Raw genomic sequence first — 229296 nt, forward strand, 5'->3', positions numbered from 1 at the left:
CGCAGCGTGCAGGCGGAGCATCCGGGCCGGATCGTGCTGCTCGACCGGGACGGCGAGATCGATGCCGGAGTGGTGGCTGCGGCGCTGGCCGCGGACGAACCACAGGTCGCGGTGCGCGACGGCCGGTTGTCGGCGCCACGGGTGCGCCGGATCGCGGCCGCACCGGACCCGGGGGCGATGTCGTTCGGGACGGGTACGGTGCTGGTGACCGGCGGCACCAGCGGGCTGGGCGCGCTGATCGCGCGACATCTGGTGACCGAGCACGGCGTTCGGCGGCTCTTGCTGGTCTCGCGACGCGGTCGCGACGCCGCCGGGGTCCCGGAACTCCTCGCGGAGCTGTCGGCGCTGGGCGCGCGAGTGGATGTCGAGTCGTGTGACATCGCCGATCGCGACGCGCTCATCGCGGTACTGGCGTCGGTGCCGGAGCGGTTCCCGTTGTCCGGCATCGTGCATGCCGCCGGCGTGGTGGACGACGGCATCGTCGAGACCCTGACCACGGAGCAAGTGGATCGGGTGCTGCGCCCGAAGGTGGACGGCACCTGGCTGCTGCACGAGGCGACGCGGGACGCGAATCTTTCGGCGTTCGTGGTGTTCTCGTCGCTCGCGGGGCTGGCGGGCTCGCCGGGCCAGGGCAACTACGCGGCGGCCAACTCGTTCGCCGACGCGGTGGTCCGGCTGCGCGGTGCCGCGGGCCTGCCCGCGGTGTCGGTGGCCTGGGGGCCGTGGAACGCGGGCACGGGAATGACCGGCGACCTCGGTACGGCGGGGTTGGAACGACTGCGGCGCTTGGGTTTCCGCCCGCTCGGCGATACGACGGGACTATCCCTCTTCGACGCCGCACTCACCGCGGGCTCGGCGCTGGTGGTCGGCGCGGAATTCGATCGATCGGGACTGGCGGAGCAGGCCGAGGCGGGAGCGCTCCCGAAACTGCTGAGTGCGCTGGCGCCCTCGTCCACGCGGACCGCTCGCGCCGGTGGGGATCCGGTCGGTCGGCTGGCGTCGGCCGCGCCCGCCGACCGTGCCGAGGTGGCCCTCGCCGTGACCAGGGAGCAGGCGGCGGCCGTGCTCGGGCACGCCACCGCGGAGGCGATCGACCCCGATACCGCGTTCACGGAGTTGGGTTTCGACTCGCTGGCCGGTGTGGAATTCCGCAACCGGCTGGCCGAGGCCACCGGGCTGTCGCTGCCCTCGACCCTGGTATTCGACCATCCGAGTTCCCGCGCGGTGGCGGGTTTCCTCGTCTCCAGGCTCGGTGACGCTCCGGCCGCGCGACCACGTCCGGTGCGGGTGACGTCGCGGACTCGCACGGACGAGCCGATCGCCATCGTCGGCATGAGTTGCCGTTATCCCGGCGGCGTGAGTTCCGCCGAGCAGCTGTGGCAGCTACTGGTCTCGGGTACCGACGCGATCACGCCGTTCCCCACGGACCGGGGCTGGGACCTCGATCGGCTGTACCACCCGGACCCGGACGAACCAGGCACCACCTACGTGCGCGAGGGTGGCTTCCTCACCGACGCGGGCGCGTTCGACGCCGCTTTCTTCGGGATCGGCCCCCGGGAAGCGACGGCCATGGATCCGCAGCAGCGGCTGATGCTGGAGGCCGCCTGGGAGGCGTTGGAAGACGCCGGTATCGATCCGACCGCGCTGCGCGGCAGCGACACCGGAGTGTTCGTCGGGGCGACCCCGTCCGGCTATTCCGAGCGGGTGGTCGGCGCGTACGAGGGATTCCGGATGACCGGGAACTCCGACAGCGTCACCTCGGGACGGGTGGCCTACGTCCTGGGCCTGCAGGGTCCGGCCATGACGGTGGACACGGCATGCTCCTCCTCATTGGTGGCGCTGCACTTGGCCTGCCAGGCGCTGCGAAACGGGGAAACGTCGCTGGCGCTGGCCGGCGGTGTGACGGTGTCGGGCAGCCCGGAGCTGTACGTGGACTTCGCGCGGCAGCGGGGGCTCGCGCCCGACGGGCGGTGCAAGTCGTTCGCCGCGGGCGCGGACGGCGTCGGCTGGTCGGAAGGGGTCGGCGTGCTCGCCCTGCAACGGCTTTCGGACGCTCGGCGATCGGGCCACGAGGTGCTGGCGGTGATCCGGGGGTCGGCGGTGAATTCGGACGGTGCGTCCAACGGCCTGACCGCGCCGAACGGTCCCTCGCAGGAGCGGGTGATCGCGTCGGCACTGGCGGCGGCGGGCTTGGAGCCGGCCGACGTCGACGCGGTGGAGGCACACGGCACGGGAACTCCGCTGGGCGATCCGATCGAAGCGCAGGCGCTGATCGCGACCTACGGGCAAGGGCGGACCGAACCCGTGCGGATCGGTTCGTTGAAGTCGAATATCGGCCATTCGGTGGCGGCCTCGGGCGTGGGCGGCGTGATCAAGATGGTGCAGGCCCTGCGGCACGAGATGCTGCCGAGGACGCTGCACGTGGACGCTCCCTCGCCGCACGTGGATTGGTCGGCGGGGTCGGTGCGGTTGCTGACCGAAGCGGAGCCCTGGCCCGCGGGGCAGCGGGTACGGCGGGCGGGGGTGTCGTCGTTCGGGATCAGTGGGACGAACGCGCACGTCATCGTGGAAGAAGCGCCCGCACGCGACGAACGGCCCGCCGTGCGGGACCACCGCTGCGATCCGGACGGTGTGATCGCGTGGGTGGTGTCGGCGAAATCGGAGGCCGGTCTGCGGGCGCAAGCGGAGCGGCTGCGCGCCTGGGCGGCCGAGCATCCCGACGCCGACGCCCGTGCTGTCGGACGCTCCCTGGTGGAGACCCGCGCGCAGCTGGAGTGGCGTGGCGCCGCGCTCGGCCGTGATCGGCGGCAATTGCTGGCGGGACTGGCGGAATTGGCCGCGGGTACCGGTTCCGGCGTGGTCGAAGGGACGGCCGGATCGGGTAGGACCGCGTTCCTGTTCACCGGACAGGGCGCGCAGCGCGTGGGCATGGGCGCCGAGCTGTACTCGGCCTACCCCGTGTTCGCCCACGCGTTGGACGAGGTGTGCGCCGAATTCGATCGGCTGCGCGAGAACTCGGCCGACGCGGCGCGTTCGCTTTCGGTGGGCGATCCCGCGCCGTCGTTGCGGGAGGTGATGTTCGCCGATCCGTCGGGTGTGCTGGACCGGACCGAGTGGACGCAGCCCGCCTTGTTCGCGTTCGAGGTGGCGTTGTTCCGGTTGGTGGAGTCGTTCGGGATCACCCCGGACGTGCTGATCGGGCATTCGATCGGTGAGTTGGTGGCCGCGTATGTGGCGGGAGTGTGGTCGTTGCCCGACGCCTGCGTGTTGGTGGCGGCGCGGGGACGGTTGATGGGGGCGCTGCCGGAAGGCGGGGCCATGCTCGCGGTATCCGTCTCCGAAACCGATGCGGCGCGACTACTCACCGGCTTCGGCGACCGCGCGTCGATCGCCGCGGTGAACGCGCCGGAGGCGGTGGTGATCTCCGGCGACGCGGACGCGATCGACGAGCTGGAACGAACTTTCGCGGCCCAGGGCCGCAAGACGACGGGGCTGCAGGTCAGCCACGCGTTCCACTCCGCGCGCATGGAACCCGCGCTGGCCGGCTTCCGCGCGGTCGCCGAGAAACTGACCTACCGGGAACCCATGCTGCCGATCGTGTCGAATGTGACCGGAGCGGTGGGGGAGACCTTCACCGACCCGGAGTACTGGGTCGGTCAGATCCGCGCGGCCGTCCGGTTCGCGCCCGGCATCCGGGCGCTGGCCGACACCGGCGTGCGCCGGTTCCTCGAAATCGGTCCCGACGCCGTACTCACGACCATGACCCGCGGCGTCATCGGAGACGAGCCAGGGAGCGGATGGTTGACGGCCCCGGCGGCCCGTCGCGTGGGAGCGGAAGCGCGCCAGTTCGTGACGTTCCTGGCGCGTGCGCACGTCGCCGGAACGACGGTGGACTGGCGGCCGTTGTGGGAGGGCGGCTCGTCGCGGCGAATCCCCCTGCCCACCTACGCGTTCCGTCACGAGCGGTATTGGCTGACCGCCATCGAACACACCCCCGACATGCGGTCCTCCGGCCTGGACGATGTCGACCATCCGCTGCTCGGCGCCGCGGTCTGGCTGCCCGACTCGCACGGTGTGGTGGCGACCGGCCGGTTGTCGCTGTCGAGCCATCCGTGGCTGGCCGACCACATGATCGGCGGGACGGTGCTGTTGCCCGGCACGGCCTTCGCCGAGCTGGCGCTGTACATCGGCGCGATGACCGGCAACCCGCGCCTGGCCGAGCTCGTGGTGACGGCGCCGCTGGCGGTGCCCGCCGACGGCTCGGTCGAATTGCGCGTGCTGGCCGACGGCCCCGACCACACCGGCGCGCGTGCGGTGTCGGTGTATTCGCGCCCGCGTCGTTCCGGCGCGCCGGAACAGGCGGACTGGATCCGGCACGCTACCGGAACCCTTGTCGCGCAGACGCCGTCGGCCGAGGCCGACCCGATGACGGAAACCTGGCCGCCTGCCGGGGCGCGGCCGGTCGATATCAGCGATATGTACACCGAGTTCGCCGACCGTGGCTACGGGCACGGGCCGCTGTTCCAGGGACTGACCGCACTGTGGCGGCGCGGTGACGAGGTCTTCGCCGAGGTGCGCCTGCCGGAACAAGAGCATTCGGCGGCCGATCGGTTCGGGCTGCATCCGGCGTTGCTGGACGCGGCACTGCACGCGATCCGGTTCACCGGGCTCACCGGAGAACCCGCTCCGGACGAGATCTACGTGCCCTACTCGTGGGAGAACGTGGACCTGCACGCCGTGGGCGCGGGCGCGGCGCGGGTACGGCTGACCGCGGCCGAGTCCGGATCCGGTGACCGGGACAACCAGCCGATCGCGGTGACGCTCACCGATCCGCACGGGGAGCGGATCTTCCGGATCTCGGCGTTGACCATGCGCCCGATTCCGATCGACACGCTGCGTTCCGCAGGCGCCGCCCCGACCGGGCACGACCCGTATCGGCTCGGGTGGGTCCCGGTGCCGGTGGCGGAACACACCGGACTCGTCGCGGACGAGCACTGGACACGCGGCGGCGCCGACGAGTTCGTGCGCGTCGACGGAGGTTCCGTCGCCGTGATCCAGGTCGAAGAGACACCGGTGGACAGCGATGTGCCCGGCGTGGTGCGCACCCGGCTCGCCGAGACGGCGGAACGGGTCACCGGACTGCTGACCCGCCACGATCGCGTCGTCGTGGTCACCCGCGGTGCGGTCGCCGTGACGCCCGCAGCACCGGTGGACCTCGCCGGCGCGGCCGTGTGGGGCCTCCTGCGCAGCGGGCAGCACGAGAACCCGGGACGGATCGTCCTGGTCGACGTGGCGGACCGGTCGGGATACCGCCGTGCCGTCGCGGCCGCGCTGGCCATGGCCGAGGAATCCCAGGTGGCCGTGCGCGATGGTGCGGTGTACGTGCCGCGGTTGAGCCGGGGCGGGGCGGACCGGACACGGCCGCCGCGGCCGAATCCCGACGGCACGGTGCTGATCACCGGCGGCACCGGAAGCCTTGGTGCGCTCACGGCCCGGCACCTGGTCGTCGAGCACGGTGTGCGCCGGGTGCTGGTGGCGAGCAGGCGCGGCCCGGACGCGCCGGGTGCCGCGGAACTGGCGGCGGAACTGACCGATCTGGGCGCACATGTGGAGGTGCGGTCCTGTGATGTGAGCGATCGGGCGGCCGTCGACCGGCTGCTGTCCACCGTGGCGCCGGAACATCCGCTCACCGCGGTCGTGCACACCGCGGGCGCTCTCGCCGACGGTCTCCTGACCGACCTCACCTCGGCGCGGCTCGCGACGGTGCTGGGGCCGAAGGCCGACGCGGCCTGGTATCTGCACGAAGCCACCGCCGATCTCGAACTGTCGATGTTCGTGCTCTTCTCCTCGTTCGCGGGGGCGATCGGCAGCCCGGGCCAGGCCGACTACGCGGCGGCGAACGCCTTCCTCGACGCGCTCGCCCAGCACCGGCACCACCGGGGATTGCCCGCCACGTCCATCGCGTGGGGACCGTGGCGCGCGGAGAGCGGCATGACGAGCACCCTCACCGAGACCGGCATCGCGCGGATGCGCCGTGAGGGCCTGATACCGCTGGACGACGACTACGGAATGGCGTTGCTGGACAGCGCGGTTGCCGCGGGCGAGCCGACCGGTGTCGGCGTGCGTCTCGATTCCGCGGTGCTGAACGCCCTGGCCGCATCGGGCGCGTTGCCCAGGATGCTCGGTTCCCTGGTCACCGCGGCGCCGCGACGGGCAGGCGGGGTGCGTTCGCTGGCACAACAGCTCGCCGCGACCGCCGAAGCGGAGCGAGCGGGCGTCGTACTCGCCGCCGTTCGGGAGCACATCGCCGCGAGTCTCGGCCACACTTCCGGCGACGTGATCGATCCGCGGGCTCCGTTCACGGAGTTGGGATTCGACTCGCTGGTCGGCATCGAGTTCCGCAATCGCCTCGCCAAGGCCACCGGGCTGGCGCTGCCGTCGACACTCGTCTTCGACCATCCCACCGGCGAGGCCCTGGCGGCGTACCTGGGTTCCCGGATCGCGGAGATGGTGCCCGTGGACGAGCCCGCCGCCGCGCCCGCGATACCCGTGGAAACCGGGGCGAGGGGTGCGCTCACCGAGCTGGTCCTGGCAGCGCACCGGCGTGGCCGGGTCGGCGCCGCGATACCGATGCTGCTGGAGAGCGCCGAACTCGTCGACACTTTCACCGCTGCGGCAGGGTCCGGCGATCCGGCGCCGATCCCACTGAGCAGGGGCGCCGGACCGGCGACACTGCTGTGCGTTCCGTCGTTCGTGGTCGGCACCGGGCCGCACCAGTTCGCCCGGCTCGCCAGGGAACTCGGCGGCGACCGGTCGATCGCGGCGCTGCGCCTGCCCGGTACGCAGCCGGGCGAGGCGCTGCCCGAGTCGTGGGACGTGCTGCTGGATCACTTGGCGGCGGCGGTGCGCAACCGCGGAGACGACCGGCCGGTCGTACTCCTCGGCTACTCGGCGGGCGGCGCGATCGCGCATGCGCTGGCGCATCGGCTCGAGCGGGACGGGCGCGGACCGTCCGCGGTGATCCTGCTCGACACGTATTCACCCGACGACCCGGAACAGAACCGCCGGGTGCTGCTGAGCGCGATCGGCTCCGTACTCGACCTCGGCCACGAGGTCACCGAGATCGGTGATCACGGCTTGGTCGCCATGGCGAGATACGCGCGCCTGTTCGAGCAGCGCAGGCCGCTGTCGATCACCGCGCCGACGTTCGACCTGCGGGCCGCGACACCGCTGCCGGGGCTCGACCTCGCCGAGCCGGTGCCCGCCTGGCTGCACACCGGCGAGACGGTCGAACTCGACGCCGACCACTTCTCGATCATCGGGGCGGCGACCTCGGCCGTCGCGGCCGAGATACGGCGCTGGCTGGGCGAACTCGAGGACAAGGAGCCGATCCTCGCGCGGTCGGCGGCAGGCAGTGACGGAGATCCGCGATGACCGCCGGGCGGGCGCGGCACGCGGCATCGAAGCGGCGAGACAGAGGAAATCCCATGGTCGAAGCGGCGAATGACATCGCTATCGTCGGAATGTCGTGCCGGATGCCGGGCGCTTCCGACCTGGAGAAGTTCTGGCGGTTGCTGCGCGAGGGCCGCGATGCCGTCGGGCGGGCGCCCGCCGACCGGCCCGGTCTCGAGGAGACCGCGGGATTCCTCGACTCGGCCACCGAATTCGACGCCGGATTCTTCGGCGTCCCACCGAACGAGGCGAACGCCATCGACCCCCAGCAGTTGCTCGGGCTCGAGCTCAGCTGGGAGGCGTGGGAGGACGCCGGTCTCGGCGACGCGACGGGCGCGCGGGCGGGTGTGTTCCTCGGCTGCACCGGCACCGATTTCGCCGAAATCGTTGCCGCGCAGGGCAGCACCGGCGTCGGTCGGCATTCGCTGTGGGCCGTCGGACGAGGGGTCGCCGCCAACCGGATCTCGAACTACTACGGGTTCACCGGGCCGAGCATGGTCGTCGACAGCGGGCAGTCCTCGTCCTTGGTCGCGGTGCACCTGGCCTGCGAATCGATCCGCGGCGGCGAATGCGAGGTGGCCGTGGCGGGCGGGCTGAATCTCATCCTGTCTCCGTTGAGCGGCGAGCGGTACGAGCAGTTCGGCGCGCATTCGGCGTCGGGGAAATGCCACACCTTCGACGACCGGGCCGACGGCACCGTCCGCGGCGAAGGCGGCGGCATGATCGTGCTCGAGCCGGTGGAGCGTGCGATCGCCGCGGGACACCGGATCTACGCCGTGATCCGTGGCAGTGCCGTCAACAACGGCAACGAGCGGCAGGTGTTGAGCGCCCCGAGCGCCGCTGCCCAGGCCGCCGTCATCCGGGCCGCGCTGACGGCGGCCCGGGTCGACGGCGCGTCGGTGCAGTACGTGGAATTGCACGGCACCGGCACGCCCGCGGGCGACCCGGTGGAGGCAGCGGCGCTGGGCGAAATCTACGGCGCGGGCCGCCCGGCGGGCCGGCAGCTGGCCGTGGGTTCGGTCAAGACCAATATCGGGCATCTGGAAGGCGCCGCGGGAATCGCGGGATTGATCAAGACCGCACTGTGCCTGCGGCACGGGCAGCTCGCGCCCAGCTTGAACTTCCGAAACCCCAACCCCCGTATCCCGCTGGAAGAGTTGGGCCTGCGGGTGCAGACCAGTACGCAGCCGTGGACGGGCGACGCGCGTCGCCGGGCCGGTGTGTCGTCGTTCGGGATGGGGGGAACGAACGCGCACGTGATCCTCGAGGAGGCGCCCGCGACGGCTGCCGTCGAGGTGACCGGCGAGACCCGGCCCGCGGTGTGGCTGCTGTCGGCCCGGAGCCGGGAAGCCTTGCGGGAGCAGGCTGTTCGTTTGCGGGAGTGGCTGGCGGAGCACCCGCGAGCCGGTACCGCCGAGGTGGCGTACTCGCTCGCCCACACCCGGACGCCGATGGAGTGGCGGGCAGCGGTGGTGGGGTCCGGCGCCGATCGGATGCGTGCCGGGCTCGCCGCCTTGGCCGACCCGGCACCCGACCTGGTCGCCGCTGATCCCACGGTGGTGTCCGGCCGGGCCGCGGCGCGCCGGGTGGTGTTCGTGTTCCCTGGCCAGGGCAGCCAGTGGGTGGGAATGGGCGCCGGACTGCTGGCGTCGGACGAGGTCTTCGCGGCGTCGATCGCGGAATGCGAGGCGGCGCTGGCGCCGTTCGTGGACTGGTCGCTGACCGACGTGCTGCGCGGGACGCCGGGAGCCGCCTCGCTGGATCGCGTGGACGTGGTGCAGCCGGTCCTGTTCGCGATGCTGGTATCGCTGGCGCGGCGGTGGCAGGCGGCCGGTGTGCGGCCGTCCGCGGTGGTGGGGCATTCGCAGGGCGAGATCGCGGCCGCGGTGGTGGCCGGTGCACTGTCGCTCGCGGACGGAGCGCGCGTGGTGGCCCTGCGGTCGCGCGCGGTCGCGGAACTGCTCGCGGGCTCGGGCGGTATGGCGTCGGTCGGCTTGCCGGGTGACGCGGTCGCCGGCCGGCTGGCGGCCTTCGGCGGCCGATTGTCGGTCGCGGCGGTGAACGCGCCCGGCCAGACCGTGGTGTCCGGGGCGGCCGACGCGATCGAGCGGTTCCTGGCCGAGTGCGCGGCGGAAGGGATCTGGGCGAAACGTATTCCGGTGGACTACGCGTCGCATTCGGCGGCGGTGGAACGTATTCGCGACCGCGTGCTGGCCGACTTGGCGCCGATACAGCCGAAAGCCGGTGCGATTCCGTTCTTCTCGACGGTGACGGCCGAGTTCGTGGACACCTCCGGCCTGGACGCGGCGTACTGGTATCGCGGGTTGCGCGAGCAGGTGCGATTCGCCGAGGCGATCGAGGCGTTGCTGCGCGCGGAGATGACGGCATTCGTGGAGACGAGTCCGCATCCGGTGGTCGCCTCGGCGATCGAACTGGTGGCCGAGGCGTTGGGCGCGACCGACCGAGTGGCGGTGTGCGGCACGCTCCGGCGTGGTCACGGGGGCCCGGAGGAGTTCGCCGCGGCGTCGGCCCGGGTCTACTGCGCGGGTGTCGACGCGGTGGCGGCGGAATTGGCTCCGCCGGCCGCGCGAGTCGACCTGCCGGTCTACGCGTTCCAGCGCCGCCGGTGCTGGACGCCGGAGGTCGGCGCGGGCGCGGCGGATCTGCGCCGTGCCGGGCTGGTCGCGCCGGATCATCCGATACTGGGCGCCGCGGTGCCGGTGGCGGAGCGCGACGAATGGCTGTTCACCGGGCTTCTGTCCCCCGACACCCAGCACTGGCTGGCGGATCACCTCGTCTTCGGGGCTCCTGCGGTGCCCGCGGCGGTCTGGCTCGATGTCGCGTGGAGCGTGGGCGCTCGGGTGGAGGCCGCGCAGGTCGAGGAACTGCGGATCGAGGCGTCGCTGCCCGCGAACACGCCGTGGACGATCCAGGCGCGCGTCGCGGCAGCCGACGGGAGTGGTCGGCGGACGTTCACCGTCCACGCCCGGCCCGCCACGGGTGTCGCTGCGGAATGGTCTCGGTGCGCGCAGGGAGTGCTGGCCGGAGACCGCGACGAGATCCCCGCTCGGCCGGACGTCGAGTGGCCGCCCGCCGGAGCCGAACCGGTGGCCGCCGAGGAACTCTACGACCGACTGGCAGGCCGCGGGCTCGGCTACGGTGTGGCATTCCAGGGCGTCACGGCGTCCTGGCTGCGCGGTCGCGACGCGTTCGCCGAGGTTTCGCTCGACGAGTCGGTCGGCGATCGAGGCCGGTTCGGCATCCATCCCGCGCTGCTGGATGCCATGGCCCACGCCGCGACGGATCTGCTCGCCCACGACGCACCCGCCCGGACGCCGATGCCTCTGTCGTTCACCGGCGCTCAGCTGTATCGCTCCGGCATCGCCGCCGCCCAGGTGCGGATCGAGCGGGTCGATGCGGACACCGTGCGGGTGACGGCCGTCTCCGAGGACGGTGAACCGGTTCTGATGATCGACTCGCTGCGGCTGCGCATGGTCGATCGGGTGATGGACGAGTCCCCGGCGGCGGTGCCCGTGTCCGCGCCGACGCGCCGCAGGCGCGCCGCGGTAGAGGGTCCGCTCGCGCCGCGGCTGTTCGCCGTCCCCGAGCCGGAGCGCGACGCGCTCGTGCTGAACGTCGTCGCCGAACAGGCCGCCGCGGTACTCGGCTATGAGTCTCCCGAGGCCGTGCCCGCCGATCTGCCGTTCACCGCCTTCGGATTCGACTCGCTGAGCGGCGTCCAGTTGCGCGACCGGCTGGCCGCGGCCACCGGGCTGACGCTGCCCGCGACGCTGATGTTCGACCACCCCACGCCCACCGCGGTGGCGCGGCTGGTGCGCGCTCGGCTCGAAGGGACCGATCCCGCCGCGCCGCGTACCGTGCGCCGCGTCCGATCCGACGAGCCGATCGCCATCGTCGGGATCGGCTGCCGCTTCCCGGGCGGTGTCGGATCGGCCGAGGACCTGTGGCGGCTGGTCGCCTCCGAAACCGACGCGATCACGCCGTTTCCCGAAGACCGGGGATGGGACCTGGAGCGGCTGTTCCATCCCGATCCGGACGAGCCGGGCACGGTCTACATCCGCGAAGGCGGATTCCTCTCCGGCGCGGCGGAATTCGACGCCGGGTTCTTCGGCATCGGGCCGCGGGAGGCGGCGGCGATGGATCCGCAGCAGCGGCTGATGCTGGAAGTCGCCTGGGAGGCGTTGGAAGACGCGGGCCTGGACCCCGCCGCGCTCCGCGGTACGGATGCCGGTGTGTACGTCGGCGCCTGCGCCTCCGGCTACGCCGACGGCGTGACCGGGGAGTACGAGGGTTTCCGGCTGACCGGGACGTCGCACAGCGTCATCTCCGGCCGCGTGGCCTACGCCTTCGGCCTGGAAGGTCCCGCGGTCACGATCGACACCGCGTGTTCCTCGTCGCTGGTCTCACTGCACCTGGCTTGTCAGGCGCTGCGCCAGGGCGAGACCTCCCTGGCGCTGGCCGGTGGGGTGAGCATCTCGGCGAGTCCGGCGCTGTTCGTCGACTTCGCGCGTCAGCGGGGGTTGGCGGCGGACGCGCGGTGCAAGCCCTTCTCCGCCGCGGCCGACGGCGTGACCTGGTCCGAGGGCGTCGGCGTGCTGGTCGTCGAACGCCTCGCCGACGCCCGTCGCCTCCGGCACCGGGTCCTGGCGGTCGTGCGCGGCAGCGCGATCAACCAGGACGGTGCGAGCAATGGCCTGACCGCGCCGAACGGTCCGTCGCAGGAGCGGGTGATCGCGGCGGCGCTGGCCGACGCGGGGTTGCGGCCCGCCGATGTGGACGCGGTGGAGGCGCACGGAACCGGTACCGCGCTGGGCGATCCGATCGAAGCGCAGGCGCTCATCGCCGCCTACGGCGCCGAGCGAGCGGAACCGCTGCGCATCGGGTCGGTGAAATCGAATATCGGTCACGCCGTCGCGGCCGCCGGTGTCGGTGGCGTGATCAAGATGGTGCAGGCGTTGCGGCACGAGATCCTGCCGAAGACAGTGCATCTCGATGCGCCGAGTCCGCACGTGGACTGGTCGGCGGGTTCGGTGCGGCTGCTGAGCGAGCCGGAGCCATGGCCTGCGGGCGACCGGCTGCGTCGTGCCGGGGTGTCGTCGTTCGGTATGAGCGGGACGAACGCGCACCTGATTTTGGAAGAAGCTCCGCCGCAAGCGATTTCGATCGAAATACCTACCGCCGCAGATGATCCGGGTGATGGTGATCGTGGTGTCCGGACGTGGACGGTGTCCGCGCGCACCCCGGAAGCATTGCGTGCGCAAGCGGTTCGGCTCACCGAATGGCTCACCGCGCAAGACGACGTAGACGTGGCGGATGTGGCGCACACACTGCTGCGGCACCGCGCGCAGCTGGAGTTTCGCGCCGCGGTGGTCGGGCGCGAGCTCGGGGATCTGCGGTCCGGGCTCGCGAGTCTGGCCGAAGCCTCCGACAGCGATTCCGTGGTCACGGGCCGTGCCACGGCGCGGCGGGTGGCGTTCGTGTTCCCGGGTCAGGGCAGCCAATGGCCCGCGATGGGCGCCGAACTGCTCGCCACGCATCGAGTTTTCGCGGAGTCGATCGCGGACTGCGAGGCGGCGCTGGCGCCGTTCGTGGACTGGTCGCTGACCTCCGTCCTGCGTGGGGAGCCGGGCGCGGCATCGTTGGACCGCGTGGATGTGGTGCAGCCCGCGCTTTTCGCGGTGCTGGTGTCGCTGGCGCGAGTGTGGCGGGCGAGCGGGGTGGAGCCCGCCGCGGTGGTGGGGCATTCGCAGGGTGAGATCGCGGCGGCCGTGGTGGCGGGCGGGCTTTCGCTCGCCGACGGCGCGCGTGTGGTCGCCGTCCGGTCCCGGATCGTCGCGGAGGAACTGGCGGGGGCCGGTGGCATGGTGTCGGTCGGGCTGGCGGCAGAGGCGGTCGCGGACCGCTTGGCTGGGTTCGGGGACCGGTTGTCGGTGGCGGCGGTGAACGGGCCGGGGCAGACCGTGGTGTCGGGGGAGACCTCCGCCGTGGACGAATTCCTCGCGGCCTGCGCGGCCGACGGTGTGTGGGCGAAACGGATTCCTGTGGACTACGCGTCGCATTCGGTCGCGGTCGAAGCCATCCGCGAACGGGTCCTGACGGAGCTGGCTCCGGTCGCGCCGGTATCCGGTTCGGTGCCGTTCTTCTCGACCGTGTCCGCGGACTACGTCGACACCGCGACGCTGGACGCCGCCTACTGGTATCGCGGCCTGCGCGAGCCCGTCCGGTTCGCCGAGTCGGTCACAACGCTGCAGCGAGCGGGTGTGAACGCCTTCATCGAGGTCAGCCCGCACCCGGTTTTGACCGTAGGGATCGAGCTGGCGGCGGATGCCATCGGCATGTCCGGCCGCGTGGCCGTGCTGGGCACCCTGAGACGCGAACTCGGCGGGCCGGAACAACTCTCGCTCGCGCTGGCGCGCGCCCACTGTGCCGGTATCGACCTGGCCGCAGGGGCATTGGCGCCCGTCGCCACCCGGGTGGACTTGCCGCGGTACGCGTTCGAGCACAAGCGGCACTGGCTGGCGCCCGGCGGTGTGCCGGATATTCGGCAGTCGGGTCTGGACGAGGCGGCGCATCCGTTGCTGGCGGCGATGGTCCGGCTGCCGGAAAGCGACGAGGCGGTGTTCACCGGCCGGCTGTCGCGTTCGGCGTATCCGTGGCTGTCCGATCACGCTGTCGCGGGTGTGGCGTTGCTCCCCGGAACCGCCTTCGTGGAGCTCGTCCTGCACGTCGGCGCGGTGGTCGAGTGCACGCGGGTGTCGGAACTGGTGCTCGAGGCGCCCTTGGTGGTGCCGTCGTCGGGGACCGTCGAGCTACGGGCGGTGGCCGCCGCACCGGACGAGTCGGGCAGGCGCAGGGTGTCGGTGTACTCCCGGTCGGACGAGGCCGCATCCCGTGTCGGGCACGATGCGGCCGACCGGAACTCGGGCACGCCGTGGGTCCGGCACGCCGTCGCCACGATCACCGCCGAAGCGGATGCGGCCGAGGCGTCGGTCGTGGCCGTCCGCCCACCGGCCGCTGTGGCCGCGATCGATATTTCCGCTGCCTACGCGGAGTTGGCCGAGCGTGGCTACGAATACGGTCCGGTGTTCCAGGGACTGACCGCCCTGTGGCGCGGTGACGGCGAAGTCTTCGCCGAAGTGACACTGCCGGAGCCCGGCCGCGCCGGCGCCGCCGAATTCGGCGTACATCCGGCAGTGCTGGACGCGGCGCTGCACGCGGTCCTGCTCGGCGGGCTCGTCTCCGACGTGCCGGATGGGACGGTCGCGGTGCCGTTCTCCTGGGAGAACGTCAGGCTGTACGCGACGGGAGCGACCACACTGCGGGTCCACGCGTCCCTGTCCGGCTCCCCGTCCGCCGGACCGCGGATCGCGGTGACCCTCACCGATACCTCGGACCTGCCGGTGGCCGAGGTGGGCGCGTTGACCATGCGCCCGATCCCGGTCGAGGCGCTCGGACGGTCCCGGCCGCGCAGCGAGGGACTCGGCTACCGGGTGGAGTGGGTCGCGTCGTCCGCGCCGGAAGTCGCGGCCGCCGGGGTCTGGAGCGAAGCCGAAGACGGCGACACCGTGCGCGTCGAGGGACGGGTGGCGATGGTGATCCGGCTCGACGAGGCCGCGGGCGGCGCTGTGCCGGAATCGGTACGGAATGTAGTGACCGCGGTGACCACGCGGGTGCAGCGGCTGCTGGAGCGGGAGACGCCTATCGTCGTGGTGACCCGCCAAGCCGTGGCGGTGCATCCGGGTGAATCGGTGGATCCGATCGCGGCCGCGGCGTGGGGGTTGCTGCGCACCGCACAGACCGAGCACCCGGATCGGCTTCTTCTCGTCGACGTCGACGACTGGGCCGAATATCGGGAGAGCGCCGCGCTCGCGATGACCACGAGCACCGAACCCCAGTTCGCCGTCCGTCGTGGTGTCGCGCACGTCGCGCGCTTGCACCGGGCAGCGGGCGACGTCGGGAACGCGAGCGTGGCGACGCGTGCTCCGGCGTGGGCGCTGACCCACCATGGCAAAGGTGCCCTGACCGGCGACAACCTGACGCTGACGGAGACGCCGGACGCGTCGCGGCCGCTCGGCCCCGGCGAGGTCCGGGTGGCGCTGCGGGCGGTCGGTCTCAATTTCCGCGACGCCTTGATCGCCTTGGGCATGTACCCCGATCCGGACGCTGTGCTGGGTGTGGAGGGCGCCGGTGTGGTGGTCGAGGTGGGTTCCGAAGTGACGAACCTCGTGCCGGGAGATCGAGTCTTCGGGTTCCTGTCGGGTGTGAGGTCGGTGGTGGCGGTTGATCGCCAATTGGTGGTGCGGATGCCTGCGGGGTGGTCGTTCGCGGAGGCGGCGGCGGTACCCGCGGTGTTCGTGACGGCGTTCTACGGATTGGTGGATGTCGCGGGGACGCGCGGTGGAGAGACGGTGTTGGTGCATGCGGCGACGGGTGGGGTGGGGTTGGCTGCGGTGCAGTTGGGGCGGTGGTTGGGTGCGCGGTTGGTGGTTACTGCGAGTCGTCCGAAGTGGGATGTTCTGCGGGGGTTGGGTTTCGGTGACGAGGAGATCGGTGATTCGCGGTCGCTCGATTTCGAGGGGAAGTTCCGTGCGGGGCTGGGTGGTGTGGATGTGGTGTTGGATTCGTTGGCGGGTGAGTTCGTGGATGCGGGTTTGCGTTTGCTCGGGCCGGGTGGCCGGTTCGTGGAGATGGGGTTGCTGGATCGGCGTGATCCCGAGCAGGTAGCCGCCGAACACCCCGGGGTGCGGTACGACAGTTTCGTCCTGCTGGAGGTGGCGCCGGAACGGCTGCGGGAGATCCTGACAACGGTTGTGGCGCTGTTCGAGGCCGGGATCTTGACGCCGTCCCCGCTCACCGCATGGGATCTGCGGCAGGCGCCGGAGGCGTTGCGGTTGATGAGTCAGGCTCGGCATATCGGCAAGAACGTGCTGACGGTGCCCGCGCCGTTGCGGCCTGAGGGGACGGTGTTGATCACCGGTGGCACCGGTGGGCTGGGGGCGTTGGCGGCTCGGCATCTGGTCACCGAGTACGGGGTGCGCAGGCTGGTGCTGGCGAGCAGACGCGGCCCGGAAACGCCCGGTGCGGCCGAACTCCGCGACGAACTCGAGGCTCTGGGTGCGCACGTGGAGGTCGTCGCCTGTGACGCGGCGGACCGGGACGCACTCGAGACGACGCTCGCGGCGATCCCGTCCGAGCATCCCCTGACCGGCGTCGTCCACGCCGCGGGTGTGCTCGCCGACGGCCTGTTCACCGGCTTGACGGCGGAGCGGATCGCGGAGGTGTTGCGGCCGAAGGTGGATGCGGCGTGGAATCTGCACGAGGCGACGCGGCATCTGGATCTGTCGATGTTCGTGTTGTATTCGTCGATCGCGGGTGTGATCGGTAATGCGGGGCAGGCGAATTACGCGGCGGCGAATGTGTTCCTGGACGCGCTGGCGCAACACCGGCGGGTGAACGGCCTGGCGGCGACCTCGATCGCGTGGGGACTGTGGAGTCGCAGCACCGGTATGACGGGCGCGTTGGGTGATGCCGATATCGCCCGTTTGCGGCGGGAGGGTTTCCCGCCGTTGGGCGAGCGCGAGGGGATGGCCCTGTTCGACGCGGCACTCGCGGGCGGCGCGTCGTCGTTCGTGGCTGTCCGCGTCGACCGTGACGCACTGGCGGAAACCAAAGCTCGCGCCCTGACAAGCGATTTGGTGCGACCGTCCCGCCGCAGGGTCGCCGATGCGGTGGCGCAGCGACCGGAACTGGCTACGCGGCTGGCGGGTCGCTCGGCTGCCGAACAGGACCGCGTCGTCCTCGATCTCATCCGCGCCCAGGCGGCGGCGGTGCTGGGACATACGAGCGCCGAGTCGATCCCGGCGGACAAACCGTTCCGAGACATCGGCTTCGACTCACTCGGTGTCATGGAATTCCGCAACAGGCTGTCCGAAGCCACCGGTCTGCAACTGCCGTCGACGCTGGTCTTCGACCACCCGACCGCCACAGCTATGGCGAAGCTGGTGCGCTCTCTGGCGGCGCCGACCGCCGCCGAGCAACCCGCCGAACAGGCGCCACGCCGGGACCGCGCGGTCGACGAACCGATCGCCATCGTGGGCATGAGCTGCCGCTTCCCCGGCGGGGTCACCTCACCGGAGAGTCTCTGGGACCTGCTGGCCGCCGGCGTGGACGCCAGCGGAGACTTTCCCACCGACCGCGGCTGGGATCTCGAGCGACTGTTCGACGCCGACCCGGACAAACCGGGTACCTCCTACACCCGCCGCGGCGGATTCCTCGCGGACGCAGGCGATTTCGACGCCGGCTTCTTCGGCATCGGTCCCAGGGAGGCGTCCGCCATGGACCCCCAGCAGCGCTTGCTGCTGGAAGCGACCTGGGAGGCCCTCGAGAATGCCGGTGTCGACCCGGTCGCGTTGCGTGGCAGCGATACCGGCGTCTTCGCCGGAGCGTGCTCATCCGGCTACGGCGACCGGGTCACCGGAGAACTGGAGGGCTACCGCCTCACCGGCACCACGCACAGCGTGATCTCCGGCCGGGTGGCCTACGTCTTCGGTTTCGAAGGCCCGGCCGTCACCGTGGACACCGCGTGCTCCTCGTCGCTGGTCGCCCTGCATCAGGCCACCCGCGCCCTGCGCGACGGAGAGACCTCGCTGGCACTGGCCAGCGGTGTGACGGTCGCGGCCGATCCGTATCTCTACGTCGACTTCGCCCGCCAGCGCGGCCTGGCGCCCGATGGACGCTGCAAATCGTTCTCCGCCGACGCCGACGGCGTCGGATTCGCCGAGGGCGTGGGGGTGCTCGTGCTCGAACGGCTGTCCGATGCCCAGCGCCTCGGGCACACCGTGCTCGCTCTCGTACGCGGTAGCGCGATCAACCAGGACGGTGCGAGCAATGGCCTGACCGCGCCGAACGGTCCGTCGCAGGAGCGGGTGATCGCGGCGGCGCTGGCCGACGCGGGGTTGACGCCCGCGGATGTCGACGCGGTGGAGGCGCACGGAACCGGGACGACGTTGGGCGATCCGATCGAGGCCCGGGCCCTGATCAATGCCTACGGGCGCGACCGCGCCGGTCGCCCGCTGCTCATCGGGTCGGTGAAATCCAATCTCGGCCACACCATCGCCGCCGCGGGTGTCGGCGGCGTGATCAAGATGGTGCAGGCGCTGCGGCACGAAACCCTGCCGAAGACACTGCACGCGGACGAGCCGAGCCCGCATGTGGACTGGTCGGCGGGCGCCGTGCGACTGCTGACCGAGGCAGAGGCGTGGCCCGCCGGGGACCGCGTCCGCCGGGCGGGAGTGTCGTCCTTCGGCGTCAGCGGCACCAACGCGCACGTCATTCTGGAAGAGGCGCCCGCGGCGGGGCTGTCACCGATCGTGCCCGCTCCCGGGCCACGCATCGAGACGGTCGTGCCCTGGCTGGTGTCGGCCGAATCCGAGTCGGGCCTGCGGTCGCAGGCCGAGCGGCTACGGCAATGGTCGATCCGCCACCCCGACGCCACACCATGGGACACCGCCCACGCGCTGCTCACCACCCGTGCGCAACTGCCGTGGCGCGGCGCCGTCGTCGGACGCGACCGGGACGAACTGCTGGCCGGGCTGGCCGAATTGGCCGCAGGCAGCCCGGGCGCGATCGCGGCGAAGACGAATGGGGCGGGCCGGACGGCGTTCCTGTTCACCGGGCAGGGCGCTCAACGCGCCGGGATGGGCGCCGGTCTGTACGCGGCGTTCGGCGTGTTCGCCACGGCCTTCGACGAGATCTGCGCCCATATCGATCCGCTGCTCGGCCGGTCGCTGCGGGAGCTGGTCTTCGACCCGGACGGCGCCGGGCTGCTGGAGCGGACCGAATTCACCCAGCCCGCCCTGTTCGCGTTCGAGGTGGCGCTGTTCCGGCTGCTGGAATCGTTCGGCGTCGTTCCGGACGTGCTGATCGGACATTCGATCGGCGAACTGACCGCCGCGTATCTCGCCGGGGTGTGGTCACTGCCGGACGCGTGCGCGCTGGTGGTGGCGCGTGGGCGGTTGATGGGCGCATTGCCCGGCGGCGGCGCGATGCTGGCCGCGGCGATCCCCGAAGGACAGGCGGTGGATCTGCTCGAGGAGTTCGCCGGTGAGGTTTCGCTGGCCGCGGTGAACGGTCCGGGAGCGGTGGTGTTCTCCGGCGCGTCCGCCGCGATCGACGCGATCGCCGACCGGCTGGCCACGGCGAACGCGCGGACTTCACGGCTGCGGGTGAGCCATGCGTTCCATTCGGCGGCGATGGAACCGATGCTGGACGAATTCCGCCGGGTGGCCCGAGGCTTGACCTACCATCGGCCGTCCCTGCCGATCGTGTCGAATGTGTCGGGCGTCCTGATCGATGCCGAACCGACCGACCCGGACTACTGGGTCGCCCAGGTGCGCGGGTGCGTCCGGTTCGCACCGGGCATCGCCACCCTGATCGACGACGGCGTCCGGCGGTTCGTCGAGGTCGGCCCGGATGCCGTGCTGGCCGCCATGGTTCGACAGTGTCTGGCCGAAAAGCCCGACGCGGAAGCGGAATCGATCGTGGTCGCGGCCGCACGGCGCGCGACCGACGAGCCGGACCAGCTCGTGACCGCGCTGGCGCAGGCCACCGCCGGAGGAGTGGCAGTGGACTGGACGCCGCTGTTCGCAGGCCGAGCGGTCGAGCGGGTAGCACTGCCGACCTACGCGTTCGAGCATCGGCGGTACTGGTTGCCACCGGTCCGGGTGGCGGATGTCTCGCGCTCGGGACTGGACGACGCGGGTCATCCACTGCTGGGCGCTCTGGTGCGGTTGCCGGATTCGCCGGATGTCGTGTTCACCGGGCGATTGTCCGGAGCGGATCATCCGTGGCTGGCCGATCACGCGGTCGGTGGGGCTGTCGTGTTCCCCGGCGCCGCCTTCGTCGAACTCGTCTTGCACGTGGGCGCGGCAGTGGACTGTCCCGCGGTGTCGGAGCTGGTGATCGAGGCGCCCTTGCCGGTGCCCGCGGCGGGTGCCGTCGAATTGCGGGTGGTCGCCGGTGGGCCGGATGAATCCGGTGCACGGGCGGTCACGGTGTATTCGCGGTCGCGGGACGGCGAGGAGCCCGGTGCCGACTCTGCCGAGTGGGTACGTCACGCGACCGCGACGGTGGCCGCGCGAGCGGATGGCCCGTCAGCCGCGTCGGTGGCGACGAGCTGGCCACCGGCAGGCTCGACCGCGCGTGAACTCACCGGCGCGTATGCGGATCTGGCCGAGCTCGGCTACGAGTACGGCCCCGCGTTCCGGGGGCTTTCCGCGCTGTGGCGCGGCGACGGTGAGGTCTTCGCCGAGGTCGTGCTGCCCGAGTCCGCTCGATCGCAGATCGGCGGGTACGGAGTGCATCCGGCGCTGCTGGACGCGGCGCTGCACTCCGTCCTGCTCGGTGGGCTGGCCGAATCGGAGGACGGTGCGGTGGCCGTGCCGCACTCGTGGGAGAACGTCAGGTTGTACGCGGCCGGAGCGACCACGGTGCGAGTCCATGCCGCCGTATCCGCCGTAGCGCCGGGAGAAACCCGAATCGCGGTGACGCTCAGCGATGTCTCGGGGCGGCCCGTGGCCGAGATCGGTGCGTTGAGCCTGCGCAGGCTCTCGGCCGATGTGTTCGCGTCGGTGCGCCGCGCCTCCGGCTACGGCATCGACTGGATCGCACTGCCCGCCATCGAGCCGAGCGTGACCGCGGCCTGGGAAGTCGCAGGTGATCTCGAGACCGTGCAGGTCGCGGGCGCGGATACGACGGTGGTCCGGCTCGAAACCGAGGCCGAGAAGGGGGAGCTGCCCGCGATTGTGCGAGCGGTGGTGACCGCGACGACGAGCCGCGTACGAGAGCTGCTGGAACGAGACGGTCGGATCGTGGTGGTGACCCGGCGGGCGGTGCCGGTCCATGCCGGTGAGGCCGTCGACCCGGCCGCGGGAGCGGCGTGGGGAATGCTGCGCACCGCCCAGAGCGAGCACCCGGAGCGGATCCTGCTCGTCGACGTCGGCGACTGGGCCGATTACCGGGAGAGCGTCGTCCTGGCGCTGACTCTGAACGCCGAACCGCAACTCGCCGTCCGCGGCGGCATTCCGCACGCGCCGCGTCTCCACCGTGCCGGGCGCGCGGAGGACGCCCGCCTGCGTGGCGCGGAGCTATTGGCCGCCGGGACTTCCGACCACCGGGAATGGTCGTTCGCGCCGACCGGGAAAGGCACCCTGACCGCGGACAATTTCGGCCTGCGCGTACTTCGGGACGCCTGGGAGCCACTGGCTCCGGGGCAGGTGCGGGTGCGCACTATGGCGGTGGGCCTGAACTTCCGGGACGTACTCGTCTCGCTCGGCACCTACCCCGATCCGGACGCTGCGCTGGGTGTGGAGGGCGCCGGTGTGGTGGTCGAGGTGGGTTCCGAAGTGCCGAACCTCGTGCCGGGAGATCGAGTCTTCGGGTTCCTGTCGGGTGTGAGGTCGGTGGTGGCGGTTGATCGCCGATTGGTGGTGCGGATGCCTGCGGGGTGGTCGTTCGCGGAGGCGGCGGCGGTACCCGCGGTGTTCGCGACGGCGTTCTACGGATTGGTGGATGTGGCAGGGGTGCGCGCTGGGGAGCGGGTGTTGGTGCATGCGGCTACGGGTGGGGTGGGGTTGGCTGCGGTGCAGTTGGGGCGGTGGTTGGGTGCGCGGTTGGTGGTTACTGCGAGTCGTCCGAAGTGGGATGTTCTGCGGGGGTTGGGTTTCGGTGACGAGGAGATCGGTGATTCGCGGTCGCTCGATTTCGAGGGGAAGTTCCGTGCGGGGCTGGGTGGTGTGGATGTGGTGTTGGATTCGTTGGCGGGTGAGTTCGTGGATGCGGGTTTGCGTTTGCTCGGGCCGGGTGGCCGGTTCGTGGAGATGGGGATGCTGGATCGGCGCGATCCGGCACAGGTAGCCGCCGAACACCCCGGAGTCGCCTACACCGGTTTCATGCTCATGGACCTGGGGCCCGACCGGCTCCACGAGATCTTGACCCGCATCGTCGATCTGTTCGAGGCGGGTGTGCTCACTGCGTCTCCACTCACCGCATGGGACATCCGGGATGTGCCCGAGGCATTGCGACTCATGAGTCAGGCTCGGCATATCGGCAAGAACGTGCTGACGGTGCCCGCGCCGTTGCGGCCTGAGGGGACGGTGTTGATCACCGGTGGTACCGGTGGGTTGGGTGCGTTGGCGGCTCGGCATCTGGTCACCGAGTACGGGGTGCGCAGGCTGGTGCTGGCGAGCAGACGCGGCCCGGAAACGCCCGGTGCGGGGAAGTTGCGTGACGAGCTCGTCGCTCTCGGCGCGCACGTGGACGTGGTCGCTTGCGATGCGGCGGACCGGGATTCGTTGGATGCGGTACTGGCGGCGATCCCGCCGGAGCATCGGTTGACCGGTGTCGTGCACGCGGCTGGGGTACTGGCCGACGCGCTGCTGGAGAACATGACGGCGGAGCGGATCGCGGAGGTGTTGCGGCCGAAGGTGGATGCGGCGTGGAATCTGCACGAGGCGACGCGGCATCTGGATCTGTCGATGTTCGTGTTGTATTCGTCGATCGCGGGTGTGATCGGTAATGCGGGGCAGGCGAATTACGCGGCGGCGAATGTGTTCCTGGACGCACTGGCGCAACACCGGCGGGTGAACGGCTTGCCCGCGACGTCGATCGCGTGGGGGCCGTGGCAGCAGAGCACCGGCATGACGCGGACACTCGCTGACGCCGACTTCGCCCGTTTGCGGCGGGAGGGTTTCCCGCCGTTGGGCGAGCGCGAGGGGATGGCGCTGTTCGACGCCGCGCTGTCAGGTAGCAGGGCCGCGTTCGTGGCGGCCCGCATCGACCGGTCCGCGCTCACGGAGATCGCCGATCACGACCCGCGGCCGATCGTGCGCGACCTGGTCGGACCCGCGCGGCGCCGAGCCGAGGCCGTGGTGGGTGGATCGCCGCAACCGGTGAACCGCCTTGCGGGCCTGTCGACCGCCGAGCAGGACCGCGTCGTCCTCGATCTGATCCGCGCCGAAGCCGCGGCGGTTCTCGGGAGCGACGCCGAGACGATCGCCGCCGACAAACCCTTCAGCGACATCGGATTCGACTCACTCGGTGTCATGGAATTCCGCAACCGGTTGAAATCGGCCGCAGGCGTCCAGGTGCCCGCGACGGCGATGTTCGACTACCCGACTCCGAGGGACCTGGCGGGCTATCTCCGCCAGGAGATCGCTCCGGTGGAGGACCCGGCGAAACGGCTCGCCGCCGAAGTCGAAGCGCTGGCCCACAGTCTCGCCTCCGCCGAACTCTCCGCCGCCGACCGGTCGTCCCTGGCGACCACATTGTCCGCCCTGCTGCGTGAACTCGAAGGCAGGGACGCCGGCGCCGCCGATCCGGGCAGCGATGCCGACCACCTGGACACCGCGGACGATCACGAACTCTTCGAGTTCATCGACAATCTCAGCTGACCTCGCACGATCAGGAGCCCCACCGATGGCCGACACCGACGAGCTACGCCGCTATCTCAAGAAGACGGCGAAGGAGCTCTACGAGACCAAACAACACCTGCGCGAACTCACCGATCGGACGCGGGAGCCCATCGCCATCGTCGGTATGGCCTGCCGGTACCCCGGCGGCGTCCGTTCACCCGAGGACCTGTGGCGCGTCGCCGCCGGGGGCGTGGACGCCGTCGGGGTGTATCCGTCCGACCGTGGCTGGGACCTGGAGCGATTGTTCGATCCCGACCCGGACGTGCCGGGCACGGTCTACACGCGGGAGGGCGGTTTCCTCGATTCCGTCGCCGATTTCGACGCGGGTTTCTTCGGCATCAGCCCGCGCGAGGCCGCCGCGATGGACCCGCAGCAGCGCCTGATGCTAGAGGCGGCGTGGGAAGCGCTGGAAGACGCCGGGATCGACCCGGCCTCGCTGCGCGGTAGCGACACCGGCGTGTTCGCCGGGGTTGCCCACCAGAACTACGGGCCCCGCGTCGGCTCCCCGAATATCACGGCCGAAACGGAAGGCCACGCCTATCTGGGTGTTTCCAACAGCGTGCTGTCGGGCCGGGTCGCCTACACCCTCGGGCTGGAAGGTCCTGCCGTCTCGATCGATACGGCATGCTCGTCATCGCTGGTCGCCCTGCATCTCGCGTGCCGGGCGCTGCGCAACGGTGACGCCACCCTGGCCCTGGCGGGCGGCGTCACCGTGATGTCGGACCCGTCGCTGCTCATCGCGTTCGCGCGGCAGCGCGCCCTGTCACCCGACGGACGGTGCCGGGCCTTCGCGGCGGCGGCCGACGGGACGGGTTTCTCCGAGGGACTCGGCGTGCTGGTGCTCGAACGGCTCTCCGACGCACGGCGGTTCGGGCACACCGTCCTCGCGGTCGTGCGCGGCAGCGCGATCAACCAGGACGGCGCAAGCAACGGACTGACCGCGCCGAACGGCCGGTCGCAGGAAGCCGTGATCGGGCAGGCGTTGCGCGACGCGGGCCTGGAGCCCGCGGACGTCGACGCGGTGGAGGCGCACGGCACGGGCACGATGCTGGGCGATCCGATCGAAGCCAGGGCACTGATCGCGGCCTACGGCGCCCGGCAGGCCGACGCGCCGCTGCGTCTGGGATCGCTGAAATCCAATATCGGCCACACCTCGGCCGCGGCCGGTGTCGGCGGAGTGATCAAGATGGTGCAGGCCATGCGGCACGAGATGCTGCCGAAGACCCTGCACATCGACGCGCCCACCCCCCATGTGGACTGGTCCGCGGGCACCGTGCGGCTGCTGCGGGACAGCGAGCCGTGGCCCGCAGGTGCCAGGGTCCGGCGCGCGGGCGTGTCGTCGTTCGGCGCCAGCGGCACCAACGCCCACGTCGTCCTCGAGGAAGCGCCCGCCGAGCCCGCGGCGGAAGGGGAGCCCGAGCCCGCTACCACGGCGGGGGCCGGGTCGAATCACGCTGCTCCGCAGCACATCCCGTTGCTACTGTCGGCCGGTTCCGGTGCGGCGCTGCGGGCGCAGGCGGATCGCTTGCGGCAGTGGATGGCGGACGACCCGGAAACGGACGCCCAGGATATCGCGCACTCGCTGCTCACCTCCCGTGCCCGGCTGGAGTGGCGCGGAGCGGTCGTCGGTCGCGACCGTGACGAACTCCTAACCGGTCTGGCGGCACTCGCCGAGGGCCGTTCCGCGCCCGGTGTGGTCGAGGACCGCGCCGGCTCGGGACGCACGGCGTTCCTGTTCACCGGCCAGGGTGCGCAGCGCGCCGGGATGGGACGGGAACTGTACGCGGCGTTCCCGGTGTTCGCGGCGGAGCTGGACCGAGTCTGCGCGGAATTCGATCCGCTGCTCGGACGGTTGCTGCGGGACCTGCTCCGCGCCGAGGCGGCGGACGGCGACAGCGCGCCGGGACCGCTGGATCGGACCGAGTACACCCAGCCCGCGCTGTTCGCCTACGAGGTGGCGCTGTACCGGCTCGCCGAATCGTTCGGCCTGACACCGGATGTGCTGCTCGGCCATTCCATCGGTGAGCTCGCGGCGGCGTATGTCGCCGGAGTGTGGTCGCTGCCCGACGCGTGTGCGCTGGTGGCGGCGCGCGGACGGTTGATGGGCGCACTGCCCGCCGGCGGCGCGATGCTGGCCGTGGCGGTGCCGGAAGCGGAGGCGTCGGCCGCGCTCGACGGGTACGCGGGCCGGGTGTCCGTGGCCGCCGTGAACGGGCCCTCTTCCGTGGTGTTGTCCGGTGACGCCGACGCCGTCGCCGAGGTCGAGCGGCTCTTCGCCGCTCAGGGCCGTCGGACGAACCGGCTGCGCGTGAGCCACGCCTTCCATTCGGCGCGGATGGAACCGATGCTGGCCGAGTTCCGTGCCGTGGCCCGCGGTGTGACCTACCGGCAGCCGACGATCCCGATCGTCTCGAACGTTTCGGGCGCACCGGCCGCTGACGAGCTGACCGATCCGGAGTACTGGGTCCGTCAGGTCCGTGCGGCCGTGCGGTTCGCCCCGGGAGTCCAGGCGCTGGCCGCCGGCGGGGTGCGACGATTCCTGGAGATCGGTCCCGACGCGGTGCTGACCGCGATGACCCGCGAATGCCTGACCGAACAACCCGATATCGAGGCCCGCTGCGCGGTGGTCGCCGCCGCACGACGCGGCGCGGACGAGGTCGGGCAGTTCACCGCGTTCCTGGCCGCCGCCCACGCCGCGGGCGCCGACGTGGACTGGAGCCCGGTGTTCACCGGTCGGCCGGCGCGCCGGGTCCCGTTGCCCACCTACGCGTTCCAGCGTCAGCGGTACTGGTTGCCGCCGACCGACGGCATCGGCGATGTGGGCCGCGCCGGACTGACGGCGATGGACCATCCGATGCTCGGCGCGGCGCTGGCCCTGGCAGGTACGGACGAGTGGCTGTTCACCGGTCGCCTGTCCACGACGTCGCAGCCGTGGCTGGCCGATCACACGGTGTTCGGCACGGTGCTGTTGCCCGGGACCGCGTTCGTGGAATTCGCGTTGGCAGCCGGCGCGCGAGTGGATGCCGGGACGATCGACGAGCTGGTCCTGGAGGCGCCGCTGCGGCTGGACGAGGGAACCGAAGTAGATATCCAGATCAGTGTCGAAGCGCCCGACGACGCCGGGCGCAGGCGCTTCGTCATCGCCTCGCGGGCCGTCGGCGACCCGACCGCCGGATCCACGCACGCCCGCGGTGTACTCGCTCCCGACACGGCAAACGCGGCGGCGCCCGCCGATACGGACGAGCCGTTCCAGGACGACGACGCGGCCACCGGCGCGGCGCTCTACGACCAACTGGCCGCCCGCGGTCTCGACTACGGACCCGCCTTCCAGGGCGTGCGCCGGTTCGTGCGCCGCGGCGACTCCGTCGTAGCCGAGGTGCGGCTCGGCGAGACCGATTCGGACGCTTCGCGCTTCGGCGTGCACCCCGCACTGCTGGATGCCGCGTTGCACGCCGCCGTCGACCTATTGTCCGCTGATTTCGCCGACAACCAGGCGCCGCTGCCGTTCTCGTTCACCGGCGTGCGGTTGTATCGCGGTGGCGCGAGCGCGGCACGCGTGCTGATCCGGCGGACGGGCTCCGAAGGGGCGCGGGTAGAGCTCCGCGACGATACCGACGCGTTGCTGCTGACGATCGATGCGCTGCGGGCGCGGCCGGTCGACGGCGACGCGGTGCGCAGCGCGCGCTCCGCCGGACCCCACCGTCTCTACGACGTGCGGTGGGCCACAGTGGCTTCCGGCGCCGGGTCCGGCGCGGTGCGGCTGGCGGCGGTCGGCGGACCGTCGGAATCCGCTTTCGAGGAACACTATTCGGATATGGCCGCGCTGGTAGCGGCCGCAGGTACCCCCGCCCCGGGAGCGAACATCCGCGTGCAGCCCGACGCCGTGGTGTGGTTCGCCGAGTCCGGTCCCGGGCACGCCGTCAGCACCGAGGCCGACCGGGTGCGCCGGAGCGTGAACACCGCGCTGGCGGCGGTGCAGTCCTGGTTACGCCTCCCCGAGTCCGGCGACACCCGGCTGGTCGCGGTGACCCGTAACGGCGCCGGACTGCCCGCCGAGGATCCGGATCTGGCGGCCGCGGCGCTCTGGGGCCTGCTGCGCAGCGCGCAGTCGGAGCATCCCGGCCGGATCGTGCTGGTGGACGCCGAGAGCGACGCGGTCATCGGGCCCGAGCTGATCTCGGCGGCCCTCGCGACCGACGAGCCGCAGCTCGCGGCGCGTGGCGGCGAACTGGTCGCGCCCCGGCTCGCCCGGCGTGACGACGCGCCCGGCGCGGCCGTCACCCTGGACCGAGGCACGGTGCTGATCACCGGCGGGACCGGTGGGTTGGGTGCGCTGGTGGCCCGGCACCTGGTCGCGACCCACGGTGTGCGGGATCTCGTTCTGGTGTCACGCCGCGGCGAACGGGCCGACGGTGTGCGCGAACTGGTGGCCGAACTAGCCGGACTCGGTGCTCGGCCGCGGGTACTGGCCTGCGACGTCGGCGACCGCGCCGCGGTGCGCGCCCTGCTCGACCAGCTGGCCGACGGTCCGGAGCTGACCGCCGTCGTCCATGCCGCCGGCGTCCTGGACGACGCGACGCTCGACGCACTCACGCCCGACCGGATCGAGCGGGTGTTCGCGCCGAAGGTCGACGCCGCACTACACCTGGACGAACTCACCCGTGACCGGAATCTGTCGGCGTTCGTGCTGTTCTCCTCGATCGCGGCGGTCCTGGGCTCGGCGGGCCAGGGCAACTATGCCGCCGCGAACTCGGTGCTGGACGCGCTGGCCCGGCGGCGCGTCGCGGCGGGCCTGCCCGCGGTCTCGGTGGCCTGGGGCCCGTGGAACCAGAGCGGCGGGATGACCGCCGAACTGGGACGCGCCGGCCTGGACCGTCTGTCCCGCATGGGCTTCCGCCCCTTGGCCGAGTCCGACGGGCTCGCGCTGTTCGACCGGGCGGCGGGCGCGGGGACGCCGCTGGTCGCCGCCGTGGACTTCGATACCGCGGCATTGTCCGCGCAGGCCCGCGCGGATCTGCTGCCGCCGCTGCTGCGTTCGCTGGTAGCGGTACCGCGCCGTGCCGAGGGCGGCGGTGACCTGGCCGAGCTGCTCGCGTCGGCTGCACCGGACCGGCACGACGCGATCGTGCTGGATTTCGTGCGCCATCAGGTCGCCGAGGTGCTGGGACACGCCACGGGCGAACAGATCGAGGCCGACAAGCCGTTCAGCGAACTGGGCTTCGATTCGCTGGGCGCGGTGGACCTGCGCAACCGCCTCACCAAGGCCACCGGTCTGCGTCTGCCGTCGACGCTGGCCTTCGATCACCCGACGTCCGCGGCGGTCGCCCGGCTGCTGCGTTCCCGGATCGACGGCGCGGGGCAGGGCGTCCGCCCGACGCGGAAGCGCGCGCGAGCCGACGAACCGATCGCGATCGTCGGCATGGCCTGCCGGTACCCCGGCGGAGTCGCGTCTCCGGACGATCTGTGGAACCTGGTTGCCTCGGGGACCGACGCCATTTCCGAGTTTCCCGCCGATCGCGGCTGGGATCTCGACCGCCTGATCGATCCCGATCCCGAACACACCGGAACCTCCTACGTGAAAGAGGGCGGGTTCTTGACGGACGCGGCCGATTTCGACGCCGGGTTCTTCGGCATCGGCCCGCGGGAGGCGAACGCGATGGACCCGCAGCAGCGTTTGCTGCTGGAGGTGTCGTGGGAAGCGCTCGAGCACGCGGGCATCGATCCGACGTCGCTGCGTGGCACCGACACCGGCGTCTACACCGGGGTGATGTACCAGGACTACGAGGTCTTGACCCGCAAGGCGGGACCCGAGGCCGAAGGCTACGTGGGCACCGGCTCGGCGGCCAGCGTGGTCTCGGGACGCATCGCCTATTCGCTCGGTCTGGAAGGCCCCGCGATGACGGTGGATACGGCGTGCTCGTCCTCGCTGGTGGCACTGCACGTGGCGTGCCGGGCGCTGCGACAGGGGGAGAGTTCGCTCGCCCTGGTGGGCGGTGCCACGGTGATGGCCACGCCCACGGTGTTCGTGGAATTCTCCCGCCAACGCGGACTGGCGCCGGACGGGCGGTGCAAATCGTTCTCGGCCGCCGCCGACGGTGTGGCGTGGGCGGAGGGCGCGGCCGTCCTGGTGGTCGAACGGCTCTCGGACGCACGGCGACTCGGCCACAACGTGCTCGCGGTGGTGCGCGGCAGCGCGGTGAACCAGGACGGCGCCAGCAACGGTCTCACCGCGCCGAACGGTCCGTCGCAGGAGCGGGTGATCGCGGCGGCGCTGGCCGATGCCGGGCTCGGGCCGTCGGACGTGGATGCCGTGGAAGCGCACGGCACCGGAACGACACTGGGCGACCCGATCGAGGCACAGGCGTTGCTCGCCACCTACGGCCGGGGCCGCCCGGAAGGTCCGCTGCGTGTCGGCTCGCTCAAATCCAACATCGGCCACACCCAGGCGGCGGCCGGTGTGGGCGGCGTGATCAAAATGGTGCAGGCGCTGCGCCACGAGATGCTGCCGAGAACCCTGCACGCGGAGGAGCTCTCACCGCATGTGGACTGGACGGCCGGATCGGTGCGCGTGCTGACCGACGCCGAATCGTGGACCTCGGGCAGCCGGATACGACGCGCGGGGGTGTCGTCGTTCGGTATCAGCGGCACGAACGCGCACGTGATCCTCGAGGAGGCGCCACCGTCCACGCGTGCCGAGCGACCGGCGGCGGACTCCGGCCCGGTAGCGGGCGGCGTGGTACCGCTGGTGGTCTCCGCGAAATCCGCGGAAGCCCTGCGCGGTCAGGCCGAACGCTTGCGCTCCTGGCTGGCCGATGCGCCGGAGATCGACCCGAGGCGGGTGGCGCGTGCCCTGCTCGACTCGCGCGCGCTGCTGGATCGCCGCGGCGTGGTCGTCGGCCGCGATCGGGAGGAACTGCTCGCCGGGCTGGCCGCGCTGGCGGCGGGAACGACGTCGCCGCACGCGGTCGAGGCACCGGCCGTGCCGGGTACGACGGCCTTCCTCTTCACCGGTGGCGGCGCGCAGCGAGTCGGCATGGGTGCCGGTCTGTATAAGGCGTTTCCGGTGTTCGCGACCGCGCTGGATGAGGTGTGCGCCGAGTTCGACCGGCATCTCGGGGGTTCCCTGCGGGAGGTGATGTTCACCGACGAGGCCGGGGTGCTGGACCGGATGGACTGGATGCAGCCCGCGTTGTTCGCTTTCGAGGTGGCGATGTTCCGGCTGCTCGAGTCGTACGGTCTCCTACCGGACGTGCTCGCGGGTCACTCGCTGGGCGAACTCGTCGCGGCCTACGTGTCCGGGGTCTGGTCGCTGACCGACGCCTGCGTGCTGGTGGCGGCGCGGGGACGGTTGATGGGCGCGGCGCCCGCCGGCGGGGCGATGCTGGCGGCCGCGGTGTCGGAGACGGAAGCGGAGGAAATGCTCAGCGGTCTCGCCGACCGGCTCGCGATCGGGGCTGTGAACGGTCCGGAGTCGGTGGTGTTCTCGGGATACGCCGATGCCGTCGACGAGATGCGGCGGCGGCTGACCGAGGCGGGACGGAAGCACACCCTGCTGCGGATCTCCCACGCGTCCCATTCGATGCTGATGGAACCCGTCCTCGAGGAATTCCGCGCGGTGGCGGAGGGACTGACCTATCGCGAGCCCACCGTGCCGATCGTGTCGAATGTATCCGGCACGCGGGCCGGCGACGAAATACGCGATCCGGGCTACTGGGTGGCGCAGGTGCGCGGCTGTGTGCGCTTCGCGCCCGGGGTGCGCAGCCTCCTCGACTCCGGGGTGCGGCGTTTCATCGAAGTCGGACCGGACGCCGCGCTCACCGCGATGACCGGAGAATGCTTGGCCGAGCGTCCGGAAGTGGCGGCGAAGTCACTGGTGGCGGCCTCGTCCAGGCGTTCGGTCGACGAGGTGACCCAGTTCGTCACGCTCCTCGCCCAGTCCTTCGCGGCAGGCGCACCGGTGCGGCTGCGGTCGCTGCTGCCCGGAGCGGACGCACGGGTGGAATTGCCGACGTACGCGTTCCAGCGCCGCCGGTACTGGGTGCGACCGGCTCCCGAAGTGGTGACCGGCTCGTTCGGCCATCCACTGCTGACCAGCGCGGTGCCGGTCGCGGGCAAGGACGAATGGTTGTTCACCGGCCGGTTCTCCGCGCGCACCCAGCCGTGGATCGGCGACCACGCGGTGTTCGGCTCGGTATTGCTGCCCGGGACGGCCTTCGCGGAGATGGCGCTCGCCGCGGGCACGCAGGTGGACGCCGGGGTGGTCGGCGAATTGCTGCTTCAAGCTCCGTTGCCGCTCACCGCGAGCGCCGAGATCGAGCTCCAATTGAGCGTCGGGGCGCGCGACGAGCAAGGGCGGCGCGTATTCGCCGTGCACTCCCGCGCGGCCGATCGGGAGTCCGACGGCACGGACCCGTGGGTGCGGCATGCGAGCGGCGTCCTGACCACCGCCGACGACGACCACGCGCCGGTGTGGAGCGAACCGGTGTGGCCGCCGTCCGGCGCGGAGCCGTCGGACGGGTCGCTCTACGACCGGCTGGCGGAGCGCGGCTTCGACTACGGTCCCGGTTTCCAGGGCGTCACCGCGTTGTGGACGCGCGGCGAGCAGACCTTCGCCGAGGTGTCCCTCGACGAATCCGTGAGCGTCGCGGCGGCTCCGTTCGGCATCCATCCGGCGCTGCTGGACGCATGCCTGCACGCGGCGCTCGGCGAGCTGATCGGCGACCTGCCCGCCGGGCAGGTGCCGTTGCCCTTCTCCTTCACCGGTGTGCGCTTGTGGCGCTCCGGTGTCACCGCGGCGCGCGTTCGCGTCGTCCGGGATGCCGAGGGACAGGTCACGATCGACATCGCGGACGACACCGGCTCGCTCGTCGCGCGCATCGATGCGGTCTCCGCACGTCCGATCGCGGCCGACGCGCTGGGCGCGGTGCATGCGGGACGCCGTACGGCACCCCTGACGCTGAGCTGGACGCGCGCGGAGCTACCCGCGCTGCGCGCGGTGCCCGACCGTGTGGCGACGATGGGGCAGGCGCGGGTATCCGGGGTCGGCCGTCACTACCTCGATGCGTCGGAAGTCGCTGCGGCCGAACAGGTTCCGGATATCGTCGTCTGGTCGCTCCCGGAGGGACCTGCGGCCACCGCTGACCCGGTCGAGCCCGGGACGGTGCGGGAGGCGACCCGCACCGCCTGGGAGCTGCTGCGATCCTGGTTGTCGCTCGAGGGGCTGGCGGACACTCGCCTCGTGGTGGCGACCCGCCGCGCGACGGGCCTGAACGGTGAACCGGTCGATCTGGCCGCCGCCGCCGTCACCGGTTTGGTCCGCAGCGCACAATCGGAACAACCGGGTCGTATCGTGCTGCTGGACCACGACGGAGACCTGGACGCCGCGACGGTGCTCGGCGTGCTCGAATCGGGGCACGCCCAAGTGGCGGTCCGCACGGGCGAGATATACCTCCCACGCTTGGCCTATGGCGACGTACCTACCGAAGAACACGAAAACGTCCGCAGCACAGGCGCGTTCGGAGATGGCACGGTGCTGATCACGGGCGGAACCAGCGGATTGGGCGCGGTGATCGCGCGGCACCTGGTCACCGCACACGGCGTCCGGCATCTGCTGCTGGTGTCGCGGCGCGGCACGGCGGCCGACGGTGTCGCGGAACTGATCGCCGAGCTGGAACGGCTCGGTGCGCACACCCGGGTCGCCGCGTGCGACGTGGCCGATCGCGCGGCCTTGGCCACCGTGGTCGAGTCGATCGGGACCGAGCACCCGCTGTCGGCGGTGATCCACTCCGCGGGCCTGATCGACGACGCCACCATCGAGACGCTGACCGCTCAGCGGATCGATCGCGTACTCGCGCCCAAGGTCGACGGCGCGCTGCACCTGGACGAGCTCACCCGGGGCCACGACCTGGCCGCGTTCGTCGTGTTCTCCTCGGCCGCGGCGATTCTCGGATCGCCCGGACAGGGCAACTACGCGGCCGCGAACGCGTTCCTCGACGGGCTCGCGCAGGCCCGGCGAGCGCAGGGGCTGCCCGCCTTGTCGGTCGCCTGGGGTTTGTGGAACCAGGACACGGGCATGACCGCCGAAATGGACCGGGCCGCGCTGGCGCGGCTGGAGCGTATGGGTCTGCGGATCCTCGGTGACTCCGACGGTACGGCGCTGTTCGACGCCGCGCTCGCCACGGATGCGGCCATGGTCGCCTGCGTCGAGTTCGACAAGTCCGCTCTGGCCGCGCAGGCGCGTGCGGGGCTGCTGCCCGAAGTGCTGGGCGGCTTGGTCGTCGGCCGCGCCCGCCGGGTATCCAGCGCAACCGCCACCGGCGGACTGCTGGCCGACCTGCTCGCCACCGCGCCGGAGGACGAACGCGACGCGCTGGTGCTCGGATTCGTCCGCGAACACGCCGCGGCGGTGCTGGGATACCAGTCCGCTACGGCGATCGATCCCGAAACTCCGTTCAACGAGATGGGTTTCGATTCACTCGGCGGCGTCGAGCTGCGCAACCGGTTGTCGGAGGGCACGGGCACGCGACTGCCCTCGACGCTGGTGTTCAACTACCCGACGGTGAGCGCGGTGGCGAAACTGCTGCGGTCGCAATGGGAAGCGACCGCGACCACCTCGGCGATCGATGACCAGATCGCCGCGCTCGCCGCGCTGCTGGCGACCCTGCCGTCGGAGGAGGACAAGGCGCGGCTGGCCGAGCGGATCCGCGCGACGCTGACCGACGCCATCGACGAACCCGCGCCCGAGCCAGCGCCGGTCGCCGATCAGGGCCGCGACGCCGTCGAGGCGGCCGCCACGGCGGACGAACTGTTCGCTCTCATCGACCAGCAGATCAGCGGAAAGTAGAGGAAGGCCATGACACCCGACGACGTGTCGACGATCGAAGTGACCGATGGCGTGCGCTCGCTGCACCTGGAGTGGGACGACCCCGGCATCGCCGTGCTGGGCATGATCCAGCTCACCAGGGACGAACTCGTCGAGCGCATCCGTACCGGCGAACTGCCGCTGCCGCCACTGGCCAAACTACTCAACATCGAGGTCGTCGACGCCGCGCCGGGGCGGATGACGCTGCGCCTCACGCCGGACGAGCGGCATGTGAACTTCCTCGGTGTGGTCGGTGGCGGCGTGGTCGGCACGGTGCTCGACGTCGCGATGTGGGGTGCGGTGCAACTGTCGGTGCAGGACAAGTCCATGCTCACGACGGTGAGCATGACGTCCAATCTGGTGCGCGGGGTCTCGCATAACCAGGGGGCGTTGGAGGCGGTCGCGGAGGCGGTGCACGTCGGCCGGACGACGGCCACCGCCGAGAGCCGTCTCGTCGATGCCGCGGGGAAGGTCTACGCGACCGCGACCGCCACGTTCGTCCGGATGGGCGGCGGCAACGGGTGAATTCCGACGGCCCGGGGACCAGGTCCCCGGGCCGTGCGGATTCAGAGTTCGGCCGCGAGCTGAGTGCCCTGCTGGATGGCGCGCTTGGCGTCGAGCTCCTTCGCCTCGTCGGCGCCGCCGATGAGATGCACCCGCACACCTCGGGATTCGAGCTGGTCGTACAGGTCGCGCACCGATTCCTGGCCCGCGCACACCACCACGTTGTCCACTTCGATCACTCGCGGCGCCTGCCGCTGCGGACCGAAGCTGACGTGCAGTCCGCGATCGTCGATCCGTTCGTAGTTGACCCCGCCGATCTGCTCGACTCCGCGCGCGTCCAGCGCGGCGCGGTGGATCCAGCCGGTCGTCTTACCCAAGGTCAGTCCGAACGGCCCCGACTTGCGTTGCAGCAAGGTCACTTCCCGGATCGCCCTGGCAGGCCGAGGGGTTCGCAACTGGCCGCGAGCGTGGATGTCGTCGGTGACACCCCACTCGTCGCGCCATTCGTCGAGCGCGAGGGGGCCTTGGTGGACCGCGGTCAAGAATTCGCCGACGTCGAACCCGATTCCGCCCGCACCGACGACGGCCACCCGGTTGCCCACGGGCTTCTCCTGCCGGATCAGTTCCGGATAGGACAGCACCATGGGGTGATCGATGCCGAGGATCGCGGGAATTCGAGGGCGCACGCCCGTGGCCAGCACCACCTCGTCCCAGCCAACCGCGGCGAGTTGTTCGGCGGTGGCCCGGGCATTCAGATGCACGGTGACGCCGGTGAGTTCGAGTTTGCGCCGGTAATACCGGATCGTCTCGTCGAACTCCTCCTTGCCGGGGATGCGGCGGGCGAGGTCGAATTGTCCGCCGATCCGGTCCTCGGCTTCGAACAGTTCCACCTGGTGCCCGCGCTCGGCCAGGCCGATCGCGGCCGACAACCCGGCGGGACCGGCGCCGACGACGGCGACGCGCTTGGCGCGCCTGGTGGGCAGCAGTTGCAGCAGCGTCTCGTGGCACGCGCGGGGATTCACCAGGCAGGACACGGTCTGCCGGGTGAAGGTGTGGTCCAGGCAGGCCTGGTTGCACGCGATGCAGGTGTTGATCTCGTCCACCCGCGATCCGGCGGCCTTGTTCACCCATTCCGGATCGGCCAGCAGCGGGCGGGCCAGCGAGATGAGGTCCGCCTCGCCGCGCTCCAGGATCTGCTCGGCGACCTCGGGCATGTTGATCCGGTTCGACGCGCACACCGGAATCGAGACATGTTCCTTGAGCGCCGCGGTGTATCCGACGAACGCGGCCCGTGGCACCGAGGTGACGATCGTCGGCACCCGCGACTCGTGCCAGCCGATATCGGTGTTGATGACGTCGACTCCGGCGATTTCGAGTTCCTTCGCCAGGTCGATGATCTCGGCGTAGGTCTGCCCGTCCTCGACGAATTCGGCCAGCGACATCCGGAACATGATGAGCAGGTCGTCGCCGACGGCGGCCCTGGTCCGTGCGGCGACCTCGACCGGGAACCGCCGTCGGTTCGCCGCCGACCCGCCCCAGCGATCGGTCCGGGTGTTGGTGCGCGGCGCGAGGAACTGGTTGATCAGAAAGCCTTCGCCGCCCATGATCTCGACGCCGTCGTATCCGGCCAGCCGCGCCAACCGCGCGCAGCGCACGTGATCGGCGATCGTGGTCTCGATCTCCTGCTCGGTGAACGCCCGCGGTTCGAACGCGGTGAGCGGCGACGCCACCGCCGAGGGCGCCAGATTGGTGGGGATGTTCGAATCGCGCCCACCGTGCAGGATCTGCAGCGCGATCTTGCCCCCCGCTTCGTGAACGGCGTCGGTGATCACGCGGTGCCGCTCGGCGTCGGTCTCGTCCAGCATCGCGCACGCGAACGGCCACAGCCATCCGTCGCGGCTGGGGGAGTAGCCGCCGGTGACGATCAGCCCCACGCCGCCGCGTGCGCGTTCGGCGAAGAACGCGGCCAGCCGGTCGATGTGCCAGGCCCGATCTTCCAGCCCGGTGTGCATGGAGCCCATGACAACTCGGTTGCGGAGTTTCACCCTCCCCAGCTCGATCGGCGACAGCAAATGCGGAAAGGCGGAACTCATGGGATGAACCTAACGGTAGCTACCCACCTCCGCAATGGCTGGCGCGGCATGCCATCTGCGATGTACGGCCCGATACGGACAACCGGGTGTTCTGAGGGCGACAACCCGGCAACCTCCGACTCGACCGCCTTCGCCGCCACCGCGAACCAAGCGCCGGGCACGGCTTCGCTACCCGCCGTGCCGAGCGCATACGCCGGGAAGGCCCGCAGCGGATCACACCTCCTGTCGCGCGGCGACCATCGCGTCCACGGTCGCCGGGGACAACATCTCGTCCGCGACCAGACCCGCCAGCCCCACGAACGCCCCGTTCTCACCCAGCCGCGAGGGGCCGAGGTCGAGATCGCGCAACGCGCTCGGGTGCGCGTTCGACTCGACGCCGCGCCGCACCCCCTCGAGAAACGGCGGCAGCACCCCGATCGCCCCGCCGACGCGGACATGAGCCGGATTCACGATCGACACCATCGTCGCGAGCACGGTACCGACCAGGCGCCCGGCCCGCTCGGTCGAGCGAATCGCCTCGGGGCTGCCGTGGCCGACCAGCCGGACCACGTCGGCCGTCGTGCGTACGCCCAGTTCCCGGGCCAGCGCCTGCCCGCCCGCGCCCGCCGCCACACACCCACGGCGGCCGCAGCTGCAGAGCTGCCGACTGCCCTCGATCCGCAGGTGCCCGATCTCGCCCGCCGAGCCGCTCACGCCACGGTGCACGCGTCCGGAGATCACCACGCCCGCGCCGATTCCGGTCCCCACCTTCACACCGACAAGGGTCGCGGCAGGACGGTCCAGCGCGCGGAAGTCGCCGAATGCCAGAGCATTCGCGTCGTTCTCCAGCAGCACCGGGACACCGAGCGCGTCGGCGAACGGTTCGCGCAGCGCAGCGCCGTTCCAGTCCGGCATGGTCGGCGGCGCGACGGTCACTCCGCTGTCGTGGTCGATCTGGCCCGGCACCGACAGGCCGATCGCGCACAAGCTCTCCGCTCGCCCGGTCCGCCGCAGCAGCTTCCGTCCCGTGTCGAGCAGCATCGGCACGACCTGTGCCGGGCTGTGCCGCAGGGGGAGCCGCCGGTCCTCTCTCGCGAACACCGTCCCGCGCAGGTCGACCACGGCCAGCGTGGCATGGCTCTGTCCGAGATCGGCGACGAGCGCGGTGCTTCCGGTGTCGTCGACCTCGAGCATTTCGGCGCGTCGTCCTCCGCTCGATTCCTTGTGCCCCGCGTGGCGGACGAGCCCGAGACCGCGCAGCGCCTCCAGCCGCTCGGTCAGCGTCACCCGCGACAACCCCGCGAGTTCCTGCAGCTCGAGCCGGGTCAGCGGCCCGGTGGCGCGCAGCAGGGCGAGCACATGTCCTGGCGAAGTGGGGCTGGAGGGTGTCGCGGGCATATTGACAATATCTCTCAGCGCACTTATGTTAACCAACCTGACAAAAGCTTGAAACCCGTTGTGCCCTAACAGGAGCCATGCATGCTGGTATCCGGTTCGACGCGCAGATCCTTCCTGCGCGCGGTGGGCTCCGGCGCGGCGGCCCTGTCCGCCGCGGCCTGTACCGGATTCGCGACCAGCGGCAACGGCGGCATGATCTTCCTGTCCACCCAGTTCCGTCCCGCCGACGAGGCCGAGCGGTTCCGTACCCTGCTTGCCGCCGCCGCGCCCGGCGTCGGCTACGTGACCATCGAGGAGAGCCCGTTCGCGAGCCAGGTGCGCAGCCAGGTCGACGCCGGCGCGACCAAGATCGGTCTGCTCGGCGGTCTGCACGGCGACCTCGCCCCGCTCGCCGACGGCTACCTGGAAGACCTCACCGGTCTGCTCGCCGACTTCGGCGCCCGCGGCTGGTCGGCGGAATACCTGAAACTCGCGAAGGTCGGCACCGACCGTACGTGGTACATCCCATGGGCCACGGCGAGTTACCTCCTCGCCGCGCACGCGGACGCGCTCGAACACCTGCCGCCCGGAGTCGATGCCGCGTCGCTGACCTACGACCAGTTCCTCGACTGGGCCGTCGCCGCGCGCCGCGCCAATGGCAATCGCCCCGTGCTCGGCCTGCCCGCGGGCCCCAAGGGCCTGCTGCACCGGTTCGTCCAGGGCTTCCTGCTGCCCTCGTTCACCGGCGGCCAGATCACCACGTTCCGCTCGAACGAGGCCGTGACGGCCTGGCAGTACCTGCGTGAGCTGTGGGCCAACTGCGTCCAGTCGAGCACGAATTTCGACTTCATGCAGGAGCCGCTCGACAGCGGCGAGGCGCGGATGGCGTGGGACCACGTCGTGCGCTTGGTCCACGCGCCCGAGCGCGACCCGCGCGACTGGCGGATGCTTCCTGCGCCGCGGGGCGCACACGGCCTCGGCTATATGGCCGTGATCGCCGGGCTCGCGATCCCCAGGGGCAGTACGGACCCCGAACTCGCGCAGCGGACGATCGGCACGCTCACCCGCCCGGAAACCCAACTGCGGCTGCTTCGTTCCAACGGCTTCTTCCCGGCGGTCGACGCGGCGATCCCCGCCGACCTGCCACCGGCCGTCCAGCTCGAGGCCGACGCGGTGCGCAAGCAGCAGGAGGCGCCCGGCGCCATTCTCTCGTTGCCGCCGGTGGGTCTGGGTCAGCGTGAAGGTGAGGTGAGCAAGGTCTTCAAAGACAGCTTCCGTTCGATCGTGCTGGACGGGGCGGATATCCGCGCCACGCTGGATCAGCAGGCCCGGGTGCTGCAAGGCATCCTCGACGAGCTGAAAGTGCCGTGCTGGGCGCCCGACCCGGCCGCACAGCTCTGCCGGGTGGGATGAGCCATGATGTCGCGTCTACGCTCCCCGTGGATCCTGCTGCTGCCGTCGATCGTCCTGATGTCGGCCCTGTTCGGCTGGCCGCTCGTGCAGGCCGTGCTCGAGGCGTTCCGTGGCGGCGACGGATTCACCCTCGCCAACTGGGACCGGCTGTTCGACGATCCCTACGTCCTCCCCGCGCTGCGCAACACACTCCTGCTGATCGCGATCGTCGTGCCGGTCCAACTGGTGCTCGCCGTCGCCATGGCGCTGCTCATGCAGGCCCGGCCGCGGTTCGCCGGCGGCCACTTCTACCTGTGGTGCCTGCCGCTGGCGATCTCCGAACTGGCCGCGGGCCTGGTGTGGCTGTCCATCTTCGACAACCGCGGCTACCTGAACTCGCTGCTGGTCGGCATCGGGCTCTCCGACGACGGCGTGCAGTGGCTCGGCTACCGGAACGCGGGCACCATGCTGCTCGCCGTGGTGGTTGCCGAGATCTGGCGCGCGACGTCACTGGTGTTCGTCATCGTGGTGGCGGGCGTGCAGATGATCCCGCGCGACTACGACGAGGCCGCGCAGGTGTTCGGAGCGAACCTGTGGCAGCGGCTGCGGCATGTGACGCTGCCGCTGCTGGGTCCGAGCTTGCAAGTGGCGCTGATCTTGCGGACCATCCTCGCGCTGCAGGCTTTCGCCGTGGCGCAGGCATTGACCGGCCGGGACTTTCCGCTGCTGGTCGGCGAGACCTACGAGTGGTACGCGAATCTGCAGAATCCCGCGGTCGCCAGCGCCGTCTCGCTGATCGTGCTGGCGATCTCGCTCGCTACCGCGGTGTTCTACCTGCGTGCCGTCCGGCAGCCGGAGCAGGCCCGATGAGTCGTGATCATGCGGCAGAGGGCCGCAGGAGGCGAGGAGCGCGATGAACTCGGCCGAGGCGCCGTCGCGGCGCGTGCTGCCACCCATCGACCGCGCACCCCTGCGCAGGCGCCGCCTGCGCGCGGTGGGGGTGCAGACGGCCTGCACTGCTGTAAGCCTGTTCATGGCGCTGCCGATCGTGCTCATCGGACTCGCCGCGTTGTCCTCCCGCGAGGCGCTCAACGAGTTCCCGAAGTCGCTGGTCCCGAAGGAGTTCTCCACCGAGACCCTGGTCTCGTTCTTCCGCGCGACCGGGACCCTTGCCGCATTGGGCAACTCGGTGCTGGTCGGCCTCTACACGGTGTTCTGGTCGCTGGTGGTCGGGGCGCCCGCGGGATACGCGCTGGCCCGCCATGCTTTTCGCGGCAAAGACACCTACCAGGTCTTCATTCTCTTCGTGCGCGCGCTGCCGATCGTGGTGCTCTCGGTGCCGCTGGCCACGGTGTTCCTGCGGATCGATGTGTACGACACGGTGTTCGCCGTGACATTGGTGCACACCACGCTCGCATTGCCGACCACCGTGCTCATCACGGCGAGCATCTTCGTCGCGGTGCCGCCGGATCTGGAGGAGGCGGCCCGGGTCTTCGGGTGCAGTCGATGGCAGGCCGCGCGCCGGGTCGTGGTGCCGCTCGCGCTGCCGGGTCTGGCGGCGTCATCGATCTTCACATTCGTCCTGTCGTGGAACGAGATCCTCGGCGCGACGATCGTGACGCTCGGGCACCGCACGCTGCCCGCGCAGGTGCTCACGGCGCTGGGTGAGGCGTCGACCGCGTACCGCTTCGCCGGTGGCTTCGCGCTGATCATCCCGGCGCTGGTGTTCATCTTCGTGATGCGGCGCTACCTGGTGAACATGTGGGGGACGACGCTCAGATGACAGGGGTTCGCTGATGGCCGAGGTGATTGTCCGGGATCTGGTGAAGACCTATCCCGGCGGCACGGCGCGTGCTACCGACGAGGTCTCATTGGAGATCGCCGACGGCGAGTTCATGGTGCTGTTGGGGCCTTCCGGCTGCGGCAAGACGACCTTGCTGCGCATGATCGCCGGGCTGGAGCTGCCGGACTCGGGGCAGATCGTGATCGGCGGCAAGGACGTCACCTACCTCGAACCGCGGCGGCGCAACCTGTCGATGGTCTTCCAGTCCTACGCGGTCTTCCCCAACAAGAAGGTCGCCGACAATATCGGCTTCGGCCTGCGCGTGCACGGTGTGCCCGCCGAGGAGATCCGGCGCAAAGTCGCCTGGGCCGCCGAACTGCTGCAACTCACCCCGTACCTGGACCGCTACCCGGCGCGGCTGTCCGGCGGGCAGCGCCAGCGTGTCGCGGTGGCGCGGGCCATCGTGATGGACGCCGACGTGCTGCTCATGGACGAGCCGCTGTCCAACCTGGACGCGCTGCTGCGGCTGTCGTTCCGGGCCGAGCTGAAACGACTCGTCGCGGAACTCGGCACCACGACCGTCTACGTCACCCATGACCAGGTCGAGGCGCTGTCGCTGGGCAACCGGGTCGCCGTGATGCGGGACGGATCGATCGTCCAGTGCGGCCCGCCGACCGAGGTCTACGACGACCCGGCGACGGAATTCGTCGGCGGTTTCCTCGGCAGCCCGCCGATGAACTTCCTCACCGGCGTGGTCTCCGCGGCGGAGGACGGGCCGCGGATCGACCTGGGCGGGCAATCGCTCGCCGTGCCCGCGGCGCTGTCGTCGTTCGAGGGCGGTGCCCTCCGGCTAGGTATCCGCCCCGAGGCCATCGTGGTGCGCGAAGGCCCCGCGGACGCGACGGTGCGTGGTGAACTCGAAGTGCTGGAGCCACTCGGCTCCTCGACCCTGCTCACCACCCGCGTCGGCGGTCAGACCGTGAAAGTCCAAGCGCCGCCGAGCTTTCGTGCGGCCGAGGGCGACCCCTCCGATCTCTACCTGCCACCCGAAGCGTGCCGTTGGTACGACCCGGAAACCGGAATGCTGCTGAACCTCGACTGATCCGCCACGGGGCGACTGCGGTACGGAGCCGTCGCGCCCGGTCGCGGCTGGTACCTTCGATCGGCGGTAATCCCGCGCGGATGAATCACCGGAAGGCGTCCGCGTGGGCCGTGGCCCACTGACCGAACGTCCGTGGCGCGCGGCCGATGACCTCTTCTACCGTCGGTCGGACGATGGATTCGTCGATGGCTCCGTTCACGTAGAAGTCGAAGAAGGCGTCCACGTACTCGACGGGGGTGGTGCGGAGCATGTCGGCGCGGGCCTCCTCGTCGCCGAGGCCCTGACAGATGAGGTCGCGGCCGATGGCCTCGGCCAGGATCGCGACCTGCTCGGCGGGCGTGAGCGGCTCCGGCCCCGTAGGCCAGAGGATTTCGCCGTGATGACTGTTGTTCCGCAGTATGGTGGCGGCTACCGCGCCGATGTCCTGCGGATCCAGAGCGGCCGTGCGCACCTCGGGGAACGGAGCGCGAATCACGTCTCCTTCGCGCAGCTGGGGGAGCCAGCGCAGCGCGTTGGAGGCGAAGGCGCAGGGGCGCAGAATGGTCCATGCCGCAGCGTATTCGGTGACTTCCTGCTCGGAGGCCATCATATAGCGGGTGACGGCATTGGAGGTGTCGCCGGTGCCCGCGGAAACACCCGACAGTTGCACGATGTGTTCGACGCCGGCCTTCGCGGCCGCCTGCGCGACCGCTGGATAACCGGGCAGCAGGAACAACGCACGTACCCCGTCGAAACTCAGGGTCTCCGGAGACGTGAGGTCGCCCGCCACGGCTTCCGCTTCCGGGGGCACGACTGCACGCTGCGGATCGCGCACCAGCGCGCGCACCTGCTCGCCCGCCGCGGCCAGGGCTTGCACAACTTCAGCGCCGACATTGCCGGTCGCTCCTGTCACGAGAATCATTGCGCTGATCCTTCCAGTTCCCAACGTTTTTCGTGAGACCGTTGCAGGTACCTGCAACGCCCTGTGCAACCTTCGCCCTCCATCCGGCGGAGGATCACGCTGTGAGATGTACGCCTATGCCGTCGAGGAGTCTGCCGAGCCCGAATTCGAACAGGCCCTCGGCGACAGCCGCCGCCTCTCCGATGGCGGAAGTCTTCGACGGCATCTGGAACCGCGCACGCGACCTGGACGAACTTCCGGTCTCACCCGTCGAGCAGCGGGTCTTGCGCGCGCTTACCCGCTACGACACCGACGACTCGGCGGCACGTGCGCTGAATGTCTCGGTGCGCAAGTTCCGCGGTCATGTCGCCGACCTGATGGACCGGCTGGGCGCACGCACCCGATTCCAGGCCGCCCTGCTCGCGAAAGGGCAGAAGTTGCACATTGCGCTGCAAGAACCTGCGGATCCATGGGATCCGGCGGCGGAGCCGACTGATGCAGCGGAGCACGAGCAACGCTCGCGTGCGGTAGGTCGCAGTTCGCGGCCGACTGCGCTGTGGAACGATGAGGCAAAGCGCCGGAACTGATGGTCTGCTATAGGTTTCGGACGAACACCAAGGCGCCGTGAGGAGGACCGATGGATGCCGAACGCACCGGCAGCAAGGTCGTTGACCCCGGCCGCTTCGATCCGGACACACCGAAGCGAGGGACCTCCCAGCACCCCGATCGTCGGGTGCCGGCGCGTGTCCACCGCACCATCTTGCGCGAACGCGTAGTGCCGCTGCTGGCAACAATAGTGGGATTGGCAGCCGTGCTGGCTGTGGCGATAGCTGGTACCGCAGTCCTGCTGATCGGATATGGCTATTTCGAACAGGGACGCGACCAGGCCGAGCGTGACAGCTGGTCACGCAAGATCGAGACTGCCATCCGGGCCCTTCCGGGGGTGACCGACGTGTCACACCGGTTCGAGCACTACAAGGGCAAACACTTCAACGCCGAACTCGACGTGCGGCTCAGGGACGACGCCACACCGGCCGAGGCCGCGTCTGTGGTGAGTGCCATGGGCGCTCAACAGCTTCCGCGGCGTTTCCAAGGCGACCCGACAGAGGTCACCATCGACCGGATGGCGGACACCTATTCCGCATACTGGCTTTTCGGCCGTGACGTGAGCACTGAAGCGAACGCCGCAGACAGCTGGGCGCGACTATGGGCCGCCGGCACCGAAGTGCACTGGTCCTCGCGCGGCGGTGACGCGAGCCGCATAACCAACGCCATCGACGTCCGAGCGGGCTCCGAGAGCGAACCTCACCGCGCCACCGCGGCGATGCGCCGAATCATCCGGGACTTCCCCGAACTGGCATCCAACCAGTGGACCGTATCCACCGTTCATGAGCGGGAGCGCGGGTTCACCAATCACTCGGAACGGCGCCCCGGGTCGTATCCCTGGCCCCATGATCGCCTCACCCCCCACCAAGAGCCCACCCCTCGCTTCCCGTCCGATGACGAACTCGACCTGTGGCAGTGGTTCCTGACCGATCAACCTTTCCCGTTCTTCGTTCGGGTATCGGTCTACGACCCGCCCTTCGAAGGCCGCGCACTGGGCGTCACCGTAGTCCCCCCTGTGGGTACGGAATTCAGCGCCGCGCAGACCACACAACTCGCCGATCTGCATCTTCCCTACCTGGCAGGCTCCGGCGCGGCGGTCGACTACACGATCTACACACCCAACGGCCCCGTCCACTCCTACGGCCCCTTTTTCGAGGTCGTGGTCGGCGGCTGCCAGACACCCGGGTACAACGTCTTACCGGAGTCGCAGCCCTACGTGCGTCAGTACGAACGCTGCTAGGCGTCGCCGCATGGCGGCGAGGTGAGTTGGATTCCGCCCAACCGCTATTGCGGCAAGCACTACGCGGGCCGCTGATACCGCGCTCACATCGGTGCGGTCGGCGAAGCTGACCAAACGTGAACGGCAGGTCGCCGGTTTGGTTGCGCAGGGACTCGGCAACAAGCAGATCGCAGCCGAATCGGTGATTTCGCCACGCACCGCGCAAGGACACGTCGAACACGTGTTGACCGAACTGGGGTTCAATTCCCGCGCTCAGATTGCTGTGTGGGTCATAGACGAATCCCGGCAAGAAAAGTCGTGAGCAAGGCTCGGTTTCGCCGCCACTCGATACCGGGGATGTCAGCGGTGCCCGTAGGGCAGAGGAACTCATGAATTCGCGACGAATGTATCGCGTCCCTAAGGAGATCTTGATCTCTTCGTGAGGTGTCCAGACCCATCGGACGGGGGAAGTGCACCCGCCCTGTCGAGTTCTAGCGTTGACAAAGTTTCCGCGCCTGTCGAGCAGCTGCGACGGCGCCGGTCGACGAACGCCACGGTCCGGTCTCGAAGAAAGACGAACGATGAAACGAAGTTCCGACGTCGACACCGGTCTCCCGGCCACACCTGCCGCCGATTCGGGCAGCGTGCGGAGGAGAATCGAAATAGTCCGGCGCTGTTCGGGGCACGCGCTCATCGTGCTCATGGCGGTGTTCGCCGTGACCGCGGGAGTGGTCGCGGCATCGCCGCCCGCGAGCGCCGATGCCGCGTCGATCACCGGTTCCTGGCCGGAGGACGATCGGACCGTGCAGGTGCGGGTGCATTCCGCGGCGATGGGGCAGGACATCATGGTGAAGGTGCTGCGCCCGGCGGACCGTTCGGTGCCGCGGCCGACGTTGTATCTGTTGAACGGTGGCGGCGGTGGTCAGGACAGCGCGACCTGGCAGAAGAACACCGACGTGCTGCGCTTTCTCGCCGAGAAAGACGTGAACGTCGTCCAGCCGGTGGGCGGGCGTTGGAGCTATTACACCGATTGGCGCGCGCCCGATCCGAAACTCGGTGTGTACAAGTGGAAGACCTTCCTCACCGAAGAGTTGCCACCGCTGATCGATGCCGAGTTCGGCACTACCGGGGTGAATGCCGTCGCGGGCTTGTCCACCTCCGGTACCTCGGTGCTCCAGCTGCCGATCGCGAAACCCGGTCTGTATCAGGCGGTTGCGGCCTACAGCGGTTGCGCGCAGATCAGCGACCCGATCGGCCGCGAGTTCGTGAAACTCGCCGTGGAGAGCTGGGGCGGCGGCGACACCGAGAACATGTACGGCCCGCCCGACGACCCGATGTGGGCGGCCAACGACCCGTACCTACACGCCGACCGATTGCGCGGTATACGGCTGTTCCTGTCCACGGGAACCGGAGTGCCTGGCATGTACGACGTCTACAACGGCGCCTACGCTCAGCCAGGGCCGCGCGGTTACCTCAACCAACTGGTGCTGGGCGGTGTGATCGAGGCCGCGGTGAACTGGTGCACGCACAACATGCGCGACCGCCTCGACTCCCTCGGCATCCCCGCCATCTACGACTTCCAGCCCACCGGGACCCATTCGTGGGGGTATTGGCAGGAAGCGCTGAAGAATTCGTGGCCCGTGTTGGCCGACGGACTGGGGCTGCCCCGCTGAGCCGAAGGCCGCGTGGGCTCCGGCGATCCGAGCCCCGAGGCGGCCTTGGCGGATACTGGCCCGCATGACCGACATCCTGGCGGATTCCCACCTCCTCCCGGCTGAGTTGCGGCCTTACCTCGATGCGCTGGTGCGACGAGCCCGCACCGTCTGCGGGCGTCATCTGACGAGTGTCTTCGCCGTGGGATCGGTCGCGCTCGCGGACTATCGGCACGGGCGAAGCGACGTGGACGTGGTCATCGTCGTCGCGCCGTCGCTTCCCGCGCGGGCATTGCGCGAACTGGCCGAATCGCTCGCGCACTCGTCGCTGCCATGCCCCGCGGCCGGTCTGGAACTCGTGGTCTACAACTCGGATTTCATCGCCGCATCGTCCAGCGCGGCCGGTTATCTCATGGACCTCAACACCGGCCCCCTGTTGCCGAACCGCGTCAGCTTCGATCCGGCGGACTCATCGGCCTTCTGGTACGTCATCGATCGCTCCATCGCCCACGAGACCGGACGCCTCCTGTACGGGACTCCCGTGCGGCAGGTCGTCGCGGCACCGTCACGGCGCGACGTTCATGCCGCGCTGCTGGCTTCGGTACGCGAACACGCTGGGGGAGAGGGTCATCTGGGTGACAACCGAGTGCTGAACGGCTGTCGAGCAGTAGCGTTCTGTCGCACCGGTCGCTGGCTGGCCAAACGCGAAGCGGCACAGATGATCGCGAAGTCCGAAGAAGACTTCGCCCCCCTCATCGATACAGCGCTGCGCAGCTTCGAGCACCCCCGCACGGCCGCATTCGCACTGCCCACCACCGACGTGCGAGCCTTTCTGGCGTGGGTGGGGGACCGCGTCGACGAAGCCGCGACTCAAACGCATGCTGATACGTAGACATGCGCATCTGAGCATTTGATCGCTGAACGCGACTTGGAGCGTCTGCGGGGGTTCCCGGAGATCAGCCGCGAGGAGTTGTTCCGGTATTTCACGCTGGCCCCGGCTGATCTGGCGTTCGTGGATCCGGGTCGTGGCCGGGGTCCGGCGGATCGGTGGGGGCTGGCGATTGCGTTGTGCACGCTGCCGTGGCTGGGGTTCGTGCCGGACCGGTTGACCACGGCACCGCCGGTGGCGGTGGCCCGGCTCGCCGAGCAGCTGCGGGTGGATCCGGTGGAGATCGGCTCGTACGGCAAGCGCGCCAAGACCCGCACCGAGCATGTGCGGCTGGCCGCTCAGTATCTGGGCTGGCGGGTGGCCGGGCCGCTGGAGTCGAAGGAACTGGACGAGTTCCTGCTGGCTCGGGCGATGGAGCACGATTCCCCAACGCTGCTGTTCCGACTCGCTTGCGAGTATCTGATCTCAGCACGGGTGATCCAGCCGGGCCCGGTCACGGTGGTGGAACGAGTCGCGCACGCCCGCCACCAGGCGCAGACCGAAACCTATGACCGGCTCGCGCACGAGTTCACACCCGCGCGCGGTGCACGGCGCTGGACGAGCTGCTGGTCACCGATCCCTTGCTCGGGGTATCGCGGTTGCGGTGGCTGTCGACCGGCCCGGTGGAGGCGTCCGCGCAGCCGGTGAGGGCCGAGGTCGACAAACTGGGATTCCTGCGCGGGATGGGCGCGGACCGCCTCGATATGTCGGTGCTGCCCGCCGAGCTACGCCGGTTCCTGGCCACAATGGGCCGCCGCCTGACCCCGCAGGCCCTCGAACGTCGTGACCCGCAGCGCCGCTACCCGATCCTGCTGACGGTGCTGGCGCAATCGGCCACCGACGTGCTCGACGAGGTGGTGGCGCTGTTCGACCAGGCGATTTCGGCGAAGTTCGGCCAGGCCGAGCGGCGCATGCGCCACGAGCTGGCCGAACGCGGCAAATCCGGTGAGGACCGCCAAGTCCTGCTGGACGAGCTACTGGCTATCGTCACCGATCCGCAGATCGGCGATGAGGAGATCGGCGGCTTGATCCGGGGCGATGCGATCGGGTGGGAGCGGTTGCGGGCTGCGATTGCGCAGGCCAAGCCCCGTCTTCCGCGCGACCACGGGCATCTGGCCGCGCTGGATTCGTCGTACAACTATCTGAGGCAGTTCACCCCGGCGGTGCTGTCCGCAGTGCGGTTCGCCGGCGGCACCGCGGCCACGGAGCTACTGAATGGACATGCTGCGCGAGCTGAACGCGACCGGCCGCCGCAAGGTATTCGACGAGGCACCGGCCGGGTTCGTGCCGACCAGGTGGCGCGGCTACCTCGAGGAGGCCCGAAAATCGGGCAGCGCCACCGCGTACCGGCACTACTGGGAGCTGTGTGTGCTGCTGGGGCTTCGGGACGGCCTGCGCAGCGGGGACGTCTACGTCCCGGGCTCGCGCCGCTACGCCGATCCGGCCGCGTACTTGCTCACCGCCGAGCAATGGACGCCGCAGCGGGCCGAGTTCTGCCGACTGGTCGGCAAATCCGCTGATCCCGGCGAAGCCCTGGCCGCGGTGATTGATGAGCTGCACGAGGCAGTCGGCGAGCTGGAGGAGGTGATATCCGATGGTGACGGGCCGGTGCGTGTGGACGAGACCGGGGATCTGGTGATTTCGCCGTTGACCGCTGAAGACGTTCCTGCCGAGACGGTTTCGCTCAAGGCTGAGCTGACCGAGATGCTGCCGTTCGCGCCGATCGTGTCGCTGCTGATCGAGTTGGACAAACGCACCGGCTACTTGGACTGCTTCACCCACGCCTCGGGCAAACAGACCCGCACCCCGGAACTCAAACGCAACCTCATCGCGGTGCTGCTGGCCCACTCGACGAACCTGGGGTTGACCCGGATGGCGGAGGCCTGCGGCATCTCCTACGACATCCTCGCGTGGACGGCGGATGGTATGTACGGGAGAAGACCCTGCGCGCGGCCAACCTGGCGATCATCGACTACCACCAGCGGCTTTCGCTGACCACAGTGTTCGGTGCGGGCACATTGTCCTCGAGCGACGGGCAGCGGTTCCCGGTGCGGGGCAAGTCGACCTCGGCGCGGGAGATGGTCATCCACGGCGGCCGGGTGCTGTCGACCTACACCCACGTCACCGATCAACACGCCACCTACGGCACGAAGATCATCGTCGCCACGAAACGCGAAGCACACTACGTGCTGGACGAAATCCTCGGCAGCGCCACGGATCTGCCGATCACCGAACACGCGACCGACACCCACGGCGTGACCCTGGTCAACTTCGGGCTGTTCGACCCGCTCGGCATGCAGCTCTCGCGCCGGATCCGGGACTTGGGGAAGATCACCCTGTTTCGAGGAACAGACCGAGCAAGCCTGGTGTCTGACCTTGGCCACGAACGCGGTCATCGCGTGGACCACGGAGTATTACGGGCTCGCCGTCGAGCAGATGCGCCGATCCGGGCGCCGCATCGACGACGAGGTCCTGGCGCACATCTCCCCAGCGCACAGCGAGAACATCAACTTCTTCGGCGCGATCGAGGTCGACATCGATGCAGAACTTGCCCAGCTCGATCCCACTGGGTACAGGCCGCTACGCGTGCGCGACACCCTTTTCTGACCGGGGCGCCGGGGCGCGCTCCGTCGATGACGGACCAGCCATGGTCGATGACGTGATCGGTCCGCGCGAATGGGTCCGGCCAGTGGCAGGTTCGCCGTGATACCCAGCACGAATGACAAGACCGTGGGTCTGCCCTGGCGAGTTACCAGAGCCCTGAGGATCTGCCGGACTATTGAACACGCGCGTACTTCGACTGCCCGGACGCCTTGGCGTTGAAAATCGGGCACGTCCGGATCATAGCCGCGGTGGGCGTTGCAGAGAACTCGCAAGACCTCTATCGGTTCCCATTGCTGGGAGGTCATGGATTTGGCAATGCCTTTTAGGCTGCGGCGAAGGCATGCGATGTGCGACGTACACGATTCAGCGAGCGGCGTCTGTCATTGCCCGTGACCGCGTGTCCGAGCCAATTATGGTCGTGCCCGGTAGACGAAATCGGAGGATGTGTGGCCGAACCTCATGATCGGCTGGATGAGGATTCGTGGGCGGTTCCGGCGAAATGGTGGCCCAGGGCAGCGCCTTTTCGGGGGCTGGGCCCGGCGCGACAGTTGACGTTTCGGCCGCGAACGCCTGTGACACCCACCGAGCTCGCCCCGTATCGCCAGGTGATCGAGGGTGCTCTGGCGTGCCCGCCCCGCGGTGGTGCGTATTGGCTTTCCGAGGCGGGGGCGGGGTTTCTCGATTCACGCGTATCCGCGAAAGGCGCAGCAGTTGTATGCGCTCTCGTGCACTCGGAGCCGCGCAGTCTAGCTGACACGTGGGTGGCCGAGTACGGGCTCGAATTCGCGGCGGAAGCAGCTGTGTGGATGTCCGGGGTGGGAATGTCGAGTTCGGTCGTATCGGGGTCCCGAGGCGGTATGTGGAATCCTATCCATCTGACCGCGCCCGAGCCGAACGAACCAGGTCCATTACGTGCCTACAACGTGCTGCGGCGGGTTCGGGCGCACCTGGCGACTGCATCCGCAGAGCATTACCGGACCACCGTCCAAAGCCTCGGTACGCTGCGCGGCGATGCCGGCGGTCGAGGGACTTCCGGTCATATCGGTGATCTGTGGGTCCGGGTCGCCACGTCGTATCTGCTTCCGACCGAACAGGTCTGGATCGATGCAGATCTCGAGGCAATGACGATCGACAAGTTGCGCAGATCATCTCCGGGGCGGCACTCGCGCTGGTACAGCAACGATTTCGGGGCTTGGTCGGTTCCGTCTGATTCCTCGGATTCACTTGCCCTTCTAGCCGCTTCCGCCACCACCGCTGAGCAACTCACTCGCATCACCGAAGTGGCCGAGCCAGCACGCCTTTTTCGTCATGTGTACAACATCGCGACCCAGGTAGGTCCCGCCGCCGCCGACGTCATCGCGGCGATGCTGGATGCCAGGCTTCATGCACCCTACGGTTGGGGCGCTGACCGAGACTCCACGGGCGAGCTCGCCGACATGCTGTCCCGGTTTCCGACCGACGTCGCGATGGAGCTGCTCCAGGCTCGCACCGACAACGGGTTGGTGTTCGGTGCGCTGTCCAGATCCGCGGGCCGGTTCCCGCGCCGGGCGAGGAGGCTGCTGTCAGCCGATCCCACCCGGAGGGCGTCGGCTCATATTGTTCGGGCGCTCGAACGTCGAGAACAGCAGTTCATCAGCGATGCGTCGGCTCACCAGTGTGGTCAATCCGTACATCGACGCAACGCCGAACCGCACGAACTGCCGGATGTCCTGGCGTCGCCGCCCTGGCGTCGCGCACCTTCGCGGGCACAGCACCTTTCCCTCGAAAAACGCCCCGACCGCCCGCTGCGGCTCGACTGGCGGCCAGGCGAACGGGAGCGGTGGGCCGCGACGCCGGTAACAACGGGGTGGTGGTATGAACACGAAATGCTCGAGGTGGCCGGCAGCGCCCGGAGCATCGAGGATTACCGTCGCTCAGTGCAGGACGTCGACCAGGAGCCCTTCGTCCTCGCACTGATATCCGACGACATCGCGCATCCGATCCTGCGAGAATTCCAAGTCCCGCGGGCAGTCCACTCACAGGTAATTTTTCAACGCATTTTGGGAAGGTTCGGTGCCGATGCCCTCGATGCGGTCGTTGCGACGATGGCGCAACATCCGTTGCGGATGGCTCCGGTCATGGAGCCCGTCGACGGCAGTCGTGTAACCGTGCTGATGATGCGCTGCCTCGGGTTCCGCCGGACCACTCGTGCCGCGGCCGCTTGGTGGCAGCGGCATGCCGACACGGCAGTCGAAGACCTGATTCCGATTGTGCTGAGTCGGTACGGCAGCGATCGCATACTTGCACAGCACGCGCTCCACACTATTGCCCAAATGGGTCACCGCAGCGCAATCGACAGCGCCGCAGCAGATTACGGCGAGCAGAGCCGCACAGCCATCTCCGCGATGATAGGCGACGATGCGATATTGTCTGCGCTGCCCCATCGCATTCCTCGACTACCGACGTGGCTCGTCCCTACCCTGCTTCCTGCCATCTTGCTACCAGACGGCAGCGCAGCGCTGCCGGAATCCGCGGTGGAAGACTTCTGCACGATGCTGGCGATATGCCGCCCCGAATGGCAATACACCGGAGTTCGGGTTGTCGCGGAAACGGTGGACCCGACGGCGCTCGCGGAGTTCGCATGGGGCCTATACGAGGCTTGGATGTTGGCCGGTTGCCCCCACCGAGACAACTGGGTGTTGCATGCGCAAGGCCTTATCGGGAATGCAGACACGGCGCGCCGACTATGTCAGCAGATCCTCAAGGGCGGGTGGCGGATCGGAGAATCTTCCCGCGCTGCACTCGACGCGATCACCGCTATCGGCGGTGATGAGGCAGTCACCTGTCTGCGTGCCATCGCCTCGAGCTCATCCAGTGGTTTGGCTCGCAAGGCAGGACACCGGATCCGTGAGCTGACCGGCCCAGGCAGCCTGCTTTGAAAGCAGTGCGCATCGACGAGTCTAACCAACAGGCGCGTCACCTGGTACATGAAGCGTCGCTACCCCCGTTGCTCCCGCGTTTTGAAGTGCCGGACGGTGAGGAAGTCAACCGCAGCCGGAGTGGGCGGAAACGAAACGTTTCCGACCCACACCAACCCTCACCCGCAGCGACCCACAAATCCGCAGGTCGACGAACCTCGCCAGTGGGTCATACCTCGTGTGCGGAATCTACGGGACGAAAACCCGGCATGTCAGCCCTTTGTGGGACAGTTGCGGGCATGGCACGGTTCGGATACGCGCGAGTCTCCACCCGCGGGCAGAAAAACGACTCCCAGATCGACGCCCTCACCGCCGCGGAGTGAGAACGGATCTGGGTGGACAAGGCCTCCGGCAAACTCGCCCGCCGCCCGGAATGGGACAAATGCTTCGAACACCTACGCCGCGGCGACGAACTGGTCATCACCCGCCTGTCACGGCCATTCCGGTCGGTACGGCACATGACCGAACTCGCCGCCGCACTCGACGAACGCGGCATCGACCTCATCGTGCTCAAACAAGGCATCGACACCACCACCCCGCCGGGCGGTTCCTGTTCCACGTCATCGCCGCCATGGACGAGATGACCGCCGACCTCATCAGCGAAGGAACCCTCGAAGGCCTGCAATCCGCACGAGCCCGCGGCCGGGTCGGTGGCCGGCCACCCGCCCTGACCGGACTGCAGGCGCTCAAGGCCTGCGAGATGTACGACGAGACCGACGAACACGGCAAACGCCGCTACACCGTCGCCCAAATCGCCGAAACCTTCGGCGTCTCCCGCAAAACCATCTACCGCCACCTCGACCGAAACCACCCATAACCAGCAGTTAGGCCATATCCGTCCGATTTTCGGCGAATACTTTTCGGCGAATACTACGGCGACCCGGGAAAGACGGACGCGCTAACTCTCCGCGCTCGCGGTGTAGTGCACCCGCACCGGGACGTCGTCGGCCCAGGGCTGGCGGGTCACCATGTCGGCGACGCGCACTTCGCCGCGTTCGAACTCGCCCGTGGCCGCGTCGACGAGGCGGTATTGCTGGGTCTGCCGGTGGATCGGCTGGGCGTCGAGGAGGACGACGCGGACTTCGCCGGGTTCGAAGTGGCAGCGGCGGTGCATCGCGGCGATGAGTTGTTCGTTGTGCAGGTGGCCGTCGCCGAAGTTCCAGCCGACGGCGGTGCTGCAGATGCGTTCGCCGTCGGTGATGGTGTACTCGTCTTCGTGGCCGGGTGGCATAGCGCGGTGGACGAGCGTGAACAACGCGCGGCCGTGGGTGTTCATGGCCCGGAAGGCGTACCCGAGGTACATCGGGATCTGCGCGCGATCCTTGCCGTAGAACCGCTCCAGCTGGGCCTGCGGCATGCCGGCTATCGCGACGATGCCGGTGCCGATCTTCGCGGCGGCCGAGGGTTTGACGCACCACATGGTGGTGTCCCAGTTCCCGGCGTAGTAACGCATGCCGGGTAAGAAGGAGATCTTGCGCGGGAACAGATTCCCGGCGATCACGATGCCTGCGATCACGACGAAGAGCACCGCCACGGGCACGGGGTTGCGCACACTGCTCGGACCGAGATCGGCGTGCGCGACGAACAACGTGACGACGCCGAAGATCATGAAGACGTTCCACTCCAGCGGGACGCCCATGGGAATGGCGGTGAGGATCGTCAGGTGGAAACACACCATCGCGATGGCCGCGATCGCCGTGGGCCAACCGCCGTGGGAGAAGAACAGCACCAGCGGAACGCACATCTCGACGACCGTGCCGCCGTGGGCGAAGACGCGGGACAACCGTCCCGGCCGCAGATCGTCGGGGAAGCGTTCGAAGAACGCGCGCTTGAGCGGCTTCGGCCGGAACACCGGACTGTTGGACATCATCGTGGACACCACGAAAGGGAAGTGCTTGTTGAGTTTCGAGGTGGCCGCGCCCATCCAGATCACGACGAAGACCACCTTCGCGGCGACGATCGAATCGGCACCGGGGAGAAGGAAGACGACTGTGAGGGTGGCGTACACCTCGCCCCGGGCGGCCAGGAAGATCACTTTGTCCCGCAGCCCGAGTACCGCCAGCAGCCCGAGGACCACCGCCACCTGCCAGTGCGGCAGCAAACCGACGGTGGTGTCCAGCTCCGGTATCGGTCCGGTTCCGTCGGACAGCAACGCGACCGCTGCCGTCGCCAGCAGCGCCGCGTACAGCGCGACGTCCACCGGCGTGCGGTTGTCGCCCTTGGTGAGCGGTATCCGCCCCGGCCACGGTGGCAGCCGGATCGTGTTGGGGCGCAACCAATACAGGATCGAGCCGAAGGGCGGGAAGTACCGGTTGTTCAGCGGGCCGAACCCGCACCCGAGGCCGACCACTTCGAACAGCAGCGTGTACAGCACGACCTTCTGGAAGACGATCGGCTCCGACCACCAGGCGCCGACGTCGGTGAACCCGTCGATACCGTTGGTGGTCAGCGCGATCGACCAGCCACCGAGCACGTAGAGGCAGATCTTGCCGACGTAGAACAGGTGCAGCACCGCCGGAGTCCCGAAGCCGACCTCGGCCCAGTGCCGGGCCATGGGACGGATGCGCTCGGCGCGCGTGCCCTTGCTCCATTCCGCCATATCGACCACCGGCAGGTCGGGCTCGAGAAATCCCATCAAGCACGCTCCGATCGCGAACGCCCGGGGTACGGTCCGGACCCCGAGGTTCCCGATACGGTGACAGGTGAGGCAGTTGCTGTCAACGACTTCCTTTGTCGCGCTCGTCGATGGGGAAGGGCAAGATCGAAGCCATGGATCCGACCCCGACAGCGCCGCTACCGAGGAGCATCGACGAATTCCGTGTGCTCGCGCATTCCCGCTTGGCCGCATTCCCGCGCATCGAGGTCGCCGACCTGCCCGGTGTGCGCCGCGCGGCGGTGGTGCTGTGCGTGGTCGAGGAGCCCGGCGGCCCGCTGTCGGTGATCGTCATCAAGCGGGCCTATCGTGGCCGCAACGCCGGACAATGGGGCCTGCCCGGCGGCCGGCTGGACGAAGGCGAGACCACCGAACAAGCCGCCTTGCGCGAACTGCGCGAGGAACTCGGCCTGGACGCGCGGCCGAGTGATCTGCTCGGCGCACTCGACGACTTCCCGGCGGCCTCCGGTTTCACGATCACGCCCCTCGTTCTGGCGCTGAACGACGCGACCCGGTTACGCCCGAATCCGGATGAGGTCTACTCGGTGCATCTGGTGGATCTGGCCCGGGTGGCCGCCGAGGACACCCCGCGCTGGGTTCGGGCCGAGGACGCGGTACGGCAAGCGGAACTGCGCGACGACACCGCGCCTGCGGGCGAAGCGGGCCTGTTGCAGATGCGGCTCGGCCCTAAGATGACCATTCACGCACCCACCGGCGCGCTGCTGTGGCAATTCCGCGAAGTGGTCCTGCTCGGCACGGACCCTGACGCGGCCAGAGTCGCCCACTTCACCCAGCCGGATTGGACCCATCGCTAGTTCTCGACGGCGTGACCGTCCAGCCGCGTCGAGGACTCACCGCCTCCGGGGCGATCTCCTCGACCAGGTCGAGGCCCGCCGTGCCGAGTAACGCGTGCATGTGAGCCTGCGACCACCCGCGGATCCGTAGCGGCGGTTCGTCGCGTTCGGTGAAGATCGCCGTCCCGTCGGCACAGACCTGGGCGGGCAGCCCACGCTGCGCGAGCCGATGCGCGTCCACCCAGGTGAAGACGCAGGTACCCGAGTCGCCCAACCGGGTGCGAATCCGGGTCAGCAGGGCCGCGTGGTCGCGTACATAGCCGAGGAGTTCGCCGACCGCGGAGATGAACGGGTAGTCGGCGTCGGCGTCGTCGAGGAACTCCATCGCGGACTGCCGTCGATAGTCGACCAGAGGACTGTCGCGGTATCTGGCCTTCGCCAACGACAGCATGCGCGCGGAGATGTCGACGAGGACCACCTGTCGGCCTGCCCGGACGAACGCCGCGGCCTCACGCCCGGAGCCGGAGCCGAGGAAGAGCGCGGGGGCGCCAGCACAGCCCGCGAAACGGGACAGCGCCGCGAGAACCGCGGCGTCGAACCGCGCGGGCGGCAGATCCCAGCGCGCGTGGTCGTGCGCATCCGCGACGGCGTCGAAGGATTCGGCACTGCCGGTCATCGGCGCAGCCGTCGGATGTCGTCGAGGATCGCGGCGATCTGGCGCGCTCGGTAGGCGTCGAGGTCGCGAAGTTCGGGGGGTTCCGGACCCAGCCCGAGACGTTCCTCGAAGGCGAAACGGCAGCGCATCAGCCGCTCCAGCGCGCCGTCGCTCCACTGCTCGTGATCGGCTTCCCGCGCGACGGCCGCTCGGTAGATCCGATCGACGTCCGGTTCGGTGAACCGGTAACCCAGCGGTGCGAACGACGTCGACGGCTCGGCGATCACCTGGGTGCGAAGTTCCCTGTGGGCGAGGGTGTTGCGGAACGGGATCAGCGTGGTGAGGCTGAAGGACCGGTACAGCCGGTGTTCGTCGAGCCAGCGCAGGCTTTCGTCCAGCTCGTCGAGTGTGCTGCGCGGCTCGAAGACGATCAGCGAAGCGACCAGACCCACGTCCCGTTGCCGCAGGCGGCGCACCATCCTGGACAACTCCTCCGGTGTCGTGCCCTTTCGCAGTCGGCGCCTCGGCTGATCGTGGACTTGATCATCAGATCCGGGGCGGCTCGCGGAGCTCTGCCCAGAGCGGAGTTCGGCGGCCGTCTGCGGTGCCAGGCGGCTGATGACCCCCTCGAACGGCGCGTAGAGCAGGTGGCCGTCGTCGACATCGACGACGAACACCTCCTCGGCGATCTTGAACCGGCCGTCGGACATCAGAACACCTTGCATTCCCCGACGCACTGCGCGCACATGCGATTGTCCTGAACGGTGGGTGCGCCGATCCGCACCGTGTGCGCGGGTTCTTCGCCGGGTGCGCAGCAGAATTCCGCCGAGTCGAACAGGAGATTCAATGTGACGCGGTCGGATTTGATGTCACCGAGCAGAGTTTCGGACATGGTCGCGCTCCCGTTCAGATTTCGATTCAGGAAATACCGGAAAAACAGTACCGAGCCGGACACGGTCGCGCCGTCGATCGCTTGGACGGCCTGCCGCGGAAATGGCGTGTCGCCCGCGTGCCCGGAGAATTCATTCGGCCGAATGTCGTTCGTTCGCCCGACTGCCGATCGGCGCCGGATATGTTATTGCGGGTACTGGGTGATGGCCCACTCCGAGCCGGTCCTGCGTGCGGAAAGTCTGCGCGTGGGTTCCACGAATTCGACGACCGGTTCGTCGGTGTCCGACAGTGTCACGCCCAGCCGGCCGTTGCCGAAAGTCGCGCCGGTGAGGCCTTGCACACAGTCCACGAGATGGCCGTCGGCCCGGATATGGACCCGGAGCGCGGGATTTCCCAGCCACAAGTCGTGGTTCTGCACCAAAGTGGCCGCCAGCGCTCCGGTTTGGCCGACGCGAGCGCAGCGCTCGCCGTGGAAATTGTAGGCGGGGCGGGCCAGCACGGCGGCCAGTGTCCGGTGGTCGAGCTGCCGTTCGACGAACCGGCGATCCAGCCGCCGCGTGGACGGCACGCACTCCCAGCGCCAGTTGTACCTCTTGATGTCGAGCACCGGTGAGTTGTCCACGAAATCCAGCCACTCGAAAGAGATTTCGGTGCCTCGGATGTCGAGCACCCGGCTCAGGGTCATGCCCAACAGGTTGGGCCTGCACGACGACCGGATCGAGAAGGCGCCCTGCGCGTGGCGCGTGCCCGGGCTGCCCGTCAGCACCTCGGGATCGGCCAGATGGAACACCGCGATCACGTAAAGGTGATCACCCGGCTCGATTCCGTCCAGCGCCGCCAGATACCGTTCATCCAGCACCACCCGGGACGGAAGCCCTTCGGAGGGAACGTCATCGATCGTCGGCGCGGCGCAGCGCACCACGCCGATCGGGGCGAAAGCGGGCAGGGTCGGGGCAACCGGGGTCATGCTGTACTCCTGGGATCAGTGGAATTCGGACGCACCAGCGGGCAGCCGCGCGTATTCGCGGCGGATCAGATCGGCGATCACCGCGTCGGGCGCGGGTTCCCTTCGCTATCGCTGCCACCCGCTCCAGCAACGCGGCGGCTCCGTCGAGGTCACCGCGGGCGGTTGTGCACCGCGCGATGTTCACCGCGAAGTGCAGCTGCTTACCGGTGAGATATCGGTGGCCGTATTCCGAGGCCAGTCTGTGACAGGTGTCCAGCGCGGCGCGTAACCGGCGCTCGGCGGTGTCGTGGTCGCCGTCGTGGAATCGCAGCAGAGCGAGCACGGGCAACGCCTCGACGCGAACGACGGCGGTCAGTTCCCGATCCGGCCGCGGCAGGTGCGCGCCGATCTCGTCCATCGTGTCGATGCCTTTGGAACGAGTTGCTGTCCTCGCCGGGAAGCGGCTGCGGGCCCGGCTTCCCGGTATCGGATGAGTCTGGCCGCGCGGGCACGAAAAATCTGTCCGACGATCGGAGGACAGATCACACCGAACTCGGTGCGCGCCGCCGTACTCGGTTTGCTACCTTGAACGTCGTTCAAGTTCTAGGCGGAGGGTTGTCGTGGAGGGTGTCGAGAACTCTCGGGAGCCGAGGGCCGGTGTTTCCGCGCGGGATATGGCGCAGATCGCCGTCTTCGCGGCGCTGATCGCGGCGCTGGGCCTGCCGGGCGCCATCACCGTCGGGTTCAGCGGTGTGCCGATCACGGTGCAGACCCTCGGCGTGATCCTGGCCGGTGCGGTGCTCGGGGCGCGCAAGGGAACGGCGGCGGTTCTGGTTTTCCTGGCGCTCACGATGATCGGCGTGCCGCTGCTGTCCGGCGGCCGTACCGGTCTGACGGCGCTGGCCGGTCCCAGCGCCGGGTACCTGATCGGCTGGATTCCCGCGGCGCTGTTCATCGGGCTCGGCACCGCCCGCATCCTGCCGAAATACCCGATCGTGCTCGGTCTGCTGATCAACGCCGTCGGCGGTCTGCTGATCATCTATTTGTTCGGCACCGTTGGCCTGCTGCTGCGCACCGATCTCGGCGTGCGGGCCGCCGTCACCACAAACTTCGCGTTCATTCCCGGCGACCTGCTCAAAGTCGTCGTCGCGACCGTGGTGGCCAAGGGAGTGCACCGCGCCTATCCCGGTGTGATCCGTGCCTAGTCCCGAACTCGGCGGCGCGGCCGACGCGCCTGCCGTCGACTTCGGTGGCCGCCGCTTCACCTACCGCGAACTCGACCGTGCGATCGAGCGGTGGATCGCCGACAACCCGGACGAGCACGTCTACGACGCCTCGGCCCTGCCGGTTCCGGACGCGCTGATCCGCGTCTGCGCCGCGGCCCGGCGCGGCATCCCGGTCTTCGTCGAGAATCCCGCCGCGCGCCCGCACCGTACCGGCATCCCGGCTGGGGCGTTCCTGCTGGTGGCGACCTCGGGCTCGACCGGCCGTCCCCGGCCGCTGGCGCGCACGGCAGCCTCCTGGTACGACAGCTTCCCCGCGTTCACCGCGATCACCGGTGTGGGGGCGTCCGACCGCGTACTGATCACCGGTCCGTTGCACGCGACCATGCATCTGTTCGGTGCGTTGCACGCGTTGTGGCGCGGCGCGTGCGTCACCGACGACCGGTCGCGAGCCACCGTGGTGCACGCGGTGCCCGCCGTACTGCGTGAGGTGGTGGCTGCCTGCCCGCGCCTGCGCACCGCGATCGTCGCGGGCATCGCGCTCGACGACGGTGCGCTGGCGGCGGCCGGCCGCGTGGATGTCGTCGAGTACTACGGGTCCTCGGAGGTCTCGCTGGTGGCGGCGCGCCGTGTTCCGGAGCCGATGCGGCTGCTGGACGGGGTCGAGGCCGAGGTGCGCGACGGACTGCTCTACGTCCGGTCGCCCTACCGCGTGCTCGGCGCGCCCGACTGGTTCGGCGTCGGTGACCTCGCCGAACTGGGCCACGACCGTGAACTGACCGTGCTGGGCCGGGGCGACTGCGCGATCAACGTCGGCGGCACCGTGGTGGTCGCCGAAGAGGTGGAGCGCGTTCTCGAAGCGCTCGACGGCGTCGCCGCGGTGGCGGTGATCGGCTCGCCGCACGCGGTGTTCGGGGAAACCGTCACGGCCGCGGTGCAGTTGGACGGACGCGCCGGGCTCGACGAGGTGCGGTCGCGAGCACGCCGCGTGCTGGCGAAGGAGGCGATGCCGCGCCGGTGGGTGCCGCTGCCCGCATTGCCGCGCACCGCCGCAGGGAAGGTGGCCAGGGGCGAACTGAAAGACTTGCTGGCATGAGCCCGGTTCCCGTCCTGGTAGCGCCGCGCCGCACGCCGATCGGCAACGCGGGCCACGGATTGTCCGATCTGACCATCACCGACCTGGCCGCTCCCGTGCTGCGCGAGGTGCTGACATCGCTGCGCGGCGCGGGCATCGACGCCGACGTGGACGACGTGGTTCTCGGCAACTGCCTCGGGCCCGGCGGTGATCCCGCCCGGGTCGCCGCCTTGCGTGCTGGGCTGGGCGTGCACGTTCCGGGCGTCACCGTCGATCGGCAGTGCGGTTCGGGCCTCGACGCGGTGATGCAGGCGGCGTTGCGGGTGCGCAGCGGCGCGGACGAACTTCTCCTGGCCGGCGGGGTCGAATCGGCCAGCACCGCCCCGTGGCGCTTCTGGCCGCCCGCGGCGGACGCCGAGCCGGTGCGATACACCCGCGCCCCCTTCGCGCCACCGGGCTTTCCCGATCCGGACATGGGTGCGGCCGCCGACGATCTCGCGCGAGCGCGCGGCATCAGCCGGGAGCGGCAGGACGCCTACGCGGCCCGCTCGCACACGCTCGCCGCGGCCGCCGACTTCACCGCGGAGATCGTGCCGGTCGGCGGCGTGCACCGGGACGAACGCATCCGGGAGGGAATGACCGCGGCCCGGCTCGCGCGCCTGCGTCCCAGCTTCGGCGTCGACGGCACCGCCACCGCGGGCAATTCCTGCGGCATCTCCGACGGGGCGGCGGCCATGGCGGTCACCACCGAGGCGATGGCCGCCGGGCTGCCCGCTCTGCGGATACTCGGCTGCGCGGTCGCCGGATCAGACCCGGCGTACCCGGGCCTCGGTCCGGTACCCGCGATCCGAAAACTGCTGCGTCGGACCGGTTTCGGTGTAGCGGACCTCGGCGTCGTCGAGATCACCGAAGCCTTCGCGTCGGTGGTCCTTGCGGTCGCCGACGAGCTGGGCCTGGACGAGTCCACGATCTGCCCGCAGGGCGGCGCCATCGCGATGGGGCACCCGTGGGGAGCGTCCGGGGCCATCCTGCTGGTGCGCCTGGCGAGTCAGATGCTGCGTGCGGACGGCCCGGCGCTCGGCCTCGCGGCTTGCGCCATCGGCGGCGGGCAGGGGATCGCGGTCCTGGTGGAGCGAGTGTCGTGAGTGAGATCGTCTTCGACTCGGTGAGTCACCGCTTCGGCGAGCGAAAGGTGCTGCGCGACATCGACCTGCGGATCACCGAGCGCCGCGTGGGCGTCATCGGGTCGAACGGTTCCGGCAAGTCGACGCTGGCGCGCATGATCAACGGCCTGCTGACGCCGAGTTCCGGCACGGTCACGGTGGACGGTGTCGACGCGGCCCGCAAGGGCGCGCAGGTGCGACGGAAGGTGGGGTTCGTCTTCACCGATCCCGACACCCAGATCGTCATGCCCACGGTCGCCGAGGATCTCGCCTTCTCACTGCGGCGGACCGGCCTGAGCAAGCAGGAGATCGCGGCGCGCGTGCGGGAGATCCTGGAACGATTCGGGCTCGCCGGTCACGCCGAGCACCCCGCCCACTTGTTGTCCGGCGGCCAGAAACAGCTGCTCGCCCTCGGCGCGGTCCTGATCCGGCGACCGGAGGTGATCGTCGCCGACGAGCCGACCACTCTGCTGGACCTGCGCAACGCCAGGGTCGTCGCCGACGCGCTGGACGCGGTGGATCAGCAGGTGATCGTCGTGACGCATCAGCTGTCGCTGTTGGAGAGCTTCGAACGCGTCATCGTGATCGACGACGGGGCGGTGGTGTTCGACGGAACGCCCGGCGACGCCCTCGCGGCATACCGGGCGTCGGTCGAATGATCGGCCTGTACCGTCCGGGCGATTCGCCACTGCACCGGATACCCGCCGGGGTGAAGCTGGTGCTGCTGCTGGCGTCGATCGTGGCGACCACGGTATTCGTGCGCACTCCACCGCAGGTGCTGGCCACCGGGGCGGTGGTGGCGGGACTATTCGCGGTAGCCGGGATTCCGTGGCGGGTCGCTGTGGCCCAACTGCGTCCGCTGGTGTGGATGCTGTTGGTCATCGCGGTTTTCCAGGTGCTGATCACCTCGCCCGCGCGGGCCGCGGTGGTGTGCGGCTTGCTGGTGGTCTCGGTGGCGCTCGCGGCGCTGTTCACCCTCACCACCCGGGTGAGCGACCTGCTCGACGCCGTGACCCGGTGGCTCGGACCGCTGCGGCGGGTGGGTGTCGATCCCGAGCGGATCGGCCTGCTGCTGGCGCTGGCCATCCGGTGTGTCCCGCTGCTGGCGGGGATCGTGCACGACGTCGCCGAGGCCCGGCGCGCTCGCGGCCTGGAATGGTCGATGACGGCGCTGGTCACGCCGGTGCTGGTACGCGCGCTGCGGACGGCCGACGCGATGGGCGATGCCCTCGCCGCCAGGGGAGTGGACGATGACTGAACTGCTCGCCGCGCGGATCGCTCGGCGGGCCGCGGCGAATCCCGCGGCGAGCGCCGTGGTCTCGGGACGCGAGGTGGTCGACTACGAGCGGTTCTGGTCGAAGGTCCTGCGCACCGCCGCCGGGCTCGACGGCATGCGCCGGGTGGCCGTGCTGCCCACGTCCGATGTCGAATCCCTGGTGACGGTGACCGCGGCGATGCACGCCGGGGTGAGCGTCGTCCTGCTGCACCGCCATCTGCTGCCCGATCAGTTCGGCCGTGTCCTCGCGCTGGCCGAGCCGGGAGCCGTCGTCGCGGCGCCGCACCAGCACCGGCGGTTGCGGCGGCTGGGATTCGACGGCGTCGTACGGACCGCCGCCGCGTTGGCATCCGATGCTCCGGCGGCCGGGGCGCGACCGGAGGCCGAACTGTTGGTGGGCATCACCTCCGGCACCACCGGTGAGCCGAAGCTCTTCGTGCGCGATCAGCGGTCGTGGGCCGCCACGCTGGATCGCTCCGATGCCACCTTCGATATCGGCGCCGGAGACCGGGTCTCGGTGCCCGGCGTGCTGGACCACACGCATTTCCTCTACGGCGCGTTGCACGCCTTGACTCGCGGTGCGACGGTAGACCTGCGACCGGTGGTCGACGCACTGAACGACGGTGCGACCCAACTGTATTCGGTGCCGACGATCGCGTGGGACGTGGTGCGGGCGGGAATCGGCCAGGTCGGCGGCGTCCGGGAGGTGCTGTCCTCGGCGGCCCGGTGGCCGCTGGCGGGACGGCGAGCGTTGCGGGAGGTCCTGCCGAACGCCTCGCTCGTGCACTTCTATGGTGCGTCCGAGCTGAGTTTCGTGTCCTACGACCGTGGGCTCGGCAGTGCCGACGAGAAGTCGGCGGGCGAACTGTTCTCCGGTGTCGAGGCGTGCGTCCGCGACGGCCTGGTGTACGTGCGCAGCGACATGCTGTTCGACGGCTACCTCACCGCGGACGGCGTGGCAGGCGGTCCTGTCGACGGCTGGATGACGGTGGGCGACCGGGGCGAGGTGATCGGCAACCGCCTGCGGCTGTTCGGCCGGGACAGCGAGATGTTGATCCGGGCGGGCCTCAACGTGGAACCCGCCGCCGTCGAAGCGGCGCTCACGGCGATACCGGGTGTCGCCGAGGCCGCCTGCATCGGCGTACCCGACGCGCGCATGGGGGAAGCGCCCGCGGCGGCGATCGTGCTCGGCGCGGGCGCACCGGAAGCCGACGAGATCTGGCGGCGGCTGCGCGCGACCTTGCCGAGCCCGAGTATGCCGGTGCGGATTCTGGTCGTGGACCGGCTGCCGCGTACGCCGCGGGGCAAACTGGATCGGGCGGCGCTGGCCTCGACGTTGGCCGCGCACCGCCGTGTCGGCCGCCCTGAGGTCGATCGCTGATCACCGGAGCGCGAAGGGACGGTGGTACGCGCTCGTCACCGACCGCGCGGCCCCTCAGCTCCGCCGGGATGTGACCCCCTTCGCCGGGCCACCGAAGCGCAATCCTCTGCGCCTCATGCGACCTTCCCTTGACCGGGACGATAATCGTCGCGGCGCCGTCGACGTGGAAGCCGACGGCACACAGATCACCGCGACGCGTCTATCCGACGATCGGCGGGCTGATCCACCGCCGGGGCCGAGCTGCTCGATTCCGCCGACGACGTACCGAACCACGTCAGGTAGAACAGGATCGCCAGCGCGCCGAGCGCGCCGAGGATCACGATGCCGGACGGCAGCGGGTGCGTTGCCATCGGCACGGCGAAGAAGCGGATGCACAGCAGCACGCCGGTGCAGACGCCGACACCCATGGCCACGATCCGGACGCGCTGCTGATCCCAGCCCCGATCCGGCTCGCGCAGCACGGATTCCACCGTCAGGCACAACGCCGCGCCCACGACCAGGTCGATGCCGTAGTGCGCGCCCAGGCCGAGCGTCGCGACAAGCGTGCACACCAGCCAGAACGCCCCGCCCCAGCGCAACCACAGCGGGCCGCGCCGGGAGTGGATGAACAGCGACAGCGCCCAGGCGGTGTGCAGCGACGGCATGCAGTTGCGCGGCGTGATGCCGTCGAAGCGCAGCGCGTCGATCGAGGACGGAACGGTCGGAACGACGTCCGGCCAGACGTCGGCGATCTCGAAGCCGAGTCCCTGCGGTCCGTAGGCGAGCACCGGCCCCACCACCGGGAAGACGACGTACCAGATAGGCCCGACGAGGCCGAGGGTCAGGAACGTGCGCACCAGGTAGTGCCGTGGCCACGCGCTGGTCGTCACGCCGCGTAACTGCCAGGCCGCGACCAGGACTGCCGCCAGCGGAAGCTCGAAGTACACCCAGCGCACCACACCCGTCGCCAGCGGTCCCGCCACCTCGAGCGTGTGCCCGACCAGCCAGGACGGGCTGCCGAGGGCGCGATCGGCGACTTGTACATACGGATCGAGGACTGTCGGGCAGGCCCACGCGGTGATGTCCAGCCAGATCTCGCTGATCTTCGTCGCCGCGACCAGCAGCGCGCCGAAGGCGATGGTGCGCAACGCCGTGCGGCGTCGTTGTCCGTCCCACCGCACGAACGCGAGCACCGCCAGTGCGGTGAGCACGATGGTCGGGCCGTTGCCGACCGTGAACGGACGCCCCTCGGCCGTCCTGATCAGGACGAACACCAGGTCGACGCCGATCGCCGCGGCGACGGCGCCCAAGCGTGCGCGCGCCGTGATCCCGACCAAGGCCAGCAGGAATCCCGCCCACGGTGTGGTCGCCGACTTCGGTGTTCCGGCGTAATCCCGCAGCAGGCTGGTCAGCGGGCCCAGCGCCCCGATGTGCGCGGCCATGAGTTCGCCGCCGATCAGCGCGACCACGATGGCCGCGATACCGCACCACACGACCATCGGCCGGAACCGACGCTCTCGGAGCTCTTCGATACCCACTCGCTCGCCCGGTGGGGTCAAGCTCCCTCGCACGTCGTTCACAAGCACCGCAACATCGTAAACACGGCATTAACGGCATATGTACGCGGAGATGCCCGCGCGCTGGCGGGAGCGCGCCGTCCGGGTCCGGTCAGTGGAAAACGGCTGGGGTCGATCCTTTTTCGGGGACCGCGGTGCTGACGCGAGCGGCGGTGACGGTCCGCTACGGGATCGACGCGTCGGCCAGCGGAGCGTGCCGCTGCCAGGGACGGATCTGCTCCAGCTGTGCGGCGACCGCCAGCAACGTGGTTTCGCCGCCGGGCGCCGCGGCGAGCTGCACACCGATGGGCAGTCCGGTGTCGGACTGCCCGGCGGGAACGGAGATCGCCGGGTAACGGACCGTGTTGAACGGCGGCGTGAAGGGAATGAAGCGGGATACGTCGAGCAGGGTGCCCGGAAACCCCTTCCCGGCGAAGGTTCCGACCGGAACCGGCGGGGTCGCCAGGGTGGGCGTGAGCAGAAGATCGTGCTCGGTGAACCACGCGGCGAATCGTTCGGACTGCCGTGCCGGGGGAGCGTCGGGTACACGACGCATCCGGCCGATCACGCGTCCGGCCCGGGCCACCTTGCGGGTCAGCGGTTCCAAAAGGTCCGCGCTCAGGTCGGTGGTGTCCTCGGCGACGCCGGCGAAGTAGCGGGCGAGGAAACCGAGCGCGTCCTGTGGTCGCCACGGCGGAGCCACCTCGGTGACGGTGTGGCCCGCCGCACGCAGCGCTTCGGCCGCCGCCAGCATGGCAGTGCGCACCTGCGGGTCGACGGAGGCTCCGAGAACCGGTGGCCGAGCGGTCATGCCGATTCGCAGGGTCCGCTGGGGTGCGGCCGGTGCCAGGTAGCGGTCGTCGGCCGTGAGCACCGCCAGCAGCAAGGCCGCGTCGGACACCGTGGTGGCCAGCGGTCCGAACGTCGACAAGCCGAGCCAATTGGAGCCGAGTTCGGGAGGCCGCGCGATGACGCCGTCGCCTGGCTTCAGGCCGACGAGCCCGCAACAGGACGACGGGATGCGGATCGAACCGCCGCCGTCGGAACCGATTGCGAGCGCCGCCATTCCAGCGGCGACCGCCGCGGCGCCGCCGCCGGTGGATCCGCCCGGAGTGTGCGTGAGCAGCCACGGGTTGCGGGTGATGCCGTGCGCGACGCTCTCGGTGACCGGCCACTGACACAGCTCGGGCACATTGGTCTTGCCGATCAGCAGCGCGCCCGCGGCACGCAACCTGCGGACCAGCTCACTGTCGGACTCGGCCGCGGTCTGCCGCGCCGCGCGCGAACCGTGGCCGGTCACGCACCCGGCGAGGTCGAGATTGTCCTTCACCGCCACCGGAACTCCGGCGAGCGGGAGGTCGGCGAGATCGCTACGGGTGGCCAGGGCGCGGGCTTCGCGGCGCACCTGCTCGTGGCGCACGATGCGGAAGGCGTTGATCCGTGTATCCAGTGCAGCGATGCGGGCAAAGTGCTCGTCGGCCACCTCCAGCGGGGATACCTCCCGGCTCCGAACTCCCGCCGCGATTTCTCCCGCCGACGCGCCCACCCATGTCATCGCAACCTCCTGGTACCTCTGGTTGCGACGACCCGGGCTGTGCCGCCACCGGCCTTCGTAACTCGTGGCTCACGGTAATCGTCGATCTGTGACACCACAATGACCAGCGCCTTGTCGTTCCCGCGCATCGGAACGGGCGGCGGGGCGAGTGATCCACGCGGGGTCGTCGCGGTCCGCCGCCGGCAGCGGACGGCGACGAACCCGTGAACGCGTCGAGCGGTCAGGTCGTGCGATACGTGCGGGCGACGAGTGCCGAGCGCAAATACCACAGACCCGACGGCTGCGACGGGTCGAATCCGGTGAGCTGTCCGATCCGTTTGAGCCGGTAGTCGACGGTGTTGGTGTGCACGTGCAGCACGCGAGCCGTGCGCTGCCGGTTGAGGTTGTTGGCGATGTGCCGTTGCAGCGTCTCCAGCAGTTCCGGGTGCGCGTCCAGCGGATCCAGCAGCGAGCCGAGGTACTCGCGGCCGGGCCCCGGTCTGGTCAGCTGATATTCCAGCGCCAGCTCGTCGAAGCGGTACAGCCCGGCCACCGCCTGCAATCGCTGCACCATGTCGAGCAGTTCGTGCGCCTGGTCGGCGGCGGTGGGAATCTTCTCGGGGGTGGCCTCGACCATGGTCGCGGTGACGCCCACCTGCGCGGCGTGCGACAGCTGGGTGACCAGGGCGTCGAGCTGCTCGTTGTTCAAGTGGCCCGACGGGATGAGCACCGTGCCGCCGTCCACGCTCAGCAGCGACAGCGCGGCCTCGCCGCAGCGCGTTGCCAGCTCGGCCTGGACCCGCCGCAGTTTCCTGCGGGCGACGACCTTGCCGTCGACCATCGGATTGCGCTCCTCGCGGTGCGGCGGAATCGCCACGGCCAGAACGGCGTACGAGGAGGCGATGGCGATGCCGCATTCGCGCGCCATGGTGGAGGTGCTGTGCCCGCCGAGCAACGCGGAGGTCAGCGTGTGCACGGCGGTGTGGTGCTCGCTGACCACCGCGCGCAGCTCGCGGACGTAGGCCATGGAGACCGCCGAGTTGATCATGTCGAGCATCTCGACGACCATCTTGGCGCCGTCGACGAGGTCGTCGTAGTCCTTCATCGTCGCGTCGGACACCACCAGCTCCAGGCCCATCTTGAAGCCTTCGTGGATCGAGTGGTGGATGGTGTCGATCGGTACTCCCTCCCGCGCCCATCCCGCGGCGGCGTCGCCGAGCCGCTGGAGTTTCTCCGGGAGGTCTTTACCGTCGAGCATGCTCACCGCCAGCTCCAGGCAGACCCGGGTGATGGTGGTGACGTCGCCTGCGATGGCGTCACCCGGTAGGGTTCCGCACGGGATGACGTTCTCGACGAAGTGGCCGACCATCTGACGCGATAGCCCGCGAACGTCTTTCAGTGGCGACGACATCGGCTTTCCCGACAGGGTCAGGCTCGGCCGGGCCGAACTGTCGACGGACATTGGCGACTCCCTTCCGCCCACGATTGCTGTGCAGCGCATTCACACTAATCTGTTGATCTCTTTCGCGGACTCGATCGACGGGTTCTGTGAGAGCGAGTGAGACCGTCCGGCAGGGAGTTGTGAGCGGTCACAGCAGCTGGACGTGCGACCGATTTCCGGTGACCACCTGCCCATTTCCGGCTCGGCCCACCGGCTCGCCGCCGGCTGCGGAGCGCAGCCGGTTCGGTCGTTGCCGCGAGGCGCGGCCGACATGCCGGTAGGATCACCCGCGCCGGTCATGGCCATGTAACCAGGGTCTTGTCCGGCACGTGTCGTGTCCTGGATGGTGTGCAGTGCCCATCTGTCGCGCACGCCACGGCGGAAAGGCAGTGATGACGCAACGATAGGGGCAGGGCGATGACACCGGCTCTGAGATGTCTTGTCTGGGAAGTGGACAACACCTTGTGGGACGGTGCCGTGTGCGACGCGACCGTCGGCGCGTTGCGGCCCGCCGCGCTGCGCACCCTGCGCGTGCTCAGCGAACGCGGGATCTGGCATGCCGTGGCCAGTCGCGGCGAGCGTGAGTGGACGCTGGACAAGCTGTACCGGCACGGCGTCTACGAGATGTTCTCGGCCGTCGAGATCGGCTGGGGCCCCAAATCTTCGGCGATCGTCCGAATCGCGCGCACGCTCGGCCTCGGACTCGACACCATCGGCTTCATCGACCACGAGCCGGTGGAGCGCGCCGAGGTGGCCCGTGCGCTTCCCGCCGTGCGGTGTTATGCCGCCCGGAATGCCGACGTCCTGCCGGTGCTGCCCGATTTCCGGTCCGTCTTGCGCACCGGGCCCGCGCCGACGCCGCCGCTCGGCTTCGCCCGGGTGCCCGTGCGCTGAGTGCGTAACGCGCGGCGCGCCGACGGAATCGGCGGCCGAGCCGTCCGCTGCGGCTCGGACTTCCCAGCGTCGCGAGGTTCGCGCGGCAGCCGTATCGTTCTGGCCGGCACTACGATATGCGGTGGATCCAGCGGCGATAGGTTCTCACCATGAAGTGCTACGGCGTGACCGCCAACGACGCCCAATCGTGGACCGCGATCGCCAACGGTTTCGTTCCGATGGACTACCGGTACGGCGATCCCGAACGGTGGTACTCGGGCATGACGGTGCAGGAATCGACCGCCTACCGGTTGTTGCGCTGGGAGCAGCGCGGAACGAGTACCTCCTATCGCACCCGGACCAACATCCGCCACGGTCCGTGCGACGACTTCTATTGGGTGGTCATCCCCGAACGGGGCGTGTACTCGGTGCGCTATCGCGGCGAGGAGACGCGGGCGCGGGCGGATCAGGCCGCGGTGACCGCACTCGACGACCTGTGCCAGATCCATATCCCGCTCTTGTCCGCCTTCGCCATCCAGCTGCCCCGGGCCGAACTCGATCATCGCGCGGGACCGCTCGCCGAACGCGGCATGACGATCGACCTGAACTCCGGACTCGGCCGGATCACCCAGGCCATGATCCGCAGCACCCACGCCGAGCAGTCGAACCTCTCCGACCACGAGTTCAACGCGGTTTGTGACCGGATCGCCGAATTGCTGAGCCTGATCTCGCTCGGCGAAACCCATCCGCAGCGCGGTCATCACGCTCAGGTCGTCGCGCAGATCCGGCAGTACGTGCGCGCCAACGTCGGCCGGGACGACGTCCGCCTGCCCGCGGTGGCGCACGCGCTGGGCTGGTCGCCCCGGCAATTGCGCTCGGTGCTGCAGCAGGTCGGCACCACCTATCGCGACGTGCGGCGGGAGGAGGCCCTGCGCGCCGCGCGCGATCTGCTGGACGATCCCACCCGGGAGGATCCCATCCGCGAGTTGGCGATTCGCGCCGGATTCACCCCGGCGTGGTTCTCCGCGGCGTTCAAGGCCCGTTTCGGCGAGACGCCGCGAGAATTCCGGCGGCGCCGAGCGGCGGAGCGCGCCGAGCCGGATGCGGCCGGTGCGCTGAAACGAGGCGGATCGAAATCAGCAGGGCAACAGGCTGATCGGGAGCCCGCGTAGCCGGGACGGATCGGCGGTCACCTGGTATCCGGCCACCCGGTCGCCGTGCACCGTGACGGTGAGCGCCAGCAGCAGCCTGCCGCGCGGGGCGACGACGATACCCGGGTGACCTTCCACCAGCGCGAGCGCCGCCACCTGCGAACGCCTCTGCAGCAGCACGGTTTCCGCGGCGACCGACCCCGCGCCGCGCACGGTCGTGGCCACTCCGGCGGGGAGCGCGGCGGCGTCGGCCGTCCGGACCACGTCGGGCGCCAGGACGGACAACAGCCCGTCGAGATCGCCACTGCGCGCCGCGCGCAGGAACGCCTCGACGACATGCCGCTGCGCGGCGAGCTCCGGGCCCGCCGTGACATCCACGCCCCGCACGCGCTGCCTGGCTCGGCTGGCCAGCTTCTTGGCGGTCGGCGCGGTGCGGCCGACGATCGGCCCGATCTCGTCGAACGGCACCGCGAACAGGTCGTGCAGGACGAACGCGACCCGCTCGTCGGGGCCGAGCCGGTCCAGCACCACCAGCAACGCCCGGCCGACCGACTCGATCAGGACCGCCTCGCGCTCCGGCTCGTTCTCCTCGGCGCCGCTGTCGAGCCGCGGCGGGTGGTCGAGCGGTTCCTCGCGCCGCGCCGCCCTGCCACGCAGCATGTCCAGGCAGATCCGGGACACGACGGTGGTGAGCCAGCCCGGGAGGTTGCGCACGTCCTCGACGTCGTGGCGGGCCAGCCGCAACCAGGTCTCCTGCACCGCGTCGTCGGCCTCGCTCGGTGAGCCGAGCATGCGGTAAGCGACCGCGTGCAGATGGTCGCGCTGCACCTCGAATTCCCGCGCCAAGCCGTCTTCGGTGGGCATCGGTCACCTTTCCGCTCTGTGGTCCGTCATCGGGATGACGGATTCGACAGCTCACAGGTGACCGTCGTCCGGGCCGGGCGCGGCACCTGAGGAAAGGGTATTGACATGGACATCGCCTACGTCGTCGCCACGGTGCTCGCGGCCGCGGCCGCCTTGCTCGCGGCCGGTATCGATGTGGTCCGCGCCGAGTGGGTGCGGACGAACATGCGCGCCTACGGAATCCCGGATTCGTGGCTCACGCCCCTGGCCGTGGTCAAGGCGCTCGGCGGGGCCGGACTGCTGGCCGGTCCGGCGTTTCCGCCGATCGGTGCGGCCGCGGCGGCCGGGTTGGTGCTCTACTTCGTGGGCGCGGTGCTGACCGTGGTCCGGGCGCGGCACTACACACACATCGGATACCCGCTGCCGTATCTCCTGCTGGCCGCCGCCTCGCTCGGACTCTTCGTCGCGTCGTAGGCGAGAAGACCCCCTACCCGGCGAGGATGAACGAAGCCGCCTGCTCGCCGATGAACACCGCCGGTGCGTGCGTGTGCCCGCGGATGATGAGCGGCATCACCGACGCGTCGGCCACCCGAAGCCCTTGTACGCCGCGCACTTCCAGCCGCGGGTTGACGACGCTGGCGGTGTCGGTGCCCATGCGGCAGGTGCCGACCGGGTGGTAGAGCGTGTGCGCGTAGGAGTTGAGGGTCAGCTCGAGCACGGCTTCCGGTTCCGCCGGCGCCTGCGGCGGGTAGATCAGCGGGCCGAGGACCGCTTTCATCGACGGCTCCGCGGCGATGGCGGCGCACACGCGCAGCCCGGCCATGATGGCGGCGCGGTCCGCGCCCCCGGAGTCGGACAGGTAGCGCGGATCGATCAGGGGCTTGGCGGACGGGTCCGCGTCGGACAAGGCGATCCGGCCTCGGCTCTGCGGGCGCAGCAGCACCGTCGCCAGGATCACGCCGTGTTCGGTCGGGTCCTGCAGTCCCTCGTAGTAGAACGGCGCGGGCGCGAAGACCAGCTCCAGGTCGGGGAACTCCAGATCCGTCCTACTGCGGATGAACCCGTACGCCTCGCCGACGTTCGAGGTGAGCATGCCGCGATGCCGGATGAAGTAGTCCAGCAGTTGGCGCGGCTTCTCCGCGTCGAACAGCGAATCCTCCGCGACGCCGTAGCCGATGCCCGCGACCAGGTGGTCCTGCAGATTCGCGCCCACCTCCGGCGCGTGGTGACGCACCTCGATGCCGTGGCGGGCCAGTTCGTCGCGGTCGCCGATACCGGAGAGCATCAGCAGTTGCGGGCTGTTGATCGCGCCGCCGCACAGCACGACCTCGCGCCGCGCGGTCACCGTGTGCGTGACACCGCCCTGGCGGTACTCGACGCCGACGGCGCGCGTGCCGTCGAACAGCACCCGGGTGGCGAGCGCTTCGCTGCGGATCGTGAGGTTCGGACGACGCAAGGCGGGCCGCAGATAAGCGTCCGCGGTACTCCACCGACGGCCCCCGCGCTGGGTGACCATGGTCTCGGTGAACCCGTCCGGCTGCGGCCGGTTGGGCGGCTCCACCTGGTAGCCCGCCTCCTGGACCGCGGCGAGGTAGGCGGCGGTGAGGCCGCGCGGGCTGCGCTGGCGGGAGACGTGCAGCGGACCTTCGGTGCCCTCGTCGGGATACTGGGCGTTTTCTACGCGTTCGATGCGCCGGAACTGTTCGACGGCCGCCGCGAAGCCCCACTCCGCGCCCGCCAGCAGCGCCCACTCGTCGTAGTCGGCGCGGAAGCCGCGCACCCACATCATGGCGTTCATCGACGACGAGCCGCCGAACATCTTGCCGCGCGGCCAGTAGATCTCGCGGTTCTTCAGCTCCGGCTGCGGCTGCGTGAGGTAGTCCCAGTCCACCTCGGAGCGGAACAGTTTCGCGAACCCGGCGGGGATGTGCGCGAATTTGTTCTTGTCCGGCGGGCCCGCCTCGAGCAGCGCCACCGTGGTGCCCGGATCGGCGCTGAGCCGATTCGCCACCACCGCGCCCGCCGATCCCGAACCGACGACGACGTAGTCCGCGGAAAGCTCACCAGATTGCACTTTTCCCACTCCGATCTGCACCGACTACGGCAAAGATACGAGCAAGCACGCGCCGTGCGGCCCGGTTTCGGGTAACCGGCTCGAAGTCGTCCGGCATTGTCCGCGCTACCGCAGGATCAACAGCGCGGAGGCCTCGATCCGGTCGGCGATCTCGGAGTACGACCCGTAGCCCATGCCCGCGCGCACCAGCGCGCCCGCGTAGAGCAATTCCAGCGACTCGACCACGTCGGGGTCCGGGTCCGGACCGAGGGCGCGGATGATGCGCTTGCGGATCTCGGCGCCGATGCGTCCGCGCAGATGCTCGACGTCGGGATCACGGCCGAGCAGCGCGCTGGTGACCGCGCCGGAGAGCTCCTGCTCGTCGGCCACCAGCATCGCGATGTTCCGCAGTTCGGCGACCACCCGGACGGTCGGGTCCGGGTCCTCGCTGACCGGCGACGGCGAGGCGATCAGCCGCCGCCAGAAGATCTCGGCGACCAGATGCTCCTTCGATGAGAAGTAGGTGTACGCCGTGGCCGTCCCGAGCCCGGCAGCCGCGGCGACCATCCGGATGGTCATGCCCGCGAACCCTTCCCGCGCAAGCACTTCCACCGCCGAGCGGGTCAGCTTGTCGACGGTGTCGGCCTGTTTGCCGGAGAGCCTGCGGCGAGTCGCCTCGAGAATGACGGAATCGGGTTCGGACATGTGTCTGGATCCTACTAGGCGGATTGGAACGGTTCAGTTCTTGGCCGCCGCGATACCGGCCCGGCGGCCGTAGAAGCTGCCGTCGCCCAGCGACGCGCCGCTGACGTAACCGCCCGCGCACAGGCCGGAGGTGCACCGGCCCGCCGCGAACAGCCCCTGGATCGGCTCCCCGGAGACGTGCAGCACCCGGGAATCGAGGTCGGTACGCAGTCCGCCGAGGGTGAAACCGGCCGTGAAACCGCGCATGTCGAACGCCGCCACCGATCCGCGCAGCGGGCGCAGCCATTCCGGCTTCTTGCCCAGCAACGGGTCCTCGCCGTTGGCGGCGTGCAGGTTGTAGCACTCCACCGTGGCCTGCAACGCCTGGCCGGGCAGGCCCATCTCGGCTTCCAGCTCGGCGATGGTTTCCGCCACCCAGGTCGGGGGCTGGCGGAAGAACGGCGTCGAGGTCTCGGTGGTCAGCGCCTCCTCGTAGGACGCCTCGTCGATCACCAGGTACGCCTGGTTGTCCTGCTGGATCAGCGTCGCCTGGCCGATCCGGCCGGGATAGGTGTCCTCCTGGATGTAGCGCTGGCCGCGCCCGTTGACCAGGATGCCGCGCGCCAGCAACTGCGGGTCACCGAAGAAGGCCACCTCGGTCGCGTCCATGTGCGCCAGCTGCGCGCCGAGCGCCTGCGCCAGCCGGATGCCGATGCCGTCGTGTTCCTCGATCGCCGCGGCGGGCCTGCCGATCAGTCGTGGCGCGTAGCCTTCGATCATCTCCTTGTGATAGGCGAAGCTGCCGGTGGCCAGCACGACGCCGCGTTCGGCACGGATGGCGACCGGCTTGCCGTAGCGGCGGGCGAGCACGCCGACCACGCGATCGTCGTCGTCGACGATCAGCCGCGCGATCCGCATGTCGTACTCCGCGCGCACGCCCAGCGCTTCCGCGGTGTCGGCCAGCGGTTTCATGAGCATGTAGCCGCCGCCCTTCTCCCCGGTGCGCTTGTCGGCCATCTGCGGAACATGGCCGCGCGGAGCGGGTCCAGCGATCGCGTTGAAGGGCGCGGCGTTCTCGCCGCCGGAGTACATCAGCCCCTCGTCGTGCGGCGGCTCCCACCCCGGCTCGCCCCAGAACGCCTCGCGGAACGGCACGCCGCAGGACACCAGCCAGTTGAAGTGCTCGACGCTGCCGCGGGTGTAGTCGGCGATCTTCGCCTTGTCCACGCCGGGCCCCAGCGCCGCGAGCAGGAAGGTCTCCATGTTCTCGGGGGTGTCCTCGAAACCGAGGGCCTGTTGCAGCGGTGTGCCGCCGCCGAGGTAGATGAATCCGCCCGCCAGGGCGGCGGCGCCGCCCCAGCCGCCGGTGCGCTCCAGGACCAGCACGTCCGCGCCTGCGCGGGCGGCCTCGATGGCGGCGCAGACGCCCGCGATGCCGTATCCGGCGATGACGACGTCGGCGCGGTGGTCCCAGTTCTCGACTCGGCTGGCGCGCAGGGGGCGGATGGTGGTGGCGTCGGACATGGTCAACGGATCCTTCACTGCTCGGCGGGCGCGGACTGCGCGCGGGCGGCCTTCTTCTGCTGCGCCACAATCGTGCCCACCAGGATGTCGAGTTTGGTGCCGTTCGGCCAACCTACGTAGTGGCACAGGAACACCGCGATCTCGTGCAGCTGGTCTTCGGTGAGTTCGCCGTTGCGCAGCGCGGCCCCGATCTGGATGCCGGCGGTGTCGATCGCGCCCTGCGCCGCCAGCGCGCCGAGCAGCAGCAGCCTGCGGTCGCGGATGGTGAGCCCGGGCCGCGACCAGATGTCGGCGAAGAGGTGGTCGGCGGTGACGGCGAAGTGGGCGCCGGGGTACTCCTGGAATTCCGTGCCGTAGACCTCGGCCATCTTGGCCAGCCCGCGCTGCCGCGCGGAGTCGCCGGAACCGTTGTCGCTCATGAGGATTGCCTTTCCGATACGGAGGTGCCGGTCCCGACGCCGAGGCCGGGGCCGAGCCGGTCGAGTGCGAGTTCGGCCAGCGGCAGCGCGGTGCCGAGCCGTTCGCCCAACTCCAGGGCGAGACCGAGGTCCTTCTCCCCGAGGTCGCGCACGTGCCGCAGGATCGGCAACCAGAAGTCGCCGTCCTGGATCGGGGCGGTGGTGTCGCGCAGCATGATGGCGCCGGGCCCTCCGGTGACCGCGTCGGAGTGCCGTACCACCTTGCCGAGCGCGGTGAGGTCGAGACCGGCCGCCTCGGCCAGCCGTTGCGCCTCGGTGGCCGCGGTGAAGGAGACGAAGTGCAAGAGGTTGCGCGCCAACTTCATGCGCGTGCCCGCGCCGACCGGCCCGGCGTGCACGATCAGGTCGGCGAAGCAGCCGAACGGTTCGCGCACCTGCTCGAACGCCGCCGCGCTGCCGCCGACCATGACCGCGAGCGCGCCGCGGGTCGCGCCGGGTGCGCCGCCGCTGATCGGCGCGTCCACCAGTTCGACGCCGCGCTCGCCGCAGACCGCGCCGAGTTCCTCGGCGGTGCGGTCGCTGATCGTTGAGTGCACGGCGACCACGGTGCCCGGTGCTGCGGTCCGCAGCAGGCCCTCCGGTCCGGTGATCACCTCGCGCACCTGGGCGTCGTTCACCACGGTGATCGAGATGACGGTGGCCTGTCGGGCCAGCTCGGCCGCCGAGGCGACAGCCTCCGCTCCAGCCGCGAGGAACGGCTCGACCGCCTCGGGCCGCATATCGCACACCGTCAGCCCGCCCGGCCACTCCAGCAGGCGCTCGGCCATCGGCGCACCCATGTTGCCGAGGCCGAGGAATCCGATGCGGGCGCTCATGATCGCACGATCTGTCCGCCGTCGACGTTGAAGATCTGCCCGGTGACCCAGCTCGCCTCGTCCGACAGCAGATACAGGCAGGCGCCGACGAGATCCTGCGGAGTGCCCATCCGCTTGAGCGGCAGGCGTTTGACGATGTCGTCGACGATCACGTCCGGGGTGACCGACCTGGTGGCGTCGGTGTCGATCGGACCCGGCGCGATGGCGTTGACGCGGATGTTCGATCCGCCCAGCTCGAAGGCCAATTGCTGGGTCAGGCCGTTGACGCCGGTTTTGGCCAGCCCGTAGAAGCTGGAATACAGCCACGCGGCGGTGGAGGACTGGTTGACGATCGATCCGCTGCGGCGTTCGGACATGTGCGGCCAGACGGCGCGGGTCATGACGAGCGCGCCGTCCATGTTCACGCTCATGAACTTCTTGTAGTAGTCCCACGGCACGGTCAGCAGCAGGTTCAGCTTCATCTCGCCGTAGATGGCGGCGTTGTTCACCAGATGGTCGATGGCGCCGAATTCGGCGACGGTGAAATCGGCGAGCGCGGTAGCGGATTCGGGATCGGACACGTCGACCTGCCCGAACACGGCGGTGCCGCCGTCGGCGACGATCTTCTCGACCACCGCCGCGCCGCCTTCGGCGTTCTTGTCGGCGACGACGACGTTCGCGCCTTCGGCGGCCAGCGCCTGCGCGTAGGCGGCGCCGATGCCCTGCGCGGCGCCGGTGACGATGGCGGATCTTCCCGTGAAACGGGCCATGGACTTCAGCTCCTCTGTGTTGTCCCGCGACGGTCAGGCCGCGGTGGCGATGACTTTCGTCTCGAGGTACTCCTCGAAACCGGCGATGCCCATCTCGCGGCCGAGGCCGGATTGCTTGTAGCCGCCGAAGGGGACGTCGGCGGAGTACCAGATGCCGCCGTTGACGCTCAGCGTCCCGGTGCGCACGCCTTCGGTGACGCGCCGGATGCGTTCGGGGTCGTTGCCCCACACCGAACCGGACAGGCCGTAGGGGGAGTCGTTGGCGATGCGGACGGCGTCCTCGTCGCCGTCGTGCGGGATGATCACCAGCACCGGGCCGAAGATCTCCTCGCGGGCGACGGTCGAGCTGTTGGGGACGTCCGCGATCAACGTCGGTTCGACGAAGAAGCCGCGCTCCCGGTCCGGCCGCCCGCCGCCCACCACGATCCGGCCGCCTTCGGCGCGCGCGATGTCGAGGTAGCGTTCGACCCTGGCGCGCTGTCGCTCGGAGATCAGCGGCCCGCAGACCGTGCGCGGGTCGGCGGGATCGCCCGGCTCGATCCCGCCGAGCGTGGCCGCGGCCGCCTGGATCGCTCGGTCGTAGGCGGCGCGTGGCACCAGCAGCCGGGTGGACAGCGCACACCCCTGTCCCGCATGCACGCACACCGAGAACGCCGCCACCGAGCAGGCCGCCGCGATGTCGGCGTCGTCGAGCACGATGAACGCCGACTTGCCGCCCAGTTCGAGGAACGCCTTCTTCAATGTCGTCGCGGCGCCGGTCATCACGGCGCGGCCGGTGGCCGTCGACCCGGTGAAGCTGATCATGTCGACGCGCGGATCCGCGGTGAGCCGGGCGCCGAGCGTGTGGTCCGCGGAGGTCACGATGTTCACCACACCGGCCGGGATGTCGGTCTCCTCGGCGATGATGGCGCCGACCGCCGCCGCGCACCACGGGGTGTCCGGAGCGGGTTTGAGCACGACGGTGTTCCCCGCGGCGAGCGCCGGGCCGAGTTTGGCGAAGTTGATCTGGTGCGGGAAGTTCCAGGGCGTGATCGCCCCGACCACACCGATCGGTTCGCGGCGCAGTACTCGGCGTGTCTTGATGCCCATGGGCGCGGCCACGCCCAGATCGGTTTCCCAGGCGTAGGTCGCGGGGAGCCCGGCCGCGTAACCGAGGTCGGCGACCGGACCTTCCAGTTGCGGGCCGCTCGTGAGCATCCGCGGTGCGCCGACCTCGGCGATCGTGATCTCGCGCAGTTCTTCGACATGGGATTCCAGCGCGGTGCGCAACTGCGCGAGACAGCGCGCCCGGAAGGTGTGATCGCGCGACCAGTCCGTCTCGTCGAACGCGGTCCGCGCGGCGTCGACGGCCGCGTCGAGGTCGGCCGCGTTCGCGTCGGCGGCGAGGCCGAGGACCTCCTCGGTCGCGGGGTTCACCGTCGCGAAGACACCGTCGGCGCCCTCGACCAGCTTGCCGCCGATCAGCAGGCGGGACCCGTCGGCGGGCAGAAGGCTGCTCATGGATTACTCCGATACTGTCTGGACACGTGTACGGAATATAGTCTTGGAACGTGATCGGTGGCAATAACAGGTTCTAACTCTGCCATTCTCGCCGAGATCTGGGCGTCAGGTGACCCGACCTGTATCGACTCCCGCCGGTGTTTCGTTTGAGCGGAGAAGTGAGCTCTGATCGGATGATTGTCGAGATCGAGTACGCGGTGGTAGTGTCCAGACACATGTCCAGCTATCTGTCTTCGTTTGGGCCGCCATGCGGTGCCGCGTTGCGGAACGTGTTATCGGTTTGGGAGTGTGGGCGATGACGGCTGTGGTGGGGCCGCTGGTGTTCGACCCGTATGACTACGGGTTTCACGACGATCCGTATCCGGTGTATCGGCGGTTGCGGGTGGAGGCGCCGCTGTACCACAACCCGGGTCTGGGGTTTTGGGCGTTGTCGCGGCATCCGGATGTGGTGGGGGCGTTGCGTGACAGTGTGCGGTTGTCGAGTGCGAATGGAGTGTCGCTGGATCCGGCCGCGTGGGGTCCGCACGCGCATCGGACCATGTCGTTCCTGGCGATGGACGATCCGCGGCATATGCGGATGCGGCGGTTGGTGTTCAAGGGATTCACGCCGAAACGTGTCGCGCAGATGGAGGACCGGATCCGGGAGTTGACGCTGTCGTATCTGGTGCCCGCGGTGTCCGGTGCCGTCTTCGACTGGATCGATGAGGTGGCGGGCAAGTTGCCGATGGATGTGATTTCGGAGCTGATGGGGGTGCCGGCGGTGGATCGGGTGGAGATTCGCCGGTTGGCGGATCTGGTGGTGCACCGCGAGGACGGTGTGCTGGACATCCCGATGGCGGCTGTCGAGGCTTCGATCAAATTGCTGGGCTACTACACGGAGATGGTGGCGGAGCGTCGGCGCGCCCCGAGAGAGGATCTGACCTCGGCCTTGCTGGATGCGGAGATCGGCGGTGACAGGCTCACCGATGCGGAGATCATCGGTTTCCTGTTCTTGATGGTCGTGGCGGGCAACGAGACGACCACCAAACTGCTGGGTAATGCGTTGTATTGGGGTGGGCGCAATCCGGGGGAGTACGCGAAAGTCGTCGCCGATCCAAATCTGGTCTCCGACTGGGTAGAGGAGACCCTGCGTTATGACACCTCGAGTCAAATGATCGCCCGCACCGCGACCGAGGACCTGGCGTATCACGGGGGTGTGGTTCCGGCGGGGGCGAAGGTGTTGTTGCTGATCGGTTCGGCCAACCGGGATGCGGCGGTGTTCGAGGATGGTGACAGTTTTCGTATCGATCGTGCCGACAGGTCCGGGCTGGTGAGTTTCGGGGCGGGTGTGCATTTCTGTTTGGGGGCGCACCTGGCTCGTGTGGAAGCGACGGTGGCGCTGACGGAGTTCGCGTCGCGTGTGCGGTCCTATGACGTCCTCGATTCCGGGATCGCCCGGGTTCATTCGTCCAATGTGCGTGGCTTCGCGCACCTACCCATCACCGTGGAGACCCGATAATGCCAAGATTCGCACCCCATCCGGAGCGCAGGCCCGCGCTCGTCGCCGGCGCCTCCTCCGGGATCGGCGCGGCCACCGCCGTCGCCCTGGCCGAACTCGGCCACCCGGTCGCGCTCGGCGCGCGTCGCGTCGAGCAGTGCGCCGAACTGGCGGACAAGATCCGGGCCGACGGCGGTGCGGCGTTCGCCCATCGGTTGGACGTCACCGAGTCGGATTCGGTGGAGGAATTCGTGCGTGCCGCCGAAGAAGCGCTCGGCCCTACCGAGATCCTGGTCTCCAGTGCGGGCGACATCGAGTTCGGGCAGGCGTACGCGATGGATCCGGAACGATTCGTGCGCCAGGTGCAGGTTCATCTGGTCGGCGCGCAGCGTCTCGTGCACCGGGTGCTGCCCGGCATGCTGCGCAGGCAGCGCGGCGACATCGTATTGATCAGTTCGGATTGCGCCTCCGACCCGCGTCCGCGCACGGGCGCCTACAGCGCGGCCAAGGCGGGACTGGAAGCGATGGCCGCGCAGATGCGGATGGAGCTCGAGGGTAGCGGCGTCCGCCTGTCCCAGGTGCGCCCCGGACCGACCTTGACCGGAATGGGCATGGACTCCACGCCCGAGATCGTCGGCCCGGTGCTGGAGGACTGGAAAGCGTGGGGGTTCGCTAGGCATCCGTACATGTTGCGCGCGAGCGACTTGGCCGCCGCGGTGGTCGCGGTGGTATCCACCCCGCGCGGCTCGCACTTGGTGCTGGTCGAAGTGCAACCCGAAGCGCCGATACGTCCCCTCCCGGACGGCGCGGGACCGAACGAACAGTAAGGAGTCACGATGCGAGTGCTCGCCGATCTGGATCTGTGTCAGGGGCATGCCGTGTGCCAGGACGAGGCGCCGGAGGCGTTCCACGTCCCCAAACGCGGCAAAGTCGAGATCCTCGACGCCGCCGCGGACCCGCGGGCCCGCGGCGACGTACAGCGCGCGGTCCGATACTGCCCGACCCGAGCGCTGTCGATCGCCACGGACGAATAAGCGGAATTCGTCCCTCGCGGCAGGTAGGCAGGGCGCGGCCGGGCGAATACGATGAATCCGAAATCGGAACGTGTTCTAATTCAGCCGCGCGGTCCGGCCCGGCACCTGCGGCGATGCCCGACGTCATGGAGAAGCCGATGAGCACAGCACACACCGACAAGGCCGAGAGCACCTTGCCCGCCAGGATCACCGGGGAACTGCTCGCCCGGCTGACCGGGCTGGTCGCCGCCGACGGTGGCGCGGCGCCATATGAGATGACCGAGGTCTACACCGGCGCGCCGGTCGGTGCGCTTCCACAGTCGTCCCCGCAGGACGTGCTGACGGCGTGCGCCGCCGCCCGGGCGGCGCAGACGGAGTGGGCCGCACTGCCGCTGCGTCAGCGGCTTCGGGTGTTCGAGCGGCTGCACGAGCTGATCCTCGGCGAGGTGGAGACCATCGCCGACCTCGTCCAGATCGGGTGCGGCAAGACCCGTCGCATGGCCGTCGAGGAATCCTGCGACGTGCCCATGGTGATCAGCCATTACCTCAAGACCGCGCGCCGGGTGCTGCGGCCGAAGCGGCGCGGCGGCGCGATGCCGCTGATCACCTCCTCGATCGAGCAGCACCGGCCCAAGGGTCTCGTCGCCGTGATCGCGCCGTGGAACTTCCCGTTCGCCATCGCCCTGTCCGACGCCATGCCCGCGCTGATGGCAGGCAACGGCGTGGTCCTGAAGCCGGACAACAAGACCGCGCTGTGCGTGCTCTTCGGCGTCGAACTGCTGTACCGCGCCGGGCTGCCCCGCGGCCTGGTCCAGGTGGTGTGCGGCGAAGGGCCCGACATCGGGCCGACCCTGATCGACAACGTCGACTTCGTCATGTTCACCGGCTCGACCGCCACCGGCCGGATCGTCGGCGAGCAGGCCGGGCGCAACCTCATCGGATGCAGCCTGGAACTGGGCGGCAAGAACCCGATGATCGTGCTCGCCGACGCGAACCTGGACGAGGTGGTTCCCGGCGCGGTGTTCGCCGCGTTCGCCAACTCGGGGCAGGCGTGCATGCACATCGAACGGATCTACGTGCACCGGTCCCTCCACGAGGAATTCCTGCGCCGGCTGGTCGCCGCGGCGGCGGAATTGAACGGAAAGATCGGCGGGGCCTACGACTACACGCCGGAGTTCGGCTCGCTGGTCTCCCCGCAGCATCTGGAACGGGTCGCCGCGCACGTCGACGACGCGCGGGCCAAAGGCGCCACCGTGCACGTCGGCGGGCAAGCGCGCCCGGATGTCGGTCCCGCTTTCTACGAGGCCACTGTGCTGACCGGCGTGACACCCGAGATGACCCACGCGACGCTGGAGACCTTCGGCCCGGTCGTCACCGTGTACCCGTTCGACGACGAGCAGGAAGCGGTGCGCCTGGCCAACGCGACCGACTACGGTCTCAACGCCAGCGTGTGGACCCGGGATGCGGCACACGGCGAGCGGATCGCCGCACAGCTGCAAGCGGGCAACATCAACATCAACGACGGCTTCGTCGCGACCTACGCCGCCAAAGGCACGCCGTCGGGTGGAGTGAAGCAGTCCGGAATCGGCACCCGGCACGGTGACCAGGGCCTGTTGAAGTACACCGATACGGTGAACGTCGGCGTGCTCAAGAAGCAGGTGCTCGCCGCGCGGGCCGGTCAGCCTTACGACAAGCAGCTGAAGATGACCTTGATGTCACTGCGGCTGATGCGCCGGACCAGGTTGCGCTGAAAGCTCGTAGGCCGATGCGCCCGCGGCGGTCGGAAACCCGGTGATCCGGTAGCGTGGCCGTCGGGGTGGATCTACGGAATCGAGAACGGATACCTATGAGCCTTCGAGAAGTCCCGCTACGCACGCTGTCCGGCGAGTCGACGACCTTGGCCGACTTGGTCGGCGACCGCGCCGTGCTGCTGGTGAACGTGGCCTCGAAATGCGGGCTGACACCGCAGTACTCCGGCCTGGTCGAACTGCACGAGTCCTACGGCCCGCGCGGTTTCAGCGTGGTCGGCGTGCCGTGCAACCAGTTCATGGGCCAGGAGCCCGGCACGGCGGAGGAGATCCAGCAGTTCTGTTCCACCACCTACGGCGTCGACTTCCCCTTGCTGGAGAAGACCGACGTCAACGGCGACCAGCGCCACCCCCTCTACCAGACCCTGGCCGACACCCCCGACGCCGAAGGCAACGCCGGCGACATCCAATGGAACTTCGAGAAGTTCCTCATCGACCGCGACGGCAAGGTAGCGGGCCGCTTCCGCCCCCGGACCACCCCCGACGCACCAGAATTGGTCGCCGCCATCGAATCCGTGCTCTGACCGAACGTGAAACCGGAGCCGCCGTCCATCCAGGACGGCGGCTCCGCTCGTATCCCGGCCGGGGCCGGACGCTCCCCCTGCCGAACCTCTCGAATCGACTGCCGCGAATTCATCAATTCCGAAGGCTCGACCCGTGGGTGTCGCGGCTGCTGTTAGGCGCAACGGACAGCAGTGGCCATCGTGAGATCAGTATTCCCTCAGACATTCTGAACGGTGATCATCGGATCAGGCTGAACACCTCCGCGAAGTCTGTCATGTATCTGGCCGGCACCACGAAGTGGGTCAGATGATACTTCTCCCGATATCGCTGAAGGGTTTCGGCGATGTCGCCGTGGGATCCATGCAGTATGCCGGGCAGTGCCAACAGCTCGTTGTCAGATAGATCAGGTGTCACCTTGCGTGGCAACGTGAAGTCGAACTCTCCCTTACTCTCGAGGTATACGCTGCCGAGAGTCAGTCCGAGCTCCAACTCCTGGAGCGGTCGTCCAGCCGAGACTCGGATGTGTTCTATTCGCTCGGAGATCGCCCGCTCGACGGCTTCGACGGTGATAGGACGTCTTCCCACCGGAACGTCCGCCAACGATATGATATCGGCGTGCTTCGCGGCCGCAGCGAGTAGCCGATCTCCCTTCCCCGCGACAAGAATCGGGGGTGAAGGTTGCTGCCGTACCAGCGGGTGCTCCTCAGTAAATCTGCGCCGTAGCTCAATGATCGTACGTTGCAGGTGGGCAACACGCTGGCCGGCGGTCGGAAACGACTGCCGCGCCTCCTCGAATTCTTTCTGTGCCCAACCGGCACCGAGGCCGAGTTCCAGGCGGCCGTCGGTCAGAAGGTCGGCGGTTGACACGTCGCGAGCCAGCCGCGCCGGGTTGTAGAAAGCCGTGTTGAGAACGAATGTGCCCAACCGCGGACGAGTCGTCACTGCGGCCAACGCCGCCAGGGCGGGGAATGGCGAGAGAAGTCCGAGGCGGTCCTGAAGCATGATCAGGTCGTAGCCGAGATCCTCCGCCTGCTGGGCCCGGTCTTGCAGCCAGGACATCGAACCCCTATTAGACGATCCGACTCCGAATTGAACGCCGAAGCGGAATAGCCTCTCGTTCACTCAATTTCTCCTGCGCATCTCATCCGGCCTGACCGCCGTTTCCGAGGGAATCACTCAACGATCAGCGTGATCCCTCAGCTGCCGACGGGCGTAGATTGTGCACGGTGCCCCGAGAGCCAAGACTTCCAGGTACTGCTTCCGTGCTTCCGAGTGCCTTCCGGTTCTCAGCAGAAAATCGGCCAACCGAGCGTGAGCCTTGGAATCCAGAGGATCGTGGTCGATCAATCTCCGATAGTATTTCTCAGCTGTTCGGAGATCACCGGCATCCCATGCCGCTCGCCCGCGAGTCTCGAAGAGTGGATGGAAATTCTCGACCGCAAGGATACGGTCGTCCTCTGTCGACTGTTCGAGTGCCGCGACGGCGCATTCCTCGGCCCGGTCGAGCATCTCGGCGGCCGACTCATGGTAGCCGGCTCGATAGGGAATGAAACTGATTCCGCGCCAGTAAGCGCTTTTCAGTATCCACGGCAGGCTCTCGGCATCTGCGGAAGACCAGAGCATTTGGCTATACGCGAACCATTTACGCACCTCCGCGTCGTCCCGTCGTTTTCGAACGTGATGAACGGTCAGGTTCACCGCAGATGCCAGCCGCGTCTGCAGGGACAGCTGTTCGTTCGTGGCCCGCGCGATACCGATCTCGGCGACCCGCGTTGCCGCCTGCATGTCGTGCGGATCGAGGAGCGACCGCGCGAACGCGCCTAGATATGAAAGGGCCAACGTTTCTGACGTTTGCTGGGCGAACTCCTCCTGTCCGACCAAATCTGCCAAGAACTTCCAGAACGCCAGTTTTGCGAGCACGCGGGCGACGTCGAGCTGCTGGGTCGGCTCCAACGAAGCCCAATCGTCGATCAAATCACACATACACTGCCAAGGGTCGGAGCGTTGATCAATCGGCAGATGGCGCGGATCCTCCAGATATGGCGAACTCGGTTCATCCACTGCGATCGATGCTCGCAAGTGGAGCGGAGGCATAGCTTGGTTCGCCGGAATCTGCGCACCCGTTTGCAATCTGGCACCGAAATAGGCAGCGACGCGCGCGTGGATGGGCCCCGTAGCGCTGCAGAGGTCCGAATAAGCGGCGAGAAGCTGCCCGCTCGAGGGATGTGGGATCATGATACTCCTGTATCGTTTTCGGATCTACGCTCGCGTGAGCCAATGGACGAGTTGGATGACGTCACAACTGATGCCGCGACCGGCAAGAGTGGAATACACGGCCGCCACCACCTCAGGGCGTTGACGAAGAAAAGAGAGATCGGATTCGGGATGCAGCTGCGGTAACACCAGAGCGAGGCCCGTCCACGTTTGCGGCCGGATCGGGTCGTGCCGCAACTCATTCGTGTAGCGAGTCGCAGCTTGCACGAAATTCCCGGTCATCGCTGCAAAATCTCCGGAACCGTCGTCCTCGGAGTTGTCGGCCGTGGACATGGCAGCATGCCGAGTCAGCAAGTGTGGCAGCGTCAGCCTGCCATATTCGGCGGGGATGCCCTCTTGGTCGGCAATGGATGGTCTAGGAAGACTACCGGCTGAAGGATGCCCTTTTTGCCACTGGTCGACCAGGTTCGCCACCTCGTTGGAAGAGAGCTTCAAATTCCTTGATCGCCAGAATGCCGCCGAGCAGACGGAGACATCCGCGGCGACTTTACGAGTCTTGTCGGATATGTCTTCGGCCTGCCAGGATGCGATGCTGTCGGCCATGCTCGTGAGAAACGTTTCCCCGCTCGGAGTGAGCACGCCTGACGACATGACTTGATCCAGGGCGGTCGACACCTGGAGGCGTCCGCACTCGAATTCCATCTCTGCCCGCATGTTCGAATGGCAATTCGAATGCCTGTGCACACGCCAGAAATCGGTTACGCCGAAAAATGCGTAGATACCATGCAGCAGTCCATATATCGGTCGCGGGTCTATGCGCCAAGGAGCGTAGAAGCGCGCCGCCGTGTCCCGATCGAATAGGTCCGATTGGTCCGCCAGTAGGGAAAATTTATTGTGCTGGAATTCGTGAATCAGGGTGAGGGCCAACTGGCAAGCGTCTTCTGGGGCTGTGGAATAGACCGCCCCATACCCGGAAGGAGAAGTCCAACTCTGACCTACCGTGTCCGGTTTCGCGGTAAGCGGCACGATCATACGAAGACCAGCGCGCATCGGCGCATGGTATCGAGCGAAATCGCGACGAAGTGTCTGCCAAGCGCTACGAAGATGTTGCTCCCAGTGGGAAGTGCCTGCGGTGTCCAATACATCCGGAGGAAGCTTTAATTGATCGTCCAACTCGACGTCGAAGTCGCGAAACGGATCGAGGTCGTCCAAATAGAGGCTGTATGCGGAATCGTCCAGTTCTAGACGGCGTTGGGGAAGCCAAGCTTCTGTCGCTGCGGGATGGCGCGAATGGGTGTCAACCGTGATGTCACCGTATTCGAAAGTCAGTAGGCCATCGGCCGACCAGCGCAACAGGCAGGACCCGCATTCTTCGGCGTCGCTCAACCGGGCCATACCGATAAGCGGAAGCATCACCACTCCATAACGAACCACCACTTGCGCTGCACCCGGACGACCGGCAAGGATCTGCCCGCTTGCCGCGAGCCAGCCCAGGTAGCCGAGATCGGCCCACAGGGGAGCCGGCTGCTGGGAATCGTAGTCCGTGAAGTTGAGTCGCCGGAAGATCGATGTGATCCAGTTTCCGATATGTGGGTACGACAACAATTCCGCGGAAAGATTGTAATCGGCCTGTTGTAGGTCGACAAGTGCGAGGTATGCCCATTCGACGTCGGCGAAGTCGTCAGGTCGATCCGCAGCGAGCTTTGACAGGAGTGCGCGCAAAAGGAGCAGTCGGCCCCGCAACGCCTCCGCCGCAAGAGCTGTGACGACGGCTTCGGTGCCATATCCGGATCCGAGTTCGCGCAACGCGGATCCGATATACGATGTATCGGCGGATGTCATTTTCCGGTGACTTTCTCGAGGTCGTCGGCCAATCGCACGCTGATATGCCGGATCAACCCGGCGAGATCGCCGCAATAGACCGACGGATTCCGGAATCCGGTATCCGGTCGATATCGATGAACATAATTCCCGCCTCCGCATATATTCAGGAGCGAACAAGACAGGCACGTATCACTCAGCGCCGCAGTGCCGATCTGGCGCGCCACGACGCCAGGATCCCACAGTGCACGGCTCAGGCGATCTCCCATTCCTGTATTCGCGGTTCCGATGTCGACGATCCTGGTAGCACCGGAATACGCCGATTTCAACGCGTCGGTCTGTTCGAGGGTTCCGTCGGTTTCTATCACGGCGACCTGGATCGGAGCGAGTCCTACCAACTCTCCACGGCCTTGTCCGTCGATAAGCAAACGAATTATGTCGTCGAACAGGCGGATTCGAGTTTCGAGTTTCGGGGCATCGTACCAATGATCGAATATTGGGATCAGCCATTCAGCATACGGCGCAGTATCCTGAATCTCGATCTTGCCGGGAGGGGGTGACTGCCAATTTCCATGAGGCAAAAGGAAATCAACGGCCGGTGGGCCGAACGCGAGTAGCTCTTCATATGTTCGAAGTGGTTCGTTGACAAGGTCGATGGTGCACAGTAGGCCTCCGAACAGCTTCTTGTTCCGATATTTTCGTAGCGAAGTCAACCCGCGCGCCACCTCGTCGTAGCTGCCCCCGCCGCGACGTGACTTTCGATGTCGATCATGACCCTCACGGCCACCATCGATACTCACGCCGATGGTTACGTCCCACCGGTCGCAGATCTGCAAGAATTTCTCGTCGATGAGTATTCCGTTCGTCTGCACGCCCAGCCGTAACTCGGTCAGCGGACCCAAGCATTCTCGAGCATGACGCGCGAAGAATTCGAACCGCGAGTGACCCGCGAGTAACGGCTCGCCGCCGTGGAAAACAACGCTGACAGCGGGAACCTCGAAGCTGCCGATGTGGTCGGCGATGCCGTGGCACGCATCGGAGAAGATTTGTTCGGTCATCACGATCGGCTGGTCGCGCCAACTCTGGTCGATCGCTTCGTACATATAGCAATAGTCGCAAGCCAGGTTGCATCTGCTGTGAATTTTCATAATGAATTGATTGAATGGGTACGGCTGCCACGCGGATGAGCGGAGCGCGTCGATATCCAATCCTACTGAAGGCCAAGGCCCCCGGATCCGGCCGGGCATGTCTGGTACCTCGAAAGTGTTGGAATGATAAAAATAGGCTGCTGTGTCGGGTGCGACGCCACGATGGGGAAGCCCTGCGGCCCAGGAATGCAGCCTGGGCCGCAGGGGCATGACGCAACCGACTCGAAGTGTTTCCCGGCGGTTCAAAAATAGAGCGAATCCGCCGGCGGTCGATCAACTGTCGACTGTGTCCGCGGGTCCGACGACGCGCGCACAACGAGAGCTGGTCATAGACATCAGTACAGATCGGGTGTCACACGACTCGCTATTGATAGTCGATGAACGCCTGAAAGGCGAGAGGCGCCGCGTGCAGCTGCGACGCCATCTGGCGTTTTATCGAAAACTGCAAGGCCGGGCTTATATCCTCCAGCAATCGATCGATGTCATCGACGGAAGTGTCGATATAGAGAGTTGATTGGTTCACCTTTGTCTCCTTGTTCTTTGATATTGCACCGTGACGCGGGCCCTCATGTGGGGCCGATCCGTCGCCGGCAACAGGCGGATCGCGACACGACCTCATCTGCACAGTATTGGTAGTTCTCATGGATCTGGAAGTTCTCATACAGGGTCTTCCTGAGTAAATGCCGTCGAGGTAGAGGTGGAGAAATGGGGTTGGTAGACAGCCGCAGAATGGAGGCTCACGAGTGCGGTACCGAACATGGCGATGGGTAAGATAATTCCGGTTCTCTCCGTTCCCAGCCAGGAGGCCAGGTATCCGCCCATCAACGGCCCGAGGGCGGCCGCTCCGGAGTTCCAAGTCGCCATCGCGCCTATCGCTCTGCCGAGGATGCCGTCCGAAAGAACTTGCATGCGAGCGGTGGTCAGAGCGACGCCGAAGATCGTGCCGACGAAGCCCACGCCACACCAGCAGATTGTCAAGACGCGCGGACTGAAGGTGAATGCGAACGAGCATAAAAGTATTGCCCACGTCCATAGAGCGCCACGATATACAGTTGTAGTGTCGAACAGGCGGATCAGGTGAGGCGCGATGATCGTCCCGATCACCCCCCCGACACCATTTGCGCCGAGGACTACGCCGGCCTTCCATCCCGCTTCCCCACTGGCATGCAGGTGCACCAGAGTCAGCACGATCGCCATTTGCACAATCATGCTGCTCAAGCCCGCGGTCAGCGTTGTGGTGCGGAGGAATGGATGGCCCCACACCATACGCACCCCGTCGATCATGCGGGTTTTCCCGTCTTCCTGGTGGTTCGTCGACCGCAACGGTGCGGTTTGGTCGGTAGGCGTTGCCGCGAACAATGTTGCCAGACAAAAGAGAGAGGACACGCCATCAACCAAGAAAGGCAGCCATCTGGCTATTTCGGCGATGCCGGCGCCGAAGGCGCGACCGACCATAATTGCGATCGGCTGCTCAGCGACGACAAATGAATATGCCGTCGTGCGATCTTCCGCCCGAACAACATTGCAGATAACGGGCACTTCGCAGATTTGGAACAACACCAGCGCGCTGCCCTCGGCGAAGGCCGTAAAACACCACATGAGCGCGACACCGGGTGGCCGGACGACGGCGATCAGTGCAGCAAGTGAGATGGCGAAAAGTCCGACGGCCTGGCAAGCTATCAAGATACGCCAGCGGTTGAAGCTGTCCGCAATTTTCCCTGCAGGCAGCTGCAGGAGCAGGGTGGCCAGCGTGAAGGAGAACGATACCCAACCTGCCATGATCGACGACCCGGTCATAGCGAGGACGATCAAGGGATAACTTATCGAGACGCAGTAGCAGCCGACAAGCGAGACGGCATTGCCGGACCACAGCAGAACGAAATTTCTGTTCCCGAGAATTCCGGTAGAATATGGCAACGTAGTTCTCCCAGCAATCAGCTCTATCAATCCCCGCGCTCGTCGAGTAACTGCTCGAAGCTCCGTCCGAAATTTCCTGGTCACGTCCACGCGGGATCTCTCCGATCGCCGAGATGTCCGCGGGAAAACCAGCGTATGCCGATGAATGATGGAAAGTCGTCGGCATTATCATCAGACTTTATGCGGGTGCCGCTCGAGCGTTGTGTACTGCGCAAAGCCCAGGGCGGTCATCGGCCGGTGAGGCGAGCCGGCTGCACCGGGCGGAGCGCGACAAATACTTTCCATGACTGCACCTTTCTACCCACTCCGCTGCCGAATGTGGCATGAGTAGGAATCAGATAGGAAGCTTCGGCGGTGATCTTCCCCTGTCGTCAAGGGGGGAGCTGTCCGGCCATTTTCCGTTGCTGGCCCACAAAGTGTATTGGCCGACAAAGTGTTTTCGCAATCTCTTACCTCCATTTTTGGGAAGCTGCCCGTGAAAAAGTTCCATAAGCAGGGCATGCAAGTGCATACCGAACTCGGGCGTAGGAATTTCCCCCATGGTGTTCGATCCTTGAATGTGTGGTCGATATTTTGCTGACGAATCTCGGCACGGCGTGTGTTATCGCGCAGCGTGCGCAGAAAGGCTGCAGCACTGTTCGGGCGGGAGTGTCGCTTCCGGTGGCAGCCGAGCATCCGTGACGGCGCGCTGCCACAGCGGCTGAGGTGAATATCGCTGTGCTTGCTTATTACGATTCCGGGTTGCCGCTGCCGATCGTCGCGAGTTCTGGCCGCAACAACCGGCCCTCTCTGCGCCGTTCGGTCAGCGCGGTGGTAGCCACCGGGTTCGGACGTGCTCCTACCGGTCCCATGGGACTCTTGTGAGTTCGTCGAGATTCGAAAGTCGCCTTGTCGATCGCATCAGCGCCTCGAGGTTCACATCACTTTGGTCGCCGAAGTACGTGTGGGCGGTCGCTTGGTGCTCCAACGCCAGGCGCCTGCTGATGTGTTGGCGAACGTCTCGTCCGGCGTCGCGCCAATCGTGACTGGTGACCTCGGCTCGGAGTCGGTGCTCGTCGTCAACCAAAAGGGTTCCGGTTGGTCCGGATGGCTCGAAGAGCAGTTGGACGAGGGGATGGTTGTCCGGTATCGGGTTCATCGGCGCGGTGGAGCTACGTACAAGGTTGTCGGCCGCGACGACAGCCTGCGCCGCGAATGCCGGGTGCGCGGCGATGCCTACGTGGTTCTCCACGGCCTCGGCCGCGGCGACGGCTTTCTGCAGCGGTGCGAGGCCGAACGGATTCTGTGACATCCAGGCCTTCTGGACCGAGAGCGCCCGTTGGGCATCGACCACCTGCTGATCGGTGGCATTCATCGCCCGCAGAATCGGCGCGATCATCGCATCCGGAACTTTGCTGTCGCCCAGGCCGTCGAGCACATTCGCGACACCGAGAGCCGAGGTCATCCCGCCTTGAATGCCCTGCAACCTTCCGGCCGCTTTGAACCGCCAGTTGGTCCGGGCGCCATCGTTGTATTCGTGCATTTGCCGAAGCATCGGCGAGATCGCGATGTTGTTGAGATCCACACGCCTCTTTCGACGCGCGAGCGGGTTCAACGGGTTCACCGTGGCTCCCGCCAGCCAAGCAGTCGCCGGAGACGCGTTGACAGTATTGAGCGCGGACAATCCGGTGATCAGCGCAGCAGGAGGCATCGAGGATTTGGATTGTGCTGCGCCCATCCCCAGCGCTGGGCCGCCACGCCCGCCTGAGCGTGAAGGGCCTTGGATCGCCGAAGCGAATCGATTCGCCACCCAGTTACTTCCGCTGCTCAGGCTGAGGTCGAGCTTGCGCAGTTGCGAGAGCGCGATGATCTCGACGGCGCCCGCGACGATGATCGCCGTTATCGCCTGTCCGCGAGCCTGCTGGAAAAGGTTGCCGAGGAACAAGACATAGATACCGAGGAAGATGATGTAGGCGGCCATGCGGATCGCGGCGATGAACCCGTCGACGATATTGCGGACGAGGAACGTCTGCGTCGGCCCGTACACGAAGCCGCCGACGGCGAAACCGAAGATCGTCATGAAACAGTGGTAGATCGCGTCCATCGCCGCCTTCATGACCCTGATGCCGAGAAGTGCCGCGAACAGCAGCAGGATCCCGCCGCACAGCAGCAGGAGTAGGCCGGTACCGATCTGGCCCATGCTCGGATTACTGGCCTTGGCGTGCGCGGCCGTGTCGCCGCAGACCCGCAGGCCGTTGCGCACCCGCTCGTCATCGCCGGACCGGATGCCCGCCGACCAGGCGGCTCGGCACGACGGGTTGTCGTCGAGGATGTGCCCGAAGTTCCATATCTGCAATGGATGCCGCGCGAAATTGTCGGCGAGTGTCTCCTGCATCGTCGGGAGCAACTGGGATGGATTCGGGCTTCTGTTCCCGTTCAATCCAGCGGCCACCGAGATGCCCAGATCGCGGCCCTGTGCCAGCAAGCCGTGGGAGGAAAGCACCTCAGAGAGCGGCTCGGCCAGGAACACCGGTCCGAGGACCGCGACCGCCACCATCGTCACGATCTGCATCGCGGCCCTGGCGTGGTACCCGCGCACAATGAACCAGCCGACGAAGAACGCGCCGATGGCCACCGCGGTCACCAGCGCGATCGGCGTCGCGATCTGGCCGGTCAACGCGTCCGCCACTTGCCGCAGCGCGGCCGCGAACCAGTCCATCCAGCGGAAACTCAGCGCATAGCCGATCAGCCAGATGGCCGATGTCACAATGGTGATGTAGCCGACGAACTCCAGCCCGAGGATCGCCCACAAGATGGTGGCTCCCGGATTCAGGGGACCACCCCGGTCGGTGACGAAGGAATAGCTGGACAAGGGTACCTCGAACGAATCACGAATGTTCATCCATCGCAACGCGTCATTCCCCGAGGATTCGCCAGTTTGCGCGTACGCAACCGCGCCGATGACCCCTGGAAAGACGAGCAACGTGAACAACACGAGAATGACGGCGGTGATTCGACGCCGACACTCGGTGGCGAAAGAGCATGTCCTCCAGGCCGACCGAGCGTTACGCAGATGCCGCGAACTCGACGGTGAGTGCAACTTTTTGGAACTTGATGTGTTGCGAACGCTATGAACGGCGCGGTTTTTCACCACACTCCCATCGGTGATCGCATACATCGAGCCGATGGGCCGACGGTAGGGGAAGGATGCATGCCACCGTCACGCGCGCTGATAGCGGGCACGATAGGGCGAGCGTCGAACCACTCAGTGCCGCAGCGTGTGTCGCGACCCGTTATGGTGTCCAATCGGGCGCAGCGGATGTTCGGATGCTTCGTGAGCGCCACACCGCCTGCTGAAAATCGTTGCCGCACTGTCGGTAATCTTCCAGGTCCGGCGCCCGCCCGGCATGGGGGATATCCCTACGATCAATCGGTCTGATCGTCTGTGCTACAACGTGATCGAAGACGTAGACGTTGACCCCGGACTGCGGATCCAACGGCTCCTGCCGGTACCTGTGGCCACGCCGATGGCCTCGCCGCTCGATGGTGTGCCACTCGAGACCTTGTCAGGAGCGGTGGGTGAGGGGTTCGCGTAGGCCGAGGTGGGCGCGGAGGGTGGTTCCGGTGTATTCCGTGCGGTAGACGCCGCGGTCTTGGAGTTCGGGGACGAGCCAGTTCACGATTTCGTCGAGGCCGGTCGGGACCAGGTAGGGGGAGATGTTGAAGCCGTCGGTCGCGCCGTGGCGGACCCAGCGGGCCAGTTCGTCCGCGACCTGGGTGGGGGTGCCCGCGAAGCCGGAACGTTCGGTGGAGGCGATCACGACTTCGCGCAGGGAGAGGTTTTCCGCCTCCGCCCTGGCCCGCCATTCGCGGGCGATGGCGATCGGGTCCTGTCCGGAACGCGGTGCGCCTCGGGTCTCCGAGATCGGGCGGGGCTGCGGATCGTCCGCGGGCAGGGGACCGTCGGGGTCGAGGCCGGACAGGTCGCGGCCCCAGATCTGGCCGGCCAGCGACAGCGCGGTCTGACCGGTGTACTGGCCGCTCTTCACCCAGCGCACTTTCTCCTCGACCTCGGATTCCTTCTCCGCGAGGATGATCTGCGTGCCGGGCAGGATCCGGATGTCGTCCTCGGGGCGGCCCGCCGCGCGCAGGCGTGTACGGATGTCGTTCGCGAAAGCCAGCGCGTCGTCGAAATGCGTTCCGTGCCTGGAGAAGATGACATCGGCGTGCGCGGCGGCGAAATCGCGGCCGGTGGGTGAATCACCCGCCTGGAAGATCACCGGATGCCCTTGCGCGCTGCGCGGCAGCGTGGGGGTGATCGTCACGTCGAAGTGCGGGCCGGTCCGCACCACCGGATGGATCGCCTCGGCACGCGCCCACGACGGGCTCTGCTGCGAGGTCGCGATCGCGCCGTCGTCCCAGGCGTCCCAGATCGCCCGCACCGTGGCGACGAACTCCCCGGCGCGCTCGTAACGCAGCGCGTGGTCCAGGAATCCGCCGCGCCGGAAGTTCGCGCCGGTCCAGGCGTTGTCCGTGGTGACCGCGTTCCAGCCCGCCCGGCCGCCGGACAGCAGGTCCAGGCCGCCGAGTTTGCGCGCCAGGTCGGCGGGCTCGTTGTAGGTGGTGTTCTGGGTGGCCACCAGGCCGATGTGGCGGGTGACGCCCGCCAGCGCGGCGAGCTGGGTGATCGCGTCGGGGCGGCCCGCGATGTCCAGCTCCAGGATCGCGCCGTCCTGCTCGCGCAGGCGCAGGCCCTCACCGAGGAAGAACGCGTCGAACAAGCCGCGCTCGGCGGTCTGCGCGACCCGGCGGAAGGTTTCGAAGTCGATCTGCGAGCCGCTGGACGGGTCGGACCAGATGGTGGTGTGGTTCACGCCCTGGAAGAAGACGCCGAAATGGACCTGGGCGTCGGGACGCGGGAAGTCGGTCACGGAAACGATCTCCTGACGATCAGCGGGTGGTCGCGTAGCGGTTGGCGGGGCGGTTCAGGCCGAGGTTGGCGCGCAAGGTCGAACCGGGGATCGGGCGGTGCGCGACGCCGGTGCGCAACAGCGCGGGGACGACCTCGCGCGCGAGCACGGGCAGATCCTCGTCGATCACGGCGAGGTGCAGCCGCACACCGTCCAGGTGCGCGCTGAGTTCGGTCAGCAGATCGGTCAATTCCCTGGCCGATCCGGAGAACGCCAGGCGGCCCGGCGAACCGGAGGATTCGCCGAATCGCTGTGCTGCGCGCGTGCCCGGAACGTCCAAGGTCACTTCGACTTCGGCGAACGCGAGCGCGGCCCCGCCGGAGTCCGCCGCCACGGCCGCCGCGACGGAATCGGCGGCGACGAGCCGGACATCGACCTCGCCTTCGGTGCCGAACACCACGGGCTGACCCTGTGGCGGCCGCGGCACGATCGCGGGTCCCTTCACCGAGAAGCTCTCGCCCTGGAAGTCGATGTAGTGCAGCTTGTTCCGGTCCAGGAATCGGCCGCTGGCGTAGTCGCGGATCACCGCGTCGTCTTCCCACGAGTCCCACAGGCGACGGGCCACCTCGATCGAATCCCGTTGCTCGCGGGCCAGATCGGCGTCTTCCGACACCGGTCGACGTCCCCAGGTGGCGGCGGCGCGTGGATCGTCGACGCGCTCGGCGATCCATCCGGCCCGTCCCCGCGAGGCGTAGTCCAGCGACGCCACCTGCGATGCCGTGTGGAACGGTTCGGCGTAGGTGGTGGCGACGGTAGGAACCAGACCGATCGTGCTGGTCGTTGCCGCGACGAAGGACGCCCGCGTCACCGCGTCGATGCGACCGGGAATCTCCTGCCCCGGCAGGATCGAGTCGGCGAACGTGGCCAGGGTGAACCCGGCGTTCTCGGCGGCGGCCACCCGCCTGTGCACGGTATCCGCGGTGAGCAGACGGTCCGGCGCGTGTGCCGCCCGCCGCCACGCCTCGGGGCGGAACCCCTCTCCGTCGAGTTCTACACCGAGCGCGAAAACGCCCATCCCGCACCTTCTTTCATCCCGCGAACGATGACGCGACGAGCGGTGGCCCGAGCCGGGCACGATGCGGCTCGGGCCACCGGCGGCGCACCCCTTGCGAGCATGCGCGCAAGGGGCGGCCGATCGCGATGGTTTGCGTCGCGATGATTCGAAGGTTGTCGAACGTAGGGTCGGCTACCGTGCCGCCCGAGCCGCGAAAGCGGCCGCCAGCAGGACCGTGACGCCCTCGGCGATCGCGGTGCCGCCGAGCGCATGCGCCGCACTGCGCACCGTGCTGCCCGCGAGGCCGAGGAACAGCGACCCGAAACCGGCGATCCCGACCACCACGCCGAGTTGCACGTTGGTCACCAGGATGCCGCTCGCGTCGGCCGCCAGGCTCATCGGGACCTTGGCCAGCGTGCGGGTCATGAGCGGACTGAAGGCGATACCGTTGCCCGCGCCGCACAGGCCGAGCAGGGTCAGCGCGAGCGGTCCGACCTCGCCGCCGTCACGAAGCAGCACGCCGAGGGCGACCATGCTCACCGCCCCGACGACCAGGCCGAGCGGGATCATCACCGGATGGAACCGGGCCGGGACGCGTTCCCAGTTCAGGCTGGCGACGGCGAAGGTCACGCCGAGGGGGACGAACAGCAGTCCCGCGTGCAGCGCGCTGTAGCCCAGCGTGCTCTGTAGGTGGATCGCCATGACGAACATCCAGCCGCCGAAGGTCGCCATGGTCACGAACAGCGCGACCGCGGCGGGCACGAGGCCGGGCGCGGTGAGTACCGCCCGCGCGAACAGGGGCTCGCCGCCACGGGTGGCGACGACCCGCTCGATCGCCACGAACGAAGCGAAGCCGAGCACGCTGGCGGTCAGGGCGATCCACGACCACAACGGCCAATCCAGCTCCCGCCCCAGGACGAGCGGCAACACCAGCATCAGCACCGACGCGGTGAGCGTGGCCAGTCCCGGCAGATCGAGCTTGCGCTCGAGCCGCTGGGCCGAGGACGGCAGGATGCGCGGCGCCGCCGCGAGCAATACGAGGCCGATCGGCACGTTCACCAGGAACACGCCGCGCCAGCTGCTGCCGAAGAGATCGGCGTTGACGATCAGCCCGCCGAGGACCTGTCCGGCGACCATGCCGCCGGAGATGATGGCCGAGTAGACGCTCAGCGCCCGCGCGCGGGCGTCGCCGGTGAAGGTGCGCTGGATGAGCGTCATGATCTGCGGCACCATGGCCGCCGCGCCGACGCCCTGGGCGAACCGGAAGACGATCAGCGATGCCTCGTTCCAGGCCAGACCGCAGGCCAGCGAGGAGAGGGTGAACAGCGCGAGTCCGGCGATGAACGCGCGGCGCTGGGTGAATCGGTCGCCGAGGCGCGCCCCGGTGACCAGCAGGACGGCGTAGGCGATGACGTACCCGGCGACGATCAGCTGCAGCGCCGCGCCGCTGGTGTGCAGGGAATTGCGGATGGAGGGAATGGCGACGTTGACGATGGAGGCATCGAGCACCGCCATGAACTGCCCGGTGAGAATGACGGCGAGGAGGGCAAGCGAACGCCGCGCTCCCAGCACGGCCGGTGCGGCCGCGGCGGCCGTCGTCGCCGCGGGCCCCGGCGATATGGTCTGTGTCATGCACCGAGCATGCGGTGCGCCGGGCACCGGTAACAGGAGCCCGATAACACTGGTACCGGCAGCACCAGGCTGAGTGTGCGGCACAACGCGATACCGAGTAGTTTCGAGGCCTTCCCGGCACCGTGTCCAGTGTCACAGACGTGCGCGGAGGCTATTGCCTGACCAAAGTACTTAGACGAGCTAACGTGTTTATGGAGGCGCGTTCAAGGACCGAAGGAGGTCGTCGTGGCACCCGAAACACGCGGGGAGCGGCTCATGCGCCGCATCACCCGGCTATATGCCGAATACGACGACATCCGCAACGCCACACCGCGTGCGGACGTCGCCGAGAAGATTCGCGACCCCGGTGCGGCGCTCGCTCAGATCGTCGAGACGGTGATGGTCGGCTACGCCGACCGGCCCGCCGTCGCCCAGCGTGCGACCGAGCTGCGCACCGACGAGACCGGACGCACCACGCTGACGCTGCTGCCGCGGTTCGACACCATCACCTACGGCGAGCTGTGGGAGCGCGTGCGCGCGGTCGCCGCCGCATGGCACGGTGACGCGGACACACCGCTGCGGGCAGGCGACTTCGTGGGCATCCTGGGCTTCACCAGCAGTGACTACACCATGCTCGACCTGGCCTGCATCCACCTCGGCCTGGTCGCGGTACCCATGCAATCCAGCGCACCGGTCGCCCAGCTCACCGCGATCGTGGCGGAGACCGAGCCGCGGGTGCTGGCGGCGACACCGGAACTGCTCGACGCCGCGGTGACGTGCGCGCTGTCGGAGTCCGGGCCACAACGTCTGGTCGTCTTCGACTACCACCCGGAAGACGACGACCAGCGGGCGGCGTTCGACGCGGCCCGCGCGCGGCTGGCCGACGCGGGCAGCGCGGTGCGCGTCGAATCGCTCGACGAGGTGCTGGCGCGCGGCCGGACGCTGCCGCCGGCGCCGCTGTTCGTCGCCGAGCCCGGCGAGGACCCGCTGGCGCTGCTGATCTACACCTCGGGCAGTACCGGAACCCCGAAAGGCGCGATGTACAGCCAGCGGCTGGTCGCCAGGGGATGGGTGAACCGGCCCGATGTCGCCGCGATCAACTTCAACTACATGCCGATGAGCCATGTGGCCGGTCACGGGTCGCTGACCGGCGTGCTGGCGCGCGGCGGCACCGCGTACTTCGCGGCCGAGAGCGATATGTCGACGCTGTTCGACGACATCGCGCTGGCCCGGCCGACCGAGCTGTTCTTCGTTCCGCGCGTGTGCGACATGGTCTTCCAGCGCTACCAGAGCGAGGTGGACCGGCGCTCCGGACCCGGTGTGGACCGCGTCGCGCTGGAAGCGGAGGTGAAAACCGAACTGCGCGAACACTTCCTGGGTGGACGACTGGTCATGGCGATCTGCGGGAGCGCCCCGGTGTCGGCGGAGATGAAATCGTTCGTCGAGTCGGTGCTCGATCTGGAGTTGCACGACGGCTACGGATCCACCGAGGCGGGCGGCGTGGTCGTCATCGACGAACGGGTGCAGCGGCCGCCGGTACTGGACTACAAACTCGTCGACGTCCCGGAGCTGGGCTACTTCCGGACCGACAAGCCGCATCCGCGCGGCGAGCTGCTGTTGAAGAGCAGCACCCTGATCTCCGGGTACTACAAGCGGCCCGAGGTCACGGCCGAGGTCTTCGACTCCGACGGCTTCTACAAAACCGGCGACATCGTCGCCGAACTCGGCCCGGATCACCTGGTCTACGTCGATCGGCGCAACAACGTGCTGAAACTCTCCCAGGGCGAATTCGTCGCGGTCTCGCGTCTGGAGTCGGTCTACGCGACCAGTCCGCTGATCCGGCAGATCTTCGTGTACGGCAGCAGTGAACGCGCCTATCTGCTCGCCGTGATCGTGCCCACCGAGGACGTGCTGGCCTGGGGCGATCCCGAGAAGATGAAGACGGCGCTGAGCGACTCGCTGCGACAGCTGGCCAAGGACGCCGAGCTGCAGTCCTACGAGATCCCGCGCGAGTTCCTGATCGAGCCGGAACCGTTCACCACCGCCGACGGGTTGCTGAGCGGCATTGGAAAGCTGTTGCGGCCCAAGCTCAAAGAGCACTACGAGCCGCGCTTGCAAGCACTCTACGCCGAGCAGGCCGCCGGGCAGGCGAACGAACTGCTCGACCTGCGCCGCACCGCGGATCACCTACCCGTGCTGGAGACGGTGAGCCGCGCGGCGAAGGCCGTACTGGGCTGCGCGGACGCCGATCTGCGCCCCGACGCGCACTTCGGCGACCTCGGCGGCGATTCGCTCTCGGCGCTGTCGCTGTCGAACCTGCTGCACGAGATCTTCGAGGTCGAGGTGCCGGTGTCGGTGGTGATCAGCCCGGCCAACGGTCTGCGCGAGGTGGCGGCTTACATCGCGGCCGAGCGCGCCTCGGGGACGCGGGGCGCCACCTACGCCTCGGTGCACGGCGCCGGGTCGCAGGTCCGCGCCGCCGATCTGACCCTCGACAAGTTCCTCGACGCCGGCACCCTCGCCGAGGCGCCGAATCTGGCGCGCCCCTCCGCAACCGTGCGCACGGTGCTGCTGACCGGCGCGAACGGCTACCTCGGCCGTTTCCTGTGCCTGGAATGGCTGCGACGGATGCACGACAGCGGAGGCACGCTGGTCTGCCTGGTCCGGGGTTCCGACGCCGCCGCGGCGCGCAAGCGACTCGACAGCGCCTTCGACACCGGAGATCCCGGCCTGGTCCAGGAATTCCAGGATCTGGCCGCCGCGCATCTGGAGGTGATCCCCGGCGACATCGGTGATCCGAACCTGGGGCTCGACGATCGGACCTGGCAACGGCTGGCCGAACAGGTCGACGTGATCGTGCATCCCGCCGCGCTGGTCAACCACGTGCTGCCGTATCGGCAACTGTTCGGTCCCAACGTGGTCGGCACCGCCGAGTTGATCCGTCTCGCCCTGACCACGCGGCTCAAGCCGTTCACCTATCTGTCCACGGTCGCCGTGGCCACGCAAATAGATCCGGCCGTCTTCGCCGAGGACGGCGACATCCGCGAGCTGAGCGCGGTGCGCGCGGTGGACGACACTTACGCCAACGGCTACGGCAACAGCAAGTGGGCAGGCGAGGTACTGCTGCGCGAGGCCAATGACCTGTGCGGGCTGCCGGTGGCGGTGTTCCGGTCGGACATGATCCTCGCCGACCGGCGTTACACCGGTCAGCTCAACGTGCCCGACATCTTCACCCGGCTGCTGCTGAGCCTGCTCGTCACGGGGATCGCGCCGTTCTCCTTCTACCGCACCGACGCGAACGGTCAACGCTCGCGCGCCCACTACGACGGCTTGCCCGCCGATTTCACCGCCGAGGCGATCACCACTCTCGGCGCGACGGCGGGGACGGGTTTCCACAGTTTCGACGTGCTCAACCCGCACGACGACGGCCGCTCGCTCGACGAGTTCGTCGACTGGCTGATCGAGGCGGGCCATCGCATCGAGCGGATCGCCGATTACGACGAGTGGGTCACCCGATTCGAGACCTCCCTGCGGGCGTTACCGGAAGCTCAGCGCCAGGCCTCCGTGCTGCCGTTGTTGCACGCCTATCGACGACCGGCCCCGGCCGTTCGTGGCTCGGCAATGCCTGCGGAGAAATTCCGGGCTGCCGTCCGAGCCGCGAAAATCGGCGCCGATCAGGATATTCCGCAGATATCCCGGGAGCTGATCGAGAAATACGTCACCGACCTGGGCGTGCGGGGCTTGCTGTAGGAGCTAGGACGGCTTCGGCACGGCATCGAGCAAGGCGTTGCCGATGCGTTCGGCTTGGACCAACACGTTCGTCTGCGCCGAGATGTAGTCGCCGATGCCTTCGTCCTGCGCGGCCCGCAGATACGGCGGCAGCGGTTGCTGGATCTCGGTGCGAATGACGTTGTCCAGCAGCGACTCCATCTCGCCGCGCAACGGATTCCCGGTGGCGGCTTGGTTGTCGAGTTCGAGCCTGCCGCCGTCGGTGCTGTAGTCGTAGAGCTCGAATTCCTGTGCGGCCGCCGGGTCGATCTGGATCCGGCCGTGCACCCAATGGGAATAGGAGGCGAATTTCGCGTCCGGAGTGCGCACCATCGCGACGTGGCCCGGGGCGTCCTGATTGAACAGCATCGCGGCTTCCTCGATCGAAGCCTCGTCGGTGGTATGGGCGACCCACGGCCTGCCCGCGGCTCCCGGGTTGCGGCACAGCGCGGCGATGTCGAGACGCCCGCTGAGATGTTCGTAGCGTCCGTCGCCGCGCCATCCGTCGCCGCCGGTGCCGATGGTGAGCAGCAGGGGAGTGAAATCGACACTGGAAGTGAGCTGGTCCCTGGTGCTCGTCCCGTTCACCGGGCTCAAGTGGCCGCGCGGATCGTGGACGTAGAGCGGGACGCGCAGCGCCTCGTCGTAGGCGGCGCCGCCCTTGCCGTGCAGGCCGTGGGAGCCCGCGTAATCACCGTGGTCGGAGGTGAAGACGACGACGGTGTTGGCGGCGACGTCCGGACGCGACTGCAAGGTGTCCAGCACGCGGCCGATCTGGATATCGACCTGCTGCTGCGCCCACAGATACAGATTGCGCATCTCGATCCAGGCCTGCATGGCTTCCGGCGTTCCGTAGGGCGCCGCTCCGAACGCCACCGCCGAGACCTCCACCAGTGCCATCTGCAGGCGCGGTTTGCGCGAAAGTTGTTCGAGCGACTCAAAATTGGGCGGCAGCTCGTTCATCCAGCGTGGGATGTCGGCGTTGAACTGGTCGCGACGGGTCCAGCGCGGCCACCATTGGATGTCGTGCGGGTTGACCAGCGACACGGTCGTGCACCAGGGCGCATTGCCGGAATCGTTGTGGAACCAGTCGACGAATTGGTCGACGATCTTCGGATCCATTTGCAGCCCTTGACCCGGCGCGCCGTTGGGTGAGGGATAGGTGCCGCCGTGGAATCCGTAGGCTTCGAGCGCGCCCGGTGTCCGATCCGGGTAGCTGCCGAGATGCCACTTGCCCCAGTAGGTGGTGTCGTAACCGTGGTCGCGCAGCATGGACCCCCACGTCGGGAACAGCGGCGACAACGTCGACTCCGACACGACCATGACCCCGGTCTGCTGCGCGTAGAGGCCGGTCAGCAGGCAACCCCGGGCGGGCGTGCAGTCGTTGGCCGCCGTGTAGTGATTCTCGAACGACACGCTGCCCCGGCGGATCCGTGCGATGTTCGGCAGCACGGCGTCCAGCGTCTGCTGGTCGGGAAACCACACGGGTGTCCGCATCTCGTCCACGATGATCACCAGGATGTTCGGCTTGTCCGGATCGGTGTCCGCTCGGGCCTTGCCCGGCGCGGCTCCGGTCGTGACGGCGGCCGCGGCCGTGGCCGAAGTGGCCGCACTGGACAGAAATCCCCTGCGAGTGAACGAGCTCGGCAATGTTCCTCCACGAATGAGTCGTGTTCGGTCGAATGGAACGCGGAGAATCTCGGTGCTGTGTACCGTAGCTCCGCCCGGCCTGCGCTACCCGCACGCCGGTGCGGACACGCCGCCATGTCGTCGTACAGATGAGCTGGTCGGACCGGGTCGAGGCCGGGCTGCGAAGAAGGCGACGAGGAGACCGCCGGAGGCCGGGTTACGGCAGGCCGACCAGGTCGGCCATCACGTTCATGTGGTGACCGAAGTATTCGTCGCGGGCGTCGATGGTTCCGTTCAGGCGGCCGAAGATCTCGAAGCTGATCAGGCCGAACAGCTGAGTCCAGCCGACGAAGACCCGGTCGAGTACGTCTTCGGGCATGTCGGCGGGCGGCTTCTGCTCGATGAGTCGGCGCAGGTCGGTGCGGACGGGCGCGGGCAGCGGGGCCGGAAGCGGTGGCGGCGTCAGTCTTCCCGCCCCGTCCTGCGCGATGGCGACCAGCCGGAAGACCACGGCCGTGGCGGGGGCCACGGTGTCCTCGGGTGCGAAGTATCCGGGTACCGGGCTGCCGTAGAGCAGTCCGTATTCGGCCGGATGGGCCAGCGCCCAGTCCCGCACCGCCGAGCACACCGCCAGCCACCGGCCGCGTAGATCGGCGGCGGGAACCTTCGCGTCGGCGGTTTCGGCTTCGGCGGCCAGGGCGCGGTAGGCGTCGAGAATCAAGGCGGTCAGCAGGTCGTCCCGGCTCGGGAAGTAGCGGTAGAGCGCGGACGGAACGATGTCCATATCCCGTGCGACCCCGCGTAAGGACAGGTTCGCGCCGTCCACGGCCAACCGTCTGCGCGCGACCTCTTTGATCTCCTCGGTCATCTCGGAGCGGATGCGGGCGCGTAGGGATCGGGCGGACATCTCCCCAGTGTAGAGAACAAGCAACCGATAACAGAACATATGTTGGTTCGGTGAACAGTGCTCTTGACTTCGCACATTGTTCTGTCTTACGGTGAAGCCACATGGAGAACACTGTTCTCTAAACGGAACGCCCGACAGGATGGATATTGCCATGGTTCTGCACGTTGTCATCGGAGCCGGCCCGGTGGGCGCGACCACGGCCGCGTTGCTCGCCGCACGCGGCGCCCAGGTGCGCGTGATCACCCGGCGCGGCGTCGGCCCGGATCATCCGCTGATCGAGCGCGTCGCCGCCGACGCCACCGACTCGGCGGCATTGATCGGGCATTGCGCGGGCACGGAGGTGATCTTCCAGTGCGCGCAGCCTCCGTATCACCGCTGGGCGAGCGACTTTCCGCCCCTGGCCGCCGCCGTGTTGCAGGCGGCGGAGGCTACCGGCGCCGCGCTGCTGAGCGTCGGAAACCTGTATGGCTACGGTCAGGTCGACGGTCCGATCAGCGAACAGCACCCGCTGCGTCCCAACAGCGTGAAAGGGCGCGTGCGCGCGGAGCTCTGGACCGAGGCGCTGGCGGCGCACGAAGCGGGCCGCGTCCGCACCGCCGAAGTACGCGGATCGGACTACCTCGGCGCCGGAGCGACGTCGGCGTTCACCGTCGCGGCGCTGCCCGCCGTGCTGGCCGGCCGCCGGGTGCTGTTCCCCGCCGATCCGGACGCCGCGCACAGCTGGACCGACGTCACCGACACCGCACGTACTCTCGTCGCGGTCGCCCACGACGAAAACGCTTGGGGCCGCGCTTGGCACACGCCCACCGCGCCGCCGATGTCCCTTCGCGAACTCGCCGGGCTCGCGGCGACGGTCGCGGACGCGCCGCCCGCGCGGGTGAGCCGGATGCCCTCCGCGGTGCTCTGGGTCGGAGGGCTCTTCGATCCCAACGCCCGCGAGATGCGCGAACTGCGGTATCAGTTCGATCGTCCGTTCGTGATCGACTCCTCGGCCGCGACCGCGGCCTTCGGCATCGAGCCGACGCCCACCGCGGAATCACTGCGCGCCACGATCGCCGCCCTTCGCGACGAGGCCTCCGCCTCCATCGACTGACGGCCGCCGGACGATTCGTGGAAGGGGACCGCGAACACGTCGTGGCGGACGAAGGCCAGGCGCTCGCTCGGGTCCGAGGAGTCATGAGCGGACCGGGCGCCGCGCCGCTACCGGCTGTCGGGCAGCGACCTCGTGCGACCACAGCGTGATTTCGACCTGGCTGCCGGGAACCACGGCCGTCACTCCTATGACGAGAGACAGTGGGGGAGAGGTAACACAACCGATCCCCGGTCTAGCACGATGGCTGATTCTCGCCAGCGCGGGCGGGGTGGCGGTGACGAGGATCGTGCGCATGACGGCTGATGTGATGAGCACCCTGAGGGCCTTCTACGCGTCGGAGGCGGCGTATCTCACCGACGGGTCCGGGTTCGAGGAAATGGCCCGGCATCTGGCGCCGGATGTGGTCATGCGCCAGGCGTCGAGCCTGCCCTATGGCGGCGATTGGCATGGACACGACGGATTCCGGAGATTCCTCGCCGCTATGCGAGAGAGCTGGGACGGCTTGTGGTTCGACGAGCAGCATTTCCTCGACGACGAGGCCAGTGTCGTGGTCTACAGCCGGGGTCGGCTACGTGCGCGGCGCACCGGATGGATACTGGAAACCTCACTGCTGCAATGGATCAGCTTTCGAGACGGCTTGATCGCCGAATTCCGGCCCTACTATCACGACACTTCGGCGGTCCTGGCCGCCCTGACCGAAGGGCCGTCGGCCGCGCAGCGCCCGTCGGCCGATTGACCGATCCCCTGGCCGAACGGCTAATACCATTTACCCGGATAATTTTGAATCGCCCCGGCATGTCCGGAGACTTCATCTCTTGGAGAGGATGGAGTCGTGTCGTCGAGGAAGAAGTATCCGGCCGAGTTGCGTGAGCGGGCGGTGCGGATGTTTGTGGAGGTCCGTGACCAGCACCCGTCGGAGTGGGCCGCGATGCGGGCGGTCGCGGAACTGCGGGGAGTGACGCATCCGGAAACGGTCCGGACGTGGGTGCGTCAGGCCGAGGTCGACGAGGGCGCCCGCTCAGGTGTCACTTCCGATGAGTCCGCGGAGCTGAAGCGGTTGCGGCGAGAAAACGCAGAACTCGAGCGCGCTAACGCAATTCTGAAAGCGGCGTCGGCTTTCTTCGCGGCCGAGATAGACCGGCCGCAGCGCTGATCACGAGGTTCGTCACCGAACACCAGGGCCGCCGGGAAGCCGACGGCCCTGGTGTGGGGTGTGAAGTCTATCTGCGCTGCGCTGACCGAGCTCGGCGTAAACCTCGCCCCCTCGACATATTACGAACATTGCAAGCGAGTCCCGACCAAGCGTCAGGTGCGTGAGGAGAACCTGAAACTGGAAGTCCAGCGCGTACATGGGTTGCCGACATCACGTATGTGTACACCTGGTCAGGCTGGGTGTACGTGGCGTTCGTGATCGACGCCTACGCCCGTCGGATCATCGGCTGGCGTACTTCGACGTCGATGACCACGACGCTGGTGCTGGACGCGATCGAGCACGCGATCTGGACCCGGGAGCGGGCCGAGACCGTGAACGGCTTGTACAAAACCGAGCTGATCAAGCCGCGTGGCCCCTGGCGCAGCGTCGACCACGTCGAGTTCGCCACCGCCGAATGGGTGGATTGGTTCAACCACCGACGCCTCTACCAATACTGCGGCGACATCCCACCCGCCGAGATGGAGGCCGCCCACTACGCTCAGAACCCGGCCCAGCAACCCGCTGAGCTGTCACACCAGTAAGTCTCCGAACTCACCGGGGCGATTCATCTGCGCGACCGGGTCGGCTCTGGGTCACTGCAGCAGCAGGGTGTGTGGATGGTCGGGCGATGCCGGGCAGACGCTGATGATCTGGTCATAGGAGCCGCCGCCGACTCGAACCCTGGTGGGTTGCCTGGCATCACTGGTGTCGGTCATGCCAGCGGCCTGGTCCTCGTAGGGGATCCAGTGACCGACGTTGGTGTGCCACTCGGAGGAGGCGATCGTCAGGAACGGCTCTGTTCGGGCACCGCAGGCAGGACAGGGCTGAGGGTAGGGATCGTTCGCTCCCCAACGTATCCAGCCCCCGACCTTCCACCCAGGTGCGATACACAGATCGTCGTACTGATAGTCGTTATCGGAGTGACCATCATCCAACTCCTGGTCGGCGAGCTCGGGCATGGTCCAGTCCTCGAGCTCGGCCATGCTCCAATCCCCTTCCTCCGCCAGCTCCACCCCTTCCGCCGGCCTCGCCTGCTCGTCATCGAGCTCCGACTCGGAAGGGTATTCGATGATGTGTTCCGGGTCGATCGTGCACGGCTCGAGCACGTAGTCCCCGCCGAATAGAACCGCCGCAGGCTCCGGGGGGTCGACAAGAATGTCGGTAACCGCGTCCGCGGACCGCCAGAACAGCGCAGTCCTAGGCATTCCCGCGGCTCCGGAGTCCGAGTCATGGTCGAACGGGCACCACAACACCTGCACCAGGTCCGCCCCTGCGGGCGGGCGTAAACCGGGCACGTCACGCACGTACAGTTGCGCGACCGGCAGCATCGCAATCGGACCAGCGGGCATCGGGATACCCTCAACAATCCGTTCGAGGGTCTCCCGCTCCTGCGTCGTCAAATCCCTACCCCGGCGGGCCGTCTCGATCCGCCGTTTCAGCCTGGCGTCCGCCAGCGACATTGCGACCGGCATCGGCCTGGGTTCCGCTGGCCTGAAGTCCACCAGCGATACCGTTATCAACGGGCGCACCCCGGTTTCGTGGGGGCCGTGACAGTGCGGCCACGGCTCGGACGCCGGCCACAGCAGCGGCCCGCCGATCGAGCTGTCATGCGGGGAAGGGGTTCCAGGGCGTGGGTGCAACCGGGTCGCGGTCCGGCCAACCGTGCCAGCGCGGGGAGGACAGCCGCGACGTCGAAGGGCCGGGGCGGAGTGGTGCGAGTCATATAAGCCTCCGGGACGCAGGGATACGCGATAGAGCATCGACCGCCGACGGTCGCACTTCGAGTGCCCAGGCTAGTGACACTCTGGCGAGCTTCCCGCAAATGGAGACACCGGCAGGCGCACCAGCCCTCACCCGAAACGACGGAAGCTTCCGCCGCCGACTGTTGACTTCCCACAACCAGATGCATCCGACCGATCGCCCACATCACCCGCCGCGCCCCCCGCACTGACGTGATCATCTTTCGTCTACACATCGCCGTTCCGGCCTTCGGTGACGCTCAAACTGGTCTGGATTCAGTGTCCGTTTTCACCTGTCCAGCCAGGCTGTTCCAGCACCCGAGAACACCGTCCCCGGACCGCGCATGCGGTTGTCGCCTTGCAGGAGTGGCACCGTCTCCGGTGCCGGCGCGGCGCTCGATGCCGGTGCGCCGGGGGTTCTGGCGGTTGCGGTCGTTGTCGCGGCGGCCGCCGATCTGGTCGCCGGACCCGGCGAATCGTCGGATGTGGCGCAACCGGCGATCACGACCGCGGCGGCCAGGACGACAGCACCCAAGATTCGTTGCACACACTGACCCATTTCCAACCCCAGACCGTGGACGCACCCGTTCGACCGGACGTCGGCGGTAGCCTTCACGATCGGTCGATTCGACACCGACCCGAATGTAGGGCATCCGCACCGCATCTGAATGTCAGCTGTTCGACCGATATTCCGGAACCGGAGGCGGGAGAAACGCGGTATTCGGGTCGCTACTGCGATGCCGAAGTTCGCTCCACCCGCCTGCTGGTCACACTGCTGGGATCAGATGGGACGGAATCCGGCGCCGACGTCGTCGCGGGAGTCGATGTCGGCGAGGATGGCGTTGATGTCGGTTCCCACCTCGGGCCCGAGACACCCCATGCCCCAGTAGGCGTTGACCATGCCGACCAGGGTCGAACCGATCACCACCGGCGCGCCGGAATCGCCCTTGAGCACACACATTTGAGTCCAGGTGTCGCTGCCACGGCCCATCATGTCGCCCCAGGCGACACCGCAGGTTCGGCCGGTCGTACGGCCCTTCTTGCACACCACGTCGGGAAATCGCGCGGGTGCGCCGAGGCCGTCGATGGAGAAACCACCGACGTCTCGGGCTGGAGCGACCCGCGCGTCATCGAATTGGATGATCGCGTAGTCCAGTTCGTGATCGGCGTAGACGAACCGCCCGAGCACCCCGTAGCTGGGATAGGTCACCGACGCCACCTGCGCCCCGGGCTCGCCGCAATGCCCCGCCGTCAAGCCGACCAGCCTGCCGCCCCCGTCGTAGCCGATGGCGGTGAGCGTGCACTCGGCCCGGTCATCGATCACGATCCCCGATCCACCGCCGATCGGCGGCAGCGGCAACTGCGGTACACCGGCCGCCGCACCGGCTCCGACGGAAACCGGGCCGCACACCAGCGCGGCCGCGGAAATCACCTTCATCAGCGAACGAGACACCGTTCCTCCCACCGAGCCGAGCGAACCTCACCACCACCGAGCTACCCACACCTACCACGCGGAAACGGAGGATCGGTCGCAAAGCTGTCGCTCCCGAGGTTCGGTCAGCCGTTTCACGGCGAGGCACTTTGCCGTTGACGATCGCGATCGGGTATCCATGCGGGTTCCGCAGCGGAATGTGAGCGTCGGGCCGCGGCTCGGTAGTACGTTGTCGTCAGGTTCCCATGGACGTTCCGGCTGCCCGCGCGGCAGTCGGTCGTCGAGTCCAATGCTTACTCGAACGCGGCGTCAGGGAGGAAATGTGGACATTACCGAGCTGATTCTCGATGACCATCACGAGCAGCGGCGGCTGTTCGCGATCCTGGAGCAGATCGATCGCGGGGAAACCGCCGCGCTGTCCGCGATCTGGGACAGACTGGCGGCCTTCCTCGAGCTGCACGCGCAGGCCGAGGAGGAGATCTTCTATCCCGAGTTGCTCCAGGCAGGGATCGCGGCCCGGCGCGCGAGCGGGACGGAGGACGAGACACTCGACGCGATCCACGACCACAACCAGATCAGGGACGCAGTCGCCGAAGTAGCGCGACACCAGGTCGGCACCGACGATTGGTACGCGGCCGTAGCTGCGGCGAACCTGGCCAACAGCGACCATATGGCCGAGGAAGAACGTGAGGGGCTCACCGACTTCCGCCGCCTGGCCGGGTTGGCACGGCGCCACCAACTCGCCGTCGCCTTCGCCGCCTACGAAGCGAGCAATTACGCCGGCGTCGAGCCCGTAGACAAAGACCCTCTCGGCTACGTCCGCGCGGCGGAGGCGACACTGCGCACCGGGTCGAGTGGATCGCTCAGTGTCGGCAGCCTGAAGCGAATTCCACCGAGCTGAGCACCGTCGATGCGATGGGGGAGCGCATGTCTCGACCCGTGCCCACTCCGATTCTGTTGCCTCGAGGAGCTTTTGGATCGGGTGGCCGCTCTGCCATCGTGAGACGTGCTCTGCGGAGGCGCCATCCGCGCTTGGTCGATCAGTCATCGGCGAAGGTTCGGCCGAGCATGGCAATCTGGATGAGTGCCCCTCCCAGCGGGTGGCCGTCGGCACGACAACGCTAGGAGATCGCGGTTACATGGTCAGTGTTATCGGTGGTGGGATCGCGGGCAGTTGCCTGGCCGGTGGTCTCGCGCGGAAAGGTCGTCAGGTAACGGTCTACGAGCAGCAGCGCCCCGGTCCCGGAGCCGGGGCGTTTCTGTTCATCGATGGGCGCGGACACGACGCGATGGAGGCGATGGGCGTCGATCGTTCGGCGCTGCACGCGGTTTCGTATCCGCTGGCGGGGCTCGACTATGCAGACAGTCGCGGTCGGCGCAGCGAAATGCCCAGTCGCGGTCATCGGTTCTGGTTGCGCCGCAACCTCATGGGTGTGTTGTCGGAGTTCGTCGCGGGCTCCGGCGCGGAGCTGCGCTACGGCGAGCCGATCACCGAGGTGACCTCGGGTGACGACGGCCACGAGATCCGGCGCGGCGCGGACGTCGTCGCCGCCGAGGGACTGGTGGTCGGCGCCGACGGCATCGACTCCGTGGTCCGCGCGGGCCTGGAACCCGGCCGCATCCCGGTCTACGCCGGTGACGTTGTGCTGTACGGGATGACCGGCGCGCCATTGGATTCCCCGCCGGCCACCGCACCCGCAGTCCTGCACTTCTTCGCCGAGGTCGCCGAAGACGGCAGTGCCGGCAGTACTTTCGGGCACATCTGGCGCCCAGAGGATCCGGCGGCTCTGTGGTTCGTGCGGATCCCGCGCGAACCCCTGCCCGCTACCCGCGACGATATCGGGATGCGGCCGACCAGTGAATGGGCCGAAACCATCTTGGCCGCAACGCCTTCCATTGAGGCGCTGGTGTCGGATTTCCTGTCGCACACGGAACTGGTGCACGTCAGCAACGCCCGCGACGTTCCCCTGGACGGAGCTCGCGCGCCTCAGGATTCGGTGCTCCTGATCGGTGACGCCGACCACGCCATCACTCCGGCCGCCGGAGTCGGCGCACGTGACGCGCTCGAGGACGCACGCGCGGTGTTCGATGCGATCGTCGGCGCCGGCTCACCCGCCGAAGCGATGACGCAGCGCCGCAAGCAGATCATCACCGATCGCGAGGCAGCCCAGCGGGCCCGACGGCGATAATCCGGCATTCGGTCCGCCTCGGTGCGGTCGCTCAGCAGCCTTGCCCACAGTGGCGCTGCACTCAGCGACCGAGATTCGCCGCCAGGATCGCGTCGAGGAGTGCCGGAAGTCGCCGCCCGGGGCCCGCGCTGGAGAACAGGCCCGAGGTGGTGAATGTGCCGACGATCCCCAACTGGAGCTGGTCGGCGAAGGAATCGGGATCGGGCACGGCAAGGCGTCGACCTAGCCTGCGAAGGCGCATGCCCAGTTCCCGCTCGTGCTGAAGGCAGCGGTCACGGATCTCGTCATGTCTCTCGGAGAATTCGGCCGCCGTGTTGACGAAGGCGCAGCCTCGGTATCCAGGTGATGCCGCCATGTCGGTCATCCATGTGATCTGGGCCCGCAGCTCTGCCTCGGCATCGTCGGCGAACTGCTCCGCCACCTCGTCCCACCGTGCCCACAGTTGCTGGTCGATCCGGTCGAGAACCGCGAGGATGAGCGCGTCTTTGGTGGGGAACCACCGGTAGAGGCTGGCTTTGGCGATGCCGGCGCGGCGCACGACCTCATCCACACCGACGGCATGCACACCGTTGTCGTAGAAGAGTTGACAGGCGATGTCGAGCACCGCTTCTCGAAGCGCCGGTCCACGCAGCCGGGGGGCACGAGAACCGGCGGTGCCCTGTTGCCGGGGCGGGGCTGCCGGCGTCCCGGTTCGCTGGGTGGTCATTTCGCTGAGTCCGGCATCACGATGACGGCCTTGCCGATGCCGGATCGGCTGGTCACCCACTGCTGTGCCCGACTCGCCTCCGCGAGCCCGAAGGTCGCTCCGATGTGCACGCGCAAGGAACCGGCTTCCGCGAGTTCGGATAAGGCTCTCAGTCCTTCGGGATCCGGGTCGACCAGGCAGGACACCGCGTCGATTCCTCGCGCGTTCGCTTCAGCACGGTAGTCCGGGACTGCCCAGCCCAAGGCGAGCGCAGCGCACCCGGCCGGGGCGATCCGGTCGAACAGCCGCAGGGCCAGCTCGCCGCCTACGACATCGCACAAGGCGTCGGCCGTGCCGATGGCGGCGACCGCCGCGTCGTCCCGGTAGTCCACGCAGTCGTCGGCGCCCCATGAGGTGACCAGCGAGTGGTGCTCGGGCCGAGCGAGCGCGATCACTTCCGCATCGAGCGCGCGAGCGATCTGCACGGCGAGATGTCCGACACCGCCGGAGGCGCCGTCGATCAGGACACGCTTGCCCCGCTCCACCCTCGCCGCTCGGAGCATCTGCCAGGCGGTCAGCCCGCACAACGGCAGCGCGGCCGCCTCCACCATGGTGAGGCCTACCGGAGCGCGCACCACGTGGTGTGCGGGAGCCGTCACGTACTCCGCGTAAGCCCCGGCCGGATGGGGGAACCGGACCAAGCCGAAGACCGGGTCGCCGACGCGGTGCCTCGCCACGCCGTACCCGACCGCATCGACGGTTCCCGCCACGTCCCAGCCCGGGATGAGCGGAAGTGTCATCGACTGGACGTAGCCGTTCCCGCGACCGGTGTGCATGTCGACGGGGTTGACGCTCGTCGCCGCGACCTTGATCCGCACCTCCCCAGGGAGCGGCACCGGCCGGGGCAGTTCGCCCACGGCGAGCGGCGCGCCGAATTCGACGTGATGGGCGGCCAGCATCGTGACGGGCGTCTCCTCCGCGGCTCCGATGATCATGCGCCCGCCCGCAAGTCTGACTCCGTAGCCATGAAGGACTCCATCCGTCGCGCCGAAAGAGACTGATCTGTCTCGTTAAAAATAGGGACAGATCAGTCTTGTTGGCAATAGGTACGTCCGAATCCACCGACAGGAGTCCTGTTCGCGGCGCTCCCAGCGCCACCGCTCCACGAACTGACCGCACGAGCGATGTCCACAGAATCGGCTTCGAACACACTGGCGACCACTTCGAGTGGCATCTTCAAGATTCAGGCTGGCTCGTATGGGCGCAGATCACCTCGTAGGCCCGCGCGGCGTCCTCGGGGAAGACGAGAACGAGCAGGCGGTGGAGTCGGCCGCGTCGGTCGGTCCGTCCCACAGTGGAACGGATCCCGTTGGCGCGCAAGGTGTCTCTTACGACGTTACCCGCGTGCTCGCTGGCGACGGTGGCCGCGGGGACCAGCAGGCCGTAGTCTTCGGCGTGCCCGGCGCGCCTCCGTCTCATCGGTCGTGCCTTTCGTTGTCGCGGCGCTGCTGGTAGTCCCGGAGAACGGCAAGTTGCCTGCGTTCTTCGGTGTGCTCGGTCATCACCAGGCGCTCCGCTTCGGGCGCCGGATCCGGGCGCAGGAACGAGCCCGGTCCGGGCTTGCCCGCCAACCCCAGTTTGTTCATCTTTTTCGGTACCGGGGCGCCTTGATATTCGAGCGGAACCGGGTGGCCGTGGTCGTCGACTGGGCCCAACGGCTGGTGCATCTCGATGTATTCGCCGTGCGGTAAGCGTTTGATCACGCCGGTCTCGATGCCATGGGCGAGTGCCGCGCGATCGCTGCGTTGCAGACCCAGGCACATTCGGTAGGTAAGGAAGTAGGCCGTAGGCGGGCACAGCAGCACCGCGATGCGGAAGAACCAGGTCGTCGCGTTGAGCGAGATGTCGAAGTTCAGTGCGATGATGTCGTTGACACACGCCAGCGTCAGCACCACGTAGAACGTGAGGGCCATGGCGCCGATTGCTGTGCGCACCGGCACGTCTCGCGGCCGCTGCAGCAGATTGTGATGCGCGGTGTCCCTCGAAAGACGCTTCTCGATCCACGGATACACCATCAGCGCCAAGAGCACCAATCCCATCGCCAGCGCGACCCAGAAAGCTGCCGGCACGGTGTAGTTGCCGATGTACAGTTCCCAAGGCGGCATGAGGCGTGCCATGCCGTCGGTCCACATCAGGTAGAAGTCGGGCTGCGAACCCGCCGATACCTGCGACGGGTTGTAAGGACCCAGGTTCCAGACCGGATTGATCTGGAAAAGGCCACCCATGAACGACACTGTCGCGAGGGTGAACATGAAGAAGGCGCCCTGATCGAGGGAGAACACCGGCACGATACGTGTGCCGACGACGTTGTTCTCGTTCCGGGCCGGTCCGGGAAACTGAGTGTGCTTCTGGTACCAGACGATTCCGATGTGTGCGACGACCAGCGCCGACATGATCGCCGGGAACAGCAGCACGTGCGTGATGTACAGACGGGGGATGATGATGTCGCCGGGGAAATCGCCCGCGAAGATCAGCCAGTGCAACCAGGTGCCCACCACGGGGATGGAAATCGTGAAACCCGAGAAGGCCGCGCGCATGCCGGTACCCGACAGTAGATCGTCAGGCAGCGAATAGCCGAAGAAGCCTTCGAACAGGGCGAGGATCAGTAGTAGTGAGCCGATCACCCAGGTGATCTCGCGTGGGCGGCGGAACGCGCCGGTGAAGAATATCCGGCACATATGCACGATCATCGACGCCACGAAAAGCAACGCGGTCCAATGGTGTACCTGCCGCACGAACAGCCCGCCGCGGACCTCGAAACTGAGATTCAGCGTCGACTCGTAGGCCCGGGACATGGTCAATCCCCGCATGGGCTGGTACGCGCCGTCGTATACCACCTCGCTCATAGAGGGATCGAAGAACAACGTCAGGTACACCCCTGACAGCAGCAGGATGATGAAGCTGTACAGGGCGATCTCGCCGAGCAGGAACGACCAGTGGGTCGGGAATACCTTGTTGATCGAGCGCTTGACGAAGGCGGAAGCGCGGTAACGTTCATCCAGGGCATCTGCTCCCCGTGACATGGTGCTCATAACTGGCGGGACCTCCCGGTCATCGACGGCTGCCCATAAGACATTTCGGGCCGCCGATTTCTGACACGATGTGATGGACATCACCAATGGACCCCGTAGGGCGGGGGCGAGCGGCCGACGCCGCGGCGGGTACCACCGGTACGTGCTCGGCGAACGTGTACACGGCGTCGATCGCGGTTCTCGATATGAGTGTCCTATCGGCGGATCGAACTGGGCGACAGCGCGTTTGCCCTCGACCGGGCCGGGAGAGGATTGCGGCGTTCGAGCTGAAACCCCGATTCGGGGCACATCACTGGAGGCCGCGCATGCGCCCCGTAATCCTGGACCTCGCCGCGCACGACTACGCGATGATCGACGCGGAGGAATACCTGCGCGCCGTGCTGGCCTGGCATTTCAGCGAGGAGACGGGCAGCCCGTACTGGCTGCGCCGCGCGCGGACATTGGATTTCGATCCCGTCGCCGATATCCGGACCTTCGCCGACCTGCGCCGTTTCCCCAACGTCATCGACGAATTCCGCACGGTCGCGGTGGAGGACTTGATCCCCCGCGGGCTGACGGGCGCCGACCGCGTCATCGCGGGGATCTATGAGAGCGGCGGCACCACCGGTGCGCCGAAGCGTTTCGTCATGTTCGACCGCTGGATGCAGTTCGCGCTGGGCTGGGACGAGCACCACTACGCCGGGCTCGGCACGGTGAACACCTTGGCCGTGGCGCCGAGTGGCCCGCACATGTTCGGTGAGTTCGCCGAACGCCGGGCGCGCAGGCACAACGGCGTGCGGTTCACCATCGACCTCGACCCGCGATGGATCAAGCAGATGATCGCGCGGGGCGACACCGAGAACACCGAGCGGTACGCCGAACACGTCGTCGACCAGGTCGCGCAGATCCTCACCACGCAGTCGGTGGGGATCCTGATCACCACTCCGCCGCTGCTGGAGCGCATCGCGCGTCGCGACGACCTGGTGGAGCAGATCCGCCGGAAGATCAAGTTCATCTGCTGGAGCGGCGCGCACATGGACGCCGACACCCGCGACATCTTCCGGCAGGAGATCTTTCCCGGCATCCCGTTCAAAGGGCTCTACGGCAGCACCACCATCCTCGGCATGTCCCGGGAGCGCGACGAGGAGCGCCCCGACGGGCTGCCTGTCTTCGACCCGCCGAGCCCCTACCTGGCGTTCGAGGTGGTGGATCCGGAGACCGGCGACGACGTCGGTTACGGCGAGCGCGGTCAGGTCGTGATGCATCACCTCACGAAATACGCTCTGCTGCCCAACAATCCGGAACGGGATCTGGCCATGAAGGTCGAGCCGCCGAAGCAGGGTTCCGGCTGCTCGGTCGCCGATGTCGCGCCGATGACCTCCTTCGGCGGCGCCGAGGTCATCGAGGGGGTGTACTGATGGGCGAGTTCGTGCACATCGACGCCCTCGGTCCGCAGGGCAGCTATCGCGCCCGCGACCGCAAGCCCCTGACGACCTTGTCCGGCATCGAGATCGGGGAGATCTCCCAGGTGCCGCCGCTGTATGTGCGCCGGGCGCTGACGGCCATGCGCAAGGCGCCGGTGCTGCCCGCCGCCGAGCGATTCGCGGTGCTGGAACGGGCGGCCGACCTGTTCACCGACGCCGAGATCGGCGGGCTCGGACCCGACGAATACGCGCGACTGGTCAGCGTCGCGTCGGGAGTCCCGCTGGCCGTCGTGCGCCAGTCGGTGCAATGGGTCGCCGATGTGCTGCGCGAGCAGCGCGACACCCTCGAACTCGCGATGCCGAAGGGCGCGGTGGCGGATTGGCAGGACCGGCGCACCCTCGCCGGATGCGCCGTCTGGACGCGCAGGGGCGATCTATTCGCGGTGCACGCGGCGGGAAACACCCCGGCGGTGCACGGTTTGTGGCCGGAGGCGCTCGCGTTGGGCTACAAGGTGGCGGTGCGGCCGTCAACCAGGGAGCCGTTTACCGCTTTTCGCCTGGTCAGCGCTCTGCGCATGGCGGGGTTGCCGCCGGAGCTGGTCACGCTGCTGCCGACCGACTACGAAGCGGCCGACGTGCTGGTGGCGGAGTCCGATTTCGCCATCGTCTACGGCGGGCAGGACGTGGTCGACAAGTACGGTGGCAGCGCGCGGGTGCTCACCCAGGGGCCGGGGCGCTCGAAGATCCTGGTGACCTCGGACGTGGACTGGCGAGCTGAGGTCGCGCTGATCGCCGAGTCGGTGAGCCACCTCGGCGGTACCGCCTGCACCTGCACTACCGCGGTGCTGGTCGAGGGCGATCCGGAGCCGCTGGCGCGTGCGCTCGCCGCGGAGTTGGGGGCCATTCCCAGCCTGCCGCCCGAGCACCCGGATGCCATCCTCACCGTGCAGCCCACCGAGTCCGCGGCGGCGATGGACCGCTACCTGCGTCGGGTCGCGGGCGACGCGTGCCCGCTGCTCGGTGGTGACACCATCGTGGACGAACTGTCGCCCGGCGCGGCGGTGCTGCGCCCCGCGGTGCACCTCGTCGGCAGCAGCACCGCGCCGCAGCTCGGTGTGGAACTCGCCTTCCCCTGCGTGTGGGTGGGGCCGTGGTCACCCGCCGACGGCGTCGCCCCGCTGCGCGATTCGCTGGTTCTCACGGCGATGACCGAGCGGCGCGAACTCATCGACGCGCTGCTGGACGAGCCGACGATCACCAACCTCTATCTGGGTGACCATCCGACCACGTGGTTGCGTCCGGGGGTCCCGCACGACAGCTATCTCGGCGAGTTCCTCATGCGGACCAAGGGAATGATCCGTTCGGCGGCGACCCGACCGCGCACACCGGTCGGCTAGCTGTGATGTCCAGGGAGGTTGGTCAGCCGGGTGACCGGTGGCCGACCTCCGAGGGCGGAGTGGGCTCGGTGGTGATTGTAGAAGTGGAGCCATGCGGGCAGGGTTGTGTTGCGTTGTTCGGTGGATTCATACAGCCGGGCGTAAGCCCAGCCCTCGGCCATGGTGCGGTGGAAGAGTTCGATCTTTCCGTTGGTTTGTGGCCGGTAGGGGCGGGTGCGTTTGTGGGTGATGCCCAGTTCGGTGCAGGCATCGCGCCAGGCATGTGATTTGTAGGCCGAGCCGTTGTCCGACAGCACCCGTTCGGTGGCGACGCCGTGGTCGGCCAGCCATGCCACGGCCCGCTGCAGCACACCGATCGCGGTGGCGGCCTTCTCGTCGGAGTGGATCTCGGCGTAGGCGAGGCGGGAGTGGTCGTCGATGACGGTGTGCACGTATGCGGTGCCGATGGCGGGCCGGTAGTTGTTGCCGCGCTTGCCGGTTCGGTGGGCGGTGGCGCGGGCGTTGGACTTGCTGGCGCGGCGGTCGAGGAACTTGCGCCCGCCGCCGTCGGGGATGTTGGCGAACTTGGTGACGTCGACATGGATCAGCGACCCGGGATGGGGGTGTTCGTAGCGGCGCAGCGGTTCGCCGGTGACCCTGTCGATGCGCGACAAACGGTTGATCCGGCACCGGGTCAGCACCGCGTGCACGGTCGAGGCCGGCATCGCCAGCAGGCCGGCGATCTGGATCGGTCCGAGCCGGTGACGCCACCGAAGCCGCACGATCCGGCGTACCGCGTGTGGCGGGGTCTTGGCCGGGCTGGTCACCGGACGCGAGCTGCGGTCGGCCATCCCGGCAGGACCCTCGCCGCGGTAGCGGTCGGACCATTTCCTGGCGGTTCGCGGGGAGACCATGAACATTTTCGCTGCTGCGGTATAGCTCCAGCCGCGGTCGACGACGAGCTGGGCCAGTCGTAGACGAGCACGCGGGGTCAACGCTGCGTTAGCGTGGGACACGAAGGCCTCCGGATCGGTGAAGCGGTGAATTCGACAGCTCCACTTCACCGCCGGAGGCCTTCACCAGTCACACAGGCTCACCGTTCCAACCCGGTACAACCTCCCTGGACATCACAGCTAGCCCGCGCCAGGTTCCGTTGGCGTGACCCGGTGGTGCAGGGTCAGCAGGAGATGATCGAAGCGGGTGCGCTGCTGAACCAGCGCACCGCCCATCGCGACGACGTCGGCGACGAGCTGCTCGGCCAGCGCGCGGATCTTGATGTTGGTCTCTTGCGAGCGCCAGCGCAGCACCCGGAACGCCTGATCGGCGTTGACGCCGTAGACGAACATCACGACGCCCTTGGCCTGCTCGATCACCGCGCGCGCGTCGATCACGTCCGGCAGCAGGTCGTCGAGGGCTTCCTGCCGGTTGTCTTCGAGGGTCTCGGTGACATCGATGAGGTAACGGAGGAACCCACCACGGCGCCTTGCTCGTCGAACAGCTGGTCGCCGATGACGATCACGTCGTGCGTCTCGTTCTCGGTGTCGATGATCCGGTGACGCGTGCAGAACGGCGACGCGGTCTCGATGGCCTCGGCGAGTGTCTGGGCGACGCGCTCGCGGTCGTCGGGGTGCAGGTGGCGTTGCAGAAGTTCGGTGGACGGCTCGGCTTCTCCCGGTGCGTACCCGTAGATCGTGGCGACGTCGTCCGACCATTCCCACCGTTGGTCGGCGAACCAGAAGCGAAAGCTGCCGATATCGGGGCAACCACCGAGCATCTTGCGTGCAGTCTCCTGCTCGCACTGACCTATCTCCGTCACCGGTCCAGTATGGCGCGTAAACAAGTCCAGGTCAGGCGGGAGGGTCGGCGCTGCGTGACCGACCGGTGACCGGCTCGTGACTGCGCATCGCCCGGCCCAAGGAAAAAGTGAAACGGGAACGGCCGCGAATCGAAGTCATCTGCGAAGATCCATTGAGAAACCGATGTCTGAAATCGGTCTTCTTATTGGCATTCCATGGTTGCCGAAGGCTAGCGTCGACAGTGTCGTCGCTGACGATCCAGACGCGTGGGATCGATACCTCCAGGTGCCACGTGGACCAGCGCGACAGGACTCGATGACGCGAACCCCGACCGAGCGGGTTCCGGACGACGGAGACAACACACCATGTCGAAGATCCTTTTCGTGATGACCGGAGTCGACCACTGGACGCTGGCCGACGGGACGAAGCACCCGACCGGCTTCTGGGCCGAGGAATTCGTGGTGCCCTTCGAAAAGCTGAAAGGGGCGGGACACGAGATCGTGGTGGCCACGCCCGGCGGCGTCGTACCGAGCGTGGACAAAGGCAGCCTCGCGCCCGAGGCCAACGACGGTCAGGAGACCGCAGACCATCGAGCGCGGGTGATCGCCACGAGCGCCGAGCTGAACAACCCCGTCGACCTGGCGAAGGTGGACCTCGCCGACTACGCGGCGGTGTTCTACCCCGGCGGGCACGGGCCGATGGAAGATCTCGCGGTCGACGCCGACTCCGGTCGGCTGCTCGCCACCATCCTGACCTCCGGCAAGCCGCTGGCGGTGGTGTGCCATGCGCCTGCGGCCCTGCTCGCCGCCACGGGGGAAGATGGCGCGAACCCGTTCGCGGGCTATGCCTTGACCGGGTTCACCAATGCCGAAGAGACCCAAGCGGGCTTCGCGGACAAGGCCCGATGGTTGTTGCAAGACCGGCTCGTCGAGATCGGCGCCGACTTCCGGGAGGCCGATCCGTGGGCGCCGAATGTGGTGGTGGACCGCACGCTGATCACCGGCCAGAATCCGGCTTCCTCCGCAGGAGTGGCGGACGAACTGCTGAAAACTCTCGGTTGATCACGGGACCCGTCTACCCGATCGCGGAAAGGTGAGCGGCGGCCGCGTCGCCGTCCCGATCGGGGCAGTCCGCATGCCAGGTCGGCCGCGCGGGATCGCTCAGGATCGGTGATATGCCGGTGGTAGGCGGTACCCGCGGTCGGACAGCACTGTGCGGAGCACGTCCGGGCGATTCGTGATGAGACCGTCCACCCCGAGGTCGAGCAGAGCGGTCATGGTGGAGCGGTCATCGACCGTCCATGGCACCACCCGCATGCCGCGGTGATGTGCGGCGCGGACGAGTTCGGGCGTGGTGAACGGCCGGTAGTCGGGGTCGGTGACGGTGCCGTCCTGCGGAGTGCCGTGCACCGGCGAGATCGCGGCCGCGCCGATGGCCGCCGCGGCCGCGACGTACTTCTCCTGCAACGATCCCGGAAAGTCGTCGATATCCATGCCGCCCAGCCACGGTGAGCCACCGGGCTCTCCGGGTTGCAACTTCGGCCGGCCGTCGGTCAACGCGACGGTCGGCAGCTCGGGGGCCACCTCCCGCAGGCGCGTCAAGGCGCCGAAGTCGAAACTCTGGACAGTGACCTGCCGCCCGATGCCCGCCCGGCGGATCTCCGCCACGACGACGTCCACGAACTGCTCGCGCGGCGCGGTCTGTTCCGGGGCGGCGGCCTCGACCTTGGTCTCGATGTTCAGCATCACCTGATCGGCGCCATACGCGCGCACCAGATCGAATACCTCGGCCAGCAACGGCATTCGCGCTCCCGGCGCCCTGCGCTGCTCCGGGTGATCCGCGGACGGCACCGAACCGCAATCGATCGTCCGCACCTGAGCCAGCGTCAGGTCCCGGATGTAGGTAGTCCCCGGCACATACGGGAACTTCGGGTCGCCCGCGACGGCCGGCGCCGTGTCCACGCACTTCGCCGGACTCGGATCGCGATCGTGGGTGACCACCGCGTATCCGTCCGCGGTGATCTGCACGTCCAGCTCCAGCGTGCTCACCCCGAGTTCCAACGCGTTCGCGAACGCGGGCAGCGTATTCTCCGCCACCAGCCCCGCCCCACCCCGATGGGCTTGCAGATCGAACGCGGCCGGACCATCGGCCGCCACCGGTCCCGCCGCCGTCAGCGCACCGCCCGCCACAAGCCCCGCTACCACACCGGCTGCGCACATCCGCCGCATCACTTCATCGTGCCGCTCTGCGACCGCTCCGGGGTGAAGAAGCGATGAACGGACAGGCAACCGTCGAGGCGAACTCGGCCTCGACGAGACCGGGCTTGCGCACGTTGCCACCCCAGAGTGGATGGGGCAGCGCGGTCGGGATCGGCATCATGCGGACGTATTGACAAGGAGGAGGCATCTTCTCTAATCTCTTCTTCAACGAAGAAACTGCTCTAAAGATGAAACATCTTATAAGCAGTAAATGCTGTGGGAAGGGATTTCACCATGACGTCGGCTATCGCAGGGACCGAACCGACTGCCTCGCGCAGTCCGCGACGACGCACCGTGGTCCGAGCCGTGGGGGTCGCCGTGCTGACGCTCGGCGTCGTCGGCGGAGGCGGGTACCTGTGGCTGGACCGGACCTCGGATGTCCGCAGTGCCGGCGTCATGGAGTGCACGCAGGTCGTTGCTGACGGTGGCAGCGCCGACGACCTGCGGGCCGTGTGCGGGACCATCGCCGCCATGACGGCGGCCTGGGCCCGCAACGACGCCGACGCGTTCGGCGCGACCTTCACCGAAAATGCCACCTACACCACCTTTCTGGGTACCCACTACGTGGGCCGCCGCGATCTGGCCGAGGCGCACCGTGCCCTGTTCTCGGGATTCCTGAAGGGCACCGAACTCGCCGACTCCTTTCTCGGAGTGCGCTTCTACGATGCCGACGTGGCGATCGTCACCAGCCGAGGTGACCGCTACGAAGGCGATCGCCCGGCGGAGTTGTCCAAGACGCAGACTTACACGTTGGTGCGCGAAGCCGACAGCCAGTGGCGGATCGCCAGTTTCCACAACACCAAGCGGCAGCCGGTCATGGAGCGCATCTCGTTCCTGTTCGACCCGGCGACGAAGCCGGAGGCCGAACGGTGAGAGCGTTGGTGACCGGCGCCAGCGCCGGGATCGGACGCGCATTCGCGAAATCGCTGGCAGCACAGGGCTATTCGGTGACCGTCGTGGCGCGCGGGATCGAAGCGCTGGAGATGTTGCTCGCCGAACTCGGTGACGGACACGACTATCTCGCCGCCGACCTCGGCACCGAAGAGGGACTGCGGGCGGTCGCGGAACGGCTTCGCGGCGGCGGTTACACGCTGCTGGTCAACAATGCCGGGACCGCCGCGCATGGCGATTTCACCGAGGTTGCGCTCGAAGCGTCGATCGCCACGTTGGAGGTGAACTGCCGGGCGGTGGTCGTGCTGGCCCACGCCTTCCTCGGTGCGGCCGCTCCCGGCGGCGTCCTGGTGAACGTGTCCTCGACGCTCGGGCACATACCGAAGCCGGGCCTCGCCGTCTACAGCGCTACCAAGGCGTTCGTCACGGCCTTGTCCGAAACGCTGTGGCACGAACAGCGAGCACGCGGCGTACGGGTGCTGGCTCTGTGCCCCGGCGTCACCGCCACCGCCTCGCAAACCGCCACCGACGTACCGCCCTGGCTGGTCCAGACACCCGAGCAGGTGGTGGACCGTGCGCGAAAAGCTCTGTCCGGCGGGTCCGGTTCCGTCGTAGTCACCAGCCCGTTCAATCGGGCACTCATCGCCGTATTGCGGCTGTTCCCCCGCCGGGCCGCACTGGCCCTGCTGGCCGACTGAAGGAGATCGAAATGACCACCAGCACCGACACCGCCGCCATCCGCGCCCTCATCGAGCGCAGCAGGCAAGCGTGGGATCGCGGCGACGGCGCCGCCTACGGCGCCTGCTTCACCGACGACGCCACGGACATCACCTATGTCGGCACCGTCTACCACGGCGGTGCGGAGATCGGCCGGGCCCACCAAGCGCTGTTCGACAGCTTCCTGAAGGGCATGCGTCTGACCGTGGACATCGTCGAAATCCGTTGCTACGGACCGGATGCCGCCGTAGTCGTGACCCGCGGCGAATCCTCGAAGCGGCGGCCGGGCAAGCTCGGCAAACTCGCGACCTACACCGTCGTCCGCGACACCGACGGACAGTGGCGCATCGCGGCCGTGCAGAAGACCCAGCGCAAGCCGCTGATGGAGGCCGTGTCCTTCTTGACCCAGCCCGCCACCCGGCCCGCGGCGCACTGATGGCCGCCATCGCGGTCCTGGGCGCCACCGGCCGAACGGGGCGGATGGTGGTCGACCGGGCGCTGGCACGAGGACATCGCGTCACCGCGATCGTCCGCCCGGCCACTACCGCGGCGCCCGCGCTCGGGTCGACCGTGGTGACGGCCGACCCGTGTGCCGCGGGAGCGTTGACCGGCTTGCTCGACGGGTACGACGCGGTGATCTCCGCGCTCGGCGCGACCGGGCGCGGCCCCGCCACCGTCTACTCCGCCGCCACCGCCGAGATCATCGCCGCCATGCGTCCGGGCGGGCGGCTGCTGGTGATCTCCTCCGCGGCGCTGGACGTCCCGGCGGACGCGGGGCCGGGCGCCAGAGTCCTCGCCGCCGTCCTGCGGAGGGTCATGCGGCACACTTACTCGGATATGGCGCGCATGGAACACCTGCTCGCGCAGAGTGATCTGCGCTGGACCTCCGTCCGCCCCACGGGATTGACCGATGCGCAGGCCGACGGCAGTCCGCGCGTCTCGGTGGGGGCGAAAGGTAAGGTCGGTCCCCGCACTTCGCGTGCCGACCTCGCCGACTATCTCCTCGACGCCATCGACGACCCGCACACCTACCGGTCCGTTGTCGCTGTCTCGTCCTGATCGCGACCAACGCGGCGAGCTGTTGGTCGAGGCTTTCCGGGCACGGCTGACCGAGCGTGAGGAGTAGGCGCCGTTCCTCGACATCGGCAGGCTAGCTATATGGACCAGGAGACATCACGGCGAGGCGCCGACCTGCTGGCGGCCGACATCGAGTCGGCTCTCGGTTTCGAGGTGCACATCGATGAAACGATCCCCGAGCGGCTTCGCCGCCTGGCGGATCCACCGGGATGGCGGATCGAATTCACCGTCCCGGCTTTGAGCGTCGTAATTGGCACCACCCCCGTCGAGCGCACTCCCGACGGTGTGGCGTGCAGACTGGCCCGGGAAGTCCACGACGACATCCTGTCCCGCAGTGGAAAGATCTGGCCCGCCGACCCCGAGTGTGGGGACCAACCGTTGCTCCCCACTCTCGACGGATGGCGCGGCGCAGGCGGCTTGGTACCGTACGGGCAGGTCGACGCGGCGAAGGATCCTGATCCGAGCCTCGACGGTGTGGTCCGATGGTGGCTGCCCGACACCTACGACGGACTCATCGCCAGCCACTCCGGCGACGTATGGTTCTCCCTCTGGCAATACCAGGGCGACGAACAACTCATCACACCGGGCATGCCGGTGACATGGGTCATCGGCGAAGGCCGACACGGAAAATACAGCAAGGCAAGCGAAGTCCGACCAGCTCAGCCGTAGCCCAGACGGTTCAGTATTCGGCCCCGGAACCCCGAAGCCTGTCAGGCAGTGTAGGTACCGACGTGGTCGGTCGGTGTGCCGCCGATGGCGCGGATGGCGTCGTCGACGGTACGCATCGTCAGCCGCCGGTGGCGGGGCCTGACCGTGCGGGTCTTGCCTTCCGTTGGCCGACATCGGCTCGCGCATGCCGGAAACGATGGGTGACACTGCCACCAGATGGGGGCGATCTGTCACGAAATGCCTGGTGACGGGGCCGCCAAGGAACGTGTATCGTCGCCTATCAGCGGCACAGCGGCAGTTTGCGCAGGCCTGAACAGCAGTTTCGATGGTCCATGAGATCGGAGTTTCGAGTTCGCTCAGGCCATGGATGCGTGTCGCTCATTCGGTTCGGGCATAGGCAATTTACGTGAATGTGCGAGAACGAGTGGGAAACGAGTTCGCCACCCCCGCTGATCGACCGGCGCACGGTGGTAGGGAGAGTGGAGCGATGGCGGGAGGCGAGCTGCGTCACGGGGTCGAATTGTCCAATCTCGATCAGCCGTTGTTCGACGAGGCCGAGGCGAGCAAAAGGGATCTGGTGGACTATCTGGAGTTCGCCGGGGAACGGTTACTGGGAGTGTTGCGCGGACGGCCGCTGTCGGTGGTAAGGGTGCGGCCGGGGCAGGAGCCGTTCATGCAGAAAAACCTCCCGAAGTACACGCCGGAGTGGGTGGCGCGGACGAAGGTCTGGGCAGAGAGTTCGCGGCGGGAGATCACCTACGCGCTTTGTGACGACCTGCGAACCCTGATCTGGTTCGGTAATCAGCGGGCGGTCGAATACCACCCGACCCTGTTCCTCGCGGAATCCGCACCGGAACCCACACATCTTGTGCTCGATCTCGATCCCGCACCGGGACAGACTTTCGCCGACGCCGTGGCAGGCGCCCGGCTGATCCGGGAAGCGCTGACTGCGGACGGGCTGTCCGGAGCAGTGAAGACGAGCGGTTCCAGAGGATTGCACGTGTTCGTGCCGGTGGTCCCAGGGACCGATGTCGAGGACGCGGCCGCGGCGACGCGGGCCGTGGCGGCGCGAGCCGAGCGGATCGATCCGTCGGTCGGCACGACAGCGTTCATCCGGGAAGACCGCCACGGCAAGGTCTTTCTCGACGCCACCCGTGCGGGTGGCGCCACCGTGGCCGCCGCCTACAGTCCGCGTATCCGTCCGGGTGTCACCGTGTCGTTCCCGCTGCGCTGGTCGGACCTCGACGAGGTGACGCCGTCCGATTTCACTGTGCGGACCGTGCCGGACCTGCTCGGCGACAACGATCCGTGGCAGGCGGAGATGCCTGCCCCGCAGCGTCTTCCTCCGGATCTGATCGAGGAGGGACACACGATTCCAGTGGCCCGGGTTCAGGCGATGCACGAGGGCAAACGGCGCGCCCGGGCACGCCGCGCGGCGGACGCGCCCCCGACCAGCTGATCCCGTCCGTGTCGGCACCGAACACGCGCGAGTACGCCAGGAAGTCGCCGGTCAGCATGGACTTCACCGCTTCGAGATCGTGGTCGAGGGTTTCCGGCGTGTAGGACAACAGCGCGACCGTGCCGCGGGAGGCGGCATCGAGCGCCGCCGCGGCGTCGCCGTCGGTTCGGTTGTCCGCCCGGTATCGGAGGAACAACAGCATCCGGCCGAGGTGATCGAGGTACCGGGCGTGTCGAGTGTGCAGCGGTTCGAGATCGCGTCCGCCGCCCTGCCCGGCGGCAACGCCGAAGCGCCCGCGCACCTGAGCCACGATCCGGACACGGTCGTGCAAGCAAACAAGGCGAGTATCTGCGGGCCTTCCGCGACTACTTGTTCGGACATCGCCCGCAGCCGATCTACCCTCCCGGTCCCGGTCGGCTTCCACTCGATGCGGGACAACACGATCCGAGGAACGAGCAAGAGCCCTCAGGGCCAAGAACATCCCGTAACGCCGGATAGTGCGCAGATCATGGGAACTGCGCAGCGAAATCCGCGAGTTCCTGCGAACCCGCCGCGCGCGGCTGACCCGCAGCAGGCGGGCTGCCCGCCTACGGCGGCAACCGCCACGTGGCCGGGTTGCGCCGCGAAGAGGTCGCCCTGCTCGCCGGGTCTCGGTCGACTACTACGTGCGCATGGAACGCGGCAGCCTCGCAGGCGCCTCCGAATCCGTCCACGACGCCCTGGCCACCGCGCTGCAAGCCCCGCTGAACGCAACGCGAGGGTCAGATGGTGACGACGATTTTGCCGACCTGATGTCCCTGTTCCAGGTGGTGGTGTGCGGCGACGATGTCGTCGAGGGTGAACACGCTGTCGATCGTGGGGTGCAGGGCACCGGTGCGGATGCCCGCGGTCAGGAATGCCGCGATGCGGCGCACCGCCACAGGGTCGAGGGTGTGCTCGAAGCTCATGTACCGGTGCATCGTGATCGGGCTGGCCGGGAACGGCGCGGGCCGGGGATCGAGCCAGCCCACCGTGACCAGGATGCCGCTGAACGGCTTTGCCGCGTCGGCCAGTTGGGCCAGGCTGGGACCCATGACGGAGTCCAAGACGATGTCGGCGCCGGCCCCGGCGGTGTGCCGGTGCGTGGCCTCGACGACATCGTCGTGGTCGGTGACGATGACAGCGGCGGCGCCGGTGGCCAGCAAGATGTCCCGCTTCGCGGCGTGCCGGGTGACGGCTAGGGGAACGGCGCCGATCTGGTTGGCGATCTGGATGGCGGCGAGGCCGACAGAGCTGGAGGCGGCGGTGATCAGGACATGGTGACCGGGTCGCATCGCGGCCTTCTCGACGAGGGCGCCGTAGGCGGTGGAGTAGGCCACCCATAGCGCTGCGGCGCTCGTGGCGTCCAGTCCGGCGGGTCGAGCGATGACCCGATCGGCGGGCAGGACGATGTGTTCGGCGTAGGTGCCGTTGATGTCCATGTCGGGCACGGCGGTGACGACGACCGCATCGCCGATCGCCCATCCCTCGACCCCGGCGCCGAGGGCATCGATCGTTCCGGTTGCTTCGACTCCGAGACGGGCGTGTGGCATTCGGATCGGCCGCGGGGACATGCCCGCACGCGCCATCTGGTCCAGTCGGTTGATGCCGATGGCTTCGACCTTGATTCGCACCTCGTCGATGCCCGGGTCGCCGACCGGTTCGTCGATGATGCGCAGGACTTCGGGGGCGCCGGTCTCGTCGAAGACGACGACTCGTGACATGGAAGACTCCTGACTCAAATTTCTTGTACAGTCGTTCTAGGAACAATTTCTAGTACAGTCGTTTTAGGAATGTCAATCCGCGAACGAGGGAGCGCAACGATGGCAGGGCGGCCGGTCGACCATCGACACCGGGAAGAGCTGCTCGAGGCGGTGGTCGACTACACGATCGAGCATGGGCTCTCCGAACTGTCGTGGCGGCCGGTCGCGGCAGGCCTCGGGGTCTCACCGACCACCCTGGTGCACCACTTCGGCACCAAAGAACAAATGCTTCAAGCCATCCTCGAGCGGTTGCGGCGGCGCATGTTCGCTGCCACCGGTGATGCGGCGGGCGCGCATCCCGACCTGGCGACGGCGGCCCGGGCGGTCTGGACCCGCAGCTCCGACCCGCGGCGGTGGGCGGAGTTCAAGCTGTTCTTCGCCGTCTACGGGCGCGCTCTGCAAGCTCCGCGCCAATTCGCCGACTTCCTCGACCATGTCGTCACCGACTGGAAGATCGCACTGTGCGAAGCCCAGGCGTCCGACACCGACCCCGAGACCGCGGCTCGCACAGCCACATTGGTGATCGCCACGATCCGCGGCCTGCTGCTCGACCTGCTCGCCACCGGCGACCGCGACCGGGTCCAGGACGCCGCCGAGAGCTTTCTGGCAACCCTCGAGCGCTGGCCGCAACCATCGCGGTGACCCGCGGGCGACACCTCCGGAAATCTCGCTCGGCTGGACGGGGCGGCCGGTGAAGCCGTAGGCGCAGAAGTTCCACACCTCGGGGTCGAGTGGCGACGGTCATCTCGCCCGCTCGATGAGCCTTACCGGCTGCGGATTTCAGGCGGCGACGCTTGGCGAGTCGCCCAGTCGTTTCCGCACGGTGGCCGTGATCCGGTGTCGTCCGGAGCCGGACGTCGAAGCCGCGTAGGCGCTGACGAGTACCAGTGCGCAGCCGGACAACTGGAGCATCGTGGGCTGCTCGCCGAGGACGACCGCCGCCAAGGCGAGCGCACCGACCGGGGTCAGCATGAGCATGGCCGCGCTCACCGTGCTGCTCAGGTGAGCGGTGGCCAGGGCGATCAACAGCCAGCCGCCGATCTGTCCGCACACCGCCGTCAGGGTCAGCCAGCCCAGAGCCGCCCAGCCCGGCGTGAACGTGGCCCCCGGCCACAGCGCTCCGACGACGGCCGCGGACAGGAGCACCACCCGGTAGGACTGGACCACCTGCCCGTTGTGCCCGCCGCGGCGCAGGAGGAACAGGAACGCCGAGTAGCACAACGCGGCGAGGACGGCGTGGACCGTGCCCGATACGGAGTCGCTGCCGGAGGCTCGGGTCTCGAAGACGCCGCCGGTGAGCAGGATGCCCGCCACCAGGAACGGCGAGACGACGAGGAACGCGCCCCGGATCGGCTCGCGGTCGATGAGCAGCGCCAGCAGCGGGACGATGACGACCTGCGCGTTCACCAGCACCGCGGTCAATCCGGCGCCGACCTCGTAGATCGCTCGCGTCCACAGCAGCGCGTCCGCGGCGAACAGCGCACCGGCCGTGACGGCGACCGCGGCCTGTCGCCAGGACAGCGCACCTTCCCGGCCCCGTTCACCACCGGCCAGCGGCCACAGCAACGGCAACGCGAGGGCACAACGGAAGAACGTGGCGGTGGCCGGTGCGGCGCCGGACAGATCGATGAAGACCCCCGAGGTCGCGACGCCGAGCGCGCCCACGGCCATCGCCGACCGGGGCCGTGCCCGAACTCCGCGCCACACCGCTCCCAGAAATCGCTGCCGCTGCGAACCATTGAGCATCCGCCGACGCTACAACCGAAGGTTCGGCGAGGGCATCCGATTATCCGCGCGATGGCGAGGTGCGCAGGCGATTGGACCGGAGCACTGCTTCGAACACGCGTGGCGTCGTGCTGAGATTCGGTGTGAATCCTTTTCCCGCGGTCGGTCCTCTCATAGTCGTGCCGGCAACCGGGTCGGCACGGTAACGAGGAGGTCGTTGTGATCATTGCCGCTATCGCTGTCGCCGCCGTGCTGGTCGGCTGGTGTAGCGTGACGCTGCTTCGCCGCCGGAGCCGCTCCCGTGACTGACCGGATCTGGCCCGACGAACAATTGGTCGTGGCGGCGCGCGAGGGCGACGCCGCGGCGATCACCACACTGGTATCGGGCTCCTATCCGCATGTCCGCCGGTTCGCCCACACACTGTGCGCCTCCGCCGAAGACGCGGAGGACGCCGCACAAGAGGCGCTGATCATCCTCTACCGCAAGATCGGGACCTTGCGGGCCTCCGGCGCGTTGGCGTCGTGGATGTTCCGCATCGTCCGCAACGAGTGCCTGCGGCAGTGGCGAACGAAGACCAGGCAGCCCGAGCCGATTCCGGACGCCGCCGTGGCGTCGGCCGAGGAGGAGGCGGTGCGGCGGCTCGAAGCAGGCCGGGTGGCGGCCGTGATCGCGGCGCTGCCCGCCGACCAGCGGCGGGTTCTGATCATGCGCGATGTGCAGGGATACAGCGGCCGTACGGTCGCGGGCATGCTCGGGCTCAGCGTCGCGGCGATGAAGTCACGGCTGCACCGCGCCCGCGCGACGGTCCAGCACGAGCTGCGGAACACACCGTGGCCGGACTCCGGAGAGGAGCGAACGAAATGACCGACGAGCGAAGCTTCGCCAGCGCCTCGGTGCCCCGGCACCTGGCCCGCGGTGTCGCGGGCTTCGGCGCGCTGATCGGCGCGATCGCATTGCTGCCGGTATTCGGGGCGTTCAGCTTGCTGCTCGCGCCGGTGGGTCTGCTCGCGCTGCGCGGGTGCCCGACCTGCTGGGCGATCGGATTGGTGCAGACGATCTCCCGGGGCCGGTTGCGGCGTTCGTGCGTCGACGGTCAGTGTCGATTGACCCTTGCCGGGCACTGTCGGACAGAACACACGACAGTCGATCAAGTGCCCGACTCGGCGGTATCGCTCTTCGCCGATCACCGTGTCGCGGTTCGGTCACCGCGGGACTTGTCACGCCGGGACTGACGGGGCCGTCGTCCATCGAGGCCGAGCGCGTGATCGCGGGGTGCGCTCGGCTCGGTGCGGTCCGGGTCGCTGTGCGCCGCTGAGCTGCCGAATTCTCTCCGGACAGGTTTCAGCACCGATTCGCCTGTCCATCAGCACGTTCCGGACACGATTCACTGGCGCGCGACTTCGCGCCGGATGGGGAACGAAAGCGCGGGCCCATTCCGCCCGCGTCACATCCCGTTATCCGCGTCTGCCGTGGCGTCGCCGAACGCCGCGACCGCGCAGGCGACGGTGCAGCTGGCGTGATCCGAGAGCTGCTCGAGGGTGATCACGCTGCCGGTGATCGCTATCGGTGGGGTGACCGGCAGTACGCGGACTCGGAGGGAATCGGTTTCGGCGATCTGGTCCGCCGGAAGCAAGGCCCAGCTGTGCGGGTCGGAACCGATCTCGACTACGGCGTCCTGGGTGGTTCCGATAGGCCGGCCGAACTTCGGACGCACTCCGGCTTCTCGGAACGCGGCGTCGATCGCGTCGTGCAGCGGCGGATCGGACTGCCGGGACGGGACGCGCAGTGCGTCCCCGGCCAGGTCGGTGATGGCGGCTACGCCGTGCGCCGCGGCGGGATGATTTCTGGACACCACCGCGCGCAGCGGTTCCGACCAGGTCGGTGAGACGGTGAGCCCCGGCGCGGAGACCACACCGCGGGCCAGCGCCAAGTCGAGTTCGCCGCGCCGCAGCGCGTTCAGCCGCTCGACGACCGGCAGATCGACGAGGACGACTTCGAACGCCGGGGTGTGTTCGCGTAGCGCATCGATGCCGCGCTCGAGGCGGGCGGTCAGTCCTGCTGTCGTGCCGATGCGTACTGTCGCGGCGGGCCGACCGGCGACAGCACGAACTCGGTCGGCGGCGGCGAGCGCGTCCCGCGCCGCGGCGAGCACGCGACGCCCCGCCTCGGTGAGCTGGACGCGGCGTGGCGATCTGTCGAACAGCCGGACCCCCAGTTCTCGTTCCAGTCGTGCGATCTGCTGGCTGACCGCCGGTTGCACGATGCGCAGCCGCTCGGCGGCCCGGCCGAAATGGAGCTCCTCGGCGACGGCGACGAAGTATCGCAGAGCACGTAATTCCACTGTGCCTCCCGTCGGTACCTGCGGCGATCACATCATGTTATTGCTGCGCAGCGGAATCGGGTCTGGCTGCCTCCAACCGCCCTGTGCTGGAGTCGAAGTCATGAGCATCGAACTGGGTACGCTCGGAGCCCACCTGCGCCACAGCGAGGTGACCCTGCGGCAAGCGGCCGAAATCGAGAGATCCGGGTACGGCGCGCTGTGGCTGACCATCTCGCCACCCGCCGATCTGACCGTGGCCGAGCGGATACTCGACGCCACAGAGCATCTCGTGGTCGGCACCGCCGTGGTGAACATCTGGACCACCGACGCGAGGACGGTCGCCGCCTCCTACCACCGGATCGCGGCCGAACACCCCGATCGGTTGATCCTCGGGATCGGCGCCGGACACCGCGAAACGGATCCGGAATACGCGTCGCCCTACGACGCGATGGTGGCTTACCTCGCCGAGCTGGCCGACGCCGGTGTGCCCTCGGACCGGGTGGTGCTGGCGGCATTGGGGCCGAGGATGCTGCGCCTGGTGCGCGACCGCGCCGCCGGGACGATCCCGGTTCTGGTGACGCCCGAATATATTCGGCGAGCGCGGGAGATCCTCGGCGCTCGCCCGCTGGTGTTGCCCGGCCAAATGGTGGTGTTGGACAGCGATGTCGAACGAGGCCGCGCGACCGGCAGAGCCCACGCCGCGGCCCCTGCCTTGCACGTCGCCAACTACACCGCCAATCTGCGCCGCATCGGCTTCACCGACGCCGACCTCACCGAGCCGGGCAGCGATCGCCTGATCGACGCTCTCGTGCTGCACGGCGACCCGGCCACCGTGGCCGCGGGCATCCAGGTCTCCCTCGAAGCGGGCGCGAACCACATCGGCCTCACCGCCCTCGGCGACGACCCGATCGGCACGCTCCGTACGATCGCCGACGCGGTATTCAGCGCCGTGCCACGGAACTGACACCGGCTACCCGTTCGTTCACGAACCGCCTGGCCTCATCGAATTCGCCCGATGAAGGCCGTCGGAGAGCTGTTCGCCATGTCGGCGGACGCGGTGCGGTTCTTGTTCCGGAGACCGTTCCAGACCAGAGAGTTCCTCGAGCAGTCGTGGTTCATCGTGCGGGTTCGATCGGCGCGGAAACGCCACCGGCACCGTTGTGCTGGTTCGGCTTCGAACCCGGTCGCTCGACACCACTCGTCACTGGAACCTCACCCGGGCGTGTGGCAGGCGAAAGTGGCGGCGTCCCGCGTCGGCGATCTCAACGAGTGGGATCGGTGATGCGGCGCAGAGCTTCGGCGAGGTCGCTTCCGGTCGGCGCGCTCTCGGGGTCGATGAGGTATTGCGCCGCGACGCCGGTGAGCAGGGCTTGGTAAAGGGTGCCGAGACTGCGCGCCGCGGCGGTGTCGGTTTCGGCGATGCCGTCGAAGAGGCGGGCCAAGCCGGAACGGGCCTCGTCGAGGTTCTCGGCGAGCCGGTCGCGGGCCTCGGGGTGGGCCAGCGCGTCGAAGGTGGCCGACCACACCCCGCGATGGGCGGCGAGCGTCGCCAGCACCGCGTCCCAGCGGTCGGCGAAGCGCTGCCACGGGTCGGTCTCGTCGGGCAACCGGGTGAGCGCGTGTTCGAGATCGGTGCCCCATTCGCGGGTCGCCTCGGCCAGCGCTTCGGTGAGCAGGGCCTCTTTGGTGCCGAAGTGGTAGCCGATGGCCGCCATGCTCACCCCGGCGGCGGTGGCGATGTCGCGCACCGTGGTACGTGCGTAGCCCTTGTCGAACAGGCAGCGGCGTGCGCCTGCCAGCAGATCCTCACGGTTTCCCATACGGATCATGGTAGCGCAATCGCCTTAGACATTTGTCTTGCGCAGATGCGCAAAATAGTTGTACGGTTCATGGCATGCGGCAGATGAGCAATCGAAACGTCCTGATCTCCGGCGCCAGCATCGCCGGTCCCGCCCTGGCCTTCTGGCTGAAGCGCTACGGGTTCACCCCGACGATCGTGGAGAAATCGCCGACCCTGCGCGAGGGTGGGCAGGCCATCGACGTGCTGGGCACCGCCACCGAGGTGGTGCGGCGCATGGGCCTGCTCGACCGGGTGCACGAGATGAGTACGGGCAAGCGCGGCACCTCCTACGTCGACGCCACCGGCAGAACGCGGGCCAGCATCAGCAGCGAGACGTTCAACGGTGTCGGTGCCAACGGGGACACCGAGATCCAGCGTGGCGATCTCGCGCGAGTGTTGTATGAGGCCACCAGCGAGGACGTCGAATACCTCTTCGGCGACTCCATCACCGCTCTGGTGCAGGACGATGAGGGCGTGCGGGTGAGCTTCGAGCACGCCCAACCGCGCACCTTCGACCTGGTCATCGGCGCCGACGGCGTTCATTCCCACACGCGCACATCGGTTTTCGGGCCGGAGTCGCAGTTCGCGCGGCATATGGGCTACTACATCTGCATCTACACGATCCCGAACTTCCTCGACCTCGATCACTGGGAGCTGGACTACAACACTCCCGGCAAGATCGCCGGAGCCTACAGCGCCCGGGAGAACACGCGGGCCAAAGCGATTTTCGCGTGGGCATCCGATCCGATCGACTACGACTACCGCGACATCGAGCAACAGAAGAAGATCGTCGCCGACACCTTCGCCGGCCTCGGCTGGCAGGTGCCGCAACTGCTCGCCCACCTCGATCCCGCGCCGGATTTCTATTTCGACGCGATGGCGCAGATTCGCATGGACAGCTGGCACAAGGGCCGCATCGCCCTCGTCGGTGACGCAGGCTACTGCGCGTCACCGCTGTCCGGGCAGGGGGCGGACCTCTCCCTGGTCGGCGCCTACACCCTCGCGGGCGAGTTGGCCGCCGCCGCAGGCGATCACAGCATCGCGTTCGCTCGCTACGAACAACGGATGCGGCCCATGGTCGACGCCTGCCAGAAGTTCGCCGAGGGCGTGGGCGGGTGGTACGCACCCGCGAGCAAGGCGATGATTCGCTTCCGCGATCTCAACGTGCGCCTGCTGCCGTACCTGCCGTGGCGGGGCCTGATCGGCGGCGCCCCGCAGAAAGTCGCCCGCACCATCTCGGCCGGAGATTACGCGGACCTCGAGCGAGCCTCAGGGCGTTAATTGGGGTGACTCCTACCGTGACATGGTCGATACTCGACCGTTCATGGGTCGATGTCCGGAGGTGGGGAAGTGAAGTTGGCGGAGGCGTTGGCGTTGCGCGCGGATTCGGCGCGCCGAATCGAACAGTTGCGTGCTCGGATCGTGAGTAACGCTCGCTTTCAGGAGGGGGAGGAGCCCGCTGAGGACGCGGCGGATCTGCTGGTGGAGGCGGGACAGGTGCTCGGTGAATACGAGACGCTGATCCGGCGCATCAATCGGACCAACGCCGCCGCGCGGATCGGAGACGACGGCACCTTGACCGACGCGCTGGCCCGCCGGGATGCGTTGCGGCTGCGGCACTCTCTCGTCACGGCTGCGGCGGACGCCGCGGCGGGCAAGGGGCAGCCCGGGTACGCGCGCCAGTTGCGATCCGAGTTGAAGATGTTCTCGGCGTTGCCGGTTGCGGAACTGCGCGGGCAGGCCGATGACCTCGCCAAGGAACTGCGGGAACTCGACGTGCGCATCCAGCGCTCCAACTGGGAGGTGGACCTGCTGGATTGACGCGAGAGGTGGAGCGGGTAGCCGTCACGGAGGCGTGCACGAACCCGACGGGCCGACGGGATATTCGGCCCACTTTCTCGGCGCACGAGGGGCAGTGCGAGGGGTTCGATTCCCCGTCTCACACCGCAGCCCAGCACCGCGCACACGAGACAGTGCACAGCACACAGCACACCACCATGTGCAGATCCGTGACGACGAGGGCGGGTAAGGGGCACTCCACCTCTCGCGTCGACCCAGAGTCCGCCGCACGGCAGGGGTGGCAGGCCGGGGCGTACGTCGTCGTCGACGGTGATGACGAATCCGCTGTGGGCGCCCAGTTCCGCGACGTCCGCGATCTGCGCCGTGCCGCGTGATACTCCACGGCGAAAGCGCCCGCGTCGATGTGGATGTGCCAGAGGTCGCGGGCCGGTGCGATCGGATTTCCGGCGCCCACCGTGTGGGCGGGCCGGGACATCAGGGTGCCGGTCGCCCGGAGCGCCTACGCAGCAGCAGGGCGAAGAACAGCACGAGGACGCTGGCGAAGGCCAGACCGCCCCGGCCGGGTGGCGCTGCTCGCACCGGCGGCCTGGAGCAGGTCGATCGGCTCGGCCGGTTTGCGCGCTGGGGTCTCGGTGGCCGGTGTCGCGGCGACACCGGCCACCGGCACCGCTGACAACGTGCCCGGCTCGGCCCGGCCTGCGCCGAACCCGATCTACGTGGTCCCCGAGTTCGCCAAGGTCACCCTGTTTGTGCGCCGGTCACCCTCTAGGGCTTGGGTGACGCCGGCTCGATCCACCCGTATCAATGGCTCGATGCGCGGCAGCAGGCCCGCTGGACCTTGATTAGGGAAACGAACTTCCATTGCTCGCATGGTCGACCGAACTCGGCGCGGCCCAGGCAGGCGGTGTCTGCTGCGGATGCGTACGCGAGAGGGCGTGGATTCGCGCCGTTGCACTCGCCGGTTACTCTCTTTTTCGACCACTTGCCCCGGGCTATGCTCGAATCGTCGCTCGCGCCATCTCGGCCATCGGCGGCAGTGCAGTCGAACCGCCATTGTGAACAATCACTATCGCTTGCCGACCGCGCTTGCCGAATATCACGTTACTCGGAGTAAACCGTTCTCTACGTTCTTGCGCTGGCTACGCTGGTGCAATAGCTCAGTTAACGGGGGTGGAAGGAAGCTCCACCATGGCTCTCACCTTCGCCGGACGGCAAGGACTCACTGTATCCGGACGGCCCATGTCGCTGCCGCTGAAAGACGTGCGCGCCTTGTCGCGGCAGATGGTCGGGCATTTTGTCGAAACCGTCGCACCCTGCGGTACCTTGCCTGGTGACGCGATCCATGGCGACATCACCATCATCACCCGTGTGTGCTTGGAGCTGGCAGTCAGCATGCTGGACGGCAGCAACATTTCGGAGAAGACCGGGCAACTCGAGGAGGCGGCGGCGCAATGGGCTCGCGAAGGTGTGCCCATCGGTACCATTCACCACGCTATCCATGAGGGTTTCAAGATCGGCTTCGACCTGGTGGTGTCCACAGCCTTGGCCGAGCAGCGTGCCTCCGGCTCAGCTGACACCGATCCGATGCTCACCGTCAGTACGGCCGACTATCGAAGCATCCTCGACGGCGCCAAACTCGTCGTCGAAATGCTCGACACCATGACCACGGCGGTCTCGGCGGCCTATGTGCGTGAACTGCGCGCGGTCGTGTCGGAGCACCACACCGCGGTGCACACGCTGACCTCGGCGCTGCTCGGGGGCCATCCCACTTCCACCATGGCCCGAGAGTGTGGCATCGACATCTCCGAGCGCTATCGCGTAATAGCCCTCGCCATTCCGTCTCACCCGGACGAGTCCAATCCGGTGCTGGACGCGAAAGTCGTTGCCCGCCGCAAACTCCGGCGTGTGCAGGCGGAATTGGCCACCCGCTGCGACGATACCGTGCTTTCGCTGCTTTCGGTCGACGGTGGCACCCTGCTCATCCCCGCCGATCACATCACCAAGGGGGCCCTGAAGGAACTGATCGGGCATCTGTCGCGGGCGGCTCGCGTGCACATCACCGCCACCGAGGTGACCGCCTCTACCGACACCGTGCCCGCCGCCGCGGATCAAGCCCACGAACTGCTCGACATGGTCACCCGGCTCGGGTCGGTGCCTGGCCTGTACCACTTCGACGAGCTGGCTCTGGAATACCAGCTCACCCGCCCCGGCCCTGCCCGCGAACAGCTCGGGTCGCTGCTCGATCCCCTGGATGAATATCCGGAACTGCTGGAGACTCTGCAAATCCATATAGCGCACAACCTGAACCGCCGGCGCACTGCGCGGCTACTGCACGTACACACCAACACCGTGGATTACCGGCTCAAGCGGATCGGTCAGCTCACGGGTTTCGATCCGGCCGAGGCGAGTGGGCTTTGGCGCCTGCGTTCTGCGTTGGTCGCCCGCACATACCGCACGTGATCGGCGTGCGGTCGAGTGGGTGCGGAATCACTCCAGTCGATCAGCGTGCGCCGTTACCGGTCGCAGCGCGGTAGCGCTGACGCCGGGCGAGCGTCAGTAGATGCGATATAGGGCATGTTTGCATTCTCCATTCATGCCCGGACCCGACCCGACCGATTATTCGTGAAACCAAAATCAGGAGGCCGACATCGATAACGGTTGAAATGCATTGGGCCAGAGTCGAAGAGTTGGAAACCGAACATGAATGATATGCGAAGAACCGAGGTCGAAGGATTTCACGTGACATGGCGGCTGTTCCAGGATCACTTGATCTCCATCGTCGCCGTCCACGAGGCATCCGGCGTCACGCCGATCGTATCCTTCGGTCCCGAGAACTTTCCGGATCTCGCACAAGCGCGAGAACTTCTTCCGGAAATGACCAAGTTGTGGGACGCGGTACGCCATGACTTCTGGACGAAACTCATTCCGCCGCAACCGCGGTGCCGGCAGCGGCGATGGAAATGATCGAAACCAGATCAGTCCCGGCGTCAGCGAATCCGACTGCCCAACCCTGGGACAGCGGCGTCGCCCGCTCGGCATTCCCGCCGCCGCGGTCCGCGACCTGCCGGAAGCGCTGGATGCCAGCCCCGAAATCGTGGCGACGGCGGGGAATTCCGTTTGGTCGGCAGCCCGATCCGGATCGCCGGCTACGAGCCCCGCTACGCGCCACCGCCGCGATTGGGCGAGCGTGGCAGCCGAGGCCGTGACCGGCGGCCCTGTGCGGGCGGCCGCGACCACGAAGCCGGACGAGGCACTAGGCCTCGGGGCAAGGCGTGAGCCACCACCATCCGCCTGCCAGCTCCGTCGTTGGGCAGATAGGATCGCCGAACCCGTCGTACGGCCCGGCTCCGGGTGTTCCGGTGAAGTGCCCGTAACCGACTGCGCCGTCCGGGATTCCGACGTAGTCGGGCACGAAACGTACCGGCTGTCCACCGCTGGTGCCGATGACCGCCACCTTGCAGTTCGCCGAAACGAAGCACAGGTGACGCGGTAGCGCGACACCGTAGTAGTCGCCTGCGCCAGGCTCCGGCACTTCCACTGTGGCCGCCGCAGCGAACGCTGGGCGCTCGAGCTGAAACCGGGTCCACGCGGCGGCCTCGGGTTCGAGGATGAGGAAGACAGGTCCGCAGAGACCGATCACCGCGAGTACCGCCGTGACCGCCAAGGGCCATCGCCGCGCGTCGCGTCGCGCCCGCCACAGCGCGAGAGTGAACAGTGCGATCGAGATCAGGAACGCCAGCGCGGACAACGGCAAGGCGAGGAGCCACAGCTGAGTCAGTATCCAGCCGCGATGCAACGTATAGCCGAGTGTGACCACGGTCAGGAGAGCGGCCGCAAGAGGTGGCGTGGCCGAACGAAGCGTCTTCACGAACACAACGGCAAACCTACGTCGGCTGTGTGGAGAACTCGTGCGTGCGGTGTGCGGATGGTGTGTGCCGGGCGTGCTCGATGCGGTCACGACCGGTGGACGTCAGGGCGGTGCCGGCCACCCTGGATTACGCGACGACCACGGAGGATCTCTCCTTCCAGACCGCGGACTTCCACGCGGTGATCAGCAAACTCACCGCGGGCCGGGGCTGACGCCGCGTCGCCGGTCGCGGGCGGCGACGCCGGGACAGTAGCCGTGCAATAGCCCGTCGGACGCGCGAAGATTGCGCGGAACCAAGTGCATCGCAGGATATCTCGCGGCAACCGGCGGTCCTGCAAAGGGTGCTTGGCTAAGTGAACATTCGCGGGGCACACTCTAGGTAACGACGTCCGGCGCCGCCGGTCGAATGCGGGGGCGAGGTCCGAGAACGATGAGGATTCGGCCGAGGCAGCAGTTGCTCGAGCTGTGGCGAGCGGTGCTGGCCTACTCCTATCGGAACGGAACGTGGACGTGGGGCGGGCGCGACGGCGCCAACTCGATCAGCGACGCCGAACAACTGCTCTGCCTGCTGTATCCGGCTACCGAGATCGCGGCGTTCGCGCTGGACCAGCCGAACGACATGAGTCCCGACGTCCGGTCCGCTCTCGCCCCGTTCGGCGAGGAGACCCGCATCGGCGGCGTCCTGGTCGACTTGGTGGAGGACTATCTGCGCCGCTACACCGGACCCGACGGCGAACCGGTCTTCGCCAGCGGCTCCTACTTGCGCTCGGGCGACGACACTCCGCTCACCCCGGGTCAGCAGGCGGTGGAGGTCGTCGACTCGTACTCGATGTCGTTGAGTCTGTGCATCGCGGCGCTGCGATTCCTGCGCGGATTCATGCGCTTCGTCAGCGGTGAGGTCCGGCTGGAGGCTCGCCAGCTGCGCGAGCGGATCCCCATGGTGATCGAACAGGTCAGCGCGCGGCTCACCGCGGCGATGGCGGGCCTGGTCCGCAGTTTCGTCATCCACACACCGGAGCCGAAGACCGAATACGGCCAGTCGATCGTCTACATGCTCAATCAGTCCCGCACGCCGTCCGACGAGGTCATCGAACGGCTGTCGACACAGCTGGAACGCCTGCGGGTGCAGGCGGCCAACGAGGTCAGGCTCAGCCAGACCACCGAGATCGATATCGCCGACGACGGGCGGCTGTTCGAATGCGGATGGAGCTGGGGCATCGTGCGCAGCGCCGAACCCATCGACCTCGTGCCCGGCCGGGTCAGCAGCACGCCCGGGCACGCCGAATCCCGTCCCTACCTGTACTTCACGGCCGTCGCACTGGACGGCATCAGCGACCTGTCGTCGCAGCGCATCCGGGAACTCGATCTGCTGACCGACGAGCAGCGCACGCTCGCCGACGCGCTGCAGTTGCGCTTCGAGCTGACCCGCAACTACTGGTCGAGGGTCGCCCGCTTCGACAGTGGCCGCTGGCCGCTGGAGGACATCCCGTGGCGTACCTCCGACGGCGAGGAATCGGAGTACTTCAGTCTCGTGGTCGCCGCCGTACTCATCCAGGACCTGGTCTACCGGGAGAGCACCGAGGACCTGGCGCGCACGGTGTCGGTGCTCGACCAGCTGGCCCGCCGGGGACGCATCACCAGCCGGTTCACGGTCGATGATCCGGCCGCGCCATTGCACTTCCCGGGTGTGCGACTGAACCTGGCCGGCAGCGAGGACGTCGCCGACGGATCCCGATTGATCTGGTACGTCCCGGATTTCGCGACCTTGCTGCTCAAACGCTGCCTGGATGCCGCACGCCTGCGCACCGACGTGGACACCCGCGATCGGTTGATGGAACTCGCCGAGGCGGCGATGGATCACCTCGACCGGCGGGTGCTGCGGAACGGCTCGGTGGTCGGTTTGTGGGACGACATCGGCAGGCTGGTCGGCACGGGCGAGGTACGGACGGAAGGGCCGTCCTGGTTCGTCACGGAGCGAATGATGGAATGCCTGGTCATCGCGTACAGCACCTTCGAGCAACCGCCGCTGGCTCCGCAGGCGATGGTCGCCCGCGCGGTGGACCTGCTCAGCGAGGCCGAGCATCTGCTCAATCAGGAGGAACTGGAGGTCGAGGGCCAGGATCGCTCGCCGAAACAGGCGGCGATCAACCGGATCCGGCAGTCGCTGGACCGGGCCCGCCGCGTGCTGCGTGAACGTCCCGGCACCGCCTACAGCCTGGCCACGCAGGCGTTGGTCCAGCTCGACGAACTGGCCTACGCCCGCCGGGACGCGACACGGTAGGGGCGGCATCGTGCTGGTGTTCTCCACCTCCGACAAGGGCGGCACCGGACGGTCGGTGACCAGTTGCAACATCGCCTACCGGCTGTGCCGTTCCGGCCTCAACGTCGTCTACGCCGACTTCGACCTCGGCTCGCCCACGGCCGGTGCGCTGTTCGAGATCGGCGCGGCCGAACGCGGCGTGCCCAGCGGCGGCGTGCATTCCTACCTGCTCGGCGAGAGCGGAACCGTCGCCCGCGTCGACGTGGGCGCGGCGACCGATCGGCCGGAACTGCGCCGGATCGGCCCCAACTCGGGGCGGCTGGTGCTGCTGCCGGGAGACGAGGGCGGCGCCGAATTCCTCACCGACGACGACGCGGTGGTCGAGCGCTGCGCGGAACTGCTGGTCGCGCTGGATCACGAGTTCCGGGTGGTGTTCGTGGATCTGAGCGCGGGGCGTTCCGCGGCGCTGCAGATCGTGTTGCAGGCGACCGCCCTGCCGCAACTGCGCGGGCTGACCGCTCGATGGTTGATCTTCCACCGCTGGACGCGCCAGCACATCCTGGCCGCCGCCGGCCTGGTGTACGGCTCGCACGGATTGCTGAAGGCCGGAGCCGAGTGCGGCCACGACCCGGAGGAGTTGCTCGGGTCGGTGCGTTACGTGCGCACCGCGGTGCCCGACGCCAACTGGGACGGTGTCGCCCAGCGCCCGGCGCAGGCGGCGTGGCTGCAAGAGCAGGACACCGCGCTGCGGCGGCTGGCCACCGCCAAACGGCTCGGCACGACGGCGGTGCTCGGCTCAACCCCGATCGAGCCGGTGCTGCAACGGCGCGAGCAGCTCATTCTCGACGCCGACGTCAACGCCCAGATCGCCAACGAGCAGACCGCGCAGGCCTATGCCGAGCTCGCTCGACGACTGGTCGACAACGCGACCTGGGAGAGGCTGTAGATGGGGGAAACACAGGGCTACAGCGAGGCCACGGAACAGCCGCGAATCGCTCAGGTCCCGTTGTCGCACTTGTCGATCGAGGTCGGGCATTTCTATCTCAACGACATCAGCTCCGACATCGAACGGGTCGGCGCGGAGTTCCGCCGCATCGTCCCGCTGGTATCTGCCTTCACCGAGTCGGCCAAGGTGCAGTTCGGACCGAACGCCCGGGTCAGCACCTGCTACCTGATCGACGACTACTTCCAGCCCGACACCGACCCCGCCGCCATCCTCACCAAGCTGCTGGGCGCCGCGGACGAAGCCGGGTTGGTCATCGACTATCTGGCCCGGGAGTCCGCCTGCTGGCGGGCCTCGAGGTTCGTCGACGGTGTGGCGTTCGGTGAGCCGATTCCCGTGGCGGAGATGGTGGCCGCGCGCATCGTCGCCGAGCCCGCGCCGCCGAGCACCGGCCGCAGGCCGCCGACCGCGGAATCGGGCTGGCTGTGCAACGGGCGGCGGTCCTCCGAGGACGAACGCGGCCAGGCCATGCGGCAGCGGATCTATCAGCCGCCGGAGGAGTTCGGCCGCCGCGAGCATTCGATCTTCCTGGACGTGGAACTGTGGAGCAAGCACGTCGTCGACGGGGTGGCGGTCACGCGCTGGTCGTGCCCGTTCCTGGCCGCGGTCTGGCATCTGTTGCGGCTGGGCATGCTGCGCTACCACGGCGCCGCCGTGGTGGATCCGCAACCATGGCGCCGCGAGGATCTCGCGCCGCGTCGCTGGCACGACATTCCGCCGGTGGTGCGGCTCAATCCGTCCGCCGCGCCGTTCGCCGCCTACAAGACCTTGTCGATGCTGCCCAAGCGGTACATCGGCATCGAGCACGCGGTGCGGCTGGTGCTCGACCATCTCGATCTCGACGACGACGTGGTCGAACAGACCATCGTCCGTGGCGGTGGAGAGGTGCCACCGGTGCCGGTGCCGCGCGCGGTCAGCGAACGGCTCTCGCACCTGCTGCTCGACGGAGCCTGACATGGCCTCGACCACGCCTTTGCTCGTGCTCGGTGAAGTACGCACCTGCCTGCTGCCGTCGGCGACCGCGCTGACCGGACCCGAGGCCTGCGATCTGCTGGCGCTCATGCCGGGCTGCACGGTGCGCTGGCGGGAGCGGCCGGGCACGCTGGCGGTGTCGCCGACCACCGCGGTCGGCGTCGATTGCGATCTGGCCGTGGGCGAGCAGACCGCCCACATCGTCGGGACCGTGGCGACGAGCGCGGTCCTGTCCGGCGGCCGCGTGCTGCAGTCCAGCGCGCGCACCCAGGTGGTCCGCGCGGCCAACCGGCGCAGGCAGACGTGGTCGCACTACCTCAGCCGCAAGGGCGTGACCGAGGTCATCAGCCGCCTGCCCGAAAGAAGCGGCAGCGCCGAGGCTTTGGCCGAGGGCTATCTCACCGGTCCGGTCGGCGCCGAGACGCTGGACCTGGCTTCGATCAGCGAGCGACTGCTGGCTCGCCTGCGCGCCGACACCAGGCTGGACCAGAAGCCGCCGGTGCGGACCGGCGCCACCCGGTTGCGCTGGGTTGCCTGGATCGGGGGCGGTGCGGGCCCCACCGCCAAGCTGCACCTGGACGACGCCACCGTGCGCACCGTCCGGATGCGGGTGCGCAACGAGGCCGATCTGCATGAGGCGCAGCGGTTCTGCGAGGACCTGGCCGCGCACGACTGGCTGCTGACCGTCGTCACCGACGCGCTGGCCGAGGCCGACCGCTTCCCCTCGCACAGTCGCGAACGCACCGACATCCTCGCCCCCGTGCTGGAGGATCTCACCGGACTGTGGATGCCGGGAGCGCACACTCCGGCATCGATGCGGACGTTGTGGCAGAAGTTGCAGACGGATCCCGGGTTGTCTCGCCAGTGGAACGCCCTCGTCGCGCGGTTGCAGAACCGTATCGCCATCGCGACGCTGGACGCGCTGCGGCACAAGGCTTTCGACGCCGAATGGTAGCGCCGCGTCGCGCTACATCCGGAACCACTTGCGCACCAGCAGCGCGAAGAACACCGACATCGACACCGTGCCCATCCACGCTTCCACGGCGAACAACGGCCGGGCGATCGGGCGCAGATCCTCGGTGTCACTGGGGCCCAGGGGATTGATGAAGCTGGTCACGCAGGTATAGACGGTGGCGGCGGGCGAGGGATTGCCGTTCAGGGCCAAAGCGGCGACGGTGAACAGCACCAGCTGCACCGCAACCCAGCCGAGCAGCCAGAACGGCCGGTATCCGTAGCCGCACAGCACATACGACAGTTGTCCGGTCCACCGCCGCCAGCCCGGCGGCAGCGCGAGCGTGCGCGCCCGCGCCAAGCGCAGACCGCAGCGGTCCTGCGCTTCGTCGTCCTCGTTCATCCGGTACAGGGCGGCGCCTCTGCGATAGGCGAGGGCGGCGTGACCGGGCAGACGCGCCGCGGAGAGCTGGGCGCCCAACTGCTCGTACACCTCGGCCAGCATGGTGTTCTGCCGGCTGCTCAGCCGCAATGGGCCGCGGAATTCGAGTTCCGCGGCCAGCAGCGCCGCCGGGATCGCGCTCGGCACGCGCCAGCCGGCCTCGTCGGGTATCGGTTGCCGTGCGGCGGCGTACAGGTGCCGGAACACCAGGGAATCGGAGCGCCGCCGCGCGCTGGGCGGGTCGTAGTCGGCCAGAACAGCCTCGGCGTGCGCTGCGAACCGCTCCAGTTCGGTCTGCTCGGAGCGCTCACCCCGATCGAGTTCGGCGGTGTATTCGTCGGCGCGCCTTGTGATCCGGGTCGAGACGGATGCGACGAAGGGCGAGATCTCCCCCATGTCACGAGTCTAGCGGTCGGCCTTTCAGCCGGTATTCGAAAACGTCGCGGGGCTCGCCAGGGCCGAAATACCGGTCGTCGTGCTCGACGAACTCGAAGCCCGCTCGTTTGAAAAGGTTGCTCGCGTGCTGATTGTCCGGCCGCACGGTCAGGTACACCACTTCGGCTCCCACTTTCCGGCACGTCTGCAGTGTGCGGCTCAGCAGGCCGCGCCCGTACCCTCCGCCCTGGTGCCTCTTGGCCACCGCGAAGGTGAACAGCAACGCCCGGCCCTTCTTCTCCAGGGTCAGCGCGTAACCGATCACCGTGCCATCCACCTCCACGACCAGCCATTCGGATCCGTGCAGGTCGAACAGCTGGCGCAGCATCAGATACAGGTACGGCTCGGCGAACACCTCGGCCTCGATGGCCGCGATGTCGTCCAGATCGGCGAAGCAGGCCCGCCGGTATTCCGGCTGAGGCGCTTTGGCGATGTTCATCCGCTCCCTACTGCCAGGGCATAGGCCGTCCGATTCCAGCTTAAACGTCACTCACCGAGCGGGGTCAGTGTAGAACCAGCGAAATCGTTCCCCGGCGCGGCGGGCGGTCGGTGTCGCGTCCGCGCCGGACGACCCGGGCGATGCCGCGAGGCTGTCACGGAGGCAGTCGGGCTCGCTCGCCGCGCAGCGGGCTACTTCGGCGGGAAGCGCAAGGCGCCGTCGAGGCGGATGACTTCGCCGTTGAGGTAGTCGTTTTCGATGATGGCGGCGGGCCAGCTCGGCGTACTCCTCGGAACGGCCCATGCGCTCGAGGAACGGCACCTGCGGGCCTCAGTAGGCCTCCTCCGTGGGTGTCGACCGAGATGCGCAGGGCCCGAGCGATTCCGCTTCGGCGACGGTGGCGAGCACAGAGTCTTCGTCGGTGGCGTCGGTGTGCACGTAGCGGATTCCGAGTTCGGTCTCGAAGATCGGCATGCACCAAGTGTAAGTTAAACTCTCTATCGAGAGAATGGAGTTCTCAGTAGCGAGCGAAACCGTGGGCGCAGAAGTTCCATACTTCGGACGCGGTGATCGGATGCTGCGTCTCGTCGTCGGCCGCTCCCGCGGATTGCGCGGTGAACATGACGGTCTGCATGACCATGGCCGCCGTCCGGCGCGAATCGACCTCCGGGCGCAGTCGGCCCGCGTTCTTGGCCAGGTCCATCAGTTCGGTGAACAGCGCCAGCATCGGCGCGTGCGCGACCTTCACGTGATCAGGATGCGAGATCAGCAGCTGGGGTGCGAAATCGGTGAACAGTGGGCGTTGCGCCGACGGATCCGGCCGGCACAGCTCGAACAGCAGCTCGACGGCCACCTGGAGTTTGTCCAGCGGGTCGGTCTGGCCGTCGGCGGCGGCGCGCAGCTGGTCGGACGTGCGGCTCAGGGCGTCCTCGAAGAGGGCGAGCAGCAGTTCGTGTTTGCCGTCGAACTGCAGGTAGAAGCTGCGCAGGGACTGCCGTGAGCGGTCCACCACCTCCTGCACCGTGAAGTCCGTGCTGCCCTTCTCGGTGATGATCGCCTGGGCGGCGTCCAGGAACCGCTGCACGCGCTCCTCGGCGCGCAACTTCGCGGTGCGAAGGGAGCGCTCGATGGCGCGCTGCTTCCAGGCCGGTTTCTCGCTCGGGCTGGTCACGGGCGCCTCGGTCCTCGGTCATATGGAGAGAACATGAGTGCACTGTACGGGAGAACGGTGTGTCATCGGGTTCTCGAGTCGCCGTGTCCGCCCAGTTGTGAGACTATCCTTTCCTGATACGAGAATAATATTCTCGCACCTGAGCGGCGGTGGGGAGGAGGCAGACCGCGGTGGTCCGTTCGGACCGCTCAGGTCGCCCTTCGGTGCGCCGTCGCCGTCGGGCACGAGCTCGGCCGTCTTGTACTCCGAGGAGCTCGATTCGTACATTCGCTATGAGGCCGCCGACCGGATCGCCACCATTACTCTCGACCGCCCGGAGGCGGCCAACGCGCAGAACGGCGAACTGCTGGATCAACTCGACGCCGCCTGGGTGCGTGCCGCCGAGGACGACGAGGCGCGGTCATCGTGCTGCGCGGTGCGGGTAAGCAGTTCTCCCACGATCACCACCGGGATATGCCATTGCGGGCGGCAGAGATGCGCTTCGCGCGCCCGCTACTTCCCGGCGGTCACGGGCTCGTCAACGCGCGGGACTCGGAGCTCGAGTGTTCAGCTCTCACGCCTTCGAGCCGGGCGCGATCGTTGCGGTCGGCATGGATCGGCGGGAAGCGGGTCATCCGTTGCTCCCACTCGCCGTCGCGTACTTCCATGCGCCAGGTCTTGTTCCAGCCGAATGGCATCATGTGCACGGCGAAGTCGTGATCGCGCAGGTGTTCGGCGATCCGGGCGAGCACGGTTCTCGCCGTCGTGGTGTCGCATTCGTGACCGGGCCGGGTGAGATGCGAGAAGCCATTGATGACGATCCAGGTAGTGTCGGTCTTGCGCGCGATACGGCGAATCGCTTTGGCTGCGGCACGGGTGAACGTCGAGTCTCCGCACTCGACACCGATGAGCAGAAGCAGGCACTCGCCGAATTCGTGTGTCACCCCGGGTATGTCGGGCTCGAGCGGCATCGCGGCGGAACTGGGAGTGGTTACGGCATAGTCGAGTGTTCGACAACGTTGACTCAATATGTTCACGTCGAGTCCTCACCTGGAAACCATCTGATCACCAGCCAACCGTCATCGCCCTTGATGGCCGGCCGCGGTGTGAACTATAAAGGCCGACCATCGCCGCGGCGCCTTCCCTCGGTTGGAGGGCTTGGGCCACCACTCGGACTGAGGAGCCTGCCGTGGTGTCGACTACATCGAACACTCAGATCTACACCGGGCGTGTCGACAAGGTCGCTTACGCCGAGATCTGTGCCCCGTGCCGACATCGCACAGGTCGCCGCTGATCGACCTGAAGCCGTCGATGAGCCCATGGAGTGTTGCGAAATCGGGATGTTCTCGAGCACTCGCTCCTCGGCACTTGATTCGACCTGCGGATCCCGGAGCCGCCCCGGCGCGGTCCACCCGTCGTCGAGCGAGGCTCGCCCACCACACTCGGATTTGGGTCACGGAAGATCCAGTGTGAGAGTTTGAGTTTTGGATGGAACCGAACGACTGTCCGGTGCGTCCAACCATTCGAAACCATCCTGTGGGGGGATGAGAGGGCATAGCAGTTGACGTACGACCCGTCTGCCACAACCACGTTCACCGTGGTTCCTGAAACCGTCTCCGGTGCGGGGCGCTATGTGCAACAGACCGCGCAGGCCCTCATCAGCGGGTTGCGTTCGGCCAGTGCCGAAGTCGACGGGCTCATGTCGAGCTGGCGCGGCGCGGCGGCCAGCGCATACGCGGGCGCCTGGGACGAGACCCATAGTGCCGCACTCGAGGTGTTCGAAGCGCTGGCCGACATGGCCGACTTGCTGGGCGTGGTGGTCGACCGCAGCGCGGCCGCCGATACGGAGGCCGCGAACCAGTACAGCTCGTTGAGCTTGCCCCGATCTGACCGCGATCCAAACCGAAACCGCTGGGAGAACCCGTGACCGAGTATCGCGTCGATCTCGCGCACCTGGAATCCGTAACCGCCCGAATAGAGGGCTTGAACGGATTTGTGGCCGATTCCTTGGTCGAGATAGACGAACGCATAGCCGCTCTGAAAGGAACATGGAACGGTGAAGCCGCCGAAGCTCACGCCCTGGCTCACGCCGAGTGGACCACCGCCGCTGCGAAGATCCGTGACGGGCTCGCGAGGATGAAGTCCGCCGCCGCATCCGCTCGCAAAGAGTACGAAGCTGTCGTGGCGGCCAATCTGGCCATCCTCGGGCGTGGCGGTAGCGGTGGCGACGGGGCCCCGCGGTGACCGTGCTCGACGTGTCGGTGCCGGTCTACTACGACACCGCGCAGAATTAGCCGATGCCGCGTCGCGATTCTGGATGTCCATCGATGACGAGTGGCCGAACATGGCCATGGCTACGAATATGGCGGGCTCGTATTCGGATGCGAAGAAGTGGGGCGAGTCCTACGACAATCGGGCCGCTGCCATTCTGAGCATGGTATCGAAAATCGCTACCGCCGCGCACGACTACGCCACGGTATTGCAGACCCTCGGCTACAACCACGAGCTAGCCGAACACAAAGCAACCATCGGTGAGGCAGCGCCACCACCCGCCCAGCCCGCGCCGTTCCTGCCTCCGGTGGTGGTGTGCCGAATTCCGTTGCCATCGGCCGGCGGTCCCGGAAATGGCTTGGTCGATGAGGGGATCGGGCTCGCCGAGATGATCGGCATCATCGTGCCGGACGGCAACGCCACGACCATCTCCAATGCGGGCGATACGTGGGCGCGGACCGCGGCGGCCGAAACGGTGGCATCTTTCCCGGCCGCGCTCGAGGCCGCGGCCGTGGCCTTCGATTCGCTCACCGCACCCGAAGTCGCGTTCATCGATGAAGACCTGCGCACGGTCAAGGCTTCCGCCGAATCGGTGATCACCGCGATGAACGATCTTGCCCAATCCTGCCGCGACCACCGTGTCGCGCTGGACGAGCTACGCGCCAACCTCAAGACACAACTCGAGGCGATTCGGGATGCGCTGCTGACCGAGCTGGCCATCAACGCGGCCATCTCGATTGCCTCGAGCTGGATCACCTTCGGTGTGTCCGCGCTGTCGGTGTTGCCGGTGCCGCTGCGATCTGTGCGCGGTATGCCCGGCCGATCCGGCTCATGATCGAGCAATGGCAGACCGAACGCAGGATCGCGGCCGGGGTGAAGATGGACGAGGATATCGCCCGGCACGTGCGGGACCTCGAGGCTCTGCCAGGCGGGCGCCTGCCGGTCAAACCCGATCCGGTCGGACCGCCGAAAAAGGACCCGATCGAGCTACCCAAGATCGAACATCCCGAAGGCATCCCCAAGGTGGATCTACCGCGAGCGGATATCGAGACGATCGGCCGCTACACCGGCAACAGCGCACCACTCAACACCGCGATCCGATCCGGCGAGCCACTGACACCCGCACAGATAGCCGAGCGCGACGCGATGAATGCCGCGTTGGACAAGTGCCCCGTCTACGACGGACCGGTGACCCGGCGCGTGGACATCTCCTCGGAAGACCTGGCACGGTACGAGCCCGGATCAACGGTCATCGAAAAGCCGTTCACCTCGGCGTCCGCTACCCCGGCCGCTGCGAAGGATCTGCCGGTGGAAATGCAAATCTGGTCGGCAGACGGCCGCTACATCGGCCACCATTCCAGTGTTCCCGAAGAGCTGGAAGTCGTGTTCAAGACCGACACCCCGTTTTATGTGGAGGATAAATTTCCCGACCCGGAGACAGGACGCATCATCGTTCGAATGCGCGAAGTGCCCCGGCCATAGAAAGGACAGAGGACAATGCCGGAAGAGATCAACGGGAAGACGTTTTATGCACCCGGTGAATACCCGCACCCCGTCGATATTTCCGATGAGGAACGGGCGAAGATTGAGGCGGGATGGGCGGCATTCAACGCACGCCGCGACGCTGTACCGGAAAACGAGCGAATCCACTTGCGCGACCGGTTCGGCGACGAAGACAAATTAGGCACCCCCCAGGAAGCCGAATACCTGGCCGAAGTGGAAGAGCGCAAAAAGCGGGGCGAGTACTGGGGGTAACCGCGGGAGTCGGGTCGGGGCGGATGCTCATCGGGCGAACTGTGATCACCCAACGGCACGGTCTCCCCGGACTTCGTCGCCGGCCTAAGCGTGGCCCACGTCCACAAGCACGTCCTCACCCGCCCCATCCGACACCGCACGAGATATGCCGTGGCGCGACGCCGATTCCCCGGACGCGCCTCGGATCCCCGCATCCGAACTCGACGCGCTGTGCGGCGAACTGGCGGCGGCGCTGCCAGGCTGAGGTAGATCGACTCAACCGCCAGTTCGCCGGACTGGACGACGCGCCGACCGCCGCACCGTTCTGCGCTCGGTGCTGATTGCGGCTCAGTTGCCGGGACAGGCGTCGCGGTCGTGGCTGGTGGGGTGGCCGTCCTTGTCGTACCACTGGCCGTTCGCGTTGCGGGTCCAGCCATGGAAAGCGATACCCGTTTCGCGTGGTCGACAAATTTCCCGGACCAGATGGTCGTACCATCATTCAAATGCGAGAATTACCCAAGTAGGAAGGAACCCGGTAATGCCCGAAAAATCGGAGGAAAAACCTTCTACGCACCGGGTGAATACCCTGGCGACGATGATATCTCTCCCGAAGAGTTGGAGAAGATCAAAGCGGGATTCGCGGCCTGGAATGCCCGCCGCGACGCGGTACCACCAGAGAAGCGCAAGCATCTGCGCGACCGGTTCGGCGACGAGGACAAGCTGGGCACTGACGAGGAAGCTGCATACCTGGCCGAAGTGGAAGAGCGGAAAAAGCGCGGCGAGTACTGGGGGTGATCCTGCGAACCCGGTTTGGGGGCGTAAACGCGTCGGGTCGCTGGCCTGCTTATAGGACGGCGGCCATTCGCCGCCCCTACATCTGCACCATGTGCGGTCACGTCGTCTACACGCCGCGCGTCTTCGCGGACTGCGAGCACCCGACGACAGGGTCGACGTGAACCGATCAGTTGGTCAGATCAGAGTCGGCGGCTACTTGATGTCGTACGGAAGTGCGACTCAAACCGCGTGACAACAATTTTGGTGATTTTACTGTCGGCTTGTGGAACTGGCCCTCGCATAGGTGCCCGACTGCCGTCTGCCTCTGATCGAATGACGCAACCCTTATGTCGGCTTCGGCACAGAAGGCAGTCTTGAACCGGCCGACCGGCTCGGAGGCCTACACGAAGACTCCTTCGTGCCACCAGCGATCGGGGTCGCTGAACCAGGGGCCGACCCGGCCCGCGCCGAGGACGCGTAATTCGCTCAGGTCGATGTTGTATCTCCGGTAGAGTGCGACGATTTCACACAATCCGCCTTCATCGACGGCTTCGAGATCGATGGTGAGGTACAAGGTGCGCACTCGTCCGTAGTACGACTCGACGCAAGCGATCTTGTCGAGCCACCCGAAGAACGCCGCCTCGTCCTCCGGCGAATAGTAGGTGACGCCGGTGGCCTCGATGACCACGGTGCCGATGTCGCTCACCGTGACTTCCCGCCTGGATACACGTTCGTATAACCACCTTTCTTCACCGTGAACCCTATCGGTGCGACCCGGACATCATCGAGTTCTGCAACCGAAAGTTTCACCGTGGCGTGCTGATCCGGGATACGTGCAGCACGCCGGGCGTTGCATTGATGTAGTGGTGGGGGCCGTCCCACGACGACCACATGCGCCGCACCTACGGCGACGACGACCTGAATTCGAAGGGGCGGAGTGACCAGCGCGAGACCGACGATGTGAGGTCGATCTTCGACCTGCTGTACATCGACTACACGCAGCGGCGCCGCGCCCACCGGTATATCGGGGGCGTACCGATTGGACTTTCGGAGGACATCGCCTTCACGATGCTGGAAGCGATACTCGCCGAACCCGGCTACGACCCCACCTCGGTATACACCCGCAGGTCTACCTGCAAATGTGTTCCCACGCAGCGACGCGTTGAAGTACGAGGCGACGCTTCGCGCAGCATAGGTGCGTCGCCGCGCCGACGGTACATCCGGAGTCGTGTGCGCCCCGGCGGCCCTTCGGAGACTACGCGTCTTGCTCGAACCGATCCCACCCCGCCAGGCGTTGCGTGATCGGGACAGACAGGACTCTCATCCTGCGATATTTCGAATCGCCGCCAGCGCGTCGTTGATCTCGTCTTCGTAAAAGCCGGTTCGGTAGCGCGCTTCCTGGCTGCCCAGAAACTGAAAGGTGAGATCCACCAGAGGTGGCCACACGTCGGCGATGGACGTCGGCAGGTGCCGCACGAAGTCGCCGGTCGAGTCGGCCGCCTCCTCGTCGCCCCCCTCGCCTTCGGAGGCGACCACCCTCACTCGCGTATCCGGGTCCAGTTGGCGGGGCACGGAACGGACGAGTCGCTGCAGCCAGTCCTGGGCCCTGGCATCCCAGCCCAAGGGAATCAGGAGGTCTTCCCGAAGATTCGCTATTCGAAGTCGCGGACCAGCAGGGCGGAACGGGATCGCGGTGACGATGCTCACCGAGAAGGTGAGCGACCGCGCAGTACTGTGAATCGGTCACCTGCGGTGCGGGTGTCCGGCTGGACGAGAGAACTGACTACCCATGAGCGACGAGCGACAAATCCTCATACCCGGCGAAACCTGCTGGCAGATCGCACGGGCCGACCGGCTGACATGCATTGTCGACGCGGCGGACTATTTCCGCTATGCCAAGTCCGCCATGTTGCAGGCCCGTAAACGCATTGTGCTGATCGGCTGGGACTTCGATACCCGGATCAAGTTCGAGCCGCAGGAGAAGACTCTCGAAGGGCCGAATCGGCTGGGTAAATTCCTGTCCTGGCTGCCGAAACAGCGACCGGATCTCGACATCTACCTGCTGAAGTGGAATGTCGGCGCGTTCGCGGCGATCAGCCGTGGGATGACACCGATCTTCGTTGTCAATTGGATGACCGATCGGCGGTTGCACTTGGAAATCGACGGCGCGCACCCGATCGGTTCAGCGCACCATCAGAAGATCGTGGTGATCGACGACGCGCTCGCCTTCTGCGGTGGTATCGACATGACCGTCGATCGCTGGGACACCAGCGACCATCGGGACGACAACCACTACCGAACCGAGCCGAACGGCAACCGGTACGGACCATGGCACGACGCGACCACCGCCGTCGACGGCGACGCGGCGAAGGCGATCGGCGAACTGGCCCGGGCCCGGTGGAAGGCGGCGACGGGAGAGCAGTTGGCGGCGGTCGACGAGATCGCCGGTGACACGCCGTGGCCGGACGGGTTGGAGCCGACGATGCGGTCTGTGGATGTTGGTATCGTGCGGACCTTCCCTGAGCTCGCCGACCGCGCCGAAGTCAGGGAGGTCGAGGCGCTGTATCTGGCGGCGATCGCGGGCGCCACGCGGTCGTTGTACATCGAGAGCCAGTACCTGGCCTCGCGCACTCTCGCCGAGGCGATCGCCGCGCGGCTACGTGAGCCGAATGGTCCGGAGATCGTGCTGGTACTGCCGCGTCACGCCGATGGCTGGCTCGAGCAACAGGCGATGGATGGGGCTCGCCGCCGCTTACTCCATCTGTTATGGAAGGCCGATACCGAAAACCGGTTCGGTGTCTACTACCCCGTCACCGAGGCGGGCGCGCCGATCTACGTCCACGCCAAGGTGCTGGTGGTGGACGATCGGCTGCTGCGGGTGGGATCGTCGAACCTCAACAACCGCTCGATGGGCTTCGACACCGAATGCGACCTGGCCGTCGAGGTCACCCCCGCCACCGAGGAAGGTGACCTGCTGCGGGACACCATCCTCGGTATCCGGCGCCAGCTGATCTGCGAACATCTCGATGCCGAACCCGCGAAGTTCGACGCGACACTCGCCGAGACGTCGTCGCTGCTGCGCACGGTCGAGGCCCTGCGCGGCAACGGCCGGACCCTGGTGCGGTTCGAGCCGGGGACCGTCGAGGACGAAGACAGCCCACTGGCGGACAACGAATTGCTGGATCCCGAACGCACGCCACCGCGCCTGCGGGACAACCCGTTGCTGATCCGGAGTATCCGCAGGCTGAAGACAGCGGTGGGGGTGCGCTGACCGCGGATCGCAACGACCAACCGCCGAACGTCGTTCCACATGCGGTGACGGTGGTCGGCAGCACGCCTATGACGTTGCGCAGCAATTGAAATCAGCATCGGTAGCGTTGGACCGTGAGGTTCAAGCGTTATTCGGCACCAGGAAGGGGAGTGCCGCCGATACTTATCGCGAGGGATGGGACGACATGCAGGCGGCGCGATAAAGGCATGGGACGCGCTCACCGACCTGGCCTCGAAGCTCGGCGTCAGTGTGTCGACGCTGCAGAATCCGGACAGCTCCAACGCGGCGCCGATCATATTTTGAACGCACGGTAATGCCGATCCCGGGTGATTGGGGAGTGTGGACGCGATCTCGGCTGCACCGACGATTTTCGGGTGAATCTGTCGTCGATACCTCTGGAGATGCCGACAGATAGGAGTCCAGGCATGACGAGACCGTTTCGGTCGGGCATGACGTCGGTGCGGGCGAACGGTGTGGATCTGGGCATCGAGAGCTTCGGTCGCGAGGACGATCCGCTGTTCCTGCTGGTCGGCGGCACAACAATGGTCTCCTGGCCCGACGCGCTGTGCGAGCGGCTCGCCTCGGGCGGGCGGCGCGTGGTCCGCTACGACCTGCGCGACTCCGGCGCGTCGACGACCCTCGACCCTCAGAATCCGGCATACAACCTGCGGGATCTCGCCACCGACGCGGCCGCGCTCGTCGAGGTGCTCGGCGCCGGGACCGCCCATCTCGGTGGTGTCGGCGTCGGTGGGATGGTCGCTCAGGTCGCCGCATTGGACCACCCGGACGTGTTCTCCGCACTAACCCTCGTCGGCACCCGGCCGGTGGCCCCAGGCCCGGTCGACGAGGACCTGCCTGACCACGACCGCGCGGTCATGGGCGCGCTGTTCTCCCGCCCACGGCCGGACTGGACCGACCGAGATGCTGTCGCACCGTTCGCCGCCGAGGGCGCCGCGCTGATGGGCAACGATACGCAGCAGGCGCGGGCGACGGCGGCCCGAATCTGGGATCGGACACCGTCGAGCGATCCCGCGGTGCACCAGGCGAACCAGCTCGGGATGGTGTTCTCCCGGATCGACTGCGCCCCGCGCTGGCGGGAGCGGCTCGGTGAGCTCGATGTGCCCACGCTCGTGGTGCACGGTCGCGCCGACCCGTTCTTCCCGGTCGGCAACGGTGAAGTCCTCGCCGCCGAAATCCCGGGGGCGCGACTGCTCGTCCTCGACGACATGGGTACCGCTCTGCGCCCAGCGGCGGCCGACCAGGTCGCTGCCGCCATGCTCGCCCTGTAACCGCCCGGCTGGGAGGCATTCTGAGCCAGCGGCACGCACCATAATGCCGCTGATCGCGCTGACCGAACCGGCCCGGCGCGGCACCTCGGAAGATCAACGAGCAGTAGTGCCCGTCCGACGCCGGCCGATTGCACCATCATGCCGAGTACAGGGCGTCCGCAGGAGCGTGTGCGCGACCTCGACCGCACCGATGAATTTCGGGTGGCTCCCTCGCTGAATGGAGTGTCGAACTCGAGGCGTCGCCTGCTGATGCCGAACAGGACAAGATGCGCACATTTGGGGCTCGGCCTGCGCTCCGGAGCCAGCGTAAGGCGCCGAGTAGCTCGCCTATCCCGTCGGTGCGTGCCATCGCGTCGACAACTGGCATCCCACCGCGAACTCTTCGGCGTCGCGCAGCGCTCTGCCCGCGATGAGGTCCAGTTCGAGCGAGTCGTCGCCGTATCCGGTTGTCGCCGCGATCATCTGGCGGGCGGTGGACCGGATCGCCGACTTGTCGCCGGTCACTGTCCAGCGGTTCACGGCAGGCACGTGGATGAGCCAGCGTGGGCCGCAACAGTGCACTGTGACGCGGTAGTGGCGCACGGTCACGGCCTTCGCGCGCGGACGGCCCGATGGCGGGTCACTCGCTCCACGACAGGGCTTCGGTGAGGGTCACCGGAGGCGGGGGAGGGGTCGGCACCCCGCCTCCGGGACGTTCGGGTGTGTCGGCCTACTGCCGCAGCGCGTCGGCGTAGCGCTCGAGCACGGGCAGCGGCACGCCCTTGTAGGGGGCGCGAGCCCGTGGGAACGGAACGCGTTGCGGTAGTGCGTTGGTCATGTGTCCTCCCGCTGTCCGAGTGGCGGCGAACGGGGAGTCACGCCGCGCCGATCTCGCGGTCAGTGGAGCACCGGATGCGGGCCGTATGGATATTCCCGCGCGAATTCGCGACAGAAAGTGGCGAAAGCCCTGGACACCTTCCAGCGACCCTGCACAATAGCCCCCGGTGGGGCGAAAGACCGCCTTCCACAATGACTTTCGGAACATTCCAGTCAGTGGGTGTGAATATTCCACGGAAGGGAGCAAACAGCATGGGGGAGAGCGATGCGGGCGCCGGTATTCGGCAGCTCAAAGCCGACATTCGCGGGACGGGAGGCGTTCCACACCGCAGCCTCGGCCGCTGCCTGCGCGGCATGAGGCAGGAGGCGGGGTTGTCCATCGAAGTGGCGGCGCGGGCCATCGGGCGCGGAGCGGGGACGCTGCACCGTTTGGAAACCGGTGCGCCGAACGTGGTCGTCCGGGAGGAAGATCTGCGGCGGCTGTGCAGGCTGTATCAGCGGGTGGACATGCTGCCGGTGTTGAAATCGCTCGCTGCACAGGGGAGGACGCCGTCGTGGTTGGACGAGTTTCCCGATCAGGTGAATCCGACGTTCAACGCCTACATCCAGATGGAGGCGGCGGCCTCACATCTCACGAGCTACCGTACTGATCTGCTGCCCGGCATCTTTCAGATCCCCGAGTACGCGCGTGCGCTCGACCGGGTGTACTTCCCGATGGATACCGCCGAGGAGATCGAGCGGAGGGTGAGGGTTCGTCGCAACCGGCAAGGGTTGATCACCCGCGATATCGCCCCGCTGAACGCGATGCTGTTGCTGGACCAAGCAATGACCAGGCGAGTGGTCGGTAGCCCTCGCGTCATGTCGGTGCAGTTGCGGCACCTGGCGGACCTGCCGCCGAATGTTCGCGTGCAGGTGCTTCCATTCGGGGCAGGATATCCGCTGGGGACTTCCACCGGACCGTTCACGATTCTGGACTTTGCGGCAGACAACGACGGGCGGGTGCTGGAGCCATCGGTGGTCTACGTCCAGAGCTATACCGGTGATATCTATCTGGAGCGACCAGGCACTGTTCGCCGCTATCGGGCTGCAATCGAGGTCATGCAGCGGGTAGCGTTGGACGTGCCGAGTAGCAAACGCCTGTTGCGGCAGGCAGCGAAGGAGTTCGACTGTGTCCGTTGATCTATCCGGAGCGCGCTGGTTCAAGAGCACTCGTAGTTCCGCCGGTAGTGACTGTGTCGAGATCGCGCATCTGGACGGCGGGCGCGTGGGGGTTCGTGACTCGAAGAATCCTCACGGTGGGGCGTTGGTGTTCACGCCCTTGGAGTGGGATGCGTTTCTGTCGGTCGCGCGGGGCGGCGAGTTCGACCGATCTTGAACTCCGCCTGCTCGATCGCCGGTGTTCATCGAGGGCCGCAGTAGGTACGCTTCCGCGGCCAGCAGTACTTCCGAGACCGAGGGCTTCGACGGATATCGTGCGCTACATCGGCTGCGTCGGCGGGTCGGGGGACCTGCCGACCTCCTCGCGCAGTGCACCGCCGATAGCAATGATCGACGGTGTCTTCGGCATCGGCACCGCATACATTTCATGACGCGGCGAGACCGATGAGTACACCGATTCCGCCGCGAACGTTGACCGACCTCGAAACCAGTGTCGCCATGAAGCTGCTGTCGTCGGGCGACCCCTGCGCCTCCGAGTACCAGGCGCAGGTGCCGTATTCGCAGGTCGTCGCCACATGGGGTATCGGTTCACCCAGCATCGATCTGGCGGTGCGGGCCGGTGCGGTGCGAGCATCCGGTTCGCCGGACGGGATCTTCGCCAGCGGAGGGGTCACCGACCGCAACGGATCACCGATCGGCGAGGTCATACTGTGGGTCGAGGACGGCTGGCTCAGCGGAATCGAGTACGCCTGGTATACGGACGAACGCCCGCACGCGCTGCCCGAGCCCGGTCGAATCGAGCTTCTGTAGCGCGAGATGATGATTGGGCCATATTGAGCCGCATGCCGCACACCGAGATCGAGATCACCGCGGAGTTGGTGCGGGATCTGCTGCGTGACCAGCACCCCGACCTAGCCGACCGCCCTGTGCGGCTCGGCGCGCGTGGCTGGGACAACCAGCTGTGGCGGCTCGGCGACGACCTGGCCGTCCGATTGCCTTGGGCGACAGAGTCCGCCGACGCGTTGCTGCGCAAGGAATACACCTGGCTGCCTGACCTCGCTCCGCGTCTTCCGCTGCCGGTTCCCGTTCCGCAGCGCTTCGGTGAGCCCTCCGAACGGTTTCGGCGGCCGTGGATCGTCACAACCTGGGTGCAGGGCGAGGCTGCCGACCGAGCTCCCGTCACCCACGGCGCGAAGGCTGCCACCACCCTGGCCGCCTTCCTGAGGGCACTTCACCAACCTGCCCCCGAGCACGCGCCCGAAGGCCGCGACCGGGGAGGGTCGCTGGCCGGTTGTTCCGACAGGTTCGCCGAGCAGCTCGCAGCAGTCACCGAGTTAGGACTGATCGCCGATCCTGACGCCGTCCGCGCGGTCTGGGAAGACGCTGTCGCCGCACCGGATTGGGACGGCCCGGCGCTGTGGCTGCACGGCGATCTGCATCCGGCCAACGTCCTCACCGCGGATGGCGCGATCTGCGGGGTGATCGACTTCGGCGACCTCTTCGCCGGCGATCCGGCTTTCGATCTCGCTGCCGCGTGGATTCTGCTGCCCGACGGTGCCACCGACCGCTTTCATGACGCCTACCAGTCGTCCATGGATACGGCGACTCTGCGGCGCGCCCGCGGATGGGCAGTGTTACGCGCCTTCGCGGGCACCCTCATCGCAGACGCCGGGGTCCACGGCCGCCCTGGCGGCAAGCCGACATGGGGTCCACCCGCCCAGGCCGCACTGCGACGCCTCATCGCCACCCATCGCTGATCGTGCGCGTGCCCCGACGCTTCAGGAGACGGTGACGAATAGCGCAGGGTTCGAAAAGCTACTATCTACCGGTTGTCTCGGAGCTGCGATATCAGTGATGCGCTCGAGCTTCGGCTCGTGATCCCTTCGGGTCGATGCTGTATCTGCGGTACATGTCGTGCGGCGTAACGACTAGAGGTTGATCACGGATAAGACGTGCAGCCGGGCCGGTGTTCTCGAACTCCCGGTACCGAGGCCCGGCGGCCGTGTATCCGGGCATGTCGATCAGTGTGCAGACTCAGAGGGGAAAGATCATGCGCTCAGTTACCAAATTGGCCACGACCGCCGCTGCCGCCGTAGTGGCCTGCGCCCCGGCGTTCGTCTTCGCCGGTACCGCCTCGGCCGAGGCCGTCAACCTCCCGGTGCTCTACACCACGGCGACAGAAGCGGGCCTGTGCTACGGCACGATTCGCGGGAACGTGGACCAGGACTCCTCCCAGGGACTTCACCTCACCAGCGCCTTCGAGGGCATCGGCACCTGCGCCACCACCGCCTACGTCTCTTGGCACAACATCGACACCGGCGCGCGGGGGAACACCACGATCAAGCTGGTCGGCTCCTGGTACAACTCCGCCACCATCCCCTCCGGCCCCGGCCACGTCGAGTTGTCCGTCACCACAAAGGAAATCTTCCACTCGCCCGATTCGGTCCAGGTGCAGTACGTCATCCCGGGGTGATCGGGAGTGAAGCCGGGCATCACGGCCGCGGCAAGTCGCATTGGCGGCCTCGGGTTCGGCAGGTAACTTCGAGCAAATGGATGCTGGCGTAGCCTACTTCCCGACCCACGACGGCCTCGGGCCCGCGGAGCTCGCTCGAACCGTCGAGGAGCGCGGCCATCGGTGGCTGATGTGGGCCGAGCACACGCACATCCCGGCGGCGCGGAAGACGCCATGGCGCGGCGAGCAGGGCGCGCCGCCGCTGCCGCGAAAATACGCGCACACCTACGACCCCTTCGTAGCGAGCGCCTACGCATTGGGCGTCACCAAAGCGCTGCGGGTCGGGACCGGTATCGCGCTCGTGGCCCAGCGTGACCCGATCATCACCGCCAAGGAGGTCGCGTCGCTCGATCATCTGTCCGGCGGGCGATTCGACTTCGGCATCGGCGCAGGCTGGAACCGTGAAGAGATGGCGAATCACGGCACCGATCCACGGACCCGGATGAAGCGCATGGGCGAGTACGTCCGAGCGATGAAGGTGATCTGGACGCAGCACGAGGCCTCGTTCGACGGCGAATTCATCTCTTTCGACCGGATCTGGAGCGACCCCAAGCCGATCCAGCGGCCGCACCCGCCGATCCTCGTCGGCGGCGGCGGGCCGACGGTGCTGGATCGCGTGCTCGAATACGGCGACGCGTGGATGCCCAATCACGGCCCCGGGATCATCGAGCGGATCACCGAGCTGCGCGAGCGGGCCGATCGCCCGATCGACGTCGTCGTGATGGGCGCCCCCGTCGACGACCTCGAGGCTCTCGAAGCCTATGCGGAAGCGGGAGTCGACCGCGTGCTCTTCTGGTTGCCGTCGGCACGCCGGAGCGTCGTCGAGCGCGAACTCGATCGGGTCGAGGCGACGATGGCCGAGTTGCACGACCGCCCGGTGTGAAGTCGGAGGTGGAGTCGCCCCGGTTTCCTACCGCACCCGTTGCCGGGACGGCCGCCCGCTCGGGCTGAGCCCGGCACGACAGCCGGTCCGGAAGCGGAGCGATGGCTCCGCGTTGACTACGCTGACGCGGTGTCCCAATCCGTGCCACTGACGAGACTTCTCGATGACGCGGGCTTGCTGTCGCTCGAGCACCGCCTGCACCTCGAGGAGGTGCTCGGCGCACACGTGTTGGAGGCCGACCTGGACGGACGTCGGCTCGAATTCCTCGGTGACGAAGGCTCCTTCGTGTGCACCGACGTCCACCTGCTCGGAACGGCGGATGCCGACACGTGGCTGTGGGGATGGGTCAACCCCTGGGGCTACCCGCCGTCGCTGCTGCGCGCGGCGGAGACCGTGCGCGAGTTCGGGTCCCGCTACCGTGTCGCCGAATTGTGTTCGGCCGAACTGCCCGTGGTCCTCGGTGGCGCGGCGCCGGAGCCCTATCAGGTGGCCGGCTTGATGGCGGATGCCGCGAAGATCGTCTGCGGGCGCTGGAACTCCTACTGCGGTGTCATCGATGGCGCCTGCGTGGCGTTCCTCATCGACCACCCGGCCTTCGAATTGCCCGCGCCCACCCCCTCCGGCCTCGCTCGCGTGCTGGCGCACGGCTTCGGTGCACTGCCACTGACGGATCACCGGCGTGCCGTGTACAGCTACCTCACCCGGCGGGGACTGAACACCGAATTCCTCGACGACTACCGGTTGCTGGAATTCGGCGACGACGGTCTCGCCGGCGAGGTCGAGTTCGACGCTTCGGGCCGGATCGCGAACCTCGATATCCGGATCGTCATGGACGGGATCGACGCACCCTTCGAATCGCAGCCCCAGCCGGCGTGATCCGACCGGTCAGCTCGGCGGGAACTGTTGCTCGAACCAGCCGAGGATCTCGGGGACGGCTATCCGGGCCGTTCCGGCGTGGTCCACGTCGCCCAGGTCCCGCAGCGTGGCGTTGCCGCTGCCGAGAGCTTGCAGGCAGTGCTCGGCATTCGGAAACGGCACGGCGCGATCGCCGCGGGCAGCGTAGAGGTGAACGGGTACCCGCGGCGTCCAGTCGCAGGTGCCGTCGCTCTCGGCGATAGCCGCCGCGGTGGCGCCGGTCGGCTCGGCGGCGGACTGGATGAACCCGGATGTCAGCAATTGTCCGGGGGTGGGCGCCAGCGAGGTCACGATGGTGATCTCGGTGTGGAAGCCGTCGAAGAGTTCTTCGACCTTGTCGGCGTAGGGCTGCTGGAAGGCCTCGGTCGGGTCGTCGTAGAGGTGGTGGATCCGGTTCATGGAAGTGATCCAGTAGGAGAGGAAGAGCACCGCCGCGCCCGGTAGCACCCGCCCGTCCAGTGCGGCGGGCGCCTGGACGTGCCGTAGGTCGTAGGGTCCGCTGATCGGGGCCAAGGCGGCGACCCCGAACCCTGGGATCGCACCGGCGGCCAGCGCTTTGCCGAGCGCCATCGCGGCGTGGCCGCCCTGGGAGAAGCCGGTCACGAGCACGTCCGGATCGAGCTCTCGGCGCTGCTGGGCCACGAGGGAAGCGGTCGCGCGCAACAGGTCGGCCGAAGCGCTGACCTCCGAGGGCGCATGGGTGTAGGGATGCGTCCCTGGACCGTTCCCGAGGCCCAAGTAGTCCGGTGCGGTCGCCGCGTAGCCCGCGGCGGCGAAGGCCACCGTACGCAGCCGATCGGGGAGGTTGCGGGTGTCGACCGACGGCGCGTCGCTCTTCAGCGTCATGGTTCCGTGCTCGTAGCTGACCACCCGCAGCCGCCGGGAGTCCGTGCGCGGCAGCGCCACCAGCCCGCTGGCGGTGGTTTGGTCGCCGTGCGGGGTGATCGTCCGGTACTCGATGCGGAAGGCGTCGACGCCGTTGCGCACCGGAGTAGAGATTCCGCCGTTGGTCAACAGGGCGGCGGTCTGCTCGGGCGGCAGACTCAGCAGGGGCGTCGTGGAAACGATCTCACCGCGGGCGGGCGGCGGTTCGTGTTCGGTGTTGCCGCATCCGGCGGCTCCCAACAAGACGACCACCGCGACCAGGCAGCGCCTCAGACGGTACATCCGTCGGTCCTCTCGACGATCATCGGCTTCGTTCCATCATCGCGCGTGCGCCTACAGGTCGTCGGGCGGTGCGGCCGGGCCGCCGGGATCGGAGGGTGGTTTCGGGTCTCTGGAAGGCTCGGAGTTCGCGGCGAGCGGAGGGAAGCCGCTCCGATCGTCCGTATCCCGCGCGTCCGGTGCCTGGTCGTAGCTGATCCGGCCACAAGCAGTTCACCCTACCGTTAAGTAAATGTCTGTTCCAAGCGATATAGGGTTATCTACCAGTCTGGACAAGCGATATGTTATGAATCATTATCGTCGACTGCGGTAGTTCGGTGTGGTTGCTACCCGGGCGGCGCGAGGTTGTCGACGCTACCCGGCCGACGCCGTCCGGGCGGCGTCGACACCCCATCGCGGCTGATCGAGGGACTACCCGAGGAGTGGGCATGAGCACGCCGAGGGCGAGCGCGACTAGCGAGATCTACTTTCGCGCGGCGGCCGCGACCCTGGTCGAGGCGGCGACGGTGCTTGCGGACTTCGGATGCTCGCCGGTGGATGTCTCCGGGATACTCGAGCGCTCGCGCCGAGTCGAGCACGCGCTCGGCGTGGTCATCGGCAACTTGACCGCCGCGCTGGAGTCCGAGCCCGTGGCCGCCGACGCCGCGCAGTTGTCCGAACTCGGGCGGGCGCTCGGCCGCGTCGTCGAACGAATCCGGGCGGCAGCCGCGCTCGCCGACGCCCGCCTCGTGACGTCGGTGCCGGACGAGGTGCTCGAAGTCGTGATGACGATAGGTCGCTGCGCACATCTCACCGCCGCTGCGCTGGGCGCGTGCGACCAACCGCTGCTCGGGTCGTATCGCGCCGAGTTGCTGCGCCTCGCGGTGCACGCCGAGCGGACCTTCACCCGGTGGTCGCTGTCGCGGCCACGGACCGGCGCGAACCCGACGGCGGAACTCGGCAAGGCGCTCGTCTCGGTCGTGCACGCGTTCCTGGCGGTCGGTTACGCGGCCGCGATCGTGATCAGGGCGTGAACGCTATGTGGCCATGCATTCTTTCCCGCGATCCGAAATAACCAGGGCAAACGGGTTTTTAGTTAGTGGTTGTTCATGTCGTGTGATAGAACTCACTGGCGAAACGAAGGGGACTGTTCGACATGGAACCAACAGCCAAGCAACGCGCGGCGATGAACGTCATCTGCGACACGTTCAACCCCGGCGACGGGTTGACGCTGCCGTCGGCGAGCGCGCTCGGAGCCGTTGACACCGTCTTCCAACTGCTGGGGCGCAATCCGCGCGAGGCGGAGAAGAAGCAACTGGCCACGCTGCTGAACCTGTGGGATTCCCGGCTGACCGGCCTGCTCACCGGCAGCGGTCTCCGGCGCTTCTCCCGCCTTTCGCAGGAGGAGCGGGAACGGGCATTGCTGCGGCTGGCCGATTCGCGTTTCGAATCCGTGCGGGTGATCTTCGGGGCGCTCAAACAAGCGTCGCTGCTGTCCTACAACATCACTCCCGGCCCGACGGGCGTCAATCCGCTGTGGAAGGAGATCGGGTATCCGGCCCCTGCCGGTCCGCTGACCACGGCGCCCGTGCCCGTGTTGACACCGCTGCGTTGCACCGAGACGACCGAATTCGACTGTGACGTAGTGATCGTCGGTTCCGGCGCCGGAGGCGGTGTGGCCGCCGCGGTATTGGCCGAAGCGGGCCTGGACGTCGTGGTGCTGGAACGCGGAAACTACTACGACGACCGCGATTTCGGCGCGGGCGAGCTGGACGGGTTGCAACACCTGTACGCACCGGGGCCGCCGGGCACCGCCGACGGTCAGATCACCCTCGTCGCGGGCACGTGCCTGGGGGGTGGGACGGTCGTCAACTGGAGTACGTCTTTGCCTACGCCGGAGGATGTCCGGGCGGAGTGGGCCGCCCTGGGCGCCGCCCAGTTCGCCGAGGACGAATTCGGCGACGCGCTCGACGTGGTGCGGCGGCGGCTCGGTGTCACCGATCGGCGGTCGGTGTTGTCGGCTCGCGACGGCGTTCTCGAGCGCGGCGCCCGCGCGCTCGGCTGGGCGGTGGACACGTTGCCGCGCAACGTGACCGATGCCTGCGACGCCGGTGTGGAGTGCGGCCGGTGCGGTTACGGCTGCCGCCTGGGCGCCAAGCAGTCGGTGACCAAGACCTGGCTCGCCGATGCGGCGGATCGCGGCGCGCGACTGGTCGTGGACGCCGACGTGCGGCGGATCAGTGTCCGAAATGGTCGCGCGGGAGGCGTTTCGGCGGTCACGTCCGACGGCGTGGCGATCGAGGTGCGCGCTCGTGCGGTGGTGGTGGCGGCCGGTGCGATCCAGACTCCGGCGTTGCTGCGGCGCTCCGGGCTGCGCAACCAGAACATCGGCCGCCATCTGCGCCTGCACCCGGCGGCCGCGGTGTTCGGGGTGTTCGAGGAAGAGATCCGGCCGTGGGAGGGCGGCTTGCAGACCCGGATCTGCCGCGAGCACAGCGATTTGGACGGCAACGGCTACGGCGTGATCTACGAAACCGGCCCGATTCATCCCGGTCTCGCCACCGGGTTCATGAGCTGGCGCGGCGCGGAGAACCATCGGACCACCATGCTCGATTTCGCGCGTTCGAACGCGATCGGCATCATCACGCGTGACCGCGATTCGGGCACCGTATCCGTCGATCGCGGCGGTGAGCCGATCGTGAACTACCGGTTGTCGGACTACGATGCCGCCCATTTGCACACCGGGTTCGAGGGGGCGGCGAGCATTCTGGAAGCAGCGGGTGCGCAGCGCATCTTCTCCGGGCACCAAGCGGGCGTCTCCTACGAACCGGGCCGCCGCGGCTCGCACGCCGATTTCGCCGCCGCGTGCCGGGCCGCCGGGTACGGACCGGGGCAATGCTCCCTGGGCGCACTGCACATCATGGGTTCGGCGCGGATGGGCGGCTCAGCGGAAACCTCGGCCACCAACCCGGACGGCGCCACGTGGGAGGTGGCGAACATCGTCGTCGCCGACGCCTCCAGCTTCCCCACCGCGTCGGGCGTCAACCCCATGGTCTCGATCGAGGCGATCGCCTACATGAACGCGAAAAGGCTTGTCGCGCGGTTGAGCTGAATACCGGCCGGGGTCGGGTCAGAGCGCGCGAATGCCGTCGAGCACCGCGCGCAGGAGGCCGAGATCCGATTCGGACCCGGCCGTGGGCTCCGCCGACCGGTAGATCAGCCTGCCGTCGTCGAGCAGGTCGCCGATGAGGACCTTCGTCATCGTCAGCGGCAGGTTCAATCGCGCGGACACCTCCGCTACCGACTGCGGGGTGCGGCAAAGCTGCACGATGGCGGCGTATTCCGGTTCGGTGCGCCGCAGTGCGGTGCCCGGCGCGCCATCGACCACCAGGGTGACCAAGTTCAGTTCCGGGCGCACGGCACGACCCCGGCCGCGGGTGATGGCGAAGAGCCGGACCATCGGACCGGCGTCTTCCTCGTACCAGGGATCGTGCTGATAACTCATGGCTGTGTCGAAGCGGGTGGGTGCGGGCGCGTGTCGACCGACAGATGTGTTCCGACTCGCTGCACCGTCTGATTCATTTCGTAGGCCACCATACCCATATCGGCGGTCTCGGACGCCAGCAGTGCCAGGCAGGCGTTGGTTCCGGCCGTGGTGACGAACAGCACGGCGTGGTCGAGTTCCACCACGGTCTGGCAGACGCCGCCTGCGTCGAAATGGTGGCCGACGCTGCGGGATAGGCTGTGCATCGCCGATGCCATCGCGCAGAACCGCTCGGCGTCGGCCTTGTCCAGTTGGGCCGAATGGCCGATCAGCAGCCCGTCGGAAGACAGCAGCACCGCGGATTTCGCTCCGACCAATCCGGTGACCAGCTCGTCGAGCAGCCAACCGAGGCCGGTTCCCTGGGAAGTAGTCATCGTCGCCTTCTGCAGAGGGGGGATTGCGGACTAATCGAAGTCGGGACGCTTCCGGCGTCCCTGGCGGGTGCCGTTCTCGATGGCACTCATCAGATTGCGTGCTTCATCGGCGGTCCGCTGTCGTATCGGGGCGGCGGGCGCCGTCTGCTCCTGCTGCTGGGGAGATTGACGGCGGCGGCGTGGGAGCGGCGGCCTGGCGTCCGCGGCCGGACCGGGATCTGGTGTGGCCGCGGTGTCGAAGCCACGGTCGTCGCTGTGCGGGGTCGGTGCCGGGGCCTGTTGCTCGGAGGCCGGGGTGAACCATGCCGATCGGCCCGGTACCGGCGCCGGTCGAGGCGGGAGGTCGTCCGGCGCCTGCGGCCGCACGGGCTCGATGGGGTCAGCGTCGCTCTGCTCGCGCGGCGAGGTCTCCGACCGCAGGAGTGCGCTCGGAATGAGCACCACCGCCCGCACGCCGCCGTAGGCCGACTCACCCAGACGTACCGAAACACCGTGCCGGTGAGCCAGTTTCGCGACGACGAACAATCCGAGCCTGGTGTCGCTTGACAAAGTCACCACACTGAAATCCGGTGGGTTGGACAGCAGTTCGTTGCGCGCGGCGAAGTCGGCCTCCGACATGCCCAAGCCCTGGTCGATGATCTCGACCGCGACGCCGCGCCCGACCACGACGCCGGACACCTCGACCCGCGCCTGCGGGGGTGAGAAGGCTGTCGCGTTGTCCATCAGCTCGGCCATCAGGTGGATCAGGTCGGCGACGGCGTTGCTCGACACCTGGAGTTCCGGCAGCCTGCCGGTCTGGATCCTGGCGTAGTCGAGACTTTCGGCGACGGCGGCGCGGACCAGATCGATCAGTGGAACCGGCTTGCGCCAGCGTCTACCCGGCTTCTCGCCGCCGAGGATGATGAGGTTCTCGGCGTTGCGGCGGGCCCGCGTCGCCAGGTGGTCGAGCTGGAACAGCAGCTCGAGCTGGTCGGCGTTCTCCTCCTTGCGTTCGGCTTGGTCGAGCAGCGCCAACTGGCGGTGCACCACGACCTGGCTGCGATGGGCGATGTTGAGGAATACCGCGTTGACGCCCGTTCGCGTCTTCGCCTCGGCGACCGCGGCGGATACGGCCGCGACATGGGCGCGGTTGAAGGCGTCGGCCACCTGGCCCAATTCGTCGGAACCGAAATCCAGTCGGGCCAACCCGGCCTCGGAGTCGATGCTTTCGCCTCGGCCGAGCCTGCCCATGAGATCGGGCAGCTGCTGGTCCGCCAGTTCCAGTGTGTCGCGCCGCAATCGCCGCATTCGCCCGATGAAGCGATTGGCCATGATCAACGCCGCGAGGAAGGCGATGGTCGCGACCAACAGCACCCCCGCGCCACCGAGCATGGAATGCCGCGCGGTTTCATCGCCTCGCTCCCGCGCGATCTGGTGCGCGTCGCGGCTCTGGTCGTCCCAGAGCTTCAGCAGGGCCGCCGAGACCTGGCCGGAGGCTTCTTGCCAGGCCGCGACACCCATGGGCAACGACGACGTGGTCCTGGAGGCCGAGCGGCCGCTCTGGGTCCTGCCGGTACCGGTGGACTCGTCGGAGTCGGAGCCCGCCTCCACCGGACCGCGCACCAGCACCGCGTCCTGCATCGCGACGAGCTTCTGATAGGCCGGTCCGGCAGTGATCTCCTGGAGCTGGGCGAGTCGCTTGTTCTTCAACACGCGGCCGGAGTAGGCGACCTCACTGCGGAATTCGCCTACCAACCGGCTGAATTCGGTCAATTGCGCGGGAGTGTTCTCGCCGACGGTCAGCGCCACCGCGCCCAGGGTGTCCGCCATCGACAGGGCTTCGGCCGCGCGTAGGGGCTCGACGCCGTAGTTCAGTTCCATGGCGATGTCGGCTTCCGGCGCCACCCGGGCGGCGAGGGTCGACGCGGCGATGATCGTGCCGATGACCCCGCTGAAGACTTCGAAAACCTCGTGCGGCGCGGCCTGCCGGGTGTCGACCCCGCCGCGCAGCGTCGGAACCATCGCGAACAGCTTGTTGTAGCCCTCGATATCGGAGGCGGACCCGCCGGGATTCAGTTTGCGGGCGGCATCGCCTTTCGCCATCACCCCCGCCAGCGCCGCGTCCGAACGCTGGCGTGCGGCGGCGAGCCCGCGGGCGACTTCGGTGTCACCGGCCAGAGACAACAGCGACAGGCGACGCTCCTCCTGGAACGCCTGGACCATGAGGACGGCCGGTGCCGTCGTGCTGCTGGCCAGCTCCGCCCATTCCTTGGCCGCCTGGGCGGATCGCACCAGATAGCCGGCCGCGCCCACACCGATGATGAGTAGCGTGACGCTCGATATGAGCACGATCGCCAGCAGGCGTACCCGGACACTCACTCGACCACGGACATCACGCCGGCTCGACCGAACCACTCCCATAGCGGATTCGCGCAGCTCTGACCACTTGCTCACGGCTGGAAAATGCCTACCCTCTGACACGGCCCCGCCCGACCCGGGCGGCACCTCACCTGTACCCGTTCCGAAGAATAACGAAAGTGTAGCGGTTCGATCGCGAATCCCACGGATTCGCTTGGGCCAGCAAGTGAATCGAAATTATTCCGAAATTCGAGCACGCGAGCTCGGGTGCGACGGGCTCCGCGCGTGATCGTCGACCGTAAACGCGCGCGGATGGATTGCTACTCAGCGGTATAGCGTAGCCGATCCGCAGCTGCGAGAACCAGAGCGAACATCTATCTCTAACTTACCGATGGTTCTGGTCGTATATGGACAGCTCGTTCGATTCCTCAGCTGTCCGTCTGTGCGATATGGGTGATCGGTTCCGTGTCATCGAACCAGACACCGAGAAGGGCAGCCCAATGTCCACGGAACCGGGTGATGATATAGCGCCGACTTCGATATCCGATTCCCGCTGCTGGCAATAAATCCGTCGCTCGATCGCCACACCGACACTCGCCGCTGCGACCCGCGCTGTTCGTGCAAGCGCTGCGAAGTCCCGGAGCGCCGCAGAGTGCCCGGCGAACGATTCCCGCGGTGGCGCGGCTCTCGTTACCGGACCGTCGGCGCCGCGCCGGGAGTTCGTGTCATCGCGGTGACCAGGCGGCCCGCAGTTCGAGCGCGGCGATGACGCGATGAAGCGTTTCGACGGGGTCGGGGCCGCATTCGAGATGCAGGCCGCCGGGAACGGTGCCGGTCGTTCGGCACGTGTCGAAGAACGCGCGAATCACGTCGGCGACATCGTCGGCACCGAAGTCGCCGCCGTGCGGCATGCGCGTGGACGGCATCGGATCGCACACCCAGCAGATCGGTGTGTCACACGCGGCGGCCGCGGCGAACAAGGACGGAAGCGTATCGAGGGTACGGGCGACGCCGAATCGGGGGACCAGTGTGAGCCGCCCCGGCTCTTTCCGCGGATTCAATGTGCGACAGAGGAACTCGATGTCGTCCGGGGTAGTGGCGGAGCCGAGTGCCACCGCGACAGGGTTACCGGCATGGATGGCGACCCGCATTCGGTCGTGGGCGAGAGCCCCCGCCCGATCGCCGAGCCACAAAAGGTGTGCCGAGCGATCCCACCATCGTTCGTCGGGTCCCTGGCCGGGCGGGACGACCGGTTCGCGGGAGATGCGCAGCAGCGGTAGCCAATTGTGCAGTTCACTGGCGCCCGGCGGTGCGATCGCGGCGACGGGCAACAGCCCGCTCACCGCGCGGAGCAGGTCGCGTCGCACCGGATCGTGCGACCGGTCGGCGGCGCGGCGCAAAATGTTCACGCACAGCGTGATCGGCAAGCGGTCGGCGGGCCACTCGTCGAGCGCCGCGACAGCGCGGAGGTCGCCGTGGTGTCGTCCGGGCGCTCGTTCGATGGTGACCGTCGCTGCTCCCAGCCCATGCGTCATGACCGCGGCCGCCGCGTACGTCAGTGCCCTGCGCGCGGCAACCGTTCTGGTGTCGGCTCCAGCAGAGGCGTCGTCGCGGCCACCGAGGTGCAGGACGAAACCATCTCCCCGTGCTGCCTTCGCCAAATCCGCTGTGAGGACCTCACATTCGTGGGGTTGTATGGGCCCGGGCCGCGAATGCCGCAAGCGGACGGGTGGCGCTGCGGAGTCCGCACCCCGCTGTACGCTGCCCAGGAATTCGTGCGCCTCGAACAGTCGGCTCGCCACCAGGAACGACCCCGGCCGCGCGGGTTCCGGTTCGTCGGCCCAAGGCGGATCGGCACCGGCCGTGGCGGCGTGGTCGGGTGGGATGACGTCCGGGTTGAACGACTCCCGGATGTAGCAGAGCGGCCGATCCCCGAGTGTCATGACGTATGCCCGTGCCGCGCAGAGGCGACCGTCCGGCCACCGCACCACGCCGGTCCGCAGGAGATGCCGCCGCTGGGATACGCCACGGGAGATGAGTCCGGTCCCGATCGGCACCCGCACATCGTCCATACCGGAAGCGGCCGCGCCCGCGCGCACCGCGACGACGTAATTGATGGATGCGGTGACCAAGTCGGCGTTGACCAGGCAGGAGCGGCGGACGATGACGCGATCGGAACCGGATACCCCCAGAGCGTCGGTGACCGTGGTCGGCAGCCGACCGGCCGCGATGTCGTCCTGACGCAATACCCGCACCTGCAGGTCGGTGCGAAGAATCGCCGCCAGCGCGGGGGTGGTGAATCCGTCACTCGCCAGCAGCATCCTGGTCAGCGGGTGGTCGAATCGCCCGATCTCGTCGGGGGTGCGCAATCCCGAACCACCGGGCGGGCGATCACCCGGTGGTTCGGGGCCGGTGTGCGTGATCGTCACGACCGGCTCCGTGCCGTGCCTGTCACGAGAAATCCGTGCCGGTACCGGCGCTAAAGGGTGGTGGCAGCCGTCGGTGGAAGAACGGGACGAGCCACGGCGGCGATCTCCGCTTCGGTCCGCGGCCGATCGGTGAGGCCGAGCACCGGCTCGGTCGTGATGCGCAACTGGCCGGTCGTCGTGTCCGCCAACGGATCGCGCCAGTGATCCCACACGACGGACATGTCGAGGTGGCCCATGTACTCGAGGTTCGCCGACTCCGCGTGCAGACCTTCGGCCGCGGAGATGATGGTCGCGGTCGCGGCGCGCTGTTGCACACCCGAGGACTCGTCCATGTCGGTCAGGCCGGCCATGATCTCGGTGAACTGAGCCTGCTTCGTGTCGCCGCTGTGCCCGGTGGTCAAGGTGCCCGCGTGCGCGAAATACTCCTCCGAGCCCACATACTGCTCGTACATCCGCGACACCAGGACGAGGAATCGCGTGTAGGCCCGGCGATAGGCGTCCTCGTAGAAGGCCAGCGCGGCGGACTCGCTCAGTTCGCCGCGCAGGATCGTCGCGATCGCCGCCGCGGCGACCAGGCCGGAGTACGTCGCGAGATGCACGCCGCTGGACAACAGCGGATCGAGGAAGCAGGCCGCGTCGCCGACGACCACCCAGCCCGGACCGCTGAACCGGTCGGAGGTGTAGGAGTAGTCCTGCTCCGCCTTGACCTCCGCGACCTGCCGCGCACCGACGAGCAACTTGCTCATCGCCGCGCTGTCGGCGATGGTCTGTGCGTAGTACGCCTCTCGGCCGAGTTCGCGGAGTTTGGGAGCGGCTTTGCGCGCCGAGACGACATAGCCGACGCTGTGGCGGCCGTTCGAGAGCGGAATGTTCCAGAACCAGCCGCCCTCCGGCGTGGAGACGACGTTGATCGCGCCCTCCGGGCTGTCCGGATGTAGGTGTGCGCCTTCCCAATACGACCACACGGCGACGTTGCGGAAGGCGGGATGCTGCTGACGATCGACGACCTGGTGTTTGGCCAGTACGCCCGCGCGGCCGGAGGCGTCGACGAGGAAGTCGATCTCGGTGGTGTGCACTTCGTCGTCACCGTCGACGGTCCATTCCACGGCCGTCGGCCGGTCGCCCTCGAACAGGACGTTGGTGACCGTGGCCTGCTCGATCACCCGCGCACCCTGCTCGGCGGCGTTGCGCAGCAGCAGTTCGTCGAAGACGTCGCGCTGGACCTGCCAGGACCAGGCCTCGGCGTCCACGAGCTTGGACCAGTCCAGCAACCAGTTGTCGTCCTGCCACTGGAAGTGGCCACCTCGTTTGATCTGGAAGCCGTGGGCGGCCACCGAGTCGTAGGCGCCGGAGACGCGCAAGGTCGACAGGACCGAAGCCAACAGGCTCTCGCCGATGTGGTAGCGCGGGAACTTATCTCGTTCCAGGAGGGTCACCCGGACCCCCGATTTCGCGAGCAGGGCTGCGGTGGTGGACCCGGCTGGGCCGCCACCGATGACCAGAACATGCGGATTGTCCATAGCGAACTCCCTGGAACTGCCGACAACGGATCGTGCGCCCGCCTCAGTGGTGGAAGGACTCCGGGCGAGCCGCGGTCTTCGACGCGTCCGAATCAAGTTTTGCCACTGATTAGCTAAACTAACGGTGCACGGTTCGATTGTAGCAATTGATAGCCAAACCTCAATAGATACAAGCTATTTGGCAACCATCGGTCTATCCGCCTGCGGGTTACTGAAGGGTTGCCAAAATGCCCGCAGGAGACCTTGCCGCTGGACTGTCGTCACTGGGCATGAGCTGCGATGCCGAAGATGGTGGACATCGCATCGTCTGTGGAAACCGTTGCGGGAGGGAGTGTTTCGCCAGCGCTATGCGATCGCGGCGGGGAACGTGGAGGTCAGGGTAGGCGGCGATGACATAGGTCGTTCGGTCATCACCCCTCTTTCCCAACGGATCCAAGGATACGGCGGACCCTCGCGTTGCACGAATCGTTCACCAAGAGTTACCGCGTTGGTGACCAGGTCTCCGCTTCGGCCAACTCCCGGCGACGGTCCAGGCGAGCGGACGGCATTGTGGCGCGGCGGATTTGCCGACCCTTCTGACCTGCGCGGTAAAGAATTTCGCGGTGTCGGTGGTTGTGACACTCCGATGGGCGAACTCGGTGGCGTGCGCCGAGCCGTCATCGCGCGGGCGCGAACGGCGACACGACCGCCAAGTCATCCGGGAACGGGCGTTCGCGATCACAGAAGTCGGTGTGGCGTCGCGTGAAGGCGGCGAAGTGCCGGGAAATGGGCGAGAAGGGGCGAGTTCAGGCCGGGCCGCGTCCGGCGGCGACCCGGCCCGCGACGGGCCGTACGTCGCGGTGGGATATCAGCCACTCGCCGTCGTATTTCTCGTATCTGTCCTGCACCAGGCCGATGGTGGTCCAGTCCGCGGGGCGGTTGGTGTCGGCGAATTCCCTGGTGGTGAACCAATGCCATACCGTGGCGTAGGCGGTGAGCAGCGGGCCGTCCTCGGTCCACTCGATGGTGGCCTGCCCGGCGACATGCGCCACCATGGCGCGCTGGGATTTCGGCGCGCGGCTCATGTACGCGGTGAACTCGTCGCGTCCGTGGAAGCGCACCACCGGGCCGGGCATGATCCGGTACTCGATCAGCGCGTCCGGTGTGAAACATTCGACGAAACGTTCGCTCTCCCCGGTGTCCGCGAGTCGGAAGAAGTGATAAAACGTGCGGTAGATCGCCCGCTCGGCTTCGATGGTCGCGAGCAGATCTTCGGGTGCGCCGGTCACGTCGGTCCTTTCCCCGGCGACAAGGTATCGCACGGTGAGTCGTTCGGTGTCGAATTCGGCGGCAGCAGGACTTCGCGGGTGCGCTGCGGCTCTCACCGGGGTGTGGCGGCTGCGGTGCGCTCCTGCGCGTCGACGGTGGAGGCGAATGCCGTGTCGAAGCGGAAGGGCCACGGGCTCACGAGTTTTCCGGCGCTTCGTAGGCGCGCAAGAAGGTGTCGACCCCCGTCGTGGCGACCGCGCGCATCTCGGTGGTGGAGACCTTGCGCGTGCCCAGCCGTGAGCGGCCCTCCATCGGGCCGGTGATCAGCGCGAGGAACTGTTCCGCGGCGGTGGCCGGGTCGCACGCGCGCAAGCGGCCGGACAGCGACAGGCGCGCCAGCCGATCGGCCAGCGCATCGGCCAGTTGGTCGGACGTGCGGCTCACCACGATGTCGATCAGGTCGGGGAACTGGGCGACCTGCCCGTAGGTCAGCCACCGCAGCGACCGGGATCGCTCGGAGCAGCAGACCCGGATCAGCCGGTACGCCAGGTCCTCCAGCGTGGCGCGCAAGTCGGGGCCGGGGTTGCGCAACCGTTCCACCACCGCCAGGTTCTCGGCCAGCACCGCGTCGCCCGCGGCCGCCAGCGTGTGCCGGAACAGGGTTTCCTTGTCGTTGAGGTGGTTGTAGATGGTCGGCTTGGCGACGCCTGCCGCCTCGGCGATCTCCTGCACACACGCCTGCGCGTAACCGCGGCGTGCGAAGACCGCGAACGCGGCGTCCAGGATCGCCTGCCGTTTGTCGATCCGCCCGCGCGAAGCCGCCTGTCCGGCTTGCGATGTCACTGCTGCCACTCCCGCAGTCTAGTACGCTGACGAATATTAGATTGAACCGGCTGGTACAAAGCTTCGCTTGTTTCGGCTCGAGCCCGTGACCATGAGGCCCGGCGCACGGCGGCACCGATGAGTTTCCGGCGGTCACGGCGTCGTTGGTGATGGAGTATCCGTGACCTGATCAAGGAGAATCATGACCGACGACCTGGCTGCCGCCTCCACGGCCGATCCCGAATTGCTCGATGTCCCGGAGGTCACCACGGCGGTTATCCGTGACCGTGTCCCACCCGCGGGCTTGCGAGACTTCTTCGACCGGTCGTTCCGGATCCTGCCGGAGGTCGTCGCCGGACAAGGCGCGACGATCGAGGGGCCGGCATTCTGCGTGTATCGGGCGGAGTCCGATGCCGCGCTGGACCTGGAGGTGGGGTTCGCGGTCGACCGGGACCTGCGCCCGGAGCGCGACGTCAGGGCCGGTTGCCTGCCCGCGGGCCGCGTGGCGAGGATCGTGCACGCCGGTGGATTCGACGGCTTGGCTGCCGCCTGGGAACACCTGCGGGCCTGGATCGATGAGCAGGGACTGGCCGCGGAGCCGCTGCGGTGGGAGGTCTACCTGACCAAGCCCGCTCCGGACATGGACCCCACGGATCTGCGCACCGAGCTGAACTGGCCGGTTGCGCAGCGATGATCGAACCCGCGCCCGCCCGACGGCGCAGCCGACGAACTGTTGGCGGCAGCTTCGGCGGGACGGCGTCGAATCGAAGACCTCGCTTCGAACGCGTGACCAGCGGCGTCCCGGAATCTCACGACGCTGATCCTCGCGTCGGCCCGGCTTCGCGGGTTCACGTATCGGGGTCTTCGTCTCGGTCGGTGTGGGGCCCTGGGCCCGCCAGATTGCCGGCATTCTCGGAGTGGCCTTCGAGAATGCCCTTTTCCCGCGCGTTCGAGGTTTCGTGCGAGTCGTCCTTGTCGGTGGTGTCGTAGGGCTGATTCATGACTGCTTCTCCTCGGGAAAAGTCGACGTGGGTGTCCGGTCCGGGTGGAGCTATCGCGAATCGGCCTACCCCTGGAGCCACGGGACAAACCGAGGGGAGCGCCCGGTCCAGCCATATTGGACGCGGTGCTCGACGGGTTCAATCGCGCTGTAAGTCAATTGAATGCGTGATGCACGGCTCTCGCGGGCGGTGACGGGCTACAGGCCGAGCAGGGTTTCCGCGACCTTTCCCATGGCGTCGCGATACTCCGCACGGCTGGATTCGTCGGCGGTCCGACGCGCGAGGATGCCCGCGGTGAGGGTGTAGCCGATCGTTTCCGCGATCACCCGCGGCGTCGCCACCGGGGTGATGCGGCCCGCGTCGAGTTGACGCTGGAGATACCGGGTGAAGCGGCGGATCGGCCGTTCGGTGATCTCCTCGGACAGCGCCGCCACTTTGGGGTCCACGGATCCGCGCTCATCGATCAGGCGCAGCAGAGGTCCCGCCGCGGCGACCGCCGTGGCGAAGGATTCGATGGTGGCGCGCAACATCTTTCGCGGATCGTCATCCTCGATGCCCGGCTCCTGCGCAGCGAGGAAGTCGTCGCGCACCCGCTCGGCCAGCGCGAGAAAGATCTCCTCCTTGGAGGCGAAGTACACGTACATCGTCGCGCGGGAGACGCCGGCCTCGGCGGTGATGGCGGCGACGGTGGTGTTGTCGTAGCCGCGCTCCGCGAACACGCGGGTCGCGGCGTCGAGCAGATCGCGGTGCCGGGAGGTGTGCGAGCGCTCCCGCGCGGCGCGCACCGACCAGGTGGACTGGGTCACGCCGATATGGTGACTCATATTGACGTTGACGTCAATGTCAACCAGACTGGGCGGCATGCAGGTCGTCGTGGCGAACAGGGGAGAAGTAGCGGTGCGCGTGTTGCGTACCGCCCGGGAACGGGGTTGGCGAACCCTCGCGGTGCATACCGCCGAGGAACGAGACGCGCTGCACGTCCGGCTGGCCGACGATGCCGTGCCATTGCCCGGCGTGGGAGCCTCCGCCTACCTCGATGTCGCGGCCGTCGTCACGGCGGCGAGGAAGGCGGGCCCCGGCGCGTTGGTGCACCCAGGCTGCGGATTCCTCAGCGAGAGCGCCGAATTCGCGAAGGCGTGCGCGGCGGCCGAACTCGTGTTCGCCGGTCCGTCGCCCGAAGCGCTCGAAATCTTCGGCGACAAGACCGCGGCACGCGCGGCGGCCGAGCGCGCGGGTGTCCCGGTTATCCCGGCGAGCCGCCGCGGCGCGGACATCGCCGAGGTACGGGCACTGCTCACCGCGCATCCCGACGGGGTGATGGTGAAGGCCGCGGCGGGCGGTGGCGGGCGCGGTATGCGTGCGGTGCGCGACGCGGCCCGCCTCCCGGAGGTGTTCGAACGCTGCCGCGCGGAGGCGCTGGCCGGATTCGGTGACGACGCGGTCTACGCGGAGGCGCTGATCACCGACGCTCGGCACATCGAGGTTCAGATCGTCACCGACGGAGCCGTGGCCGCGGCGGTCGGCGACCGCGATTGCAGCGTGCAGCGCAGGCAGCAGAAACTGCTCGAGGTCGCGCCCGCCCCCGAATTGCCGGCCGGGTTGCGCGAGCGGTTGCATCGCTGGGCGGTCCGGCTCGCCGAATCCGTCGGCTGCCGCGGTGTCCTCACCGTCGAATTCCTGGCGCGCGGCGACGAGGCGTGGTTTCTCGAGGTCAACCCGCGGCTGCAGGTCGAGCACACCGTCACCGAAGCGGTTCTGGGAATCGATCTGGTGGCGGTGCAATGCGATCTCGCCCGCGGCGCCACGCTGGCCGATCTCGCGCTCCCCGATCCCGGTTCCGCGCGCGGTTACGCGGTGCAGGCGCGCCTGAACGCCGAAACCGTCACCGCGGGCGGCGACGTGCTGCCCGGCACCGGCACGCTGACCCGGTTCGCGCCACCGACCGGAGTCGGCGTACGGGTCGACACCGCCGCGTTCACCGGTATGCGGCAGGACGCGCGCTTCGACTCGTTACTGGCCAAGGTCATCGCCTGCGGACCGTCCTATCCGGCCGCGCTGCGCCGGTGCGCCGACGCGCTGGCCGAGACCGTCGTGACCGGGGTGGACACCAATATCGCCGTGCTGCGCGCGATCTTGACGGATCTGTCGGAGGGCCGCGTCGTGCCGACCACGTGGTTCGAGCGGAACGTCGACGAATTGGTCCGGCGGGCGGACGATTTAGCCGTCGTCGTGCCCGCTGCGCCCGACCGGGAAGAGAGCGCGGCCGCCGAAGTGACGCTGGACGGCGACGAGGAGGCGGTGCGGTCGCCCATGGGTGGCACGGTGGTCGCGCTCACCGAGCCCGGCGTCGTTGTCGCGGCGGGCGGCGAGGTCGCGGTGCTGGAAGCGATGAAGATGCAGCACGTGGTGCGCGCCGAGCAGGACATGCGCGTGGGCCGCCACGTGGCGGCGATCGGCGCGGTCGTCGATTCGCACGCGCCGCTGCTGACCTTCGTCCCCGCCGAGCACGAGGGCGCGGTCGTGGATCACACCGCGGTGGACCTGGATGCGGTGCGCGCCGACCTCGCCGAAGTCCACGCCCGCCGACGGGGAGTGCTCGACGAAGCCCGGCCGGAGGCGGTCGCCAAACGCCATCGGCTCGGGCGGCGCACCGCCAGAGAGAACATCACCGACCTCGTCGACGCGGACAGCTTCGTGGAGTACGGCGCGCTCGCGGTGGCCGCCCAGCGCCTGCGTCGCAGTCCGGAGGACCTGATCGCGAACACGCCCGCGGACGGCCTGATCGCGGGCGTGGCCACCGTCGGCGCCGAGCGATTCGGTCCCGGCCGCTCGCGCGCGGTGGTGCTGTCCTACGACTACACGGTGCTGGCGGGCACCCAAGGGATGCGCAACCACGTCAAGACCGACCGCATGCTGGAACTCGCACGCGAACAACGGCTTCCGGTGATCTTCTTCACCGAGGGCGGCGGCGGCAGACCGGGCGACACCGACTATCCCGGCATCTCCGGTCTGGACGTGACCACCTTCCGCGCGATGGGCGCACTCTCGGGCCGGGTTCCGCTGATCGGCATCGTGTCCGGACGCTGCTTCGCGGGCAACGCGGCGCTGCTCGGCATGTGCGATGTCGTGATCGCCACTCCCGACGCGAATATCGGCATGGGCGGCCCCGCCATGATCGAGGGCGGCGGCCTGGGCGTCTACGCCCCGGAGGACATCGGCCCCGTCGAGGTGCAGCGTCGCAACGGCGTCGTGCACATCGTGGCCGCGGACGAGGCGGAGGCGGTCGCCACCGCGCGGCGCTATCTCGCCTACTTCCAAGGCGACATCGAGGAATGGACCGCGCCGGACCCGCGGCTGGCGCGGCACGTGGTTCCGGAGAATCGCCTGCGTGCGTTCGATATTCGTGCCGCGATCGAGGCCGTCGCGGATGTCGGGTCGGTGCTGGAGCTGCGCCGCGACTGGGCGGCCGGGATCATTACCGCACTGATCCGGGTCGAGGGACGGCCGTTCGGTTTGATCGCCAACGACTGCCATCATCACGGCGGGGCGATCGATGCTCCGGCCGCCGACAAGCTCAGCATGTTCCTACGTCTGTGTGACGAGCACGGCTTGCCGATCGTCTCCTTCTGCGACACACCGGGCTTCATGGTGGGCCCCGACGCGGAGAAGGACGCCACGGTGACGAAGTTCAGCCGCCTGTTCATCGACTCCGCCGCGCTGTCGGTGCCGCTGGGCACCGTCATCGTGCGCAAGGGCTACGGTCTGGGCGCTCAGGCCATGGCGGCGGGCTCGTTCCGCGCTCCCCGGTTCGTCATCGCCTGGCCGACCGGCGAGATCGGCGGCATGGGCCTGGAGGGCGCGGTCCGCCTCGGGTTCGCGAAAGAGCTGGCCGCCATCGAGGATCCGGGCGAGCGGCAGCAGGCGTTCGACAACCTGGTCCAGCTCGCCTACGCCAACGGCAAGGCTCTCACCGCCGCCACCGTTCTGGAAGTCGACGACGTCATAGATCCGGCCGATACGCGCCGCTGGATCCGTACGCTGCGCTGACCGGTACGGCAGCCAGGGATCCGGCGCGACCCGCCACCCGCTCCGGGTTGAGATCATGATCCGCACGCGCGCCCTATCAGGCGCCGTGGCAGGACGGTCCGTCCTCACCACGGGATCGAGGACGGGCGAGCCGGGCAACGCCCGCGACACATCCACGGCAGAGAGACCTGCCACGAGTCGACCGTGACCACCGATCCAGCGACCGGCACGGCGCGGATGCGCGTGGCACTCGGCGGTGACGACGCGACGACCACGCGGATCGCCGACCGGCTCGCCGGACTCGTCGACGTGCACGTGACCGTGCGCTGAACCGCCGCACCCGGTGACCGGGTGAGCCCGCGCGCGTCGCGGCGGAGCGAACGCTCAGCGCACGGTCGCGTGCGCGCCGTTCAGCGCGTCGACCAGGTTGCGGGCGCGCAGATCGAGCGCGCCTTCGACAATGTGGTTGGTGACGTAGGCGAAGGCGAGACGGCGTTCGGGATCGGCGAACGCGAGACTGCCGCCGCGGCCCGGATGGCCGAACGAGGCGGCTCCGCCCAGTGGCAGTTCCGCGGTGGGCAGCATGTACCCCGAGGCATAACGGCCGGGCAGCATCAGGACGTGATCGGTGCCCGCGACCTGTTCCCGGCTGGCAGCGGCGAGAGTGTCGGCGGTGAGCAGGCGCGTGCCCTCGACCTCGCCGACGAGCGCCGCGTACAGACGCGCCAGGCCGCGGGCGGTGCCGATGCCGTTGCTCGCGGGCAGTTCCGCGGCTTGGACGGCCGGTGAATTGAAGTCGATGTCCGCCGGGTCGGTGATCTGGAAGGCCCGATTGACCAGGGCCTGCGGATCACGCATCGCCGCGAGCAGCGGACGCAGCGACTCGGGAACGGCGTCCTCGGGCACCGCGGTCAAGTCGGGCGCGGGCGCGAATACCAAGCGGCTGACCCGGGCCTGCTCGGACGGTGGCAGGCCGATGAAGAAGTCGATATCGAGCGGACCCGCGATCTCCTCGGCGAGAAACCGGCCGGGCGTGCGACCGGACACGCGGCGGATCACTTCGCCGACCAGCCAGCCGTAGGTGCGCCCGTGATACCCGAACGCGGTGCCGGGGGGCCAATTCGGCGCTTGCGCGGCCAGTGCGTCCACCATCGGCGTCCAGGCCAGTGCGTCACCCAGTTCGACCGGCTTGTCCAGCGCCGCGAGGCCCGCTTGGTGCGTCAGCAGCCAGCGCACCGGGATGTCGGCCTTACCCGCCGCCGCGAATTCCGGCCAGTAGCGCGCCACCGGAGCGTCGAGATCGAGTTCGCCCCGTTGCGCGAGCAGGTGCGCGATGGTGGCGACGACGCCTTTCGTCGCCGAATAGACCAGCTGCAAGGTGTCGCGCTGCCACGGTCGCCCGGTATCGGGATCGGCCGTTCCGCCCCACAGATCGACCACCGGCCGCCCGTCCAGGTACACGCAGACCGCGGCGCCGACGTCGCCCTGCTCGGTGAAATTGGCCGCGAACGCCTCCCGCACGGCCTCGTAGCCGGCGGCGGCCGTTCCCTTGATGATCATGCGGGACAGCATGTCATGACGCGGCCGAGCAGAGCATCCGGCCTGGTGACCACCATCGAGAAGTTTTTTCCACCGCGATGTCCGAGAATGGTCAGCGGCTCCGACGTTCCAGACGAGCGGCGCCACCGGGGCGCCGACGACCCAGAGGAATCGCCATGAAATACATGATCCTGAGCTACGCCTCGCAGCGGGACTATGACGGCATGGTCGGCAAGGACACGGGCAAGCCGGCGTGGACGGCCGAGGAATTCGCGGCACTGACCCAGTTCATGACCGAACTCAACAAGAAGCTCGAGGAATCGGGCGAACTCGTGGAGACCCGGGGACTTGCGGAGCCGGTACACACCAGGCGGCTGGGCATCAAGGACGGAAAGCCGTTCGTCACCGACGGCCCCTACGCCGAGACCCAGGAAGTGCTCGCGGGATTCTGGATCGTGGAATGCGAGAGCTTCGACCGCGCCACCGAGATCGCGGCCGAACTCAACAAGTGCCCAGCTCCCGCGCACGTGCTCCAATCGGTCTACGCCGATGTGCGCCCGATCGCCGAAGCCGCTCCCGAATTCGGCTGACCGTGCCCGATCCGGTGGCGACGGACCTGCTGCGCCCGTTGGCGCCGCAGGTCCTCGCCGCGCTCGTGCGCAAGTACGGGCACTTCGACACCGCGGAGGACGCGGTGCAGGAGGCGTTGCTCGCCGCGGCGACGCAGTGGCCCGCCGACGGTGTCCCGGCCAAACCGCTGGCCTGGCTGATCACCGTCGCCTCGCGCAGGCTCACCGATCTGCTGCGGGCCGAGCAGGCCCGCAGGCAACGCGAACAGACCGTGGCTCGCTGGGCGCTGCCGGAGGACTGGCTGACGCCGCCCGCCGACCGGCAGCCCAGCGACGCCGACGACACCCTGATCCTGCTGTTCCTGTGCTGTCACCCCGCGCTGTCGCCGTCCTCGCAGGTCGCGCTCACGCTGCGCGCGGTCGGCGGCCTCACCACCGCGGAGATCGCCCGGTGCTTCCTGGTTCCGGAACCGACCATGGCGAAACGCGTCGGCCGGGCGAAGCGCACTATCGCACGCAGCGGCGTGCCGTTCGCGCCGCCGTCCGCGGCCGACCGGGCCGACCGGCTGGCCGCCGTGCTACACGTGCTGTATCTGATCTTCACCGAGGGCTACGCCGCCACTTCCGGCCCCCATCTGCACCGGGTCGAGCTGTCGGCCGAGGCGATCCGGCTCACCCGCCTCGTGCACCGCCTGCTGCCCGAGGACGACGAAGTGGCGGGACTGCTGGCGCTGATGCTGCTCACCGACGCCCGTCGTGCCGCACGCACCGGCCCCGGCGGCGAGCTGATCCCGATGGAGGAACAGGACCGCGGCCGATGGGACGCGGGCGCGATCGCCGAGGGAATCGCACTGGTCACCGCCGCACTGCCACGGGGCATTCCGGGGCCGTATCAGTTGCAAGCCGCGATCGCCGCACTGCACGACGAGGCGCCCAGTTACGCCGCGACGGACTGGCCGCAGATCGCCCTGCTCTACGAACGCCTGCTGGCGGCGTCCGACAATCCGATGGTCGCGCTGAACCACGCGGTCGCGGTGGCGATGGCGGTGGGACCCGCGGCGGGGCTGAAGCTGGCCGACGATCTCGGCGAGCGTCTCGCCGGCGACCACCGCTTGCCCGCCGTGCGCGGACACCTGCTGGAGATGCTCGGCGACATCGCCGGCGCCCGCGGGGCCTATCTGGCCGCCGCGGAGCGGACGACGAGCATTCCGCAGCAGCGCTACCTGCTGTCCCGCGCCGCCCGGCTGGAGTCGAGCGGCGACTGATCTCGATCGGCGGCCGAACTTGTCGTTGCGCACCGGAATACTCGTCGCCGACCGATCTTCGTGACGAACTGGAGGAGTGCATGGCGCGCGAACTCGACGACCTGCCCTACGCGCGGTATCTCACCGCCTTGGACGGGGACCTCGAAGCAGAGGGCGACTACGACTGCGTCCGGGTCGACGGCGGTGCGCTGGACGACGTCGATGTGTCGCACGCGCGCTTCAACGAGTCGGCGTTCAGCTCGAACACCTTCACCCGCGGCACGCTGCGCTACAGCCGGTTCACCGATGTGTGGCTGCGCCACGTCCGCTGGGTCGGCACCGAATTGGCCGACACGGCGTGGCTGGACAGCGAGGTGGTGGCGGGCGCGATGTCCGGTGTCGACTTCGCGGGCGCGAACCTGCGGCGGGTGCGATTCGAAGGTTGCAAGTTCGACTCGGTGAACTTTCGCCGGGCCCAATTGCGCGAGGTGACCTTCACCGACTGCGTGCTGCGCGATTGTGACTTCGCCGAGGCCGCGCTGACCGAGATCACGGTGCCCGGCTCGGCGCTCGTCCGGCTCTCGCTGCGCAACGCTCGCGTGGTGAAAGTGGACCTGCGCGGCGCGACGGCGCTCGATGTCGCCGACGGGCTCGACAGCCTGCGCGGGGCGACGATCAGCAGTCCACAGCTGATGGATCTCGCGCCCGCCTTCGCGCGTTCCATCGGTATCACCGTGCGGGATTGATGGCGCCGAACTCACGCGACACCGGACACGGCTACCGTTCCGGCGACGAAAACAGCTGACTGCCAGCGGCTGCCGTGACGACATTTCGGCGAACCGCCGATGCGCACGACACCCGATTGATACATTGCGCCGATACCGCGCAGTACCGCTTCATCGAGGACGCGAGTCATGGTCGATCCGGATCCCCTCCGCAGCACCGCAGGCGTGCGTGCGCTCGTACGCATCGCCGGAGAGCGGGGCATGGCGCCCGCCGAGTGCCTGGCCGGTACCACGCTGGCGCCCGCCGAACTGGGCGACCCCTCCGCCGAGATCACCGCGCAGGACGAACTGCTGGTGGTGCAGACGGTGCTCGGCCGGTTCGGCGACGAGCCGGGACTCGGTCTCGCGGCGGCGGTCCGGCACGATCTGCGGTCGCGCTGGCCGTGGGGTCTCGCGCTGCTGGGCAGCCGGACGCTGCGTGAGCTGATCGAGGTGGGGTCGCGCTACATCGGTCGCACAGTGCCGTTCGGGCGACTGGCCATCGAGGAAGCCGACGGCGAAGCGCGGCTGGTTTTCGACGACGCCGACATCCCACCCGAGATGCGGGCCTTCTTCGCCGAAGCGGCCCTGGCCGGATTGCCCGCCTTCGATCGTGAATTGTTCGCCGTGGGCGTCCCGGTGCGGCGGGTCGGTTTCCGGCACGCCGGTCCGCGCGACATCAAGCGGTACCGCGACGTCTTCGGTGTGGCGCCGGTTTTCGGTGCGCCGACGAGCGCGGTGGTCTTCGACCGCGGTGTGCTGGACCGGCCGCTGCCACCGGCGAACGCCGCCGCGCGGGACAACTGCGGACAACTGTGCCGCGACCTGCTGGACCGGCGCCGGTCACGCACCGGCGTCGCGGCGTCGGTGCGCGACCGCCTCGTTCGCACTCCGGGTGAGATCCCCGATCAGGCGACAGTCGCTCTCGGGCTGTTCATGAGCTCGCGCACCCTGTCGCGGCGGCTGAACGAGGAGGGCACCTCGTTCCGGGCGCTGCTGGACGAGGTACGCCAGACCATGTCGGAGGTGCTGCTCGCGCACACCGACATGACCACCGAACAGGTCGCCGCGCGACTGGGCTATGCGGAGGCGGCGTCCTTCATCCGGGCCTTCCGCCGTTGGCAGGGCTGCCCTCCGCAGACGTTTCGCACGCGGGGGCGGCGGTCGCATCGGTCGCCCGAGCTGGTCTGAGCGACGAGCGGCTGCCCTCGTGCGGATCATCCGGCGCGGGGTGCCATCTCTCGCGGGTGCGGGCAGACCGTCGGCTATCGTGCTGCCGGGCAGCGGGCAGGGAGATCCGGCACCGGGATCGAGACCCGGAACACTCCCGTACTATCGCGATCGGAGTCGGCCTGCCGGGGAGATGAAGGAGGAGGGTGTGGAAGTTCGCACCAGCAATACGCCACTGTGGTTACGGTTGGGCCAACGACTTCCGGAGCATGGCGCGCCCGCGGGCCACGGCACTGTCGGCCGGGGAGCCGTTCGATGAACGATGAAGGTGCCGACCTACGCTGCGCCGGATGCTCGGCTGTCGGACTCGACGGCCTGCGGTGCGGGTCCTGCGGTCGGGAACTCGGTTATCGATACATAGCGCTGCCCGGTCCCGACGCCACGTCGTGCGCCGATTGCGGAGGCGACCACTTCTACGCCGACGGGCGCTGTGCGCGGTGCGGCCGGTCGCGCCCGGTGCCGGATCGCTTCGACACCGATCTGGGCGCGGTGGCGGTGCTCACCGATCGCGGCATCGCCCACGCGCGCAACGAGGACGCCGTCGCGGCCGGGGTGCTGGAAGGCGTAGTGCCGGAAACGGACGCGTCGGTCGTGATCGCCGTCAGTGACGGCGTGTCGACTTCGTCCCGGCCGCAGGTGGCCTCCGGCGCGGCGGTCCGGGCCGGTGTCGGCGCGACCGCCGCCGCGCTCGCGGCCGGACAGCCCGCGACCGAGGCGATCATGGCCGGGTTGGCGGCCGCGGTGCAGGCGGTCCGCGACGTGGACGTTCCCGATGGTCCCGCGCCCTCGTGCACGTATGTGTCCGCCATCGTCGCCCACCACGGCTCGGAAACCGAGATCACCGTGGCGAACGTCGGTGACAGCCGCGCCTATTGGCTGCCGACCCAGCGCGACGAGCAGGCCCAGCGCTTGACCGTCGACGACTCGTGGGCACAGGCACTGGTCGACGCGGGTGCGATGGACGAGCGCGCGGCGATGGCCGATCCCCGGGCGCACACGCTGATCCGCTGGCTCGGCGCGGACAGCCCGCCGAAGCCGTGGGCGGACAATTGCGTTCGGACGGTGCGCGTCTCGGGGCCCGGTGTGCTGCTGCTGTGCTCCGACGGGCTGTGGAACTACTCGCCCGCGCCCGCCACGCTGTCCGACCAGGTGGCGGCGAAGGCGCCCGCGGAGGCGGCCCGCGCGCTCGCGGAGTTCGCATTGCGTTGCGGTGGCGGCGACAACATCACGGTCGCGCTCGCGCCGGTTCCGTGGGAGAGCCGTTCGCCTGTTCCATAGACAGTGATGTTCATGGTTGCGTATGGTCATCGACTATGACGAAGTTCGCCGGCAAAACCTGTCTGATCACCGGCGCGGCCAGCGGTCTCGGTCGCAGTACGGCGCTCGCGGCGGCAGCCGAAGGCGCTTCGCTCGTGCTGACCGATATCGCCGCTGACGGCCTGGCGCGGACCGCGGCCGACGCGCGCGCCGCGGGCGCGACCGTTCACGTCGCCGAGGCGGCCGATGTCAGTGACTACGACCAGGTCGTGGCGCTGGCGGCCCAGGTGCACGACGTGGTCGGCAGCGTCGACATCGTCATGAACGTGGCCGGTATCGCCACGTGGGGGACCGTGGACCGGCTGACGCACGATCAGTGGCGGCGCACCGTCGACATCGACCTCATGGGCCCGATCCACGTGATCGAAGCGTTCGTCCCGCCGATGATCGCGGCCGGACGCGGCGGTCACGTGGTGAACGTATCCTCGGCGGCCGGTCTGTTCGGCTTGCCGTGGCACGCGCCGTACAGCGCCGGCAAGTTCGGCCTGCGCGGGGTGTCGGAGGTGCTGCGCTTCGACTTGGCACGCCACCGCATCGGCGTGAGCTTGGTGTGTCCGGGCGCCATGGCCACGCCGATGGTCGACAGCGTCGACATCGCGGGCGTCGATCGCACGGCCGAAGCGGTGCAGCGGGGCATGGCGCTGTTCATGCGGCACGCGGTCACCCCGGAGGCGGCGGCGCGCTCGATCGTGCGTGGTGTCGAGCGCAACCGCTACCTCGTGTTCACCTCGCCCGACATTCGCGTGGGCTTCTGGGCGCAGCGGTATTTCCCGCCCGCGTACAACGCCGCGATGCGCGGATTGAATTGGGCGATGAACCGCTATGTCGAGCAGAAGGCAGGCGCTCGGGCGAACTGAGCGTCGGCAGGGTCGCCGTAGCCGGTCGTGGCGGGGCGCGCCATGATCGTCGTCATGGCATCGGCTGTCTATCTGATCACCGGCATCCAGGCCGCGGGCAAATCCACCGTCGCCCAGGCGCTGGCCGAGCGGCTGCCGCGCTCGGCGCACGTGCGCGGGGACGCCTTCCGCCGGTTCGTGGTGAACGGGCGTGCCGAGATGACCGCGGACCCCTCGCCCGAGGCGCTGGCCCAGTTGCGGCTACGGCACAGCCTGGCCGCGGCGACGGCCGACGCCTATGCCGATGCCGGGTTCACGGCTGTGCTGCAGGATGTCTTCCTCGGTGAATTCCTGCCCTGGACGGCGGATCTGATCGTCACGCGACCGCTGTATGTCGTCGTGCTCGCGCCGCGCACCGAAGTGGTCCTGGCGCGCGAGGCCGGACGCGGAAAAGACGCCTACGACGAATTCACCGTCGCGGGGCTGGACAGGGTATTGCGCGAGACCACTCCCCGGATCGGGCTCTGGCTGGACACGTCGGATCTCACGGTCGAGCAGACGGTCGATCGAATCCTCGCCGATGCCAGGCCGCTGACGGACTGAGCAGCCCGTCGCCCGTTCACCGGGTGTCGCGCGGCTCGTGCAGGGGAGTGAGCGAGCTGGTGGCCGGGCCCTCGAGCAGCGTGCCGTCCGCGGCGAAACGCGAGCCGTGCAGCGGACAGTCCCAAGTGCGTTCGGCGTCGTTCCAGTTGACGATGCCGTAGAGATGCGGGCACACCGCCGAGACCCGGTTGGTGACGCCGTCCACCGTGCACACCGCCGTCGGGTGCAGGCCCTCGCGCAGGACCATGCCGCAGTCTTCGGCCGGAGCGTCGCCGTCGTGGTGGGTCGCGACCCGCAGCCAGCCCGCGGAGAGTTTCTGTGCCACGGCGCCGTTGATCTTCGTCGCCGCGGGCAGTGCCTTGAGCTCGTCCGGACGCCAGCTCGCGAGCGCGCCCGCCCATCGAGGTGCCGCCCCGGTGAACCGTCCGGCCAGCGCGATCGCCGCGGCGACCCCGTTGGTCAAACCCCACTTGGCGTAGCCGGTGGCCAGCTGAATGTCGTTCTGCCCCGGCAGCAACGGACCCACATAGGGAAGCTCTCCGATGGGGGAGTAGTCCTGAGCCGACCAGCGGTGCGTCAGCTCGGCGCCCGGGAACCAGGTGTGCGCCCAGTTCACCAGATCCTCCACTTTCTCCCGGGTCGATCCGCCGCGGCCGACGACATGACCGTTGCCGCCGACCAGCAGAAGCTCGCCGTCCGGTCCCTGCGCGCGGCGCAGGGAGCGAGTCGGGCTGCCCGCGCTGATGTACATATCGCGCGGAGCCGGTCGGTCCAGGCGGAAGGCCGTCAGATAGGAGCGTTGCGGAGTGAGGCGGGCGAAGAATCCGCCACGATCGAGGATGGGCGTCCCCGTGGCCAGCACCACCCGGCCCGCGCCGAGGTCGCCGTGTTCGGTGGAGACGACGAGATCACCGCCGCTACCGTGATGTACGCCGCGCACGAGGGTGGATTCGTAGATCGGCGCGCCGTGTGACTCCACGTCGGCCGCGAGCGCGGCCAACAGGGCCATCGGATCGAGTTGGGCCTGATCGGCCAAGCGCACCGCGCCGAGCGCGGGAAAGTCGACGTCCAGCTCGCGTAACAGCTCGGTGGGCAGGCCCGCCTTCTGCGTCGCGGCGTATTCCGCTCGCACGGCCGACATTTCGTCGTCGTTCTGCGCGTAGGTCAAGGCTGCTGCCCGCTCGACGGTCACGCCGTGTGCGGCACAGTACTCCAAGAGCCATTCCTGCCCTTCGCGATTGGCCGCCACATAGTCGCGCAGGACGTCGTCGGAATGGTGCCGGGCGATCTGCTGCGCACGCGTCCCCTGCAGCAGGCTGACCTTCCCCGTGGTAGCCCCGGTGGTGCCCGCACCGACGCGCCTTCCTTCGACCACGGCCACTTCCACGCCGTTCTCGACCAGCAGCAGGGCGGTCACCAGTCCGGTGAGCCCGCCGCCGATCACCACCGTGTCGAAGCGCGATCCCGGCGTCAACCGCAACCGCGCCGGAACCTGCGCGCCGTGCAACCATAGGGACGTCATATGCCCGAGATAGCCGGTCTCGACGGGGCGAAACGCCCGTGCGGATTCCTTCTCATACTCGCACGTGGCCGCTGAGCTGCCGATCGGCGGCGGCGAGCACCTCGGCGGCGCTGATCATCGCCAATCCGGGCGCGGGTGTGTCCGCCCGCGGGTCGCCGGGGTGCCCGGCCCACAGCGCGACATGCGCCGCCCGTTCGGGTGGCGGCCCCCAGACCGCGGGCGAGTCGGGACCGAAGATCAGCACCGACGGTGTGCCGAACGCCGTGGCCAGATGCCCGACGCCGGTGTCGCCGCTGAGCACGAGGGACGCGTCGGCCACCGTCGCGGCGAGTTGGCGCAGCGTGAGTTCGCCTGCCAGGACGTCGTTTTCGGGCAAGCCCGCCTGTGCCGCGACGCTGAGGGCGAGCGGACGGTCCGCGGCACTGCCGACGATACGTACCGGACATCCCCACTCGCGCAGGCCGGCGGCCACCGTCGCGAAACGGTCGGCGGGCCAGCGACGCGCCGGGGCGCCGCCCGGATAGACGATGATGGAGCGCCGCTCTCCGGTGCACTCCGGTGGTGGCGTGATGTCCAGTCGGGCCGAATCGGCCGGGATGCCCGCCCAATCCAGTAGCCGGCACCACCGCATGGTGTCGGGCACGCCTGGCTCGTACAGCGGACCCGGCGCCTGCGGAAAGTCCTTGTGGCGGTGGGTGATCATCCGTTCCGGATCGGTCGCGAGCAGCGCGCGTATGCTCTCGGCCCCGCAGTCGTGCAGATTGACCGCGAAGGTCGGCGCCGCGGCGTTCCAGCGCAATCCGGCGGCCATCGGCGTCGCGTGGAGTTCGTCGACGCACGCGACCAGTTCCACCACCGGGCGCAGCCATCCCGGCGCGGCCAGAACGAGCCGGTGTCGCGGGCGCGCGTCGTGCAACGCGCGCAGGGCGGGAACCACGGTCAGCAGCTCCCGCAACCCGTGCGCGCGCAACGCGAGCAAGACGCTCATTTCGGCACGAAGATGCCGGTGAGGTCGGCCTTGCGGATCGGGGTGTCCGGATTGGCCTGCGCCGCGCACATCAACTTGATCGCCGTGATCGCCGCGTCGACGGTTCTGGCGTCGGGCGTCTCGTGACCCTCGCGCTCCTCTTCGAGGAACTTCTCGGTGGTGACGCGCTGCTTATCGGGATCCTGGGCGACGTATTCGTTGCACGGTGTGTCACCGCCCTTGTTCACGATCTTCTCCGGCTCGTCGCCGCACCCCGCCGCGCACACCGCCAGCGCGGCAAGGACGGCGATGCCCATCCGGCGCGCGGCGCTCATCGGCCGAACCCCGCCAGCGCCGAGGCCAGGTCCGGTACGCCGAGCGCCTGCACCGCCTGTTCGCGCACGTCGGGGCAGGTCTGCGTAGTGACGGCGTCGACCGTGTCGCGGTGGGTGACGACGACGTCGTTGAGCCCGCCGTTACGGGCCGCCCAGTTGTGCACGGTGCCGTTGAACGTCACTTTGGCCACCGTGGCGCTCTGGCCACGCCAGGTGTCGATGTCCGCGCCCATCATGTCGCACAGCTGCTTCGCCGCTTCCGCCGTGATCTGGTCAGTGTTCGGCACCTGGGGGCTGCTCGGCCCCGGCATGGTGATCGAGACGGTCGCGGGCTGGGGCGTATCCGCGGCCGGATCGCCGCCGTCGACCGAACATGCCGTGAGCGCCGATCCCGCCGCCATAGCGCCGATGAGCAGGGCGAAGCGGCCCAAGGGCCGATTGGGCTGGTGTGTCATTCCTTCTCCTGGAGTTCGAAGCCGCATCCCCGCGGGCGGCACGCGATCGGGCGAGGATCAGTGACCGGCGGCGTCCCGCAGCCGCCTGCCTTCTCGCGCCTTGATCCGGCGGTGCTCGGCGACGATCACCAAGACGCCCGCGATGATGCAGACGCCGCTGACGACCCCCGCCACCACCGCCCACCCCGCGAATCCGTACCCGGCGGCGGTGAGCGTCAGGGCCATGGCCACGATGCCCACCGCGACCAGGATGATGCCCGGCCAGTTCCGGGCGTCCTCGATGGATTCTCCGGCGTGTGTCCGAATGGTGCGGGTGTCGTCCGGAAACGCGTGGGTCCGGGCCACGTGCTGCTCTCCGGCGCCGCCGGATCCCGCGGTCGGCTCGTTCGGTGCTGGCAGCATCGGATGTCCTTTCTGCTGAGCGGCAACGATTTCGGTGCGCGGGCCTCCCGAGGCCCGCGCCGTTGCGAGCGGGCCGTCCTGGGCGGCCATACCGGTCGGATGCCCGCGTTAAGGGATCCGAAACGGGGGTAGGACGTCAGCGAGCGACCCTGTTCCGGGCCGCTCGTACCCGCGAGAAGATTCAGGAGGATCCCGATGACAACAGCACGGGACATCATGACCCCGAACGTGGAGTGTGTCCGCTCCAGCGACACGGTGGTTGCGGCCGCGCAGCGCATGGCGGAGTTGAACGTCGGTGCCTTACCCATCTGCGGTGAGGACGACAAGCTGAAAGGAATGCTCACCGATCGCGACATCGTCGTAAAGGTGATCGCCCAGCGTAAGGACCCGCTCGGCGTCGACGCGGGCGAACTCGGGGGCGAGGAATTGGTCACCGTCGAAGCCGACGACGACGTACGCAAGGTGATGTCGGTGATGTCGCAGCATCAGGTGCGCCGCGTGCCGGTACTGGAGAAAGGCAAGCTGGTCGGAATCATCGCGCAGGCCGACGTGGCCACCACCGTCGAGAACACCCAGTCGGGCAGCACCGTGGAGGCGATCTCGACCGACTTCTGAGTCCGGCCCTACTCAGACCGCGGCCGGGTGCATGTCGTAGACCGCGTACGCCGCTCGGATCACCGGCTGGGCGACATTGCGCACCCGGATGCCGCCCGGAGTGGTGCCGCGCTCGGTGCCCGCGTGCGCATGACCGTGCAACGCCAGGTCGGCGCCGTGTTCATCGATCGCCTCGCCGAGCAGGTAGGAGCCGAGGAACGGATAGATCTCCCTCGGCTCGCCGTGCAGGGTGTCGCTGATCGGGGAGTAGTGCGTGAGCGCGACGGTGACGTCGGTGTGCAGATTCGCCAGCGCATCGCCGAGTGCGGCGGCCACGTCCACGGTGTGCCCGGCGAATTCGCGCATCAGTGGTTCACCGAAGACGCTTGCGCACTTGCCCGCGAAGCCGCCGCCGAAGCCTTTCGTGCCCGCGACCCCGAGCGTGCTCCCGTCGAGGTGCAACGTCACCGAAGTGCCTTCCAGCACCGTGATGCCGTGGTCGGCCAGCACGGCGCTGATCTCCTGATCGGCGTCGCTGTGATAGTCGTGGTTGCCCAGGACGGCGACGACGGGCACGCCCAGGTCGGCGAACTCCTCCGCGACCACCCGGCCTTCGTCGACGGCGCCGTGGCGCGTCAGGTCGCCCGCCAGCAGGAGCACATCCGCTCGCGCGGACAGTCCGTCCAGTGCCTCCCGCCATTGCCCGCGCGAATCCACGCCGAGATGTACGTCACCGACCGCGGCTATCCGCATGCCGCTCAACTCCTTTCGGATCCGTCCGGCTCCAGCGTCTCGGTTTCGACGGGCGCCGTGGGACGGGTGACATGGACGTCGTTGTGGATCCGAGCGTGCGGAAGCTGTTCGCGCACGACGGTTTCCATCTGCTGTTTGCAGTTCTCGCTGCTCACCTCGCCGCACAGCACCACGACGTCGCCGCGAATGGTCACCTGCACACCGAGTTCGGCGGTGCGGGGATCCTCGGCCAGCGCCCGGCGCAATCGTGCGACCAGGTATTGCGGCTGCTCCATCTACTCCACCTTTCCGGTGCGGGTGATGCCGAGATCGTCCAGCAGGCCCAGGAAGGCCCGCGCGTAGGGCGAGGCCTTGGTCTGCTCGCGCACCACCTCCCAGTCGACCTGTTCGCGCAGGTCGCGCGCGATATGCAGAATCGGGCTGAGATCAAGGCGGTGCGCGTCGAAGACGAGCATCTTGTCGATCATCAGGTCGGTACCGCTGATCACCGGGGCCTTGGCGGGCCCGATCCGCATCTCGGTGGCCCGGTCGAGCAGTTCGTCGGTCACCTCGCGATCGTTCGGGCGGTGAATGACGTCCACCAGGATGTCGTCGGCGTAGACCTTGCGTAGCCAGTTCTCCGGCGGGTCGCAAACCCGCAGCCCCGCACGGGCCAGCGTTTGGATCGCCCGCCCGCTGTCGGCCGGTTTGACGAAGATGTCCACGTCGTGCTGGGAGGTGGGGCCGCCACGGGCGTAGACCGCGCAGCCGCCCGCCACCGCGAATCGGATGTCTGTCGCCGCCAAGGCGTTCACCGTGCGGGTGAGCGCATGCAGCAGCTGATCGGTGGTAACGGCCATGCAGCGGTGGTACCCGGCGGACACCGGGTTAATCGACGTTTCACCGGGTATGCGTCCGGATATCCGGAGGGCCCGACGCGGCCCGGCACCGGGCTTTCGGACCACTTCGGACCAACCTCGCGAGCAGGGAAGGAGCGACACATGCCCAAGACGACAGCGCGCGGCGATGTGAAGAAGTCCGAGTTGCCGAGCACGCTGAAGCGGTCGGAGGAGAAGGCGCAGCGCACCTTCGCCGAGGCGCACGACGCCGCGCTGGAGCAGTACGACGGGAACGAACAGCGCGCCCACCGCGTCGCCTATGCCGCGCTGAAGCACAGCTACGAGAAAGTCGGCGACCACTGGGAGCCCAAGGCGCACCGCGGTCCCTCGGACGAACGCGCCAGGCAACACGGGCCGGACGCGCGAGGTGAGACGGCCGAAGGCGTCGATGCCAACGCGTCGAAACAACACCTGCTGGAGGTCGCCCGGCGACTCGAGGTCACCGGCCGCTCGCGGATGAGCAAGGACGAACTCGTCGAGGCGATCAAGAAACGCAACCGCCGGGAGGCCGCGCGTGCCCGAGGGTGAGGACGACGACTGGGCCCGCCGTGCGCGCGGCGAGACCGAGCTGGAACGACTGGACCGGAACTGGGCGAGCCTGATCCAAGAGTTGCGCGTCGTACAGACCGGTGTGCAATTCCTGTTCGGGGCGTTGCTGGTGCTGCCGTTCCAGGCATCGTTCGGCACGCTGGCGCCGGGCCTGCGAGCGCTGTACATCGCCACTTTGGCTGCTGTGCTGGGGGCGACGGTGTTCCTGATCGCGCCGGTGTCCTGGCATCGGATCCTGTTCCGCAGGCACCGGCTGGGCAATGTCGTCTGGGCGGCGCACCGGTGCGCGATGGCCGGCGTCGCACTGCTGGGTCTCGCGTTGATCGGCGCGGTGGTTCTCGTGGTCGACTATGTGACGGGGACGGCAGCGGCGATAGTGACCGGTATCGCCGCCGTCGCGTTGTTCGTGTCGACATGGCTCGTCGCCCCGTGGCGCTGGCGCAGCGCGTCCGAGGACGTCCGCGCCGAGCCCTACTGATTCACCGCGCCCAGGAGACGACCTCGCCCGCGTGAGCGGGGGCGCCGCGGTGGTAGGCGCTGAGCGTCTCGACCGCGACCCGATCCCAGGAATTGCGGCTCGCGGCCCGCTGATAGGCTGCCGCGCCCCAGGTTTCGCGCAACGTCGAGTCCGCCAGGAGCGGGCGCACCGCCCGCACGATGGCAGCGGGTTCGGGCGGAGCGACGAATCGTCCCGTGACGCCGTCGACCACGGTATCCAGCAGGCCGCCGACAGCCGTGGCGATCACCGGCTTCCCGCAGGCCATAGCCTCCAGCGCCACCCGGCCGAACGGCTCGTACCAGGGCGTGCAGAGCACGACGTCGGCGGAGCGGTACAGCCGGGGCAGGGTCGGCCGCGTGACCGGTCCGGTCAATCGAAGCCGTTCTCGCACACCATGATCCGATGCGATGCGGCGCAGCCTGCGGCCTTCGGCGTCGTCCTCGTCGTCGGCGGCGGGGCCGCCGACGATCACCAGCTCCGTGTCCGGCAGCTCCGCCAGCGCTCCGATAAGGGGGTCGAATCCGCTGCGGCGCACCAGCTCTCCGGCCGCGAGCAGCCGGTGCGTGGCGTGCCGATCGGCGGCCGCGCCCTCCGGGGTGAACCTCGTGAGGTCGACCCCGTGCGGCACGATCGAGGTACGGAAGCGCGGCACGCCCATCCTGGCCAGCTCTCCGACCTCGTCGGAGCAGGTCGCCACCACGTGCGCCGCCCGCGTCGCGATGAGCCGCTCGAACCGGATCCGCGAGCGTGGGCTCGGGTCGGCGAGACCTTCGCAGCGCCGCTGCACGGTGCCGAGCCCGTGGAAGGTCAGCACCACCGGGATGCCGTGGGCGCGGGAGGCCAGTTCGGCGGCGAGCCCGGACTTCCAATAGTGCGCGTGCACGATGTCGGGCCGATCGGCACCCCAGTGCCGTCGCAGAACGGTGCCGAAGTCACCGAGGTAGGGCAGCGTGCGGTCGCTCGGCAAGGGGTTGGGCGGTCCGGCCGCGACGTGCACCACGCGATAACCGCCGTCGGCGAGCAACTCGGGCGGGGCGTGCGGACTGATACGTCGGGTATAAACCGTCACGTCATGGCCCCGGCGGGCATAGGCGGCCGACAACTCCGCTACATAGGCGCCGCGGCCGCCCCCGTCGGCGGGGCTGCCTTCGGCGAGCGGGCTGGCATCTTCGGAAACCATGGCAATCTTCACCGGGTGCTCCGTTCTCGTCGCGGGCGGCATCCGGGCGCGCGGATACGCGCGGTTGCCCTACGACCGGCATCGCGTGACGTTCGGGAATATGTTCGGTATATGCCCGCGGCCGGCCCGATGAAACCCCACGTCAGCGGTCACATTCCCGGCCGAACGGTCGGTTTGTCCCGGCCGCGGGCCCTCCGGCGGCGGGTCACGTTCTCCTACCGAACGCTGTCGGGAAGGGGTCGGCCGTGCCACACTGTAGGGAGGTTGAGATCACAGCCGACCCCGGTTCGACGCATTCGGCGCAGCCGGTCGATGGGACGGCACGGCAACCGATTCGCGCGCTGCCCTCTCCGGCCGTCGCGGAGGACTGGATACCCCCTACACGGGAGGTTCGACTTGTCTGCCATTTCTCTGCTACGGGACCACGCCGAGGGCGTGCATCTCAATGGTTCGGGACCGGGACGTCGTCGGGACAACCGGTTGTGGGCACAGCGGGTGGACCGCCGTCGCGAATGCGTGGTGGTCCGGGTCGAAGGCGAGTTGGACGCCGCCGTGTCGGCCGAATTCTTCGAGACGGTCGAGCGTGCGTTGCAGTCACCGTGCGATGCCGTCGTGATCGATCTGCGAGCGGCGAGGTTCTTGAGTCTGCGCGCGGCCGTGCGGCTCGGCGCGCTGCGCAGAGAGGGGTTGGGTCGTCCGGACCTGCGCATCGTCGTGGGCGGACCGGGAGTCGAGCGGGCGCTCGAGGTGACCGGCGTGCGGTCGTTGTTCCCCCGCTACCAGTCCATGCGCACAGCTTTGGACGCCTGAGCCGAAGACTGTCGCCCGAGGCCGGTGCTCGCCGGTGTGACCGCTCCCGATCCGGTCACACCGGGCGCGTCGGCATCGGATACTTCAGCGGTGAGTGAAAGCAGGTCGGTCCAGCCCGAGAACGCCCTCGCGCTGGACCAGGTGATCGGTACCGGAAGGCCGCAAAGTGTCGGCAGTTTCCGTTTCTGGTTCGCCGACCAGCGTTGGGAATGGTCGGACGAGGTCGCGTCGATGCACGGTTACGCGGTGGGGACCGTGACGCCGACCACGGAGTTGTTGCTGAAGCACAAGCACCCGGACGATCGCGAAGCGGTGGCCAGCGCCTTGGCGCGGTCGATCGCCGACGCGGAACCGTTCTCCAGTCGCCATCGCATCATCGACACCGCCGGCGCGGTCCACCACGTGGTCCTGGTCGCCGACCGGATGATCGACGACTCGGGGCTGGTGGTGGGCACCTCCGGCTACTACATCGACGTCACCGACACCCTCGCGGAGCACCGGCAGGAGACGCTGGACGACGCCCTGCCCGAGTTGTACGCGGCCCGAGCGGTGATCGAGCAGGCGAAGGGCGCGCTCATGCTGATCTACGGCGTCGGCCCCGAGCAGGCGTTCCGTGTGCTGAGCTGGCGATCGCAGGAGACCAACGTCAAACTGCGCAAACTGGCCGCGCGGCTGGTCGCCGATCTGCCCGGTCTGGCCGGCGTCACCGTAGGGCTGCGCACCGAATTCGATCATCTGCTGCTCACCGCCCACGAGCGCATCGACGGCGACTGACCGGCGTTTCGATCCCATCCCGGCGGGTACGTCCCGGACGAGGAACGCGGCGATATTCCACTCCACAGTCCGTGGCGTCCGCGGTGTTCCGGTGGCTGAGAAGGAGAACTCGGCGGCGGTATGCAGGCCGCAGTGGAGTGGCTGTGAGGACAAGGTGGTGATGGGCAAATGGGGGAGTCGACTTCCCGATCCTCGACCGACACGACGACAGTCGGTGTACGGGTGCCCGCTCGGCTGGAACAGTTGACCATGCTCCGCGCGCTCGCCGAGACAGTCGCCCTCATCGCGGACTTCGCCTTGGACGAGGTGACCGATATCCGGCTCGCGCTCGACGAGGTGGCGACCTCGCTCATCATCGACGCCGCCGTTGGCTCGACGATCGACTGCGAGTTCACCTATGACGACGGCAAGATGTTCGTGCACGTCTCCTCGGTGGCGGTCACCGAGTCGGTGCTCGGGCACGCCGGGCTCGGCTGGCACATCGTACGCACGCTGACCGATTCGATCGCCGCCGCGCAGGGCTCCTACGACAGTGTGCTCGGCGGATACCCGACAGTGATCGACTTCAGCTGGGTGCGAGGTGCGCCGAATGGCGGGTGAGCCGAGGTCGCGCGGGGATACCTACGACAACATCGAGCCGCTGTTCGAGAAGATCGCCGCGCTGGATCCCGGCGATCCACGACGTGCGCCGATGCGTCGGGAGCTGATCGAACGATGCCTGCCGCTGGCCGAGCACATCGCCCGCAAGTTCGCCGGGCGCGGCGAGAACTTCGACGACCTGCTGCAAGTGGCCCGCCTGGGGTTGGTGCAGGCAGCGGACCGTTTCGACGTCACGCGCGGATCGTCGTTCCTGTCCTTCGCCGTGCCCACGATCATGGGCGAGGTCCGGCGGCACTTCCGGGACAACACCTGGGCGGTGCGGGTGCCCCGCCGGACCAAGGAGATCCAGCTGAGTATCGGTCCGACCGTCGAAACGCTGTCCCAGCGACTGGGCCGGATGCCACGCGCCAGGGAGATCGCGGCGGAGCTGGATGTCGAGCTCGTCGAGGTGACCCAAGCGCTGATCGCGGGCAACGCCTACCAGTCGTCGTCCATCGACGCGACCGCCGGTGAGGACGCCGAGAACACCGCGCAGCCGCTACTGGACAGCCTCGGCGCCGAAGAGTCCTCCTATCACCTGGTCGAGGACGTGATGGCGGTCCAACCGCTGCTCGGCGAACTTCCCGAGCGTGAGCGTCAGGTGCTGACCATGCGTTTCTTCGAGTCATTGACGCAGAATCAGATCGCCGAGCGGCTCGGAGTCTCCCAGATGCACGTTTCGCGCATTCTTTCCCGGACCTTGAACGCGCTGCGCGAGCAGGCGCTGCGGGACTGACGTCGGCCGTTACACCGGATTCGGCGGAGTCGGGTCCGGCGACGGTCCGGGTAGACCGGGGTCCGGCGAAGGGCGGCCGGGATCCGGCGCGGGGGGCGTCGGCGCCGGTCCTGGTACCGGCGGACGTGGCGCGGGGCCGGGCACCGGTGGCAGCGGATGCGGATCAGGTTCCGGCGGAACAGGATTGGGCTCCGGAATGGGGTCCGGCTCGGGAATCGGCGGTACGGGATCCGGTTCCGGGATGGGCGGTACGGGGTCCGGCTCGGGCGTGGGCGGGACCGGCTGTGTCGCGCTGTCGGTGGACATGCGAACTCCTCCTCGTTCGGGTGATCGGCGTGCGCTACGGCTGTGACCGCGCTTCGTCCGGCCGATCATCGGCCGGTTACCCACCGATCACGGCGCCAACCGGTTCGCTCGGCAGCCACGGTTCGGCCGACCAGTTTGCATAACAGGCCCAACGGGTAGTTAGACAGGAACCGGACAACAGATGCCGATGGCTCGAGGAGCTCGTCATGACCGACCAGCGCCGCCCAGGCACCCGGAATCCGCGGTTCGGACCGGGTGGGCCGGGGGCGTCGATCCAGTCCCGAGGGATCTCCGTCACCAGGAACCACGATGTCATCCGCCGCTGGGCCGCCCAGCGCGGAGCCCGGCCCGCGACCGTGCCGGGCAGCGAGCACGACGGACGGCTCGGGGTGTTGCGATTCGACTTCCCCGGGTACGGGGGCGCCGTGCTGCGCCCGGTGCGGTGGGAAGAGTGGTTCGCCACGTTCGATGCCAGGAAACTTCGCTTCTGGTACGAGGAGCGCGGCACCGATGATCCGCCGAGCAACTTCAACCGTTTGGAGCCGCCGCGATAGCCGGGCGGCCGCTGGAATAGTCGTGAGACCGGTCACGGTGGCGCGCCCGTGATCAGCGCATCGGAATCAATGTGACGCACGGCACGATAGCCTCGCGAAACCTATTGTCGGCCCTGGGGTTCGCGCAGGCGCGACCTGATGCGATCGATTATTCGAAAAATGCTGTTACCGTGCACGTTTCGCGTTCGGTGTCGTTCTCCGCGTCGTGCCGCGGTGCGCGGAAGGCGAGTTCCGCTGCCGCCCCGGTGCTGCCCGAGTCGGGCGGGCGTATAGCGTCGATGGAACAACCAAGAGGCCCCACATCGGTCTGCCGGACGTTTACCGGCCGGGCACAGGGGTACTCGAAGCCGAGCAAAGGTTGCTCGAAAAGCGGAAGGTCGCGTCGGTATGGGGATGCGGTTGTCCGCATCGTGACGCGCTTCCGCATGTCTGCAAGGGATAAGGTCTTGAGCGCAAACCTGATGATCGTGGAAGACGACGACCGGGTCCGCGGTGCCTTACGGCTCGCTATGGAAGACGAGGGATACGACGTCGACGAGGCGGAGGAAGCCGAGGACGCGCTCACTCATCTGCGCAGCAATGGTGTTCCCGATGTGATGATCGTCGATCTGATGCTCGGCGGCATGGACGGGTTCGAGTGTATCCGGGAGATCCGCCGCGACCATGACGTCCCGATCATCGTGGTCAGCGCTCGCGACGACACCCACGACGTGGTGGCCGCCCTGGAGGCGGGTGCCGACGATTTCGTGACCAAGCCGTTCGAAATCAAGGAGATCACCGCTCGTATGCGCGCGGTGCGCCGCCGCTTCCGGCTGACCGCCGAACGGGAGACGCCGCAGGAGATGGTGCTCGAGGCAGACGACACGGCTCCGCTGGTCCTCGCGCAGGACAGCGGGGTGGTGCGCCGCGGCGACGAGGAGATCAGGCTGACGCTCACCGAATTCCGTTTGCTGTGTGAGCTGGCCGAGACGCCGGGCCGGGTGCTCAGCCGCACGGTGCTGCTCGAACGTGTTTGGGACCGTGGGTTTTTCGGCGACGAACGCATCGTGGACGTGCACATGCGCCGCTTGCGCACGAAGATCGAGCGGGATCCGTCCGATCCGCGCATCGTGGTGACGGTGCGCGGGCTCGGCTATCGCCTCGATGTGCGCCGCTGAACGCTGCTCCGACGCCGAACGCTGGAATCCGAACGCCTGGAGCCTTCGCGCCAGGGTGACCGCCGCCTTCGCGACGATCGCCGCGCTGATGTCGCTGGTACTGGTCGTTTCGGTCTTCGTGATCAGCCGCGGCTACCTGGAAGCGCAGCGAACACACGCGGGCAGCGAATCGCCGGGAGACCTCAACGCGGATCTCGATCTGCTGCGCAACGTGCTCATCTGCTGCGCCGTCGTGGTCACCCTGATCGGCGCGGCGGTCGGCTGGTGGGCGAGCAGGCGGGTGCTGACCCCGCTGCACCAGTTGGCGGGCACCGCCGCACGGATCGCCTCCGGTGATCTCGACCAGCGGTTGCCCGCGACCGGGGACCAGGATCTGGCGATCACCGTCGAGTCGTTCAACACCATGGTGGACTCGCTGCAACGGCGTATCGAGCGCGAACACCGGCTGTTCGGTGACGTCAGCCACGAGCTGCGCACGCCCCTGACCACCCTGATGGCCAGCGTCGACGTGCTCAACCGGCATCGCGGCGATCTGCCGGAACGTTCGCAACGGGCGCTCGGCCTGATCACCGCCGAGGTCGAGCACCTGCGCAAACTGCTGGACGATCTGCTCGCTCTGGCGCGGGTGGAAGCGGGCATGCATCACGGCGACGCCGAGCCGCTGTCGGTGCGCGACCTGCTGGTGCACACGCTGAGCGACCGTCGCTATCCGGGCGAGCTGCTCACGGTGCGTCAGGACGTCACCGTGCGCGGCCGCAAGGTCGAACTGGAGCGCGCGGTGGCCAACCTGCTGCACAACGCCGACCGGCACGGCGGCGGTGTGGTCGCGGTGAGCATCGACCGCGACGGCACCGACGCGGTGCTCACCGTCGACGACGCGGGCCCCGGCGTCCCCGCCGCGGACCGCGACCGGATCTTCGAACGATTCGCCACCGCCCGCAGCGGCCGCCGCTCGCCGGACGGAACGGGGATCGGATTGGCGCTGGTCGCCGAGACGGTCGCCACACACGGTGGCGGAGTGCACTGCACCGACCGTCCCGGCGGCGGCGCGCGATTCGTCGTGCGGTTGCCCCGGCTCGGCGACATCCATCCGTAATACGACCGTAAAGAAGTCGACAGGTTCACCTCAAAGTCGCTTCGCAAGCCTGGATAAGTACAGCTGATCAGACGAGGGAGTTGTATGTCATCGCCAACCCTGTCCCCAGCGGAGATCGAGCGATCGCGCGTCGGGAACGCCGCCGCCGCTCTGGGGGCCACCCCGTCTCGGAGAAACGCCGGACCCGCCGTGGTCCTGCGCACGCCCCGCTTGGGCGACGGCGCCCCGATGTGGCGCATCGCGAAGAATTCCGCGGTGCTGGACGTCAATTCGAGCTACGCGTACCTGATGTGGTGCCGGGACTTCGCCGGAACCTCGGTGGTCGCCGAATCCGACGGCCGCGTCGTCGGATACGTGATCGGATTCGTCCGTCCGCAGGCGCCCGACACCGTCTTCGTCTGGCAGATCGCGGTGGACCGCGCGCAGCGCGGCCGCGGTATCGGTGCCGAGCTGCTCCACACGTTGCTCAACAGCGTCGCGGCTCAGGGAGTTTCAGTACTCGAAACCACCATCTCGCCGGACAACGCCGGTTCCATCGCGCTGTTCACGTCGGTGGCCGCTGCGCGCGGCGCCGAGGTGACCAAGCGCCACTTGTTCGACGCGGGCGTCTTCCCCGACAGCCACGCACCCGAAGACCTGTATCGCATCGCCCCGACCGCCCGCACCACCGAGGAGGATCACCGATGATCAACGCGGACACCACCGTTTTCGAGAGTCTGGAGTCGAACGTGCGCGGTTACTGCCGCGCCTGGCCCACCGTGTTCACCACGGCGAAGGGCAGCTGGTTGCGCGACGAAGAAGGCAAGGACTACCTGGACTTCTTCGCGGGCGCCGGTGCCCTGAACTACGGGCACAACAACGATGTGCTCAAGCGCTCGCTGCTGGACTACATCGCGAGCGACGGCATCACCCACGGCCTCGACATGTCGACCGGAGCAAAGCGGGAACTGCTGGAGACGTTGCGCGACACGCTCTTCACCCCGCGCGGCCTGGACTACAAGGTCCAGTTCCCCGGCCCGACCGGCGCCAACGCGGTCGAGGCCGCGCTCAAGCTGGCGCGTAAGGTCACCGGCCGCGAGACCATCGTCAGTTTCACCAACGCCTTCCACGGCATGACCCTCGGCGCGCTGTCGGTCACCGGCAACGCCGCCAAGCGCGCGGGCGCCGGTGTGCCCTTGGTGCACGCCGCGCACATGCCCTACGACGGCTACTTCGACGGCACCACCGCCGACTTCCAGTGGATGGAGAAGGTGCTCGACGACACCTCGTCGGGCTTCGACCGCCCGGCCGCGGTGATCGTGGAGACGGTGCAGGGCGAAGGCGGCGTCAACGTCGCCCGCGCGGAGTGGCTGCGCCACCTCGCCGGGCTGTGCACGGAGCGGGAGATCCTGTTGATCGTCGACGACGTGCAGATGGGCTGCGGCCGCACCGGACCGTTCTTCTCCTTCGAGATCGCGGGCATCACGCCCGACATCGTGACGTTGTCGAAGTCGATCGGCGGCTACGGCCTGCCCATGGCGCTGGTGCTGTTCAAGCCGGAGCTGGACGAGTGGTCGCCGGGTGAGCACAACGGCACCTTCCGCGGCAACAATCCCGCGTTCGTCACCGCGACGACCGCGCTGCGCCACTACTGGTCCGACGACGCCCTGCAGACCGCGACCCTGGCCAAGGGCGAGAAGATCGCCCGCAGCTTGGGCGAGCTTGCCGCGCACTTCCCCGGCGTCTCGACCCGTGGACGCGGACTGGTGCAAGGCGTGGTGTTCGACGATCCCTCGCAGGCGGGCAAGGTCTGCCAGATCGCCTTCGAGCGCGGGCTGCTGGTGGAGACCTCCGGCTCGACCGACGAGGTGGTGAAGCTGCTGCCGCCGTTGACGGTCACCGACGAGGAACTCGACCAAGGGCTCGGCGTCCTCGCCGGCGCTGTCGAGTCGGTGTGCGGGGGGATGGGGGCGATCGCATGATCGTGCGCAGCACCGCGGAGATCACCGGTACCGAGCGCGACGTGGCGGGCGAAGGCTGGCGCAGCAAGCGCATCGTCCTGGGCGGCGACGGCGTCGGCTTCTCGTTCCACGAGACCACCATTGACGCCGGGACGGTGCACGAGTTCCACTATCTGAATCACGTGGAGGCCGTGTGGCTCGTCGAGGGCGAGGGCACGCTCACCGATCTGGACAACGGCGTCACCTACGAGCTCGCGCCCGGCTCGATGTACCTGCTCGACGGACACGAACGCCACCGCTTGGAGGTGCGCACCACGATGCGGATGATGTGCGTGTTCAACCCGCCGGTCACCGGTCAGGAGGTTCACGACAGCAACGGCGTCTATCCGCTGGTCACCGCGACGATCGGAGGTTGAGGACACCAATGGTTCTGCAGCACACCGAAACACCGCCCGAGACGGCTCGCTACGATCGCTACCCGACCCGTCTCGGCGCGCCCGCTCCGCACTTGGAGCGTGCCGACCCCGCGGTGTGGGGGGAGGTCGAGAGTCCGGAACTGGCCTCGTTCGACGCCGATGGGTTCGCCATCCTGGATCAGCTGCTCACGCCCACGGAAGTGGGCGAGTACAGCGAGGAGATCACCAGGCTGGCGAACGATCCGGCGCTGCGCGACGACGACCGTGTCATCGTGGAGAAGTCGTCGAACCGGGTGCGTTCGGTCTTCGAGGTGCACAAGCTGAGCGAGGCGATCGCCGAACTGGTGCGTCAGCCGCGGGTGCTCCGGCTGGCCGAACAGGTGCTGGGGTCGCCGGTGTACGTGCACCAGAGCCGGGTGAACTACATGCCCGGTTTCCGCGGCACCGGTTTCTACTGGCACTCCGATTTCGAGACCTGGCACGCCGAGGACGGCATGCCCGCGCCGCGAGCGGTGAGCCTGTCGATCGCGTTGACCGACAACTATCCGATCAACGGCAGTCTCATGGTGATGCCGGGCTCGCACCACACCTTCGTGCCGTGCCTGGGCAGCACTCCGGCCGAGCACTACCGGGAGTCGTTGCAGGAGCAGGAGATCGGCGTGCCGACGAGCGACGACATCACCGCGCTCGCGAACCGGTACGGGATCAGTCAGTTCACCGGCCGGGCGGGCTCGGCGCTGTTGTTCGACTCCAACCTGATGCACGGGTCGTCGAACAACATCACGCCGTTCCCGCGCTCGAACATCTTCGTGGTGTTCAACAGCGTGCACAACACGCTCGTCGACCCGTTCGCCGCGCCCGCGCCGCGACCGGGCTACATCGGCAGCCGGGACTTCACACCGCTGTCGGGGTGATTTCGAGCCGCCCCGCGCGTGCCGCCCGCCCTGATCGTCGGGCGAGCCGTACGCGCGGGGCGTTTCGCCTGACGTCCGCTGTTTTTCGCGTGGATCAGGCGAGCCGCCGGATCGCTTCCGGACCGAGGTCGGCGATCGTCGGGTAGCCGTCCACCGCCATCAGCAGATCGGCCTCGGCGAGCAGCGAACGCACCACGTGCACGAGGCCGTCGACACCCCCGAGGGCGAGCCCGTAGGGGTAGGGGCGTCCGATGCCGACGGCCGTGGCGCCGAGCGCCAGCGCTTTGACGATGTCGGCGCCGGTGCGGACGCCGGAGTCGAACAGCACCGGCAGGCCGTCGGCCGCCGCGACCACCTCCGGCAGATGCTCGATCGCGGGGATGCCGCCATTGGCTTGTCTGCCGCCGTGATTCGAGCAGTAGATGCCGTCGACGCCCGCGTCCTTGGCGCGCCGTGCGTCGTCGGGATGGCAGATGCCCTTGAGGACGAGCGGCAGGTCGGTCAGCGATCGCAGCCACGTCAGGTCGTCCCAGGTCAACGCGTTGCCGAACAGCGAGATCCAGGTGAGAATGGCGGTTTTCGGATCCTGTTCGGGTGGGCTGGGCAGCAGCGCTCGGAAGACCGGATCGCTGAAGTAGTTGGCCAGGCAGTGGCCGCGCAGCTGGGGAAAGTTGGAATTCGTCAGATCGCGCGGGCGCCAGCCGGGCACCCAGGTGTCCAACGTGACCACGATGGCCTTGAATCCCGCCGCTTCCGCCCGCTGGACCAGGCTCTGCGCGAGATCCCGATCGGTGGGGGTGTAGAGCTGGAACATCCCGGGGGTGTCGCCGAACTCGGCCGCCACGTCCTCGAGCGGATCGACGGTGAGGGTGGAGGCCACCATCGGGACGCCGGTGCGCGCCGCGGCCTTGGCTGTGGCGATGTCGCCGTGCCCGTCCTGGGCGCACAGCCCGATCACGCCGACCGGGGCCAGGAAGATCGGCGTCGGCAGCGTCATGCCGAACAGCTCGATCGAGAGGTCGCGCGTCTTGCTCGCGCGCAACATGCGCGGGATCAGGCCCAGTTTCTCGAAGGCCGTCACATTGGCGCGTTGGGTGAGTTCGTCGCCGGCTCCGCCCGCGACGTACGACCAGATCCCCGGTGGCAGCGCCGCCCGGGCCTTGGCTTCCAGGTCGGCGTACGTCATCGGGAAATCGGGCAGCACGCCGCCGAGCCCTTGGAAGTAGATCTCGTTCTGGTAGTCGCCGAAGTTGGTCACGCTGCTCCTGTCCACGTCTCGATGCATGAATGTATCCGATACGTTCCTGTAGCGGGTTCGGTGCGGCCATGCTTCCCCCTACTCCGGAGAAACCCAACTCGACCAGCCTGCGGTAAGCGCCGAGCTGCTCGCGCGGCACCAGCGGCTCGGGCCGGTTGCGCAACCGCAGGACGGCGGCATCGACTCGCGGAACCGGATGGAAACTGTGCCTGCCGACGCGCGCGCCCAGTTCGATTGCCGTCGTCGGCCAGTGGGCGACGGTGAGCTTGGTCCAGCGGCCGTAATCACCGGAGTGCCTGCGAGCGAACTCGAGCTGGGTGAGCAGAGTCGCGGCGGTGAGCCCGTCCGCGCCCAGGCGCCAGCGCACGATGTCGGTGGTGATGGCGAACGGCACGTTGGCCACGACGGCGAACGGCTCCCGAGGCGGGCGCACCGTGCGGAAATCGCGGTGGTACAACTAGATTCGCGGATCGTCCGCGTATCGGCGGCCCAACAGTGCCGCGTAGCGCCGATCCTTCTCGTAGGCGCGGACCCGGCCGTTCACGGTCAGCAATTGCCTGGTCAGTATGCCGTCACCGGGTCCGACTTCGAGAACGAGATCGTCGGCGGTGACGCCGGAGGCGTGCACGGTCAGCCTGGCGGCGCGTGCGTCGGTGAGGAAGTTCTGCGAGAGCCGCTTTCGTGTGGTCGCCGGGTCGCCGACGCGGATTCCGCTCGAACGGATCAGGAGATCGCAGCGGTACGGTGCACCGGCAGAGCGCGGGCCTCCGTACGCAGCCGGAGGTAATACGCGCCGACCGCGTACGCTCCGTTCATGCCGGGACTGCCACACATGTCCCGCACCGTACGACCGTCACCCAGCCGTGTGCCACTTCTTTTCCGGATGCGGCACCGTGGAGTTCAGCGCGGCGTCGACTGGCCGACCACGTCCGGGTCTTGCCGCTCGGCGGCGTAGGCCCGCCAGGACTTGGCCTCCGCGTGCTTGCCGAGCTGGTCGAGGAGATCGGCGAGTTCGGCGATGGCGCGCGGCTCGTGGCGGTCGGCGGCGGTGCGCCACCAGGATTCGGCCCCGACGGGATCGCCGCGCCGCAGCCGAACCCTGCCGAGTTCGTAGGCGGCACCCGCGTGCCCGGCATCGGAGGCCTGCGCCCACAGTCCGCATGCCTGCTCTTCGTCGCCGCGGCGGTACATCGCGACGCCGAGGTCGTAGAGCGCACCGCGATACCCGGGGTCGCCCGACTGCCTGGACTCGCTCGCCCGGGGCGGGGCCTCGACCGGAGCGGGCCGTTCGCCGGGCTGCGGGACTCCGTTCGGCACCGACGCCGTATCGGGAACCCGGGTACTCGACACGCTCGCCGGGGGGGTGCTGTTGGTGTCCACCGGGTCGAGCTCACGGACGGGTTTCTCCGCTGCCGGGGGCGTTTGCGACACCTGTCCGCCGAGCGGTGAGTTCGATTCTCGCTGGATGTGATTCGGCTCCGCAGCGCCGGAACTCGAAGGCGAAGTCTGCGCCGGGGGCTGGGCGTGCGTGCCGGCGACGTCGAATGCGCGATATGGGTCCGCCGTCGGACGGTTCGCGACCCGCGGGCTCGATCCGGCGTGCGGACCGTCCGCCGAGGGGGAGGTGGTGGGCGGGACTCGAGTGTCCTGGGGGACGGGCCCGGACCCGGGAGGTGAGGTGCCTGTTTGGGGCTGGGTGTGTGTGCCGATGGGGTCGAGTGCGCTGGGGTCCGCCGCAGTTGGACGGTTCGCGAGCGGGCTCGATCCGGCGCGCGGACCATCTGCCGAGGGGGAGGCGGTGGCCGGGACTCGAGTCGCCTGGGGGACCGGCCCGGACCCGGGAGGTGAGGTGCCTGTTTGGGGTTGGGCGTGTGTGCCGACGGGGTCGAGTGCGCGATATGGGTGCGCGGTCCACGGATTCGCGACGAGCGGGCTGGCTTCGGTGCTCGTGCCGTCCGCCGCGGGGCGAGCGGGTAGCGGAGCGTTCGGTGCGGGTGGCGTATTGCCGAGCAGCAGGCCGGTGCGGGAGCGTGCCGGGTCCTCGGGCGGATGTGTATGTGCGACCGGAGGTCCGAAGGTTCCGTACGAGTCCGCCGCCGTTCTCTCGTGCGCGATCCTCGGATGGTGAGCGAGGTTCCGGGCGGGTACTTCGGACTCCGGCTGCGGCCCAGGCGACTGGGTGGTCGAGCTCGACGCCGGCTGCGCGCTGTCCGGGGCTCGGGAGCCGGGAGCGGAAGATGGAGTTTCCGCAGTGGATCGTGTGGCGCGGGAGGACTGCAGATTCACGAAGAGACTGCCTGCGCGGCGGGGCGGGGTCGTTTCCGTCGTTTTCTCGGCACCGCCACCGACGGCTGCCGAGGAAATCCCGGTGAGCCGTTCGGCCGCCGTCGCGGATGCGCTCGCGGCCGTAGCGGCGTCGATACGCGGAACGGGCATGGTGGGCGCGGTGGGCGGGCCCGCCGACGAGATCGCCTGCGGAATAGGCGGATTCATGCCGATCGGAGCCGTCGCGGGCGCGGCGGGAGCCGGAGGCTCCGGGGCGACCGGTGTGGGAGCGGTGGACAGTTCCACGACCAGGTTCGCGAAGTTCGGTGGCCCCTCGCCGATGCTGCACCACAGCACGACGCGACCGTTGGGCCGGTGCTCGACGACGATGCCGTAGTTGCCCGTCCACGACTTCTGCGTGCCGAATTCGTCCACCCAGACGGGGGTCAGTGTCACCAGGGTCACCGGCGCGCTGGGCGTGACGGCGAAGCTGACCCCCGCGGCCAGCGCGTCGCTCCACGCGTCGACTCCGGCGAGTGAACGTCCGTGCAGGTCCAGATAGCCGTCGACGACCGACAGACCCATGCCGAGCCCACGCAGCCCTGCGGGCGGTGCGGCGGAGATCATGGTCAAGGCGATGGTGGTGGGCGCGGGGCCGACTTGCTCGGTGTACATCGGGTAGACCATGCTGCCGTGCCAGCGGATCGGATCCGCGCTCTGGTAACGCGCGGCCAGCGGCAGCTCTTCGGGCGTATTCCGGGCAGCCCACGACGAATACCGCTCGTTCACTGTCGCGCGCCTGCCTTTCCACCCGATCCCTACCGCCGCCCCCGCGCCGGGCAGCGGGATATACCGTACTCGCCGCGAACCGGAACTGCGCCGCGATCCCCTGGCGGCAGGTAATGCCCCGAGCCTCAACGCTACCGGGGAGTTCACGCCATTTCCCAATGGTGCGCAGTGGCGAGCCGGGCGCGGAATCGGGCGGCGCACGCGTGTGCGGACCCTGTTGTCGATATCCGAAGCGAGGAAAAGGATCGCATCGGCGAGGCCGGTGTCCCGCGCTGCCATGGGCGAACGGTCCGCTGCGACCGTCGCTCCCGGAACCGGCGGACGGAGTGCGCTGTGGCGCTCGAGGGGGATCGGAGCGCTTTTCCGGAACGCCGAACAGCCGACCAAGCGCTTGCTACGCTCGATTGATGATCTCCACGGTGGTCTGGGGAACCGGCAACGTCGGCCGGGCGGCCATCCGGGCCGTCGACGCGCACCCCGCGCTGCGTTTGACCGGGGTGCTGGTGCACGATCCGGCGAAGGTCGGCCGCGATGCGGGCGAACTCGGCGGGCTGGATCGGGACTTGGGCGTCGCCGCGAGCGATGATGTCGGCGCCATTCTCGGCGCACGCCCGGACGCGGTGGTCTACGCCGCCTCCGGCGACATCCGGCCGGACGACGCGCTCGCCGATATCGTGCGCGCCCTGCGCGCGGGCGCGGTGGTTGTCACCCCTGCTCTCTACGCCCTCTACGATCCGCGCAACGCACCGCCAGAGGTACGCGACCCGGTACTGGCGGCGATCGCCGAGAGCGGCGGATCGCTGTTCGTCTCCGGTATCGACCCCGGGTGGGGCAACGACGTACTGCCGCTGCTGATCAGCGGGCTCGGGAGCACGGTGGAGACGATCCGCTGCCAGGAGATCTTCGACTACTCCACCTACGACCAGCCGGACTCGGTGCGCTACCTGGTCGGCATGGGGCAGCCGATGGACTATCAGCCGCCGATGCTCGCGCCGTCGGTGCCGACCATGGTGTGGGGCGGGCAGATCCGGCTGATGGCACGGGCGCTCGGTGTCGAACTCGACGAGATCCGCGAGACGCTGGATCGGCGCGCCCTCGACGCCGCCGTCACCACGACGTCCATGGGTGAATTCGAGGCGGGCACCCAGGGCGCCGTGCGTTTCGAAGTGCAGGGCATCGTCGCGGGGCAACCGCGACTGGTCGTCGAACACGTCACCCGCATCCATCCGACGTGTGCGCCCGATTGGCCCGTACCGGCCGGCGGCGGCGCGGGTGCGCACCGGGTGATCATCGAGGGGCACCCGCGCATCGAAGTGACCGTCGAGGCGACCGACGAAGACGGCAACCGCTCCGCGGGCGGGAACGCCACGGCCGTCGGCCGCCTGGTCGGCGCGATCGACTGGCTGGTGGCGGCGAAACCCGGACTCTACGACGCACTGGATGTCCCGTTGCGTCCCGCCGTCGGCAAACTCGGAAGGAAGCACCCATGATCATCGACGTTCCCGAGGGCAAGGATCCGATCGGCTACGTCTGGGGTGAGATGGTCCCCGGCATCGGCGTCGCCGCCTCGAATTTCTCGCTGTCGGTGTACTCGCACAGCACGCTCGGCCTGCGTGAGTTCGAGGCGGCCCGGCTGCGCATCGCCCAGATCAACGGCTGTCTGTTCTGCATGGACTGGCGCACCGAACGCGACGGGGTGAAGGTCGAGCCCGAATTCGCCGACGCCGTCACGAACTGGCGCACCACCGACGCTTTCGACGAACGCACCCGGCTCGCCGCCGAATACGCCGAGCGTTACGCCACCGACCATCACAACCTGGACGAAGAGTTCTGGCATCGGATGCTCGCCCGCTACAGTCAGGCCGAAGTCGTCGAACTGAGCATGAGCATCGGCTCATGGCTGGCGTTCGGCCGGTTGAACCACGTGCTCGGCTTGGATTCGGTGTGCGTGCTGCCCGGCCATACCGGCAACCGGTGAACCGGCGCCGAAAAAGCTAGACCGGCATTCTCGACACCCACGCGGGCTGCCCGTCGACCAGGCCCAGTTCGAACTCCTCGGGAGCGTCGAGCACGGCGCCGAGCTGGCGGAGCGCTCGATCGGCGGAGATTTCCGCCGGGAAACGGATGTATTCGAGGGTGGCGCCGGATATCCGGGCCCGGAATCGGTACCGGAATTCGACCTGGCCCGCGTAGGTCAGCGCGATACGGCCCTGCCAGTCGATGTCGTGCCTGCCGTCGGACCGCCGGGTGAACGACACTTCCTGGTCGGCGACCGAGTCGTGCCCGAGCAGATAGATGTTGAACGCAAGGTATTCGACGTCGTCGGCGTGCGCGAGGGGCAGCGGGTCGACCGTGAGGCGCTGCGGTTGTTCGGATTTCAGTCGAAAGGGCCGGCCCGGCGCCGCGGCGCGCAGGCCGGTGGCGTCGTCCTCGCCCCAGTACGTGGACGACAGCGTGCAGCTGTGATAGTTCTGCCACACGATCGGCGACAGCCAGTCCTCGCCGTCCTCCTCGCCGTGGGCGGGGTCGCGTTCGGCGTTGTACGCCGCGGAGCGCAGATGCAGATCGAACCACAGGCTGCCGGCCTGGTCCATGCGGCCGGTCCACGCGAACTCCTCGATCGCGTGCCCTTCCGGCCACGGATTGCCCGGGAACACAATTCTCCCGGCGGGCGAAAAACGCACCAGGTCGGTCCTTTCCATGCCGACACACCCTAGCGACCGAGGCCGACAAACTCGATACGCCAGATCAGGGAAGCCGCGACCGGACCGGTCGTGCCTCAGGCGTTGGCCGGCGCCTCCTGCTCCGGCTGGTCGGCGGGCGGCTCGTCCACCGTCCGTTTCGGCCCGGTGAACCAGGTCCGGGCCGACGCCAGCCACCAGATGCCGATCGCGCCCACCACGCCGACCAGGGTGATCGGTGCGTAGTTCACGGTGTTCCAGGTGAATTCGCTGTGCCACGGATAGCCGCGGGCGTCGGCGGGCAGGATGAACAGGAAGCTGATCAGCACGATCCAGATCAACGCGACCACTCCGACCGGGCGATACCACGCGCCCAATCGCCATGGGCCGGTGCGGAATCGGCTCCCGTGCCGCTGCCGCAACAGGATCGGAATGCCGTAGGCGATGTAGAGCCCGATGGTCGCGACCGAGGTCGCCGCGGCGTAGGCGGTCGGTGCGTTCGCCGCGGGCACCAGCATCGACGGAATCAGCAGCACGAACGCGAAGAACGAGATGAACAGCACCGCGTGCACCGGTACCTTGCGCGTGGAAAGCCGCGACCAGTACCTCGACCCCGGCACGGCGCCGTCCCGCGCGAACGCGAACAGCATGCGGGAAGCCGAGGTCACCGAGGCATATCCGCAGAACAATTGCGCGACCGCCGCGATGATCAGCAGCGAACCCGACCAGAAGCCGTTCAGCGAGTTCTCCAGGATGTAGATCACGGGATAGCCGCTGTTCTTCGCTGGATCCAGCGCGTCGTCCAGATTCGGGATGGCGAACGTCACCGCCATGATGAGCAGATATCCGGCGATCGCCGACACGACGATCGTGTTGATGATCCCTTTGGCCGCCATCCGCGACGCGTCGTGTGTTTCCTCCGACATATGCGCGGAAGCGTCGTAGCCGGTGAAAGTGTATTGCGCATGCAGCAGGCCGAGCAGGAAGCTGAACGCGACCCCGCCGAATCCGATCGCGCTGTTGTCCACCGTCTCGGTGAAGACGAATCGGGCACTCTGGTGGTGTTCCGCTCCGAAGCCGAGGACGACCACGAAGATCGCCACACCACCCACGTGCCACCACGCGGACACATTGTTGATCACCGCCGACAGATGCGGGCCGATCACGTTCAAGACGGCGTGCAGGACCAGGATGGCGGCGAACACCAGGAAAATCGCGGTGCGGTCGGTGCCGATGTCGATTCCGACGACGTTCAACACCACGGTGGTGAAGATGGCGGCGCCGTAATCGATCGCCGCGGTCACGGCGATCTGCCCGATCAGGTTGAACCATCCGGTGAACCAGCCCCACACCGGTCCGCCCAGTTCGGCGGCCCACCAGTACAAGCCGCCGGAGGTCGGGTAGGCGGAGGCCAATTCCGCCATGGCGAGTCCTACGAACAACACCATGAGCGAGACCAGCGGCCATCCCCAGGCCATGGTGATCGGGCCGCCGTTCGCCAGACCGATGCCGTAGCTGGCCAATCCACCGGTCAGGATGGACACGATCGTGAAGCTGATGGCGAAATTCGAGAAACCCGACCATGATCTGGCCAGTTCCTGCTTGTAGCCCAGTTCGGCGAGCCGACGTTCGTCGTCGGAAGGGGGTCGGATCTCGGTCATGTCGTGCTCCCGGGTCAAAACGCTGCCCTCATACCGCGTTTGCCAGAAGATCAGTGTGAAGTACGGATCGGTCACCCGCAGCGCAACCAGCAAATTCGTGGAACGGTGGCCCACGCGGCCGCCGGGTGGACGCCGAACGTAGCGTGAAGCCATGAGCGAGCGACTGGTGGTCATCGGCGGTGACGCGACCGGAATGTCGGCGGCCTCGCAGGCGCGCCGGATGAAGAACGCCGACGCGCTGGAGATCGTGGTCTTCGAACGCGGCGGGTTCACCTCCTACTCGGCCTGCGGCATTCCGTACTGGGTCGGCGGTCACGTCGTCGACCGGGATGCCCTGATCGCCCGCACGCCCGAGGAACATCGGTCCCGCGAGATCGACTTGCGGCTGCACACCGCGGTCACCGAGATCGATGCCGAGCAGGCTCGCGTGCGCTATCGCGACCGGGAAACCGGCGCGTCGGCATGGATGTCCTACGACCACCTCGTCATCGCCACCGGCGCCCGCCCCGTCCGGCCGCGGCTGCCCGGTATCGACGCGAACGGTGTGCACGGTGTGCAGACGCTCGACGACGGGCAGGCGCTGCTCGACACGCTGGAGCGGGCGCGCGGCAACCGCGCCGTCGTGGTCGGGGCCGGTTACATCGGCGTGGAGATGGCCGAGGCCCTCATCCGGCGCGGCTACGACGTCACGATGGTCAACCGCGGCTCGGAACCCATGTCCACGCTCGACCCCGACATGGGGGCTCTGGTGCGCGACGCGATGTGCGGAATGGGCGTCAAGGTGGTCGGCGACGCCGAGGTGTCCGAGTTCCGGACGGATGACGACGGCCGGATCGCCGCGGTTGTCACCGACACCGCGGAGTACCCGGCCGACGTGGTGGTGCTCGGCATCGGCGTGCGCCCGGAGACCGAGCTGGCCCGCGCCGCCGGTCTGCCGGTGGGGGAGTACGGCGGGCTGCGGACCGATGTCGCCATGCGGGTACGCGGGCACGAGAACATCTGGGCGGGCGGCGATTGCGTCGAGGTGCTGGACCTCGTCTCGGGCCGGGAACGCCACATCCCGCTCGGCACCCATGCCAACAAGCACGGTCAGATCATCGGCGCGAACATCGGCGGGGGATACGCGGTCTTTCCCGGCGTCGTGGGCACCGCGGTCAGCAAGGTATGCGAACTCGAGGTCGCCCGCACGGGTCTTCGGGAGAAGGACGCCAGGGCAGCGGGCCTGCAATACGTGACCGTCGCGGTCGAATCCACCAGCCGCGCCGGCTACTACCCGGACGCGGCGCCGATGACGGTGAAAATACTCGCCGAGCGGCTCACCGGACGCTTGCTCGGCACCCAGATCGTGGGACGGGAGGGCGCGGCCAAGCGCGTCGACATCGCCGCGGTCGCGCTGACCGCCCGGATGACCGTCGATCAGATGACGATGCTCGATCTCGGTTACGCACCGCCGTTCTCCCCGGTGTGGGATCCCGTTCTGGTAGCAGCGCGCAAGGCCGTCACCGCTGTGCGCAAGCGCGGGTAGCCCGCTCAGCCGAAGATTTCCAGCAGCTCGGTCTTGCCGAACATGACCGCGGCGTCGCGGGCCGACGGGGTGCCCGCGTCGGGGTCGGCGCCCGCCGCTGCGAGTTGTCGCACGATCTCGCTCTCGCCCTTGAAAACCGCCCCGGCCAGCGGAGTCTGGCCCTTGTCGTTGGCACGGTCCGGATCGGCCGACCGTTGCAGCAGCGCCGCCACGGCATCGGGGTGCCCGTGGTAGGCGGCGAGCATGAGCAGGGTGTCGCCCGCGTCGTTGGTGAGGTCGACCGGCACGCCGGCGTCCACATAGGCGGCCAACCTCGCGGTGTCTCCGCGCCGAGCGAAGTCGAACACCTTGGCGGCCAGTTCCAGCAGTTCCGGGTCGATCTCGTCGGTGCTCATCCACTCACTCCTGTCCTGGGCCGCGTGATCAGCGCGCGGCCGCCGACTTTCCGAGTTGTTCCCGCACTATGCGCAGATCGTCGACGAACGCTTCGTAGGCGGCGGTACGGTCGGGCGCGCGCAACACCGACGAGGGGTGCACGGTGGCGATCGCGCGGAAGTCGGCCGTCTCGACGACCTCGCCGCGGCGTGCGCTGACCTTGAACGCGGGACCGAGCACCGCCTGCGCCGCGATCGCGCCGAGGCACACCACCAACCGCGGACGCAGCAGATCGAGTTCGGCGTCGAGCCATGCCGAGCAGGCGACCACCTCGGTGCGGCCGGGTTGCTTGTGGATGCGCCGCTTGCCGCGCTCCACGAACTTGAAATGTTTCACCGCGTTGGTCAGGTAGACCGCGTCGCGGTCGATGCCGACCTCCGCCAGCGCCCGGTCGAGCAGCCGCCCCGCCGGACCGACGAACGGATGGCCTGCCACGTCCTCCTGATCGCCGGGCTGCTCGCCGATCAGTACCACGTCCGCGTCCTGGGGCCCCGCGCCGAACACCGTCTGCGTGGCATGGCGGTAGAGATCGCACCCGTGACAGTCGCAGGCCGCTTGCCGCAGCCGCGTCAGATCCGCGTTCTCGGGGACGTACATCGCGGCGCCGGGCGCCTTCGTCACCATCGGCCGACCTCCTCTGCCCCTCGTGCTGGTGGCGGCTTACCCGTTTCCGCGGCCCTCACGCGACAGTCGCGTATCTGCCTCCCATGTGGTGAACGAGCGGACCCGGGTCGGTATAGTCGCCGCGGATGAGTAGTGTCACCGCCACCGCCGGAACGCCGATGTCCCAGAACCGTCGACTCGCGCGCGTGCTGCGCCCGGCGCCGGTTCTCGCACTCGCGTTCTCCGCGTTCTGTCTGCTGACACCGGTCTGGCCGTTCCACAAGATCACCGGCGGGTTCATCGACCTGCAGGTCTATCGCCTCGGCGTAGACGCCATGCGGCACGGCGCCGACATGTACGGGCAATTGCCGCAGACCACCATCGGAGCGGGTCTGCCGTTCATCTACCCGCCCTTCGCCGCGCTCGCGCTCGGCCCCTTCGCAATGCTGCCCTGGGACGTCGCCGCGTTGAGCTTCTTCGTCTCGTCGGTGGCCGCGTTGGCCCTCACGCTCTATCTGGTGGCGCGGCGGGTGTGGCCGGACGAGTCGCAGCGCCGGCTGGCAGTCTGGGCCACCGCGTGCGCCACTCCGCTGGGGCTGCTGCTGGAGCCGATTCACTCCACGCTGGACTTCGGTCAGGTCAACCTGTTGCTGATGGCCCTGGTCGCCGCCGATTGCCTCACCCACAAGTCGCGCTGGCCCCGGGGCATGCTGATCGGCGTCGCCGCCGCGATCAAGCTGACGCCCGCGGCGTTCGTGCTCTACTTCCTGGTCCGGCGGGACTACCGCGCGGCCGCGACCGCCGCGGTCACCGGCGCGGCCGCCACGGCGCTCGGCTTCGCGATTCTGCCGAAGGAGTCCGTCAAGTATTGGTTCGGCGGCCTGGGCAACGTGTCCGGGCTGAGCGGTTCGGCATTCCACACGAATCAGTCGATTCAAGCGGTGTTCTCTCGTTTCGAAACGCCCGAGCCCGCGTTCACCATCATCTGGTTGGTCCTCGGCGCGTTGCTGCTCGCGCTGGTGATCACCGCCATGCGCCGAGCCGCCGACTTGCCCGCGCTCGCGCTGTCCCTCAACGCCGTCTTCACGCTGCTGGTTTCGCCGATCTCTTGGTCCCACCACTGGGTGTGGATCGCGCCCGCGTTGTTCGCCATGGTAGGTCACGCGTCCCGCCTGCCCGGTAGGCGGGCGATCGGGTGGTGGGTGACGTTCGTGGTGACCGCGGCGGTATTCGTCATCGGCCCGCACAACTGGCTGCCCGACGGCGAGCACCGGGAGACCGCGTGGACACCCTGGCAGCATTTCATCGGCAACACCTACGTCTGGTTCAGTGTGGCGCTGGTCGTGCTGTTCCTGGTCGCCCGCAGGCGGAAGGTCGTTGGCGGCGGGAGCCCCGCCCGCGAGGAACCGGCCCACACGTCCGAGGCCCCGCCCTCAGCGCTGTCGGCGCGCTGAGGAACAGCGGCGGCCTCCGTCGCGTCAGCCCATGCCGGGAGCGGACGGCGCGACGAAGAGGAAGCTCTTCTCCTCGACGCGCTGCTTGATCCGCCACTGTCCGTCCACGCGGACGAACGTGTCGTGGTACCAGAGACCGCACAGCATCATCGTCGGCGGTCCGTCGCCGCCGGACACGAGCATCGGGTTGTGACACATCGTCCGCCCGGTGGCGGTGTCACCGTCGACTCGGATGGACGAGTTGCTGATCAGGTGTTGGAAGGCCGGGAAGTTGGGCAGGACGGCGGCCAGGAACTGCTTCGTCGCCGCCAGATCGCCCACCGATCCGCCCATGGCCGAGTAGTCGATGTGCGCGTCCGGGGTGAACACCTCGTCCAGCAGGTCCCACTGTCGAGTGTCGACCGCGTGCGAATACCGCACCATCAGGTCTTCGATCTCGAGTCGATCCGAAATCTCCTGCAACGACAGCATGCCTGCCTCCCGATTGACGTCGATACGGGGTAGATGCCACCAGGATTCGGCGTGCGAGGCAAGGTCCGCGCGGTCAAGCCTTGCGCGGCAGGATGTTCAGCACGAGTGTGAGCCCGGCCACGATGCTCACACACGCCACGAGCGTGGTGAACGCCGATTGGGTGAGCGCCGCGATGCCGATCGAAAAGGCAAGGCACGTGGTCAAAGCGAGCGCGCCGGTTCCCGGTTCCACACCGGCGATGCGGGTTGGTCGGTGATCCGTCATTGCTATGTGATACCCACCGCGGCCCGTTACGAAACCGTGATGCCGGCTGATTTTCCGCCGGGGCGTGCCAGCAGGTCAGCGCCCGATGGCGGCTCGGGCAGGATCGAGTCGTGACCGTCGCTGTGCAGACCCTCCTCGCCGAGGATGACATCCGTTCCGCCAACGCCCTTTTCCGCACGGCCATGGTGGGCTTGCCGCCGCTGACCCCTACCGCGGAGCTGTCGGAGCCCGGTCGCACGCTCGGCGCCTACATCGATGGCGAACTGATCGGCACCGCGGAGTCGTACACCAGCAGGCTGGTCGTCCCCGGCGGCGCGCGCCTGCCGCACGCGGCGGTCACCCACGTCGGAGTGCTGCCGACCCACACGCGCCGCGGGGCGCTCACCGCGTTGTTGCACCGTCAGCTCGCCGACATCGCCGAACGCGGCGAAGCGGTCGCCACGTTGCGCGCGTCGGAGGGCGCGATCTACGAACGGTTCGGCTACGGCATCGCCAGCTCGTTCGCGCGGGTGGAGTTGCAGCGCCGTCGGGCCCGGCTGCGCGACACGGTGGCGGCGTCCGGTCCGGTGCGTTTCATCGACGGCGCCGCGGCGTGGAAACTGTTGCCGCAGATCTACGCGACGGCCGACGTCGCCTGGACCGGCGCTGTCGATCGGCCCGAATACTGGTGGCGGTTGCAGGAATCGCTGAGCACGGAGCCGAACTACTGTCTGGTCCACGGCCCGGCCGGCGCCGAGGACGGGTTCGTCCGCTACCAGCCGGTCGATCCGAGGAGCTGGTTGTCCCGGCCGGAAAAACAGGTGGTGATCAACGATTTCGTCGCGACGACGCCCGCGGCGTATCGCGGGCTGATCCGCGGGCTGATGTCGATCGACCTAGTCGATACGTTCGTGTTCCCGTTCCTCGCCCTGGACAGTCCGCTGCGCCACCTGCTCACCGACGAACGCGCGGTGCGCGTGCTGTCGACCAGGGACGAGACCTGGTTGCGCCTGGTCGATGTCGGGCACGCGCTGGCGCGGCGCACCTATCGCCAGGCCGCCGCGGTCGTGGTGGAGGTGCGGGACCCGATCCTGACGGCGAACTCCGGCCGCTACCGGATCGCTGTCGACGGCGTGCGACGAGTTCGGGAGAACCCGGATCTCACCACGAGTATCTCCGATCTCGCGGCGGTCTATCTGGGCGGAACGACATGGCGCGAACTGGCTTTCGCGGGTCGTGTCGACGAACATCGTCCCGGTGCGGTCGCGGACGCGGACGCGCTGTTCGCCACCGACTCGTTGCCGTTCTCGGGGACCTTCTTCTGAGCGCGAGGCAGGCGTACAGTACGTACGTACGGTTTGGTAGCGAGCCTCGGAGTGGCCTATGTGGGATCCCCAGCAGTACCTCGCCTTCGACGATCACCGGTCCCGCCCGTTCTTCGACCTGCTGAGCCGGGTCGCCGCGGCCGAACCGCGGGTGGTGGTGGACCTGGGCTGCGGTCCCGGGCATCTCACGGCGGTCCTCGCGCGGCGCTGGCCGGGCGCGATCGTGCGAGCGCTCGACTCGTCGCCGGAGATGGTCGCGGCCGCGCGAGATCGTGGCATCGATGCGACGCTCGGGACGGTACAGGAATGGCAGCCGAGCGCGGAGACCGATGTCGTGGTCTGCAACGCCGTCCTCCAATGGGTGCCAGGGCATCCGGACTTGCTGGCTCGGTGGATGCGAGAGCTTCCAACGGGCGCGTTTCTGGCCGTGCAGGTGCCCGGAAATTTCGACGCGGCCTCGCACCGGGCGATCCGCCAGGTGGCCGCTCGCGACGATTGGCGCGACAGCCTCGGACGAGCGGGCATCCTCGAGCCGAGGGCGGTGCTCGATCCCGCCGGATACGCCGACCTGCTCGCCGCCACGGGCGGGGCGGTCGATGCCTGGGAGACGACGTACCTGCAACGCTTGAGCGGAGAAGATCCGGTGCTCGAGTGGGTCACCGGCACGGCGTTGCGGCCCGTGCGCGGGGCCCTCGACGACGCGCAGTGGCAGGAATTCACAGCGCAACTCGCCCCACTGTTGCGCAACGCCTACCCTCGACGCGCCGACGGCACCACTTGGCTGCCCTTCCGGCGAGTCTTCGCCGTCGCCCAGAAGCGATAGGCCGCAGCGGCGCTCAACGGCCGTGCTCGTGCGCGGTCGACAGCAGCCGGTCGACCCGGCTGCGCAGTTCGCTGGTCACGGCGGGCATGCCGACCGACGGTAGCTCGGCTGCCACATTGGCGGCGAGAACGCGCAATTTGGTGTTGGTTTCCTGCGACCGCACGCGCAGGATGGCGAACGCTTCGTCGGCGTCGAGGCCATAGACCAGCATGACCGCGCCTTTGGCTTGTTCGATCACCGCCCGCGCGGCTACCGGGTCGAGGTCACCGCCCGCCGTGCCGTCACCGTCGTAGCTCACATGCACGCACTACCCGTCCACGGCGGTTCGACACGCGCTTCGCGCGCGGGAACACCGGTGTTGCGGTGGCCTCGGCCCGGTGAGGGGTTGACGCGAGCCTCGGGGATCGCGATACTTCGAACGTCATAGCGATTGCGTATAACTTGTCCTGCGGAAACGCGACGGAGACAGATCAATGACGATCCATACGGCAGTCGAAGCATTTCTTCTGGCTCAGGTGGACGACCCGGTCCCCGAAGCCCCCCCGAACTCGGAAAAAATTCTCCAGCTGTTCCGGTATTTCACGTGGTTCGTGATTCTCTCCGGAGTCACCGGAATCGCCTATGCGGGTGGAAGATTCGCCTGGGAAAAATGGAACGGCGGTCCGCTCGCGTCGGCGAAAATGGTCGCGGGCGGAATGCTCGGCGGCGTCATCGCCACCAGCGCGGGGACGATCATGAATGCGCTGATCGGTTGAATCGGTCGGCCGGCGCATCCGAATCCGGCCGCCGCGGTCAGTCGGTAACCTCCAATTCGACCAATTGACCCGGCGTGAAAGACTTTTCGCGCCGATTGGTCTCGACGCCGAAGACCGCGACCACGAGGTCGCCGCCCGGCTGGACCACTCCTGCTTGGGTGAGGGTGCCGTACCCGACGATGGATTCGCCGACATGATCGGCGAGTTCCACCGCGGGAATTCGAATCGTCCTGCTCACGGGGCACCTCTATCGAGTCGAAGTGTTACTGGCTGCTGTGTCCGAGTTCGCAGGACTCGATCCTAATCCCAGAAAAGCGGCGCAGCACCCCCTGTCGCCGCCGATTCACCGCGCCGGGCCCGCACGGCGGCAAACTGCGCCGTCAGGACGGAATTCCGTGCGCCATAACGATTTACCTCATGGCCTTGACCGGTTCGTGACCAGCGCGAGCGCGTCGGCGACCTTGGCCTGGAAGTGCGGGCACTCACGGAAGTCCGCGGCGGCGCAGTCGAGAGCGTGCGTAATGGTCTCCAGCGCCGCGGTGGACTGCGCGATCCGGCTGACGAGCTGGTCGCGGTGGGCAAGCAGCAAGTCGCGGCGAGCGGAGCGGTCGGACGCCTCGGCGAAGAGCGTGGCGAGTTCCTCCAGCGACAAACCCGCCTGCTTGCCGATCAGGATCATCGCCACGGTTTCCGCATCGTCGTCGCGGTAGCGGCGACGGCCCGCCCCGTCCCGCCGCGGCGCGAGCAATCCGGCATCCTCCCAGTGCCGCAGCACATGGGTGGCCAGACCGAACCGCGCCGCGAGTTCACCGATCGGCATGTCGTCGCCCGCCATATCCGCACTCTAGGCGGCGCGGGCGGTGAGCCGCGTGTACAGCCCGATGGGCTGACGCCGCGGACGTACCGCTTCCCGCCGCACGGTCGCCGCCTCGAACGAACGGCGCAACGCGCTGAGCGCGGCCGCCGAGCGCAGGAAACGGAAGTCGTAGATTGCCACGGCGCCGCCGGGTCTCGATACCCGCGCCAGCTCGGCTATCGCGCGGTCGACCTCCGGCCACTCGTGCATGCTCAGGCTCGAAACGACCAGATCGAAGCTGTCGTCGGGGTAGGGAAGCGCGGCCACGTCACCGACCGACAGTTCCACCGCGCCGCCGGACAGCTTCGCGGCGGCGAGGTCGATCATGTGCGGGGATAGGTCGATGCCGTGCAGCCGCAGATCCGGCCGCCGAGAACCCAACTGCGCCAATAGTTCCCCCGGCCCGGTTCCCACGTCGAGCACGCACGCCCCCGATTGCGCGATTGCGTCGACGTCCGCGGCGATCCGGCGGTACAGGCCCCCGAGCAGCCGGGAAGCCCGCTGGTCGTAGCCGCGGCTCTGCTTTGCTCCGAACGTTGTCATGGTCACCTCTCCTCGTGCTGCGCTCAGCTTGCGAGTTGAGGTCGACCTGAAGTCAAGAGTTGCTTTCGGCGCCGAGTCGCCGAGGCTTGCCCCCCGCATCGCGCCTCAGTGGACGACCGGCGATCGCGGGTGCGGCACAAAGCAGGTCCGATCGTGACAGTGCCGCCGCGACGGTCGATCCACGTGCGGCGGCAGCTGCGGCGATCTGCCTTCCTCATGTCGGTTCGCGTGACACCGGGCGGAATGCCTCGCACACCGCCGATCATTGGAGCTGGAGAAAACTTCCAGCCGAGAAGCGCGGCTCCGCCGGAACGCGGCGGGGCCGCACAACAGGCGCTCTCAGATGCACCAGACGGCGCTGCCGAGCGGTATGCAGAAGACTACCGAGCCGAAAACCGGCGTCGCGGCGCCGGACGGCGTCGTTTCGGCGGTAGCGGCGGGAGCCGCGATGACGCCGAAGGAGACGGCCATTGCGGTCGCTGCGACGATTTTCGTGATTTTGGTCGACATTGTGCATCCTTTGACTCGAGTGAAACTTAACTCTGACTCACGAGATTCATGCTTCACCCATAGTCCGGTGAGCACCAGGCAAGGAAACGTCAAGTTCCCCGGCTTTACGTAACAGGACGATCACCGATGGCGCTTTTTTCGGGGTAGTGGCAGCCAACCCGGGCGAAAAACCTACCGGCGGATTCTTTTTGCCCACAATCACCGGAATTACGTGCTTCGATATGTGTTCGACTCTCCTTTGCCCAATGGAGATCTGGCTATCTCCGATCGTGTCGTGGAGTGATAGCCGTCGGCCCGATGCGTTGCCACGGCAGGCGCTGTGCGGATTGGTTCGGCGCGAGGGAGAGCCGTTCGGTAACGGTGATCGTTACGCCCTGGAAGCGGGGTGGGGCCGCCTGTTGGGCCGCGCCGCCGCATCCGCATGAAGACTTCCCACTGTTGGTGAGTTGGGCCCGAATTCGGTCGGCGCTGCGACCCTAAACTGAGGTAATGGTGCAGCCAACGCCCTGGCAGTCGGACGA

196 protein-coding genes and 11 pseudogenes (2 of these 207 only partly in view) are annotated in these 229296 nt (G+C 68.2%); 116 read left to right on the plus strand and 91 right to left on the minus strand.

Annotated features, from left to right (window positions below):
• The 5 genes and pseudogenes from ACIA5H_RS07920 to ACIA5H_RS07940 form a co-directional block, all read left to right on the plus strand.
• Positions 1 to 7434, plus strand: partial view of an SDR family NAD(P)-dependent oxidoreductase gene (locus ACIA5H_RS07920; RefSeq protein WP_397074699.1) — the 3' portion only. The gene continues 9261 nt to the left of window position 1, outside the view; only the last 7434 of its 16695 coding nucleotides appear in the window; the start codon falls outside the window, past its left edge; its stop codon occupies positions 7432 to 7434.
• Positions 7435 to 7487: 53 nt separating this feature from the next.
• The gene (locus ACIA5H_RS07925; protein ID WP_397074703.1) at positions 7488 to 23921 is read left to right on the plus strand and encodes an SDR family NAD(P)-dependent oxidoreductase; all 16434 of its coding nucleotides are present in this window, start codon (positions 7488 to 7490) and stop codon (positions 23919 to 23921) included.
• Between the two features lie 34 nt (positions 23922 to 23955).
• Positions 23956 to 26637: pseudogene (locus tag ACIA5H_RS07930) on the plus strand (type I polyketide synthase); the annotation flags it as partial.
• A gap of 159 nt (positions 26638 to 26796) precedes the next feature.
• Positions 26797 to 34785, plus strand: coding sequence for a type I polyketide synthase (locus tag ACIA5H_RS07935; protein ID WP_397075043.1), 7989 nt, complete (start codon positions 26797 to 26799; stop codon positions 34783 to 34785).
• 9 nt (positions 34786 to 34794) lie between these two features.
• Positions 34795 to 35328, plus strand: coding sequence for a PaaI family thioesterase (locus ACIA5H_RS07940; RefSeq protein WP_379255497.1), 534 nt, complete (start codon positions 34795 to 34797; stop codon positions 35326 to 35328).
• A 41-nt stretch (positions 35329 to 35369) separates the two neighbouring features.
• On the opposite strand, the gene ACIA5H_RS07945 is transcribed toward ACIA5H_RS07940, so the two are convergent.
• Both ACIA5H_RS07945 and ACIA5H_RS07950 read right to left on the minus strand, forming a co-directional pair.
• Positions 35370 to 37400, minus strand: coding sequence for an FAD-dependent oxidoreductase (locus tag ACIA5H_RS07945; protein WP_397074706.1), 2031 nt, complete (start codon positions 37398 to 37400; stop codon positions 35370 to 35372).
• Between the two features lie 213 nt (positions 37401 to 37613).
• Entirely contained in the window at positions 37614 to 38777 is a 1164-nt protein-coding gene (locus tag ACIA5H_RS07950) for an ROK family protein (protein ID WP_379255500.1), read from the minus strand.
• 81 nt (positions 38778 to 38858) lie between these two features.
• Here ACIA5H_RS07950 and ACIA5H_RS07955 point away from each other — a divergent pair, with 81 nt between their 5' ends.
• From ACIA5H_RS07955 to ACIA5H_RS07970, 4 genes are read left to right on the plus strand one after another with little or no spacing between them, the layout of a single operon-like run.
• Positions 38859 to 40169, plus strand: coding sequence for an extracellular solute-binding protein (locus ACIA5H_RS07955; RefSeq protein WP_397074709.1), 1311 nt, complete (start codon positions 38859 to 38861; stop codon positions 40167 to 40169).
• A 3-nt stretch (positions 40170 to 40172) separates the two neighbouring features.
• Complete coding sequence (locus tag ACIA5H_RS07960; protein WP_355078385.1) at positions 40173 to 41018, plus strand: sugar ABC transporter permease; 846 nt, start codon at positions 40173 to 40175, stop codon at positions 41016 to 41018.
• 43 nt (positions 41019 to 41061) lie between these two features.
• Positions 41062 to 41931: a carbohydrate ABC transporter permease gene (locus tag ACIA5H_RS07965; protein WP_379255504.1), complete on the plus strand. Its 870-nt coding sequence runs from the start codon at positions 41062 to 41064 to the stop codon at positions 41929 to 41931.
• Positions 41932 to 41944: 13 nt separating this feature from the next.
• Complete coding sequence (locus tag ACIA5H_RS07970) at positions 41945 to 43033, plus strand: ABC transporter ATP-binding protein (RefSeq protein ID WP_355078383.1); 1089 nt, start codon at positions 41945 to 41947, stop codon at positions 43031 to 43033.
• Between the two features lie 85 nt (positions 43034 to 43118).
• Here the strand turns inward: ACIA5H_RS07970 and ACIA5H_RS07975 are convergent, their stop codons facing one another.
• The gene (locus tag ACIA5H_RS07975) at positions 43119 to 43934 is read right to left on the minus strand and encodes an NAD(P)H-binding protein (RefSeq protein WP_397074713.1); all 816 of its coding nucleotides are present in this window, start codon (positions 43932 to 43934) and stop codon (positions 43119 to 43121) included.
• A gap of 182 nt (positions 43935 to 44116) precedes the next feature.
• Here ACIA5H_RS07975 and ACIA5H_RS07980 point away from each other — a divergent pair, with 182 nt between their 5' ends.
• The 8 genes and pseudogenes from ACIA5H_RS07980 (at position 44117) to ACIA5H_RS08015 (ending at position 54696) form a co-directional block, all read left to right on the plus strand.
• Positions 44117 to 44500: a hypothetical protein gene (locus ACIA5H_RS07980; protein WP_397074715.1), complete on the plus strand. Its 384-nt coding sequence runs from the start codon at positions 44117 to 44119 to the stop codon at positions 44498 to 44500.
• Positions 44501 to 44550: 50 nt separating this feature from the next.
• Complete coding sequence (locus ACIA5H_RS07985; RefSeq protein ID WP_397074717.1) at positions 44551 to 45759, plus strand: hypothetical protein; 1209 nt, start codon at positions 44551 to 44553, stop codon at positions 45757 to 45759.
• Between the two features lie 79 nt (positions 45760 to 45838).
• Positions 45839 to 46060: pseudogene (locus ACIA5H_RS07990) on the plus strand (response regulator transcription factor); the annotation flags it as partial.
• Positions 46061 to 46439: 379 nt separating this feature from the next.
• Positions 46440 to 47411, plus strand: a complete 972-nt coding sequence (locus tag ACIA5H_RS07995; protein ID WP_397075045.1) for an alpha/beta hydrolase — start codon at positions 46440 to 46442, stop codon at positions 47409 to 47411.
• A gap of 64 nt (positions 47412 to 47475) precedes the next feature.
• Positions 47476 to 48282 carry an aminoglycoside adenylyltransferase domain-containing protein gene (locus tag ACIA5H_RS08000; RefSeq protein WP_397074719.1) on the plus strand — a complete coding sequence of 269 codons (807 nt, stop codon included), beginning with the start codon at positions 47476 to 47478 and terminating at the stop codon, positions 48280 to 48282.
• An 18-nt stretch (positions 48283 to 48300) separates the two neighbouring features.
• Positions 48301 to 50925 (plus strand): annotated as a pseudogene (locus ACIA5H_RS08005) (Tn3 family transposase).
• A 758-nt stretch (positions 50926 to 51683) separates the two neighbouring features.
• Positions 51684 to 53840 (plus strand): hypothetical protein, encoded by a 2157-nt coding sequence (locus tag ACIA5H_RS08010; RefSeq protein WP_397074721.1) that lies wholly within the window; start codon positions 51684 to 51686, stop codon positions 53838 to 53840.
• A 374-nt stretch (positions 53841 to 54214) separates the two neighbouring features.
• Positions 54215 to 54696, plus strand: a pseudogene (locus ACIA5H_RS08015) (recombinase family protein).
• Positions 54697 to 54777: 81 nt separating this feature from the next.
• Here ACIA5H_RS08015 and ACIA5H_RS08020 read toward each other — a convergent pair.
• The gene (locus ACIA5H_RS08020) at positions 54778 to 56514 is read right to left on the minus strand and encodes a DUF3556 domain-containing protein (RefSeq protein ID WP_397074723.1); all 1737 of its coding nucleotides are present in this window, start codon (positions 56512 to 56514) and stop codon (positions 54778 to 54780) included.
• A gap of 134 nt (positions 56515 to 56648) precedes the next feature.
• Between ACIA5H_RS08020 and ACIA5H_RS08025 the strand changes: the two genes are divergently transcribed.
• Positions 56649 to 57347, plus strand: coding sequence for an NUDIX hydrolase (locus ACIA5H_RS08025; RefSeq protein ID WP_397074725.1), 699 nt, complete (start codon positions 56649 to 56651; stop codon positions 57345 to 57347).
• On the opposite strand, the gene ACIA5H_RS08030 is transcribed toward ACIA5H_RS08025, so the two are convergent.
• The 5 genes from ACIA5H_RS08030 to ACIA5H_RS08050 form a co-directional block, all read right to left on the minus strand.
• Positions 57319 to 58002 carry a methyltransferase domain-containing protein gene (locus tag ACIA5H_RS08030; protein ID WP_397074727.1) on the minus strand — a complete coding sequence of 228 codons (684 nt, stop codon included), beginning with the start codon at positions 58000 to 58002 and terminating at the stop codon, positions 57319 to 57321. The two genes, ACIA5H_RS08025 and ACIA5H_RS08030, sit on opposite strands and share 29 nt — an antisense overlap.
• Complete coding sequence (locus ACIA5H_RS08035; protein WP_397074729.1) at positions 57999 to 58691, minus strand: hypothetical protein; 693 nt, start codon at positions 58689 to 58691, stop codon at positions 57999 to 58001. Before ACIA5H_RS08035 ends, ACIA5H_RS08030 begins: the two co-directional genes overlap by 4 nt.
• On the minus strand, positions 58691 to 58873 hold the full coding sequence (locus ACIA5H_RS08040; protein WP_397074731.1) for a hypothetical protein: 183 nt from the start codon (positions 58871 to 58873) through the stop codon (positions 58691 to 58693). The genes ACIA5H_RS08035 and ACIA5H_RS08040 overlap by 1 nt, the downstream gene beginning before the upstream one ends.
• Positions 58874 to 59056: 183 nt before the next feature.
• Positions 59057 to 59839: a TrmO family methyltransferase gene (locus tag ACIA5H_RS08045; RefSeq protein ID WP_397074733.1), complete on the minus strand. Its 783-nt coding sequence runs from the start codon at positions 59837 to 59839 to the stop codon at positions 59057 to 59059.
• On the minus strand, positions 59763 to 60236 hold the full coding sequence (locus ACIA5H_RS08050) for a tetratricopeptide repeat protein (RefSeq protein ID WP_397074735.1): 474 nt from the start codon (positions 60234 to 60236) through the stop codon (positions 59763 to 59765). The genes ACIA5H_RS08045 and ACIA5H_RS08050 overlap by 77 nt, the downstream gene beginning before the upstream one ends.
• 202 nt (positions 60237 to 60438) lie before the next feature.
• Here ACIA5H_RS08050 and ACIA5H_RS08055 point away from each other — a divergent pair, with 202 nt between their 5' ends.
• The 6 genes from ACIA5H_RS08055 to ACIA5H_RS08080 are packed head-to-tail and all read left to right on the plus strand — an operon-like array spanning position 60439 to position 65936.
• Entirely contained in the window at positions 60439 to 61023 is a 585-nt protein-coding gene (locus ACIA5H_RS08055) for a biotin transporter BioY (protein ID WP_397074737.1), read from the plus strand.
• A complete protein-coding gene (locus ACIA5H_RS08060; RefSeq protein WP_397074739.1) occupies positions 61016 to 62137 on the plus strand; it encodes a class I adenylate-forming enzyme family protein in 1122 nt (373 codons plus the stop codon). The genes ACIA5H_RS08055 and ACIA5H_RS08060 overlap by 8 nt, the downstream gene beginning before the upstream one ends.
• Positions 62134 to 63261 (plus strand): thiolase family protein, encoded by a 1128-nt coding sequence (locus ACIA5H_RS08065; protein ID WP_397074741.1) that lies wholly within the window; start codon positions 62134 to 62136, stop codon positions 63259 to 63261. The genes ACIA5H_RS08060 and ACIA5H_RS08065 overlap by 4 nt, the downstream gene beginning before the upstream one ends.
• Positions 63258 to 63938 (plus strand): ABC transporter ATP-binding protein, encoded by a 681-nt coding sequence (locus tag ACIA5H_RS08070; protein ID WP_355078365.1) that lies wholly within the window; start codon positions 63258 to 63260, stop codon positions 63936 to 63938. The genes ACIA5H_RS08065 and ACIA5H_RS08070 overlap by 4 nt, the downstream gene beginning before the upstream one ends.
• Positions 63935 to 64537: an energy-coupling factor transporter transmembrane component T family protein gene (locus tag ACIA5H_RS08075; protein ID WP_397074744.1), complete on the plus strand. Its 603-nt coding sequence runs from the start codon at positions 63935 to 63937 to the stop codon at positions 64535 to 64537. Before ACIA5H_RS08070 ends, ACIA5H_RS08075 begins: the two co-directional genes overlap by 4 nt.
• Positions 64530 to 65936: an AMP-binding protein gene (locus tag ACIA5H_RS08080; protein WP_397074746.1), complete on the plus strand. Its 1407-nt coding sequence runs from the start codon at positions 64530 to 64532 to the stop codon at positions 65934 to 65936. Before ACIA5H_RS08075 ends, ACIA5H_RS08080 begins: the two co-directional genes overlap by 8 nt.
• A gap of 185 nt (positions 65937 to 66121) precedes the next feature.
• Here ACIA5H_RS08080 and ACIA5H_RS08085 read toward each other — a convergent pair whose 3' ends face one another.
• The 3 genes from ACIA5H_RS08085 to ACIA5H_RS08095 all read right to left on the minus strand — a co-directional run bounded on the left by ACIA5H_RS08085 (position 66122) and on the right by ACIA5H_RS08095 (position 70467).
• The gene (locus tag ACIA5H_RS08085) at positions 66122 to 67414 is read right to left on the minus strand and encodes a DUF5933 domain-containing protein (RefSeq protein ID WP_397075047.1); all 1293 of its coding nucleotides are present in this window, start codon (positions 67412 to 67414) and stop codon (positions 66122 to 66124) included.
• A 241-nt stretch (positions 67415 to 67655) separates the two neighbouring features.
• Complete coding sequence (locus ACIA5H_RS08090; protein WP_397074748.1) at positions 67656 to 69026, minus strand: amidase; 1371 nt, start codon at positions 69024 to 69026, stop codon at positions 67656 to 67658.
• A 220-nt stretch (positions 69027 to 69246) separates the two neighbouring features.
• Positions 69247 to 70467 carry a helix-turn-helix domain-containing protein gene (locus ACIA5H_RS08095; RefSeq protein WP_356968133.1) on the minus strand — a complete coding sequence of 407 codons (1221 nt, stop codon included), beginning with the start codon at positions 70465 to 70467 and terminating at the stop codon, positions 69247 to 69249.
• A gap of 396 nt (positions 70468 to 70863) precedes the next feature.
• On the opposite strand from ACIA5H_RS08095, the gene ACIA5H_RS08100 reads away from it, so the two are divergent.
• A complete protein-coding gene (locus ACIA5H_RS08100; protein ID WP_379255530.1) occupies positions 70864 to 71340 on the plus strand; it encodes an HAD-IIIC family phosphatase in 477 nt (158 codons plus the stop codon).
• A gap of 149 nt (positions 71341 to 71489) precedes the next feature.
• Positions 71490 to 72491, plus strand: a complete 1002-nt coding sequence (locus tag ACIA5H_RS08105) for a helix-turn-helix domain-containing protein (protein ID WP_379255532.1) — start codon at positions 71490 to 71492, stop codon at positions 72489 to 72491.
• Here the strand turns inward: ACIA5H_RS08105 and ACIA5H_RS08110 are convergent.
• Positions 72456 to 73334, minus strand: coding sequence for a sigma-70 family RNA polymerase sigma factor (locus ACIA5H_RS08110; RefSeq protein ID WP_397074751.1), 879 nt, complete (start codon positions 73332 to 73334; stop codon positions 72456 to 72458). The genes ACIA5H_RS08105 and ACIA5H_RS08110 overlap by 36 nt on opposite strands.
• 105 nt (positions 73335 to 73439) lie before the next feature.
• Here ACIA5H_RS08110 and ACIA5H_RS08115 point away from each other — a divergent pair, with 105 nt between their 5' ends.
• Positions 73440 to 73787, plus strand: coding sequence for a DoxX family protein (locus ACIA5H_RS08115; protein WP_379255535.1), 348 nt, complete (start codon positions 73440 to 73442; stop codon positions 73785 to 73787).
• A gap of 13 nt (positions 73788 to 73800) precedes the next feature.
• Here ACIA5H_RS08115 and ACIA5H_RS08120 read toward each other — a convergent pair whose 3' ends face one another.
• The 7 genes from ACIA5H_RS08120 to ACIA5H_RS08150 all read right to left on the minus strand — a co-directional run bounded on the left by ACIA5H_RS08120 (position 73801) and on the right by ACIA5H_RS08150 (position 81117).
• Positions 73801 to 75387, minus strand: a complete 1587-nt coding sequence (locus tag ACIA5H_RS08120) for a GMC family oxidoreductase (RefSeq protein ID WP_397074753.1) — start codon at positions 75385 to 75387, stop codon at positions 73801 to 73803.
• Positions 75388 to 75492: 105 nt separating this feature from the next.
• Complete coding sequence (locus ACIA5H_RS08125; RefSeq protein WP_397074755.1) at positions 75493 to 76071, minus strand: TetR/AcrR family transcriptional regulator; 579 nt, start codon at positions 76069 to 76071, stop codon at positions 75493 to 75495.
• Between the two features lie 33 nt (positions 76072 to 76104).
• Positions 76105 to 77574 carry an FAD-dependent oxidoreductase gene (locus tag ACIA5H_RS08130; RefSeq protein WP_379255538.1) on the minus strand — a complete coding sequence of 490 codons (1470 nt, stop codon included), beginning with the start codon at positions 77572 to 77574 and terminating at the stop codon, positions 76105 to 76107.
• A gap of 14 nt (positions 77575 to 77588) precedes the next feature.
• Entirely contained in the window at positions 77589 to 77993 is a 405-nt protein-coding gene (locus ACIA5H_RS08135; protein ID WP_379255540.1) for a carboxymuconolactone decarboxylase family protein, read from the minus strand.
• Complete coding sequence (locus tag ACIA5H_RS08140) at positions 77990 to 78868, minus strand: NAD(P)-dependent oxidoreductase (protein WP_397074758.1); 879 nt, start codon at positions 78866 to 78868, stop codon at positions 77990 to 77992. The genes ACIA5H_RS08135 and ACIA5H_RS08140 overlap by 4 nt, the downstream gene beginning before the upstream one ends.
• The gene (locus ACIA5H_RS08145; protein ID WP_355078351.1) at positions 78865 to 79617 is read right to left on the minus strand and encodes an SDR family oxidoreductase; all 753 of its coding nucleotides are present in this window, start codon (positions 79615 to 79617) and stop codon (positions 78865 to 78867) included. The genes ACIA5H_RS08140 and ACIA5H_RS08145 overlap by 4 nt, the downstream gene beginning before the upstream one ends.
• Before the next feature lie 33 nt (positions 79618 to 79650).
• Positions 79651 to 81117, minus strand: coding sequence for an aldehyde dehydrogenase (locus ACIA5H_RS08150; protein ID WP_397074760.1), 1467 nt, complete (start codon positions 81115 to 81117; stop codon positions 79651 to 79653).
• A gap of 295 nt (positions 81118 to 81412) precedes the next feature.
• On the opposite strand from ACIA5H_RS08150, the gene ACIA5H_RS08155 reads away from it, so the two are divergent.
• The 5 genes from ACIA5H_RS08155 (at position 81413) to ACIA5H_RS08175 (ending at position 85939) form a co-directional block, all read left to right on the plus strand.
• A complete protein-coding gene (locus tag ACIA5H_RS08155; protein ID WP_397074762.1) occupies positions 81413 to 82615 on the plus strand; it encodes a cytochrome P450 in 1203 nt (400 codons plus the stop codon).
• Positions 82615 to 83421, plus strand: coding sequence for an SDR family oxidoreductase (locus tag ACIA5H_RS08160; RefSeq protein WP_397074764.1), 807 nt, complete (start codon positions 82615 to 82617; stop codon positions 83419 to 83421). Before ACIA5H_RS08155 ends, ACIA5H_RS08160 begins: the two co-directional genes overlap by 1 nt.
• 9 nt (positions 83422 to 83430) lie before the next feature.
• On the plus strand, positions 83431 to 83628 hold the full coding sequence (locus ACIA5H_RS08165; protein ID WP_379253870.1) for a ferredoxin: 198 nt from the start codon (positions 83431 to 83433) through the stop codon (positions 83626 to 83628).
• A gap of 137 nt (positions 83629 to 83765) precedes the next feature.
• A complete protein-coding gene (locus ACIA5H_RS08170; protein WP_397074767.1) occupies positions 83766 to 85358 on the plus strand; it encodes a succinic semialdehyde dehydrogenase in 1593 nt (530 codons plus the stop codon).
• 95 nt (positions 85359 to 85453) lie between these two features.
• Positions 85454 to 85939, plus strand: coding sequence for a glutathione peroxidase (locus ACIA5H_RS08175; RefSeq protein ID WP_355075053.1), 486 nt, complete (start codon positions 85454 to 85456; stop codon positions 85937 to 85939).
• Positions 85940 to 86156: 217 nt separating this feature from the next.
• On the opposite strand, the gene ACIA5H_RS08180 is transcribed toward ACIA5H_RS08175, so the two are convergent.
• From ACIA5H_RS08180 to ACIA5H_RS08225, 10 genes are all read right to left on the minus strand, one after another.
• Complete coding sequence (locus ACIA5H_RS08180) at positions 86157 to 87041, minus strand: TIGR03621 family F420-dependent LLM class oxidoreductase (protein WP_397074769.1); 885 nt, start codon at positions 87039 to 87041, stop codon at positions 86157 to 86159.
• 54 nt (positions 87042 to 87095) lie between these two features.
• Positions 87096 to 87980 carry a tetratricopeptide repeat protein gene (locus ACIA5H_RS08185; RefSeq protein ID WP_397074771.1) on the minus strand — a complete coding sequence of 295 codons (885 nt, stop codon included), beginning with the start codon at positions 87978 to 87980 and terminating at the stop codon, positions 87096 to 87098.
• A 198-nt stretch (positions 87981 to 88178) separates the two neighbouring features.
• Complete coding sequence (locus ACIA5H_RS08190) at positions 88179 to 89975, minus strand: HEXXH motif domain-containing protein (protein WP_397074773.1); 1797 nt, start codon at positions 89973 to 89975, stop codon at positions 88179 to 88181.
• On the minus strand, positions 89972 to 91312 hold the full coding sequence (locus tag ACIA5H_RS08195; RefSeq protein ID WP_397074775.1) for an FxsB family cyclophane-forming radical SAM/SPASM peptide maturase: 1341 nt from the start codon (positions 91310 to 91312) through the stop codon (positions 89972 to 89974). The genes ACIA5H_RS08190 and ACIA5H_RS08195 overlap by 4 nt, the downstream gene beginning before the upstream one ends.
• A gap of 154 nt (positions 91313 to 91466) precedes the next feature.
• Positions 91467 to 91625 (minus strand): hypothetical protein, encoded by a 159-nt coding sequence (locus ACIA5H_RS08200; RefSeq protein ID WP_397074777.1) that lies wholly within the window; start codon positions 91623 to 91625, stop codon positions 91467 to 91469.
• 134 nt (positions 91626 to 91759) lie between these two features.
• The gene (locus tag ACIA5H_RS08205; RefSeq protein WP_397074779.1) at positions 91760 to 93109 is read right to left on the minus strand and encodes an MFS transporter; all 1350 of its coding nucleotides are present in this window, start codon (positions 93107 to 93109) and stop codon (positions 91760 to 91762) included.
• Positions 93110 to 93857: 748 nt separating this feature from the next.
• The gene (locus ACIA5H_RS08210; RefSeq protein WP_397074781.1) at positions 93858 to 96176 is read right to left on the minus strand and encodes a hypothetical protein; all 2319 of its coding nucleotides are present in this window, start codon (positions 96174 to 96176) and stop codon (positions 93858 to 93860) included.
• Positions 96177 to 96564: 388 nt separating this feature from the next.
• Positions 96565 to 97929, minus strand: a complete 1365-nt coding sequence (locus ACIA5H_RS08215; RefSeq protein ID WP_397074783.1) for an NtaA/DmoA family FMN-dependent monooxygenase — start codon at positions 97927 to 97929, stop codon at positions 96565 to 96567.
• A gap of 19 nt (positions 97930 to 97948) precedes the next feature.
• The gene (locus ACIA5H_RS08220) at positions 97949 to 98983 is read right to left on the minus strand and encodes an LLM class flavin-dependent oxidoreductase (protein WP_397074785.1); all 1035 of its coding nucleotides are present in this window, start codon (positions 98981 to 98983) and stop codon (positions 97949 to 97951) included.
• 171 nt (positions 98984 to 99154) lie between these two features.
• Positions 99155 to 100594, minus strand: a complete 1440-nt coding sequence (locus ACIA5H_RS08225; protein WP_397074787.1) for an MFS transporter — start codon at positions 100592 to 100594, stop codon at positions 99155 to 99157.
• A gap of 255 nt (positions 100595 to 100849) precedes the next feature.
• Here ACIA5H_RS08225 and car point away from each other — a divergent pair, with 255 nt between their 5' ends.
• Positions 100850 to 104323, plus strand: coding sequence for a carboxylic acid reductase (gene car, locus ACIA5H_RS08230; protein WP_397075049.1), 3474 nt, complete (start codon positions 100850 to 100852; stop codon positions 104321 to 104323).
• Between the two features lie 3 nt (positions 104324 to 104326).
• On the opposite strand, the gene ACIA5H_RS08235 is transcribed toward car, so the two are convergent.
• Both ACIA5H_RS08235 and ACIA5H_RS08240 read right to left on the minus strand, forming a co-directional pair.
• A complete protein-coding gene (locus ACIA5H_RS08235) occupies positions 104327 to 105991 on the minus strand; it encodes a sulfatase-like hydrolase/transferase (protein ID WP_397074789.1) in 1665 nt (554 codons plus the stop codon).
• Positions 105992 to 106187: 196 nt separating this feature from the next.
• Positions 106188 to 106877, minus strand: a complete 690-nt coding sequence (locus ACIA5H_RS08240) for a TetR/AcrR family transcriptional regulator (protein WP_397074791.1) — start codon at positions 106875 to 106877, stop codon at positions 106188 to 106190.
• Positions 106878 to 107028: 151 nt separating this feature from the next.
• On the opposite strand from ACIA5H_RS08240, the gene ACIA5H_RS08245 reads away from it, so the two are divergent.
• The 4 genes and pseudogenes from ACIA5H_RS08245 to ACIA5H_RS08260 all read left to right on the plus strand — a co-directional run.
• On the plus strand, positions 107029 to 107970 hold the full coding sequence (locus tag ACIA5H_RS08245; protein WP_397074793.1) for an NAD-dependent epimerase/dehydratase family protein: 942 nt from the start codon (positions 107029 to 107031) through the stop codon (positions 107968 to 107970).
• Positions 107971 to 108262: 292 nt separating this feature from the next.
• Positions 108263 to 108706, plus strand: a complete 444-nt coding sequence (locus ACIA5H_RS08250) for a nuclear transport factor 2 family protein (RefSeq protein WP_397074795.1) — start codon at positions 108263 to 108265, stop codon at positions 108704 to 108706.
• Positions 108707 to 108802: 96 nt separating this feature from the next.
• On the plus strand, positions 108803 to 109123 hold the full coding sequence (locus ACIA5H_RS08255; RefSeq protein ID WP_397074797.1) for a transposase: 321 nt from the start codon (positions 108803 to 108805) through the stop codon (positions 109121 to 109123).
• A 182-nt stretch (positions 109124 to 109305) separates the two neighbouring features.
• A pseudogene (locus ACIA5H_RS08260) lies at positions 109306 to 109704 on the plus strand (DDE-type integrase/transposase/recombinase); the annotation flags it as partial.
• Between the two features lie 51 nt (positions 109705 to 109755).
• On the opposite strand, the gene ACIA5H_RS08265 reads toward ACIA5H_RS08260, so the two are convergent.
• Together ACIA5H_RS08265 and ACIA5H_RS08270 are read right to left on the minus strand one after the other, a co-directional pair.
• Positions 109756 to 110634, minus strand: a complete 879-nt coding sequence (locus tag ACIA5H_RS08265) for a hypothetical protein (protein WP_397074799.1) — start codon at positions 110632 to 110634, stop codon at positions 109756 to 109758.
• 1048 nt (positions 110635 to 111682) lie between these two features.
• Positions 111683 to 112354: a serine protease gene (locus ACIA5H_RS08270; RefSeq protein ID WP_397074801.1), complete on the minus strand. Its 672-nt coding sequence runs from the start codon at positions 112352 to 112354 to the stop codon at positions 111683 to 111685.
• 301 nt (positions 112355 to 112655) lie between these two features.
• Here ACIA5H_RS08270 and ACIA5H_RS08275 point away from each other — a divergent pair, with 301 nt between their 5' ends.
• Together ACIA5H_RS08275 and ACIA5H_RS08280 are read left to right on the plus strand one after the other, a co-directional pair.
• A complete protein-coding gene (locus ACIA5H_RS08275; RefSeq protein WP_397074803.1) occupies positions 112656 to 113234 on the plus strand; it encodes a hemerythrin domain-containing protein in 579 nt (192 codons plus the stop codon).
• A 238-nt stretch (positions 113235 to 113472) separates the two neighbouring features.
• The gene (locus ACIA5H_RS08280) at positions 113473 to 114522 is read left to right on the plus strand and encodes an FAD-dependent oxidoreductase (RefSeq protein WP_397074805.1); all 1050 of its coding nucleotides are present in this window, start codon (positions 113473 to 113475) and stop codon (positions 114520 to 114522) included.
• Positions 114523 to 114583: 61 nt separating this feature from the next.
• On the opposite strand, the gene ACIA5H_RS08285 is transcribed toward ACIA5H_RS08280, so the two are convergent.
• The 4 genes from ACIA5H_RS08285 to ACIA5H_RS08300 all read right to left on the minus strand — a co-directional run bounded on the left by ACIA5H_RS08285 (position 114584) and on the right by ACIA5H_RS08300 (position 118290).
• Entirely contained in the window at positions 114584 to 115126 is a 543-nt protein-coding gene (locus ACIA5H_RS08285) for a TetR/AcrR family transcriptional regulator (protein ID WP_379253859.1), read from the minus strand.
• Positions 115127 to 115224: 98 nt separating this feature from the next.
• Positions 115225 to 116202 carry an NADP-dependent oxidoreductase gene (locus ACIA5H_RS08290; protein WP_397074808.1) on the minus strand — a complete coding sequence of 326 codons (978 nt, stop codon included), beginning with the start codon at positions 116200 to 116202 and terminating at the stop codon, positions 115225 to 115227.
• Between the two features lie 241 nt (positions 116203 to 116443).
• Positions 116444 to 116686 carry a hypothetical protein gene (locus tag ACIA5H_RS08295; RefSeq protein ID WP_355075083.1) on the minus strand — a complete coding sequence of 81 codons (243 nt, stop codon included), beginning with the start codon at positions 116684 to 116686 and terminating at the stop codon, positions 116444 to 116446.
• On the minus strand, positions 116683 to 118290 hold the full coding sequence (locus tag ACIA5H_RS08300; RefSeq protein ID WP_397075051.1) for a cytochrome bc complex cytochrome b subunit: 1608 nt from the start codon (positions 118288 to 118290) through the stop codon (positions 116683 to 116685). Before ACIA5H_RS08300 ends, ACIA5H_RS08295 begins: the two co-directional genes overlap by 4 nt.
• A gap of 314 nt (positions 118291 to 118604) precedes the next feature.
• Between ACIA5H_RS08300 and ACIA5H_RS08305 the strand changes: the two genes are divergently transcribed.
• Together ACIA5H_RS08305 and ACIA5H_RS08310 are read left to right on the plus strand one after the other, a co-directional pair.
• Positions 118605 to 119696 (plus strand): AMP-binding protein, encoded by a 1092-nt coding sequence (locus ACIA5H_RS08305; protein WP_397074811.1) that lies wholly within the window; start codon positions 118605 to 118607, stop codon positions 119694 to 119696.
• Positions 119696 to 121099, plus strand: a complete 1404-nt coding sequence (locus ACIA5H_RS08310) for an aldehyde dehydrogenase family protein (protein WP_397074813.1) — start codon at positions 119696 to 119698, stop codon at positions 121097 to 121099. The genes ACIA5H_RS08305 and ACIA5H_RS08310 overlap by 1 nt, the downstream gene beginning before the upstream one ends.
• Here the strand turns inward: ACIA5H_RS08310 and ACIA5H_RS08315 are convergent.
• From ACIA5H_RS08315 to ACIA5H_RS08325, 3 genes are all read right to left on the minus strand, one after another.
• A complete protein-coding gene (locus ACIA5H_RS08315; protein WP_397074815.1) occupies positions 121096 to 122094 on the minus strand; it encodes an IS481 family transposase in 999 nt (332 codons plus the stop codon). The two genes, ACIA5H_RS08310 and ACIA5H_RS08315, sit on opposite strands and share 4 nt — an antisense overlap.
• A 117-nt stretch (positions 122095 to 122211) precedes the next feature.
• The gene (locus ACIA5H_RS08320; RefSeq protein ID WP_397074817.1) at positions 122212 to 122469 is read right to left on the minus strand and encodes an ANTAR domain-containing protein; all 258 of its coding nucleotides are present in this window, start codon (positions 122467 to 122469) and stop codon (positions 122212 to 122214) included.
• Positions 122466 to 122894 (minus strand): PAS domain-containing protein, encoded by a 429-nt coding sequence (locus ACIA5H_RS08325; protein WP_397074819.1) that lies wholly within the window; start codon positions 122892 to 122894, stop codon positions 122466 to 122468. The genes ACIA5H_RS08320 and ACIA5H_RS08325 overlap by 4 nt, the downstream gene beginning before the upstream one ends.
• Before the next feature lie 345 nt (positions 122895 to 123239).
• On the opposite strand from ACIA5H_RS08325, the gene ACIA5H_RS08330 reads away from it, so the two are divergent.
• A complete protein-coding gene (locus tag ACIA5H_RS08330; protein ID WP_379253853.1) occupies positions 123240 to 123935 on the plus strand; it encodes a type 1 glutamine amidotransferase domain-containing protein in 696 nt (231 codons plus the stop codon).
• Positions 123936 to 124034: 99 nt separating this feature from the next.
• Here ACIA5H_RS08330 and ACIA5H_RS08335 read toward each other — a convergent pair whose 3' ends face one another.
• A complete protein-coding gene (locus ACIA5H_RS08335) occupies positions 124035 to 125102 on the minus strand; it encodes a glycerophosphodiester phosphodiesterase family protein (protein WP_397074821.1) in 1068 nt (355 codons plus the stop codon).
• A gap of 264 nt (positions 125103 to 125366) precedes the next feature.
• Between ACIA5H_RS08335 and ACIA5H_RS08340 the strand changes: the two genes are divergently transcribed.
• The 7 genes and pseudogenes from ACIA5H_RS08340 to ACIA5H_RS08370 all read left to right on the plus strand — a co-directional run.
• Positions 125367 to 126005 (plus strand): SgcJ/EcaC family oxidoreductase, encoded by a 639-nt coding sequence (locus ACIA5H_RS08340; RefSeq protein WP_397074823.1) that lies wholly within the window; start codon positions 125367 to 125369, stop codon positions 126003 to 126005.
• Positions 126002 to 126721, plus strand: coding sequence for an SDR family NAD(P)-dependent oxidoreductase (locus ACIA5H_RS08345; RefSeq protein WP_397074826.1), 720 nt, complete (start codon positions 126002 to 126004; stop codon positions 126719 to 126721). Before ACIA5H_RS08340 ends, ACIA5H_RS08345 begins: the two co-directional genes overlap by 4 nt.
• An 11-nt stretch (positions 126722 to 126732) precedes the next feature.
• The gene (locus ACIA5H_RS08350; protein WP_397074828.1) at positions 126733 to 127176 is read left to right on the plus strand and encodes an SgcJ/EcaC family oxidoreductase; all 444 of its coding nucleotides are present in this window, start codon (positions 126733 to 126735) and stop codon (positions 127174 to 127176) included.
• Positions 127176 to 127799: an NAD(P)-dependent oxidoreductase gene (locus ACIA5H_RS08355; protein ID WP_379253848.1), complete on the plus strand. Its 624-nt coding sequence runs from the start codon at positions 127176 to 127178 to the stop codon at positions 127797 to 127799. Before ACIA5H_RS08350 ends, ACIA5H_RS08355 begins: the two co-directional genes overlap by 1 nt.
• 99 nt (positions 127800 to 127898) lie before the next feature.
• Positions 127899 to 128486: a hypothetical protein gene (locus ACIA5H_RS08360; RefSeq protein WP_379253847.1), complete on the plus strand. Its 588-nt coding sequence runs from the start codon at positions 127899 to 127901 to the stop codon at positions 128484 to 128486.
• Positions 128487 to 128973: 487 nt separating this feature from the next.
• Positions 128974 to 129945, plus strand: a complete 972-nt coding sequence (locus ACIA5H_RS08365; protein WP_397074831.1) for a DNA polymerase domain-containing protein — start codon at positions 128974 to 128976, stop codon at positions 129943 to 129945.
• A 497-nt stretch (positions 129946 to 130442) separates the two neighbouring features.
• A pseudogene (locus tag ACIA5H_RS08370) lies at positions 130443 to 130682 on the plus strand (transcriptional regulator); the annotation flags it as partial.
• 24 nt (positions 130683 to 130706) lie between these two features.
• On the opposite strand, the gene ACIA5H_RS08375 reads toward ACIA5H_RS08370, so the two are convergent.
• Positions 130707 to 131687 (minus strand): zinc-dependent alcohol dehydrogenase family protein, encoded by a 981-nt coding sequence (locus tag ACIA5H_RS08375; RefSeq protein WP_397074833.1) that lies wholly within the window; start codon positions 131685 to 131687, stop codon positions 130707 to 130709.
• A 99-nt stretch (positions 131688 to 131786) separates the two neighbouring features.
• Here ACIA5H_RS08375 and ACIA5H_RS08380 point away from each other — a divergent pair, with 99 nt between their 5' ends.
• Positions 131787 to 132368 (plus strand): TetR/AcrR family transcriptional regulator, encoded by a 582-nt coding sequence (locus tag ACIA5H_RS08380; protein ID WP_397074835.1) that lies wholly within the window; start codon positions 131787 to 131789, stop codon positions 132366 to 132368.
• Positions 132369 to 132506: 138 nt separating this feature from the next.
• Here the strand turns inward: ACIA5H_RS08380 and ACIA5H_RS08385 are convergent, their stop codons facing one another.
• A complete protein-coding gene (locus ACIA5H_RS08385) occupies positions 132507 to 133472 on the minus strand; it encodes a DMT family transporter (RefSeq protein ID WP_397074837.1) in 966 nt (321 codons plus the stop codon).
• A gap of 280 nt (positions 133473 to 133752) precedes the next feature.
• Here ACIA5H_RS08385 and ACIA5H_RS08390 point away from each other — a divergent pair, with 280 nt between their 5' ends.
• Positions 133753 to 134316 (plus strand): RNA polymerase sigma factor, encoded by a 564-nt coding sequence (locus ACIA5H_RS08390; protein WP_356965622.1) that lies wholly within the window; start codon positions 133753 to 133755, stop codon positions 134314 to 134316.
• The gene (locus tag ACIA5H_RS08395) at positions 134313 to 134684 is read left to right on the plus strand and encodes a hypothetical protein (RefSeq protein ID WP_379253839.1); all 372 of its coding nucleotides are present in this window, start codon (positions 134313 to 134315) and stop codon (positions 134682 to 134684) included. Before ACIA5H_RS08390 ends, ACIA5H_RS08395 begins: the two co-directional genes overlap by 4 nt.
• A 212-nt stretch (positions 134685 to 134896) precedes the next feature.
• Here the strand turns inward: ACIA5H_RS08395 and ACIA5H_RS08400 are convergent, their stop codons facing one another.
• Positions 134897 to 135793 carry a LysR family transcriptional regulator gene (locus ACIA5H_RS08400; RefSeq protein ID WP_397074840.1) on the minus strand — a complete coding sequence of 299 codons (897 nt, stop codon included), beginning with the start codon at positions 135791 to 135793 and terminating at the stop codon, positions 134897 to 134899.
• 100 nt (positions 135794 to 135893) lie between these two features.
• Between ACIA5H_RS08400 and ACIA5H_RS08405 the strand changes: the two genes are divergently transcribed.
• Both ACIA5H_RS08405 and ACIA5H_RS08410 read left to right on the plus strand, forming a co-directional pair.
• A complete protein-coding gene (locus ACIA5H_RS08405; protein WP_397074842.1) occupies positions 135894 to 136736 on the plus strand; it encodes a TIGR03620 family F420-dependent LLM class oxidoreductase in 843 nt (280 codons plus the stop codon).
• Between the two features lie 51 nt (positions 136737 to 136787).
• Positions 136788 to 136910: pseudogene (locus tag ACIA5H_RS08410) on the plus strand (ABC transporter permease); the annotation flags it as partial.
• Positions 136911 to 137034: 124 nt separating this feature from the next.
• Here the strand turns inward: ACIA5H_RS08410 and ACIA5H_RS08415 are convergent.
• Positions 137035 to 137592: a TetR/AcrR family transcriptional regulator gene (locus ACIA5H_RS08415; protein WP_397074844.1), complete on the minus strand. Its 558-nt coding sequence runs from the start codon at positions 137590 to 137592 to the stop codon at positions 137035 to 137037.
• 83 nt (positions 137593 to 137675) lie between these two features.
• On the opposite strand from ACIA5H_RS08415, the gene ACIA5H_RS08420 reads away from it, so the two are divergent.
• The 6 genes and pseudogenes from ACIA5H_RS08420 to ACIA5H_RS08445 form a co-directional block, all read left to right on the plus strand.
• A complete protein-coding gene (locus tag ACIA5H_RS08420) occupies positions 137676 to 138893 on the plus strand; it encodes an FAD-dependent monooxygenase (protein WP_397074846.1) in 1218 nt (405 codons plus the stop codon).
• 69 nt (positions 138894 to 138962) lie between these two features.
• Positions 138963 to 139433, plus strand: a complete 471-nt coding sequence (locus tag ACIA5H_RS08425) for a DIP1984 family protein (RefSeq protein ID WP_397074848.1) — start codon at positions 138963 to 138965, stop codon at positions 139431 to 139433.
• Positions 139434 to 139621: 188 nt separating this feature from the next.
• On the plus strand, positions 139622 to 139786 hold the full coding sequence (locus tag ACIA5H_RS08430; RefSeq protein WP_379253834.1) for a hypothetical protein: 165 nt from the start codon (positions 139622 to 139624) through the stop codon (positions 139784 to 139786).
• Positions 139787 to 140651: 865 nt separating this feature from the next.
• Positions 140652 to 141872 (plus strand): PucR family transcriptional regulator, encoded by a 1221-nt coding sequence (locus tag ACIA5H_RS08435; protein WP_379253884.1) that lies wholly within the window; start codon positions 140652 to 140654, stop codon positions 141870 to 141872.
• A gap of 279 nt (positions 141873 to 142151) precedes the next feature.
• Positions 142152 to 142376, plus strand: coding sequence for a hypothetical protein (locus tag ACIA5H_RS08440; RefSeq protein WP_355075138.1), 225 nt, complete (start codon positions 142152 to 142154; stop codon positions 142374 to 142376).
• A 52-nt stretch (positions 142377 to 142428) separates the two neighbouring features.
• Positions 142429 to 142688 (plus strand): annotated as a pseudogene (locus tag ACIA5H_RS08445) (hypothetical protein); the annotation flags it as partial.
• Here the strand turns inward: ACIA5H_RS08445 and ACIA5H_RS08450 are convergent.
• Complete coding sequence (locus ACIA5H_RS08450) at positions 142666 to 143286, minus strand: hypothetical protein (RefSeq protein WP_397074851.1); 621 nt, start codon at positions 143284 to 143286, stop codon at positions 142666 to 142668. The pseudogene ACIA5H_RS08445 and the gene ACIA5H_RS08450 overlap by 23 nt on opposite strands.
• Before the next feature lie 74 nt (positions 143287 to 143360).
• Between ACIA5H_RS08450 and ACIA5H_RS08455 the strand changes: the two genes are divergently transcribed.
• The 5 genes from ACIA5H_RS08455 to ACIA5H_RS08475 all read left to right on the plus strand — a co-directional run bounded on the left by ACIA5H_RS08455 (position 143361) and on the right by ACIA5H_RS08475 (position 148470).
• Positions 143361 to 143492: a hypothetical protein gene (locus tag ACIA5H_RS08455; protein WP_397074853.1), complete on the plus strand. Its 132-nt coding sequence runs from the start codon at positions 143361 to 143363 to the stop codon at positions 143490 to 143492.
• 218 nt (positions 143493 to 143710) lie between these two features.
• The gene (locus ACIA5H_RS08460) at positions 143711 to 145561 is read left to right on the plus strand and encodes an SCO2524 family protein (protein ID WP_397074855.1); all 1851 of its coding nucleotides are present in this window, start codon (positions 143711 to 143713) and stop codon (positions 145559 to 145561) included.
• 10 nt (positions 145562 to 145571) lie between these two features.
• The gene (locus ACIA5H_RS08465; RefSeq protein ID WP_355075146.1) at positions 145572 to 146486 is read left to right on the plus strand and encodes an SCO2523 family variant P-loop protein; all 915 of its coding nucleotides are present in this window, start codon (positions 145572 to 145574) and stop codon (positions 146484 to 146486) included.
• Complete coding sequence (locus ACIA5H_RS08470; RefSeq protein ID WP_355075148.1) at positions 146487 to 147497, plus strand: SCO2522 family protein; 1011 nt, start codon at positions 146487 to 146489, stop codon at positions 147495 to 147497.
• Between the two features lies 1 nt (position 147498).
• Positions 147499 to 148470 carry an SCO2521 family protein gene (locus ACIA5H_RS08475; protein ID WP_397074858.1) on the plus strand — a complete coding sequence of 324 codons (972 nt, stop codon included), beginning with the start codon at positions 147499 to 147501 and terminating at the stop codon, positions 148468 to 148470.
• 12 nt (positions 148471 to 148482) lie between these two features.
• On the opposite strand, the gene ACIA5H_RS08480 is transcribed toward ACIA5H_RS08475, so the two are convergent.
• From ACIA5H_RS08480 to ACIA5H_RS08500, 5 genes and pseudogenes are all read right to left on the minus strand, one after another.
• Positions 148483 to 149304, minus strand: coding sequence for a hypothetical protein (locus ACIA5H_RS08480; RefSeq protein WP_397074860.1), 822 nt, complete (start codon positions 149302 to 149304; stop codon positions 148483 to 148485).
• Position 149305: 1 nt separating this feature from the next.
• On the minus strand, positions 149306 to 149782 hold the full coding sequence (locus ACIA5H_RS08485; protein WP_355075154.1) for a GNAT family N-acetyltransferase: 477 nt from the start codon (positions 149780 to 149782) through the stop codon (positions 149306 to 149308).
• Between the two features lie 191 nt (positions 149783 to 149973).
• Positions 149974 to 150112, minus strand: a pseudogene (locus ACIA5H_RS08490) (3-hydroxyacyl-CoA dehydrogenase); the annotation flags it as partial.
• Positions 150113 to 150256 (minus strand): hypothetical protein, encoded by a 144-nt coding sequence (locus tag ACIA5H_RS08495; RefSeq protein WP_379253828.1) that lies wholly within the window; start codon positions 150254 to 150256, stop codon positions 150113 to 150115. It abuts the pseudogene before it with no gap.
• A 43-nt stretch (positions 150257 to 150299) separates the two neighbouring features.
• Positions 150300 to 150953 (minus strand): TetR/AcrR family transcriptional regulator, encoded by a 654-nt coding sequence (locus tag ACIA5H_RS08500; protein ID WP_397074863.1) that lies wholly within the window; start codon positions 150951 to 150953, stop codon positions 150300 to 150302.
• A 238-nt stretch (positions 150954 to 151191) separates the two neighbouring features.
• Here ACIA5H_RS08500 and ACIA5H_RS08505 point away from each other — a divergent pair.
• Positions 151192 to 151397 (plus strand): annotated as a pseudogene (locus tag ACIA5H_RS08505) (enoyl-CoA hydratase-related protein); the annotation flags it as partial.
• Between the two features lie 62 nt (positions 151398 to 151459).
• Here ACIA5H_RS08505 and ACIA5H_RS08510 read toward each other — a convergent pair.
• Positions 151460 to 151969 (minus strand): threonyl-tRNA synthetase editing domain-containing protein, encoded by a 510-nt coding sequence (locus tag ACIA5H_RS08510; protein ID WP_397074866.1) that lies wholly within the window; start codon positions 151967 to 151969, stop codon positions 151460 to 151462.
• Positions 151970 to 152493: 524 nt separating this feature from the next.
• On the opposite strand from ACIA5H_RS08510, the gene ACIA5H_RS08515 reads away from it, so the two are divergent.
• The 6 genes from ACIA5H_RS08515 to ACIA5H_RS08540 all read left to right on the plus strand — a co-directional run bounded on the left by ACIA5H_RS08515 (position 152494) and on the right by ACIA5H_RS08540 (position 155732).
• Positions 152494 to 152859 carry a WXG100 family type VII secretion target gene (locus ACIA5H_RS08515; RefSeq protein WP_397074868.1) on the plus strand — a complete coding sequence of 122 codons (366 nt, stop codon included), beginning with the start codon at positions 152494 to 152496 and terminating at the stop codon, positions 152857 to 152859.
• Positions 152856 to 153176 carry a WXG100 family type VII secretion target gene (locus tag ACIA5H_RS08520; protein ID WP_355075161.1) on the plus strand — a complete coding sequence of 107 codons (321 nt, stop codon included), beginning with the start codon at positions 152856 to 152858 and terminating at the stop codon, positions 153174 to 153176. Before ACIA5H_RS08515 ends, ACIA5H_RS08520 begins: the two co-directional genes overlap by 4 nt.
• 73 nt (positions 153177 to 153249) lie before the next feature.
• Positions 153250 to 154038: a hypothetical protein gene (locus ACIA5H_RS08525; protein ID WP_397074871.1), complete on the plus strand. Its 789-nt coding sequence runs from the start codon at positions 153250 to 153252 to the stop codon at positions 154036 to 154038.
• Positions 154035 to 154685, plus strand: a complete 651-nt coding sequence (locus ACIA5H_RS08530) for a hypothetical protein (RefSeq protein ID WP_397074873.1) — start codon at positions 154035 to 154037, stop codon at positions 154683 to 154685. Before ACIA5H_RS08525 ends, ACIA5H_RS08530 begins: the two co-directional genes overlap by 4 nt.
• A 15-nt stretch (positions 154686 to 154700) precedes the next feature.
• Positions 154701 to 154958, plus strand: a complete 258-nt coding sequence (locus ACIA5H_RS08535) for a hypothetical protein (RefSeq protein ID WP_355075164.1) — start codon at positions 154701 to 154703, stop codon at positions 154956 to 154958.
• 414 nt (positions 154959 to 155372) lie between these two features.
• Positions 155373 to 155732 (plus strand): hypothetical protein, encoded by a 360-nt coding sequence (locus ACIA5H_RS08540; protein WP_397074875.1) that lies wholly within the window; start codon positions 155373 to 155375, stop codon positions 155730 to 155732.
• A gap of 379 nt (positions 155733 to 156111) precedes the next feature.
• On the opposite strand, the gene ACIA5H_RS08545 is transcribed toward ACIA5H_RS08540, so the two are convergent.
• Both ACIA5H_RS08545 and ACIA5H_RS08550 read right to left on the minus strand, forming a co-directional pair.
• Positions 156112 to 156417: a hypothetical protein gene (locus ACIA5H_RS08545; RefSeq protein ID WP_364432188.1), complete on the minus strand. Its 306-nt coding sequence runs from the start codon at positions 156415 to 156417 to the stop codon at positions 156112 to 156114.
• A gap of 614 nt (positions 156418 to 157031) precedes the next feature.
• Entirely contained in the window at positions 157032 to 157418 is a 387-nt protein-coding gene (locus tag ACIA5H_RS08550; protein WP_397074877.1) for a hypothetical protein, read from the minus strand.
• Positions 157419 to 157500: 82 nt separating this feature from the next.
• Between ACIA5H_RS08550 and ACIA5H_RS08555 the strand changes: the two genes are divergently transcribed.
• From ACIA5H_RS08555 to ACIA5H_RS08565, 3 genes are all read left to right on the plus strand, one after another.
• The gene (locus ACIA5H_RS08555) at positions 157501 to 158982 is read left to right on the plus strand and encodes a phospholipase D-like domain-containing protein (protein WP_397074879.1); all 1482 of its coding nucleotides are present in this window, start codon (positions 157501 to 157503) and stop codon (positions 158980 to 158982) included.
• Between the two features lie 174 nt (positions 158983 to 159156).
• Entirely contained in the window at positions 159157 to 159285 is a 129-nt protein-coding gene (locus tag ACIA5H_RS08560; protein WP_397074881.1) for a hypothetical protein, read from the plus strand.
• 122 nt (positions 159286 to 159407) lie between these two features.
• Positions 159408 to 160271 carry an alpha/beta fold hydrolase gene (locus ACIA5H_RS08565; RefSeq protein ID WP_397074883.1) on the plus strand — a complete coding sequence of 288 codons (864 nt, stop codon included), beginning with the start codon at positions 159408 to 159410 and terminating at the stop codon, positions 160269 to 160271.
• Between the two features lie 327 nt (positions 160272 to 160598).
• On the opposite strand, the gene ACIA5H_RS08570 is transcribed toward ACIA5H_RS08565, so the two are convergent.
• Positions 160599 to 160790 (minus strand): hypothetical protein, encoded by a 192-nt coding sequence (locus ACIA5H_RS08570; protein ID WP_355075174.1) that lies wholly within the window; start codon positions 160788 to 160790, stop codon positions 160599 to 160601.
• A gap of 489 nt (positions 160791 to 161279) precedes the next feature.
• Between ACIA5H_RS08570 and ACIA5H_RS08575 the strand changes: the two genes are divergently transcribed.
• From ACIA5H_RS08575 to ACIA5H_RS08605, 7 genes are all read left to right on the plus strand, one after another.
• Positions 161280 to 162266 carry a helix-turn-helix domain-containing protein gene (locus ACIA5H_RS08575; RefSeq protein WP_397074886.1) on the plus strand — a complete coding sequence of 329 codons (987 nt, stop codon included), beginning with the start codon at positions 161280 to 161282 and terminating at the stop codon, positions 162264 to 162266.
• Complete coding sequence (locus tag ACIA5H_RS08580; RefSeq protein ID WP_397074888.1) at positions 162256 to 162462, plus strand: DUF397 domain-containing protein; 207 nt, start codon at positions 162256 to 162258, stop codon at positions 162460 to 162462. The genes ACIA5H_RS08575 and ACIA5H_RS08580 overlap by 11 nt, the downstream gene beginning before the upstream one ends.
• Positions 162463 to 162689: 227 nt before the next feature.
• The gene (locus tag ACIA5H_RS08585) at positions 162690 to 163055 is read left to right on the plus strand and encodes a hypothetical protein (protein ID WP_397074890.1); all 366 of its coding nucleotides are present in this window, start codon (positions 162690 to 162692) and stop codon (positions 163053 to 163055) included.
• A gap of 32 nt (positions 163056 to 163087) precedes the next feature.
• Entirely contained in the window at positions 163088 to 164002 is a 915-nt protein-coding gene (locus ACIA5H_RS08590; protein ID WP_397074892.1) for an aminoglycoside phosphotransferase family protein, read from the plus strand.
• Between the two features lie 293 nt (positions 164003 to 164295).
• Positions 164296 to 164718, plus strand: coding sequence for a hypothetical protein (locus tag ACIA5H_RS08595; RefSeq protein ID WP_157170822.1), 423 nt, complete (start codon positions 164296 to 164298; stop codon positions 164716 to 164718).
• 76 nt (positions 164719 to 164794) lie between these two features.
• On the plus strand, positions 164795 to 165640 hold the full coding sequence (locus ACIA5H_RS08600) for an LLM class F420-dependent oxidoreductase (protein WP_397074895.1): 846 nt from the start codon (positions 164795 to 164797) through the stop codon (positions 165638 to 165640).
• Positions 165641 to 165769: 129 nt separating this feature from the next.
• A complete protein-coding gene (locus ACIA5H_RS08605; protein WP_355075187.1) occupies positions 165770 to 166516 on the plus strand; it encodes a DUF6882 domain-containing protein in 747 nt (248 codons plus the stop codon).
• A 9-nt stretch (positions 166517 to 166525) separates the two neighbouring features.
• Here the strand turns inward: ACIA5H_RS08605 and ACIA5H_RS08610 are convergent, their stop codons facing one another.
• Complete coding sequence (locus ACIA5H_RS08610; protein ID WP_397074897.1) at positions 166526 to 167722, minus strand: hypothetical protein; 1197 nt, start codon at positions 167720 to 167722, stop codon at positions 166526 to 166528.
• Between the two features lie 425 nt (positions 167723 to 168147).
• Here ACIA5H_RS08610 and ACIA5H_RS08615 point away from each other — a divergent pair, with 425 nt between their 5' ends.
• Positions 168148 to 168732 carry a hypothetical protein gene (locus ACIA5H_RS08615; RefSeq protein ID WP_397074899.1) on the plus strand — a complete coding sequence of 195 codons (585 nt, stop codon included), beginning with the start codon at positions 168148 to 168150 and terminating at the stop codon, positions 168730 to 168732.
• 122 nt (positions 168733 to 168854) lie between these two features.
• Positions 168855 to 170810, plus strand: a complete 1956-nt coding sequence (locus ACIA5H_RS08620; RefSeq protein WP_397074901.1) for a GMC family oxidoreductase N-terminal domain-containing protein — start codon at positions 168855 to 168857, stop codon at positions 170808 to 170810.
• Between the two features lie 18 nt (positions 170811 to 170828).
• Here ACIA5H_RS08620 and ACIA5H_RS08625 read toward each other — a convergent pair whose 3' ends face one another.
• The 7 genes from ACIA5H_RS08625 to ACIA5H_RS08655 form a co-directional block, all read right to left on the minus strand.
• Complete coding sequence (locus ACIA5H_RS08625; protein ID WP_356965655.1) at positions 170829 to 171203, minus strand: DUF742 domain-containing protein; 375 nt, start codon at positions 171201 to 171203, stop codon at positions 170829 to 170831.
• Positions 171200 to 171616, minus strand: coding sequence for a roadblock/LC7 domain-containing protein (locus tag ACIA5H_RS08630; RefSeq protein ID WP_397074903.1), 417 nt, complete (start codon positions 171614 to 171616; stop codon positions 171200 to 171202). Before ACIA5H_RS08630 ends, ACIA5H_RS08625 begins: the two co-directional genes overlap by 4 nt.
• Positions 171617 to 171646: 30 nt before the next feature.
• Positions 171647 to 173974, minus strand: a complete 2328-nt coding sequence (locus ACIA5H_RS08635; protein WP_397074905.1) for a nitrate- and nitrite sensing domain-containing protein — start codon at positions 173972 to 173974, stop codon at positions 171647 to 171649.
• Positions 173975 to 174678: 704 nt separating this feature from the next.
• On the minus strand, positions 174679 to 176382 hold the full coding sequence (locus ACIA5H_RS08640) for a 3-deoxy-7-phosphoheptulonate synthase (RefSeq protein WP_397074907.1): 1704 nt from the start codon (positions 176380 to 176382) through the stop codon (positions 174679 to 174681).
• Between the two features lie 50 nt (positions 176383 to 176432).
• Positions 176433 to 177902 carry an NAD(P)/FAD-dependent oxidoreductase gene (locus ACIA5H_RS08645; protein WP_397074909.1) on the minus strand — a complete coding sequence of 490 codons (1470 nt, stop codon included), beginning with the start codon at positions 177900 to 177902 and terminating at the stop codon, positions 176433 to 176435.
• Positions 177903 to 178687: 785 nt separating this feature from the next.
• Complete coding sequence (locus tag ACIA5H_RS08650; RefSeq protein ID WP_379253806.1) at positions 178688 to 179170, minus strand: nuclear transport factor 2 family protein; 483 nt, start codon at positions 179168 to 179170, stop codon at positions 178688 to 178690.
• 175 nt (positions 179171 to 179345) lie between these two features.
• Positions 179346 to 180002, minus strand: coding sequence for a TetR/AcrR family transcriptional regulator (locus ACIA5H_RS08655; RefSeq protein WP_379253805.1), 657 nt, complete (start codon positions 180000 to 180002; stop codon positions 179346 to 179348).
• A 172-nt stretch (positions 180003 to 180174) separates the two neighbouring features.
• Between ACIA5H_RS08655 and ACIA5H_RS08660 the strand changes: the two genes are divergently transcribed.
• The gene (locus ACIA5H_RS08660; protein ID WP_379253804.1) at positions 180175 to 180666 is read left to right on the plus strand and encodes a GyrI-like domain-containing protein; all 492 of its coding nucleotides are present in this window, start codon (positions 180175 to 180177) and stop codon (positions 180664 to 180666) included.
• A gap of 154 nt (positions 180667 to 180820) precedes the next feature.
• On the opposite strand, the gene ACIA5H_RS08665 is transcribed toward ACIA5H_RS08660, so the two are convergent.
• Together ACIA5H_RS08665 and ACIA5H_RS08670 are read right to left on the minus strand one after the other, a co-directional pair.
• Positions 180821 to 180973, minus strand: a complete 153-nt coding sequence (locus ACIA5H_RS08665) for a hypothetical protein (RefSeq protein ID WP_397074912.1) — start codon at positions 180971 to 180973, stop codon at positions 180821 to 180823.
• A gap of 197 nt (positions 180974 to 181170) precedes the next feature.
• A complete protein-coding gene (locus ACIA5H_RS08670; RefSeq protein ID WP_379253802.1) occupies positions 181171 to 181779 on the minus strand; it encodes a TetR/AcrR family transcriptional regulator in 609 nt (202 codons plus the stop codon).
• A gap of 55 nt (positions 181780 to 181834) precedes the next feature.
• Here ACIA5H_RS08670 and ACIA5H_RS08675 point away from each other — a divergent pair, with 55 nt between their 5' ends.
• A complete protein-coding gene (locus ACIA5H_RS08675) occupies positions 181835 to 185020 on the plus strand; it encodes a carboxyl transferase domain-containing protein (RefSeq protein ID WP_397075054.1) in 3186 nt (1061 codons plus the stop codon).
• A gap of 183 nt (positions 185021 to 185203) precedes the next feature.
• Complete coding sequence (locus ACIA5H_RS08680) at positions 185204 to 185329, plus strand: hypothetical protein (protein ID WP_379253801.1); 126 nt, start codon at positions 185204 to 185206, stop codon at positions 185327 to 185329.
• A gap of 54 nt (positions 185330 to 185383) precedes the next feature.
• Here the strand turns inward: ACIA5H_RS08680 and ACIA5H_RS08685 are convergent, their stop codons facing one another.
• A complete protein-coding gene (locus ACIA5H_RS08685) occupies positions 185384 to 186559 on the minus strand; it encodes a serine hydrolase domain-containing protein (RefSeq protein ID WP_397074915.1) in 1176 nt (391 codons plus the stop codon).
• Positions 186560 to 186714: 155 nt separating this feature from the next.
• Between ACIA5H_RS08685 and ACIA5H_RS08690 the strand changes: the two genes are divergently transcribed.
• The 3 genes from ACIA5H_RS08690 to ACIA5H_RS08700 all read left to right on the plus strand — a co-directional run bounded on the left by ACIA5H_RS08690 (position 186715) and on the right by ACIA5H_RS08700 (position 189097).
• On the plus strand, positions 186715 to 187128 hold the full coding sequence (locus ACIA5H_RS08690; protein ID WP_355075219.1) for a YciI family protein: 414 nt from the start codon (positions 186715 to 186717) through the stop codon (positions 187126 to 187128).
• Positions 187129 to 187130: 2 nt separating this feature from the next.
• Positions 187131 to 188372 (plus strand): RNA polymerase sigma factor, encoded by a 1242-nt coding sequence (locus ACIA5H_RS08695; RefSeq protein ID WP_397074918.1) that lies wholly within the window; start codon positions 187131 to 187133, stop codon positions 188370 to 188372.
• Between the two features lie 80 nt (positions 188373 to 188452).
• Positions 188453 to 189097, plus strand: coding sequence for a pentapeptide repeat-containing protein (locus tag ACIA5H_RS08700; RefSeq protein WP_379253798.1), 645 nt, complete (start codon positions 188453 to 188455; stop codon positions 189095 to 189097).
• A gap of 11 nt (positions 189098 to 189108) precedes the next feature.
• Here ACIA5H_RS08700 and ACIA5H_RS08705 read toward each other — a convergent pair whose 3' ends face one another.
• Positions 189109 to 189267 carry a hypothetical protein gene (locus tag ACIA5H_RS08705; protein ID WP_397074920.1) on the minus strand — a complete coding sequence of 53 codons (159 nt, stop codon included), beginning with the start codon at positions 189265 to 189267 and terminating at the stop codon, positions 189109 to 189111.
• On the opposite strand from ACIA5H_RS08705, the gene ACIA5H_RS08710 reads away from it, so the two are divergent.
• The 4 genes from ACIA5H_RS08710 (at position 189266) to ACIA5H_RS08725 (ending at position 193101) form a co-directional block, all read left to right on the plus strand.
• Positions 189266 to 190306, plus strand: coding sequence for an AraC family transcriptional regulator (locus tag ACIA5H_RS08710; RefSeq protein ID WP_379253797.1), 1041 nt, complete (start codon positions 189266 to 189268; stop codon positions 190304 to 190306). The genes ACIA5H_RS08705 and ACIA5H_RS08710 overlap by 2 nt on opposite strands.
• A gap of 294 nt (positions 190307 to 190600) precedes the next feature.
• Positions 190601 to 191623 (plus strand): PP2C family protein-serine/threonine phosphatase, encoded by a 1023-nt coding sequence (locus ACIA5H_RS08715; protein WP_397074923.1) that lies wholly within the window; start codon positions 190601 to 190603, stop codon positions 191621 to 191623.
• Between the two features lie 35 nt (positions 191624 to 191658).
• Entirely contained in the window at positions 191659 to 192519 is an 861-nt protein-coding gene (locus ACIA5H_RS08720) for an SDR family oxidoreductase (protein ID WP_355075227.1), read from the plus strand.
• Between the two features lie 54 nt (positions 192520 to 192573).
• The gene (locus tag ACIA5H_RS08725; RefSeq protein WP_379253795.1) at positions 192574 to 193101 is read left to right on the plus strand and encodes an AAA family ATPase; all 528 of its coding nucleotides are present in this window, start codon (positions 192574 to 192576) and stop codon (positions 193099 to 193101) included.
• A 16-nt stretch (positions 193102 to 193117) separates the two neighbouring features.
• Here the strand turns inward: ACIA5H_RS08725 and ACIA5H_RS08730 are convergent, their stop codons facing one another.
• Genes ACIA5H_RS08730 through ACIA5H_RS08750 form a run of 5 tightly spaced genes read right to left on the minus strand, consistent with a single transcriptional unit; the run spans position 193118 to position 196782 of the window.
• Positions 193118 to 194623, minus strand: coding sequence for an FAD-dependent oxidoreductase (locus tag ACIA5H_RS08730; RefSeq protein WP_397074926.1), 1506 nt, complete (start codon positions 194621 to 194623; stop codon positions 193118 to 193120).
• 52 nt (positions 194624 to 194675) lie between these two features.
• Positions 194676 to 195611: a glycosyltransferase family 9 protein gene (locus ACIA5H_RS08735; RefSeq protein WP_397074931.1), complete on the minus strand. Its 936-nt coding sequence runs from the start codon at positions 195609 to 195611 to the stop codon at positions 194676 to 194678.
• Entirely contained in the window at positions 195608 to 195925 is a 318-nt protein-coding gene (locus tag ACIA5H_RS08740; RefSeq protein ID WP_397074933.1) for a hypothetical protein, read from the minus strand. The genes ACIA5H_RS08735 and ACIA5H_RS08740 overlap by 4 nt, the downstream gene beginning before the upstream one ends.
• Entirely contained in the window at positions 195922 to 196380 is a 459-nt protein-coding gene (locus ACIA5H_RS08745) for a hypothetical protein (RefSeq protein WP_379253791.1), read from the minus strand. The genes ACIA5H_RS08740 and ACIA5H_RS08745 overlap by 4 nt, the downstream gene beginning before the upstream one ends.
• A gap of 57 nt (positions 196381 to 196437) precedes the next feature.
• Entirely contained in the window at positions 196438 to 196782 is a 345-nt protein-coding gene (locus ACIA5H_RS08750) for a hypothetical protein (RefSeq protein WP_355075239.1), read from the minus strand.
• 195 nt (positions 196783 to 196977) lie between these two features.
• Here ACIA5H_RS08750 and ACIA5H_RS08755 point away from each other — a divergent pair, with 195 nt between their 5' ends.
• On the plus strand, positions 196978 to 197397 hold the full coding sequence (locus tag ACIA5H_RS08755; protein WP_355075241.1) for a CBS domain-containing protein: 420 nt from the start codon (positions 196978 to 196980) through the stop codon (positions 197395 to 197397).
• Positions 197398 to 197409: 12 nt separating this feature from the next.
• On the opposite strand, the gene ACIA5H_RS08760 is transcribed toward ACIA5H_RS08755, so the two are convergent.
• Genes ACIA5H_RS08760 through ACIA5H_RS08770 form a run of 3 tightly spaced genes read right to left on the minus strand, consistent with a single transcriptional unit; the run spans position 197410 to position 198968 of the window.
• Positions 197410 to 198129, minus strand: a complete 720-nt coding sequence (locus ACIA5H_RS08760; protein WP_356965695.1) for a metallophosphoesterase — start codon at positions 198127 to 198129, stop codon at positions 197410 to 197412.
• Between the two features lie 5 nt (positions 198130 to 198134).
• Entirely contained in the window at positions 198135 to 198404 is a 270-nt protein-coding gene (locus ACIA5H_RS08765; protein ID WP_355075244.1) for a BON domain-containing protein, read from the minus strand.
• Positions 198405 to 198968, minus strand: coding sequence for a nucleotidyltransferase family protein (locus ACIA5H_RS08770; protein ID WP_355075246.1), 564 nt, complete (start codon positions 198966 to 198968; stop codon positions 198405 to 198407).
• A 141-nt stretch (positions 198969 to 199109) separates the two neighbouring features.
• On the opposite strand from ACIA5H_RS08770, the gene ACIA5H_RS08775 reads away from it, so the two are divergent.
• On the plus strand, positions 199110 to 199535 hold the full coding sequence (locus ACIA5H_RS08775; protein ID WP_379253788.1) for a ChaB family protein: 426 nt from the start codon (positions 199110 to 199112) through the stop codon (positions 199533 to 199535).
• Positions 199522 to 200034: a DUF6328 family protein gene (locus ACIA5H_RS08780; protein WP_397074938.1), complete on the plus strand. Its 513-nt coding sequence runs from the start codon at positions 199522 to 199524 to the stop codon at positions 200032 to 200034. The genes ACIA5H_RS08775 and ACIA5H_RS08780 overlap by 14 nt, the downstream gene beginning before the upstream one ends.
• A gap of 1 nt (position 200035) precedes the next feature.
• Here ACIA5H_RS08780 and ACIA5H_RS08785 read toward each other — a convergent pair whose 3' ends face one another.
• A complete protein-coding gene (locus ACIA5H_RS08785) occupies positions 200036 to 201235 on the minus strand; it encodes a glycosyltransferase (protein ID WP_397074940.1) in 1200 nt (399 codons plus the stop codon).
• Between the two features lie 396 nt (positions 201236 to 201631).
• On the opposite strand from ACIA5H_RS08785, the gene ACIA5H_RS08790 reads away from it, so the two are divergent.
• The 11 genes from ACIA5H_RS08790 (at position 201632) to thpD (ending at position 210577) form a co-directional block, all read left to right on the plus strand.
• Positions 201632 to 202045 carry an STAS domain-containing protein gene (locus ACIA5H_RS08790; RefSeq protein ID WP_355075253.1) on the plus strand — a complete coding sequence of 138 codons (414 nt, stop codon included), beginning with the start codon at positions 201632 to 201634 and terminating at the stop codon, positions 202043 to 202045.
• A gap of 90 nt (positions 202046 to 202135) precedes the next feature.
• Positions 202136 to 202819 carry a PAS and ANTAR domain-containing protein gene (locus tag ACIA5H_RS08795; RefSeq protein WP_397074943.1) on the plus strand — a complete coding sequence of 228 codons (684 nt, stop codon included), beginning with the start codon at positions 202136 to 202138 and terminating at the stop codon, positions 202817 to 202819.
• Between the two features lie 168 nt (positions 202820 to 202987).
• A complete protein-coding gene (locus ACIA5H_RS08800; RefSeq protein ID WP_355075255.1) occupies positions 202988 to 203419 on the plus strand; it encodes an anti-sigma factor in 432 nt (143 codons plus the stop codon).
• Complete coding sequence (locus ACIA5H_RS08805) at positions 203409 to 204194, plus strand: RNA polymerase sigma factor SigF (RefSeq protein WP_379253784.1); 786 nt, start codon at positions 203409 to 203411, stop codon at positions 204192 to 204194. The genes ACIA5H_RS08800 and ACIA5H_RS08805 overlap by 11 nt, the downstream gene beginning before the upstream one ends.
• A gap of 512 nt (positions 204195 to 204706) precedes the next feature.
• Positions 204707 to 205054, plus strand: a complete 348-nt coding sequence (locus ACIA5H_RS08810) for a hypothetical protein (protein ID WP_355075259.1) — start codon at positions 204707 to 204709, stop codon at positions 205052 to 205054.
• 446 nt (positions 205055 to 205500) lie between these two features.
• Positions 205501 to 206211 (plus strand): response regulator transcription factor, encoded by a 711-nt coding sequence (locus ACIA5H_RS08815; protein WP_379253783.1) that lies wholly within the window; start codon positions 205501 to 205503, stop codon positions 206209 to 206211.
• Positions 206198 to 207307 carry an ATP-binding protein gene (locus tag ACIA5H_RS08820; protein ID WP_379253782.1) on the plus strand — a complete coding sequence of 370 codons (1110 nt, stop codon included), beginning with the start codon at positions 206198 to 206200 and terminating at the stop codon, positions 207305 to 207307. Before ACIA5H_RS08815 ends, ACIA5H_RS08820 begins: the two co-directional genes overlap by 14 nt.
• An 84-nt stretch (positions 207308 to 207391) precedes the next feature.
• The gene (ectA, locus tag ACIA5H_RS08825) at positions 207392 to 207994 is read left to right on the plus strand and encodes a diaminobutyrate acetyltransferase (protein WP_379253781.1); all 603 of its coding nucleotides are present in this window, start codon (positions 207392 to 207394) and stop codon (positions 207992 to 207994) included.
• Positions 207991 to 209268, plus strand: a complete 1278-nt coding sequence (gene ectB, locus ACIA5H_RS08830; protein WP_379253780.1) for a diaminobutyrate--2-oxoglutarate transaminase — start codon at positions 207991 to 207993, stop codon at positions 209266 to 209268. The genes ectA and ectB overlap by 4 nt, the downstream gene beginning before the upstream one ends.
• Complete coding sequence (locus tag ACIA5H_RS08835) at positions 209265 to 209663, plus strand: ectoine synthase (protein WP_379253779.1); 399 nt, start codon at positions 209265 to 209267, stop codon at positions 209661 to 209663. Before ectB ends, ACIA5H_RS08835 begins: the two co-directional genes overlap by 4 nt.
• A gap of 8 nt (positions 209664 to 209671) precedes the next feature.
• Entirely contained in the window at positions 209672 to 210577 is a 906-nt protein-coding gene (thpD, locus tag ACIA5H_RS08840; protein ID WP_379253778.1) for an ectoine hydroxylase, read from the plus strand.
• Between the two features lie 94 nt (positions 210578 to 210671).
• Here thpD and ACIA5H_RS08845 read toward each other — a convergent pair whose 3' ends face one another.
• From ACIA5H_RS08845 to ACIA5H_RS08855, 3 genes and pseudogenes are all read right to left on the minus strand, one after another.
• On the minus strand, positions 210672 to 211835 hold the full coding sequence (locus ACIA5H_RS08845) for a lactate 2-monooxygenase (RefSeq protein WP_397074949.1): 1164 nt from the start codon (positions 211833 to 211835) through the stop codon (positions 210672 to 210674).
• Positions 211836 to 211929: 94 nt separating this feature from the next.
• Positions 211930 to 212562, minus strand: a pseudogene (locus ACIA5H_RS08850) (ribosomal RNA small subunit methyltransferase A); the annotation flags it as partial.
• Positions 212563 to 212735: 173 nt separating this feature from the next.
• A complete protein-coding gene (locus ACIA5H_RS08855) occupies positions 212736 to 214889 on the minus strand; it encodes a hypothetical protein (RefSeq protein ID WP_397074951.1) in 2154 nt (717 codons plus the stop codon).
• A gap of 407 nt (positions 214890 to 215296) precedes the next feature.
• Between ACIA5H_RS08855 and ACIA5H_RS08860 the strand changes: the two genes are divergently transcribed.
• Positions 215297 to 216379: a dihydrodipicolinate reductase gene (locus ACIA5H_RS08860; protein WP_397074953.1), complete on the plus strand. Its 1083-nt coding sequence runs from the start codon at positions 215297 to 215299 to the stop codon at positions 216377 to 216379.
• Positions 216376 to 216867, plus strand: a complete 492-nt coding sequence (locus tag ACIA5H_RS08865) for a carboxymuconolactone decarboxylase family protein (RefSeq protein WP_355075281.1) — start codon at positions 216376 to 216378, stop codon at positions 216865 to 216867. The genes ACIA5H_RS08860 and ACIA5H_RS08865 overlap by 4 nt, the downstream gene beginning before the upstream one ends.
• A 16-nt stretch (positions 216868 to 216883) precedes the next feature.
• Here ACIA5H_RS08865 and ACIA5H_RS08870 read toward each other — a convergent pair whose 3' ends face one another.
• On the minus strand, positions 216884 to 217591 hold the full coding sequence (locus ACIA5H_RS08870; RefSeq protein ID WP_379253774.1) for a hypothetical protein: 708 nt from the start codon (positions 217589 to 217591) through the stop codon (positions 216884 to 216886).
• A gap of 77 nt (positions 217592 to 217668) precedes the next feature.
• Positions 217669 to 219231 carry an amino acid permease gene (locus ACIA5H_RS08875; protein ID WP_397074956.1) on the minus strand — a complete coding sequence of 521 codons (1563 nt, stop codon included), beginning with the start codon at positions 219229 to 219231 and terminating at the stop codon, positions 217669 to 217671.
• A 151-nt stretch (positions 219232 to 219382) separates the two neighbouring features.
• Between ACIA5H_RS08875 and ACIA5H_RS08880 the strand changes: the two genes are divergently transcribed.
• On the plus strand, positions 219383 to 220756 hold the full coding sequence (locus tag ACIA5H_RS08880; RefSeq protein WP_364432323.1) for an FAD-dependent oxidoreductase: 1374 nt from the start codon (positions 219383 to 219385) through the stop codon (positions 220754 to 220756).
• 5 nt (positions 220757 to 220761) lie between these two features.
• Here ACIA5H_RS08880 and ACIA5H_RS08885 read toward each other — a convergent pair whose 3' ends face one another.
• Together ACIA5H_RS08885 and ACIA5H_RS08890 are read right to left on the minus strand one after the other, a co-directional pair.
• Positions 220762 to 221151, minus strand: coding sequence for an ankyrin repeat domain-containing protein (locus ACIA5H_RS08885; RefSeq protein WP_379253772.1), 390 nt, complete (start codon positions 221149 to 221151; stop codon positions 220762 to 220764).
• Positions 221152 to 221179: 28 nt separating this feature from the next.
• Positions 221180 to 221815: a UdgX family uracil-DNA binding protein gene (locus ACIA5H_RS08890; protein ID WP_397074959.1), complete on the minus strand. Its 636-nt coding sequence runs from the start codon at positions 221813 to 221815 to the stop codon at positions 221180 to 221182.
• Between the two features lie 125 nt (positions 221816 to 221940).
• Between ACIA5H_RS08890 and ACIA5H_RS08895 the strand changes: the two genes are divergently transcribed.
• Positions 221941 to 223248 (plus strand): glycosyltransferase 87 family protein, encoded by a 1308-nt coding sequence (locus ACIA5H_RS08895; RefSeq protein WP_397074961.1) that lies wholly within the window; start codon positions 221941 to 221943, stop codon positions 223246 to 223248.
• A 24-nt stretch (positions 223249 to 223272) separates the two neighbouring features.
• Here the strand turns inward: ACIA5H_RS08895 and ACIA5H_RS08900 are convergent, their stop codons facing one another.
• Together ACIA5H_RS08900 and ACIA5H_RS08905 are read right to left on the minus strand one after the other, a co-directional pair.
• Positions 223273 to 223719, minus strand: coding sequence for a nuclear transport factor 2 family protein (locus tag ACIA5H_RS08900; RefSeq protein ID WP_356965729.1), 447 nt, complete (start codon positions 223717 to 223719; stop codon positions 223273 to 223275).
• Positions 223720 to 223792: 73 nt separating this feature from the next.
• On the minus strand, positions 223793 to 223984 hold the full coding sequence (locus ACIA5H_RS08905; protein ID WP_355075296.1) for a hypothetical protein: 192 nt from the start codon (positions 223982 to 223984) through the stop codon (positions 223793 to 223795).
• Positions 223985 to 224094: 110 nt separating this feature from the next.
• Here ACIA5H_RS08905 and ACIA5H_RS08910 point away from each other — a divergent pair, with 110 nt between their 5' ends.
• Both ACIA5H_RS08910 and ACIA5H_RS08915 read left to right on the plus strand, forming a co-directional pair.
• Positions 224095 to 225288 carry a GNAT family N-acetyltransferase gene (locus tag ACIA5H_RS08910; protein WP_397074964.1) on the plus strand — a complete coding sequence of 398 codons (1194 nt, stop codon included), beginning with the start codon at positions 224095 to 224097 and terminating at the stop codon, positions 225286 to 225288.
• Positions 225289 to 225346: 58 nt separating this feature from the next.
• Positions 225347 to 226111 (plus strand): trans-aconitate 2-methyltransferase, encoded by a 765-nt coding sequence (locus ACIA5H_RS08915; RefSeq protein WP_397074966.1) that lies wholly within the window; start codon positions 225347 to 225349, stop codon positions 226109 to 226111.
• A 13-nt stretch (positions 226112 to 226124) separates the two neighbouring features.
• Here the strand turns inward: ACIA5H_RS08915 and ACIA5H_RS08920 are convergent, their stop codons facing one another.
• A complete protein-coding gene (locus ACIA5H_RS08920) occupies positions 226125 to 226409 on the minus strand; it encodes an ANTAR domain-containing protein (protein ID WP_356965735.1) in 285 nt (94 codons plus the stop codon).
• Positions 226410 to 226584: 175 nt separating this feature from the next.
• Between ACIA5H_RS08920 and ACIA5H_RS08925 the strand changes: the two genes are divergently transcribed.
• Positions 226585 to 226866 carry a hypothetical protein gene (locus ACIA5H_RS08925; RefSeq protein WP_355075301.1) on the plus strand — a complete coding sequence of 94 codons (282 nt, stop codon included), beginning with the start codon at positions 226585 to 226587 and terminating at the stop codon, positions 226864 to 226866.
• Positions 226867 to 226903: 37 nt separating this feature from the next.
• On the opposite strand, the gene ACIA5H_RS08930 is transcribed toward ACIA5H_RS08925, so the two are convergent.
• The 4 genes from ACIA5H_RS08930 to ACIA5H_RS08945 all read right to left on the minus strand — a co-directional run bounded on the left by ACIA5H_RS08930 (position 226904) and on the right by ACIA5H_RS08945 (position 228775).
• Complete coding sequence (locus ACIA5H_RS08930) at positions 226904 to 227104, minus strand: hypothetical protein (protein ID WP_157170965.1); 201 nt, start codon at positions 227102 to 227104, stop codon at positions 226904 to 226906.
• A gap of 177 nt (positions 227105 to 227281) precedes the next feature.
• Complete coding sequence (locus ACIA5H_RS08935) at positions 227282 to 227701, minus strand: MerR family transcriptional regulator (RefSeq protein WP_379253766.1); 420 nt, start codon at positions 227699 to 227701, stop codon at positions 227282 to 227284.
• A gap of 9 nt (positions 227702 to 227710) precedes the next feature.
• Positions 227711 to 228265 carry a class I SAM-dependent methyltransferase gene (locus ACIA5H_RS08940; protein ID WP_379253765.1) on the minus strand — a complete coding sequence of 185 codons (555 nt, stop codon included), beginning with the start codon at positions 228263 to 228265 and terminating at the stop codon, positions 227711 to 227713.
• Between the two features lie 339 nt (positions 228266 to 228604).
• Positions 228605 to 228775: a hypothetical protein gene (locus tag ACIA5H_RS08945; RefSeq protein ID WP_355075308.1), complete on the minus strand. Its 171-nt coding sequence runs from the start codon at positions 228773 to 228775 to the stop codon at positions 228605 to 228607.
• Positions 228776 to 229264: 489 nt separating this feature from the next.
• Between ACIA5H_RS08945 and ACIA5H_RS08950 the strand changes: the two genes are divergently transcribed.
• On the plus strand, positions 229265 to 229296 hold the 5' portion of the coding sequence (locus tag ACIA5H_RS08950) for a hypothetical protein (RefSeq protein ID WP_355075310.1). It continues 730 nt past the right edge of the window; 32 of the gene's 762 nt are visible here — the first part of the coding sequence; its start codon is at positions 229265 to 229267; its stop codon lies beyond the right edge, outside the window.

It is taken from the genome of Nocardia sp. NPDC051900 (assembly GCF_044452545.1).
Lineage (GTDB): Bacteria > Actinomycetota > Actinomycetes > Mycobacteriales > Mycobacteriaceae > Nocardia > Nocardia sichangensis.

What these genes read in the sequence shown, in the direction of transcription:
- ACIA5H_RS08310 (WP_397074813.1), top strand. Translation starts at nt 119,696, where the DNA reads ATGGGCGAGTTCGTGCACATCGACGCCCTCGGTCCGCAGGGCAGCTAT.
- ACIA5H_RS08360 (WP_379253847.1), top strand. Translation starts at nt 127,899, where the DNA reads ATGGACCAGGAGACATCACGGCGAGGCGCCGACCTGCTGGCGGCCGAC.
- ACIA5H_RS07970 (WP_355078383.1), top strand. Translation starts at nt 41,945, where the DNA reads ATGGCCGAGGTGATTGTCCGGGATCTGGTGAAGACCTATCCCGGCGGC.
- ACIA5H_RS07935 (WP_397075043.1), top strand. Translation starts at nt 26,797, where the DNA reads ATGCTCGGCGCGGCGCTGGCCCTGGCAGGTACGGACGAGTGGCTGTTC.
- ACIA5H_RS08645 (WP_397074909.1), bottom strand. Translation starts at nt 177,902, where the DNA reads ATGGACAATCCGCATGTTCTGGTCATCGGTGGCGGCCCAGCCGGGTCC.
- ACIA5H_RS08085 (WP_397075047.1), bottom strand. Translation starts at nt 67,414, where the DNA reads ATGGTCGTGTGGTGCGGTATCGCGGCCATCGTGGTCGCGCTGATCGGC.
- ACIA5H_RS08420 (WP_397074846.1), top strand. Translation starts at nt 137,676, where the DNA reads ATGAGCAATCGAAACGTCCTGATCTCCGGCGCCAGCATCGCCGGTCCC.
- ACIA5H_RS08105 (WP_379255532.1), top strand. Translation starts at nt 71,490, where the DNA reads ATGAAGTGCTACGGCGTGACCGCCAACGACGCCCAATCGTGGACCGCG.
- ACIA5H_RS08175 (WP_355075053.1), top strand. Translation starts at nt 85,454, where the DNA reads ATGAGCCTTCGAGAAGTCCCGCTACGCACGCTGTCCGGCGAGTCGACG.
- ACIA5H_RS08065 (WP_397074741.1), top strand. Translation starts at nt 62,134, where the DNA reads ATGAGCCCGGTTCCCGTCCTGGTAGCGCCGCGCCGCACGCCGATCGGC.
- ACIA5H_RS08025 (WP_397074725.1), top strand. Translation starts at nt 56,649, where the DNA reads ATGGATCCGACCCCGACAGCGCCGCTACCGAGGAGCATCGACGAATTC.
- ACIA5H_RS08665 (WP_397074912.1), bottom strand. Translation starts at nt 180,973, where the DNA reads ATGAATCAGCCCTACGACACCACCGACAAGGACGACTCGCACGAAACC.
- ACIA5H_RS08800 (WP_355075255.1), top strand. Translation starts at nt 202,988, where the DNA reads ATGGGGGAGTCGACTTCCCGATCCTCGACCGACACGACGACAGTCGGT.
- ACIA5H_RS08435 (WP_379253884.1), top strand. Translation starts at nt 140,652, where the DNA reads ATGTCGCTGCCGCTGAAAGACGTGCGCGCCTTGTCGCGGCAGATGGTC.
- thpD (WP_379253778.1), top strand. Translation starts at nt 209,672, where the DNA reads ATGGTTCTGCAGCACACCGAAACACCGCCCGAGACGGCTCGCTACGAT.
- ACIA5H_RS08030 (WP_397074727.1), bottom strand. Translation starts at nt 58,002, where the DNA reads ATGACCGGCAGTGCCGAATCCTTCGACGCCGTCGCGGATGCGCACGAC.
- ACIA5H_RS08095 (WP_356968133.1), bottom strand. Translation starts at nt 70,467, where the DNA reads ATGTCCGTCGACAGTTCGGCCCGGCCGAGCCTGACCCTGTCGGGAAAG.
- ACIA5H_RS08130 (WP_379255538.1), bottom strand. Translation starts at nt 77,574, where the DNA reads ATGTCCGACGCCACCACCATCCGCCCCCTGCGCGCCAGCCGAGTCGAG.
- ACIA5H_RS08140 (WP_397074758.1), bottom strand. Translation starts at nt 78,868, where the DNA reads ATGAGCGCCCGCATCGGATTCCTCGGCCTCGGCAACATGGGTGCGCCG.
- ACIA5H_RS08040 (WP_397074731.1), bottom strand. Translation starts at nt 58,873, where the DNA reads ATGTCCGAAACTCTGCTCGGTGACATCAAATCCGACCGCGTCACATTG.
- ACIA5H_RS08735 (WP_397074931.1), bottom strand. Translation starts at nt 195,611, where the DNA reads ATGAGCGTCTTGCTCGCGTTGCGCGCGCACGGGTTGCGGGAGCTGCTG.
- ACIA5H_RS08135 (WP_379255540.1), bottom strand. Translation starts at nt 77,993, where the DNA reads ATGAGCGACAACGGTTCCGGCGACTCCGCGCGGCAGCGCGGGCTGGCC.
- ACIA5H_RS08940 (WP_379253765.1), bottom strand. Translation starts at nt 228,265, where the DNA reads ATGACAACGTTCGGAGCAAAGCAGAGCCGCGGCTACGACCAGCGGGCT.
- ACIA5H_RS08155 (WP_397074762.1), top strand. Translation starts at nt 81,413, where the DNA reads ATGACGGCTGTGGTGGGGCCGCTGGTGTTCGACCCGTATGACTACGGG.
- car (WP_397075049.1), top strand. Translation starts at nt 100,850, where the DNA reads ATGCGCCGCATCACCCGGCTATATGCCGAATACGACGACATCCGCAAC.
- ACIA5H_RS07940 (WP_379255497.1), top strand. Translation starts at nt 34,795, where the DNA reads ATGACACCCGACGACGTGTCGACGATCGAAGTGACCGATGGCGTGCGC.
- ACIA5H_RS08495 (WP_379253828.1), bottom strand. Translation starts at nt 150,256, where the DNA reads ATGCCGATCTTCGAGACCGAACTCGGAATCCGCTACGTGCACACCGAC.
- ACIA5H_RS08380 (WP_397074835.1), top strand. Translation starts at nt 131,787, where the DNA reads ATGGCAGGGCGGCCGGTCGACCATCGACACCGGGAAGAGCTGCTCGAG.
- ACIA5H_RS08415 (WP_397074844.1), bottom strand. Translation starts at nt 137,592, where the DNA reads ATGGGAAACCGTGAGGATCTGCTGGCAGGCGCACGCCGCTGCCTGTTC.
- ACIA5H_RS08020 (WP_397074723.1), bottom strand. Translation starts at nt 56,514, where the DNA reads ATGGGATTTCTCGAGCCCGACCTGCCGGTGGTCGATATGGCGGAATGG.
- ACIA5H_RS08600 (WP_397074895.1), top strand. Translation starts at nt 164,795, where the DNA reads ATGGATGCTGGCGTAGCCTACTTCCCGACCCACGACGGCCTCGGGCCC.
- ectB (WP_379253780.1), top strand. Translation starts at nt 207,991, where the DNA reads ATGATCAACGCGGACACCACCGTTTTCGAGAGTCTGGAGTCGAACGTG.
- ACIA5H_RS08540 (WP_397074875.1), top strand. Translation starts at nt 155,373, where the DNA reads ATGGAAAGCGATACCCGTTTCGCGTGGTCGACAAATTTCCCGGACCAG.
- ACIA5H_RS08075 (WP_397074744.1), top strand. Translation starts at nt 63,935, where the DNA reads ATGATCGGCCTGTACCGTCCGGGCGATTCGCCACTGCACCGGATACCC.
- ACIA5H_RS08810 (WP_355075259.1), top strand. Translation starts at nt 204,707, where the DNA reads ATGACCGACCAGCGCCGCCCAGGCACCCGGAATCCGCGGTTCGGACCG.
- ACIA5H_RS08720 (WP_355075227.1), top strand. Translation starts at nt 191,659, where the DNA reads ATGACGAAGTTCGCCGGCAAAACCTGTCTGATCACCGGCGCGGCCAGC.
- ACIA5H_RS08225 (WP_397074787.1), bottom strand. Translation starts at nt 100,594, where the DNA reads ATGACACAGACCATATCGCCGGGGCCCGCGGCGACGACGGCCGCCGCG.
- ACIA5H_RS08350 (WP_397074828.1), top strand. Translation starts at nt 126,733, where the DNA reads ATGACCACCAGCACCGACACCGCCGCCATCCGCGCCCTCATCGAGCGC.
- ACIA5H_RS08365 (WP_397074831.1), top strand. Translation starts at nt 128,974, where the DNA reads ATGGCGGGAGGCGAGCTGCGTCACGGGGTCGAATTGTCCAATCTCGAT.
- ACIA5H_RS08240 (WP_397074791.1), bottom strand. Translation starts at nt 106,877, where the DNA reads ATGTCCGCCCGATCCCTACGCGCCCGCATCCGCTCCGAGATGACCGAG.
- ACIA5H_RS07975 (WP_397074713.1), bottom strand. Translation starts at nt 43,934, where the DNA reads ATGATTCTCGTGACAGGAGCGACCGGCAATGTCGGCGCTGAAGTTGTG.
- ACIA5H_RS08785 (WP_397074940.1), bottom strand. Translation starts at nt 201,235, where the DNA reads ATGGTTTCCGAAGATGCCAGCCCGCTCGCCGAAGGCAGCCCCGCCGAC.
- ACIA5H_RS08455 (WP_397074853.1), top strand. Translation starts at nt 143,361, where the DNA reads ATGCGGTCACGACCGGTGGACGTCAGGGCGGTGCCGGCCACCCTGGAT.
- ACIA5H_RS08900 (WP_356965729.1), bottom strand. Translation starts at nt 223,719, where the DNA reads ATGCTGTCGTTGCAGGAGATTTCGGATCGACTCGAGATCGAAGACCTG.
- ACIA5H_RS08525 (WP_397074871.1), top strand. Translation starts at nt 153,250, where the DNA reads ATGTCCATCGATGACGAGTGGCCGAACATGGCCATGGCTACGAATATG.
- ACIA5H_RS08245 (WP_397074793.1), top strand. Translation starts at nt 107,029, where the DNA reads ATGGTTCTGCACGTTGTCATCGGAGCCGGCCCGGTGGGCGCGACCACG.
- ACIA5H_RS08660 (WP_379253804.1), top strand. Translation starts at nt 180,175, where the DNA reads ATGACCGACGACCTGGCTGCCGCCTCCACGGCCGATCCCGAATTGCTC.
- ACIA5H_RS08460 (WP_397074855.1), top strand. Translation starts at nt 143,711, where the DNA reads ATGAGGATTCGGCCGAGGCAGCAGTTGCTCGAGCTGTGGCGAGCGGTG.
- ACIA5H_RS08760 (WP_356965695.1), bottom strand. Translation starts at nt 198,129, where the DNA reads ATGCGGATAGCCGCGGTCGGTGACGTACATCTCGGCGTGGATTCGCGC.
- ACIA5H_RS08865 (WP_355075281.1), top strand. Translation starts at nt 216,376, where the DNA reads ATGATCATCGACGTTCCCGAGGGCAAGGATCCGATCGGCTACGTCTGG.
- ACIA5H_RS08335 (WP_397074821.1), bottom strand. Translation starts at nt 125,102, where the DNA reads ATGCGGCGGATGTGCGCAGCCGGTGTGGTAGCGGGGCTTGTGGCGGGC.
- ACIA5H_RS08250 (WP_397074795.1), top strand. Translation starts at nt 108,263, where the DNA reads ATGACGGCTGATGTGATGAGCACCCTGAGGGCCTTCTACGCGTCGGAG.
- ACIA5H_RS08555 (WP_397074879.1), top strand. Translation starts at nt 157,501, where the DNA reads ATGAGCGACGAGCGACAAATCCTCATACCCGGCGAAACCTGCTGGCAG.
- ACIA5H_RS08045 (WP_397074733.1), bottom strand. Translation starts at nt 59,839, where the DNA reads ATGACCCCGGTTGCCCCGACCCTGCCCGCTTTCGCCCCGATCGGCGTG.
- ACIA5H_RS08750 (WP_355075239.1), bottom strand. Translation starts at nt 196,782, where the DNA reads ATGCTGCCAGCACCGAACGAGCCGACCGCGGGATCCGGCGGCGCCGGA.
- ACIA5H_RS08090 (WP_397074748.1), bottom strand. Translation starts at nt 69,026, where the DNA reads ATGACATGGGTGGGCGCGTCGGCGGGAGAAATCGCGGCGGGAGTTCGG.
- ACIA5H_RS08000 (WP_397074719.1), top strand. Translation starts at nt 47,476, where the DNA reads ATGACCGACATCCTGGCGGATTCCCACCTCCTCCCGGCTGAGTTGCGG.
- ACIA5H_RS08765 (WP_355075244.1), bottom strand. Translation starts at nt 198,404, where the DNA reads ATGGAGCAGCCGCAATACCTGGTCGCACGATTGCGCCGGGCGCTGGCC.
- ACIA5H_RS07925 (WP_397074703.1), top strand. Translation starts at nt 7,488, where the DNA reads ATGGTCGAAGCGGCGAATGACATCGCTATCGTCGGAATGTCGTGCCGG.
- ACIA5H_RS08890 (WP_397074959.1), bottom strand. Translation starts at nt 221,815, where the DNA reads ATGGTGACGAAGGCGCCCGGCGCCGCGATGTACGTCCCCGAGAACGCG.
- ACIA5H_RS08705 (WP_397074920.1), bottom strand. Translation starts at nt 189,267, where the DNA reads ATGACTCGCGTCCTCGATGAAGCGGTACTGCGCGGTATCGGCGCAATG.
- ACIA5H_RS07965 (WP_379255504.1), top strand. Translation starts at nt 41,062, where the DNA reads ATGAACTCGGCCGAGGCGCCGTCGCGGCGCGTGCTGCCACCCATCGAC.
- ACIA5H_RS08340 (WP_397074823.1), top strand. Translation starts at nt 125,367, where the DNA reads ATGACGTCGGCTATCGCAGGGACCGAACCGACTGCCTCGCGCAGTCCG.
- ACIA5H_RS08740 (WP_397074933.1), bottom strand. Translation starts at nt 195,925, where the DNA reads ATGAGCGCCGCGCGCCGGATGGGCATCGCCGTCCTTGCCGCGCTGGCG.
- ACIA5H_RS08820 (WP_379253782.1), top strand. Translation starts at nt 206,198, where the DNA reads ATGTGCGCCGCTGAACGCTGCTCCGACGCCGAACGCTGGAATCCGAAC.
- ACIA5H_RS08770 (WP_355075246.1), bottom strand. Translation starts at nt 198,968, where the DNA reads ATGGCCGTTACCACCGATCAGCTGCTGCATGCGCTCACCCGCACGGTG.
- ACIA5H_RS08610 (WP_397074897.1), bottom strand. Translation starts at nt 167,722, where the DNA reads ATGTACCGTCTGAGGCGCTGCCTGGTCGCGGTGGTCGTCTTGTTGGGA.
- ACIA5H_RS08690 (WP_355075219.1), top strand. Translation starts at nt 186,715, where the DNA reads ATGAAATACATGATCCTGAGCTACGCCTCGCAGCGGGACTATGACGGC.
- ACIA5H_RS08480 (WP_397074860.1), bottom strand. Translation starts at nt 149,304, where the DNA reads ATGGGGGAGATCTCGCCCTTCGTCGCATCCGTCTCGACCCGGATCACA.
- ACIA5H_RS08530 (WP_397074873.1), top strand. Translation starts at nt 154,035, where the DNA reads ATGATCGAGCAATGGCAGACCGAACGCAGGATCGCGGCCGGGGTGAAG.
- ACIA5H_RS08190 (WP_397074773.1), bottom strand. Translation starts at nt 89,975, where the DNA reads ATGACATCCGCCGATACATCGTATATCGGATCCGCGTTGCGCGAACTC.
- ACIA5H_RS08725 (WP_379253795.1), top strand. Translation starts at nt 192,574, where the DNA reads ATGGCATCGGCTGTCTATCTGATCACCGGCATCCAGGCCGCGGGCAAA.
- ACIA5H_RS08295 (WP_355075083.1), bottom strand. Translation starts at nt 116,686, where the DNA reads ATGAGACGGAGGCGCGCCGGGCACGCCGAAGACTACGGCCTGCTGGTC.
- ACIA5H_RS08150 (WP_397074760.1), bottom strand. Translation starts at nt 81,117, where the DNA reads ATGAGCAGCCTTCTGCCCGCCGACGGGTCCCGCCTGCTGATCGGCGGC.
- ACIA5H_RS08485 (WP_355075154.1), bottom strand. Translation starts at nt 149,782, where the DNA reads ATGAACATCGCCAAAGCGCCTCAGCCGGAATACCGGCGGGCCTGCTTC.
- ACIA5H_RS08290 (WP_397074808.1), bottom strand. Translation starts at nt 116,202, where the DNA reads ATGATCATCGGAGCCGCGGAGGAGACGCCCGTCACGATGCTGGCCGCC.
- ACIA5H_RS08170 (WP_397074767.1), top strand. Translation starts at nt 83,766, where the DNA reads ATGAGCACAGCACACACCGACAAGGCCGAGAGCACCTTGCCCGCCAGG.
- ACIA5H_RS08535 (WP_355075164.1), top strand. Translation starts at nt 154,701, where the DNA reads ATGCCGGAAGAGATCAACGGGAAGACGTTTTATGCACCCGGTGAATAC.
- ACIA5H_RS08100 (WP_379255530.1), top strand. Translation starts at nt 70,864, where the DNA reads ATGACACCGGCTCTGAGATGTCTTGTCTGGGAAGTGGACAACACCTTG.
- ACIA5H_RS08745 (WP_379253791.1), bottom strand. Translation starts at nt 196,380, where the DNA reads ATGACACACCAGCCCAATCGGCCCTTGGGCCGCTTCGCCCTGCTCATC.
- ACIA5H_RS08710 (WP_379253797.1), top strand. Translation starts at nt 189,266, where the DNA reads ATGGTCGATCCGGATCCCCTCCGCAGCACCGCAGGCGTGCGTGCGCTC.
- ectA (WP_379253781.1), top strand. Translation starts at nt 207,392, where the DNA reads ATGTCATCGCCAACCCTGTCCCCAGCGGAGATCGAGCGATCGCGCGTC.
- ACIA5H_RS08905 (WP_355075296.1), bottom strand. Translation starts at nt 223,984, where the DNA reads ATGACGGATCACCGACCAACCCGCATCGCCGGTGTGGAACCGGGAACC.
- ACIA5H_RS07985 (WP_397074717.1), top strand. Translation starts at nt 44,551, where the DNA reads ATGGATGCCGAACGCACCGGCAGCAAGGTCGTTGACCCCGGCCGCTTC.
- ACIA5H_RS07955 (WP_397074709.1), top strand. Translation starts at nt 38,859, where the DNA reads ATGCTGGTATCCGGTTCGACGCGCAGATCCTTCCTGCGCGCGGTGGGC.
- ACIA5H_RS07960 (WP_355078385.1), top strand. Translation starts at nt 40,173, where the DNA reads ATGATGTCGCGTCTACGCTCCCCGTGGATCCTGCTGCTGCCGTCGATC.
- ACIA5H_RS08565 (WP_397074883.1), top strand. Translation starts at nt 159,408, where the DNA reads ATGACGAGACCGTTTCGGTCGGGCATGACGTCGGTGCGGGCGAACGGT.
- ACIA5H_RS08160 (WP_397074764.1), top strand. Translation starts at nt 82,615, where the DNA reads ATGCCAAGATTCGCACCCCATCCGGAGCGCAGGCCCGCGCTCGTCGCC.
- ACIA5H_RS08585 (WP_397074890.1), top strand. Translation starts at nt 162,690, where the DNA reads ATGAGTACACCGATTCCGCCGCGAACGTTGACCGACCTCGAAACCAGT.
- ACIA5H_RS08615 (WP_397074899.1), top strand. Translation starts at nt 168,148, where the DNA reads ATGAGCACGCCGAGGGCGAGCGCGACTAGCGAGATCTACTTTCGCGCG.
- ACIA5H_RS08265 (WP_397074799.1), bottom strand. Translation starts at nt 110,634, where the DNA reads ATGCCGGTCGCAATGTCGCTGGCGGACGCCAGGCTGAAACGGCGGATC.
- ACIA5H_RS08880 (WP_364432323.1), top strand. Translation starts at nt 219,383, where the DNA reads ATGAGCGAGCGACTGGTGGTCATCGGCGGTGACGCGACCGGAATGTCG.
- ACIA5H_RS08145 (WP_355078351.1), bottom strand. Translation starts at nt 79,617, where the DNA reads ATGGCCCGTTTCACGGGAAGATCCGCCATCGTCACCGGCGCCGCGCAG.
- ACIA5H_RS08915 (WP_397074966.1), top strand. Translation starts at nt 225,347, where the DNA reads ATGTGGGATCCCCAGCAGTACCTCGCCTTCGACGATCACCGGTCCCGC.
- ACIA5H_RS08730 (WP_397074926.1), bottom strand. Translation starts at nt 194,623, where the DNA reads ATGACGTCCCTATGGTTGCACGGCGCGCAGGTTCCGGCGCGGTTGCGG.
- ACIA5H_RS08110 (WP_397074751.1), bottom strand. Translation starts at nt 73,334, where the DNA reads ATGCCCACCGAAGACGGCTTGGCGCGGGAATTCGAGGTGCAGCGCGAC.
- ACIA5H_RS08395 (WP_379253839.1), top strand. Translation starts at nt 134,313, where the DNA reads ATGACCGACGAGCGAAGCTTCGCCAGCGCCTCGGTGCCCCGGCACCTG.
- ACIA5H_RS08305 (WP_397074811.1), top strand. Translation starts at nt 118,605, where the DNA reads ATGCGCCCCGTAATCCTGGACCTCGCCGCGCACGACTACGCGATGATC.
- ACIA5H_RS08575 (WP_397074886.1), top strand. Translation starts at nt 161,280, where the DNA reads ATGACTTTCGGAACATTCCAGTCAGTGGGTGTGAATATTCCACGGAAG.
- ACIA5H_RS08080 (WP_397074746.1), top strand. Translation starts at nt 64,530, where the DNA reads ATGACTGAACTGCTCGCCGCGCGGATCGCTCGGCGGGCCGCGGCGAAT.
- ACIA5H_RS08630 (WP_397074903.1), bottom strand. Translation starts at nt 171,616, where the DNA reads ATGACTACTTCCCAGGGAACCGGCCTCGGTTGGCTGCTCGACGAGCTG.
- ACIA5H_RS08860 (WP_397074953.1), top strand. Translation starts at nt 215,297, where the DNA reads ATGATCTCCACGGTGGTCTGGGGAACCGGCAACGTCGGCCGGGCGGCC.
- ACIA5H_RS08715 (WP_397074923.1), top strand. Translation starts at nt 190,601, where the DNA reads ATGAACGATGAAGGTGCCGACCTACGCTGCGCCGGATGCTCGGCTGTC.
- ACIA5H_RS08115 (WP_379255535.1), top strand. Translation starts at nt 73,440, where the DNA reads ATGGACATCGCCTACGTCGTCGCCACGGTGCTCGCGGCCGCGGCCGCC.
- ACIA5H_RS08050 (WP_397074735.1), bottom strand. Translation starts at nt 60,236, where the DNA reads ATGGACGAGATCGGCGCGCACCTGCCGCGGCCGGATCGGGAACTGACC.
- ACIA5H_RS08675 (WP_397075054.1), top strand. Translation starts at nt 181,835, where the DNA reads ATGCAGGTCGTCGTGGCGAACAGGGGAGAAGTAGCGGTGCGCGTGTTG.
- ACIA5H_RS07980 (WP_397074715.1), top strand. Translation starts at nt 44,117, where the DNA reads ATGGCGGAAGTCTTCGACGGCATCTGGAACCGCGCACGCGACCTGGAC.
- ACIA5H_RS08560 (WP_397074881.1), top strand. Translation starts at nt 159,157, where the DNA reads ATGGGACGACATGCAGGCGGCGCGATAAAGGCATGGGACGCGCTCACC.
- ACIA5H_RS08035 (WP_397074729.1), bottom strand. Translation starts at nt 58,691, where the DNA reads ATGTCCGACGGCCGGTTCAAGATCGCCGAGGAGGTGTTCGTCGTCGAT.
- ACIA5H_RS08805 (WP_379253784.1), top strand. Translation starts at nt 203,409, where the DNA reads ATGGCGGGTGAGCCGAGGTCGCGCGGGGATACCTACGACAACATCGAG.
- ACIA5H_RS08590 (WP_397074892.1), top strand. Translation starts at nt 163,088, where the DNA reads ATGCCGCACACCGAGATCGAGATCACCGCGGAGTTGGTGCGGGATCTG.
- ACIA5H_RS08685 (WP_397074915.1), bottom strand. Translation starts at nt 186,559, where the DNA reads ATGATCATCAAGGGAACGGCCGCCGCCGGCTACGAGGCCGTGCGGGAG.
- ACIA5H_RS08835 (WP_379253779.1), top strand. Translation starts at nt 209,265, where the DNA reads ATGATCGTGCGCAGCACCGCGGAGATCACCGGTACCGAGCGCGACGTG.
- ACIA5H_RS08195 (WP_397074775.1), bottom strand. Translation starts at nt 91,312, where the DNA reads ATGCCCCTGCGGCCCAGGCTGCATTCCTGGGCCGCAGGGCTTCCCCAT.
- ACIA5H_RS08755 (WP_355075241.1), top strand. Translation starts at nt 196,978, where the DNA reads ATGACAACAGCACGGGACATCATGACCCCGAACGTGGAGTGTGTCCGC.
- ACIA5H_RS08220 (WP_397074785.1), bottom strand. Translation starts at nt 98,983, where the DNA reads ATGGGCGTTTTCGCGCTCGGTGTAGAACTCGACGGAGAGGGGTTCCGC.
- ACIA5H_RS08470 (WP_355075148.1), top strand. Translation starts at nt 146,487, where the DNA reads ATGGGGGAAACACAGGGCTACAGCGAGGCCACGGAACAGCCGCGAATC.
- ACIA5H_RS07945 (WP_397074706.1), bottom strand. Translation starts at nt 37,400, where the DNA reads ATGAGTTCCGCCTTTCCGCATTTGCTGTCGCCGATCGAGCTGGGGAGG.
- ACIA5H_RS07995 (WP_397075045.1), top strand. Translation starts at nt 46,440, where the DNA reads ATGGCGGTGTTCGCCGTGACCGCGGGAGTGGTCGCGGCATCGCCGCCC.
- ACIA5H_RS08405 (WP_397074842.1), top strand. Translation starts at nt 135,894, where the DNA reads ATGAGCATCGAACTGGGTACGCTCGGAGCCCACCTGCGCCACAGCGAG.
- ACIA5H_RS08210 (WP_397074781.1), bottom strand. Translation starts at nt 96,176, where the DNA reads ATGTATGCGATCACCGATGGGAGTGTGGTGAAAAACCGCGCCGTTCAT.
- ACIA5H_RS08895 (WP_397074961.1), top strand. Translation starts at nt 221,941, where the DNA reads ATGAGTAGTGTCACCGCCACCGCCGGAACGCCGATGTCCCAGAACCGT.
- ACIA5H_RS08375 (WP_397074833.1), bottom strand. Translation starts at nt 131,687, where the DNA reads ATGTCACGAGTCGTCGTCTTCGACGAGACCGGCGCCCCCGAAGTCCTG.
- ACIA5H_RS08475 (WP_397074858.1), top strand. Translation starts at nt 147,499, where the DNA reads ATGGCCTCGACCACGCCTTTGCTCGTGCTCGGTGAAGTACGCACCTGC.
- ACIA5H_RS08625 (WP_356965655.1), bottom strand. Translation starts at nt 171,203, where the DNA reads ATGAGTTATCAGCACGATCCCTGGTACGAGGAAGACGCCGGTCCGATG.
- ACIA5H_RS08330 (WP_379253853.1), top strand. Translation starts at nt 123,240, where the DNA reads ATGTCGAAGATCCTTTTCGTGATGACCGGAGTCGACCACTGGACGCTG.
- ACIA5H_RS08300 (WP_397075051.1), bottom strand. Translation starts at nt 118,290, where the DNA reads ATGTCACGGGGAGCAGATGCCCTGGATGAACGTTACCGCGCTTCCGCC.
- ACIA5H_RS08280 (WP_397074805.1), top strand. Translation starts at nt 113,473, where the DNA reads ATGGTCAGTGTTATCGGTGGTGGGATCGCGGGCAGTTGCCTGGCCGGT.
- ACIA5H_RS08595 (WP_157170822.1), top strand. Translation starts at nt 164,296, where the DNA reads ATGCGCTCAGTTACCAAATTGGCCACGACCGCCGCTGCCGCCGTAGTG.
- ACIA5H_RS08700 (WP_379253798.1), top strand. Translation starts at nt 188,453, where the DNA reads ATGGCGCGCGAACTCGACGACCTGCCCTACGCGCGGTATCTCACCGCC.
- ACIA5H_RS08875 (WP_397074956.1), bottom strand. Translation starts at nt 219,231, where the DNA reads ATGACCGAGATCCGACCCCCTTCCGACGACGAACGTCGGCTCGCCGAA.
- ACIA5H_RS08925 (WP_355075301.1), top strand. Translation starts at nt 226,585, where the DNA reads ATGACGATCCATACGGCAGTCGAAGCATTTCTTCTGGCTCAGGTGGAC.
- ACIA5H_RS08945 (WP_355075308.1), bottom strand. Translation starts at nt 228,775, where the DNA reads ATGTCGACCAAAATCACGAAAATCGTCGCAGCGACCGCAATGGCCGTC.
- ACIA5H_RS08935 (WP_379253766.1), bottom strand. Translation starts at nt 227,701, where the DNA reads ATGGCGGGCGACGACATGCCGATCGGTGAACTCGCGGCGCGGTTCGGT.
- ACIA5H_RS08870 (WP_379253774.1), bottom strand. Translation starts at nt 217,591, where the DNA reads ATGGAAAGGACCGACCTGGTGCGTTTTTCGCCCGCCGGGAGAATTGTG.
- ACIA5H_RS07950 (WP_379255500.1), bottom strand. Translation starts at nt 38,777, where the DNA reads ATGCCCGCGACACCCTCCAGCCCCACTTCGCCAGGACATGTGCTCGCC.
- ACIA5H_RS08165 (WP_379253870.1), top strand. Translation starts at nt 83,431, where the DNA reads ATGCGAGTGCTCGCCGATCTGGATCTGTGTCAGGGGCATGCCGTGTGC.
- ACIA5H_RS08355 (WP_379253848.1), top strand. Translation starts at nt 127,176, where the DNA reads ATGGCCGCCATCGCGGTCCTGGGCGCCACCGGCCGAACGGGGCGGATG.
- ACIA5H_RS08775 (WP_379253788.1), top strand. Translation starts at nt 199,110, where the DNA reads ATGCCCAAGACGACAGCGCGCGGCGATGTGAAGAAGTCCGAGTTGCCG.
- ACIA5H_RS08620 (WP_397074901.1), top strand. Translation starts at nt 168,855, where the DNA reads ATGGAACCAACAGCCAAGCAACGCGCGGCGATGAACGTCATCTGCGAC.
- ACIA5H_RS08125 (WP_397074755.1), bottom strand. Translation starts at nt 76,071, where the DNA reads ATGTCCGAACCCGATTCCGTCATTCTCGAGGCGACTCGCCGCAGGCTC.
- ACIA5H_RS08385 (WP_397074837.1), bottom strand. Translation starts at nt 133,472, where the DNA reads ATGCTCAATGGTTCGCAGCGGCAGCGATTTCTGGGAGCGGTGTGGCGC.
- ACIA5H_RS08885 (WP_379253772.1), bottom strand. Translation starts at nt 221,151, where the DNA reads ATGAGCACCGACGAGATCGACCCGGAACTGCTGGAACTGGCCGCCAAG.